Annotated in this window: 213 protein-coding genes, 1 tRNA gene, 1 other RNA gene and 6 pseudogenes (1 of these 221 cut by a window edge); 113 read left to right on the forward strand and 108 right to left on the reverse strand. The window is 67.7% G+C overall.

Features of this window, described 5'->3' with window-relative positions:
* Positions 1-12: 12 nt before the first annotated feature.
* Positions 13-438: a Zn-ribbon domain-containing OB-fold protein gene (locus tag K3G64_RS01220; RefSeq protein WP_238888390.1), complete on the reverse strand. Its 426-nt coding sequence runs from the start codon at positions 436-438 to the stop codon at positions 13-15.
* Positions 439-501: 63 nt separating this feature from the next.
* On the opposite strand from K3G64_RS01220, the gene K3G64_RS01225 reads away from it, so the two are divergent.
* On the forward strand, positions 502-1,695 hold the full coding sequence (locus K3G64_RS01225) for a thiolase family protein (RefSeq protein WP_238888391.1): 1,194 nt from the start codon (positions 502-504) through the stop codon (positions 1,693-1,695).
* On the opposite strand, the gene K3G64_RS01230 is transcribed toward K3G64_RS01225, so the two are convergent.
* The 3 genes from K3G64_RS01230 to K3G64_RS01240 all read right to left on the reverse strand — a co-directional run bounded on the left by K3G64_RS01230 (position 1,696) and on the right by K3G64_RS01240 (position 3,461).
* Positions 1,696-2,079, reverse strand: a complete 384-nt coding sequence (locus tag K3G64_RS01230; protein WP_238888392.1) for a DUF4267 domain-containing protein — start codon at positions 2,077-2,079, stop codon at positions 1,696-1,698.
* 52 nt (positions 2,080-2,131) lie between these two features.
* Complete coding sequence (locus K3G64_RS01235; protein ID WP_238951031.1) at positions 2,132-2,998, reverse strand: extracellular catalytic domain type 1 short-chain-length polyhydroxyalkanoate depolymerase; 867 nt, start codon at positions 2,996-2,998, stop codon at positions 2,132-2,134.
* A 70-nt stretch (positions 2,999-3,068) separates the two neighbouring features.
* On the reverse strand, positions 3,069-3,461 hold the full coding sequence (locus K3G64_RS01240) for a hypothetical protein (protein ID WP_238888393.1): 393 nt from the start codon (positions 3,459-3,461) through the stop codon (positions 3,069-3,071).
* 219 nt (positions 3,462-3,680) lie between these two features.
* Between K3G64_RS01240 and K3G64_RS01245 the strand changes: the two genes are divergently transcribed.
* On the forward strand, positions 3,681-5,057 hold the full coding sequence (locus K3G64_RS01245; protein ID WP_238888394.1) for a DUF4185 domain-containing protein: 1,377 nt from the start codon (positions 3,681-3,683) through the stop codon (positions 5,055-5,057).
* 53 nt (positions 5,058-5,110) lie between these two features.
* On the opposite strand, the gene K3G64_RS01250 is transcribed toward K3G64_RS01245, so the two are convergent.
* Together K3G64_RS01250 and K3G64_RS01255 are read right to left on the reverse strand one after the other, a co-directional pair.
* Positions 5,111-9,250 (reverse strand): SpoIIE family protein phosphatase, encoded by a 4,140-nt coding sequence (locus K3G64_RS01250; RefSeq protein ID WP_238888395.1) that lies wholly within the window; start codon positions 9,248-9,250, stop codon positions 5,111-5,113.
* 154 nt (positions 9,251-9,404) lie between these two features.
* A complete protein-coding gene (locus K3G64_RS01255) occupies positions 9,405-11,165 on the reverse strand; it encodes an N-acyl-D-amino-acid deacylase family protein (protein ID WP_238951033.1) in 1,761 nt (586 codons plus the stop codon).
* Positions 11,166-11,254: 89 nt separating this feature from the next.
* On the opposite strand from K3G64_RS01255, the gene K3G64_RS01260 reads away from it, so the two are divergent.
* The gene (locus K3G64_RS01260) at positions 11,255-12,577 is read left to right on the forward strand and encodes an aromatic ring-hydroxylating oxygenase subunit alpha (protein ID WP_238888396.1); all 1,323 of its coding nucleotides are present in this window, start codon (positions 11,255-11,257) and stop codon (positions 12,575-12,577) included.
* Complete coding sequence (locus K3G64_RS01265) at positions 12,574-13,191, forward strand: TetR/AcrR family transcriptional regulator (RefSeq protein ID WP_238888397.1); 618 nt, start codon at positions 12,574-12,576, stop codon at positions 13,189-13,191. Before K3G64_RS01260 ends, K3G64_RS01265 begins: the two co-directional genes overlap by 4 nt.
* 10 nt (positions 13,192-13,201) lie before the next feature.
* On the opposite strand, the pseudogene K3G64_RS01270 reads toward K3G64_RS01265, so the two are convergent.
* Positions 13,202-14,428, reverse strand: a pseudogene (locus K3G64_RS01270) (acyl-CoA dehydrogenase family protein); the annotation flags it as partial.
* Between the two features lie 169 nt (positions 14,429-14,597).
* Between K3G64_RS01270 and K3G64_RS01275 the strand changes: the two are divergent.
* The 4 genes and pseudogenes from K3G64_RS01275 to K3G64_RS25605 form a co-directional block, all read left to right on the forward strand.
* Positions 14,598-15,170, forward strand: coding sequence for a TetR/AcrR family transcriptional regulator (locus K3G64_RS01275; RefSeq protein WP_238888398.1), 573 nt, complete (start codon positions 14,598-14,600; stop codon positions 15,168-15,170).
* Positions 15,167-16,033 (forward strand): alpha/beta fold hydrolase, encoded by an 867-nt coding sequence (locus K3G64_RS01280; protein ID WP_238888399.1) that lies wholly within the window; start codon positions 15,167-15,169, stop codon positions 16,031-16,033. Before K3G64_RS01275 ends, K3G64_RS01280 begins: the two co-directional genes overlap by 4 nt.
* 91 nt (positions 16,034-16,124) lie before the next feature.
* Positions 16,125-16,580 carry a hypothetical protein gene (locus K3G64_RS01285; RefSeq protein WP_238888400.1) on the forward strand — a complete coding sequence of 152 codons (456 nt, stop codon included), beginning with the start codon at positions 16,125-16,127 and terminating at the stop codon, positions 16,578-16,580.
* Positions 16,581-18,379: 1,799 nt separating this feature from the next.
* Positions 18,380-20,800, forward strand: a pseudogene (locus K3G64_RS25605) (cation-translocating P-type ATPase); the annotation flags it as partial.
* Between the two features lie 44 nt (positions 20,801-20,844).
* Here K3G64_RS25605 and K3G64_RS25610 read toward each other — a convergent pair.
* The gene (locus tag K3G64_RS25610) at positions 20,845-20,916 is read right to left on the reverse strand and encodes an Rv1535 domain-containing protein (protein ID WP_370647263.1); all 72 of its coding nucleotides are present in this window, start codon (positions 20,914-20,916) and stop codon (positions 20,845-20,847) included.
* 120 nt (positions 20,917-21,036) lie between these two features.
* On the opposite strand from K3G64_RS25610, the gene K3G64_RS01295 reads away from it, so the two are divergent.
* Positions 21,037-21,339, forward strand: a complete 303-nt coding sequence (locus K3G64_RS01295; protein WP_238888402.1) for a hypothetical protein — start codon at positions 21,037-21,039, stop codon at positions 21,337-21,339.
* Positions 21,340-21,421: 82 nt separating this feature from the next.
* Here K3G64_RS01295 and K3G64_RS01300 read toward each other — a convergent pair whose 3' ends face one another.
* The 3 genes from K3G64_RS01300 to K3G64_RS01310 form a co-directional block, all read right to left on the reverse strand.
* Entirely contained in the window at positions 21,422-23,170 is a 1,749-nt protein-coding gene (locus tag K3G64_RS01300; protein WP_238888403.1) for a SulP family inorganic anion transporter, read from the reverse strand.
* Positions 23,149-24,777, reverse strand: a complete 1,629-nt coding sequence (locus K3G64_RS01305) for a sensor histidine kinase (RefSeq protein WP_238951035.1) — start codon at positions 24,775-24,777, stop codon at positions 23,149-23,151. The genes K3G64_RS01300 and K3G64_RS01305 overlap by 22 nt, the downstream gene beginning before the upstream one ends.
* Positions 24,778-24,940: 163 nt before the next feature.
* Complete coding sequence (locus tag K3G64_RS01310; protein WP_238888404.1) at positions 24,941-25,651, reverse strand: hypothetical protein; 711 nt, start codon at positions 25,649-25,651, stop codon at positions 24,941-24,943.
* Between the two features lie 106 nt (positions 25,652-25,757).
* Between K3G64_RS01310 and K3G64_RS01315 the strand changes: the two genes are divergently transcribed.
* Together K3G64_RS01315 and K3G64_RS01320 are read left to right on the forward strand one after the other, a co-directional pair.
* The gene (locus tag K3G64_RS01315) at positions 25,758-26,864 is read left to right on the forward strand and encodes a 3-oxoacyl-ACP synthase III family protein (RefSeq protein ID WP_238888405.1); all 1,107 of its coding nucleotides are present in this window, start codon (positions 25,758-25,760) and stop codon (positions 26,862-26,864) included.
* The gene (locus K3G64_RS01320) at positions 26,848-27,732 is read left to right on the forward strand and encodes a 3-oxoacyl-ACP synthase (protein ID WP_238888406.1); all 885 of its coding nucleotides are present in this window, start codon (positions 26,848-26,850) and stop codon (positions 27,730-27,732) included. The genes K3G64_RS01315 and K3G64_RS01320 overlap by 17 nt, the downstream gene beginning before the upstream one ends.
* Here the strand turns inward: K3G64_RS01320 and K3G64_RS01325 are convergent.
* Entirely contained in the window at positions 27,723-28,706 is a 984-nt protein-coding gene (locus K3G64_RS01325; protein WP_238888407.1) for a 1-phosphofructokinase family hexose kinase, read from the reverse strand. The two genes, K3G64_RS01320 and K3G64_RS01325, sit on opposite strands and share 10 nt — an antisense overlap.
* A gap of 263 nt (positions 28,707-28,969) precedes the next feature.
* Positions 28,970-29,404, reverse strand: a complete 435-nt coding sequence (locus tag K3G64_RS01330; RefSeq protein WP_238888408.1) for a pyridoxamine 5'-phosphate oxidase family protein — start codon at positions 29,402-29,404, stop codon at positions 28,970-28,972.
* A gap of 108 nt (positions 29,405-29,512) precedes the next feature.
* Here K3G64_RS01330 and K3G64_RS01335 point away from each other — a divergent pair, with 108 nt between their 5' ends.
* From K3G64_RS01335 to K3G64_RS01355, 5 genes are read left to right on the forward strand one after another with little or no spacing between them, the layout of a single operon-like run.
* Entirely contained in the window at positions 29,513-30,604 is a 1,092-nt protein-coding gene (locus K3G64_RS01335; protein ID WP_238888409.1) for a 4Fe-4S dicluster domain-containing protein, read from the forward strand.
* Positions 30,605-30,635: 31 nt separating this feature from the next.
* Positions 30,636-31,451 (forward strand): FAD/NAD(P)-binding protein, encoded by an 816-nt coding sequence (locus tag K3G64_RS01340; protein WP_238888410.1) that lies wholly within the window; start codon positions 30,636-30,638, stop codon positions 31,449-31,451.
* On the forward strand, positions 31,452-32,210 hold the full coding sequence (locus K3G64_RS01345; protein ID WP_238888411.1) for an oxidoreductase: 759 nt from the start codon (positions 31,452-31,454) through the stop codon (positions 32,208-32,210).
* Positions 32,207-33,499: a Ni/Fe hydrogenase subunit alpha gene (locus K3G64_RS01350; RefSeq protein ID WP_238888412.1), complete on the forward strand. Its 1,293-nt coding sequence runs from the start codon at positions 32,207-32,209 to the stop codon at positions 33,497-33,499. Before K3G64_RS01345 ends, K3G64_RS01350 begins: the two co-directional genes overlap by 4 nt.
* Positions 33,496-33,942, forward strand: a complete 447-nt coding sequence (locus tag K3G64_RS01355) for a hydrogenase maturation protease (protein WP_238888413.1) — start codon at positions 33,496-33,498, stop codon at positions 33,940-33,942. Before K3G64_RS01350 ends, K3G64_RS01355 begins: the two co-directional genes overlap by 4 nt.
* 81 nt (positions 33,943-34,023) lie before the next feature.
* On the opposite strand, the gene otsB is transcribed toward K3G64_RS01355, so the two are convergent.
* Positions 34,024-37,743 carry a trehalose-phosphatase gene (otsB, locus tag K3G64_RS01360; RefSeq protein WP_238888414.1) on the reverse strand — a complete coding sequence of 1,240 codons (3,720 nt, stop codon included), beginning with the start codon at positions 37,741-37,743 and terminating at the stop codon, positions 34,024-34,026.
* 186 nt (positions 37,744-37,929) lie between these two features.
* On the opposite strand from otsB, the gene ppsA reads away from it, so the two are divergent.
* Positions 37,930-40,215, forward strand: coding sequence for a phosphoenolpyruvate synthase (gene ppsA, locus K3G64_RS01365; RefSeq protein WP_238888415.1), 2,286 nt, complete (start codon positions 37,930-37,932; stop codon positions 40,213-40,215).
* Positions 40,216-40,242: 27 nt separating this feature from the next.
* On the opposite strand, the gene K3G64_RS01370 is transcribed toward ppsA, so the two are convergent.
* Complete coding sequence (locus K3G64_RS01370) at positions 40,243-40,647, reverse strand: nitroreductase/quinone reductase family protein (protein ID WP_238888416.1); 405 nt, start codon at positions 40,645-40,647, stop codon at positions 40,243-40,245.
* Positions 40,648-40,847: 200 nt separating this feature from the next.
* Between K3G64_RS01370 and K3G64_RS01375 the strand changes: the two genes are divergently transcribed.
* The 6 genes and pseudogenes from K3G64_RS01375 to K3G64_RS01405 all read left to right on the forward strand — a co-directional run bounded on the left by K3G64_RS01375 (position 40,848) and on the right by K3G64_RS01405 (position 46,319).
* Positions 40,848-41,114 (forward strand): hypothetical protein, encoded by a 267-nt coding sequence (locus K3G64_RS01375; protein ID WP_238888417.1) that lies wholly within the window; start codon positions 40,848-40,850, stop codon positions 41,112-41,114.
* A complete protein-coding gene (gene acsA, locus K3G64_RS01380) occupies positions 41,111-42,898 on the forward strand; it encodes an acetate--CoA ligase (protein WP_238888418.1) in 1,788 nt (595 codons plus the stop codon). Before K3G64_RS01375 ends, acsA begins: the two co-directional genes overlap by 4 nt.
* Positions 42,895-43,869 carry a pyruvate dehydrogenase (acetyl-transferring) E1 component subunit alpha gene (gene pdhA, locus K3G64_RS01385; protein ID WP_238888419.1) on the forward strand — a complete coding sequence of 325 codons (975 nt, stop codon included), beginning with the start codon at positions 42,895-42,897 and terminating at the stop codon, positions 43,867-43,869. Before acsA ends, pdhA begins: the two co-directional genes overlap by 4 nt.
* A complete protein-coding gene (locus K3G64_RS01390; protein ID WP_238888420.1) occupies positions 43,866-44,840 on the forward strand; it encodes an alpha-ketoacid dehydrogenase subunit beta in 975 nt (324 codons plus the stop codon). Before pdhA ends, K3G64_RS01390 begins: the two co-directional genes overlap by 4 nt.
* Positions 44,840-46,058: pseudogene (locus tag K3G64_RS01400) on the forward strand (dihydrolipoamide acetyltransferase family protein). The gene K3G64_RS01390 and the pseudogene K3G64_RS01400 overlap by 1 nt, the downstream one beginning before the upstream one ends.
* A 3-nt stretch (positions 46,059-46,061) precedes the next feature.
* The gene (locus K3G64_RS01405) at positions 46,062-46,319 is read left to right on the forward strand and encodes an acyl carrier protein (RefSeq protein WP_238888422.1); all 258 of its coding nucleotides are present in this window, start codon (positions 46,062-46,064) and stop codon (positions 46,317-46,319) included.
* A 78-nt stretch (positions 46,320-46,397) separates the two neighbouring features.
* On the opposite strand, the gene K3G64_RS01410 is transcribed toward K3G64_RS01405, so the two are convergent.
* From K3G64_RS01410 to K3G64_RS01425, 4 genes are read right to left on the reverse strand one after another with little or no spacing between them, the layout of a single operon-like run.
* Positions 46,398-46,793, reverse strand: coding sequence for a DUF302 domain-containing protein (locus tag K3G64_RS01410; RefSeq protein ID WP_238888423.1), 396 nt, complete (start codon positions 46,791-46,793; stop codon positions 46,398-46,400).
* A gap of 22 nt (positions 46,794-46,815) precedes the next feature.
* Positions 46,816-47,085, reverse strand: coding sequence for a metal-sensitive transcriptional regulator (locus K3G64_RS01415; RefSeq protein WP_238888424.1), 270 nt, complete (start codon positions 47,083-47,085; stop codon positions 46,816-46,818).
* A gap of 52 nt (positions 47,086-47,137) precedes the next feature.
* The gene (locus K3G64_RS01420) at positions 47,138-48,013 is read right to left on the reverse strand and encodes a sulfite exporter TauE/SafE family protein (protein ID WP_238888425.1); all 876 of its coding nucleotides are present in this window, start codon (positions 48,011-48,013) and stop codon (positions 47,138-47,140) included.
* Positions 48,010-48,618 (reverse strand): rhodanese-like domain-containing protein, encoded by a 609-nt coding sequence (locus K3G64_RS01425; RefSeq protein WP_238888426.1) that lies wholly within the window; start codon positions 48,616-48,618, stop codon positions 48,010-48,012. Before K3G64_RS01425 ends, K3G64_RS01420 begins: the two co-directional genes overlap by 4 nt.
* Before the next feature lie 167 nt (positions 48,619-48,785).
* Between K3G64_RS01425 and K3G64_RS01430 the strand changes: the two genes are divergently transcribed.
* From K3G64_RS01430 to K3G64_RS01445, 4 genes are all read left to right on the forward strand, one after another.
* Entirely contained in the window at positions 48,786-50,168 is a 1,383-nt protein-coding gene (locus K3G64_RS01430) for an MBL fold metallo-hydrolase (RefSeq protein WP_238951036.1), read from the forward strand.
* A 34-nt stretch (positions 50,169-50,202) separates the two neighbouring features.
* Entirely contained in the window at positions 50,203-50,577 is a 375-nt protein-coding gene (gene trxA, locus K3G64_RS01435; protein ID WP_238951038.1) for a thioredoxin, read from the forward strand.
* A gap of 306 nt (positions 50,578-50,883) precedes the next feature.
* Positions 50,884-51,762, forward strand: a complete 879-nt coding sequence (locus K3G64_RS01440; protein WP_238888427.1) for a universal stress protein — start codon at positions 50,884-50,886, stop codon at positions 51,760-51,762.
* Positions 51,759-52,664 carry a universal stress protein gene (locus tag K3G64_RS01445; RefSeq protein WP_238888428.1) on the forward strand — a complete coding sequence of 302 codons (906 nt, stop codon included), beginning with the start codon at positions 51,759-51,761 and terminating at the stop codon, positions 52,662-52,664. Before K3G64_RS01440 ends, K3G64_RS01445 begins: the two co-directional genes overlap by 4 nt.
* An 8-nt stretch (positions 52,665-52,672) precedes the next feature.
* On the opposite strand, the gene K3G64_RS01450 is transcribed toward K3G64_RS01445, so the two are convergent.
* The 8 genes from K3G64_RS01450 to K3G64_RS01485 all read right to left on the reverse strand — a co-directional run bounded on the left by K3G64_RS01450 (position 52,673) and on the right by K3G64_RS01485 (position 60,659).
* The gene (locus K3G64_RS01450) at positions 52,673-53,560 is read right to left on the reverse strand and encodes a universal stress protein (protein ID WP_238888429.1); all 888 of its coding nucleotides are present in this window, start codon (positions 53,558-53,560) and stop codon (positions 52,673-52,675) included.
* Between the two features lie 212 nt (positions 53,561-53,772).
* Complete coding sequence (locus K3G64_RS01455; RefSeq protein WP_238888430.1) at positions 53,773-54,576, reverse strand: ribosome hibernation promotion factor; 804 nt, start codon at positions 54,574-54,576, stop codon at positions 53,773-53,775.
* Positions 54,577-54,664: 88 nt separating this feature from the next.
* A complete protein-coding gene (locus K3G64_RS01460) occupies positions 54,665-55,642 on the reverse strand; it encodes an alpha/beta hydrolase (protein WP_238888431.1) in 978 nt (325 codons plus the stop codon).
* A gap of 26 nt (positions 55,643-55,668) precedes the next feature.
* Positions 55,669-56,544, reverse strand: a complete 876-nt coding sequence (locus K3G64_RS01465) for a universal stress protein (protein WP_238888432.1) — start codon at positions 56,542-56,544, stop codon at positions 55,669-55,671.
* A complete protein-coding gene (locus K3G64_RS01470; RefSeq protein ID WP_238888433.1) occupies positions 56,541-56,813 on the reverse strand; it encodes a DUF1918 domain-containing protein in 273 nt (90 codons plus the stop codon). The genes K3G64_RS01465 and K3G64_RS01470 overlap by 4 nt, the downstream gene beginning before the upstream one ends.
* A gap of 34 nt (positions 56,814-56,847) precedes the next feature.
* Entirely contained in the window at positions 56,848-58,236 is a 1,389-nt protein-coding gene (locus tag K3G64_RS01475) for a WS/DGAT/MGAT family O-acyltransferase (RefSeq protein ID WP_238888434.1), read from the reverse strand.
* Positions 58,233-59,126, reverse strand: a complete 894-nt coding sequence (locus K3G64_RS01480; RefSeq protein ID WP_238888435.1) for a universal stress protein — start codon at positions 59,124-59,126, stop codon at positions 58,233-58,235. Before K3G64_RS01480 ends, K3G64_RS01475 begins: the two co-directional genes overlap by 4 nt.
* Positions 59,127-59,159: 33 nt before the next feature.
* Positions 59,160-60,659: a bifunctional aminoglycoside phosphotransferase/ATP-binding protein gene (locus K3G64_RS01485; RefSeq protein WP_238888436.1), complete on the reverse strand. Its 1,500-nt coding sequence runs from the start codon at positions 60,657-60,659 to the stop codon at positions 59,160-59,162.
* Between the two features lie 107 nt (positions 60,660-60,766).
* Between K3G64_RS01485 and K3G64_RS01490 the strand changes: the two genes are divergently transcribed.
* Genes K3G64_RS01490 through dosR form a run of 3 tightly spaced genes read left to right on the forward strand, consistent with a single transcriptional unit; the run spans position 60,767 to position 63,325 of the window.
* Entirely contained in the window at positions 60,767-61,762 is a 996-nt protein-coding gene (locus K3G64_RS01490) for an Acg family FMN-binding oxidoreductase (RefSeq protein ID WP_238888437.1), read from the forward strand.
* Positions 61,763-61,780: 18 nt separating this feature from the next.
* Positions 61,781-62,641 (forward strand): universal stress protein, encoded by an 861-nt coding sequence (locus K3G64_RS01495; RefSeq protein WP_238888438.1) that lies wholly within the window; start codon positions 61,781-61,783, stop codon positions 62,639-62,641.
* Between the two features lie 36 nt (positions 62,642-62,677).
* Positions 62,678-63,325 carry a hypoxia response regulator transcription factor DosR/DevR gene (gene dosR / locus K3G64_RS01500; protein ID WP_238888439.1) on the forward strand — a complete coding sequence of 216 codons (648 nt, stop codon included), beginning with the start codon at positions 62,678-62,680 and terminating at the stop codon, positions 63,323-63,325.
* A 12-nt stretch (positions 63,326-63,337) separates the two neighbouring features.
* On the opposite strand, the gene K3G64_RS01505 is transcribed toward dosR, so the two are convergent.
* The 5 genes from K3G64_RS01505 to K3G64_RS01525 form a co-directional block, all read right to left on the reverse strand.
* The gene (locus K3G64_RS01505; protein ID WP_238888440.1) at positions 63,338-64,225 is read right to left on the reverse strand and encodes a universal stress protein; all 888 of its coding nucleotides are present in this window, start codon (positions 64,223-64,225) and stop codon (positions 63,338-63,340) included.
* 67 nt (positions 64,226-64,292) lie between these two features.
* Complete coding sequence (locus tag K3G64_RS01510) at positions 64,293-65,285, reverse strand: Acg family FMN-binding oxidoreductase (protein ID WP_238888441.1); 993 nt, start codon at positions 65,283-65,285, stop codon at positions 64,293-64,295.
* A 109-nt stretch (positions 65,286-65,394) separates the two neighbouring features.
* A complete protein-coding gene (locus tag K3G64_RS01515) occupies positions 65,395-66,294 on the reverse strand; it encodes a universal stress protein (RefSeq protein ID WP_238888442.1) in 900 nt (299 codons plus the stop codon).
* The gene (locus K3G64_RS01520) at positions 66,291-66,545 is read right to left on the reverse strand and encodes a three-helix bundle dimerization domain-containing protein (protein ID WP_238888443.1); all 255 of its coding nucleotides are present in this window, start codon (positions 66,543-66,545) and stop codon (positions 66,291-66,293) included. Before K3G64_RS01520 ends, K3G64_RS01515 begins: the two co-directional genes overlap by 4 nt.
* A gap of 88 nt (positions 66,546-66,633) precedes the next feature.
* Positions 66,634-67,662 (reverse strand): Acg family FMN-binding oxidoreductase, encoded by a 1,029-nt coding sequence (locus K3G64_RS01525; protein WP_238888444.1) that lies wholly within the window; start codon positions 67,660-67,662, stop codon positions 66,634-66,636.
* Positions 67,663-67,833: 171 nt separating this feature from the next.
* Here K3G64_RS01525 and fdxA point away from each other — a divergent pair, with 171 nt between their 5' ends.
* Both fdxA and K3G64_RS25615 read left to right on the forward strand, forming a co-directional pair.
* Positions 67,834-68,187, forward strand: coding sequence for a ferredoxin (fdxA, locus tag K3G64_RS01530; RefSeq protein WP_238888445.1), 354 nt, complete (start codon positions 67,834-67,836; stop codon positions 68,185-68,187).
* A 264-nt stretch (positions 68,188-68,451) separates the two neighbouring features.
* Positions 68,452-68,613, forward strand: a complete 162-nt coding sequence (locus K3G64_RS25615; protein ID WP_370647051.1) for a transposase — start codon at positions 68,452-68,454, stop codon at positions 68,611-68,613.
* Positions 68,614-68,646: 33 nt separating this feature from the next.
* Here K3G64_RS25615 and K3G64_RS01535 read toward each other — a convergent pair whose 3' ends face one another.
* On the reverse strand, positions 68,647-68,961 hold the full coding sequence (locus K3G64_RS01535) for a hypothetical protein (RefSeq protein ID WP_238888446.1): 315 nt from the start codon (positions 68,959-68,961) through the stop codon (positions 68,647-68,649).
* 170 nt (positions 68,962-69,131) lie between these two features.
* On the opposite strand from K3G64_RS01535, the gene K3G64_RS01540 reads away from it, so the two are divergent.
* The 3 genes from K3G64_RS01540 to K3G64_RS01550 all read left to right on the forward strand — a co-directional run bounded on the left by K3G64_RS01540 (position 69,132) and on the right by K3G64_RS01550 (position 72,269).
* Positions 69,132-70,286, forward strand: coding sequence for an acyl-CoA dehydrogenase family protein (locus tag K3G64_RS01540; RefSeq protein WP_238888447.1), 1,155 nt, complete (start codon positions 69,132-69,134; stop codon positions 70,284-70,286).
* Positions 70,283-71,311, forward strand: coding sequence for an acyl-CoA dehydrogenase family protein (locus tag K3G64_RS01545; RefSeq protein ID WP_238888448.1), 1,029 nt, complete (start codon positions 70,283-70,285; stop codon positions 71,309-71,311). The genes K3G64_RS01540 and K3G64_RS01545 overlap by 4 nt, the downstream gene beginning before the upstream one ends.
* Before the next feature lie 109 nt (positions 71,312-71,420).
* The gene (locus tag K3G64_RS01550) at positions 71,421-72,269 is read left to right on the forward strand and encodes a mycofactocin-coupled SDR family oxidoreductase (RefSeq protein WP_238888449.1); all 849 of its coding nucleotides are present in this window, start codon (positions 71,421-71,423) and stop codon (positions 72,267-72,269) included.
* Positions 72,270-72,301: 32 nt separating this feature from the next.
* On the opposite strand, the gene K3G64_RS01555 is transcribed toward K3G64_RS01550, so the two are convergent.
* The 3 genes from K3G64_RS01555 to K3G64_RS01565 all read right to left on the reverse strand — a co-directional run bounded on the left by K3G64_RS01555 (position 72,302) and on the right by K3G64_RS01565 (position 75,489).
* Positions 72,302-73,666 carry a WS/DGAT/MGAT family O-acyltransferase gene (locus tag K3G64_RS01555; protein ID WP_238888450.1) on the reverse strand — a complete coding sequence of 455 codons (1,365 nt, stop codon included), beginning with the start codon at positions 73,664-73,666 and terminating at the stop codon, positions 72,302-72,304.
* A 72-nt stretch (positions 73,667-73,738) separates the two neighbouring features.
* Positions 73,739-74,494, reverse strand: a complete 756-nt coding sequence (locus tag K3G64_RS01560; RefSeq protein ID WP_238888451.1) for a class I SAM-dependent methyltransferase — start codon at positions 74,492-74,494, stop codon at positions 73,739-73,741.
* The gene (locus K3G64_RS01565) at positions 74,491-75,489 is read right to left on the reverse strand and encodes a methylenetetrahydrofolate reductase C-terminal domain-containing protein (RefSeq protein WP_238888452.1); all 999 of its coding nucleotides are present in this window, start codon (positions 75,487-75,489) and stop codon (positions 74,491-74,493) included. The genes K3G64_RS01560 and K3G64_RS01565 overlap by 4 nt, the downstream gene beginning before the upstream one ends.
* Positions 75,490-75,571: 82 nt before the next feature.
* Here K3G64_RS01565 and K3G64_RS01570 point away from each other — a divergent pair, with 82 nt between their 5' ends.
* Positions 75,572-76,051 (forward strand): MarR family winged helix-turn-helix transcriptional regulator, encoded by a 480-nt coding sequence (locus tag K3G64_RS01570; RefSeq protein ID WP_238888453.1) that lies wholly within the window; start codon positions 75,572-75,574, stop codon positions 76,049-76,051.
* Positions 76,048-77,304: an MFS transporter gene (locus tag K3G64_RS01575; RefSeq protein WP_238888454.1), complete on the forward strand. Its 1,257-nt coding sequence runs from the start codon at positions 76,048-76,050 to the stop codon at positions 77,302-77,304. Before K3G64_RS01570 ends, K3G64_RS01575 begins: the two co-directional genes overlap by 4 nt.
* On the opposite strand, the gene K3G64_RS01580 is transcribed toward K3G64_RS01575, so the two are convergent.
* The gene (locus tag K3G64_RS01580) at positions 77,301-77,789 is read right to left on the reverse strand and encodes a nitroreductase/quinone reductase family protein (RefSeq protein ID WP_238888455.1); all 489 of its coding nucleotides are present in this window, start codon (positions 77,787-77,789) and stop codon (positions 77,301-77,303) included. The genes K3G64_RS01575 and K3G64_RS01580 overlap by 4 nt on opposite strands.
* Positions 77,790-77,914: 125 nt before the next feature.
* On the opposite strand from K3G64_RS01580, the gene K3G64_RS01585 reads away from it, so the two are divergent.
* Both K3G64_RS01585 and ponA2 read left to right on the forward strand, forming a co-directional pair.
* Positions 77,915-78,604 carry a hypothetical protein gene (locus K3G64_RS01585; protein WP_238888456.1) on the forward strand — a complete coding sequence of 230 codons (690 nt, stop codon included), beginning with the start codon at positions 77,915-77,917 and terminating at the stop codon, positions 78,602-78,604.
* 324 nt (positions 78,605-78,928) lie between these two features.
* Complete coding sequence (ponA2, locus tag K3G64_RS01590; RefSeq protein WP_238888459.1) at positions 78,929-81,496, forward strand: transglycosylase/D,D-transpeptidase PonA2; 2,568 nt, start codon at positions 78,929-78,931, stop codon at positions 81,494-81,496.
* A gap of 16 nt (positions 81,497-81,512) precedes the next feature.
* Here ponA2 and K3G64_RS01595 read toward each other — a convergent pair whose 3' ends face one another.
* A complete protein-coding gene (locus K3G64_RS01595) occupies positions 81,513-83,105 on the reverse strand; it encodes a serine hydrolase domain-containing protein (protein ID WP_370647052.1) in 1,593 nt (530 codons plus the stop codon).
* A gap of 177 nt (positions 83,106-83,282) precedes the next feature.
* Here K3G64_RS01595 and K3G64_RS01600 point away from each other — a divergent pair, with 177 nt between their 5' ends.
* Entirely contained in the window at positions 83,283-84,086 is an 804-nt protein-coding gene (locus K3G64_RS01600; RefSeq protein WP_370647053.1) for a DUF1906 domain-containing protein, read from the forward strand.
* Positions 84,086-85,426 (forward strand): amino acid permease, encoded by a 1,341-nt coding sequence (locus K3G64_RS01605; RefSeq protein WP_238888460.1) that lies wholly within the window; start codon positions 84,086-84,088, stop codon positions 85,424-85,426. Before K3G64_RS01600 ends, K3G64_RS01605 begins: the two co-directional genes overlap by 1 nt.
* 75 nt (positions 85,427-85,501) lie before the next feature.
* Here K3G64_RS01605 and K3G64_RS01610 read toward each other — a convergent pair whose 3' ends face one another.
* The gene (locus K3G64_RS01610) at positions 85,502-86,257 is read right to left on the reverse strand and encodes a TetR/AcrR family transcriptional regulator C-terminal domain-containing protein (protein ID WP_238888461.1); all 756 of its coding nucleotides are present in this window, start codon (positions 86,255-86,257) and stop codon (positions 85,502-85,504) included.
* 117 nt (positions 86,258-86,374) lie between these two features.
* Here K3G64_RS01610 and K3G64_RS01615 point away from each other — a divergent pair, with 117 nt between their 5' ends.
* The 5 genes from K3G64_RS01615 (at position 86,375) to K3G64_RS01635 (ending at position 88,429) form a co-directional block, all read left to right on the forward strand.
* The gene (locus tag K3G64_RS01615; RefSeq protein WP_238888462.1) at positions 86,375-86,845 is read left to right on the forward strand and encodes a hypothetical protein; all 471 of its coding nucleotides are present in this window, start codon (positions 86,375-86,377) and stop codon (positions 86,843-86,845) included.
* Positions 86,846-86,901: 56 nt separating this feature from the next.
* Positions 86,902-87,075, forward strand: a complete 174-nt coding sequence (locus K3G64_RS01620) for a CsbD family protein (RefSeq protein WP_238888463.1) — start codon at positions 86,902-86,904, stop codon at positions 87,073-87,075.
* An 84-nt stretch (positions 87,076-87,159) separates the two neighbouring features.
* Positions 87,160-87,612, forward strand: a complete 453-nt coding sequence (locus tag K3G64_RS01625; protein WP_238888464.1) for a hypothetical protein — start codon at positions 87,160-87,162, stop codon at positions 87,610-87,612.
* 132 nt (positions 87,613-87,744) lie between these two features.
* Positions 87,745-87,897, forward strand: coding sequence for a hypothetical protein (locus tag K3G64_RS01630; RefSeq protein ID WP_238888465.1), 153 nt, complete (start codon positions 87,745-87,747; stop codon positions 87,895-87,897).
* An 82-nt stretch (positions 87,898-87,979) separates the two neighbouring features.
* Positions 87,980-88,429 (forward strand): universal stress protein, encoded by a 450-nt coding sequence (locus K3G64_RS01635; RefSeq protein WP_238888466.1) that lies wholly within the window; start codon positions 87,980-87,982, stop codon positions 88,427-88,429.
* Between the two features lie 46 nt (positions 88,430-88,475).
* Here the strand turns inward: K3G64_RS01635 and K3G64_RS01640 are convergent, their stop codons facing one another.
* The 7 genes from K3G64_RS01640 to K3G64_RS01670 form a co-directional block, all read right to left on the reverse strand.
* On the reverse strand, positions 88,476-90,053 hold the full coding sequence (locus K3G64_RS01640; RefSeq protein ID WP_238888467.1) for a GTPase: 1,578 nt from the start codon (positions 90,051-90,053) through the stop codon (positions 88,476-88,478).
* The gene (locus K3G64_RS01645) at positions 90,050-91,717 is read right to left on the reverse strand and encodes a dynamin family protein (RefSeq protein WP_238888468.1); all 1,668 of its coding nucleotides are present in this window, start codon (positions 91,715-91,717) and stop codon (positions 90,050-90,052) included. The genes K3G64_RS01640 and K3G64_RS01645 overlap by 4 nt, the downstream gene beginning before the upstream one ends.
* Before the next feature lie 64 nt (positions 91,718-91,781).
* Complete coding sequence (locus K3G64_RS01650; RefSeq protein WP_238888473.1) at positions 91,782-92,396, reverse strand: class I SAM-dependent methyltransferase; 615 nt, start codon at positions 92,394-92,396, stop codon at positions 91,782-91,784.
* Complete coding sequence (locus tag K3G64_RS01655) at positions 92,393-93,370, reverse strand: mechanosensitive ion channel family protein (protein WP_238888475.1); 978 nt, start codon at positions 93,368-93,370, stop codon at positions 92,393-92,395. The genes K3G64_RS01650 and K3G64_RS01655 overlap by 4 nt, the downstream gene beginning before the upstream one ends.
* A 57-nt stretch (positions 93,371-93,427) precedes the next feature.
* Complete coding sequence (locus K3G64_RS01660; RefSeq protein WP_238888477.1) at positions 93,428-93,862, reverse strand: hypothetical protein; 435 nt, start codon at positions 93,860-93,862, stop codon at positions 93,428-93,430.
* Positions 93,863-93,896: 34 nt separating this feature from the next.
* A complete protein-coding gene (locus K3G64_RS01665; RefSeq protein WP_238951044.1) occupies positions 93,897-94,436 on the reverse strand; it encodes a hypothetical protein in 540 nt (179 codons plus the stop codon).
* Positions 94,436-94,831, reverse strand: a complete 396-nt coding sequence (locus K3G64_RS01670) for a hypothetical protein (protein ID WP_238888479.1) — start codon at positions 94,829-94,831, stop codon at positions 94,436-94,438. The genes K3G64_RS01665 and K3G64_RS01670 overlap by 1 nt, the downstream gene beginning before the upstream one ends.
* A gap of 21 nt (positions 94,832-94,852) precedes the next feature.
* On the opposite strand from K3G64_RS01670, the gene K3G64_RS01675 reads away from it, so the two are divergent.
* Positions 94,853-95,452: a TetR/AcrR family transcriptional regulator gene (locus K3G64_RS01675; protein ID WP_238888481.1), complete on the forward strand. Its 600-nt coding sequence runs from the start codon at positions 94,853-94,855 to the stop codon at positions 95,450-95,452.
* A 16-nt stretch (positions 95,453-95,468) separates the two neighbouring features.
* On the opposite strand, the gene K3G64_RS01680 is transcribed toward K3G64_RS01675, so the two are convergent.
* Positions 95,469-96,323 (reverse strand): phytanoyl-CoA dioxygenase family protein, encoded by an 855-nt coding sequence (locus K3G64_RS01680; protein WP_238888483.1) that lies wholly within the window; start codon positions 96,321-96,323, stop codon positions 95,469-95,471.
* Positions 96,324-96,682: 359 nt separating this feature from the next.
* Here K3G64_RS01680 and trhA point away from each other — a divergent pair, with 359 nt between their 5' ends.
* Positions 96,683-97,375, forward strand: a complete 693-nt coding sequence (gene trhA, locus K3G64_RS01685; protein WP_370647055.1) for a PAQR family membrane homeostasis protein TrhA — start codon at positions 96,683-96,685, stop codon at positions 97,373-97,375.
* A gap of 18 nt (positions 97,376-97,393) precedes the next feature.
* On the opposite strand, the gene K3G64_RS01690 is transcribed toward trhA, so the two are convergent.
* Both K3G64_RS01690 and K3G64_RS01695 read right to left on the reverse strand, forming a co-directional pair.
* Positions 97,394-98,113, reverse strand: a complete 720-nt coding sequence (locus tag K3G64_RS01690; protein ID WP_238888487.1) for a DUF4189 domain-containing protein — start codon at positions 98,111-98,113, stop codon at positions 97,394-97,396.
* A 218-nt stretch (positions 98,114-98,331) separates the two neighbouring features.
* A complete protein-coding gene (locus tag K3G64_RS01695; protein ID WP_238888489.1) occupies positions 98,332-99,345 on the reverse strand; it encodes a DUF4331 family protein in 1,014 nt (337 codons plus the stop codon).
* 175 nt (positions 99,346-99,520) lie between these two features.
* Between K3G64_RS01695 and K3G64_RS01700 the strand changes: the two genes are divergently transcribed.
* Positions 99,521-100,282, forward strand: a complete 762-nt coding sequence (locus tag K3G64_RS01700) for a bestrophin-like domain (protein ID WP_238888491.1) — start codon at positions 99,521-99,523, stop codon at positions 100,280-100,282.
* A gap of 118 nt (positions 100,283-100,400) precedes the next feature.
* Here the strand turns inward: K3G64_RS01700 and K3G64_RS01705 are convergent, their stop codons facing one another.
* The gene (locus K3G64_RS01705) at positions 100,401-100,877 is read right to left on the reverse strand and encodes a hypothetical protein (RefSeq protein WP_238888492.1); all 477 of its coding nucleotides are present in this window, start codon (positions 100,875-100,877) and stop codon (positions 100,401-100,403) included.
* 364 nt (positions 100,878-101,241) lie between these two features.
* On the opposite strand from K3G64_RS01705, the gene K3G64_RS01710 reads away from it, so the two are divergent.
* A complete protein-coding gene (locus K3G64_RS01710; RefSeq protein WP_238888493.1) occupies positions 101,242-101,808 on the forward strand; it encodes a dihydrofolate reductase family protein in 567 nt (188 codons plus the stop codon).
* A 137-nt stretch (positions 101,809-101,945) separates the two neighbouring features.
* On the opposite strand, the gene K3G64_RS01715 is transcribed toward K3G64_RS01710, so the two are convergent.
* A complete protein-coding gene (locus K3G64_RS01715; RefSeq protein ID WP_238888494.1) occupies positions 101,946-103,697 on the reverse strand; it encodes an alpha/beta fold hydrolase in 1,752 nt (583 codons plus the stop codon).
* A 104-nt stretch (positions 103,698-103,801) separates the two neighbouring features.
* On the opposite strand from K3G64_RS01715, the gene K3G64_RS01720 reads away from it, so the two are divergent.
* The gene (locus tag K3G64_RS01720; RefSeq protein ID WP_238888495.1) at positions 103,802-108,016 is read left to right on the forward strand and encodes an nSTAND1 domain-containing NTPase; all 4,215 of its coding nucleotides are present in this window, start codon (positions 103,802-103,804) and stop codon (positions 108,014-108,016) included.
* Positions 108,017-108,040: 24 nt separating this feature from the next.
* Here K3G64_RS01720 and K3G64_RS01725 read toward each other — a convergent pair whose 3' ends face one another.
* On the reverse strand, positions 108,041-109,816 hold the full coding sequence (locus tag K3G64_RS01725) for a potassium channel family protein (RefSeq protein ID WP_238888496.1): 1,776 nt from the start codon (positions 109,814-109,816) through the stop codon (positions 108,041-108,043).
* Between the two features lie 162 nt (positions 109,817-109,978).
* On the opposite strand from K3G64_RS01725, the gene K3G64_RS01730 reads away from it, so the two are divergent.
* A complete protein-coding gene (locus K3G64_RS01730) occupies positions 109,979-110,365 on the forward strand; it encodes a hypothetical protein (protein ID WP_238888497.1) in 387 nt (128 codons plus the stop codon).
* A 7-nt stretch (positions 110,366-110,372) separates the two neighbouring features.
* On the opposite strand, the pseudogene K3G64_RS01735 reads toward K3G64_RS01730, so the two are convergent.
* From K3G64_RS01735 to prfB, 13 genes and pseudogenes are all read right to left on the reverse strand, one after another.
* Positions 110,373-110,655, reverse strand: a pseudogene (locus K3G64_RS01735) (hypothetical protein).
* A gap of 59 nt (positions 110,656-110,714) precedes the next feature.
* Positions 110,715-111,449, reverse strand: a complete 735-nt coding sequence (locus K3G64_RS01740; protein WP_238888499.1) for an SDR family NAD(P)-dependent oxidoreductase — start codon at positions 111,447-111,449, stop codon at positions 110,715-110,717.
* A gap of 1,748 nt (positions 111,450-113,197) precedes the next feature.
* On the reverse strand, positions 113,198-114,208 hold the full coding sequence (locus K3G64_RS01745) for a glycosyltransferase family 4 protein (RefSeq protein WP_238888501.1): 1,011 nt from the start codon (positions 114,206-114,208) through the stop codon (positions 113,198-113,200).
* A 61-nt stretch (positions 114,209-114,269) separates the two neighbouring features.
* Positions 114,270-115,715: a hypothetical protein gene (locus K3G64_RS01750; RefSeq protein WP_238888510.1), complete on the reverse strand. Its 1,446-nt coding sequence runs from the start codon at positions 115,713-115,715 to the stop codon at positions 114,270-114,272.
* Positions 115,716-115,743: 28 nt separating this feature from the next.
* Complete coding sequence (locus K3G64_RS01755) at positions 115,744-116,913, reverse strand: serine/threonine protein kinase (RefSeq protein WP_238888512.1); 1,170 nt, start codon at positions 116,911-116,913, stop codon at positions 115,744-115,746.
* Positions 116,914-117,288: 375 nt separating this feature from the next.
* Positions 117,289-117,657: a transfer-messenger RNA gene (gene ssrA / locus K3G64_RS01760) on the reverse strand.
* Between the two features lie 78 nt (positions 117,658-117,735).
* The gene (locus tag K3G64_RS01765; protein WP_238888514.1) at positions 117,736-118,581 is read right to left on the reverse strand and encodes a maleylpyruvate isomerase family mycothiol-dependent enzyme; all 846 of its coding nucleotides are present in this window, start codon (positions 118,579-118,581) and stop codon (positions 117,736-117,738) included.
* Between the two features lie 105 nt (positions 118,582-118,686).
* On the reverse strand, positions 118,687-119,181 hold the full coding sequence (gene smpB, locus K3G64_RS01770; protein WP_238888516.1) for an SsrA-binding protein SmpB: 495 nt from the start codon (positions 119,179-119,181) through the stop codon (positions 118,687-118,689).
* A 2-nt stretch (positions 119,182-119,183) separates the two neighbouring features.
* Positions 119,184-120,080, reverse strand: coding sequence for a permease-like cell division protein FtsX (gene ftsX / locus K3G64_RS01775; protein ID WP_238888517.1), 897 nt, complete (start codon positions 120,078-120,080; stop codon positions 119,184-119,186).
* A complete protein-coding gene (ftsE, locus tag K3G64_RS01780; protein WP_238950344.1) occupies positions 120,080-120,769 on the reverse strand; it encodes a cell division ATP-binding protein FtsE in 690 nt (229 codons plus the stop codon). The genes ftsX and ftsE overlap by 1 nt, the downstream gene beginning before the upstream one ends.
* A 36-nt stretch (positions 120,770-120,805) precedes the next feature.
* On the reverse strand, positions 120,806-121,243 hold the full coding sequence (locus K3G64_RS01785) for a hypothetical protein (protein WP_238888519.1): 438 nt from the start codon (positions 121,241-121,243) through the stop codon (positions 120,806-120,808).
* The gene (locus K3G64_RS01790; RefSeq protein ID WP_238888521.1) at positions 121,240-122,223 is read right to left on the reverse strand and encodes a mechanosensitive ion channel family protein; all 984 of its coding nucleotides are present in this window, start codon (positions 122,221-122,223) and stop codon (positions 121,240-121,242) included. The genes K3G64_RS01785 and K3G64_RS01790 overlap by 4 nt, the downstream gene beginning before the upstream one ends.
* The gene (prfB, locus tag K3G64_RS01795; RefSeq protein WP_238888523.1) at positions 122,213-123,328 is read right to left on the reverse strand and encodes a peptide chain release factor 2; all 1,116 of its coding nucleotides are present in this window, start codon (positions 123,326-123,328) and stop codon (positions 122,213-122,215) included. Before prfB ends, K3G64_RS01790 begins: the two co-directional genes overlap by 11 nt.
* Positions 123,329-123,477: 149 nt before the next feature.
* Between prfB and K3G64_RS01800 the strand changes: the two genes are divergently transcribed.
* Positions 123,478-124,866 carry an FAD-dependent oxidoreductase gene (locus K3G64_RS01800; protein ID WP_238888525.1) on the forward strand — a complete coding sequence of 463 codons (1,389 nt, stop codon included), beginning with the start codon at positions 123,478-123,480 and terminating at the stop codon, positions 124,864-124,866.
* A 29-nt stretch (positions 124,867-124,895) separates the two neighbouring features.
* Here K3G64_RS01800 and K3G64_RS01805 read toward each other — a convergent pair whose 3' ends face one another.
* Positions 124,896-125,261, reverse strand: a complete 366-nt coding sequence (locus K3G64_RS01805; RefSeq protein ID WP_238888526.1) for a hypothetical protein — start codon at positions 125,259-125,261, stop codon at positions 124,896-124,898.
* A gap of 23 nt (positions 125,262-125,284) precedes the next feature.
* On the opposite strand from K3G64_RS01805, the gene hisN reads away from it, so the two are divergent.
* From hisN to K3G64_RS01820, 3 genes are all read left to right on the forward strand, one after another.
* Positions 125,285-126,064: a histidinol-phosphatase gene (gene hisN / locus K3G64_RS01810; RefSeq protein ID WP_238888528.1), complete on the forward strand. Its 780-nt coding sequence runs from the start codon at positions 125,285-125,287 to the stop codon at positions 126,062-126,064.
* A 96-nt stretch (positions 126,065-126,160) separates the two neighbouring features.
* Complete coding sequence (locus K3G64_RS01815; protein ID WP_238888530.1) at positions 126,161-127,555, forward strand: acyl-CoA dehydrogenase family protein; 1,395 nt, start codon at positions 126,161-126,163, stop codon at positions 127,553-127,555.
* 32 nt (positions 127,556-127,587) lie between these two features.
* Positions 127,588-128,799 carry an acyl-CoA dehydrogenase family protein gene (locus K3G64_RS01820; RefSeq protein ID WP_238888531.1) on the forward strand — a complete coding sequence of 404 codons (1,212 nt, stop codon included), beginning with the start codon at positions 127,588-127,590 and terminating at the stop codon, positions 128,797-128,799.
* Positions 128,800-128,883: 84 nt separating this feature from the next.
* Here K3G64_RS01820 and K3G64_RS01825 read toward each other — a convergent pair whose 3' ends face one another.
* Together K3G64_RS01825 and K3G64_RS01830 are read right to left on the reverse strand one after the other, a co-directional pair.
* Positions 128,884-129,858, reverse strand: a complete 975-nt coding sequence (locus tag K3G64_RS01825; protein WP_238888532.1) for an esterase family protein — start codon at positions 129,856-129,858, stop codon at positions 128,884-128,886.
* Positions 129,859-129,969: 111 nt separating this feature from the next.
* Positions 129,970-130,950 carry an esterase family protein gene (locus K3G64_RS01830; RefSeq protein WP_238888533.1) on the reverse strand — a complete coding sequence of 327 codons (981 nt, stop codon included), beginning with the start codon at positions 130,948-130,950 and terminating at the stop codon, positions 129,970-129,972.
* 291 nt (positions 130,951-131,241) lie between these two features.
* On the opposite strand from K3G64_RS01830, the gene K3G64_RS01835 reads away from it, so the two are divergent.
* From K3G64_RS01835 to K3G64_RS01975, 29 genes and pseudogenes are all read left to right on the forward strand, one after another.
* Positions 131,242-131,799, forward strand: a complete 558-nt coding sequence (locus K3G64_RS01835; RefSeq protein ID WP_238888540.1) for a TetR/AcrR family transcriptional regulator — start codon at positions 131,242-131,244, stop codon at positions 131,797-131,799.
* 43 nt (positions 131,800-131,842) lie between these two features.
* A complete protein-coding gene (locus K3G64_RS01840; protein WP_238888542.1) occupies positions 131,843-133,012 on the forward strand; it encodes an acyl-CoA dehydrogenase family protein in 1,170 nt (389 codons plus the stop codon).
* Between the two features lie 11 nt (positions 133,013-133,023).
* Positions 133,024-133,410, forward strand: coding sequence for a nitroreductase/quinone reductase family protein (locus K3G64_RS01845; protein ID WP_238888544.1), 387 nt, complete (start codon positions 133,024-133,026; stop codon positions 133,408-133,410).
* A gap of 84 nt (positions 133,411-133,494) precedes the next feature.
* Positions 133,495-134,598: pseudogene (locus tag K3G64_RS01850) on the forward strand (homogentisate 1,2-dioxygenase); the annotation flags it as partial.
* A gap of 89 nt (positions 134,599-134,687) precedes the next feature.
* Positions 134,688-135,869 carry an alpha/beta hydrolase gene (locus K3G64_RS01855; RefSeq protein WP_238888546.1) on the forward strand — a complete coding sequence of 394 codons (1,182 nt, stop codon included), beginning with the start codon at positions 134,688-134,690 and terminating at the stop codon, positions 135,867-135,869.
* Positions 135,866-137,071 carry a CaiB/BaiF CoA transferase family protein gene (locus K3G64_RS01860; protein ID WP_238888548.1) on the forward strand — a complete coding sequence of 402 codons (1,206 nt, stop codon included), beginning with the start codon at positions 135,866-135,868 and terminating at the stop codon, positions 137,069-137,071. Before K3G64_RS01855 ends, K3G64_RS01860 begins: the two co-directional genes overlap by 4 nt.
* Positions 137,068-137,985 (forward strand): hydroxymethylglutaryl-CoA lyase, encoded by a 918-nt coding sequence (locus K3G64_RS01865; protein WP_238888550.1) that lies wholly within the window; start codon positions 137,068-137,070, stop codon positions 137,983-137,985. Before K3G64_RS01860 ends, K3G64_RS01865 begins: the two co-directional genes overlap by 4 nt.
* A 1-nt stretch (position 137,986) precedes the next feature.
* The gene (locus tag K3G64_RS01870; protein ID WP_238888552.1) at positions 137,987-138,607 is read left to right on the forward strand and encodes a TetR/AcrR family transcriptional regulator; all 621 of its coding nucleotides are present in this window, start codon (positions 137,987-137,989) and stop codon (positions 138,605-138,607) included.
* A gap of 11 nt (positions 138,608-138,618) precedes the next feature.
* Complete coding sequence (locus K3G64_RS01875; protein ID WP_238888554.1) at positions 138,619-139,866, forward strand: acyl-CoA dehydrogenase family protein; 1,248 nt, start codon at positions 138,619-138,621, stop codon at positions 139,864-139,866.
* Positions 139,863-140,876, forward strand: coding sequence for a phosphotransferase family protein (locus K3G64_RS01880; RefSeq protein WP_238888556.1), 1,014 nt, complete (start codon positions 139,863-139,865; stop codon positions 140,874-140,876). Before K3G64_RS01875 ends, K3G64_RS01880 begins: the two co-directional genes overlap by 4 nt.
* A complete protein-coding gene (locus K3G64_RS01885; protein WP_370647057.1) occupies positions 140,834-141,232 on the forward strand; it encodes a DUF6285 domain-containing protein in 399 nt (132 codons plus the stop codon). Before K3G64_RS01880 ends, K3G64_RS01885 begins: the two co-directional genes overlap by 43 nt.
* Positions 141,233-141,292: 60 nt before the next feature.
* Positions 141,293-141,694: a nuclear transport factor 2 family protein gene (locus K3G64_RS01890; RefSeq protein ID WP_238888558.1), complete on the forward strand. Its 402-nt coding sequence runs from the start codon at positions 141,293-141,295 to the stop codon at positions 141,692-141,694.
* A gap of 1 nt (position 141,695) precedes the next feature.
* A complete protein-coding gene (locus K3G64_RS01895; protein WP_238888559.1) occupies positions 141,696-142,229 on the forward strand; it encodes a YceI family protein in 534 nt (177 codons plus the stop codon).
* A gap of 15 nt (positions 142,230-142,244) precedes the next feature.
* On the forward strand, positions 142,245-142,646 hold the full coding sequence (locus K3G64_RS01900; protein WP_238888560.1) for an Rv3143 family two-component system response regulator: 402 nt from the start codon (positions 142,245-142,247) through the stop codon (positions 142,644-142,646).
* Between the two features lie 165 nt (positions 142,647-142,811).
* Positions 142,812-143,183, forward strand: a complete 372-nt coding sequence (locus K3G64_RS01905; RefSeq protein WP_238888561.1) for an NADH-quinone oxidoreductase subunit A — start codon at positions 142,812-142,814, stop codon at positions 143,181-143,183.
* On the forward strand, positions 143,174-143,728 hold the full coding sequence (locus K3G64_RS01910) for a NuoB/complex I 20 kDa subunit family protein (protein WP_238888562.1): 555 nt from the start codon (positions 143,174-143,176) through the stop codon (positions 143,726-143,728). The genes K3G64_RS01905 and K3G64_RS01910 overlap by 10 nt, the downstream gene beginning before the upstream one ends.
* A gap of 89 nt (positions 143,729-143,817) precedes the next feature.
* The gene (locus K3G64_RS01915) at positions 143,818-144,444 is read left to right on the forward strand and encodes an NADH-quinone oxidoreductase subunit C (protein WP_238950346.1); all 627 of its coding nucleotides are present in this window, start codon (positions 143,818-143,820) and stop codon (positions 144,442-144,444) included.
* Positions 144,444-145,778 carry an NADH-quinone oxidoreductase subunit D gene (locus K3G64_RS01920; RefSeq protein ID WP_238888563.1) on the forward strand — a complete coding sequence of 445 codons (1,335 nt, stop codon included), beginning with the start codon at positions 144,444-144,446 and terminating at the stop codon, positions 145,776-145,778. Before K3G64_RS01915 ends, K3G64_RS01920 begins: the two co-directional genes overlap by 1 nt.
* Positions 145,779-145,838: 60 nt before the next feature.
* On the forward strand, positions 145,839-146,705 hold the full coding sequence (nuoE, locus tag K3G64_RS01925; RefSeq protein ID WP_238888564.1) for an NADH-quinone oxidoreductase subunit NuoE: 867 nt from the start codon (positions 145,839-145,841) through the stop codon (positions 146,703-146,705).
* On the forward strand, positions 146,702-148,018 hold the full coding sequence (gene nuoF, locus K3G64_RS01930; RefSeq protein WP_238888565.1) for an NADH-quinone oxidoreductase subunit NuoF: 1,317 nt from the start codon (positions 146,702-146,704) through the stop codon (positions 148,016-148,018). Before nuoE ends, nuoF begins: the two co-directional genes overlap by 4 nt.
* A gap of 86 nt (positions 148,019-148,104) precedes the next feature.
* Positions 148,105-150,501: an NADH-quinone oxidoreductase subunit G gene (locus K3G64_RS01935; protein ID WP_238888566.1), complete on the forward strand. Its 2,397-nt coding sequence runs from the start codon at positions 148,105-148,107 to the stop codon at positions 150,499-150,501.
* Entirely contained in the window at positions 150,498-151,736 is a 1,239-nt protein-coding gene (nuoH, locus tag K3G64_RS01940; RefSeq protein ID WP_238888567.1) for an NADH-quinone oxidoreductase subunit NuoH, read from the forward strand. The genes K3G64_RS01935 and nuoH overlap by 4 nt, the downstream gene beginning before the upstream one ends.
* A complete protein-coding gene (nuoI, locus tag K3G64_RS01945) occupies positions 151,729-152,265 on the forward strand; it encodes an NADH-quinone oxidoreductase subunit NuoI (protein WP_238888568.1) in 537 nt (178 codons plus the stop codon). The genes nuoH and nuoI overlap by 8 nt, the downstream gene beginning before the upstream one ends.
* Entirely contained in the window at positions 152,262-153,032 is a 771-nt protein-coding gene (locus K3G64_RS01950) for an NADH-quinone oxidoreductase subunit J (RefSeq protein WP_238888569.1), read from the forward strand. The genes nuoI and K3G64_RS01950 overlap by 4 nt, the downstream gene beginning before the upstream one ends.
* On the forward strand, positions 153,029-153,328 hold the full coding sequence (nuoK, locus tag K3G64_RS01955) for an NADH-quinone oxidoreductase subunit NuoK (protein ID WP_238888570.1): 300 nt from the start codon (positions 153,029-153,031) through the stop codon (positions 153,326-153,328). Before K3G64_RS01950 ends, nuoK begins: the two co-directional genes overlap by 4 nt.
* A gap of 40 nt (positions 153,329-153,368) precedes the next feature.
* Positions 153,369-155,249: an NADH-quinone oxidoreductase subunit L gene (gene nuoL, locus K3G64_RS01960; RefSeq protein ID WP_238888577.1), complete on the forward strand. Its 1,881-nt coding sequence runs from the start codon at positions 153,369-153,371 to the stop codon at positions 155,247-155,249.
* Positions 155,246-156,826: an NADH-quinone oxidoreductase subunit M gene (locus K3G64_RS01965; protein WP_238888578.1), complete on the forward strand. Its 1,581-nt coding sequence runs from the start codon at positions 155,246-155,248 to the stop codon at positions 156,824-156,826. The genes nuoL and K3G64_RS01965 overlap by 4 nt, the downstream gene beginning before the upstream one ends.
* On the forward strand, positions 156,823-158,403 hold the full coding sequence (gene nuoN, locus K3G64_RS01970) for an NADH-quinone oxidoreductase subunit NuoN (RefSeq protein ID WP_238888579.1): 1,581 nt from the start codon (positions 156,823-156,825) through the stop codon (positions 158,401-158,403). Before K3G64_RS01965 ends, nuoN begins: the two co-directional genes overlap by 4 nt.
* Before the next feature lie 9 nt (positions 158,404-158,412).
* The gene (locus tag K3G64_RS01975) at positions 158,413-159,186 is read left to right on the forward strand and encodes an enoyl-CoA hydratase (RefSeq protein WP_238888580.1); all 774 of its coding nucleotides are present in this window, start codon (positions 158,413-158,415) and stop codon (positions 159,184-159,186) included.
* A gap of 13 nt (positions 159,187-159,199) precedes the next feature.
* On the opposite strand, the gene K3G64_RS01980 is transcribed toward K3G64_RS01975, so the two are convergent.
* Both K3G64_RS01980 and K3G64_RS01985 read right to left on the reverse strand, forming a co-directional pair.
* A complete protein-coding gene (locus K3G64_RS01980; protein ID WP_238888581.1) occupies positions 159,200-160,195 on the reverse strand; it encodes a YihY/virulence factor BrkB family protein in 996 nt (331 codons plus the stop codon).
* The gene (locus K3G64_RS01985) at positions 160,164-161,561 is read right to left on the reverse strand and encodes a phosphatase PAP2 family protein (protein ID WP_238888583.1); all 1,398 of its coding nucleotides are present in this window, start codon (positions 161,559-161,561) and stop codon (positions 160,164-160,166) included. The genes K3G64_RS01980 and K3G64_RS01985 overlap by 32 nt, the downstream gene beginning before the upstream one ends.
* A 428-nt stretch (positions 161,562-161,989) precedes the next feature.
* Between K3G64_RS01985 and K3G64_RS01990 the strand changes: the two genes are divergently transcribed.
* Positions 161,990-163,018, forward strand: a complete 1,029-nt coding sequence (locus K3G64_RS01990) for a YihY/virulence factor BrkB family protein (RefSeq protein WP_238888585.1) — start codon at positions 161,990-161,992, stop codon at positions 163,016-163,018.
* Between the two features lie 80 nt (positions 163,019-163,098).
* Here the strand turns inward: K3G64_RS01990 and K3G64_RS01995 are convergent, their stop codons facing one another.
* The 3 genes and pseudogenes from K3G64_RS01995 to K3G64_RS02005 form a co-directional block, all read right to left on the reverse strand.
* Positions 163,099-163,593: a general stress protein gene (locus tag K3G64_RS01995; RefSeq protein ID WP_238888587.1), complete on the reverse strand. Its 495-nt coding sequence runs from the start codon at positions 163,591-163,593 to the stop codon at positions 163,099-163,101.
* An 82-nt stretch (positions 163,594-163,675) separates the two neighbouring features.
* Positions 163,676-164,391: pseudogene (locus K3G64_RS02000) on the reverse strand (PIG-L deacetylase family protein).
* Positions 164,392-164,395: 4 nt separating this feature from the next.
* Complete coding sequence (locus K3G64_RS02005; protein ID WP_238888589.1) at positions 164,396-165,001, reverse strand: TetR/AcrR family transcriptional regulator; 606 nt, start codon at positions 164,999-165,001, stop codon at positions 164,396-164,398.
* A gap of 44 nt (positions 165,002-165,045) precedes the next feature.
* Here K3G64_RS02005 and K3G64_RS02010 point away from each other — a divergent pair, with 44 nt between their 5' ends.
* The 3 genes from K3G64_RS02010 (at position 165,046) to K3G64_RS02020 (ending at position 167,815) form a co-directional block, all read left to right on the forward strand.
* On the forward strand, positions 165,046-166,173 hold the full coding sequence (locus tag K3G64_RS02010; protein WP_238888591.1) for a phosphotransferase family protein: 1,128 nt from the start codon (positions 165,046-165,048) through the stop codon (positions 166,171-166,173).
* A complete protein-coding gene (locus K3G64_RS02015) occupies positions 166,173-167,285 on the forward strand; it encodes a hypothetical protein (protein WP_238888593.1) in 1,113 nt (370 codons plus the stop codon). The genes K3G64_RS02010 and K3G64_RS02015 overlap by 1 nt, the downstream gene beginning before the upstream one ends.
* 122 nt (positions 167,286-167,407) lie before the next feature.
* Positions 167,408-167,815 carry a hypothetical protein gene (locus K3G64_RS02020; protein ID WP_238888595.1) on the forward strand — a complete coding sequence of 136 codons (408 nt, stop codon included), beginning with the start codon at positions 167,408-167,410 and terminating at the stop codon, positions 167,813-167,815.
* Positions 167,816-167,828: 13 nt separating this feature from the next.
* Here K3G64_RS02020 and K3G64_RS02025 read toward each other — a convergent pair whose 3' ends face one another.
* The 3 genes from K3G64_RS02025 to K3G64_RS02035 are packed head-to-tail and all read right to left on the reverse strand — an operon-like array spanning position 167,829 to position 171,836.
* Positions 167,829-169,298: a flavin-containing monooxygenase gene (locus K3G64_RS02025; RefSeq protein ID WP_238888597.1), complete on the reverse strand. Its 1,470-nt coding sequence runs from the start codon at positions 169,296-169,298 to the stop codon at positions 167,829-167,831.
* Between the two features lie 8 nt (positions 169,299-169,306).
* Entirely contained in the window at positions 169,307-170,800 is a 1,494-nt protein-coding gene (locus tag K3G64_RS02030) for a flavin-containing monooxygenase (RefSeq protein ID WP_238888599.1), read from the reverse strand.
* A 40-nt stretch (positions 170,801-170,840) separates the two neighbouring features.
* Positions 170,841-171,836, reverse strand: coding sequence for a TIGR03617 family F420-dependent LLM class oxidoreductase (locus tag K3G64_RS02035; RefSeq protein ID WP_238888601.1), 996 nt, complete (start codon positions 171,834-171,836; stop codon positions 170,841-170,843).
* A 19-nt stretch (positions 171,837-171,855) separates the two neighbouring features.
* Here K3G64_RS02035 and K3G64_RS02040 point away from each other — a divergent pair, with 19 nt between their 5' ends.
* Positions 171,856-173,226, forward strand: coding sequence for a flavin monoamine oxidase family protein (locus K3G64_RS02040; protein WP_238888603.1), 1,371 nt, complete (start codon positions 171,856-171,858; stop codon positions 173,224-173,226).
* On the opposite strand, the gene K3G64_RS02045 is transcribed toward K3G64_RS02040, so the two are convergent.
* Together K3G64_RS02045 and K3G64_RS02050 are read right to left on the reverse strand one after the other, a co-directional pair.
* The gene (locus K3G64_RS02045; RefSeq protein WP_238888605.1) at positions 173,216-174,184 is read right to left on the reverse strand and encodes an alpha/beta fold hydrolase; all 969 of its coding nucleotides are present in this window, start codon (positions 174,182-174,184) and stop codon (positions 173,216-173,218) included. The two genes, K3G64_RS02040 and K3G64_RS02045, sit on opposite strands and share 11 nt — an antisense overlap.
* A 128-nt stretch (positions 174,185-174,312) precedes the next feature.
* Positions 174,313-174,573 carry a hypothetical protein gene (locus K3G64_RS02050; RefSeq protein WP_238888607.1) on the reverse strand — a complete coding sequence of 87 codons (261 nt, stop codon included), beginning with the start codon at positions 174,571-174,573 and terminating at the stop codon, positions 174,313-174,315.
* A 22-nt stretch (positions 174,574-174,595) separates the two neighbouring features.
* Here K3G64_RS02050 and K3G64_RS02055 point away from each other — a divergent pair, with 22 nt between their 5' ends.
* The gene (locus tag K3G64_RS02055) at positions 174,596-175,567 is read left to right on the forward strand and encodes an NADPH:quinone oxidoreductase family protein (RefSeq protein WP_238888609.1); all 972 of its coding nucleotides are present in this window, start codon (positions 174,596-174,598) and stop codon (positions 175,565-175,567) included.
* A gap of 6 nt (positions 175,568-175,573) precedes the next feature.
* Here the strand turns inward: K3G64_RS02055 and K3G64_RS02060 are convergent, their stop codons facing one another.
* Entirely contained in the window at positions 175,574-176,326 is a 753-nt protein-coding gene (locus K3G64_RS02060; RefSeq protein ID WP_238888611.1) for an alpha/beta hydrolase family protein, read from the reverse strand.
* Positions 176,327-176,382: 56 nt separating this feature from the next.
* Between K3G64_RS02060 and sodC the strand changes: the two genes are divergently transcribed.
* Positions 176,383-177,237: a superoxide dismutase[Cu-Zn] gene (gene sodC, locus K3G64_RS02065; protein WP_238888613.1), complete on the forward strand. Its 855-nt coding sequence runs from the start codon at positions 176,383-176,385 to the stop codon at positions 177,235-177,237.
* Positions 177,238-177,246: 9 nt separating this feature from the next.
* On the opposite strand, the gene K3G64_RS02070 is transcribed toward sodC, so the two are convergent.
* The 5 genes from K3G64_RS02070 to K3G64_RS02090 all read right to left on the reverse strand — a co-directional run bounded on the left by K3G64_RS02070 (position 177,247) and on the right by K3G64_RS02090 (position 185,294).
* Positions 177,247-179,997, reverse strand: coding sequence for an HAD-IC family P-type ATPase (locus tag K3G64_RS02070; RefSeq protein ID WP_370647060.1), 2,751 nt, complete (start codon positions 179,995-179,997; stop codon positions 177,247-177,249).
* On the reverse strand, positions 179,997-180,659 hold the full coding sequence (locus K3G64_RS02075) for a universal stress protein (protein WP_238888616.1): 663 nt from the start codon (positions 180,657-180,659) through the stop codon (positions 179,997-179,999). The genes K3G64_RS02070 and K3G64_RS02075 overlap by 1 nt, the downstream gene beginning before the upstream one ends.
* A 145-nt stretch (positions 180,660-180,804) precedes the next feature.
* Positions 180,805-180,881, reverse strand: a tRNA-Met gene (locus tag K3G64_RS02080).
* Positions 180,882-181,177: 296 nt separating this feature from the next.
* Positions 181,178-184,186: a UPF0182 family protein gene (locus K3G64_RS02085; protein ID WP_238888618.1), complete on the reverse strand. Its 3,009-nt coding sequence runs from the start codon at positions 184,184-184,186 to the stop codon at positions 181,178-181,180.
* A gap of 85 nt (positions 184,187-184,271) precedes the next feature.
* Positions 184,272-185,294, reverse strand: a complete 1,023-nt coding sequence (locus tag K3G64_RS02090; protein WP_238888621.1) for a YlbL family protein — start codon at positions 185,292-185,294, stop codon at positions 184,272-184,274.
* 149 nt (positions 185,295-185,443) lie between these two features.
* On the opposite strand from K3G64_RS02090, the gene K3G64_RS02095 reads away from it, so the two are divergent.
* Genes K3G64_RS02095 through K3G64_RS02105 form a run of 3 tightly spaced genes read left to right on the forward strand, consistent with a single transcriptional unit; the run spans position 185,444 to position 189,115 of the window.
* Positions 185,444-186,844 carry a zinc-dependent metalloprotease gene (locus K3G64_RS02095; RefSeq protein WP_238888625.1) on the forward strand — a complete coding sequence of 467 codons (1,401 nt, stop codon included), beginning with the start codon at positions 185,444-185,446 and terminating at the stop codon, positions 186,842-186,844.
* A gap of 51 nt (positions 186,845-186,895) precedes the next feature.
* A complete protein-coding gene (locus K3G64_RS02100; RefSeq protein WP_238888626.1) occupies positions 186,896-187,732 on the forward strand; it encodes a cyclodehydratase in 837 nt (278 codons plus the stop codon).
* Positions 187,733-187,774: 42 nt separating this feature from the next.
* Positions 187,775-189,115 carry a macrolide-binding ATPase MABP-1 gene (locus K3G64_RS02105; RefSeq protein ID WP_238888628.1) on the forward strand — a complete coding sequence of 447 codons (1,341 nt, stop codon included), beginning with the start codon at positions 187,775-187,777 and terminating at the stop codon, positions 189,113-189,115.
* A gap of 99 nt (positions 189,116-189,214) precedes the next feature.
* Here K3G64_RS02105 and K3G64_RS02110 read toward each other — a convergent pair whose 3' ends face one another.
* The 3 genes from K3G64_RS02110 to K3G64_RS02120 form a co-directional block, all read right to left on the reverse strand.
* Positions 189,215-189,493, reverse strand: coding sequence for a WhiB family transcriptional regulator (locus K3G64_RS02110; RefSeq protein WP_238888629.1), 279 nt, complete (start codon positions 189,491-189,493; stop codon positions 189,215-189,217).
* A 140-nt stretch (positions 189,494-189,633) separates the two neighbouring features.
* Complete coding sequence (locus K3G64_RS02115; protein ID WP_238888630.1) at positions 189,634-189,822, reverse strand: hypothetical protein; 189 nt, start codon at positions 189,820-189,822, stop codon at positions 189,634-189,636.
* A gap of 90 nt (positions 189,823-189,912) precedes the next feature.
* On the reverse strand, positions 189,913-192,045 hold the full coding sequence (locus tag K3G64_RS02120; protein ID WP_238888631.1) for an ATP-dependent DNA helicase UvrD2: 2,133 nt from the start codon (positions 192,043-192,045) through the stop codon (positions 189,913-189,915).
* Between the two features lie 83 nt (positions 192,046-192,128).
* On the opposite strand from K3G64_RS02120, the gene K3G64_RS02125 reads away from it, so the two are divergent.
* Positions 192,129-192,380, forward strand: coding sequence for a mycoredoxin (locus tag K3G64_RS02125; RefSeq protein ID WP_238888632.1), 252 nt, complete (start codon positions 192,129-192,131; stop codon positions 192,378-192,380).
* 3 nt (positions 192,381-192,383) lie between these two features.
* Here K3G64_RS02125 and nudC read toward each other — a convergent pair whose 3' ends face one another.
* Both nudC and K3G64_RS02135 read right to left on the reverse strand, forming a co-directional pair.
* Positions 192,384-193,316: an NAD(+) diphosphatase gene (gene nudC, locus K3G64_RS02130; RefSeq protein WP_238888633.1), complete on the reverse strand. Its 933-nt coding sequence runs from the start codon at positions 193,314-193,316 to the stop codon at positions 192,384-192,386.
* Between the two features lie 52 nt (positions 193,317-193,368).
* The gene (locus K3G64_RS02135; protein WP_238888634.1) at positions 193,369-194,448 is read right to left on the reverse strand and encodes a potassium channel family protein; all 1,080 of its coding nucleotides are present in this window, start codon (positions 194,446-194,448) and stop codon (positions 193,369-193,371) included.
* Between the two features lie 46 nt (positions 194,449-194,494).
* Here K3G64_RS02135 and K3G64_RS02140 point away from each other — a divergent pair, with 46 nt between their 5' ends.
* Positions 194,495-194,890, forward strand: coding sequence for a DoxX family protein (locus K3G64_RS02140; RefSeq protein ID WP_238888635.1), 396 nt, complete (start codon positions 194,495-194,497; stop codon positions 194,888-194,890).
* Here K3G64_RS02140 and K3G64_RS02145 read toward each other — a convergent pair.
* Positions 194,887-198,153 (reverse strand): ATP-dependent helicase, encoded by a 3,267-nt coding sequence (locus tag K3G64_RS02145; protein WP_238888636.1) that lies wholly within the window; start codon positions 198,151-198,153, stop codon positions 194,887-194,889. The genes K3G64_RS02140 and K3G64_RS02145 overlap by 4 nt on opposite strands.
* Positions 198,153-201,269 (reverse strand): ATP-dependent helicase, encoded by a 3,117-nt coding sequence (locus tag K3G64_RS02150; protein WP_238888637.1) that lies wholly within the window; start codon positions 201,267-201,269, stop codon positions 198,153-198,155. Before K3G64_RS02150 ends, K3G64_RS02145 begins: the two co-directional genes overlap by 1 nt.
* 6 nt (positions 201,270-201,275) lie before the next feature.
* On the opposite strand from K3G64_RS02150, the gene K3G64_RS02155 reads away from it, so the two are divergent.
* Positions 201,276-202,109: an alpha/beta fold hydrolase gene (locus K3G64_RS02155; protein ID WP_238888638.1), complete on the forward strand. Its 834-nt coding sequence runs from the start codon at positions 201,276-201,278 to the stop codon at positions 202,107-202,109.
* 2 nt (positions 202,110-202,111) lie between these two features.
* Positions 202,112-202,408: an MGMT family protein gene (locus K3G64_RS02160; protein WP_238888639.1), complete on the forward strand. Its 297-nt coding sequence runs from the start codon at positions 202,112-202,114 to the stop codon at positions 202,406-202,408.
* Here the strand turns inward: K3G64_RS02160 and K3G64_RS02165 are convergent.
* The 3 genes from K3G64_RS02165 to K3G64_RS02175 form a co-directional block, all read right to left on the reverse strand.
* Entirely contained in the window at positions 202,405-203,259 is an 855-nt protein-coding gene (locus K3G64_RS02165) for a TIGR02569 family protein (RefSeq protein ID WP_238888640.1), read from the reverse strand. The genes K3G64_RS02160 and K3G64_RS02165 overlap by 4 nt on opposite strands.
* Positions 203,260-203,295: 36 nt before the next feature.
* Entirely contained in the window at positions 203,296-204,474 is a 1,179-nt protein-coding gene (gene moeZ, locus K3G64_RS02170) for an adenylyltransferase/sulfurtransferase MoeZ (protein WP_238888642.1), read from the reverse strand.
* Positions 204,475-204,591: 117 nt separating this feature from the next.
* Positions 204,592-205,632, reverse strand: coding sequence for a DUF3152 domain-containing protein (locus K3G64_RS02175; protein WP_238888644.1), 1,041 nt, complete (start codon positions 205,630-205,632; stop codon positions 204,592-204,594).
* 173 nt (positions 205,633-205,805) lie between these two features.
* On the opposite strand from K3G64_RS02175, the gene K3G64_RS02180 reads away from it, so the two are divergent.
* Positions 205,806-206,471, forward strand: a complete 666-nt coding sequence (locus tag K3G64_RS02180) for a TetR/AcrR family transcriptional regulator (RefSeq protein WP_238888645.1) — start codon at positions 205,806-205,808, stop codon at positions 206,469-206,471.
* Here K3G64_RS02180 and K3G64_RS02185 read toward each other — a convergent pair.
* Entirely contained in the window at positions 206,458-206,706 is a 249-nt protein-coding gene (locus K3G64_RS02185; protein WP_238888646.1) for a DUF3107 domain-containing protein, read from the reverse strand. The genes K3G64_RS02180 and K3G64_RS02185 overlap by 14 nt on opposite strands.
* Positions 206,707-206,940: 234 nt before the next feature.
* On the opposite strand from K3G64_RS02185, the gene K3G64_RS02190 reads away from it, so the two are divergent.
* Complete coding sequence (locus K3G64_RS02190; protein WP_238888648.1) at positions 206,941-207,723, forward strand: hypothetical protein; 783 nt, start codon at positions 206,941-206,943, stop codon at positions 207,721-207,723.
* A gap of 5 nt (positions 207,724-207,728) precedes the next feature.
* Here the strand turns inward: K3G64_RS02190 and K3G64_RS02195 are convergent, their stop codons facing one another.
* Positions 207,729-208,424, reverse strand: a complete 696-nt coding sequence (locus K3G64_RS02195) for a ferritin-like fold-containing protein (protein WP_238888650.1) — start codon at positions 208,422-208,424, stop codon at positions 207,729-207,731.
* A gap of 243 nt (positions 208,425-208,667) precedes the next feature.
* Between K3G64_RS02195 and K3G64_RS02200 the strand changes: the two genes are divergently transcribed.
* On the forward strand, positions 208,668-210,125 hold the full coding sequence (locus K3G64_RS02200; protein WP_238888652.1) for a DEAD/DEAH box helicase: 1,458 nt from the start codon (positions 208,668-208,670) through the stop codon (positions 210,123-210,125).
* An 18-nt stretch (positions 210,126-210,143) separates the two neighbouring features.
* A complete protein-coding gene (locus tag K3G64_RS02205) occupies positions 210,144-211,361 on the forward strand; it encodes an Rv3212 family protein (RefSeq protein ID WP_238888654.1) in 1,218 nt (405 codons plus the stop codon).
* Here K3G64_RS02205 and K3G64_RS02210 read toward each other — a convergent pair.
* Positions 211,358-212,161 (reverse strand): ParA family protein, encoded by an 804-nt coding sequence (locus tag K3G64_RS02210; protein ID WP_238888656.1) that lies wholly within the window; start codon positions 212,159-212,161, stop codon positions 211,358-211,360. The genes K3G64_RS02205 and K3G64_RS02210 overlap by 4 nt on opposite strands.
* A gap of 50 nt (positions 212,162-212,211) precedes the next feature.
* On the opposite strand from K3G64_RS02210, the gene K3G64_RS02215 reads away from it, so the two are divergent.
* The 3 genes from K3G64_RS02215 to K3G64_RS02225 are packed head-to-tail and all read left to right on the forward strand — an operon-like array spanning position 212,212 to position 214,393.
* Complete coding sequence (locus K3G64_RS02215) at positions 212,212-212,823, forward strand: acid phosphatase (protein WP_238888658.1); 612 nt, start codon at positions 212,212-212,214, stop codon at positions 212,821-212,823.
* The gene (locus tag K3G64_RS02220; protein ID WP_238888660.1) at positions 212,820-213,914 is read left to right on the forward strand and encodes an isochorismate synthase; all 1,095 of its coding nucleotides are present in this window, start codon (positions 212,820-212,822) and stop codon (positions 213,912-213,914) included. The genes K3G64_RS02215 and K3G64_RS02220 overlap by 4 nt, the downstream gene beginning before the upstream one ends.
* Complete coding sequence (locus K3G64_RS02225; protein WP_238888662.1) at positions 213,911-214,393, forward strand: GNAT family N-acetyltransferase; 483 nt, start codon at positions 213,911-213,913, stop codon at positions 214,391-214,393. The genes K3G64_RS02220 and K3G64_RS02225 overlap by 4 nt, the downstream gene beginning before the upstream one ends.
* On the opposite strand, the gene K3G64_RS02230 is transcribed toward K3G64_RS02225, so the two are convergent.
* A complete protein-coding gene (locus K3G64_RS02230; protein WP_238888664.1) occupies positions 214,345-214,770 on the reverse strand; it encodes a hypothetical protein in 426 nt (141 codons plus the stop codon). The genes K3G64_RS02225 and K3G64_RS02230 overlap by 49 nt on opposite strands.
* A gap of 40 nt (positions 214,771-214,810) precedes the next feature.
* Between K3G64_RS02230 and K3G64_RS02235 the strand changes: the two genes are divergently transcribed.
* Both K3G64_RS02235 and whiB1 read left to right on the forward strand, forming a co-directional pair.
* Positions 214,811-215,776 carry a diacylglycerol/lipid kinase family protein gene (locus K3G64_RS02235; RefSeq protein WP_238888666.1) on the forward strand — a complete coding sequence of 322 codons (966 nt, stop codon included), beginning with the start codon at positions 214,811-214,813 and terminating at the stop codon, positions 215,774-215,776.
* A 248-nt stretch (positions 215,777-216,024) separates the two neighbouring features.
* Positions 216,025-216,279 (forward strand): transcriptional regulator WhiB1, encoded by a 255-nt coding sequence (whiB1, locus tag K3G64_RS02240; RefSeq protein WP_059165613.1) that lies wholly within the window; start codon positions 216,025-216,027, stop codon positions 216,277-216,279.
* Positions 216,280-216,418: 139 nt separating this feature from the next.
* On the opposite strand, the gene K3G64_RS02245 is transcribed toward whiB1, so the two are convergent.
* Complete coding sequence (locus K3G64_RS02245) at positions 216,419-217,906, reverse strand: sensor histidine kinase (protein ID WP_238888668.1); 1,488 nt, start codon at positions 217,904-217,906, stop codon at positions 216,419-216,421.
* 41 nt (positions 217,907-217,947) lie between these two features.
* Positions 217,948-218,163, reverse strand: a complete 216-nt coding sequence (locus K3G64_RS02250) for a biotin/lipoyl-binding carrier protein (RefSeq protein ID WP_014208824.1) — start codon at positions 218,161-218,163, stop codon at positions 217,948-217,950.
* A 147-nt stretch (positions 218,164-218,310) separates the two neighbouring features.
* Here K3G64_RS02250 and K3G64_RS25620 point away from each other — a divergent pair, with 147 nt between their 5' ends.
* A complete protein-coding gene (locus K3G64_RS25620; RefSeq protein ID WP_011728008.1) occupies positions 218,311-218,385 on the forward strand; it encodes a 50S ribosomal protein bL37 in 75 nt (24 codons plus the stop codon).
* An 8-nt stretch (positions 218,386-218,393) separates the two neighbouring features.
* On the opposite strand, the gene rsrA is transcribed toward K3G64_RS25620, so the two are convergent.
* Both rsrA and K3G64_RS02260 read right to left on the reverse strand, forming a co-directional pair.
* Entirely contained in the window at positions 218,394-218,720 is a 327-nt protein-coding gene (gene rsrA, locus K3G64_RS02255; protein WP_238888670.1) for a mycothiol system anti-sigma-R factor, read from the reverse strand.
* Positions 218,717-219,442, reverse strand: a complete 726-nt coding sequence (locus K3G64_RS02260) for a sigma-70 family RNA polymerase sigma factor (RefSeq protein ID WP_370647154.1) — start codon at positions 219,440-219,442, stop codon at positions 218,717-218,719. Before K3G64_RS02260 ends, rsrA begins: the two co-directional genes overlap by 4 nt.
* Positions 219,443-219,623: 181 nt before the next feature.
* Here K3G64_RS02260 and ybaK point away from each other — a divergent pair, with 181 nt between their 5' ends.
* Both ybaK and K3G64_RS02270 read left to right on the forward strand, forming a co-directional pair.
* A complete protein-coding gene (gene ybaK, locus K3G64_RS02265; protein ID WP_238888674.1) occupies positions 219,624-220,157 on the forward strand; it encodes a Cys-tRNA(Pro) deacylase in 534 nt (177 codons plus the stop codon).
* A gap of 58 nt (positions 220,158-220,215) precedes the next feature.
* Positions 220,216-221,064: an SDR family oxidoreductase gene (locus K3G64_RS02270; RefSeq protein ID WP_238888676.1), complete on the forward strand. Its 849-nt coding sequence runs from the start codon at positions 220,216-220,218 to the stop codon at positions 221,062-221,064.
* 7 nt (positions 221,065-221,071) lie between these two features.
* On the opposite strand, the gene K3G64_RS02275 is transcribed toward K3G64_RS02270, so the two are convergent.
* The 5 genes from K3G64_RS02275 to K3G64_RS02295 form a co-directional block, all read right to left on the reverse strand.
* A complete protein-coding gene (locus tag K3G64_RS02275) occupies positions 221,072-221,320 on the reverse strand; it encodes a hypothetical protein (RefSeq protein WP_238888678.1) in 249 nt (82 codons plus the stop codon).
* Positions 221,317-222,180 (reverse strand): oxygenase MpaB family protein, encoded by an 864-nt coding sequence (locus K3G64_RS02280; protein ID WP_238888684.1) that lies wholly within the window; start codon positions 222,178-222,180, stop codon positions 221,317-221,319. Before K3G64_RS02280 ends, K3G64_RS02275 begins: the two co-directional genes overlap by 4 nt.
* Complete coding sequence (locus tag K3G64_RS02285) at positions 222,177-222,398, reverse strand: hypothetical protein (protein ID WP_238888686.1); 222 nt, start codon at positions 222,396-222,398, stop codon at positions 222,177-222,179. The genes K3G64_RS02280 and K3G64_RS02285 overlap by 4 nt, the downstream gene beginning before the upstream one ends.
* A 122-nt stretch (positions 222,399-222,520) precedes the next feature.
* A complete protein-coding gene (locus K3G64_RS02290; RefSeq protein ID WP_238950348.1) occupies positions 222,521-224,008 on the reverse strand; it encodes a DUF7782 domain-containing protein in 1,488 nt (495 codons plus the stop codon).
* A 62-nt stretch (positions 224,009-224,070) separates the two neighbouring features.
* Positions 224,071-224,874 (reverse strand): SOS response-associated peptidase, encoded by an 804-nt coding sequence (locus K3G64_RS02295; protein ID WP_238888687.1) that lies wholly within the window; start codon positions 224,872-224,874, stop codon positions 224,071-224,073.
* A 44-nt stretch (positions 224,875-224,918) separates the two neighbouring features.
* Here K3G64_RS02295 and aroA point away from each other — a divergent pair, with 44 nt between their 5' ends.
* On the forward strand, positions 224,919-226,217 hold the full coding sequence (gene aroA, locus K3G64_RS02300; RefSeq protein WP_238888688.1) for a 3-phosphoshikimate 1-carboxyvinyltransferase: 1,299 nt from the start codon (positions 224,919-224,921) through the stop codon (positions 226,215-226,217).
* Positions 226,214-227,203 (forward strand): ribosome small subunit-dependent GTPase A, encoded by a 990-nt coding sequence (gene rsgA, locus K3G64_RS02305; RefSeq protein WP_238888690.1) that lies wholly within the window; start codon positions 226,214-226,216, stop codon positions 227,201-227,203. Before aroA ends, rsgA begins: the two co-directional genes overlap by 4 nt.
* A gap of 19 nt (positions 227,204-227,222) precedes the next feature.
* On the opposite strand, the gene K3G64_RS02310 is transcribed toward rsgA, so the two are convergent.
* A protein-coding gene (locus tag K3G64_RS02310) for a fatty acid desaturase family protein (RefSeq protein WP_238888696.1) crosses the window boundary here: on the reverse strand, positions 227,223-227,919 show its 3' portion. Its footprint extends 542 nt past the window's final position; only the last 697 of its 1,239 coding nucleotides appear in the window; its start codon lies beyond the right edge, outside the window; its stop codon occupies positions 227,223-227,225.

Below are 227,919 nucleotides of genomic sequence, written 5' to 3' on the forward strand. Positions count from 1 at the left end.
TTGACGTCGACGTCAGTCGCGTCGCGGGGCGAACACCGGCACGTATGCGGGTTCCCCTCCGGCGGAATGGCATTCGAACCGCACTTCGACGGGCATACCGATGCGAACCGAGTCGGGTTCGCAGTCGACGATGTTGGTCGCCAGCCGCAGCCCGGGCTGCTCGTCCAGTTCGACGATCGCGATGACGTAGGGCACCGGTACGGCCGGGTTGAACGGTTGATGGTTGACCGTGTAGGTGAACACCGTGCCGGAGCCCGAAACGGCGTGCGCTTCCAATGCGGCGTCGCAGGCTGGGCAGTCCGCGGCGGGCGGCGACACCCACAATGCGCAGCGGGGACACCGATCGATCAGCAGTTGCCCGCCGCTTCCCCCGGTCCAGAAGGCCCGGTTGATGTCGTCGAGTGGCGGCAGCATCCGAGTCGGGGCGTCGTCGGCCATGGGGAAAAAGTACAGTCCGGGGAGTTGTCTTCACAATGATGGCCTCAGGCAGGTGGTTACCGGGTGAGCATTTTCGAGAAGGACGCGATCGTCAGCGGGCTCGGCATCTCACGGGTGGGTAGGCGCACCGGCATCCCGGGGCTGGAGTTGACAGTGGAAGCCGCGCGAGCCGCCATCGAAGACGCCGGGTTGACCACCGAGGATATCGACGGCATCGTGACCTTCGGGGACACTCCCTCACCGGAAGTCGTTGCGGCACTGGTAAACCGATCTTCCGACGTCGGATTCGGCTTTCCGACCGCAGGAGTGCTCACCCCTGTCGTGTCGGCGATACTCGCGGTGTCGCAACGACGGGCGCGACACGTGCTGGTCTATCGGACTGTCCAGATGCTCGGTGGTTCCCTCACCCAGGCGCCCGCATCCGCGGAGCCCAACCCCCTTGCCGACCCGCCGGTCGAACCACGCGCACCCGGTACGCCACGCAAACTCAGGCCGTTCGAAGACATCGGCGAATTGCTTGCCGCCCACTCTTATTCGGCCGCGAACTGGCTCGCCATGCACTGCAGGCGCCACATGGAGCTGTACGGAACCACCAAGGAGCAATTGGGCTGGCTGGCGATCAACAGCAGGCGCAACGCCGCACTGAACCCGCTGGCGGCCTATCGCCGGCCGATGACCATGGAGGACTACCTAAGCTCGCGGCCGGTGTCCACTCCGTTCAGCCTGTTCGACTGCGACGTGCCGGTCGACGGGTCGATCGCCCTCGTCATCTCCCACGCCGACTATGCGAAGGACTGCCAGAACCGCGCGGTGTCGGTGGAAGCAGTCGGCGGAGCTTATGGTTCGGGCGGCTGGTTCCATCGGCAGGACTTTCCCAAGATGGCGTCGAGCGAAGCCGCACAACAGATGTGGTCGCGCACCGACCTGACACCGTCCGACGTGGACGTGGCCGAGCTCTACGACGGCTTCACCTTCCTCACGTTCGCGTGGCTGGAAGCGCTGGGCTTCTGTGGTGACGGTGAAGCGGGGCCGTTCGTCGAGGGTGCGACGAGGATCACGCTCGACGGTGCGCTGCCGCTGAACACCTACGGCGGGCAGCTGTCGGCCGGCCGCATGCACGGCTACTGGCTGTTGCACGAAGCGTGCTTACAGCTGCGCGGGCAGGCCGGTGAGCGGCAGGTGGCGCACAGACCCGAGGTGGCCGTGGCCGCGGCGGGCGGTGGTCCGATCGCCGGCTGCCTGCTGCTGACCTGCTGATCAGTCGGCGGTGCGCCGGCGGGGTCGCAGGGCACCCCAGAGTCCGACGGCGATCCCGATGACCGCCCCGCCGAGGCCGATGACTTGTTGTGAGCGCTTCAAGTCGCGGTGCACGCCCATCCCGCCGAGAAGATCGGCCGCGTCGGCGCCGCCCGATGCCAGGAACCACCCGCGGGTGTCGCGTCCCCGCACCGCTGCCGTCATGAGCAGCCCACCGATCAGCGCGTCGCGGTAGCCCATGGACCGCAGCAGGAGTAGAGCCGTGGGGCTCGGCGCCTCGTCGTCACCCCAGAGGCGGTTGGCCCGCACGGGGTCGATCAGGAACGAGACGCCCGAGGCGAGTCGGATGGTGCCCGTGGCGAGCGCGGGGCGGTCGAGTGGCATGTCGGGAGCCTAGAGTGCCATCGCCGGTACTCGGCGCGAACCGGCGCGCCGGTCATCTGCCGTGCGCGGCGAAGAACTGCCCGGTGGCGCCTGAGGCGTCGAACGGGGCGAAGGGACCACCCGGCCAGACGTGGCCGCCGCCGTCGATCTGAACGAACTCGACGGTGGTGCCGCCCGCGCATCCGGCCGAAGTGAACCGGTGCACCGGGCCGGCCACCTGGTCGACGGGCGGCGGACAGCCGTTGACGTCTCGCCACCGCTGCGCCATCGCCGGGGCAGCGACGATCTCGCTGGGTCCGCCGCGACCGACCATCGGACCTCCGCCGAACGGCACCACCGAATCGGTGGTGCCGTTGACCTTGAGGACCGACAGCGGTTGCGAGGGGGCGCAAGGCATCGCGGCGCCCAGCGATCCGGCGACGGGGGCGACGGCGGCGAACACGTCGGCGCGTTCGCACCCCAACCGTGAGGCCATGAAGCCGCCTGCGGACATCCCGGTGGCATAGACCCGGCTCGGCGCCACGCCGTAGTCCTGGCGCAACCGCTCGACAAGGGCGACGAGGAACCCGACGTCGTCGACTCCCTGCCGGTCAGGAACCGATGCGCCCCGACCGTCTGCCCAGCTCATGTCGATGCCGTCGGGATAGGCCACCACGAACCCGTGTCGGTCGGCGATCGCGTTGTAGTTGGTCGACGCGGCCCACGCACCGCCCGTCATCCCCGAGCCGTGCAGGTTGAGGACGATGCCGGTGTACTGGTCCCGCCCGGCCGGAGCGTGCACGACGTAGGTGCGGTTGAGCCCACCGACCGTCAATGCCCCCGCCGCGTCGCCGCCGGGGAATGCCCAAGCTCGTAGACCACCGCCGGCGATGAGAAGCAGCAGGGCGACCGAGAGTGCCGTCGTCCGGGCGAACATCATCACCACCGGCACTCTAGAGCCATCGCGTCGACCGGTCGCCGTCGACGTCCCTTCCCGGTGCCGATGGAGGCTAGGCCCCCTGGCGCAGCACTCGGGCGAGGCCGTCACAATCGGCCACGGTGACCGTCAGGCTGGGATGGCGCAACCGGCCGGTCGGCTCGATGCCGCCGACGGGTGTCCGGAACTCGATGCAGACACCCCGCTCGCCGTTGGTCGCGAAGGTCAGTCCTCGATCGCTCACCGACAAATGCGCCGGGCCTGCGGTCTTGAGGTAGGCATACGGCCCGGTGATCGAGACGTCGGCGACGTTGTCGAGCGTCGTCCGCAGCCGCCACAAGCCGAACCTGACCGACAGCCGGCCGTCCGCGCACAGCACCTCACATGTCGAGGGCGCGATGCCGAAGGGCAGCGCCGCGATCCGGTAGGCCGTCGCGAACCGGAAGTCGAACAGTTTGCCGGTCATCGGCGGTGGCTACCCGGCGGCGCCCCGGCGAAAACTCCATGCGGCGAGTCACCGAATCAGCCACCTGATGCCTCCCCCCGTTTCCGGCGCAGCGGTTGCGACACGGTCACGAGTCGATACCCGTTGGTGCACGAAGATCACTTCGGTCACATGTGCCACTAACGTCACAGCAGCCACCGTGACGTCGCCGCGACGTCCGCCTCTTGCGAAGGGTGTGACATGTCGCCGCGTCCCCGGATCGCCCCGGCGTCCATGGCGTCGGCCGCCGTCATCGGGATCATCGTCGCGATGGGCGTGGCGCCGGGCGCGCTCGCCGAACCCTGCACCGGCGCCGCCGCCGCCGCTCAACCGCCTGCGGCGCCGAACACCGAAGCCACGCCACCGTTGCCGGGCGGTCCGCCGGTCGGACACCGGCCCCGGGGCACCGACGATTCCGCCACGGCGCCGCAGCTCGGACTGCTGCAACAGCAGGCGCAGGTGCGCCCGCCGACACCGCCTGCGGCCGAACAGCAGCAGGCGCCCGTCGCGGCGCCGCAGCCGCCGCCTGCGCCTGCGCCGCCGGGAACCTCGATTGTCGGCTGGGTGACGGGTCCACAGAGCCCGAACGACACGATCGGGCGCTTCGCGGTCACCGGCACGGATCTCGGAATCATGTGGGACAACGGCGATCCCGCCAATCGTCAGGTGCTGATGGCGTTCGGCGACACCTACGGGTACTGCGGCGTGCGGGGACAACAATGGCGCTACAACACCCTGTTCCGCACCCAGGACGGCGCTTTGTCCAGGACGGTCGCGGTGCCCGACGGCATGCTGGCCAACCGCTATTCGGGCTCGCCGCTGTGGGCGCCGGGGCTGTCGAAGCAGATCATCAACAGCACCAAGTGGGCGCCGAACGAGAAGGGCATCATCCCCACCGCGGGCATCGCGGTCGGCACAACGCAGTACGTCAACTTCATGTCGATCCGTAGCTGGGACAGCGACGGACGGTGGACGACGAACTTCTCCGCGATCGCCGTATCGCCCGACAACGGCGAGAACTGGGGCGTCTACCCGGGCAGCGTGCGCTCGACGGCCGCCGGCGACGTCGCGGGGGCGCCCGTCGTGCCGGGAAACCAGAACTTCCAGCAGGGTGCGTTCCTGCGTCCGGGTCCGGGCGACCCCTACCTGTACTCGTTCGGAACCCCGTCGGGCCGCGGCGGTTCCGCCTACATCGCCCGGGTCGCCCCCGACGCCGTGCCCGACCCGCGAAGATACGAATACTGGAACGCCGACCGAAATGATTGGGTGACAAGCGATCCCGCAGCTGCGACACCCGTCATCCCGGGGCCCGTCGGCGAGATGTCCGCCCAGTTCAACACCCACCTCGGGCAGTATCTGGTGTTGTACTGCAACGGCGCCAACGACGTCGTCGCCAGGACTTCACCGGCCCCACAGGGGCCGTGGGGCCCCGAACGCGTGCTGGCGCGCTCGGCGGAGATTCCCGGCGGGATCTACGCGCCGTTCCTGCATCCGTGGTCGACCGGCAAGGAGCTGTACTTCAACCTGTCACAGTGGTCGACGTACAACGTGATGTTGATGCGCAGCGTGTTGCCGTGACCGGACGGCTCACCCGTCGGCGAGGCCGGTGCGCAAGGTCAGCGGCGTGGGCATCACGCAATCCTCGCTTGCATGCTGATCGTCGTCCCCGAGGCACTCGACTCGATCGAGACATCCTGCATCAGCGCTCTCATCAGGGCAATACCCCTGCCGCGATGAGCCGCGGGGTCGGGGCGAGGTGGCTTCCACTCGCCGTTGTCGATCACGGTCAGGTGCAACCGGTCGGCGAGCGCGAGCGCCCGCAGTGACACGGATCCCCCCGAGCTTCGCCGGTGCCCGTGTTCGATCGCGTTGGCCAGCGCCTCCCCTGCGGCGATCAACACGTCGAGTATCTGTGCGGAGTCGACGCCTGCCTGAGTGAGCCAGTCGCGCAGGCTGTTCCGCGTGGGCGCGAGTTCGTTCGCATCGGCCGCGATCTCGATCTCCAGCGGTGCGGGTTGGCGGTACAGCATGAGCGCCACGTCGTCCTGGTATCCGTATTCGGGTGCCAGGCGCGTCATGATCTCGTCGGCCAGGTCGTCGAGTGCGGCGCCCGGACTGCCCTGCAAGATTTCGGCCGCCCGCCCGATACCCCGGTCCAACGACTCTCGGCGGCGTTCTACCAGGCCGTCGGTGTAGAGCAACAGCGTCGAGCGCGGCGGCATCTGCACACGCGCCTCGGGCCGCGCATGATCGAAGGGCACGCCCAGCGGGGTGGCCGAGGCTTCGTCGAGCAGACGCATGTCGCGCTGGGCGGAAACGAGAATGGGTGGCGGATGGCCGGCGCTCGAGTACACCAGGTCACCCGATGTCGGGCTGAGCACCGCGCAGAATGCCGTGGTGCACCGGGCGCCGGGCAGCCTGGCCGCGAACCGGTCCAGTGCCGACAGCGCTGCGGCTGGGCTGGCATGTTCCAGAAGCATTGCCCGGCAAGCGCTTCGGAGCTGGCCCATCACCGTTGCCGAAGCGAGGCCGTGACCGACGCAGTCACCGACGATCAGTGCGACACGCTCGTCGTCGAGGTCCAGCACGTCGTACCAGTCACCGCCCACCTGCAACGGGTGCGTCGCCGGTTGATAGCGCACCGAAAAGCCGCTGGAGACTGTCGGACCGAGGATCGCATGCTGCAGCGCCAGCGCCGTTTCGCGCTGCTGGTCGAGTTGGTGCACCCGCTGCAGCCCCTGTGCCAACCGGCTCGCCAGCACCGTGAGCAGGGTGTGATCCTCGGCGGTGAACGGGCGGCGCTCCTGCAATGCGATGTGCAGCAGCAACACTCCCCGCGGATGCTGTAGAGCGATGCACGCCGTTCCGTGCTCGGAGACCTCGGGTACCAACAGGTCACTTCCGCGCAGGCCGGCAAGCGTCTCCCGCAGGCTCGGCACCACCCCGTCCCACGGCACCCGCTCACCGACACAGACGAATTCGGACGGCTCGGTGTCACCGTCGGACCGGTCAGTTGGGAAGGTGACCGCCAAGACGCGCTGGGCCCGCCACAGCCCGAGCAGTTCTTCGGCCGCCGCCTGCACCGCATCATGCAAGGTGTCCGCCTGTGCCAGTTGCTGGTTGAGCGCAGCCAGCGCGGTCTCGCGTTGAACGGTGTAGTGCTCGGCGGTGACGTCGCGCAGCGTGCCGACGATGACGCGCTTGCCCGTCTCGATGTCTTCGATCCGGTTGAATGTCAGGGTGACCCAGAGCCGATGCCCGTCGCGATGGGTCACCGGTACCGTGTACCGGCCGCGTGGTTCGCCGAGCACCTCGGCGAACAGGTCGGTCACCTGGCGGTGCGCGGCGGAGTCCGATTCGTGCGACGGCCACCAGGGCTGTGGAGGCTGGTACGGCAGCCCCTCCGGTCCGTACCCGAGAATGTCGCTGAACGCCGAGTTCATCTCGATCACCGCACCGTTCTCGTCGCCGACGAAGAACGCCTCCTGCAGCGAGTCGACCAACGCGGCGCGCCACCGGGCGTGGTGATTGCGCAACCGGGCCAGCTTGACGTTCGCCCGCACCCGGGCCAGCAGTTCGGCCGCGGCGAAGGGCTTGACCAGGTAGTCGTCGGCACCGGCCTGCAGACCGTCGATCGCGGACTCCTGTCCTGCGCGCGCGGACAGCAACAGCACCGGAACGGCGGCCGTGCGGGAATCGGAGCGCAGCGCCGCCACCAGTTCCAGACCATCGAGCCGCGGCATCATCACATCGCTGACCACCATGTCGGGGACATCGGCGCGGACGGCCTCGAGCGCCAGCTGACCGTCGTTGACGGCCGTCACCTCGTAGCCGTCCGCGCGTAGCAGTCGCGCGACGTAGTCACGCATGTCGGCGTTGTCGTCGGCGATCAGCACCCGGGCCGTCTCACCGGTCTGCGCCGCCGTCTGGGCTGCCCCGGTTCCGTCGCCTGCTGCCGGGCCCGACGTCCGGTCGGACGGCAGCCACCGCATCGCCTCCTGCAGGAAGGGCTCGGCGCCTCCTGCCGCAACGGGGCCTTCCGGTGCCGATTCGACGGCGTCCGCGGGCAGATGCGCGGCGCCCAGCGGCAGCCGGATCGTGAAGGTGGTGCCGTGGCCCTCGGCACTTTCGGCGACGATGCTGCCGCCGTGCAGTTCCACGAGTTCGCGCACCAGGGCCAGGCCGATGCCGCTGCCCTCGTTGGACCGTGCGCGCACGTTCTCGATGCGATGGAACCGTTCGAACAAGCGTGGAATCTCCGGTGCGGCGATGCCGATGCCGGTGTCGGTGACGGTGACCACGGCGTTACCGTCGACGTGCCGAACGGCCACCGAGATCGCCCCGTCGAAGGTGAACTTGAGCGCGTTCGACAGCAGGTTGAAGATGACCTTCTCCCACATGTCGCGGTCGACGTAGACGGCTTCCGGCAGCGGCGGGCAGTCGACGGTGAACGTCAGCCCGGCCCGCTCGACGGCCGACCGGAACACGCTCGCCAGTTCCGCGGTCACCGCACCCAGGTCGACCGGCAGGTAGCGGGCCTGCATGCGACCGGCCTCGATCCGGGAGAAGTCGAGCAGCGTGTTGACCAGCTTGGCCAGCCGTAATCCATTGCGCCAGACGATGTCCAGTTCGTCGCGGGCCCGCTCGTCCAAATCCGTGTCGCGGCTGCGGAGTTCGGCGACGGGGTCGAGGATCAATGTCAGCGGCGTGCGGAACTCGTGGCTGATGTTGGAGAAGAACGTGGTCTTGGCGCGGTCGAGTTCGGCCAATTCCTCGGCGCGCCGCTGCTGTGCCTGGTAGCTGCGGGCGCTGCCGATGCCCGCCGCGATGTGCCCGGCGACCAGCGTGACGAAGTCCCGGTAGGCATCGTCGAGTGGGCGGTACCGGTTGAGTGCCGCGACCAGCAGGCCGCTGGGCGATCCGCCCTGCTGAAGCAGCGGCACCACGAGGGCATGCGTCGGGCCGGCCCGCCAGTCGCCCGTCGGCAGATCCGGGTATCCGGCTGGGTCGAGCGCCACGAGGGCGGTCTCCCCGAGAGCGGGGCCGCTCAGCGGCCACACGTCGTCGTCGGTGAGCACCGCGGGTGCGCACGGGTGCTGCGCCGGCATCCCACTCGACCCGGCCAGATGGGCGGCCCCGCTGTCGTCGAACAGGTAGGTCAACGTGAACGGCAGGTCACGGGGGTTGTGCGCGAGCTGGCGCCCCGCGAACGCGATGATCTCCTCCTCGGTCCGCACGACGCTGGGATCCGAACCGAGATCGCGCAGTGTGGCCATCCGTCGTTCGCTGATGACCCGTTGGGTGTCCTCGGTGACCACGCAGAGCATGCCCACGATGCGGCGATGCTCGTCGCGCAGCGGGCTGTAGGAGAAGGTGTGGTAGCTCTCCTCCGGATACCCGGAGCGTTCCAGGAAGAGCAGCAACGCGGAATCCCAGGTGGCCTGCCCCGTCGACAACACCCGATCGATCCGCGGGCCGATGTCGTCCCAGATCTCCGCCCAGACCTCGCGCGCCGGGCGGCCGAGCGCCCACGGGTACTTGCGGCCCAGGGTGTCCCGTCGGTACGCGGCGTTGCAGAAGAAGGTCAGGTCCGGCCCCCACGCCATCCACATCGAGAACCGCGACGCCAGCAGGATGCTGACCGCGGTCTGCAGGCTCTGGGGCCAGCCCGCGGGTGCGCCCAGCGGCGTCGCCTCCCAGCGCACCCGGGCCAGATCGCCGCCGATCTCCTCGTCGGAGCTGAATACCGCGGGCAACGGATCGGCGCTCATCGCAGCGGTCCCGGTCGGGCCCGTGGCCCATGCGGCACCGACGTCTCCGCGCGTGCACCTTGAGCGGTCATGCCGGGGGGAGTACCCCGCCGTAGCTGTTTTCAGTTGTGACGTGCATTCGACGCCGTGCCCTGGGGGACTTCCCGGCGTACCGCTAACGCGCCCCGCGGACCAACCGGCCCGGTCGCGCTCCGGTGTCGACCCCGCCGCGTCGTGTCACCACCCCGCTGACGATCGTGGCGTCATACCCGGAGGCGCCCTGCACCAGGCGGTTACCGCCGGCAGGCAGGTCGTATGCCATCCGCGGCGCGTGCAGCGTCAACGCCGCCATGTCGATCACGTTCATATCGGCCTTCTTGCCCACCTCGATCACCCCGCGGTCGGTGAGCCCGAACAGTTGCGCGGTGTCGTGAGACTGCTTGCGCACCACGTATTCCAGCGGCAGCTTCTGGCCACGGTGCCGATCGCGCGCCCAATGTGTCAGCAGGAAGGTCGGATAGGACGCGTCGCAGATCATGCTGCAGTGCGCACCCCCGTCGGACAGCCCCAACACTGCAGCCGGGTGAGTCATCATCTCCCGGATCGCGTCATGGTTGCCTTCGGCGTAGTTGAACATCGGCAACATCAGCATCGCTCCCGCGTCGCCCTCGAGCATCAGGTCGTACATAGTGGCCAAGACATCTTCCCCGCGGTCTTCGGCGATGGCCGCGACGGTACGCTCGCGGGTCGGCTCGTAATCGGGCGGTTCACCGATCGCATAGAGCCGGTCGGCGGAATACTGCGCGAACGCGAACATGCCGTCGAACAGAATGTTCGGGTCCACGGGCAGATCCTCTTCGGAGAGGATCGCCTGCCGGACAACGGGTTCGGCCAGTCGCACGGCGAGCTCCTCGCGACTGCACTCGGCCTTGAGCCGACGATAGGTGGGCCGGTGCGTGAAGGCGTGGTGGCCGGGAAATCCGAGCAGCATGCCGAACGGGCGGGCCGCCACCTGGGGGTGCAGCCGGCTGCCCGCATCGTGAGCGGCCGCCGAGATGTCGAGCTGCTCGCGCCACAGGTTCGGGTCGGCGTCGACCTGGATCAGCGCGAAGCTCACCGCGCAGTCGATCTCGGCGCCGAGGCGGCGCATCCATTCGAGTTCCTTCTTCGGCGCGACGATGTCCTCACCGGCCGCACCCTGCGGCGCCAGTTCGAACACGGCGCCCCCACCCGCTGCCATCGCCCGGCCCAGGGCGAACAATTCGTCTTCGGCGGCGAACGTCCCCGGCACCGGTTCACCGTCCATGGCGCGATGGGCCAGCGTGCGCGACGACGAGAAGCCGAGTGCACCGGCCTCGGCCGCCTCCTGCACCAGCCGGCTCATCACGGCGATATCCTCAGGTGTCGCCGCTTCGTTGCGAGCTCCGCGCTCCCCCATCGCGTAGGCCCGCACCGTGCCGTGGGCGATCTGACTTCCGATGTCGACGGCGAGTGCGCGCTGACCGATCACGTCGAGGTACTCGGCGTAACTCTCCCACCCCCACGTGATGCCCTCCGAGAGCGCGGTTCCGGGGATGTCCTCGACACCCTCCATCAATTCGATCAGCCACTGTTCGGTGCCGGGACGCACCGGGGCGAAGCCGACGCCGCAGTTGCCCGCCACGACGGTGGTGACGCCGTGGCTGCTCGACGGCTCCAGAACGCTGTCCCAGCCCACCTGCCCGTCGTAGTGGGTGTGAATGTCGACGAACCCCGGGGCGACGACCTTGCCGGATGCGTCGATCGTCTCGGCCGCCTCCCCCTGCAGCGGGGCGTCCCCGGGTTCGCGGCGACGGACCTCGACGATCCTGCCGTCCTTGACGGCGATGTCGGCGGCGAAGCGGTCCGCGCCCGTGCCGTCCACGACGGTCCCACCGGTGATCTTGAGGTCGAACACCATTGCACCTCCGAATGCGCATGCGAGCCGATAGGGTCGCACTGTAACACCGTTACAGACGGTCGGCGCCGAGTTCGAAAGGACGGATCGTGACGCACACCGCGCAGCATGTCCGGCGCGACGATGCCATCGGCACGCCGCCTGCACGCCCCACCCTGGTACCTGCCGAGCGGTACCGCTCGGCGGCGTTCGCCCGGCTCGAAGCGGAACGGATGTGGCCGCGGGTATGGCAGGTCGCGTGCACCGTCGACCACGTCGCCGAGCCCGGCGACTTCTTCGAATACCGTTGCGGCCCAACGTCGGTGCTCGTCGTTCGCGGTGGCGACGGCATGCTGCGGGCCTTCCAGAACGCGTGCAGGCACCGCGGCAACGCGCTGTGCGTCGGCTCGGGATCCGACCTGCGGGAGTTGCGGTGCGGATACCACGGGTGGACGTGGGATCTGTGCGGAACGCTCAGAAGGGTGCCAAACCGCAAGGGGTTCGGCGCTCTGCGCATGGCCGACTACCCACTCGTCCCCGTCGGCGTCGACACCTGGGAGCGGCTGGTCTTCGTCAATCTCCACACCGACGCGATACCCCTGCTGGACTACCTCGAGGCGGTGCCCGCCGACATCGCTTGGTGCGGGCTGGGCGACTTCCGCTGCTATGCCACCATGACCATCGACGTCGAGGCGAACTGGAAGGCGATCGCCGACGGTTACAGCGAGACCTACCACATTCAGACACTGCACCCCGAACTCCACCGGTGCATGGACGACGTCTATGCGCCCCAGCAGATCTGGGGCCACACCGGAAAGTCCGAGCAGCTCTACGGCGTGCCCAGTCCCCAGTTGAAGCAGCAGCTGACCGACGGCGAGGTGTGGGACGCCTACGTCACCACCCAGGGGGCGCTGATGGGTGTCGAGGAGGGAACGCCGATGCCAGCGGATCGCGAGCCCGGTGCCTCGGTCGCCGATCTGATCGCCGCCCGCACACGGGCGTTCGCCGCCTCCCGTGGAGTCGATCTGGAGTGGGCGGACACCGAACGCGTGATGATGCTGCATCAGTACAACGTTTTCCCGAACATGACACTGCTGACCAACGCCGACCACCTGACGGTGATGACGTCACACCCGGGAACCGATCCCGGCCGCGGCGAGCTGGTGATGATGCTGTGGATGCGCATGCCACCGGGGGCGCCCCGCTCGAAGCCGGTCGACGTGCGGGTGAGCGCCGCGGAGGCACATCCGGGTCTGGTGCTGACGCAGGATATTTCGATACTGGCCGGATTGCAGCGCGGACTCAGTCAGCCCGGTTTCACTCATCTCACGCTGTCCAACGAGGAACGCCGCATCGTCAACATGCACCGCAACCTCGAGCGTTACCTCGAGCTCCCGCCGAGCGAGCGGATGACGGGAGGCGAGCCGCCATGACCGGCAGGGAACCGATCAGCGCGGACGTCGTGCTGGACGCGGCGGCCCGAATTCTGGAAACCGAAGGCGTGCAGCGGTTCTCCATGCGTGCACTGGCCGACGCACTCGGGGTGGCGGTGACATCGATCTACTGGCATGTCGGCGGCCGGGACAAGTTGTTCGACAGCTTGGTCGACCGGCTACTCGACGAGATGGCGCATCTACCGACCGCAGGCGCCACGGCGGTCGACCGCATCGCGTCTCTGGCCCATGCTCAACGCCGCCTGCTGATCGACCGGCAGCACCTGCTGGCGATCGCCCACGAACGCGACAAGACCCCGCGGTTGTTCCTGCCGATTCAGCAGGCGCTGGCCGCACAGCTGGCCGCACTCGATGTCACCGGCGCCGACGCGGCGCTGGTGTTGCGCGCCATCGAGGTGCATGTCATCTCCTCTGCCGTGATGCAATTCTCGGCTGTGCGCGGCGAGAAGCACGACGAGGAGGACCCGTCGCTGTGGGCCGACGCCTGGCCCGACCGGGCGCTCGTGGCGGCACTGCAGGCGCCGACCGACTACGACGCGGTCTTCGACCACGTGCTGGAAGCGCTGCTGGCGCCGCTGCGCCTGAGGCGATGAGAGATGTCGTCTACTTCCGCGGGAGACCGAGAATCATCTGGGCGATGATGTTCAGCTGAATCTCTTTGGTACCGCCGCCGATCAGTTCGGCGGGAACCCGCAGATACGGCTGCACGACGGATGGATCGGCCGTCATCGCCACCCGGCCGACGGCGCCCAGTGTCGCGGCGAAGGTGCGGCGCAGTAGGACGTTCATCGCGACCTTGGCGACGCTCGGCGCGGCGCCCGACGACTGACCGTCGAGCAGGCGGATCGTCTCGCGCACGCCCAATGCCTTGATGGCATTGGCGTAGGCGTCGAGTTCGCCGAGTTCGCGCAGCGCATCGGCGCTGTCGTCGTCATCACCCGCCGCAATGCGACGCAGGATCACAGCCCGGTCGAATTGGACGTATCCGCTTATGGCGGTGCGTTCTTCGGCCATCGTCGCGATCGCCAGTCCCCAGCCGCCGTTCGGCTCGCCGAGCAGCATCGCGTCGGGTACGAAGACGTCGGTGAGGAAGACCTCGTTGAACTCCGATTCGCCGCTGGCTTGCTTGATCGGTTGGACGTCGATGCCGTCGGAGCGCATGTCGATGATGAAGTAGCCGATGCCGCGGTGCTTGGGCGCCGACGGGTCCGTCCTGGCGAGCAGCGCGCCGTAGTCCGCGCGCTGCGCCGATGACGTCCAGATCTTGTGGCCGTTGATCCGCCACCCGCCGTCGACCTTGGTGGCTCGTGTGGTCAGCGCGGCCAGGTCCGAGCCCGCGCCCGGCTCGCTGAACAGCTGACACCATGCGAGCTCACCGCGCTGGGTCGGTGGAATCAGTTGCGCCTGAAGCTCTTCCGATCCAGCCCGGATGACCGACGGCAGGATCCACTCGGCGATGCCGAGTGACGGTCGCACCAGCTGGGGGCGCTTACCGAATTCCTCGTCGATGATGAGCTGCTGCAGGGGGGTGGCCTCCACGCCCCACGGGCGGGGCCAGTGCGGGGCGATCAGGCCCGCGTCGGCGATGACCCTCCGCTGCGGACCGGTGGCGAAGTGCTCGTAGTCGCCCTGCCGGCCCCGCCCGTCGTTGCGCAGCGCGGCGGCGGTGTCCAGCGTCTCGGCGACCCGGGCCCGGAAGTCGCCCTCGGCATCGACGTCGATCGCGCCGAGATCGACCGCGAAATCGCGTTCCCCGGTGACGGTCACCTCCCCCAGGCGACGGGCCCATCGACCCCTGGCACCGGTCGAAGCGGCCAGGCTGGTGGCGCGGAAGAACCGGGCCACCCCGTCGATGCTGCGCGTCCAACGGGTACCGATGACGAGTTTCTTCGGCGTCATGGCTCCTCGACTCGACCTCCGAACGAGACGCAACGTCTCGTCTTGCCAAGGCTAGGCGTTGCTGGCACCATCTGTAAAGCCGACAGATGCGGAGTAGACAGTGACGACGCACGTGAACGCTCCCCGCCGTCGCAGCGAGAAGTCGCGGGTGGCGATCGTGACCGCCACCAAGGAACTGTTGCTCGAACGCGGCTTCGACGGGCTGAATATCGAAGCCGTCGCGGCTCGCGCCGGAGTCGGCAAGCAGACGATCTACCGCTGGTGGCCGAGCAGGCCCGCGCTCGTCGCCGACGTATTGCTCGAGGACGCCGACACGATCTTGCGGCCGGTCGAGCACACCGGCGATCTCACCACCGACCTGTCCCGGTGGGCCACGAGGCTGGCGAGCACCCTGACCACCGAACGGGGCAACGCGATGCTGCGCATCCTCACGGTGGCCGGACTGCAGCACAAGGACATCAGGGCCCGCTTGTACGACGCGTTCAGCGTGCCCCTCCACGACACTGTGCAGCGACGTCTTTCGGCGGACGGTCTCGACGAGTCGACCGCCCGCGCCGCGGCCGACGCCATCGTCGGAGGCATCGTCTACGCGATCCTCAACGAGGGCAGGGCCTTTCGGCGCAACCGCGCCGAGATGATCACCCGCGCGGTCATCGCCGGGGTCGCCTCGTGAGCGCCTCGTCGACGACGTTCACCACATCGGGCGTCGACGGCGTCAACATCACCGCCGACCGGCTCGGCGATCCGAAGGCACCCGCAGTGGTGTTCCTGCACGGCGGCGGCCAGACCCGCCGCTCGTGGGGCCGCGCCGCGGCGGCCGTCGCCGCCCGCGGCTGGCAGGCCGTCACAGTGGACTTCCGCGGCCACGGGGAATCCGACTGGTCGACCGAAGGCGATTACCGCGTCACCACGTTCGCCGGCGACGTCCTCGAGGTGCTCGGTCGCCTTCCGGCACGACCGGTGATCGTCGGCGCCTCGTTGGGGGGGTTCACCGCGATGCTGCTGGCCGGTGAACTAGCACCCGGCTCGGTGCGCGCCGTCGTCCTCGTCGACATCGTGCCCGACATGAACGAATCCGGCGCGTCACGCATCCACGACTTCATGGCCGATCGGATGACGTCCGGATTCGCCTCGCTCGACGAGGTCGCCGACATGATCCAGCGTTACAACCCCCACCGGCCGCGACCGGCCGACCTCGACGGGTTGCGAACGAACCTGCGCCACCGTGACGGCCGGTGGTATTGGCACTGGGATCCTAAGTTCATCGACGGCACGGCGGCCCTCCCGCCGATCGAGGTGACCGAGGTGGACCGGATGCATAAAGCTGTCGATTCGATTCTGCGTCAGGGGGTTCCGATGCTTTTGGTGCGCGGCCAGATGAGCGACCTCGTCACACAGGAGCGCGCCGACGAATTCCTGGCCCGGTTCCCGCAGATCGGCTTCGTCGACGTCGGCGGCGCCGGACACATGGTCGCTGGTGATCGCAACGACCTGTTCGCCGATGCGGTGGTCGACTTCCTCGCCCGTCACACCTAGCCCCCGACGCGGATCTTCTGTTCATCTAATCCGTGTATAACACCTACTTATCGGGAATTGACCAGTAGATGAACGGGCGGGAGGAGCTCCGATGAGCATCGTTTCGGCCGCCACCCGAGCAGTGACCAGAACCGCCGACATGACCACAGCGGCCGCCGGGGCGATCGGTGGCGCGGCGGTCAGCGGCGTGATCGGTGGACTGCAGGGCGCGGCATCAGGAATCAGAGCCGGGCTCGGCGACGGAAGCCGGTCGTCTGCCGCCGCCGCGTTGACGATCGGCGCCATCGGCGCCGCCGGTCTGGTCGAGTGGCCGTTGCTCGTGACGGTCGGCGGGGCGGCGCTGGTGGTCCACAAACTCGGTCAGCGCTCCGGCGGTTCCGCCGGCGATGGAACGCCGGCGCTCCGATCGGTTGCCACCGCTAAAAATCAAGCCTCAGAACGCAATTCCGCGAAGCCGACGCCGCGCAAGACGGCCACGTCGACCACCCGCAATCCGTCGCGCGCTGCCAAGAAGTCGACGTCCGCGCGGCGCACGACCACCAAGTGAGCGTTCTCGCGAGGTTGATCGGTGGCGCAGCGACAGCCGTCACGGCACCGGCACGGGTAGTCGTTGGCGCGCTGCCGACTTCCGAAGCGCTCACCGCGGTCGCCACCGCCGTGAAGGAACTCGCAGGCGCAAAGCCGAGTCGACGATGCTGGCGCAACGAGAACCGCTGCTGGATCGAAGTGCGCGGCCTAACGGGCCAGAACGGCAAGGCGCTCGGCAAGGCCGCGCTCGAGGCCGTCCGGTCCGAACCCGGCGTACGCACTGTCGGGCTGAACCACTCGCTGTCCCGAGTGGTGGTGACCGTCGACGACGACGGACCGCCGATGGAGCGGCTGTGTCGACTGGTCGCCGAGGTGGAACGCGACACCGGCGCTGACACCGACGGCCGACCCTCCGACCTCCCGGGTGACGGCATCGTGCTGGCCGGCAAGGTCGTTGCAACCGCGGCGAACGGGGTCGGACTCTGCGTGGCGACGACCGGCCGGGCGCTCATGTGGCCCGCACTGCCCGCCGGGCTCACGGCCGCCGTGACCCTGGTGGACTATCAGCCGCGGCTGCGGGAGATGGTGGAACGCCGACTCGGCCGCGGTGCCGCCGACACCGCCATCGCGATCGCCGCCGCGACGGTGTACACCGTGACGGAAGCTCCGACGTCGCTGGCCGTTGAAACGGTCCGACACCTGTTTCAGGTCGCAGAGACGCGCGCCGGCTCCCGTGCCTGGCAACGCAAGGAACCCGCCATCGCGCACTACGCGGCGGAACTCGAGGGTGGTCCGCGTCCGCAGCGCCCTCGGCCGATGGCGCCCGGTCCGATAGAGCGCCATGCCGATCGCAGCGGTATGGCCCAGGGTCTTACCGCGGCTTCGGTGGGCCTGTTCACCCGCAACCTCAACACCGCCGCGACCGCGGCCGTGGTGACCACGCCGAAGGCGGCCCGCAACGCCCGCGAGGGCTTCGCCGCCGCGCTCGGTCGCGGGCTGGCCGACCAGCACGACATCGTCGCCTTCGATCCCCAGGCGATACGTCGGCTGGACCGGGTGGACACCGTCGTCGTCGATCCCCGAGCGCTGCTGGTCGACGAACTGCGCATCGGCCGCCTGCGCGGCATCTCCGATCGCGACCGCGCCGCGGCGTGGCAATGGGCACGCGAGAGCCTTCAGCGCGGCGAACTCGAGGTCGGCTGGCAACGCGCGCCGCTTCGCACCAACGGCACCCGAAACGGCGCGGCCAGGGCCGAGGTGCTGGTCCGGCATGTGCATCACCCGCTGGCGGCAAGCGTGCTCGGCGAGATCCGCCGGGCGGGCGCCGAACTCATGTCGGTCGACAGCGACGAACTCGACGACCTGAGGCCCTCCTTCGACGAGTTGTACCCGCTCGACGGCTCCCTCGACGCCGCACTGCTGACCGCGGTCACCGCCCACCAGGGCGCCGGCGGCACCGTGGCGGTGATCTCACCGCAAGCCGCACAGGTGCTGTGGGCCGCGGATGTCTCGATCGGGCTGATTCCGGTGGACGGTCCGCCACCGTGGCGCGCCGATCTGCTGGTCCCGGATCTGGACGCGGTGTGGCGGCTGATGCATGCGCTGCCCGCCGCTCGCCGGGCGAGTAAGCGGGGCGTCGAACTGGCCACCAGCGCGTCGCTGTTGGGCGCGCTGCTGATGATCCCCGGCGTACGGGGGCGCGGACCGGGACCGGTGACCGCGGGCGCCGCCGCGGGGCTGACCACCGGCCTGCTGCTGGCGCGGGGAACACTGAGCGACAAGGCACCGACGCCCGCGCCGGTGTACGAGTGGCATGCGATGTCGCCCAATGATGTGCGCCGGACGCTCCCTGCGCCGAAACGCGAACCGGTGCAACGTCGTTCGACACTGGCGGCGGCGGCCAGTGCATCGGTCGACGTGGTCCCCAAGCTGACCGGACCTCCGTTGCGGCTGGCCAGAGATCTGGCGGTTTCGCTGCGTGAGGAGTTGTCGGACCCGTTGACGCCGATACTCGCCGTCGGATCGGCGGCCAGCGCCCTGCTCGGTTCGCCGATCGATGCGATCCTCGTGGGCTCGGTGTTGACCGGCAACTCGCTTCTGGCCGCCTCGCAACAGGTTCGAGCGGAGCGGCTGCTGAGCCGGCTGCTGGCCGTCCAGGTGCCGCCGGCCCGGCTCGTGACCGACGACGGCTACCGGACCGTCGACGCCGCCGAACTCCAGCCGGGTGATCTCATCGAGGTTCGGCCCGGGGAGGTCGTACCCGCCGATGCGCGGATCGTCGAGGCGACCGACACCGAACTCGACGAGTCGTCGCTGACCGGTGAATCGCTACCGGTGCCGAAACGGCCCGCCGCCACACCGGGCGCCGCGCTGGCCGAGCGAAGCTGCATGCTGCACGCCACCACCACCGTGGTCGCCGGGACCGCGGTCGCCATCGTCACCGCGGTCGGTGATCGCACCGAGGCGAGCCGGGCCCAGCGCGTGGCGTCGGCCGAGAAGTCGGCGGTCGGGCTGCAGACCCAACTGCGCGACCTCACCGACCGTGCCCTGCCGTTGAGCCTGGCCGGTGGGGCGCTGGTCAGCGGGCTCGGCCTGCTGCGCATGGTGCCGTTGCGCCGCGCGGTCGCCAGCGGCGTCGCGGTGGCGGTGGCCGCGGTGCCCGAGGGCATGCCACTGGTCGCGACGCTGGCGCAGCAGGCGGCCGCCCGGCGGCTCACCCGGGTGGGGGTGCTCGTGCGCAGCCCACGTTCGGTCGAGGCGCTCGGCCGCATCGACGTCGTCTGCTTCGACAAGACCGGCACACTGAGTGAGAACCGGCTGCGGGTCACCACGGTGCACACCGCCGACGGCCTCACCGGCGAGCAGGTGCTCGATTGCGCGGCGCTGGCCACGCCTCCGAAGAACGGCCACCGCCACGAGCATGCCACCGACGCGGCCGTCGTCGAAGCGGCCGGGGATTCATCATCGGTCGACACCGCGGCCAAGCACCTGCCGTTCCGATCGGGTCGGCCGTTCTCGGCATCCCTCGTCGATCGGACACTGTCGATCAAGGGCGCCCCGGAGGTCGTCCTCCACGCCTGCGCCGGACTGGACAGGCAGACCAAACGAGCGGTGCACGAGATGGCGGAATCGGGCCTGCGCGTCATCGCCGTGGCCCGGCGCACGGTGACCGCGCGCCAGGCGCAGGCCGCGCGGCGCAGCGACGAAACGCTGATCGACCTGTGCGACAACGGGCTGCAGTTCGTCGGGCTGTTGGGCCTGTCGGACACTCCGCGCCCCGAGTCGGCGCCGTTGCTGGCCGCACTGGCCAAGCAGAAGGTCGGCGTGCGGCTCATCACGGGTGATCATCCGGTCACCGCGAGGGCCATCGCCGCCGAACTGGGGATGCCGGTCACGGCCGACCAACTCATCAGCGGCGCCGACTGGGAAGGGCTCTCGCGCAGGGGCCAGGAGCGCGCGGTGCGCGACGGACGGGTCTTCGCGCGGATGACACCCGAGCACAAGGTGCAGGTGGTCGAAACGCTGGAGCGCATCGGCCAGGTCTGCGCGATGGTCGGCGACGGCGCCAACGACGCGGCGGCGATCCGCGCGGCCACCGTGGGTATCGGGGTGGCCTCGCGCGGCAGCGACCCCGCGCGGACGGCGGCCGACGTGATGCTGCTCGACGGTCGGATCGGATCGCTGCTCGATGCGCTCGACGAAGGGCGTCAGCTGTGGCGGCGTGTGCAGGCGGCGGTTTCGGTGTTACTGGGCGGCAACGCCGGGGAGGTGGCGTTCTCGATCGTCGGGTCGGCGTTGACCGGCCGGTCCCCGCTGAACGCCCGCCAGTTGTTGCTGGTGAACATGCTGACCGATGCGCTTCCGGCGGCGGCCCTTGCCGTCAGCCCGGCCAGGGACATCGGCGACGACTCGGGCCACGGGCACGGACCCAACCACGCGGCGATCTGGCGCACCGTGGCCATCCGGGGCACCACCACGGCCGCGGCGGCGACGTCGGCGTGGCTCATGTCGGGGTTCACGCTGGCGCCCCGGCGTGCGTCGACCGTGGCGTTGGTGGCCTTGGTGGGCACGCAGTTGGGCCAGACGCTCATCGATTCGCGTAGCCCGTTGGTGGTGGGGACGGCGGTTGGATCGCTCGCGACCCTCGGCACGTTGATCAGCACCCCAGGGGTCAGCCAGTTGCTCGGCTGCACACCCCTGGGACCCGTGGGGTGGGCACAGGCACTCGGGACGGCCGGTGTCGCCACCGCGGCGGCCGGCTATGCGCCCCGATTGCTCGGACGTCAGTCGTCGATCTTGACGACTCCCATCCGCCACAGCACGGCATACAGTTCCCGCAACGGTATTGCCATCATGCCGGAGACGACGGTCAATGGATCTGACGACGGTGTTGCACCGGTTGGGGTTGGCACGCCTTCCACGGTCCGCAACACGGTGGTCCAGACGCCGAATACGCCATGACGGGAAGGCAACGAATGGCCAAATCCTCGCAAAACTCATCAGCCCGGAAGAAGTCCGCGCCGACCACGGGCACGCACCGCGATGCCGTTCAGCGCGTCCGCAGGGCTCAGACGTTCGCGGTGGACCTGCCGATCGTGGGGCGTGTCCGGATTCCGCGGCCGGAGCAACTCGCGTTCTACGGGGCGCTCGGGGCGCTCGCCGCAGTCGAGATCATCGAGTGGCCGGTAGCGGTGGCTCTGGCAGCGGGTCACGTGCTGTTGCAGAACGAACACAGCCGAATGGCCCAGGAGATCGGCGAAGCGCTCGAAGACGCCTGAAACACCCCGGTGACGGGTGGCCGGCTTGGGCGTCACTCGCACCCGATCCGATTCGGCGGCCTCCGACGTCTCGCGGCGTTCGCTACCCCCCGTCAACCGATCGTTCGCCGGACTGCCGCTTGTGAAACGCCTCGACCGCCGTCGGCAGCGTCATGAACATCCGGTCGGCACCGATGCGCTCCAGCAATCCAGCGCCGGCCAGCGAGTCACTCAGGTCCCGCTTGACGCGTGCCATCGCGAACACGACACCCCGGCGGGACAGGTCGATACGGAGTTGGTCGAGGGCGTCGAGCGCGGTCAGGTCCACTTCGACGTTGGCTTCGGCGTTGAGCACGAACCACTCGACGGGGTCCGCGCTCTGGTCGACGGCAGCCAGGGCGCGCCGCCGGAAATCCTGGGCGTTCGCAAAACACAGCGGGGCGTCGTAGCGATAGACGAGCAGTCCGGGCACCACCATCGCCTGCGGATAGTCCTCGATGTCGTGCATGCCGGCAAGACCCGGTACGAAGCCCTGGACGCTGTCATGGGCGTGGGCGACGCGTCGCATCAGATCGAGAATCGACAGCGCCACAGCGGCCAGCACGCCATAGAGCACGCCCAGACCCAGCACGGCGACGGTGGTCGCCACTGCCAGGATCAACTCGCTGCGCCGGAATCGTGCGAGCCGGTGAAACGCTGCCACGTCGATCAAGCGGATCGCCGCATAGATCACCAACGCGCCAAGAGCGGCGGTCGGAAAGTGCGCCAGCGCGCCGCGGCCCCACAGAACCACCGCCAGCACCGCTGCTATCACGATCACCGAATACAGTTGCGTGCGGCTACCGACCGCGTCACCCACCGCGGTGCGCGATCCGCTGCAGCTGATCGGAAACCCGTGCCCGAGACCGACTCCCACATTGGCGACCCCCAGTGCCCGCAATTCGGCATTGGGGTCGATGTCGGCTCCCGAGCGCGCCGCGAAGGCACGCGCGGTCAGCACGTTGTCGGAGAAGGCGACGATCGCGATTCCCACGGCCGGCAGCAAGAGCATCCCGAGATCACTCGCTTGCACCTGCGGCACTCCCGTGCCGGGCCACCCCGCCGGGATCGGTCCGACCACCTCGATGCCGTTGCGGCTCAACGTGAATACCACGACGACGATGGTGGCCACCAGTACGGCGATCAGCGGTCCGGGGGCGCGTGGGAGCCAGTGACCCAACACGAGGAGCAGGATCAGCACGCCCGAGGCCAACACCAGCGTCGGCCAGTGCAGCCGGTCGGCGTTGTCCAAGAAGGACCGCACCATGTCGGCGATGCCCTCGCCGGACACCGGCGCGCCGGTGACCTTCCCCAGTTGGCTGGCGATCATCAACACGGCGATTCCGGTCATGTATCCCACGAGCACCGGACCCGAGAGCATGTTGGCCAGGAACCCGAGCCGAGCCAGCGCGGCGACCAGGCACACGACACCGACGAGCACCGCCAATGCCGCCGCGAGCATGAGGTAGCGCCCGCCGTCCCCGACGGCGATGGGCGCGATCACCGCGGCCGTCATCAGCGCCGTGCTCGATTCCGGCCCGGCGGACAACTGCCGGGACGAGCCGATGAACACATACGCGGCGAGCGCGATGACAGCGGCCCACAATCCGGTGATGGCAGGCACCCCCGCCAGCGAGGCGTAGGCCATGACCTGTGGCACCAGGTATGCCGTCACCGTCAGCCCCGCGACGACGTCACCGCGCAACCACTCCCGTCGGTAGTTCTGGAATTGCCTGATCCCCGGCGCCAGGTGCGCCCACCTCCTGGCGGCCAGGGCCAGGCCAGTGGGCGTCAGGGCAGCGGGGCGGACCATCGCAATCTGGTGCCGCCCGCCGGACCGGGTGCCAGCGACAGCAATCCGCCGACGTCGTCGGCGCGCCGACGCAGGTTCGTCAGCCCGCTGCCGGTGACATCTTCGGCGATGCCCTTTCCGTCGTCGGTGACCTCGATGGTCAACTCGTCGCCGACCTCCACGCTGACCGCGAGGGTGCTCGCCGCGGCGTGCCGAACCGCGTTGCTGACCGCCTCGCGCACAACGGCTTCGGCGTGATCAGCGAGCACTCCGTCCACCACCGACAACGGGCCGGAGAAGTGGACCGAGGTGCGCAACGGCGAATCGGCGAACCGGGCGACCACCTCATCGATGCGCTGTCTCAGCCGGGTGATGCCCGATTGGCCACCGTGCAGATCGAAGATGGCGGTGCGGATCTCCTGAATCACCTCTTGCAGATCGTCGACGCATCCCATCAGCCGCTGCTGCACCTCCGGAGCGCGGGCACGGGAAATGGTCCCCTGCAAGGACAAGCCGACGGCGAACAGCCGCTGGATGACATGGTCGTGCAGGTCGCGGGCGATGCGGTCACGATCGCTCAACACGTCGAGTTCCCGCATCCGTCGTTGCGTGCTGGCCAGCTGCCACGCCAGCGCCGCCTGGTCGGCGAAGGCGGACATCATGTCGAGCTCCTCGGCACTGAACTGGCGCGCTGCGCAAGGACGCAGCGCAACCAAAACCCCTGCGACAGTGCCGGTCGCGCGCAGCGGCAGGACCAGAGCCGGACCACTCGGTTCCACATCGCCCGCCAGTTCGAGGCTTTCGAACCGTTTGGGGGTGCGCTGGGTGAAGACCTCACCGATCAGCGTGTCGAGAGTGTCGATGGTCTCGACGGAGCTCCCCGGACCGTCGCCGGCGCTCGCGACGACGGTCAGTTCATCGGACTCACCGATCGGCGCGTCGAGATCGGCAGGCACGGCGACCAATGTCAACGCGGCGCCGCTGAGCTTCCGCGATTCTTCGGCCACCAACCGGAAGACGGTCGCCGGCTCGGTGCCTGCAAGCAGTTCGGTGCCGATGTCGCGGGTCGCCTCGATCCAGGACTGGCGCGCCTTGGATTGCTCGTAGAGTCGCGCATTGTCGATGGCGATACCGGCGGCGGCGGCGAGCGCCTGCACGAGCACTTCGTCGTCTTCGCTGAATGGTTGACCGCCCGCCTTCTCGGTCAGATACAGGTTGCCGAACACCTCGTCGCGAATCCGCACGGGCACTCCGAGGAACGTTCGCATCGGCGGATGATTCGGCGGAAAGCCCACTGAGGCGGCGTGATGTGAAATGTTGTCCAGCCGAATCGGTTTCGGGTCGTTGATCAGCACCCCGAGCACTCCCAAGCCCTCGGGGAGGTGGCCGATCTTCGCGCGCATCTGCTCGTTGATGCCTTCATAGATGAACTCGACCAGTTCGTGGTCGTGGCCGCGCACGCCCAGCGCCCCGTACCCGGCATCGACCAGTTCGATCGCGGTGTGCACGATGGTGCGCAGCGTCTGGTCGAGTTCCAGCCCGGACGTCACGACCAGCATCGCATCGAGCAGGCCGTCCAGTCGGTCGCGGCCCTCGACGATCTGCTCGACGCGGTCCTGCACCTCCATGAGCAGTTCGCGCAGACGCAGCTGTGACAACGTGTCCCCCAGTGGACGCGGCGCCGAGCCTCTCTTGGGCTTGGGTATGTCGGTCACGACCCCATGGTGTCACCACAAGAGCCGGGTTGCGACGATGTTGCTCCGGCCGGACGGGTCGACGGGCCGCGCCGATCTATGGAAGCGCCGTCTCCAGCTCCGCCCCGTTTTGCCGGTTCGCGAGACTGGCCACTTCGACGACGTTGACATGGCGATTCACGGTTTGCTGAGCACGGTCGCGAAGGCCTCGCATCATCTTCTGTTCCATGACGAAGTGGGGGATGTCGAACAGCGCATGGCCCACCGCGCCGCCGCTTCCGCGCACCAGCAGGCGCGTCGAGCTGCCCGTTCGGCGAAGATGGAAGGACCACGAACCCGTCGCTTGACCGCCCTGCTGCACGCGGGCGTAGTCCTCCGTCGACATCAACACCAGGTAGGCGTTGGGCTTGACCGCGGCCACGACCTGTCGGCCGACCTGACCGTACCGTCGAGCCAGCCATACGGTGTCGCCGACCTGGAGGTCCTGCCACTCCGGGTGAACGCGCTTCGCGTTGTGGATGGTCGTGCCGACCGCACGTTCGAGCCAGTCATAGCTGTAGAAGCCGGCGCGGTCCTCGCCGATCTGCATCAACCACGGCCAGACTGCATCGACCGGCGCATCGATCGTCAGCCCGCGGGTGGTGCGCGGGCCGTTCGGCAGCACCAGTTCATCCCCCGGTAGGGCGGCGGTGATTTCGAAATCGGTGGCGCCCCAGGCATACATCCACGGCCGCAGATGCGCTCGGTACAGGCCGGCCACACCGGCACCGGCCAGCAGCACCGCCAACAGACCATGTTGCTTGCCCATGCGCCGAATGTAGGAACTTTTCGACGCGGGCCGAAGGGCCGAAGGTCCCCTGCGCGACGTCCGAATCGCTCTAGTTCGGCGAGGCTGTCACCGCCATGCTGAGTCGATGGCAGGCACTCACTGGCTGGTCATGGATCCGTCGGCCGCGAGTCCGAACGCGCCCTTCAAGACCAGGGTGGCCGGGGCGGGACGGCACCTGCCGCCGACTCACCTGGCGACCGACGAGCTGATGTCGACGACCCGTCATCGCACCCACATCGATCTGCAGCGGCTGACCGGCATCAGGGAGCGCCGGGTCTCGACAGGCGATGAGGATTCGTACAGTCTGGCGACCACGGCTGCGCTGAACTGTCTTGACCGATCCGGGCACGATCCCGCCTCGATCGATGTCGTGATCAGCTGCTCCATCACGAAGTTCCGCGACGGCCTGACCCAATGGCTGGAACCGACGATGAGTGCGGCGGTCGCACAGGCCATCGGCGCCGACAGTGCGATGGCGTTCGACATCTCCAACGCATGCGCCGGAATGCTCACCGGGGTCACCGTGGCCAACAACTGGATCCGGCAAGGTGCGGTGCAGCGCGTGATGGTGGTCAGCGGCGAATACATCTCGGCGCTCGGACACAATGCCGCCCGACACATCCGGGGCATCTTCAGCAAGGAGCTCGCCTCCCTGACCCTTGGCGACGCCGGGGCCGCTCTGCTGCTCGAGCGGGCACCGGCGGGCTCGCCCGGCATCGATCTCGCCGGCTTCACCACGGTCGCCGAGTTCAGCCGGCTGTGCCTGGCCTATCCCACTCGACACGAACCCGGCGGACGCATGTTCACCGATGCTCGCGGCATTCACCGCGCGGCCCTGTCGACCACCCCGGTGCTGCTGCACGAAGTGCTCGACGCGGTCGGTGTTTCGCTGCACGACATCGATCACGTCATCACCCATCAGACATCGGCGCGCGCGATCCGCAAGGGAATGGCGACCGTCACCGCATCGTTCGGCGAGGCCCCCCGTCACGACGCAGTGATCACGGTGGACCGCTACGGCAACACCGCCTCGACCACGCATACGGTCGCACTGGTCGAGGAACTGGAAGCGGGACACATCCGCCCCGGAGAGACGGTGGCGCTCATCGCGTTGGCGTCCGGACTCGAAATCGGTGTCCTACTACTCACTCTCGACGACGAAATGGTGGAGTCCTATGGGCACGGTGATTGAACGGGTCGCCGTCCGCTCCGGCGGCTGGCGCCACCGACACAGCGCTCTGAACCTCACCGTGGCGAGCGCAAGGGAGTGCCTCGACCGCGCGGGCCGCGAGCCGTCGGACGTCGACCTGCTCATCAATGCGGGCATCTATCGTGACCGCAACATCGGCGAACCGGCTCTGGCCGCGCTGATACAGAAAGACATCGGCGCCAACCCCGAGCGCCCGCACGCCGGCGCACACGGCACGTTCTCATTCGACGTGGCCAATGGGTCCTGCGGACCGCTGAACGCGCTGCAGATCGTCGACGGCTTCCTGAAGTCCCGCGCCGTCAACTGTGCGCTGGTGGTGGCCGGCGACGCCGACCCGGGGCATGGAATGAGTGAGGGCTTCCCGTTCGCACCGACGGGCGCAGCGATGTTGTGCACGTGGTACGCCGGGGACTTCGGCCTCTCCGAAGTAGCGTGGGTAGCCGACCACAAGGATCGCGAAATGATGTGCGCCACTGTGGGTCTCGTTGACGGTCGGAACCTGCTCCAGATCGCGCGCTCGGATGACGTCGACCGGCGCATGGGGACGGTCGCCGCCGAAGCGATTGCCATCTGCCTCGATAAGGCGGGGCTGCGGCCTGCTGACATCCTGGCAACCGTCGCGGCCCCGGCAGGCGCCGACTTTCGTGCCGAACTGTCCGACCGGGTCGGTCTGTCCGGCGAGGACGTTCTAGTCGCCGAAGACGAGCGGATGCACACCGCCGCACTGGCCGCCGCGATCGCTCGCATGCCGGTCGATCTGCCGGTGGGCAGCCCAACGCTCCTGGTCGCAGCGGGTGCCGGGATCTGCGCCGGAGCCGCCGTCTACCGGGTGCCGCCACCTCAGGTGTGAACGACGTCGACGTCCACTGCCTCGGGCACCAGCGTGAAGAATCGCTCGATGGTGTCCCGGCTCGGAGTTGCGGTGCCGGGCGTGAGCAACATCGCGGTTCCAGCGGCGATGCCGTACCGTACCGCTGCGCTCAGTGGCCATGCGCGGCTCAGTCCGACCACGGTCCCCGCCACCAGCGCATCGCCTGCCCCGACCCCGCTCACCACGCGCACCGGAACGGCCGAGAACCGTTGACTATGGCCGGGAGTCGCCAGCAATGCCCCGCCCGCGCCCAACGACACCACCACCGACTGGGCGACGCCCCGTTCGATCAATTCATGTGCGGCGGCCAACTGCTCCGTCTCGGTGACGAGATCGCGCCGCACACACTCCCGCAGTTCCCGCAGGCCGGGCTTGACGAGGTACACACCGGAGGTCACGTGCGTCAGACCGCCGCCGGAGGTGTCGAGCACCAGCAGCGCACCCGATTCACGGCAGATGTCGGCGACCCGCTGATACCAGTCCGGCGCAACCGAGGGCGGCAGGCTTCCGCTGGCAACGACGAACCGCGCCGTGCGGGCCGCGGATCGCAGTTCGTCCAGGCATCGGGCCTGCTCGGCGAAACTCACACTCGGTCCCGGCAGCACGAAACGGTATTGCTTACCCGTTGTGCGTTCGTTGACGGTGAAGCTCTCGCGTGTCCAGTCGGCGACGGGAACGGTCCGCACCGGTACGTCGTCACGCGACACCAAGTCGGTGACGCGCTCACCGGTCGGGCCGCCCACCGGGAAGACCGCCGTTGCCCTCGCTCCCAGCACCCGGGCGATGCGAGCCACATTGATGCCGCCGCCGCCGGGGTCATAGCGCGCCGCCGAGCAGCGGATCTTGTCGGTGGGACGCACGACGTCGGCGGCAGCGGTGATGTCAAGCGCCGGGTTCAGAGTGAGCGTGACGATCCGCGCTGTGGGCTCGATCTCGATACCGTTGTGCCGCATTTACAATCCCGTCGGACAGGTTCCGGGCATCTCGCCGGCGAGCCACACGCTGCCTGCCTGGAGCGGTTTCGGGTGCGGATCCCGGCGCGTGCGCCCGCACCGGGACCCACACCGAATTCGATCACCGATGCGACGGCGGCTGATAGGGACCGAAGTCACCCCTCGCGAGGTCGTTCGTCGGCGGGAAATGACCGGTGGCGAGAAGTATTCGCCGAGGACAGCGGCCTGCACGGAGCTGTGACCGCACCAGCCCGGGTGGTCGGCTAAGCGATCGTGAAGTCGCGATCTGGCTCGGAGCCGAACCGAAACCGCCGCCCGGTGACGCGCAGGGGCCGGATGCGCACGTAATGCGGTTTCACCGTGGCCGTCCATGGCAGCAGCTGCGCGCGATCGGCCTCATCGATGTCGGCGTCCGTGTGCAGCGTGCGGGCAAGCCCCCTGACGACAACGCTCCACCCGCCGACGGCGTTGTGGTCGTCGACCTCGAACAGCACGTTGTTGTTGATCACCGCACTGCTCAGCTTGGTGCCCTCGGCCGTGCGGAACAGCACCGTGCGGTGCTGCACGACGAAGTTGACCGGGAAGATCTCCGGCTGACCATCGACGGTGGTGACGAGCCGGCCCAGCGAGGCGCTCGACATCAGGTCCCAGCATTCGCTTTCGGGAAGGATGGAGATCGGTTGCGTCGGTATGGACATATCCCCCACGTTACCCAGCACGGAGAATCGCATGACGCGGCCGAAAGTCCCCTGCACTCGTGACCTATGGGCCCTGTATGGCGGACGGTTCCACGCGACCATCAGTCGATGAGCAGTGCCGTGATCGACGCCGCGGCCATGCACCAACTCGTCGGCGCCCTCCAGGAGCGCGGGTATCGCGTGGTCGGGCCCACCGTGTCCGAGGACGCGATCGTGCTGCGCGAGCTCGAGTCGGCCGACGATCTCCCACGGGGATGGGGCGTGGACGTCGGCCCCGGGCAGTACCGGCTTCGCCCGCGCGACGACGACGCCCTGTTCGGCCATTCGGCCGGCCCGCAATCCTGGAAGCAGTTCCTCCATCCCGCGCGGCAGCAGGTGTGGTCGTCCGACGGTTCAGCGCCCGAGCCCGAACCGCATTACGCCTTCATCGGGGTGCGCGCCTGCGATCTGTCCGCGATCGCCGTGCTCAACGGCGTGCTGGGCGCGGGAAGCCACCCCGACCAGGGCTTCGTCGGCCGGCTGGCGCGGATCTTCGTCGTCGCCGTCAACTGCACCGAGCCCGGCGGCCTGTGCTTCTGCGCATCGATGGGTGCCGGACCGGAGGTGGGACCCGGCTATGACCTGGCGCTCACCGAGCGCCTCGACACCACCGGTCGCAGCTACCTGGTCGACGTCGGCAGCGATGCCGGCGCCGCTGTGCTTGCAGAACTGCCCCACCGGGACGCGCCGCCCGCCGAGATCCGCACAGCGCGTGAAGCTGTCGCTGCTGCAGCGGACAAGATGGGCCGGCAGATGCCTGCCGGCGACCTACGCAGGCTGCTGGCCGACTCGCGGGAGTCACCGCAGTGGGAGGAGGTGGCCGGTCGATGCCTCACCTGCGGCAACTGCACGATGGTGTGTCCGACGTGCTTCTGCACCAGCGTCGAGGACACCACCGACCTCACCGGCGAGCACGCCGAGCGGTGGATGCAGTGGGCGTCATGCTTCGAGTTCGACTTCACCTTCGTCCATGAGGGCAGCGTCCGGCAATCCGGTGCCTCGCGGTACCGCCACTGGATCACCCACAAGCTCGGCACCTGGCACGACCAATTCGGCAGTTCGGGCTGCGTCGGGTGCGGGCGCTGCATCGCCTGGTGCCCCACCGGCATCGACATCACCGAGGAGATGAACACCTTGGCCGCCCAAGCCGATGATGACTGACCCCCGGGTCTCTGCGACGGCCCAAGGGGCGATGACCCCGGTGCCGTACCGGGTGTGCAGTCGCGTCGCGGAGAACCGGGACTCGGCGACACTGGCTTTGGAGCCGGTGCACCAACCGCTGCCCGCACCGGCGCCTGGTGAATTCATGATGCTGTACGCGTTGGGGATCGGCGAGATCGCGATCTCGGTGAGCGGCGTGCCACTCGGGCACGACGAAGTCATTCACCACACCATCCGCTCGGTCGGGGCGGTGAGCCGCGCGTTGTACGGCGCGGCACCCGGGACCGTGATCGGGGTGCGGGGACCGTTCGGGGCCGGCTGGAATCTGCAGGATGCGGCCGGCCGCGACCTGGTCATCGTCGCCGGTGGGGTAGGCCTGGCACCGTTGCGCCCGGTCGTGCTGCACGCCCTGACCGAACGTCGATCGTACGGACGGGTGACGTTGATCGCGGGCGCCCGTGCGCGGGAGGACTTCCTGTTCGCCGAGGAGCTCGCCGACTGGGCGGGAGCGGGCGTCATCGACGTCCATCTGACCGTCGACCACCCCGTGCAGGGCTGGCCCGGCGAGGTCGGATTCGTCACCGACCCGCTGCGCCGGATGCCCACACGGCCGGACTGCACCACTGCGATGCTCTGCGGCCCAGAGCCGATGATGCGTAACGGCGCTGCGGTACTGATGCGCAAAGGAGTGGACCCCAGCGATATTCAGGTGTCCCTGGAGCGCAACATGCAGTGCGGGGTCGGCTGGTGCGGACACTGCCAGCTCGGCCCGCTGCTGTTGTGCCGCGACGGACCGGTCGTGGGATATGACGTCGCCGAGCCGCTGCTCGTGGTGAAGGAGCTGTAGATGACCATTCCGAAGCTGGCCGCGTGGAAGTTCGCATCCTGCGACGGCTGCCAACTGACGCTGCTGGACTGCGAAGACGAACTGCTTGCGATCGCCGGACGGGTCGAGATCGCGACCTTCCTCGAAGCCTCGAGCGCAACCGTCGCCGGGCCCTACGACGTATCACTGGTGGAGGGTTCGATCACCACCACGGCCGACGAACGACGCATCAGGGAGATCCGCGAGCAGTCCGGCGTGCTGGTCACGATCGGCGCATGCGCCACCTCCGGCGGTGTGCAGGCGCTGCGCAACTTCGCCGACGTCAGGGAATTCGCCTCCGTCGTCTACGCGAGGCCCGAATACATCGACACGTTGGCGACATCGACCCCGGCGTCGGCCCACGTCGACGTCGACTACCAGCTACCGGGCTGTCCGATCGACCGTGGCCAGCTTCTCGACACGTTGACCGCTCTGCTCATCGGGCGCAAACCACGGCTACCCGCCAAGACGGTGTGCACGGAGTGCAAGAACCGCGGCGTCACCTGCGTCATGGTCGCCGACGGCATCCCGTGCCTGGGCCCGGTCACCCACGCCGGCTGTGGGGCCTTGTGCCCCAGTTACCACCGCGGCTGCTACGGGTGCTTCGGTCCGGCCGCCACTCCCAACACCGCCGCGCTGATTCCCCTCCTGCGCCGCGACGGATTGTCTGATGGGGACGTGGAGCGGGTCTTCTCGACCTTCAACGTGGCCGCTTTCGACGCGGAACGGAATGACAGGTGAGCGACGAAATCCGGACGTTGAGTGTCGGGGCCCTCACGCGCGTCGAAGGTGAAGGTGCACTGCATGTCACGCTGCGTGATGGCGCCGTGGACACCGTCGAACTCAACATCTACGAGCCGCCGCGGTTCTTCGAGGCGTTCCTGCGCGGCCGGGCCTACACCGAGCCGCCCGACATCACGGCCCGGGTGTGCGGCATCTGTCCGGTCGCCTACCAGGTGAGCGCGTGTAACGCGATCGAGGACGCCTGCGGGGTGACGGTCGACCCGGAGCTGGTCGCGCTGCGACGACTTCTCTACTGCGGGGAGTGGATTCACAGCCATGCGCTGCACATCGTGCTGCTGCACGCCCCCGACTTCCTCGGCTATCCCGACGGCATCAGCCTCGCGCGCGACCACCCGCAGTTCATCCAGCGCGGTCTCGCCCTCAAAAAAGCCGGCAACCGGCTCATGGAGCAGGTCGGCGGGCGGGCGATCCACCCCGTCAACGTGCGGCTGGGCGGCTTCTATTCGGTTCCGCATCCGCGCGATCTCGCTCCGGTCGCCGAGCAGTTGCGCCGCGCATCCGACGATGCACTGTGGCTGTTGGATCAGGTGTGCGGCTTCGACTTTCCCGACGCCGAATTCGACCATGAGTACCTGGCGCTGACCACGGCGGACCGCTACCCGATCGAGAACGGCGCCATCGCCAGAAGCGACGGTGCACCGTTCGCGGTCGGCGAGTTCGGCGACCACGTCGTCGAGTCACAGGTCGAGCGCTCCACCGCTCTGCACGCCACGCTCGACGGCGCCCGCTACCTGACGGGGCCATTGGCTCGGTATTCCCTGAATTCCGAGGCCTTATCACCCGTCGCCAGGGAGGCGGCGGCCCGTGCCGGGCTGGGACCCACATGCCGCAATCCGTTTCGCAGCATCTTGGTGCGCGCGGTGGAGGTCGTGTACGCGATCGACGAAGCGCTCCGCCTCATCGGTGACTATCAGCGGCCCGGCCGGTCCTTCGTCGACGTACCGGCGCGCGCAGGGGTCGGCCACGGGGTCAGCGAGGCGCCGCGCGGGCTGTTGTATCACCGATACGAGATCGGACACGACGGGCTGGTCCGAGCGGCGACGATCGTCCCGCCCACCGCCCAGAACCAGGCGGCTATCGAGCACGAGATGGCCGGGATCGTCTCGGCCAATCTCGCGGTGGGCGACGAAGCGCTGACGACCCTGTGTGAGCGGGCGATCCGCAACCACGATCCGTGCATATCCTGCTCGGCCCACTTCCTGACGCTCACGGTCGACCGCTCGTGACCGCGGGGGTGGTGATCGGGGTCGGCAACAGCTTTCGCCGAGACGACGGGGTGGGCCTCGCCGTCGCCGCGGAAGTGGCCCGGCGCCGTATCCCCGACGTACTCGTCATCGAGGCCACGGGTGAGCCGGGCGCCCTGCTGGACGCGTGGAGCGGCGTCGGCCTGGCCGTCGTCGTCGATGCCGCCATGGGAAACGGGGTGAGCCCCGGCCGAATTCGGCGGTGGACTCCCGATGAGAACACCTCCACGGGTCAGGTCAGCTCCCATGCGATCGGGATACCGCAAGCATTCGAACTGGGAGAGGCGTTGGGACAGTTGCCGAATCGCCTCGTCGTGGTCAGCATCGGCATCGCCGATGCGTCCCAGGGCCCCGGGTTGTCGCCGGCCGTCGCGGCCGCTGTTCCCACGGCGGTCGATGCAGTGCTCGCCGAACTCGGGTCGTGATGAGGGCGGCGTTTCTGCGCGGGCGCCGAGTCCCGCGATCGACTACTCGACGATAGTCCGACGTCCCACCGGGTGTGGGGATCAGGGCACGGCGTTCTCCATCGCTCCGGTCGCCGGATTCCCGACCGCCGCCTGGGCCTCGGGGTCGTTGTTGGGGAACCGGATGACGGTGCCTGGTTCAAGTCGTTGCACGCGCCCATGGCACTCGATGATGATCGGTGGTACTTCCTGCGGTCCCACACTGACTTCGGCGCCGCGCCCACTGACCCGTACGTGCAGGTGGTGACCGCGGTAGTGGATCGGGAAGCCCAGTGCACCCATCGCCTCGGGCCAGTGCGGCGACAACACGATGCGGTTTCCCCGCAGCTCCAGCCCGGTGAAGCACCGCTGGACCAGGTCGACGCTGCCCGCCATCGCGGCGAGGTGCACACCTTCGGAGGTGGTGCCGCCCTGGATGTCGTCGATATCGGATTTGAGGACGTCGCCGAAGAACTCCATCGCCCGGTCGCGGTTGGCGCGGGCGAGCACCCAGGAATGCACGACCGTACTGAGCGTCGAGCCGTGTGAGTTGCGGGCCATGTAGTAGTCGACCATCTCCGGGATCTTCTGCGGGGCAAAGTTATAGGCGAGCCGGGCGAGCAGTTCGCGGAGTTCGTCCGCAGAGAGCAGGTACAGCAGCATCAGCGCATCGGCCTGCTTGGACGCCCGGTACCGGTTCACGTCGTCGCCCTCGGCCTCCAGGATCCGGTCGAGGCGCTGAATATTGCCGTAACGTGCCCGATACGACTCCCAATCCAGTTCTGCCAGCTGGTCGTAGCCCTCGAACTGGCTGATGAGCCCGTCGTGGAACGGCACGAACATGCGTCGGCTGACGTGATCCCAGCGCTGCAATTCGTCCTCGGTCACGCCCAACTTCTCGCGCAGATCGAGGCGGTTGGGCAGCGGCATCTCTTGCAGCGCGTCGACGGCACGCAGAATTACCCAGACCGCCATCACATTGGTATAGGCGTTGTTGTCGACACCGGTGAACGGCCGGTCGGGATATCCGGAGTGGAATTCGTCGGGTCCGATGACGCCGAGGATACGATAGCGATCGTTTAGCTCGTCGTATGTCGTTCTGCTGACCCAGAATCGCGCGATTTCAACGAGCAACTCGGCGCCGTAGTCGATGAGATACGCCAGGTCGCCGGTGACCTGATAGTAGTGCCACACGTTGTAGGCGACCGCGATGCCGATGTGGTGCGCGAGGTGGCTCGCGTCGGGGTTCCACCGGCCCGAGCGCGGATTCAGGTGTACCGACGGGCTTTCCTCGCGGCCGTCGCTGCCCGACTGCCACGGGAACATCGCTCCGTCGTAGCCGGCCAGCGTGGCCGCGCGACGCGCCTCGATCAGTCGCCGGTAGCGGTAGCGCAGCAGTGCTCGCGTGATCGTCGGGAACCGCAGATTGAGAACCGGGAAGATGAACAGCTCGTCCCAGAACACATGGCCGCGATAGGCCTCACCGTGCAGGCCCCGAGCCGGGACGCCGATGTCGAGGTCTTCGCTGTGTGAGGAGACGGTCTGCATCAAATGCAGCAGATGCAGCCGCAGTATCCGCAGTTCTTCGGGATGACCGTCGATCTCGATGGACAGTCGTTCCCAGATGTGCGTCCAGGCGAGGGTGTGCGCGTCGCGTATCTCGGCGAACCGGCCCTGGCGCGTCAACCGGCGTCCCGCCCCCGCGCCCGGCTCGGATGTGGCGACATCGCGCCCGGTGACGAGCGTGACGACCTTCTCGACGGTCACCGGCCGGTCCTGCGTGACGTCGACGAATATTTCGTGGCCGATCTCGAATTCCGTCTCGACAAGCCGGTATTTCGCCGTCGCCGCGTTCTGGCCCTGCCAGACGGTGGTACGCGCGGCCAACGCAACCGGGATCTGTGACTGTCGGGTGCGCACCGTCATCACGACGGAGTTCTCCGTCAGCTCGGACATCTGCAGGGACTCGAGATGGTTGCTGGCCAGTCCGCTGTAGCGCTCGACTCCGCCATTGCACACTTCGCCGTCCAGCGTCGAACGGAACTCCATCCGTCCCGACCAGTTCTCGGCGACCACGCTGGTTTCCAGCGCGGCGATATGCGGCTGGTTCATCGACACCAACCGGTTCTGGGTAACCGAGGTGATGCGGCCGGCCTCGTCGCTGAAACGTAGCGCACGAGTAAGCACCCCTCCGTGAAGATCCAGGGTCTGGCGGTAGGAGAGCAACGTGACCGCGTCGACGTCGAACCAGGTGCCACCGTCGACACGGAAGGTCAGCGGCAGCCAGTTGGGCAGGTTCACCAGGCTCTCGTGTTCGACCCGCCGTCCGGAGATCACGTCATCGAGGCGGTTGTACACCCCGGCGGCGTAGGTTCCCGGATAGTGGACCTGGCCAGGCTTCGATTCCGGTCCGGCGCCACGGGTGGCGAAGTAGCCGTTGCCGACCGTGCAGAGCGCCTCCCGGAGCTTCTCGCTTTGAGGGTCATAGCCCTCGAAGGTGTAGGTCCACGCAACCTGTGACGCGGCGTGCTGGCGCGCCAGCCATCCAGCGCCGCGGTGCAGGAACTCCCGAACCTGCCCGGGGTCGGCGAGCGTGAAACGCGCGGCGGTCGGTCGATCGAGATCCTCGTCGTGGCGCACCGCGATTCCGACACCGCCGGCGCGCAACGCGTCGAACGCGTCTTCGTCGGTCAGGTCGTCCCCGATGTAGATCGCGATCGAGCGGCCCTCTCGGGGCAGCCGATTCTGAATCCACTTCAGCGCGGATCCCTTGTCCCAGTCGATGTCAGGCCGCAACTCGACGACTTTGCGACCAGCCGTCATTCGTAGATTGAGTCGATCTGCGTATTCTCTTGTCCCCGCGATGATCTCGGTGGTCCGGTCGGGGTCTGCATTCCGATAGTGCACCGCGACTGCGTAGCGTTTGTGCTCGACCCGGACGCCGGCGATGGCGTCGAAAACGTCGCGCAACGCGTCTGCGGCACACTGCAGAGCGGGCACGGCCACCGCGGCGTCGTCGTTGTGGTACTCGGTTCCGTCCGGACCGATGACCTCGAAGCCGTGACTGCCCGCGTACCAGATGCCCGGTATCGCGATTCGGGTGCGGATGTCGGCGAGGTCGCGGCCGCTGAGAATGGCCACCGGACACTGCTCGGCGAGTTCGGCCAACGCCTCGGCCGCACCGTTGACGAGCGTAGCTCGGTCGGGATCATCAACGATCTCGGAGAGGGTGCCGTCGTAGTCCAGGCAGATGAACGGCCGCCTGCCGTCGATGGCCCCGATCATCTGCCCGTAGGAGTCGAGGGCATTGGGTAAATGGGACATGCGCCGGTCCCCCGTCCGCACGGTGATCTCGATGAGGTCCGAGACCACGGCGTCGGCACCGCCGTTGAGCAGATCCTCTGCGTCGGTGGCCCGATCGACGCCGATGACGAGGGCGAAGCCGCCGAGACGACCGGCCTGCACGCCCGCCGCGGCTTCGTCGATGACGACCGTGCGCGCGGGCGCCGCACCAAGTCTGGCGCCGGGTTCGAGCAGGACCGCCGGATCGGGCGGCGGGGGTAAGCCCAGAGCTTCGGCGACCACCCCGTCGACGCTTACGGTGAACAGATCCCCCAGGCCGGCCTTGGCCAGCTTCTGTTCGCAGTCGCGCCCCGTCGAGTAGACCGCGGTGGCCACGCCCGCGTCGGCGAGCTTGCGTGCCAGCGCGACCGTCGAGGCGGTATCGGTCAAGGCGCCGCCGAGGCTGAACAGGACAGCGTCGTGCAGTCGTGGATCAATCATCACTGATGTCTTCACGACGTCGATCCGACTACGCCCCGCATGGCACCGATAGAGCAGGAAGTCATTTCGGGGATCCGCAGTGACGCCGCAGAGACTTTGTGCCCTATCCGCCGATGACCTTCAGCACGCCGGATGTGGCCCTCGGACGCTAACGCCGGCGGAGGGCGCTGCGCGAGGGTGGGCGTCATGAACCTTGACGGCTACGTCCGCGACATCTCGACCCTGCGAATCACCGACGCCGAGGAGGCCGGCGGCAAGGGCGCGAACATGGGTGAACTGGTGGCCGCGCAGTTGCCGGTCCCACCCGGCTTCGTGCTGCTGCGCGACTGCTACCGCGACTCGATGCGCGCCGCCGGTGTCGATGCCGAACTCGCGTCGCTGCACCGTGATGCGGTGACCAACGCCGCCGACACCACAGGGCTGTCCGAGGCCTGCGAGCGGATGCAGGGTCTAGTACAGAAGGCGGGGGTCTCCGACACGGTCCGCGAGCGAATCCTCGACTTCTACCACCGGCTGGGGCGCGACGCCGTGGTGGCTGTCCGGTCCTCGGCGACCGGTGAGGACGGTCGGGACGCCTCCTTCGCCGGAATGAACGCGACGTTCACGAACATCAGCGGCGACGAGTCGCTCGTCGACGCGGTGCTGCGATGCTGGATGTCGTTGTTCAGCCCGCGCGTCGTCAGCTATCGGGCAAGCCGGGACTTCACCGCCGATCCCGCGATGGCGGTCGTCGTCCAACGGATGATCAACTCCGATAAGGCGGGCGTGGCATTCACCGCGGACCCGAGCAACGGCGCCGAGGACCGCGTGGTCGTCGAGGGCGCGTTCGGTCTGGGCGAGGTGGTGGTGTCGGGCGAGGTCGAGCCCGACACCTACATCATCGCCAAGGACAGCCTCGCGGTGCTCGATGTGCGCATCGGCCACAAGGCTTTCAAGATCGTGCGCGGCCCCGACGGTGACGACACGGTGGTCGACCTCGACGACGCACAGGCCGATGCGCGGGTGCTCGACGAGCGCGAGCTACGCAGCATCGCCGAGCTGGCCGTCGCCACCGAGCGACACAACGGCTGCCCGCAGGACACCGAATGGGCGATCGAGGACGGTCGCGCGTATCTGGTGCAGGCGCGGCCCATCACCACGTTGAAGCACACCGCGGCGCCGTCGTCGGAAAAGCACGCCGTGCTGGCGCGCGGTCTGGCCGCGGCGCCCGGCACCGCGGTCGGCAAGGTGCGGGTGCTCGACAGTCCCGACGAAGGAAACCGACTGCTCGAGGGCGAGATCCTCGTCGCGCAGATGACCAACCCTGACTGGTTGCCCGCCATCCGACGGGCGGGCGCACTGGTGACCGACACCGGCGGCATGACGTGTCACGCCGCCATCGTCGCCAGGGAACTGGGCGTACCGTGCATCGTTGGAGCCCGCAGCGCCACAACGGATCTGCATGACGGAATCACGGTCACCGTCGACGGGACGCATGGGCGGGTGCTCGCCGGGCGCGTCGCGGACACCCCCGCGGTGACAGTTGCCGACCAGCGCCAACCGGTGGCCGCAGCGGCCGAGGTGACCGGCACGAAGATCTACGTCAACATGGCGATGCCCGACAACGCCGAAGCCGTCGCGGCCCAGGCCGTCGACGGTGTCGGGCTGCTGCGTGCCGAGTTCATGCTCACCGAGGCGCTCAGCGGACGCCATCCGCGCGACCTCATCGCCCGCGGGGAACAGGACACCCTGGTGGAGAAGATGGTTGACTCGGTGGGCCGGATCGCCACCGCATTCGCGCCTCGCCCGGTCGTCTACCGCGCAACGGACTTCCGCAGCAACGAGTTTCGTGGCCTGATCGGAGGAGAGACCTACGAGCCGGTCGAACACAACCCGATGATCGGCTACCGCGGCTGCTACCGCTACGTCAAGGAACCCGATCTGTTCGCCCTCGAACTGCAGGCGCTGGCGCGGGTGCGCGAACAGTCACCGAACCTGCACCTGATGATCCCCTTCGTGCGCACTCGCTGGGAACTCGAGGAGTGTCTGTCACTGGTCGACGCGAGCCCGCTGGGCCGGCAGCGGGGGCTGCACCGCTGGGTGATGGCCGAGGTGCCGTCGGTGGTGCACTGGCTTCCGGAGTACATCGGGATGGGCATCGACGGTGTGTCCATCGGCAGCAACGACCTCACCCAGTTGATGCTCGGCGTAGACCGGGACTCCGACATCTGCGCCGAACTGTTCGACGAGTCCGACCCTGCCGTGCTCGACGCCATCGGGCGAATCGTGGGCACCGCACGGCGATTGGGGATCACCTCGTCGCTGTGTGGGCAGGCGCCTTCGACCAAGCCGGCGTTCGCCGAGCACCTGGTCCGGATGGGCATCACCTCGGTGTCGGTCAACCCCGATGCCGCTCCCGCGGCCCGCCGCACGGTGGCCGCCGCCGAACGGCGACTGATGCTCGAGTCGACACTCGCGGCGCACAACGGCTAGCCCGATCGAGCGGTCGCACCCTAACACTCAGGCAGCGGAACTGAGCTTGAGGAACTGCTCGACCCCCAACCGCTCGAAGACCTGCGCGCGCCGGCGCGGCAATTGCGCGGTGACGGCCTGTCGGTCGAGCAGCTGTGGGTCGGCGACGTCGTAGTCGCGGCCCTGGTATGTCACGACCGCCTCGCCGGAAGCCTGCACGTTGCGCAGCCAGTCGACGTGCGTGCCGTACGGCAGGGGGATGATGAATCCATCATCGACTCGGTCGGCCACGACCGGGGTGGCGTAGTGGTACCCGGATCGGCGGCCGACGTGCCGGATCACCGAGGCGTACCAGTGCCTGCGACCGGCCAAGTGCATCATCACCGGATTCAGTAGGTACTTGTTGAACGTACGCACGGTGTTTTTCACCGAGGTCACTGCGCTCGAAGGCATGCCCTGATCGTCCCGTCCGGTGTCCTGCCGGTACAGGGCCCTCCGGAGGCGGCTCGAGGGACCAAAGACATAACCGATGGTCAGCCGTCGTCTCCGTGGCCCGCGGCCGGTAACTGATCTTGGGTGACTTTCGTCTCTACCGCCGTCGAAGCGACAAGCCGACGATGGGTTGCGACGACCGTGATTGAGAGGGAACGCCGATGGCGCCGAGTGACTGGCTCAACCTGACGACCGCGGAACTCGACACCGTCGCGTGGCGGTTTCTGCGCTCCGAGTTCGCCACACCGAGCTACGCCGACTGGTCGCTGGACCGCCGGCTGGATGCCTTCCTCTCGCATCACGGGCCGGCGGACATCCTCGTCGACGGGTCGGCTTACAGCGCACTGCTGGACCGGGTCATGGTGAACATCGGCCCGGCCCGGCGCAACGGCGTCCTGTCATTACCGAACCTCGTGAGGCAGCCATGACGACCATCACCAAGACGGGCGCGGACTGGAAGGTTCCGCCCAACTTCACCGACTACGACCGGACCCGGGCGGACTTCCGCTGGTCGGCGGCGCCCGATCCGTGTGAGGGAATGCCGAACGGCGGGTGCAACATCGCCTATGCGGCGGTCGACCGCCATGCCGACGGGCCTTTGGCGTCGCGAACGGCGTTGCGGTTCGTCTCCGACACCGGCCCCGGCGGTGACCTGGTCAGCCATGATCTCAGTTACGCCGAACTCGGCCGTCGCACCCGCCGGTTCACCAACGTGCTGCGCAGCCTGGGTGTCGGCAAGGGCGACCGCGTCTTCCTGATCATGGGTCGCATTCCGGAGTTGTACGTCGCGATGCTCGGCGCGCTGCGCAACGGCAGCGTGGTATCCCCGCTGTTCTCGGCGTTCGGGCCCGAACCCATCGCCACCCGCGTCACCATCGGTGAGGCCACCGTGCTGGTGACGACGAAGGCCCTCTACAAGCGCAAGATCGCCAAGGTCCGCGACCAGTTGCCGTCGGTGCGTCACATCCTGCTGGTCGACGGATCCGAGACCGAACCCGTGCCCGGCACCCTGAGCCTCGCGCAGCTGATGGCCGAGGCCTCCGAGGACGCCCCGATCGAGCCCACCACCGCTGAGGACCCTTCGCTACTGCATTTCACCAGCGGCACCACCGGCACCCCAAAGGGCGCTCGCCACGTCCACGGCGCGGTGACGATGCACTACCTCACCGGCCTGTACGCCCTGGACCTTCATCGCGATGACATCTATTGGTGCACAGCCGATCCAGGCTGGGTCACCGGCACCTCCTACGGTGTCATCGCACCGCTGCTGCACGGGATTACCTCGATCATCGACGAAGCCGAGTTCGACGCCGAGCGCTGGTACCGCATCCTTGCCGACGAGGGCGTCACGGTGTGGTACACCGCTCCGACGGCCATTCGCATGCTGATCAAGGCCGGCCCGGAAGTCGCAGCGCGGTATCGATTCCCGCAGCTGCGGTTCGTCGCCAGCGTCGGTGAGCCGCTCAACGCCGAGGCGGTCTGGTGGGGGAAGCGGGTGCTCGGGTTGCCGATTCACGACAACTGGTGGCAGACCGAAACGGGCGGCATCATGATCGCCAACACCCCTGCGTTCGACATCAAGCCGGGTTCGATGGGTCGGCCATTGCCTGGGGTCGACGCATCCGTCATCACTCGCGGTGACGACGGCACCGTCTCGGTGATCGAGGAACCCGACGTCGAGGGCGAGCTGGCGCTTAAGCCGGGATGGCCGTCCATGTTCCGCTTGTATCTGAATCAGGACGAGCGCTACCGCAAGTGCTTTGCCAACGGGCTGTATCTGACCGGCGATCTGGCCAAGCGCGACGCCGACGGCTACTTCTGGTTCGTCGGGCGCGCCGACGACGTCATCAAGTCCGCCGGACACCTGATCGGGCCCTTCGAGGTGGAGAATGCGATGACCGACCACCCGGCCGTGGCCGAGGCCGCGGTCATCGGCATGCCGGACCCGACGGTCGGCGAAATGGTCAAGGCGTTCGTCACGCTGAAGGACGGCTTCACCGCCGATGAGGACCTGCGGCTGGAACTCCTGGGCCACGCCCGCAAGCACCTTGGGGCGGCGGTCGCGCCCAAAGAGATCGAATTCGTCGACTCGCTGCCGCACACCCGCAGCGGGAAGATCATGCGGCGCTTGCTCAAGGCCCGCGAACTCGGCCTGCCCGAAGGCGACACGTCCACCGTCGAGGCGCCCCAGCCGCAGCAGGTGCCCTCATGACGAACGCGGAGCTGGCGTGCGCGCTTCTGACCGACATGGTGCGCGTGCGGTTGATGGAGGAGAAGTGCGCTGAGCTGTACAGCGCGGCCAAGATCCGCGGCTTCCTGCACCTCTACGTCGGCGAGGAAGCGGTGGCCGCCGGCTCACTTGAGGTTCTGGAACCCGAGGATGCGGTGGTGGCCACCTACCGCGACCATGCGCACGCCCTGCTGCGCGGGGTGCCGATGACCAAGATCATGGCCGAGATGTTCGGCAAGCAGGAGGGTTGCTCACGAGGGCGCGGCGGTTCGATGCACCTGTTCGACGCGGACGTCCGGTTCTACGGCGGCAACGCGATCGTCGCCGGCGGGCTGCCGCTGGCGGTGGGTCTGGCGCTGGCCGATAAGCAGTTGGGCCGCAATCGGGTCACCGCCTGCTATTTCGGCGAGGGCGCTGTCGCCGAGGGAGCGTTCCATGAATCGCTCAATCTCGCCGAACTGTGGCAGTTACCGGTGCTGTTCTGTTGCGAGAACAACTTCTACGCGATGGGGACGGCGATCGCGGTGGAGCAGTCGCAGACCGACATGACCGCGAAGGCGGCGTCATATCGGATACCGGCGCTGGCGGTGGACGGGATGGACGTGCTCGCCTGCCACGCCGCCGCTGCGGAGGGGGCCTATCACGTGCGAAGCGGCGCCGGGCCGTTCTTTCTGGAGTTCCGTACGTATCGATTCCGGCCGCACTCGATGTTCGACCCCGAGTTGTACCGCGGCAAGGACGAGGTCGAGCACTGGAAGGAGCGGGATCCGGTCCGCACCTTCACCGAAAGATGCTTGAACGAAGGCACGTTGAGCTCCGATGAGGTCGCGGCCATCCGCGCGTCAGCCGACGAAGAGCTGATCGACGCGGTCGCCTACGCGGAAGCCGGAACGTGGGAGGACGTGGCCGACCTGACCCGCGACGTGATGACACCTGCGGGGGCTCGGCCATGAAGACGGCATACCGCACGGCGGTTCACGATGCGATCCGCGATGCGATGCTCGCCGATTCGCGGGTGTTGCTCATGGGCGAGGACGTCGGCGCTTACGGCGGCACCTATGCCGCGTCGAAAGGCCTGCTCGAAGAGTTCGGGCCCGACCGTATCCGCGACACACCGCTCTCCGAGCTGGGCTTCGTCGGGGTGGGAATCGGCGCCGCGCTGAACGGATTGCGACCGATCGTCGAGGTGATGACCGTCAACTTCAGCCTGCTGTCCCTGGATCAGATCGTCAACACCGCTGCGGCGTTGCGCCACATGTCCGGAGGACAGTTCTCGGTGCCGCTGGTGGTGCGGATGGCCACCGGGGCCGGACGCCAACTAGCGGCCCAGCATTCGCACAGCCTCGAGGGTTGGTACGCCCACATTCCCGGCATCAAGGTCGTGGCGCCGGCCACCGTCGCCGACGCCTATGGCATGTTGCCCACCGCGCTGGCCGACCCGGACCCCGTGGTCATCTTCGAGCACGTACAGCTGTACAACACCTCCACGGACATCGACACGCTGGTGCCGACCGACATCGAAAGAGCCGCGGTGCGCCGTGAGGGCAAGGACGTCACGGTGATCGCGTACGGCGGCAACGTGCCCAAGGCGCTCGACGCCGCGAATCAGCTGGCGTTGGGCGGAATCGACTGTGAGGTGATCGATCTGCGGGTGCTTCGCCCGCTCGACGACGACACCATCATGGCCTCGGTGCGTAAGAACCACCGCGTGGTCGTGGTCGACGAAGCCTGGCACACCGGCAGCTTCGCCGGCGAGATCAGCGCGCGGATCGTGGAGAACGCGTTCTACGACTTGGACGCGCCGATAGCGCGAGTGTGCTCCGAGGAGGTGCCCATTCCCTATGCCAAGCACCTCGAGGAGGCGGCCCTACCGCAGCCCGAGAAGATCGTGACCGCCGTGCAAGGCCTGTTCGGGGAGGGCTGATGATCGAGTTCAAGATGCCGGCGCTGGGCGCCGACATGGACGAGGGCAAGCTCGACGAGTGGCTGGTCAAACCCGGAGACGCGGTGACTCGGGGGCAGATCGTGGCCGTGGTGGAGACCACAAAGGCCGCCGTCGAGGTGGAGTGCTGGCAGGAGGGCACGATCACCGAACTCCTGGTGCCGGTCGGCATGACCGTTCAGGTGGGAACTCCGTTGGCGCGCCTGGCGGAACCGGGCGAGGCCGCCGTCCCCGCACCCACGACACCGGAGCCCGAAACGGTCTCAGCGGTCGCGGAAGTCCCACCCGTCGCGGCCGCCGCACCCCCCCGCCGCACCCGTGCATCACCGGCGTTGGGTCTCCCCCGCCGCCCGCCGCCTCGCTCAATCCGTGGGCGTCGACGTCGAGGCGGTGACCGGCACGGGGCCGCAGGGCGCGGTCACCCTCACCGACGTCGAGCATGCCGCGGCGCACGCCAAGACCCTCGAACCACCGAAACCCGCTGCCGCACCGGCACAACAGTTGTCGCCCAAGGAACTGGCAGCCAAGCGCGGAGCGGAGATGCGGCGGTCGATCGCCGCGGCGATGAGCCGGTCGAAACGCGAGATCCCGCACTACTATCTGGCTCACGAGGTGGTGCTCGACAACGCGCTGAACTGGTTGGCCGAACGCAACGCCCAGCGCTCCATCACCGAGCGTGTCCTTCCTGCGGTCCTGCAGATCAAGGCCGTCGCGCTGGCCGCCCAGCGGTTCGGCGAGTTCAACGGGTTCTGGCGCAACGACACCTTCGAACCGGTCGAGAGGGTGCACGTCGGCGTCGCCATCTCCCTGCGGGGCGGTGGCCTGGTGGCTCCGGCCCTTCACGACGTCGCCGACAAGAAACTCGACGAGTTGATGGGTGATCTCACCGATCTGGTCGCCCGTGCCCGGGCGTTCTCGCTGCGCAGTTCGGAGATGTCGGATCCGACCATCACGGTCACGAACCTGGGCGACCAGGGTGTCGGCTCGGTGTTCGGTGTGATCTATCCGCAGCAGGTAGCGCTGGTGGGGTTCGGCACACCGGCGCAACGTGTCTGCGCCGTCGACGGCGGTATCCGGATCGCCACCACCGTGCAGGCGACGCTGGCCGCCGATCACCGCGCCAGTGACGGACACCGCGGCGCGCTGTTTCTGGCCGCGATCGACGAAGTGCTTTCCCAACCCGATCTATTGGAGAAGTGATTCATGCCCACCACAGAAGATGTCCGCACCACGGTGCTGTCCGAATTGACCAGCATCGCACCGGAAGTCGAAGCCGACGAGATCGAGGACACCGCCCTGCTGCGCGATCAGGTCGACCTCGACTCGATGGATTGGCTGAACTTCCTGCAGCGCATCCACAAACGGTTCAACGTCGACATCCCCGAGAAGGACTACCAGTCGCTACGCACGCTCGATGACGTGGTGCGCTATGTCGAATCCCGGGCGATGCAGAGCAGTTGACGCTTCGCCCTCACCGGTGAACGCGGTGTGAGGTCGGCCGTCCCGCCCGCATCTCGCGTCATACGGCGTCGCGGCCGGTCAACGAAGCGAGTCGATCGCTCTCTGTAGTTTGGCGCCGACTTCTTCGGCCACGGAACGCAGTTCGTCTTCGCCGCTGACGTCGACCAGAATCTGCGGGTCCATGGCCTCCACCAGCACGGTACCGCGCTCTTCGGGGTGGCTGCGCACCACGACGTTGCACGGCAACAGCAAGCCGATCTGTCGGTCCACGCTGATCGCCCGATGCGCCAGGGGCGGATTGCAAGCCCCCAGGATCAGGTAACTTTCCATGTCCTCGCCCAGCTTGGCCTTCAACGTCGACTTGACATCGATCTCGGTGAGCACACCGAAGCCCTGTTCTGCGAGCGCGTCACGCGTGCGCTTCACCGCGTCGTCGAACTCGGTGTGCAGCACTGTCGACAGTGCCATGCCCATGTCGGCCCTCCTCCTGGCGTCCTCACGCGAGCGCGAGGAACAGCTTCTCCAATTCCGATTCGGTCATCGGCTTCTGGCCGTCGGCGGCGTCACCGGTCACGCACTCCCGCAGCCCGGTTGCGACGATCTTGAAGCCGGCACGGTCCAGAGCCCGGGAAACGGCAGCGAGTTGGGTCACGACGTCCTTGCAGTCGCGGCCCTGCTCGATCATCGAAATCACGCCCGCCAGTTGTCCCTGCGCCCGCCGCAGCCGATTCAGCACCGCAGCGATGGCATCCTCGTCACCGACCATGGTGAACTCCTTCCCTCGTGCCCGACAGCTTACCCGCGGGGGTATGTGCCCGTCAGGTCCGCGCAGCCGTGACGCCGATGCGCATGGTGAGACGCCGCAACGGGCAGTGCGCGTATCGGCTGCAGACGAATGTCGCCGAACCGGCGAGCACCGTCATAGACGCCGCCGCGATGCCCAGCGCGGGGTGGGCCTCTTGAGCCAGGATCACCGACGACATGGCCAACACGAACCAGCCGAAGCCCTTCCGCAGCGCGTCCGGGTTCACCCGGGTGGTCAGCCGCGCACCCACCAGTCCGCCGACGAGCGCAGCCGCCGTCACCGCCCCGGCCAGGGCCCAGTTGATCTGCACGCTCGACAAATACCCGGCCAGACCCGCGAACGACTTCATCGCGATGACGACCAGTGAGGTGCCGACGGCCAAGGGCATCGGCAGGCCGCCCAACAGCGCGAGTGCGGGGACCACCAGGAAGCCGCCACCGGCGCCGACCAGTCCGGTCACCAGGCCCACGACCAGCCCTTCGATCACGATCTTGACCACCGGCAGCGGTTTGTCCATCCCGCCAGACTCGACGTTCTTGCGCCCCCGCAGCATCGCCACCGCCGTCGCGATCATGATCACCGCGAAACCGATCAGCAACACCGAGCCCGGGATGAACCGGGCGACCACGCCGCCGCCGTAAGCGCCGGCCATGCCGGCCACGCCGAACACCAGGCCGGTGCGCCACTGGACGTGCCCGGCCCTGGCGTGGGAGACGGCACCGATCGCGCTTGTCACACCCACCACCAATAGGGAGGTGGCGATCGCCTGCTTGGCATCCAACCCGGCGACGTAGGCCAGCAGCGGCACGGTGAGGATCGAACCGCCGCCGCCGAGGAGGCCCAGAGAAACCCCGACCAGTACCGCCAGGGCGACCGTGAGGGCGATCATCGCACCGACTCCGCGCTGGGGCCGGCGGCGGGCGCCTCGACCAGCCGGCCGACGACGGTGCCGATGTCACAGGCCGCGCCGCGGTTGAACGGCAGCCGCGCGAGCAGCATGCCCATCGCGCAGGTGTTCGTCGCGGCTGCGAACACCAGCCCCGCGCCGACGGCGAACGCCACCCACTGCACCCCGGGAACGATGGCGCCGATCAGGACGCTGAGCGCGACGATGCTGCCGGCGACTAGACGCACCTGACGTTCCAGGTCCCAACGGCGGCGGCCCCGGTTCATCGCGAATCCCTTGCCCTCCCAGGCGGTGACTCCGCCCTCGAGGATGTGCACGTTGGTAAGACCGGCGGTGCGCAACGTCTCATCGGCTTGAGTGGCACGCTGACCCGAGCGACAGACGAGCACGACGTCCTGGTCGAGGTGGGCCAGGATCTCCTGACGGTGCTCGCGCAGCAGGTCGAGCGGAACGTTGCAGGCACCGGGGATGTGAGCGGTCTCGAATTCGCCGGGCGTCCGAACGTCCAGCACGCGCGGCGGCGTTTCCGACGCCATCAGCTTCTGCAGCTCAGCGGAGTCGATCATGGCGGGCACTGATGCGGTCATCTCCAGTTCCTTTCCGACTTAATACCCTAGGGGGTATCTACCCACGGGTTACGATACATACCCACAGGGGTATCGGCAAGGTCGGAATAATATACCCCCAGGGGTACTTGACATACCCAGGCGGGTATCTAGCAGAATGAGTGCCCATAACCGAGAAGGAGAAGCCGATGATCCTCGAGCAGTACTACATCGAGTGCCTGTCGCACGCGTCGTATCTGATCGGTGACGAGACAACCGGGCGCGCGATTGTTGTCGATCCACGCCGCGACATCACCGAATACCTCGACGATGCAGCGAGATTCGGGCTGGCCATCGAAGGCGTGATCAACACTCACTTCCACGCCGACTTCGTCTCGGGGCACCTGGAGTTGGTCGAGGCCACCGGAGCGTGGATCGGGTTCGGCAAAGCGGCCGAAACCGACTACCCCATCCGCCGGCTGGCCGACGGTGAGCACATCTCACTCGGCGAGGTCGACCTCGAAATCCTGTCCACCCCCGGCCACACCTGGGAGTCGATCAGCGTGGTGGTGCGGGCGCATCCGGGCGCCGAACCGACGGCGGTGCTGACCGGTGACTCGCTGTTCATCGGCGACGTGGGCCGGCCCGATCTGGTCAACATCGGCGACAGTTCCACCGCCGACCTGGCCCGCGCGATGTATCACTCCGTGCACGACAAGCTGCTCAAGTTGCCCGACGAGGTGACCGTCATGCCGGCTCACGGAGCCGGATCATCCTGCGGCAAGAACCTGTCGAGCGAACTGACCTCCACCATCGGTGAGCAACGACGCACCAACCCGTCGGTGCAGCCGATGAGCGAGGACGCGTTCGTCGAGTTGATCACGCAGGGTCAGCCCGCCGCACCGGCGTATTTCTCGGTCGACGCCGCGATGAACAAGAGCGTTCACCCCTTGCTGGACCAGCGGCGAGAAGTCCCCGCACTGACCGCGGCCCAGGTCCGTCGGCTGCTCGCCGACGGTGTGCGGGTGCTCGACGCCCGCAGCGTCGAGGACTTCGCCGCCGGTCACTTGCGCGGGTCGGTCAACGTGGGCTTCGACGGCAGGTTCGCCGAGACGTCGGGCATGGTCGCCGGTATCGGTGACAAGATCGCGCTGATCGCCTATCCCGGTGAAGAGCAGGAGGCGGCACTGCGGCTCGCCCGCGTCGGGTCGGACAACGCGCTGGGTTATCTCAGTGTGGAGCGCGGCGGGCAGTTCCCCACCGAGCTGGCCGACCTGGTGCGTACGGCGCCGCGGGTTAGCGTGCGGGAACTGGACGGCCTGTTGGCCGAGGATGCCGTCATCCTCGTCGACATCCGCAACCCAGGCGAGGTGGAGCAAGGCAGGATTCCCGGGTCGATCCACATTCCGTTGGCCCAGTTGCGCTCCCGGCTGGATCTGTTGCCGACCGACAGGGCGATCGTCGTGCACTGCGCCGGCGGCTGGCGGTCCAGCGTCGCCGCCTCGCTGTTACGGGCGGAGGGATTCGACGACGTGTCCGACCTGGACGGTGGCTACAACGCCTGGCTCTCGGCCCACGCCGCCGCCAACTGATCGAACAACACTCGAGAGGAGAACCACCGTGACCATGACAATGCACTTGACCAAGAGCAATCTGGCGTCGACTATCGCCGACAACTCGATTGTGCTCGTTGACTTCTGGGCGTCCTGGTGTGGTCCGTGCCGTGCCTTCGCTCCGGTATTCGACCGATCCGCGAAGGCCAACCCGGACATCGTGCACGCCAAGGTCGACACCGAGGCCGAACAGGAACTCGCCGCGGGATTCGGCATCCGCTCGATTCCCACCATCATGGCGTTCCGGGACGGTGTGCTGGTCTTCAACCAGCCGGGCGCCTTGCCACCGGAGGCGCTGGCCGACCTCATCGGGCAAGTCCGGGCACTGGACATGGACAAGGTGCGCGCCGAACTCGACGCGCCCGACACCGGCGTAGCGCGGGCGTGAGGCGGACGCCATGTGTTACCAAGTGAAGTGCCCCGCCTGTGGGAAAACGGGTTGGGCCGGGTGCGGTCAGCATGTCGACGAGGTGATGAAAGACGTTCCGGCAGCGAAGCGGTGCACCTGCCAGGACGGGCGTGAGACCGCCCAGCCTCGCTCGGCCCGTCTCCTCTGACGCCCGGCACGACCGCCGGGTGCACGGGGGCGCCGGGGACCACCGCCGTCGCACCGAGGACCAACGGCCCTGTGTGGCCGGGCGGCATCGACTTACCGTCGTGTCAGCACGCCTGCGAACCTGCCAAGGAGAAGCGAATGAGCGCCACCCCCGTCGGGATAGTCGTCGGTGTCGATGGTTCACCGGAATCGGAGGCAGCGTTAGGGTGGGCGACCACTGAGGCGCTGCTGCACGACCAACCGATCACCCTGCTGTACGCCATCGCTCCGGTCGTTGTGACCTGGCCGGTCGCGTACCTGGAGGCCGACTATGCCGAATCTCAGGAGGAAGCTGCGCGCCAGGTGCTCGAGCGAGCGCAGCAGGCGGTGGCGGCGAGCTCTGGCGCGACCCAGCCGCCCGCGGTGAAGACGGAGGTGGTGCATCAACCCGCGGCCTCGGCGCTGGTCGCCGGATCCCGCGACGCGTACATGACCGTCGTCGGCAGCCGCGGCTTGGGCGCGATCGGACGTGCGTTACTCGGGTCGGTCAGCAGCGGCCTCGTTCACCATGGACACGGTCCGGTCGCGATCGTCCACAATGACGAGGCGCAAGCACCTGACCGCACTTCCCCGGTCCTGCTGGGCGTGGACGGCTCGCCGGCCTCCGAAGAGGCGACCGCGTTCGCCTTCGACGAGGCGTCGCGGCGAGGCGTCGAACTCGTTGCGTTGCACGCCTGGAGCGACGTCGGCGTGTTCCCGGTCCTCGGCATGGACTGGCACGAGTACGAGGACCAGGGGCAGGAGGTGCTGGCGGAACGTCTCGCCGGGTGGCAGGAGCGGTACCCCGACGTGCATGTACAGCGCCGGATCGTCTGCGACCAGCCGGCGCGTTGGCTCGTCGATGCTTCCCAGCAGGCTCAGCTCGTCGTGATCGGCAGTCGCGGCCGCGGCGGCTTCACCGGCATGGTCCTGGGCAGCGTGGCGGCGAAGGTGTCCCGAGGCGCCCATGCGCCGGTGATCGTCGTGCGGCCCCGATGAGTTCACGAACTCAGGACAGCCGATCATCCGCCGTCGTCGTCGGTGTCGACGGCAGTGAGGAAGCGGCCGCCGCCGTCAGATGGGCCGCAGCCCTCGCCGCGCGTTACGGCGCACCGCTGGAGTTGGTCAGCGGGCTGCCGAGGAGGCGCGCCGCACTCACCGACGCGGCGGCGGCGCTGCGGTCCGCAGCGGTGGCGCAACACCGCGAGTCTGCGGCAACGATTCTCAAGTCTGCGGAGGAAGACGTGCGGTCGGCGTTCGGTGACCTCGACGTCGTGACACTGGCCTCCGACGTGCCGGTCGACCAGTTGCTGACCGAACACAGCCGCACTGCGCGGATGGTGGTCCTCGCCTCCGAGGAGGTGTCGGCGGCGGCGGCAATCGTGGTCGGCTCGACGACCCTTGCCGTATCGGCACATTCCGCGTGCCCCGTCGTCGTATGGCGCGGCGTCGACACAGCTCCCAGCCAGCAGCCGGTGGTGCTCGGTGTGGAGGACGCCGCCACCGGTCCGGCGGCATTCGATGCCGCCTTCGAGTTCGCCGCTCGGGTCGGGGTCGGCGTGCGCGCCGTCCACACGTGGTTCCGGTTCCGTCCGCCACCCGGGCTCATCAGCGCCTTCGTGACCGATTGGGACGGCCTGCAAGCCCTGCAGTGGCAAGGTCTGATGAGCGTTCTCGAACCGTGGACCAAGCGTTATCCCGACGTGGAGGTGACCTACTTCGTTGAGCCGGAAGGCTCCACCAGCGCCCTACTGCGTCACGCCGCCGAGGCACAACTGGTAGTTCTCGGCAGTCGGCGCCACAATGCCCTGGCCGGGGCCGTGCTGGGGTCCACGAGCTTGAATCTCTTGCACCACTGCCCCGTCCCGGTGATGCTGTGCCGTCGCCAAGCGGAGTCCTGAAACTCCGATCAGGTCTGGCGGGCGACGATGACCGGGACGCGAGCCGCCTGGACGACGGCCGAGCCGACGGATCCCAGCAGCATCCCGGCGAAGCCGCCGCGGCCGTGACTGCCGACCACGACCAGCTGGGCCTGCTTGGACAGCTTCACCAAGTGGTGGGCGGGCTGCTGAAACTCCACCACCTTGCGCACCGCCACGTCGGGATAGCGCTCGTGCCAGCCGGCCAGTCGTTCGGCGAGCGTCTTGCTCGCCGCCGCGTGCACCGTTTCCCAGTCCATACTGAACTCCGACAGGTCCGCGTCGCTCCACACATGCAGGGCGATCAACTCGACACCGCGCCAGGATGCTTCGTCGAATGCGATCGCGGTCGCCGCTTCCGACGCCCGTGAGCCGTCGATGCCGACCAGGACCGGCAGGTTGTCCGACGGTGGCGCTTCGTCGTGAATCACCGCGACCGGGCAGTGCGAGTGATGAATCACACCCGAACTGACCGAACCGAGTAACGCCCTGTTGAACGCGGACCGGCCGCGGCTGCCGACGACGACAAGCTGCGCGTCCTTGGAGAGGTCGATCAGCGTCGGCACCGGACCGCCGAGGAAGGTCTCGGTGTCCACCTCGAGTCGGCGGGGTGCGGTGTATTCGCGGGCGACTCCGACCGCGTCGGAGATGATCTTGCGGGCCTCGTCCTCCTGCAGTGCGAGTACTTCTTGAGGTATGCGTCCCGCCGGCCACATCAGCACCGACGCGCTGATCTCCGAAACGCGGTTGGCGTGCATGATCGTCAGCGGCAGGTCGCGCATCGTCGCCTCGCGAGCGGCCCACCTGACAGCGGCCTGTGACGGCACGGAGCCGTCGGCGCCGACCACGATTCCGCGGTGTCTCTTACGTTCAGGCATCACAACTCCTTCGGTGGACCGACGTCCACTGCTGACGATAGGGGTGCCCGGGCCCGTCTCATAGGAGGCGAAAGTCCCAGGGGGCACAAGCCGAACGGCCCTGCTGCGGCATCGAGTACCACTGCACGACTGGACCTGCGCCGGTCCCGGACAGCGGCGACGGCCCCGCAGCGGCTAGGGATTCGCTGCGGGGCCGTCTGGACTTGCGTCACTCAATCGGCCGGACTGATCAGGCCGTAGTGCCCGTCGTAGCGGTGGTAGAGGATCGCGGCCCGACCCTCGGCCGCGTCGATGAAGAACAGGAACGGAAGCCCGAGCAGCCCCATGCGCTCCACCGCCTCGTCGATGGTGACGCATGGCGGTGAGGCAGCGCTCAGCGTCACGGGCGACTCGAAATGGGCGAGCCGCTCCTCGGACGGCGCAACGACCTGCGCGAGCCGATGAACACCCGACTCCCCGCGGTAGAGCACGCTGGCGAAGCCGGTGCCGGACTCGGTGAAGAAATAGAAGTCATAGTCGAGGAGCTCCATGTCGTGGACGGCTTCGTCGACGGTGCACGTATGCGGCGCAATGGATTTCCGGCGCACGACGCGGCGTTCGTCGACCGGACGGAGAAAGTGGCCGGGGCGGTGGGCTGGCACCGAATCGTGACGCCACTCGTGTGGCGTGTTCACCGGTCGGGCGCCGCGCCGCGCCTCCCAGTGTCGTGCAGTGCGCTCGAGCCGTTGCCGCAGCCGGGCGGTGAGCCGGTCGATGGCCTCGCGCGCGTTGACGCCATCGACCTGCGCGCGCACCACACGACCGCTGACATCGAGATTGGCCTGTGCGATGACCGGCCGGCTCACGGCGGGGTCGGCGTGTTCGGTGAGGCGGACGCGGGCGTACAGCACCGGGCGGTCGGCCAGGTGGAACAACCCGCCGATCTTGTCGCGGGCGTATTCGGCAGCGCCCGGGAACCGGCCGCGGGTCGCGACGTCGATGGTGACCGGCGTCGCGGATTCGGTTGTCTCACCCATACCCTCGTTCCTACGGCGGCTTGCACACCACCGCGAGAGTCCTAGGTCACCACTCTCGCCGATAAGGTGCCCGGCGCAGCAACCGGTGTCAGCTCCGGCGTGTTCCTTCGTCGAGTGCGAGCAATCGCTCCGCCGATGCCCCACAGCCAAGGTTTCGACGCAGGAACGCCAGCTGATCGGCGGCGACCTGGTCGCGAACCGCGCCGTGGTACATGTCGAAGTGCCGCACGGGGTACTCGCGGATCTCGTGTCGTGACGCTCTGGCCGCTGTCCTCTTCACGAACGGCGTTGAGATGACGTCGTCGTCCCTCGCGACTGTGACGAGGACCGGAGGCACCACGCGCTCCATGGTGCCTTTCCGGTAGCGCGGAGCGGTGAACAGGAACCGGGGGGTGACGCGGTTGCACCAGGTGGGAGCGTGGCGCTCAACGTCCGAGAAGAGCCCGGCCAGCGCTGGATCGCTGAACACGGCGCGGCCCGGCTTTCCGTAGACGGCGATGTAGAAGGGCCGCAGGCCAAGCACACCGCGTACGGCGTCGAGGACCGCCGCTGATAGTAGATGAACCGTCGCAGTCGCGGTTTGGACTGCGCCCGTACGTCGGTGCTCGGGAACGTATCGGTCACCCACCCGAAAGACATCCAGCGCGGGCACATTCGCGACTACGGCGGCGATAGCCGGGTCTGTTGCGGCCACGTTCAGCACATGGCTTCCGCCGAGGGAGGTGCCCCACAGCGCGATTCGGTCCGTGTCGATGTCCGGGCGAGACCGCAGGAACCTTATGGCGTTGCGCAGGTCTGCCACCTGGCGATGGGTGTCGATCAGCTGTCGCGGCTCTCCCCCGCTGCAGCCGAGATCACGGTAGTCGAATATGAGCACCGCCAGACCACCCTCGGCGAAACTCGCCGCGAAGTCGGGAACGATCCAGTCCATCGTTCCGCTGAAGCCGTGCGCGAGGATGACCGCAGGCAGCGGCTCCGGACTCGACGTCGGCCGGTACAGCACACCGGCGATGACCGAGCCCGCCGATCCGAACGAGATCTGTTGCTTCACATAAGCTGTCGCCACGGCGGCGCCCCCCGCCGATCGCTGATTCACGATCGTGCCACGATGACCGGTGCCTGCACGGCCTGCACCACCGCGGTGCTCACCGAGCCCAGCAAGGTGCTGGCGACCGCCCCGTAGCCGCGGCTGCCGACAACCACCAGTTGTGCCTCCTCGGATCGAACGGCGATTTCGTGTGCCGGAGCGTCGCGGACCACTACCCGCTGTACTTCCACGCCCGGATAGCGGTCCTGCCATAGGGCGAATCTCGCTGCGAAGGACTGTTCGACCTCGCGCTCGACGGATCCCCATTCCGGTCCGGCGAACTCGAAAGTGCCGGGGCTCCACCACGCATGCAGTGCCACCAGCGTCACCTCACGCCGGGACGCCTCCTCGAAGGCCAACTCGGTGGCTTGCTCGGAATCCGGCGAGAAGTCGACCCCGACCAGCACCGGTGCGGTCGCGCTGGCCGGGAAATCGTCGCTCGTTGCGGAGGGTCGGATCACGGCCACCGGGCATCGCGAGTGGTGGACAAGTCCCATGCTCACCGACCCGAGCAACCTGCGTGCGACCTTGCCCCGCCCGCGGCTGCCCACCACCGTCAACTGCGCGTGCTCGGACAGTTCGATCAGGGCGGCTGCAGTCGGGCAGGACATTTCGCGGGTCCTGACCCGCAGCTGCGCACCGGCAGCCTCTCGTGCCAGATTCACCGAGTGCTCGAGGATGTCGCGTCCGAGGCGGTGCTGCCATTCGAGCACGTCCGCCGGGGCCGGTATGGCCAGCCACGTTCCCATCACGGGTGAAGCGGCGTGCACGATCACCAGTTCGGCGTCGCGCAGCACGGCGTCGCACGCGGCCCAGCGGACGGCGGCCTCGCCGAACACCGAACCGTCGGCCCCGACGATGATCGGCCGGTCACCGGTCACTCGGCACCTTTCCCCCGGGCCTCGATGTCCGACCTCAAGTTGGCCATCCGTCGCTCAGCGCGTTCGTCCGCGGCACGTTGCTCGGCGGCCGTGACGACGATCGCATCCGGCCCTGGGAAGACGGTGGCGATGTGATCGTTGTCCAGCCAATGCACCACGTAGGGCGGCGACCCGTCCTTCGAGTGGACCTCGGTGATCAGCCCCCGTTGACCCGGGCGGTCCACCGTCAACCCCTTGATCACCAACCAATCTCCGACCTGCGCCTTCATCGTCGTACCCCTTCCTGTGCGCGTGGGACGCAATTCACGTCTCACCGTTCGCCTGCTGGATGCGGGAACGCGCCAGCAGTCGGGCCACACCCGCCTCGATACCCCGTGCGAGCTCATTGACGTCGGGGGTTGCGTCGTAGTCGGCGGTGACGCCGAAGGCGAGCTCGTCGGCGTAGCTGACGATCGCCACCCCCGTCCGGATGCCCAGTGCGATCGGCGGAACGGGCAACACGTGCGACACTTCACGATCCATGACGCGCTGCCTGCGGCGCGGGCCTGGCACATTCGTCGCCAACGTGACGACACCGCGCTGGGGCCGCCTCGTCAGCGCCCTGACCGCCCACGCGGTCAGCGGGAACGGCAGAACGTTGGTGGCAGCGACGAAGATGCTGCCTGCCTCCCGCTGTCCGCTGGCCTTCGCTCGCTCCAGTCGCCGATGGACGGCGCGCAGCTGATCGACCGGATCCGCCTCGTCGACGGGCAGGAACGGCAACATCGCCGAGACCCGGTTGTCGGTGATGCCGGCTTCCTCGTTCGCGCGCACGGACACCGGAACCAGTGTCCGTAGTGAGTTCCGCTGGGGGCGTTGACCCCTGCGGATCAGAGCGGCCCTGAAGCTGTCGGTCAGGGCGGCCAGAGCGACGTCGTTGAGGGTCACGGCGAACGCGTTGCTGATCTCGTTCACGTCCTGCAGGCTCACCCGGGCCGCACTGTAGCGCCGCATGGCCGTCACGGGACCGGTCAGCGAGGACTTCGGCGCGGGGTTGACGACACCACCGAGGATCTCGGCTGCGCCTTCGACCGCCAGCGCCGCCGTGCCCGTCGCGTTCGCCGCAAGATGCCACGCCGCGCCGGCCCAGGACAGCGGGTTCAGCGTGAGCTTGGGCGAAGTAGCAGGTTGGTGAGCGGCGTTGGCGGCGCGGATTCTGGACGCGAACGTCTCCCCTTCGCCTCCGTCACTGAGCGCCGAGATCATGTGCATGGTCGCGATTCCGTCGGCGATACAGTGGTGGATCTTCATCAGGAGCGCCCACTTGTCGTCTGCCAATCCTTCGATGATCCAGCACTCCCACAACGGGCGGTCACGGTCCAGACGGCGCTCCATGACGTCGGCGATGAACCGATACAACGCCTGCTCATCGCCGGGATGCGGCAGCGCGGCACGGTGGATGTGGTGTGCGACGTCGAGATCGTCGACCTCCACCCACTCCGGCGGCTGCAGATCGAACAGATGGGTGCGCAGCACCTGTCGGAATCGCGGCAAGGCCACGATCCTTTCCGCGAAGCCGGCTGCGAAGTCGTCGAGGTTGGGCAGCGGTCCCTCCATGACCGACACCCCACCGATCGCCAAACTGACGTGCCGGTCGGAGTCCTCCGCCTCCAGGAAGCTGGCATCCAGCGTCGTCAGGTGCTCCGCCCTCATCGGACGGCACCTTGTGATCGGCAGATCATGGTGGGGATCGGCGAATGGTGCAGCAGGTTGAGTCCGGTCGAACCGAGCAGCGTGCCGCTGATCAACCCACGCCCCCTGCTGCCGACCACCACCAGCTGAGCGTCGCCGCTGTGCCGCAGGAGTACATCACTCGGCTTCTCGCGTTTCACAACAGCATTCACATCGACACCCGGATAGCGGCGCCGCCAGGGCGCGAGGGCTTCCATGAGATTCTTCCTTTCGTCCGCAGCCACCGCGTCCCAGTCGATGAACAGCGGGATTGCCACCTCCGACGGCGGCCGGCGGGTCGACCAGGCGTGAACGGCGACCACGCCGACATTGAGTCGCTCGGCCAGTTCGAAGGCCGCTCCTATCGCCACTTTGCTGTCGTCGTCACCGCCCACTCCGACCGCGATCGGGCGGTCGGTGGGCGTGACGACGTCGCCTCGCCAGGCCACTACCGGGCACATCGCGTGTGACGCGACGGCGACGGTGGTCGACCCGACCAGGAGAGCGGCTCCGACGGAGACGTCACCGCAACCGAGCACGATCATCCGCGCCTGCCGGCTCAGGTCGACCAGCGCCTCATCGACCGGGTCGGGCCGCTGCGTGGAAGTGATCGGCAGGTCGGAATTGTGGGCGCCGGCCGCCCGCTCGGCTGCTTCGAGGATCGCCGGACCGGCTTCCTGCAGCGCTGACATCTCGGCTGCCCGAATGGCAGCGATCGTATCGGAGAAGTTGTGTCCGGACGGGGGTTCGGCGTGCACGATGTGCAGTGGAGCGTTCAGCTTCGATGCGATGGCCGCCGCCCAACGCGTCGCCGACACGGCCTGGTCGCTTCCGTCCACGCCGACAACGACCGGACCGCCCTCATCCGCCATCAGGCTTCTCCTTGCCGGTTCCACGCGAACGGATCATATTGCCAGACAACATATCTGGTGCGCCTCGGCGACGGACTGGGCCAGCGGGCGCGTGGTGTCGATCACGTGGCCACCATGCGAGGCAATGAACTCATCTGACATCGCCGCCGCGATCTCCGGCGTCGCGTCGGACGTCGTCGCGAACCTGGTCTCGACCCGGGTGGCGGCTTCCTCGAGCGGCGCCGAGCACACCAGCTCCACCACAGGGCAACTGTCGCCCTGGGCGAGGACGCGCGCCCGGTCGCGTCGACCGGGATCCCGCCACGTCCCGTCGAGGATCACCGACCTGCCGCCACGGAGCGCCGCATCGGCCCGTCGGAGAACTTCGTCGTAGACCGCCGCGACGTTCTCCGGGGCGTAGAGACCGGCGTTGAAGGCACCCGCCGTTCCGCTGATCTCGCCGGCGCGCAGCATCTGCCGTCGCACGTCGTCGGTGGAGATCACCTCAGCTTCCAGTGGTTCGGCCAGCGCTCGGGCCAGGGTCGTCTTACCGGCGCCTGGCCCGCCGCCGATGACGACGAGTTGCACCGTGCCCGAGCGGAGATGTTCTCGCGCGATGTCGAAGTGCCGTCGCGCATCGGCAGCCGCCTCGGGGTGCCCCTGCATCACGCGGACGCAGTCGACCTTGGCGCGTACCGCCGCGCGATAGGCGATGTAGAACTCACGCAGCGACTTGGGCGCCGGATCGGCGGCGTGCCGTCGGTAGGCATCGATGAAGTGGTCACCGAGGTCCCTTCGACCGAGGAACTCGAGATCCATGGCGAGGAAAGCGGCGTCATCGACGGCATCGAGGTATCGAAGCTCGTCGTCGAACTCCAAGCAGTCCAGGATCGCCAGATGATCTGACAGGCAGAAGATATCGTCGGCCAGCAGGTCGGCGTGCCCATCGACGACGCGGCGTTGTGCGATGCGCCGCGCGAACAGCGACTCGCGACCCGCGATGAAACGGTCGGCGAGCCGGCGCATCTCGTGGATCTGGTCGGCCGTGATGACCGTTCCGGCGATGCAGCTCAGCGCGTCGAGATTGTCGTGCCATCGCTTGGTGATCGCCCCGACTTCGCCACCGGCGTTGACCGCGGCGCTTCTGGCGGAATCGCGATGGAAATCCGCCAGCCTCTCGGCGATCGCGTCCAGATGGTCGTGCACGGACCGACCGCCACGGACCAACGATGCCAGCCGCGCCGAATCGGGATAACGCCGCATCACGATCACCGGTTCGGCCGCGCCCGTTCCCGGGTCGGTGAAGTGGCTGACGCCGAAGTAGCTCTCCGGTGACAGCCTGCTGTTGAGGGCGACCTCGCGCGCACAGGCGCGCTCGCGGCTCTCCAGTGTGGTGAAGTCCAGGAAGTCGGTCGCGACGGGCTTCTTGACCTTGTAGGCCCGGTTGCCGACCAGGGCCACGAGGCCGGTGTGTGTCTCGCGCACCTGAGCGTCGAGGTTGCCGGCCGTCGTGGATCCGTCGACGCGATCCGACACCGGTGCCGCACTGCTCATAGTGGGAATCGTGCATCCCACCGTGCCCCGGCGAACAGGGTCAGAAGGCCCGTCAGAGGGGACCATTGGCCCTGGCTCGGGTCCCGGCTGCGGCCGAACATCGAAGTATGCGCGACACGCTCGTCGAGACCGACGTCATCCGAAGTGCTGTGGAACTGGCCTGCCGGGCGCCGTCTCTGTACAACAGCCAGCCGTGGCACTGGGTTGTCGACGACAGCGGGGTTCACCTCCACCTGGACAAGGACCGCGTGCTGTATTCGGCGGATCATTCGGGCCGGGAAGCACTGCTCGGCTGTGGTGCGGTACTCGATCATTTCCGGGTGGCGATGGCGGCGGCCGGGTGGCGGGCCAACATCGACCGGTACCCCAATCCCAACAGACCGTTACACCTCGCTTCGGTCGAGTTTTCTCCGATGGACTTCGTCACCGAAGGTCACCGCCGCCGCGCCGACGCGATCCTGCTGCGTAGGACCGACCGCCTGCCGTTCGCCGAGCCGCCCGAATGGCCTGCGGTCGAGTCGACACTGCGGCGCGCGGTGGTCGCCGAAAGCGTGCGATTCGACGTCATCGCCGACGAGCTGCGACCCGAGCTCGCCGAAGCGTCCAAACTCACCGAGGAACTCCGGCTTTACGATTCGTCCTACCATTCCGAAATGGATTGGTGGACTGCACCGTTCGCGACCGACGAGGGTATTCCACCGGACACGCTGGTGTCTGAGGCCGAGCGCGACCGCGTTGATGTGGGCCGCGCCTTTCCCGTGGCACACCACGACCGGGAACGCCGCGCCGCCCTGGGGCGGGACCGTTCGAAGATCCTCGTGCTGTCGACCTATGACAGCGAACGTGTCGGTGTCCTGCAGTGCGGCGAGATGCTCTCCGCGGTCCTTCTCGAGGCCACCATGGCGGGTCTCGCGACGTGCCCGTTGAGTCATATCACCGAGGTGCAGGCCAGCCGCGACGTCGTCGCCTCGCTGACCGACCAATCGACCACACCCCAGATACTTATCCGCATCGGACTCGCGCCGGAGATCGAGAACGTTCCGCCGCCGACCCCCCGCCGGCCGGTCGACGAGGTGCTCGAAATCGGGCCTCGGACATCATGATCGCATCGGGAGCCGGAGATGGCACGTAGGCACGCCTCGGCGCCGTCCGTCGTGGTCGGCGTCGACGGTTCGCGGTCCGGCCTGAATGCCGCGTTGTGGGCAGTCGATGAAGCCGTGAGCCGCGACATCCCACTGCGGCTCGTGTACGCGGTCGACGCCGTCGACGCGGTCGACCGAAGTCCGGGCCAAGCAGCCCGCGATCTGGCCAGCGCCGAAATCGCGGTCCGGTACGCGTTCATGGCCATCGAGTCAACTGAGAAGCCGGTCAAAGTAGAGGTGGAAATCCTGCAGGACCGTCCGATTCCCGCCCTGGTCGAGGCGTCGAGGTGGGCGGCGATGCTCTGCGTCGGCGACATGGGTAGCCGCCACGGCAGCGGATCCCGGTTCGGGTCGACCGCGGCCGCGGTCGCGGTCGCGGCGCATTGCCCGGTGACGGTCGTGCGTCGATTCGACCCGCACCGCACCCGGCAGGACTGGATAGTCGCCGAGGTCGACGACTCACCGAGTTCGGACGTGGTGGTGCTGCAGGCACTCCAGGAAGCGCTGTTGCGCTCGGCGCCGCTGCGTGTGGTCATGAGCCGGTCGACAGGCGGGACCGCCACATCGGGCACCGGTGACGACGGCCGGATCCTCGCAGCACGGCTCGACCGTCACCTGTCGCAGTGGCGAAGGCGGTATCCCGACATGGATATCCAAACGCTGACCGTGCGTGGTTCCACGCTGGACTTCGTGGCCGAGCAGTCGGATCCCATTCAGTTGCTGGTGATCAGCCACGAACGACCGCACGGCATCAAGGACCTCTTCGCGTCGCCGGGCTATGCGTCACTGCACGAAGCGGAATGTTCGGTGTTGATCTGCCAGCCGCAGATCGTATTGTGAGCGATGTTGCCGCACCACCCAACAGAAGGACTGCACATGGTCAAGGTCTTCCTGGTTGACGACCATGAGGTCGTCCGGCGCGGTCTGGTCGACCTGCTCGGTGCCGATCCAGAACTCGAGGTGGTCGGGGAAGCCGGCTCCGTGGCACAGGCCCTCGCGCGGATCCCGGCGCTGCAACCGGACGTCGCGGTCCTCGACGTGCGTTTGCCGGACGGCAACGGCATCGAACTGTGCCGCGATCTTCTCTCCCGGCTGCCCGATCTCCGCTGCCTGATGTTGACCTCGTTCACCTCTGACGAGGCGATGCTGGACGCGATCTTGGCCGGAGCGAGTGGCTACGTGGTCAAAGACATCAAAGGTATGGAGCTCGCGCAGGCGATCAAGGATGTCGGCGCCGGCCGGTCCCTGTTGGACAACCGGGCGGCCGCGGCGTTGATGGCGAAATTGCGCGGGTCCGCCGAGCGGTCGGATCCCTTGGCCGGACTCAGCGAGCAGGAACGAGTCCTGCTCGACCTGCTCGGTGAAGGCCTGACGAACAAGCAGATCGCCGCGAGGATGTTCCTCGCCGAGAAGACGGTGAAGAACTACGTGTCCCGACTTCTTGCGAAGCTGGGCATGGAACGCCGCACACAGGCGGCGGTGTTCATCTCGAAGCTCGACCAGTCCCACCGCGTCAACGAATGACCGGTTCGCCGCTCAGGACTGGCGAACCACCAGCACCGGCATCCGCGCCGCCTCGGCGACGGTCGCGCTGACCGAACCGAGGAGCATCCCGGCGAATCCGCCCCTGCCGTGGCTGCCGACAACCGTCAATTGCGCTTCCTCCGAAAGCTCGAGCAGCATCTGCGCGGGCCGGTTCATCACCACGACACGCCGCACGAGGACATCCGGATACTGCTCCTCGTAGCCGGCCAGCCGCTCTGCCAACGTGCGCTCAGCCTGACCCTGCACGGCCGGCAACTCCGACCCCGGCACCTCGTAGACGGTGAAATCACTCCAGGCGTGGACCGCGACCAATTCGACTCCACGCAAGGAGGCTTCCCGGAAGGCGACCGCGGTGGCCGACTCCGAGGCCGGGGAGCCATCGACGCCGACGAGGACCGGCGCCACGGCGGGCTGCGGCATCAGCGGGTCCTCGTCGTGGATGACGGCGACCGGGCACTTCGCGTGTTGGACCAGGCCCGTGCTCACCGAGCCGAGCAGCCGCCGCTCGATCGCCCCCAGCCCGCGACACCCGACCACGATCATGTCCGAATCCTTCGACAGGTCGATCAGCGTCGGCACCACACCGGCGGTGAACGTCTCGGTGGTGATCCGGATCGGTTCTGCGACCGTCGCCTTTCTCGCGGTGTCGACCGCGGCATCGAGGACGGCGCGGCCCCGCTCGGCTGCGCGCTCCACCAGTTCCGGGGTCATCGGTAGGTCGGGCCACATCCGCATGCCCGGCGATTGGATGACGTGCACTATGGACAGCGGGAACCGATGCAGCGCGGCTTCGCGTGCCGCCCAATCGACGGCCACCCGGGAAGCCGGGGAACCGTCGACTGCGACAACGATGCCGGGGTGTGTGGTCGGGGTCGCCATGTCGATCTCCTTTGTCGGGTGGCGCGAGACCTCGTGCGTCGACTGTCCTGCGGATCCGGCGGGATGGTCAACCGAGGGGTGTCCCGTCCAATCTCGCCAACACCTCGTTCAATTTCCGGCGTGGGGTGGCGGGCAGCGGGTCTGCGTTCACCGGCGCCCAACCGATCCGCAGAAGCATCTGCGGACAGGAATCGCCGTCGAAGACATGCTCGCGCACCCCGGCACGGGTCTCGGTGAATTCGAGCGGCTCGGTGATCGGGCAGCTTGCCAACCCGAGTGCCGTAGCAGTCAGCAGCACCGTGCTCGTCGCTTCACCGGCACGCAGCCGGGACAGCTCACCATCGTCGGTCGTGCCCAGGGCGATGACGACCGCGCCATCGTCGTGCGCATCCGAACCCTGCGGTTGGGTGAGCACCGGCCCCGCGAACCACCGCGCCGGAATAGGCGCCCTCGCATCGGGTTTCGGTGTGTTTCGGGCAGGTACTCCCGCTGCGGCACCGTATCGTCCACTCCACGTCGCCAACTCGGCCGAATAGTCGCGGTCACCGGCGTGGCGCCAGGCCGCCTCGGCGACGATGCCCTGCAATCCCGGAAGGTCGTCCACCCGGCGCATCGTCACACCCATCCGAGCGGCGCGAGATCCCATCAGCGCGATGTCACCGTGTGCCACGAGCCACGGACTGTACCTGCGCCGGTCGGTGCGACGTCGCGGGATGGCGGCGGCCAGGGCGATGTCGAGGTCGCCTGCCGGATGACGGTGCAGTTCCAGCGAGGCCAGGTGGTCGGGGTCGTCGGGGTTGGGGAATCGGTGGATCTTGGCTTGCCAACCGAGCGCCGCGAAGGCGATCTGGCCGTGATTCAGCGTGGCCCCGCAGCTGACCATCATGTCGCGGGCGTCGGGGTCGGTGTGCTGCAAGTGCAGTCGCCGATTGGCGTACAAGTGCAGGCTGCGCTCCCCCAGGCGCCACTGCCAGGGTTGTGAGTTGTGCACCGACGGTGCCCGCGCCGCGAGCATGAGGGCCGAGCGCGTCGTCTCGAGATCGGGGAATTGAGCACTCATTGGCCGTTGCACCTCGATGAATTGAGTTTTACCGGAACAAGGTTGCCGGTCCGCGCCCCCGAATCGCGAAGTCCGAAGACCCGCACGACTGAGACTTTCCGACCGGCGGTCAAGATTGCCTGGCCACGATCACCGGGATGCGCGCGGCCTGGGCCACGGCTGAGCTCACCGAGCCCAGCAGTAGGCCGGCGAAGCCTCCGCGTCCGTGGCTGCCGACGATGAGGAGTTGGGCCTGCTCGCTCTCGGCGAGCAACCGGTTCGCAGGCTCGTCCTGGCCGACGACGCGACGCACTGCGACATCCGGGTAGCGCTCGCACCAACCGGCGAGCCGCTGCGCAAGCTCCTCGTCCGCCTGAGCCGCGAGAGCCGGCAATGCCACATCGACGCCGAAATCAGCGCTGCTGAACCAGGTGTGCACCGCAACGAGGTCCACACCGCGCCGCGACGCTTCGTCGAAGGCGATGGCCGTGGCCGACTCGGATGCCGGCGAACCGTCGATGCCGACCACGACGGGCGCTTCGGTCCGCCCACTTGCCTGCGCCTCGTCATGGAAGACCGCCACCGGGCAGTGTGCGTGGTGCACCAGACCCGAACTCACCGAGCCCAGCAGCAGTCTTTGCACTCCCCCGAGCCCGCGGCATCCCACCACCAGCATGTCGGCGTCCTTGGACAGGTCCACCAACGTCGGCACCGGGGCGCCGGAGACCACGCGCTCCTCGATCCCGATCTGGGCTGGCTGCTCGAGCGCTGTCCCGGCCACATAGCGCGCGTTGGCGACCATTTTCTCGCCACGCCGGTCGCGTTCCTCCCAAAACTCAGGCGGGATGGGCAGATCCACCCACGGACCGACCTCGAGATATGGCAGGACATGGACGAGGGTCAGCGGAACATGCCGCAGGCCGGCCTCGACGGCAGCCCATCGCGTCGCCTCCAGGGACGTAGCTGAGCCGTCGACGGCCACGACGATGCCGTGGGCCCTCGGTTCTGTCGACTCGGTGTGGGAGCTCACGTGCGACCCCGCAGAGCCAATCGAGGACCCCCGCTCTCGTCCGGCACCGAGAGAGCAAGCAGTCGTCGACTTCGGTTCAACGTCAACGGGATCACGTGCGATGTCACCGTGGCTTGCGCGACAATCTCGGCATAGACGGCCGCGACGACTCTTTCGACCTCAACGCGCGAACGCTCGGGATACTTCGCGCAGAGGTTGCACACCAGACTCTCGAGCTCGTCGTGCACCAGAGGTTCGGCGAATGCGGCCATTCCGCAAGTCTTCGCTGCGGAGATGATCACTGCTACGGACCAAAGTCACCGGTGACGGTCCCGAGAGTCACTCCGCGAGCCGGCCCGCTCATTGCAGCGGTGTGCCGTCCAGGTCGGTGACCACCTCGTCGATCGGCCGCCTCGGCGTCGAAGGCAGCGGATCTGCCCCCACCGGGGCCCAGCCGATCCGGAACATCATCTGGGGATACTCGCGGTTGTCGAAGACCTCCGCCATGATCGCGTCACGGGTTTCGCCGATCTCCAACGGTTCAGACACCGGGCACGTCGCCAGACCGAACGAGGTCGCCGTCAGCAGTGCCATGCTGGTCGCCTCCCCTGCGCGTAGTCGCGCGAGATCATCGTCGGCCGCGGAGCCCAGGGCCAGCAGTGCGGCGTGGTCCTCGCCGGCGGCGGCATCGCCGGGTGAGTTCATTACACCCGCGGCGAATCGGCGACCGAGCAGGGACGCCGTGGCGGGTGCGGGGATGTTTCGCGCGGGCACACCCGTGGTGGCGGCACGCCGGCCGCTCCATGCACTCAACTCCGCGCGGTAGCCACTGTCGTGATCGTGACGCGAGACGGCCTCGGCGACAATCCCGCTGATGTCGCGCGACATCTCGACGCAGCGCAGCTGAATTCCCATACGAGCGGTCCTGGCGCCGATCGTGGCAACGTCGCCGCGAGGCACCGGCCACGGGCTGAAGTGCCGACGGTCGGTGCGCCGGCGCGGGATCGCCGCAGCCAGTGCCACGTCGTGGTGGTCGGCCGGCGACGATGAGAGCAGAACCGACGCCAGGTGCGAAGGTTCTGCGGGATTGGGGAACCGACTCACCCGTGCCCGCCAGCCCAGCGCCGAAAGCGCGATCACCGCGTGGTTCAGAACCAAGCCGCAACTGACCATGAGCTCGCGCCGATCCGGGTCGGCATGGATCAGGTGGTGGGTGGGGTCGGCGTAGAGATGGAGGCTGCGCTCACCCACCATCCAGCGCCACGGCTGGCTGTTGTGTATCGACGGCGCGCGCGTCGCCAACGTCAATGCCGTCCGGATGGTCTGCGCATCGGGGAACTCCGCCGACTTGGAAACGTCGGCAAGCCCACTCTGATCGAGGATCGTCACGGTGCAATGGTCACGCCACCGACAACCCGTGACACAGGGCAACAAGTCACATATCCGGGTTACTCCTGTCCCGTCACGGCGGGGGCGACCTAGTCTGGGGGACCAAAGTCACTGCGACCGGGGGCCATCGGCTCCTTCACCCGCATCTTGGCGGTGCCCTAGCCTCGCGGCATGACCTATGTGATCGGTTCTGCGTGTGTCGATGTGATGGATAAGGCGTGCGTGCAGGAATGTCCGGCGGATTGCATCTACGAGGGGGCGCGTTCGCTCTACATCAATCCCGACGAATGCGTTGATTGCGGCGCGTGCAAGCTGATCTGCCGGGTCGGAGCGATCGAGTACGAGGTCGACCTGCCCGAGGAGGACCGCGTGCACCTGGCCGACAACGCCGCGTTCTTCACCACCGTGCTGCCGGGTCGAGAAGAGCCGTTGGGGTCACCGGGCGGCGCCTACGCGGTGGGGCGGGTCGGCGTGGACACTCCGCTGGTGGCGGCCATGCCCCCCAACACGGCCGCGGCCCACTGACCACAGAACCAGGGAGGGGGAGAGCCCCCGCCGACGTTGACGTCGACGGGGGCCTTCCTGGTTGCTACGCACGATCCGGCGATCATCGACGCACATCCGATGCGTCTCGGCGTATAGCGGCATGCGGCAGGACCGGTTGTCCGCGCGCTGCCGCGCCAGGCGTAGCGTGGAACCGATGGCCACCACACCCGGGAACTTGCGAACGACCGACCGCGTGGCTGCCCGGCGGTCCGTGACTCGTCGCTGCGAGAACAGCGCGCGGTAATGGCGAGTCCGGATTCGAGTCGCGCCACCTGCCCTCGTTGCGGCAGTTCGGAGATTTATGTGGTCAACGACTCGCGCAGCCTGCGGACCCAACTGTGGGAATGCGGCGACTGCGAGAAGAAGTTCCACATGGCGCGTGCCCGCCCCGCCGTACCGGAATAGGCGTCGACCGCTAACGGTTGCTGCTCGCTTCGGTCACGAACACCAGACGACGACCTCGATCACGTTGATCTGGTGTTTGAATCGGGTTCGTGACCGATGACCGAAGAGACGCCGGATGGGGTGGATGACACTCACGTCGGCGGTCCTGCTGGTCATGGTGGTCGCCGTCGTCTCTGCGGTGTTCGGATATCTGGCCTCCGCGCGGAGCAGGAGAAGAGCGCGGCTGCCTTTCGTGACCGGGTTTTTCTGCGGGATGCTCGCATTCGGCATAGCGCGCAGGCGGCGCAGTGGTCTATCCCGCGCGGCGCGGGCATGCGTGTCGATGTCACCACACCTGCTGCGGCGCATTTCGCCGTCGTATCGGCCCGACCCGCCGTGGGTCCACCTCCTCAGACGCCGAGGCGCCGCGGGAAGCAGCCACTGACGGGGATCGGGCCCGCCGTGAACGGCCGGCCGCATCGGTTCGAAACCTGCTGACAGAATCGTGGGATGCGACCGAAGCGCCGCCGGAACGGCTCATGACACCGCACGTCTCCGTTCCCCGCTTGGTTCCACCCGCGACGACCGGGCCCGCGACCACGGAGAGACTCCGTGGGCAGGTTCGCGAGTTCCTCGCCGACCAACTCGCCGCCGGAGCGTTCACGCCGTCTGTCGACGCTTGGTTGACGGGCTGGGACGAGGACTTCACCGCCGCCCTGGCGGCCCGCGGTTGGCTGGGCATGACGGTGCCGGTCGAGTACGGCGGACACGGGCGCTCGTTCCTCGAACGTTTCGCGGTCACCGAGGAACTGCTGGCGGCCGGCGCGCCGGTGGCCGCCCACTGGATCGCTGACCGGCAGATCGTCCCGTCCTTGCTCAAGTACGGAACCGAACTCCAGAGGTCGGAGTTCCTGCCGGAAATCACCCGCGGACAGTGCTTCTTCGGCATCGGCATGAGTGAGCCCGACTCGGGATCGGACCTCGCGAGCGTGCGCACGAAGGCCACGCGGGTCGACGGCGGCTGGTCGCTCGCCGGTACCAAGGCTTGGACCTCGGGCGCCCACCGCGCACACGCGTTCATCGCTCTGGCGCGGACCGCGCCGGTGGATCCGGAGAATCGGCACGCCGGCATGAGCCAGTTCATCGTCGACCTGCGAGGTCCGGGTGTACAGATCCGCCCGATCGTCTCGATGAACGGCGCGCACCACTTCAACGAGGTGATCCTCGACGATGCCTTCGTGCCGGACACCATGGTGTTCGGAGAGATCGGCGCCGGCTGGCGGCAGGTGACGTCGGAGTTGGCGTTCGAGCGAAGCGGCCCGGAGCGGTTCTTGTCCACTTTCGTGCTGCTGGCCGCGTGTGTTGACGAAATGGCTTCGCCCCGTTGTGCTCCCGATGCCGACCTGGGCAGGCTGGTGGCCCGCGTCGCCGGGCTGCACCAGATGTCGACGGCGGTGGCGGGCGCATTGGAGCGCGATACCCCCGCCGAAGTGCCTGCGGCAGTGGTCAAGGTGCTCGGCACCACCACCGAAGGCGACATCGCCGAATTCGCCGGTGTGCTCGACGGTCTCACGGAACCCGAGTTCTCGCGCCTGGTGTCGGCGGCTGCCGATCAGCGTCCGGGATTCACCCTGCGCGGCGGAACGAACGAGGTGCTGCGTGGTGTGATCGCCCGAGGGCTGGGCCTGCGATGAGACCGGTTGTCGATCCGGACCTCGCTGCCATGATGGAGGCGGTGTTCACCGAGTATCGAGATGCGCATCCCAATGCGCCCGTGGCGCACCGCGACGCCGGGTTGTGGCAGCGCCTCGACGAACTCGGTCTGGTGCGGTTGACGGGCGCCGAGGACGTCGGCGGAAGCGGAGCGGGCTGGTTCGAAGCCGCCGAGCTTCTTTCGGCCGCCGCCCGCCACGCGGTCCGAATTCCGCTGGCCGAACACGACCTACTGGCCTGCTGGCTGCTCGACGCGGCCGGTGTGACCGGTGAGGGCAGCGACCGCGCCGTTCGCACCGTCTGCCGACTCGACGCCGAGGGCGCGGCGCGAAACGTCCCCTGGGCGACGGGCGCCGACCGAATCGCGTTGGTGTGGCCGGTCGGTTCCGGCTACCACGGCGCCGACGTCGACATTGCAACGGTGGAGATCACCCCCGGGCGCAACGCGATCGGTGAGCCGCGGGACTCGGTGGCCGCGGACCTGTCCCTGCTCGACGGAGTTCCCGTCGCCGCGGCGCTGGTGACGCAGCTCGACATGAAAGCAGCTCTGATTCGGTCGATTCAGATCTGCTCAGCGCTCGATCGCATAGTCGAGCTCTCGATCGAGCACGCCGTTTCTCGCAAGCAGTTCGGTCGCCCGCTGTCACGCTTCCAAGCGGTGCAGAGCTTGATCGCCGACCTCGCCGCCGAGGCTGCGCTGGCCAGGGCCGCCACCGAATCCACGCTGGCCCAGGCGGTCGGCACGGAGTGGTCGGCTGAGGACCTCGAATTCCGCGTCGCGGTGGCGCGTTCATGCACGGGCCACGCGGCGTCGGCGGTCGTCCGCAACGCCCACCAGGTGCATGGCGCGATGGGCACCACGCGCGAACATCGACTGCACGAGTTCACCCGCGCGGCGCTGGCGTGGCGTTCGGAGTTCGGGTCCGTGCGGTACTGGGACGAGAAGGTCACCGAGGTCGCGCTCGGCGCCGGCGCCGCCGGCTTGTGGAGCACGATCGCTCGTTGAGCCCCTTCCGCCGCTCTTACGGAGTTGCGTCGTCGACCACGGGCAGCGCTCCCACCTCGACAGTCGATTGTCTCGTTATGGTGTGGGCACCGAAGGCACCGGAGGGACGATGACGAACAACGCGGTCGGCAGGGTGGCCGGCAAGGTCGCATTCATCACGGGCGCCGCGCGCGGTCAGGGTCGCGAACATGCGATCCGGCTCGCGGAGGAGGGTGCAGACATCATCGCCGTCGACCTGTGCGCCGACGTGGAAGCCGCAGGCTACCCCGGCGCCACCGAGGCAGACCTCGACGAGACGGCGAAGCTGGTGGAGAAGTCGGGGCGGCGCATCGTCACCGCCAAAGCCGATGTGCGGGACCTCGACGGCCTGCGAGCGGCGCTCCAGCGGGGAGTGGACGAGTTGGGCCGGCCGGACGTGGTGGTCGCCAACGCCGGTATCAGCGGCACCCCGGCGCCGGCCGCGTCGATCGAGGAGGACGCCTGGCAGACGATGCTCGACATCAACCTGACCGGGGTGTGGCACACCGCCAAGGTGGCGCTGCCGCATATGACCGACGGCCGCGGTGGATCGATCATCCTGGTGAGCTCGATGTTGGGGTTGCGCGGCGGCGGCTACATGGCCCATTACGCGTCGGCCAAGCACGCGGTCGTCGGCCTGATGAACTCGCTGGCCAACGAGCTTGCCCCGCAGTGGATCCGGGTGAATTCGATCCATCCGGGCAACATCCGCACACCCATGCTCGACAACGACCAATTCGTCCGGATGATGCGGCCCGACCTATCGGAGCCGACCCTCGATGACGCCGCCGAGGTGGTCGGACAGTTCCACCTGCTGCCCGAACCGCTCATCGAGGCGCGCGCGGTCAGCAATGCCGTGGTGTTCCTCGCCTCGGATGAATCCATGTACATCACCGGCGCGGCGTTGCCGGTGGACGCGGGAGCCGTCGCGAAGTTCTGACCGATCCGCAGAAATGTGGCCTGGAGCGCCGACTATGCGCAGACGGCCCGTTCCAGCTCGCTCAGGGCGTCCTCGAGGTGGGTGAGCAACCGCTGAAGGTGCGGGATGCTGCGCCGGCAGCCGACAAGACCGAAGTCGAGGTTGTCGGCGTTGTTGGTCAGCGTGATGTTGAGCGCCTGACCGTCGAGTGCGATCGAGAACGGATAGTTGCCGTCGAGCCGGGCACCTTTCCAGTAAAGCGGTTCCCGGGCACCGGGCACGTTCGAGATGACGATGTTGAACGGCGGCGGCGCCGACGAGACGAACCCGGGCACCAACCCGAGCGCCAGGCCCGACATGAGGAACGCCGACAGCGCAAGCGCTTGCGTCTTCGGCAGTTCGGCGAACACCCGCTTGTTGTCGCGCATCGAGGTGTTTATCGCGTCGAGTCGCTTGGCGGGGTCGACGATGTCGGTGGCCAAGTTGCACAGAATCGTGCCGACCATGTTGCCGCCTGCGTCCATCTCGTCCTTGGTGCGCAGACTGACCGGGACCATGGCCACCAACGGCGTTTCGGGCAGCGCCTCCTGCTCGATGAGGTAGGCCCGCAATGCACCCGCGCACATCGCCAACACCACGTCGTTGACGGTGACCCCGGCCGCGGACTTGATGGCTCGGAGCCGTGCCAGCGGATAGGACTGCGCGGCCGTCCGCCTCGCCCCGCCGATCGGGGTGTTGAACATCGTCTTGGGCGCCCGGAACGGCAGCGTCAGCTGTTGCTCGAGTAGCGCCGCGCGGGCGAGGCCGAGTGACGAAGGAGCCAGCGCCGCAACCGAACCCACCGTTCCGGTGACCGATCGCAGCAGCGACCGCGACTCACCACCGCCCTTATCTCTGCGCTTCGGAGCCAGTGCCCACGGCACCCGGATCTCACGGTCGCCGGGGTCGGGCGACATGGACCGCACCATGAGGCGCTGGGCCGAGATCCCGTCGAGCAGTGAATGGTGGATCTTGGTGTAGATCGCGAAGCGGCCGTCGTCGAGGCCCTCGACCAGGTGCGCTTCCCACAGGGGGCGGTGGCGGTCGAGAAGCGTGCCGTGCAGGCGCGAGGTCAGCTCGAGCAGTTCTCGAACGCGGCCTGGCTGCGGCAAGGCCGACCGGCGCAGGTGGTAGTCGATGTCGACCTCGTCGTCGATCGCCCACGCCAGGTTGGAGATGCCGCCGAGCAGCCGGCCCGGGTGCTTGCGGAACGTGGGCTGGAAGTCGTCGTTCTCGACGATCGCAGTATGCAGTTCCCTGATGAACTCAGGGCCGCTGCCCTCCGGTGGTTCGAAGAGTTGCAGGCCCGCGACATGCATCGGGTGCTCGCGCGATTCGCCGACGAGGAACAGCGAGTCGGTCGGCGACATGATCTTCATCGTGGTGACGGTACCCACACCGTCGCCGATTCACGCTTGTTCGCCCCGAACTGCGGCGATTCGCCAGAAGTTTCACGCGCGCCGCAGCACCAGCAACTCCCCGGTGACCGTGCCCGCCTCCAGCAGCCGCCCGATGCTCGCGCTCTGCCGGTCGGCCAGCCGCCACGCCCGCGTGTGGCCGTACCGCTCGGTGAGCGCTTCGGTCACGGCCTGCTCGCGCTCGATCCACGCCGTCGGAATGGCTGGCAGTTCGGCGGTGCCCAGCCACTGCTCGACGGACAGCGCGGCGGCGGCGATCAACCCGCCGAGCCGGTCCGCGGTCGGGAAGTGGTTGTCGGGCAGCTCATCGGCCGGCAGTTCGCCGTGCTTGACGAAGACCAGCAGGCCGATTCGTCCGCCGGGGCGAACGGTACGGCGCAGTTCGTCGAGCAATTGCTGTTGGTCGGTGGTGGTGCAGAGCACCCCGAGCGACCACGCGGCGTCGAAACTGTGGTCGCGCGTCGGCAGCGTCGAACCGACCGCCCGGATAACGGGATGGTCGAAGAGCGCCGCGGCGGCCCGGCATGCGCCCCGCTCGGGTTCGACGAGCATCGGCCGCACTGCACGCGACGTCGCGGCATAGGCGGCCGGACCACCGACCCCGGCGCCGCTGTCCAGCAGCGACTCGCCGGGCGCCAACCGCATCTGCTCGATGAGCCAGTCGAGGGCGGCCGGGCTGCCGCTGCCCCGGCAGGCGGCCGGCATGTAGTGGTCTCGGCCGAGGTCCCTGGCGACGGTGGCGGTCCATTCGGCGATGGTGTCGAACTCGGCCTCCATCGCCTCGCTCACTGTGCGCCCTCCTTGATCAGCCGGCCCACCTCGGCCTTGATCTCGGCGCCCGCCCGCGCGCCCGACGCCGACGCCAGTCCCGAGACGTTCACACCCTCGACGCCCTCGACCGAGAGCAGCGCCCGCGCCTCGGTGATGGCCGCGGCGATTCCGGCTGCCACCGGGTCCGCGGCGCCGAGCACCTGTTCGACCACCTCCTGGTCGAGGTCCAGTCCCGGCAGTCCCTGCAACACGGCCGCCGACACCTCGTCGGTGAAGACGGCGACCGCGGCGATCACCGGAATGGCCAGGCCGGCCGAGCGGGCCGTCGCCATGAAGTCGGCGACGAGATGCGGATACGGCACGTGGTTGAGCACTGCCAGGCTGGCGCCCGCGCGTTGTTTCTCGACGAGTCGGCCGGGTCGGGCCGGGACCGGCGGCGCGGTCGGCGTTTCGGGCACCGCTGCGGTCATCCCGAGCGATGCGGCCAGTGCGACCAGGCGCGGCCCGTCGAGGTCGAAGGTCTGCGTGACGTCGGAGCGGACGTCGTAACCACGCCCGTCGCCGGTCACACAGAACACCGTCGTGGCGCCCAAGCTGCGCAGACCGCGCAGTTCCTGCTCGAGCACCACCCGGTTGCGGTCGCGGCAGGACAGGGTGATCCACGGTGTGACTCCCGCGTCGAGCAGCAGCCTGGCCATCATCGTCGGCGGGAAGTCGGGCTTGTTCTGGTGTTCGCCGACCAGAACGGCGTCGCACGACGGCGCGAGGACGCCGGCCGTGGCCGCGACGTCGGCTTCGTCGAAGGGCATACAGCTGAAGTCGGTCAGCACCGTGGGCGCGGGCACCGGCGTGGGCCGCGGCTCGAGCCCCGTCCACGCCACCACGGAGGGGAAGGCGCACGGACCGTCGCGCATCTCGCACTGCCCGTCGGGTCGCACCCCACCGCAGGGCCCGAACAGCATCTTCTTCGGACAGGCCAGGGTTCCCGACGTCTCCGCTTGGCCCACCGGCATTCGCAGCATGTACCCGGCGAGCGCACGATCGAAGCGACGGGCCCCGCAGAGGCCCGGGGTTGGGCGAGCCCGCGATATATGTATGTGCTATGCATATAAAGTGCCGCATCCCCGCTACGACCACCTCGACGAGCTGCTGACCCAGATCCACGTCGTTCGGCAGCGCCCGGATTGGCGCCGTCGGCTGCTCGGCCCCACGCCGGTGGCGACGGTGTCGACGCTGCGGGTGCTGCGCGCCGTCGAGCAGGCGCAGACCGCAGGCGAGGGCGCCTCCATCGGCGACGTCGCCGAGTACATGGCCGTCGAGCATTCGACGGCCAGCCGGACCGTCGCGCCCGTGGTGGCCGCGGGCCTGCTCACGAAAACCCTTGCCGCCGATGATCAGCGCCGCTGCGTCCTGGTGTTGACCGACGCCGGCCGGGATGCACTGGCCGCCGTGACCAGCCGCCGCCGTGAGCTCGTCTCCGACGTGGTCGCCGAGTGGGCCGATGACGATGTCAATGCGTTGGTGTCGTTGCTGGACCGACTGGTCGCCGACTTCGAGCGGGGGGTGCGCGCATGACGGCGCAGACGACCACGGCGCCGGCGCCGGCGCGCGGTGCGCTCGGGTTGATGTTCGACCCGGTCTTCGGCGTGCTGTTCTGGGGCAAGATGTTCTCGGTCGTCGCGGTGTGGACGCACGGCATCGTCGCCGCGATCGTCATGTACGACGCAACGGGCTCGGCGCTGATGGTCGGCCTGGTCGGGGTGGTGCAGTTCGCGCCGCAGCTGATCTTCAGCCCGACCACCGGGAAGTGGGCCGACACCGGCAACCCGGCGCGGCAGATCCTGATGGGCCGGGTGCTCTGCGTCCTCGGCTCCGGGGCGGTGGCGCTGTGGCTGGCGCTCTCGGAGCAGCATGCCGCAGCGGCCGTTCTGGCCGGCACGCTGCTGGTGGGCATCGGCTTCGTGGTCGGCGGGCCGGCGATGCAGTCGATCGTGCCGAACCTGATCCGCGACGGCGAACTGTCGACGGCCATGGCACTCAACAGCATTCCGATGACCATCGGCCGCATGATCGGTCCGGTCATCGGCGCCTACCTCGCCGCGCACCTCGGCGCCGCGGAGGGCTTCGCGGTCAGCGCGGGACTGCACGTCGTCTTCGCGGTCTTCCTGATCGCGGTGCGCTTCCCCGCGCCCCGACCTCGACGCGACGGCGCGGACTATCGCGTCCGCGCGGCCCTGAAGTACGTGTGGCGGGACAAGCCGCTGCTGTTCGCACTGCTGGCGGTCACGACCGTCGGCTTCGCCGCGGACCCGTCGATCACGCTTACACCGTCGATGGCCGACCGGTTGGGCGGCGGAACCCAACTGGTCGGAGCGCTGTCCACGGTGTTCGGTATCGGCGCAGCCCTGGGCATGGGGGCTTTGGCGCTGATGCGCGGCCGGATGATGTCGGGGCGGGTGTCGTCGATCGGGTTGTGGGTGCTGGCTGCGGGGTGCGGCGTACTGGCGGTGGCCACCGTGACACCGGTGGCGTTGGCCGGGTTCGCCCTGGCGGGCCTTGGCTTCGGTTGGGCGATGACCGGATTGAGCACCGTGGTGCAGGAGCGCGCGCCGGAAGAGTTGCGCGGCCGAATCATGGCCCTGTGGCTCGTCGGCTTCCTGGGCTCTCGGCCGATCGCGGCGACGGTGCTCGGCGGCACCGCCGACGTGCTGAACGTCTACGTGGCGTTCGCCGTGGCGGCGGCTGCGGTGGTCGCGGTCGCGTTGTTGTGCCGACCGTCGACGCTCACGGGCACGCTGCCCGCCCGCGCCGTCGACATGCCGGGCTAAGCGGTGAACACCGGGATCGGGCGCACCGTCGTCAGCAGCACCACCGGGATGTGTCGACTCGTCGACTGCTGATAGGAGACGTACGGCGGATACAGGCGGCACATGTACTCCCACACCTCGTGGCGCTCGGTTCCCTCTGCCTCTCGCCAGGTGGCCTCGAAGGCCTGAGTCGCGATCTGCACGTCGACTGCCGCGCCGGCCACGATGTTGAGGTACCACTCCGGATGCCTGTCGGCTCCGCCCTTGGATGCGACGATCACGATCTCGCCACCGACGTTGCCGTAGATCAGCGGCTTGACGTAGCGCTTGCCGGACTTGCGGCCCACGTACCTGATCAGGCAGTTGGTGGTCATGGTGCGCCCACCGACCGAGCTCAGGTCGAGGATGTGCCCCTGGGCGCCGCCCGAATCCAGATACACGGCACGATGCTCGCGCATCCAGTCGCCGCGTTCGGCACGTATCGCGGCGGCGTCAGCGTCGGCCACGAGATTCCTCCCTGGACGGTGTATCACCTGAGCCGACCATACGTGGCCCCGGCCGGCCGATCGGATCGCCCTGCAGACCGACGGATTCAGCACCGGGTCGACGGTGGTCAACTATGTTCGCAGGTGTGGAACCGCCCCACAGTTATGTACGGGACGCCTCCGCGGCGGTGGTGCACCACAGTGATTACCTCAACAGCCGCGACGACCACGCGCTCTGCGGTTGCGCCGTCGGAAATCCCGTGCCGCTGGAGCATTTGACCACGGTTTGCCCGGACTGCGAGGCGAGGCTGGTGGAATACCACCTCATCTGGTGGCGCGACAGAGCCCGGACACTCACCGCGGAACTCGACGAGCTGAAAAGCAAATACCGGGAACTCACGGAGAACGCCGACGGGCCGCAGCGCGAAGCCGACTCGACTGGGCAGGTCATCGCTGCTGTTGCGGCTGCCGAACGCGGCAGTGTCGACAACACGGAGCCGACTTCCCTCCTCGGGCATGCGCGCCGCGAACTGTCGGTGGTCTGTCGACAGTTCGAGCAAGCCGTCCCCTACCGACGTCTGAAGACCGCCATGCAGGCGTTCAGCGACCGGCTGAGCCCCGAGGAGCGGGTTTCGCTGGCTCAGGAGATCGGCGCAGACGGATCGCTGATCCGATGGGCCGCAACCGAAGCCGAAAATCTCGGATGGAAGGTGACGGGCAATCCCATGCAGGGCGAACCCGAGGAGATGTGGGACGCCTGGACCCGCGACGCATACCAGACGCCGAAGCCGAACCGATGGCGGCTGGGCCGGTCGAGGTCCCACGACGCCAGCTGAGTCGCGCCGTCCGGCGTCGTCGGTGGCGCCCGATGACTTCCGCTACGCCTCTCGTCGGCGGGGCGGCGAGGTTCTGCGGTCACGAAGTCGATATCCTTCTTGTCGGGCGGGGAATCTGACATCAAGATCGGGGGCACCATGGTGCGTTCGCAGGGCAAAGTCGCGATGGGCCAAGCTCGCTGGTCAAGGCCGCCGGCACCGGCCGGCAGTCACTTCCTCGGGACCATCGGCCGGTCGGAGCGTCAGCGCGCGCGAACTGACAACTCGGTAAATTTATCGGCGAGGCAGCCCCACGCATCGAACTCGACTCACTAATCTGCGGAGATGCCGGAGCGTGAACCGGCCTGGTTGACGGCCGTCAAGCTGGGACTGTGCTGCCTGATGGCCGGCGCCGTGATGGCCGCCCTGATCTTTCCCTTCGCCGGCGGGTTGGGCCTGTTGTCCAACCGGGCCTCCGACATGGTCGCCAACGGGTCGGCCCAATTGGTCGAGGGCGACGTCCCGCAGGTGTCGACGATGGTCGACGCGGAGGGCAATCCGATCGCGTGGCTGTACAGTCAGCGCCGCTTCGAGGTGGACAGCGATCAGATCGCCAACACCATCAAGCTGGCCGTCGTCGCGATCGAAGACAAGCGGTTCGCCGAGCACAACGGTGTGGACTGGCAGGGCACGCTCACGGGCCTGTCCGGCTACCTGTCGGGCAATCTCGACACGCGCGGCGGATCGACCATCGAGCAGCAGTACGTCAAGAACTACCGGCTGCTGGTGACCGCTCAGACGGACGCCGAGCGACGGGCGGCAGTTGAGATCACGCCTGCGCGCAAACTGCGGGAGATGCGCATGGCGCTGACCCTCAACGAGAGGTTGACGAAGGCCGAGATCCTCACTCGCTATCTCAACCTGGTGGGGTTCGGCAACGGCGCGTTCGGAGTCCAAGACGCCGCGCAGACGTACTTCGGCATCGATGCGTCGCAGCTGAACTGGCAGCAGGCGGCGCTACTGGCCGGCATGGTCCAATCGCCCACGTCGCTGGACCCCTACATCAATCCGCAGGGCGCGCTCGAGCGGCGAAACCTGGTGCTCAACACCATGATGCAGAACCTCCCGCAACACGCAGAGGAGCTTCGCGCGGCAAAGGACACGCCGATCGGGGTGCTGCCGCGGCCCAAACAGCTGCCGGGCGGATGCATCGCCGCCGAAGACAACGGGTTCTTCTGCGAGTACGCGCTCGCGTATCTGGCGCGTGCAGGAATCGGCAAAGAGGAGGTGGCCCGGGGCGGCTACCTGATCCACACCACGCTGGACCCGAAGATCCAGAGGTCGGTCAAGCAGGCGATCGACAAGGTCGCAAGTCCGACCCTAGACGGGATCGCCAACGTGATGAGCGTGATCAAACCGGGCAAGACGTCGCATCCGGTGTTGGCTATGGCGAGCAACCGGCACTACGGTCTCAACCGTGAAGCGGGGGAAACCGTTCAGCCCCAACCCTTTTCGCTTGTCGGCGACGGCGCGGGCTCCATCTTCAAGATTTTCACCACTGCAGCGGCGCTGGAGATGGGGATGGGGATAAACACCCAACTGCCCGTCCCGGGCACCTTCCAGGGCAGGGGCCTGGGCAGCAGTGACACCCCGGGCTGCCCCGAAGAGACCTGGTGCGTCAGGAACGCCGGCAACTATCGCGGCTCGATGAACGTCACCGATGCGCTGGCCACCTCGCCCAACACCGCGTTCGCCAAGTTGATCCAGCAGGTCGGGGTGCCGCGTGCCGTCGACATGGCCGTCCGGCTGGGTCTGCGCTCCTACGCGGTCCCCGGATCGGCGCGCGCCTACGACCCGACCAGCAACGAGAGTCTGGCCGACTACATCAAGAGGATCAACGCCGGCTCGTTCACACTCGGCCCGTTCCAGCTGAATGCGCTCGAACTATCCAATGTGGCAGCCACTCTGGCCTCCGGCGGGATGTGGTGCCCGCCGAGTCCGATCGACAAGATCATCGACCGCAACGGTCAAGAGGTGAGCTTCAGCACCGAGAGCTGCGATCAAGCGGTACCCGAGGGGCTGGCCAACACGCTTGCCAACGCGATGAGCAAGGACGACCGTGGCGCCGGCACGGCGGCCGGTGCCGCGGCATCGGTGGGCTGGGATCTCCCGATGTCGGGGAAGACCGGCACCACCGAATCGCACCGGTCCTCGGGATTCCTCGGCTTCACCAACCAACTCGCCGCGGCGACCTACATCTTCGACGACTCGAGCGCGCCGTCTGAAATCTGTTCGTTCCCCCTGCGCAAGTGCTCCAGCGGTGATCTGTTCGGCGGAAACGAACCGGCGCGCACCTGGTTCGCGGCGATGAAGCCGATCGCGACCGACTATGGCGAGGTGCGTCTGCCGCCGACCGATCCGCGCTATGTCGACGGCGGGCCGGGCGGCGAGGTGCCCAGCGTCTCCGGAATGAAGGTCGACGCGGCCCGCCAGCGGCTCAGGGATGCCGGTTTCCAGGTCGCCGACAAGACGACGCCGGTGAACAGCGCGGCGTCCTACGGCACCGTCGTGGGAACGACACCCAATGGTCGGACGTTTCCCGGCTCCGTCGTCACGATCTTGATCAGTAACGGCGTCGCGCCAAGACCCGCACCGCCCGTCGAGCAGCGGCCGGTCGAGGAACCCGCGGTTGGGGAGCCGCCGCCGCCTCCGCCGCCTCCTCCCCCGCCGGCGGACCCGATGCTGGTGCAGATTCCCGGACTACCGCCGATCACTCTGCCGCCGCTCGGGCCTCCGCCGCCCCCGCCCGGTTTGCCGCCACCGCCGCCACCTCCGCCCCCGCCCGGTTTGCCGCCTCCTCCGCCACCTCCGCCCCCGCCCGGGGCCCCGCCGCTCGGTCCGCCGCCGCCTTAGACACCGGCCGCGGGGCTCACTTCGGGCGAGGCGGTGACGCAGGCTCCTGGGCCCGGCTCGATGGGGCGGTGCCGTAGAGGCCTAAGGCGCGGGCGGCCGTTGTCGCGATCGCTCCTCGCAGATCGTTGAGCGGCCGACTGCCCCGCACGTGAATCGAATTGGTCAGTACCACGACGTAGGTGCCGGATCCTGGGTCCAACCAGACCGAGGTCCCGGTGAAGCCGGAATGGCCCACGCTGCCGATGGGAAAGACGACGCCTCTCGGCTGGGAGAGCGCCGTATCGATGTCCCAGCCGAAACCACGCAGGTGCTGTCCCGGGATCGCCGGATAGGCCGGGGCGAGGAGGGCGTCGTCCATGTTGGGGGTGTGCTCGAGGGCTTGCCTGGCAGCGGCGTTGGCCGCGTCGAGCTGAGCAGCCGAATGGCCGGGCTGCTGCGGGCTTGTCATCGTCTTCAACGTCGCTTGCGCCAGCGGAAAGTTGCTCGGCCGGCCTGCGAGTCGATCCAGCAGAGCCTGCGCGTAACTGCCGACGTCCTGGGCCGTCGCGAACACTCCTGCATGCCCGGCGACCCCGCCCATGCGCCGCGACGTGGTGTCGTGCACCGTGCCCCGAAGCAGTCGATCGAGGTTGGGGTTGCGGCCCGGCTCGGCTCTGCCCTCTTCGTCGAGCGCCGTCGGTGCAATGCGCGACAACAGATCGGTGCTCCAGGAGTCCGCGGGACACTCGACGGTATCGCGCCCTTCGGTCGCGGGTGACCACGCGATCGCAGCACCCCGCGCGGTATGGGGACCGCAGGCCTTGGCGACCGGTAGGTAGCGGGTGTCCGGCATGCCGAGGGGCGCGAACACGTGCCGTTGGACGTAGACGTCCTCCGATACGCCGGTGAGCGTCTCGACCAATGCGCCCAGAAGGATGTAGTTGATGTCGGAGTAGCGAAAGCGTTGGCCGGGCGGCGATTCGAGCGGTGTTGTGAGCGCGCGACGAATACCCTCGGCCTTGTCGGGCCGATCCAGTCCCCAGGGATCACCGAGGTCGACGTCTCCGGTTTCGCCCGAGGTGTGTGTGAGCAACATCCGGACAGTCACCTTCGCGCGCTGCGGGTCCTCCGCCGTGTTGAACTCCGGCAGGTACTGCTGCACCGGGTCGTCAAACCGCACCCTGCCCTGCTCGTGCAGCTGCATGACGGCAGTCGCCGTCGCGAGCACCTTCGTCAGCGACGCGACATCGAAGATCGTGTCCTCGGTCATCGGTTCCGCGGCAGCAGGTGATCCGTCGAGGCCCTGTTCTCCGGCGGCTTTGCGCACACCGTAGGCCTGCTGAAACACGACCTTGCCGCCGTGCCCGATGGTGACCACGGCGCCGGGCATTCGCCGTGCGGCGACGGCATCGTTGACCAGCTGCGAGACTGCGGAGAAGTCCGCGACCGGGGCCGACGGCGCCTCGGTGGTCGAGGGCGCCGGTGTGGTCGAGGGTGCCGGTGTTGTCGAGGCGGTGTCGGCCGGCTCGGATGCGCGTCCGCACGAGGTGCCCGCTGCGAGCACCACCAGCCCGATCGCAATAGCCTTGCGAGGGTGCAGCTTCCCGAACCCGGACCCGATCAGGCTCACCTCGCTGAGTCGATGCTGCGCATGTGTGCCGCCGAAGCCGGCAACGTGTGCCCGCCAGCATAGGGTGCGGCGAGTGCGCCGGTGTCGGGTCTGCACGCCTCCGGCCCCCACGCGCGGAGGCGTGAGTGAGTTCGCCGAGCGCCTCCCCAACGGGCTCGAGATTGTTACCATCGCGCCGTGGCCGACTCGTCTGCGCCACCGCGGGGTGGTAGACCGCGGCGAGAGGTGCTCAAATATGCCGTCGCGGGCCCCGTTTCGCTGTTCGTGGGAACAGCCGCTGCGACCCTCGGCGCGCGGACCGCATCGGCCGCCCCGTTGCGGCTGGTCGATTTCACCCACCGGCAGGTGCCTGCGGAGCAGATCAAGTCGGCGGGCTATGACGGCGCGCTGGTCTATGTGTCCGAACTCCGCCCCGGTGCCGATTTCGACTTCAAGCCCGTGACCCGCGAGTATGCGAATTCGCTACGGGCCTCGGGTCTGCACGTGGTCAGTTGCTATCAATACGGCAAACCGGGCTGGCCGACACCCTCGGACTACACCCGCGGATACGACGGCGGGGTGGCAGACGCTATGACGGGTAGGCGGCTGCACACCGCGGCCGGGGGAACCGATTCGGCACCGATATTCTTCAGCATCGACGAGGACATCGACCGAGACACCTGGGAAAGCCTTGCCAGTCAATGGCTCCGGGGAGTCAATTCGGTGCTCGGCGTGCACCGCACCGGCGTCTATGGGCATTCCCGGGTGTGCGATTGGGCGATCGACGACGGGGTGATAGGACGCTCGACATCGGACGGACACTGGTGGGCGTGGCAGACCAGGGCGTGGTCCGCCGGCGAGCGCGAAGCACGGGCCGTGTTGTACCAAGCCGTGGTCGTCAGCGGGTCTGAGCCGGGCATCGCCATGGGCGGCACCCACGTCGACGAGAATCAGGTGCTCGCGGCCGACTTCGGGCAGTGGGACCTGGACCGATCGGGGTGATGAAGCGCCTCGCGCTGCCCTTCGCCTTTGCGTTCACCGTCATGGCCGACCCGGTCTCTTCGGTCGCGTACGCGATCGAGGCCGCATTGCGGGCGTTGCACGGAGATCTCCGCAACCTGATGAGCACCATGGCGGCCGTCATCGCGATCGTCGCCGTCATCTCGGCGACCTATCACCAGCTGATCAGGCGTTTTCCGAATGGGGGCGGCGGTCCTGAAGCTATCGCCCGTGCCTTCGGCGAGGGCTGGGCGTTCATCCCCTTGGGGGCACTGCTGGTCGACTTCACTCTGACAGTGGCGGTCAGCTGTGCCGCCGGAGCGTCGGCGTTGATCGCCTACCTGCCCGAGCTGGAAGAGCTGCGCACTCCGATCGGGCTGGCACTCGTGGTGCTCGTCGCAGGCGGTGTCCTGCTCGGCCAAGCGGGCCGGGTCGTCTTCGCGTCCGCCACGGTCGCGTTCGTCGCGTTGTCAGTGTGGGTGATCGCCTCGGGCATCATCGGCTCGCCGGCAGCCGGCCCGGCAACGGACGGTGCCGCCGCCGGTCAGACGCCGGTGTTGGCCGGTGCCGGACTGGGCCCGACCCTGCTCGCGATCCCTCTTGGGATGGCGTTGGCGACAGGCGTGGAGTCTCCTTCGAACGCGATCGCTCAGCTACCGCAGCTTGACGATCAACGAAGGCGACGGCTCGGGCGCCTGACGCTCTGGTTGATGGTCGGAATCGTTGGCACGTTGACGATCGGATTCTCCTTGTCGGCCGTTCGACTCGGCACAGATCTGCCCCCTGAAGAATCCACCCTGATCGCCGAGGTGGCACGGGAGAGCACCGGAGGGGGAGCGTTGTTCGTCGCCTTCCAGGCGAGCAGCGCCCTGCTGTTGCTGGCCGCCGCCGCATCCTCCTACCTCGCCGGGTCGGGAGTCCTCAAGGCGTTGGCGACAATCGGCAGAGACGGCGAAGGTCTGGTGCCGAGCCGCTTCCGGCGGGTGAACCGCTACCTGATACCGGAGTGGGGCGTCGCGCTGGTGTTGGTGGCCGCGGCTCTACTGGTCGCGGCCAGCGGGCGCGAGCAGCTCCTCGTCGGGTTCTATGCGGTGGCCGTCTTCGCCAGCTTCCTGGCAGCCACGGTCGCGTGTGCCCGTCTCTCCTACCGTGACGGCCGGCGAATCGCTTTGACACTCAACGTGGTCGGATCGGTCCTCGTGGCGATCATCCTCGCCATCAACGCGACTCGCCTCGACGGTGTGATCGCGTTGGTCGCCTCGACCGCTGTGGCGGTGTATCTCTGGCGAATCTGGGTGCTGCGTGGCCGACCCCGCGGGGTGGCGGGCGCAGGCGCCCAATGATCCGGCTTGGTGTCACTCGTACACTCGAAGTCCTCGTCCAGCGCCGGAATGTGGCGCCGCCAGGGCGGTCCGAGATCAGGGCTCATCTCGGGCATCATCAGTGCCGGGGGGATCCGTCCGGGTGGTGAGGCCAGCGGTGAGGCCGGCGAACAGCAGGTCGAGGCCGCGGTCGAGTTCAGCGGCCCCGTCATACGAGGTCAGTACGGAGGCCAGAGAGCGCAGTCGGGGGAAGTCGGTGATCGAAAGTCGATGCAGTCCGAGTTGTAGAACGTGATCGGTTTCCTCTGGCCGTTCGACTCTCTCCTGCAGTTCGTCGAGCATGTGACCGTGTAGGTAGGCGAACACCACGCGGTAGATGTGGAGAGCGTCCTCGCCGGTGAACCCTGCGGCGGTGAGCAAGGTGAGGACGTCTTCAAGTGGTCGGAGTGTGCCTGGTGGTCGCTGCCCCAGGGGGGAGGCCAATGGACGGGTGACTATGAGCGGCACCGCATTCGGGTGTTCGAGAGCTAGCGCACGGAAGCGGTGGGCGACGGCCCGCAACTGGCCCGCCCAGTCGCGGTCTGTGGTGTCCACTGAGAGCTGGCTCAACACGAGCTCAGTGACACCGTCGAGCACTGCCGACTTGCTCGGAACGTGCCGGTAAAGAACTGTCGTGTCACGTCGTACGGCTTCGCTGAGTCGGCGCATCGATAGAGCTTCGACACCGTCGCGGTCGATGATCTTCAGCGCGGTTCGCAGTATGACCGATCGGGTGATTTGACCACGATCGCCGCCGGCCGCGGTGACCGACTCGTCATCGCCGTCAAGCGCGGGGGTTGTCCGTTCAGTCATCACGTCAGTTCCTCCTCTTACAACACTGTATGCCCATGGTGTACGTCAACAGCGTTGACAAGCGGTTCGGTCAAGCGTTTACTTGGAGATCTAGCACCGGGAATCAGAGGCGTAGCCATGATCGTCATCGTCGGATCGATCGTTTTGCTCGCCGCCGTGGTCGTCGGGATGGCCGGCGTCCTCGGCAATGCCGGTCCCGCCCATTCGTTGACAGACGGCTTCGCTGTGTTCGGCTATGACGTCGCCGGCTCAACGGGCACGCTCTTTCTCTTCGGCATCGTCGTCGGAGCGGTCGCCATGCTGGGCATGAGCGCGATGCTGGTCGGCGCTCGCCGCACCGCTAGTCGCGGGCAAGACGCGCGTCGCGAACTCGTACGGGTCCGACGCGAAACGGCGTTCCTGAACCGGGACCTCGCCATCCTGCACGAACATCGCAGCACCGATGCGGAGACCGCTTCAGCGACGAACGCCGAGCGCCTCGTCTCCCCCGCCTCGGTCCGGCCTGGCCAGGCTCGGGGTCATTCACTCAGTCCCTGGTCGCGACTTCGGAGCCCGGTCAAGGGTGTTCGACGTGACGAGGCCAGGTAGCACTCCACACCGAAGACGTGTTCCGCTCGATTCGCAGTAACAGCAAGGAGACTCGCATGAGTATGGGCAAGAAGCTCGCCAACAAGACCGAAGCGGTCAAGGGCGCAACCAAGAAGTACTTCGGACGGGCCACCGGCAACTCCCGGCTACGCACCGAGGGCCGCTTCGGTCAGGCCATGGGCAACACCAAACAGGTCGGAGCCAAAGCCAAAGACGTCTTCAAGCGCTGACCGCTGGCACTCCCGCCAATTTGTCCCCAACTCTCGCAAAGCTTTCGAACCAACTACTCGCTCGACCAACCAATAGGATCGAATATGACTACCAGCACCATCATTCTCATCGCGGCCATCGTTGTGGTCGCACTTCTGCTCGTCGCCGGAATCGCGTGGATTACGCGGAACAAGCGCACGCAGCACCATCGCGCCGAGGCCGGCGGCATCCGTGAGAAAGCCACCGAACAGTCCCACATGGTGGGGCAGCGGGAGGCGCTCGCCGCGGAGACCGCAGCCGAAGCCCGCGCCGCCCAGGCCGAAGCCGACGCCAAAGCAGCTCACGCGACCGGCCTGCAGCACCAAGCGCAGATGCGTCACAGTGATGCGGCCACTGCGCGCGACGAAGTGAACCAGGAATTCGACCGCGCCAACAAGATTGACCCGGACACCCACTACGAGGACACCTCGAACGGGGACACCGCAACTGGTGAACCTGCTCGAGACAGGTCCACCACGGACAGGCAGAACCCGCCGGCGATGCCTCGAGCCAAGTAGTTCACCCGTCGCGGTGGCCAACCGGGATTGACGGGCCCTGAAAGCTGCAGGGACACAACCCCTACGGAGCGGCGATGTTGACGTCGGCGGTCATGGACCTATTCCACCATGTTGAAAGTAGGAAAGAACCAAATGAACAGTCGTCTCGACAGCTTGTGGTACGCCATCCAGCATCCGCTGGGGCCGTCGCGGGAACCGGGTACGTACGAGAATCATCAAGAAAGTGTGGAGAAGCTGGTCCGCGAGATGGAGACTCGAGCCGATCCCGATGAGACGTCAGGATGAGATCGTTGCCTGAGTGTCGCCGTGTTGGGTGTACACTCGTACACTGAATATGTCGCCGTGCACTGCCTGATCTGGGGGCTCGATGAGCAAGTACAAGGTCGTAGTAGTCGGTACCGATGGCTCGGAATCGTCGTTCCAGGCGGTCGACAAGGCCGCCGCCGTTGCCGCCGAGGCGGGCGCGAAACTCATCGTGGCCACGGCGTTCCTGCCGAAGAACGAGCGCCATTCCGGCGAGCCGGATCAGCTGCGGGGAGAGAATTACCGGACGCAGGGAAGCGCGCCGGTTTACGGGATGCTGCGCGAGGCGAGCGACCGGGCGCGGGCGGCCGGTGTGAGCGACGTCGAGGAGCGGGCCATCGAGGGTGCCCCGGTCGATGTGCTCGTCGATCTGGTCAACGAAGTCAACGCCGACCTGCTGGTGGTCGGCAATGTGGGCCATGACTCGATCGCGGGCCGGTTGATCGGGTCGGTCCCGAGGGCCGTGAGCAAGCGCGCGAAGACCGAAGTGTTGGTAGCCGAAACCAAAGACTGACCGGGACTGACCGGGACCGCGAGCGCGACGCATCCGCCGCACCGCTTCACCGGCCGAGTCGTTTCGTCGCGGTGGACAGCTGCTCGTAGACCCGCAACTCATTTCGCAAGGGCACCACGACCAGGTCCTCGGTCACTGCCTCGACCCGCTGAAGCAACTCCTTGGTCACCCGCCGCTTGCGCCGGGCAGCCCCGATCGCCACCATCGGCCTGATCACAATTCGCAGCAGGAGCCCGGCAGCGAGCCCCGCCACGAGCAAAACGGTCGGCCAGGCGAACGGCCCGAGCTCGGGCGCCTGGAGGTCGACCTGAAGGTATGCCAGCACGGCTATCAACCCAAGCCACAATGCGCCTGCCACCGCTGCGCCCAGAACCACCCACTGGACCACCCCACCCACAAGCCACCACCGCGGCGGCCGACCCATTCCGAGGTTCGCCCCTGCCACCACCCGGTCCAGCGCATCGGGTATGTCCGCGGCTCGTAGCTTGGCCGCTTCGAGTAGCTTGCGGGGCCACGGCGCGGGAAGCCCTGCTGACGCGGTGTCGGCGAGGGCACGCACCGCACTGTCAGCTGCCGCCCGCGAGACAGCAGAAGTCGACGGCAGCGACGTTCGGCGAAGTTCTCCGGCCTGACTCTCAGTGCTAATTCCCAAGCGACGCAACGGATCTGGTCGAAAGCGTCCCACCCAGCGCAGCGGTGGCCAGCCCATGGCGGCCAAAGCCCGTCGCTCATATGCCCGGCCGGTGGCGGCGACCACCGCGGGAACACCGGCGGCCGCGGCGAACGCATTGCGCAGTTCGCGCTCGCCGTCCCGCAGCGCGGGCTCCGATCGGCGGGTGGGCACCAGGGGCGCCACCCGCGCGGCCATCCGGTCCAGATCCGCGGCGACCCGCGCGGTCCGGGCCCGGTGCGCCGCCACCGTCTTGACCAGGAACTCGTGCAGCTCCGCGATTCCGCCCGGCGTCACCGCCGAGGTGGTCAGGACCGGCACGCCGGCCAGGCCGTCCTCGCTGAGTAAGCGGCGCAGGTCCCGTATGCAGGCGGCCTGGTCGGGAAGGGACAACCGGTCGGACTGGTTGAGCACCACGGTGATGACGTCGCGGTGCGCGTGCAGCGGCCGCAGGTATATGTCGTGCAGCACCGCGTCGGCGTACTTCTGCGGATCCAGCACCCAGGCGAACGCATCGACGAGGCGGATCAACCGGTCCACCTCGGCCCGGTGAGACGACTCGACCGAGTCGTGGTCGGGCAGGTCGAGCAGTACCAACCCGGCCAGATCGGCGGCGGACGAAGCGTCGGCGTACGTGCGATCGCCGATCTCCAGCCAGTCCAGCAGCTCGGCCGCCCCTTCGTGGCCGAACACCACTGCCTGGGTGGCCGAAGTCGTCGGCCGCCGTACCCCGACGGTTGCCAGCGACTGCCCGGCCACCGCATTGAACAGCGACGACTTCCCGCTGCCGGTCGCACCGGCCAGCGCCACCACGGTGTATTCCCCTGACATTCGCAGCCGTGTGCCGGCCCGCTCGTCCAGATCCGCCAGCTCGTCGACCAAGTCCTCGGGCAGCCGGCCCCTGCCGAGACTGACCACGGACGACAGCGCGGCCAACCGATCGGTGAGCGTCACCGCAGCACCGCAGCAACTCGACCGGCCGCCGCTCGCAGCTCATCGCCGGACACCGTCTCGGATGCCGATCCCAGAACCTGTTGGTACCGGTCGGCGTCGCGGTCCAGCAAGTGGCCGACGCGGGCCAGCAACTCGTCACGGGCCTGGCGGGCCAACCCTCGGACCGCCTGCTCACCGAAGATGGCCTCCAGCACCTTCTGACCGGCCACACTGGTGCCTCCCGCGACCGCGATCTCGGCACCGGTCAGGCCGGCGGTCTGGCTGAACACGGCCAACATGACGACCAGCCCCGCCCCGTTGACACCGTAGGACGCCAGCCGGGCTCCAGTCCGCTTCGATGCCCCTTCCGTGCGGACGAGATCGAGTACGAACTCCTGCCAGTCGCGGACCAGCCGTTCGACAGCCTCGCCCGACTCCGGGCCAGGACGGGCGAGCTCGTCGGTCAACAGCGGAGCCCCGGCCGGGTGGCGCGCCCAGCACCCGTACGCACCTTCCGCGGCGTCCTCTGCTGCCGCCTGCACCACCGCCGCGATGCCGGTCTCCAATGCCGTCTCCAGCTCCTCCACCGGCGAGGGCCGGCCGGTAACCGCCGCCACCACACGGTCCCGCACCCGACCGACCCGCGATTCCAGCTTGCGGAGAAACTCCCCCGTCCCGACGACGTCCTGCCAGCGCGTCAGCACCTCGCCGCGCAGCATCGCGCCGTCGCGGACGGCCTCGTCCACCCGGGTGAGCGCGCCGTCGTAGGCCGCGGACACGCAGGAGCTCAGCTGGCTGCGCACAGCGGCCTGCTCGTCGGCCGCGCCGGCCAGCGCGTAGGTCCGCGGCGGCAGGCTGTGCAGTGCTCCGTCCAGCGTGTAGCGGACGACCGTAGCTCGCTGCTCTGCATCGGAGGTGAGGCCGGCCAGCCACTCACGGATGGGCCCGATCGCCTTGTCGCGCAGGCGGCCGTTGCGAAGGGACTGCTCGGTGATCACGAACAGGGGTGCATCACCGAGCCCGCCCGCCGCGAGCATGTCCGACAGGTGCCCGCCCACATCTTTCACCGCATCGGCCGGGCAGCGGTCGAGCACGATCGCGATCGCCGTGCCCCTCTGTTGTGCGGTGTGGAGCAGCTGCCACGGGACGGCGTCTGCGTAGCGGGCCGCGGTGGTCAGGAAGATCCACAGGTCGGCGGCGGCGAGCAGCGTGGCCGCCAGCTCACGGTTGGAGCTGACCACGCTGTCGATGTCGGGGGCGTCGAGCAGCGCGAGACCGGGTCCGATGCCCGGATGCGGCGCGAGGCGCAGACCATCGGGTCCGGACGTGCGGGGCAGTTGCGGCAGGATGCGGTCGTCGGTGAACCATCGCAAGTCGTCGGGATGACAGACGATCACCGGACCTCGGGTCGTCGGTCGCAGCACCCCCGCCTGGCTCACGTCTGCGCCCACGAGGGAGTTGATCAGCGTCGACTTCCCGGCGCCCGTCGAGCCGCCGACGACGGCCAGCAGTGGGGCGTCAACGCTGCGCAACCGCGGGATCAGGTAGTCGTTCAACTGGCCGGTCAACTCCCGGCGATCGCGTTCTGCCTGCCACGCCGACGGCGCGGGCAGCGGGAACGTCGTCCGCTGCAATACCAGGCTGAGACCGCTCACCACCTCGACCAGGTCGCCGGCTGCCGTCATCTCTCCAGCCTGCCCTAGAAGCAGCGCCGAGGCGGACGGGTTGGGCCAAGTGCGGCCGCCCCGGTCACGGCTTGATCCATCGCCACTGGGTCGACCACCACCGGTGTGCGTCCGGCAGCGCTTCACCTACGGCGCGGATGACACCGGGCCACTGCCACTCGTCGTAATCGTCGCCGGACAACCAGCCGCCGCGCTGCACCTTCGGCATCCAGGCTGCGATGTCGGCGCTGACACTCGGATAGTCGTGGCGGGCGTCGAGATGGACCCACGCGAATGAGTCGTCGGCGAACAGTTGAGCCGCCGCGACGGAGTCGCTGACCAGGAACTGCACGGATTCGGCAAAGCCACAGGCGATCACATTGCGGTGCAGTAGGCCCGCAAGTGTTCCGCCACCGTGTTCCACGGCAGGCGCGTGCGCGTTGGTGCCACGGGCACCCTCGGGACCGCTGCCGCGCGCGGTGTCCACCCCGAGGATCGTGACGTCCCGTCCTGCCTGCCGCACCACCTCGGCCAACGAACAGATGCTCTTGCCCAGATAGCAGCCGACCTCGACGAACCGGCTGCCGTCGGCGAAGTGGGCGACGGCTTCCTCCTGCGCCGAGCGCCATTGGAACCAGCCGGGGATGTCCTGCCAACGTCGGACCGTCTTGTCGAACCCGGACATCGCGTTTGGGCTCATCGAGCTCCTCCGTCGGCGTTCGAGTCGCCGGAGCTGACGCGCACCGGCGGCAGCCCGACGATCTCGTAACTGGCCGTGGCGATCCCGATACCCGCGTCCTCCAACCGATGCAGCACCTCGCGGGCGATCTGGTCTTTGACATCGCGGATTCCGTGCAGCTCGGTCAGAAAGCGGACGGTGAGCTCGAGCGCGTTGTCGGTGAGCCGCCAGTAGACCTTCGGTTCCAGTTCGACGCCTTGCAGGAAGTATTTGCGCCGCATGGCCTCCAGCGCTTGTGTCGGCATGTCGTCGACTTTGACCGCGTACCGGACTGCCGCCTCGAGCAGGATCTCCTCGGCGGCGTGGCGGTCGGACCGGTACATGATGGGAAGCGTCATCTCCTCCCAGAGGTACGGGAAGTCGCGCGTGAAGTTGTAGACCGGCTCGTCGAACACTCTGCCGTTGGACACGGTGACGACCCGTCCGGTGTACTGCCGGCTCTTCACCCACTGCGCCGGGGCGGCGTCCTGCACGGCGGGCGGCTGACCCATCTCCATGATCGTGGTCTTGATGAAACCCAACGCGATGACGTCGCCGCGCACCCCGCCCATCGTGATCCGGTCACCGACGTTGAACGTGTCGCCGCGCAGGATGACGAAGTAGCCGGCCACCGCGGTGATCACCCGCTGTAGGGCGAACGCCAGACCCGCGGTGACCAGACCGATGCCCGTCGCCAGCCGTGTCGGGTCGTCGAACCACACGGAGAGTAGCCCCACCAGCAGCAGTGCGGCGACGCCGAGGTTGACGGCCTGGCGGGACCAGAACCGGGCCCGCTCGTTGTCGATGCCGCGCAGCACCATGCGGACGACGGCACGCAGCAGCCAGCGCACGACCAGCAGCGACGCCACCAGGCCGGCCGTCAGGATCAGCTTGACACCGGTTTCCTCCGAGACGAACAGGAGCCGGACCTCAAGACCGAAGATGTCGATGGTCATTCCGCCATCCTGCCAAGGCGCGAAGGTCAGACAGCGTCGAAGGTGGTGGCCGGTTCGCTAGCTTTCCTGCGCTCGCTCGAGCAGGTGTGGCGCGATCCTGCGGTGTAGTGGCCCGACGACGGCCCAGAGGGCGCGAGCAGGTGCGCGTCTCACATACACCACGAAGGTCGTGAAGACCACGGAAGCGGGTAGGGCCCGTCGCCCCACGATGACCCCGCGCAGAACGGGCCCGTCGGCTTCCAGACAGATGACGTCTGCGTCTGACTTCACGATTCGCCAGCCGAAGAGGTAGCCGGAGGCTGACTGGGGACCGAGGCGGAGCCGAAGAACATGTCGATGAACGACCGGAACACACCGTTGCACCCAGGTCGCATTGTCGAGCGCTGCGCGGAACATCTGCTCGGGAGAGCGAATGTCTTGGTTGGACAGCGAGATCGCGTAGGCATCGGCATAGTCGTATGCCCCGGCGCGGGTGAACAGCTCTTGCTTCACTGCTATTCGCCGAGCAGTTGGTGGCTGTCCTCCATCAGGTTTCGACATCGTCACGCCGTCCATGCGGTACTGCTCGAAAGCCTTGGCGCATCAGTGCCTCCTCTTCGGCCAACCATTTCAAAGTGAGGAACTGCTTGCGCATCATGACCAGGTCACCCAGGGCGGCAACGTGTCCGATCGGCCACGGCACTTCGAACATGACCCGTGCGTGCAGTCTCGTGCCGACATCTTGCGGCCGGACGGTATAAGTCACCGCTACACGCGTCGTACGGAGAGTGATCTCCATGCCAGGGATGAAGGACTTGAGCGTGAAGATCGCCATGAAGCGTTGCCCGAGCGCCAAGTGCTCCAACTCGGGGGTCCGCTGCCGTGGACTGAGGCGGCCGAGATTGTCGAGAAGGTCGTAGCTGTATGGCGCGACGCGGAGTTGACACAGCCACGAGAACACCAGCGAGGGCGGCGCGGCGACGCTGATCGCGCGATCGGCCTGGGTGCGGACTTCGTCGACCAGCGCATCGCACGGCAATCGTGCCGCTAGCTCCGCGGGGGTAGCGCCCCAGTTCAGCCCGAGCATCACGCCACAGCCGTCGGGGGTCGAACCGCTTGCGCCGCGATCCTTTTCAACAGCAGGCGCACCGCTACACGGTGCGCGCCGGTGCCGATGACGGCCATCTGATAGGCCTGGCCGGAGATCCCGGGGAAGCGCGCCCAACTGCGTGCGGACATGCGGGTGCGCCCGGGCCCCTCGTCGTCGAGGTCGAACACCAGCTTGTAGACGGAGAAGGGATGCTCACCGCACAGCGCAAGACGCTCGCGATCGACGGCTTCGTCCAGCCAGAAGAAGGGCGAGCGGACCGTCGACGGGTCAGTGGGGTCACGTACCCATAGGCGCAGCAACGCGGACCATGTCGCTGCGCGGTCGGCGTCGACGGTTATGACATGCTCGTCGATATAGGGCAATCGTTCCATATAGAAGGATCATACTAAATCGTGGCCCCTCCCCGTAAGCACCTGACGGGCGCGATTCTGGACGCGACCCGCGCGCTGGTACTCGAAGCAGGGCCGCGCGCCGCCAGCGTCATGGCGATCGCAGATGCCAGCGGCGCCCCGGCCGGGACGCTGTATCACCGATTCGGCAACCGCAACGGAATCCTGGCTGCGGCGTGGTTGCGGGCGCTCGAGCGGTTTCAACGCCGCGCGATGACCGTCGCGGAAGGGACGCCGCTCGACACGGCCAGCGCGATGGCAGAGGCGTTCGTCGGCTTCGCGCGCGAACTGCCCCAAGATGCCCAACTACTCCTGACGCTGCGACCGAGCGACCTGCTCGACGGCGACCTCGACGCCCGGTTTCGCGACGCACGCGCCGAGATGAATGCACCACTTCTCGAACGCGTGAAGGAACTGTCAAGACAGTTGTACGGAAGGACCGACGACCGGGCCGTCGAGGCGGTGACACGAGCCGTCGTCGACCTCCCCTACGGCGTCGTCCGCCGGCATGCCTTCGACAGCCCGATGCCCCCGTGGCTGGAGGCCGACGTGGCGGCTGCTGCACGCGCGATCCTGCTGCAGTACCAGGCAGATTCGCAGTGACCGCCAGCCGCTGCGGCTAGGGCTGCTCCAGCAGCCGCTGGGGGTGCAGGCCGTCGACGGCGCCGACGAACGGCGGATGGATGCTGTAGCCGATCATGCGGCGGATGTCCTCGGAAACGGTTCGCGCGATGTCGCGCGGAACCGAGAGGGTGTAGGCCTCCATCGGACGTAGCCACGGTTGGCAGTACTGGGCGGTCACGGCGAGCCGTCCACGGGCGGTGGTGTTGGCGCCTCCGCCGTGCCACATGGTGCCCACGAAGAAGACGCATGAGCCGGCCGGCATGACGACGGGAAGCGCGCGGTCGTCGGGCCCCGGCGGACGCTTGCCCCAGCGGTGACTGCCGGGGTAGACCACCGTGGCGCCATTGTCCGCGGTGAATTCGTCGATCGCCCAGATCGTCGCGGCAGCCAACGGCGCTCGCGGCCGCGGGATCGGGTAGAAACCGTCGTCGTGGTGGGCCAGCTGAGCCGACTCCCCCGGTTGAATGTTGATGACCTGCAGAGCCGACAGCAGGTAGTTGGGCATCAGTAGCCGATCGAGCAGCGCCAGCACCCGCGGATGATCCACCAGCCGGTCGCAGACGCGGGTCCTGCTCAGCACGCTGTAAATGCGCTGGGTCCGGCGCCCTTCAAAGGAGTTGCGCCCGGAGTGTGAGAGCCAGGGTTCGACGGCCTCGCGGATCTGCCGACACTCCTCGGTGTCGAGCAGATTCTTCAAGATCACATAGCCGTCGCGCTCAAGGGCCGCCATGTCCGCGTCGACGATCGCAGGGTCGACCGCCGCCCCGCTGCTGGGTGTCCACTTGTGTCTGCGCGCCAGGTCGCCCTTCAGGTCGTCCAGGGTTGTGACGGGCTCGTCGTCGACACTCATCGGCTCTTGTCCTTCCGTGGAAAAATGCCGGCCCGGTCCCACGTGGTCGGGCGCGCACAAGACCTATGCATCCAGCATGACCGCTGGTCGATCCGAACGGGCTGCGTTCACCCAAGGTCCGCGGCAGTGAACATCGTCTCTCCCGAGAAGGCGCTGCACATCGCGATGGCGCGTCAGTGACGGCCCCGGTCGGGCCACCGCGTATCGTTAGCCACCGACATGACGGCGATAGGCCTGTACGCCCCCCATCTGACAGTGAATCGGAGACGACTTGTGCGATCGCCCGGCGACCCCAGGCGCAGTTGATCAGCGGCGATACCGCGGCGACGGCGCCGCGTCCCGTGCGCGATCGGGCGCCTGTGCCAGTTGACGACGGTTTACCCCTGGCCTTAGCCGACGCCGTCCCCGATCTACTCGACGCACCGCGTGCGCGCGGTTGGATCCATCTGTACTCCGCGGCCGTGTTCGCCGTCATCGCTGCGGCGCTGGTTCCGATCGCGTGGATCACCCACTCATCGACCGCAGGCTGGGCGACGTTGATCTATGGCACCACCAGCGTCGCCTTGTTCGGTGTCAGCGCGACCTATCACCGGGTGCGGTGGCGGTCTGCCTCCGTGAAACTGTGGTGGAAGCGCGCCGATCACTCGCTCATCTTCGTCTTCATCGCCGGTAGCTACACTCCGTTCGCGCTGCTGGCGATGCCTTTATCCGTCGGCGAACAATTGCTCACCGTCGTATACGCCGGCGCCGCAGCGGGCGTCGCCCTCAAGATGGTGTGGCCCTCGGCCCCGAGGGCGGTCGGGGTGCCGCTGTATCTCCTGCTCGGTTGGGCGGCCGTCTTCTTCGCTCCGACCCTTCTGGAAGGCGCAGGCCTGGCAGCCGTCGTGCTGCTGCTCGTCGGGGCGGCGCTGTACAACGTCGGCGCGATTCTCTACGGCCTGCGCTGGCCCAACCCCTGGCCGCAGACGTTCGGCTACCACGAGTTCTTCCACGCGTTGACCACCGCGGCCGGCGCATGTCACTTCGCCGCCGTTTGCATCGTCGCTGTATGACGTTCGTCGAGCGCGAGCTCAGAAGTAGGTTGTAGCCGTCGTGCTCGTCCCGTTGTCACACGTGATCGTGACCGTCCAATCCCTGAACTGCGGAACGGCCGGGACGATCCTCAGGTCGTAGGTCGAGTTGGCCGTCAGCGCGAAGCTGCGGTTGACGTTGTCGGTCGCATAGGTGCACTGGGAGGACACGCCGCTGCGGTCGGTGATGTGGGCGACAAGTCCGCCCAAGACCTTCTCGAACGACACCGTCGGGCCCTGCTTCGGCGCGGGCGGTGGCGGCGGCTGATCGGGCGGCGGTGGCGAGGTGGCGCCGCTCGAGCAGCCGGACACGATGACCTTCGCGCCCTGCTGGTTCTGCAGCTTGGCCTTGGCCTTCGCCTCGGCGGCCGGGCGCGACGGGTCGGACGCCCCCGCCATCTCCCCGTAGTCGTTGGACGCGGCCGCGGCGCACTCGTTCTTGGCGATGACCTGCGTCACGCATTGACTGCCGCCGTTGTTCTGACAGTTAATCAGGGAGCCCGTGGCGGCCTGCTGCTGGTCGGCGCTGATCGCCGATCCGCCGGCCATGGTGACGGGGGGATTCTCGTTGATAAATCCGATAGCCAGGGCGATATATCCGTCGGCGGCGTGCGCCGGCGCGGGGACGCTGAGCATGCCCAGGACCGTCGCGACCGCAGCCAGCAGGGTGGCGGCGACGAGCCGACCTCGCCTGGAACGCCTGTCATATGAGGTTGTCATGTCTACTCCTGATGGGTATTGGCTGCCTCGGGGGCTGCACTCAGGAGTTCGATACTGCGTACCGCCCGGACGAGGCATTATTCCGTGAATTGATCGGTTGGCCCTTCCTCGCGGATGTTTGCAGTGATACGCGCGACTATTCACCCTTTTCCCGGCGCCCATACCCGGTTCGGCAATAGTCGGGCTGGCCGTGTGATCGCCGGACGGCAGGCAGAAGATCAACCCTTGCGGTGCGGCGGTCCCAGGTAGGGGAATTCGTCGAGAATGTCGGTGTGTGGAGCCAGGCCGGTCGGCGGGCATTCACCTTTGGTCAGGAATGCCAGCCGGTAGTCGATGACGTCGTCGGTGAAGACACGGCCGTTGGGATACCCGGCGGGCCTCGAGGTATCGAAGTGCAGCATGTCGGGCAGCGTGCCTTCTTCGTCGATCGCGGCGACGGCTTCTTCTTCGCTGTAGCCGCCGGTGTGGCCCATCAGGTGAACGAACATCGCGGTCCAGCGATCCCGATCGTTGACCGGCTCGCTGGCGTTGTACTCGAGTTTGGTGTCGTCGGTATTGAAGAAGCTGCTGACCGACGGATGGCCGGCGCGATCCACGTGCTGCAGCTCACCGTCCTTGCGCACACTGCAGCGCGCCCAGATCCGGATGTCGGGGTTGGCGCCGAGTCGAGCCGTCGGCAGTTCGATCACTGTGGAGAAGACGTTGGCTTCGGTGTTGGAATCCACACCGGTCCACGGTGATTCGTCGCCGAGATGCGGTTCGGTGAAGTTCCGTTTACCCGAGGTGTCGAACAGATTCTTGATTCCGTCGAAGTCGAAGAAGAACGCGTCACTGCGGGTACCGGCGAAGAAGGTGATGTCTTCGTTGGTCGCGATGTGCGGCTCGTCGCCGACGAACGACACCGGCACACCGGAGAAGATCTTGTCCCCGACGGCCTCGACCTCGCGGGCAAGCTCACCTGTGGCCATGTACACATCGACGGTCTGCTTGCCGTCGCTCGGTGTTGAGAAAACGTAGCTGAACGCGACGTCGTTGAGCAGATCGCCGTCATTGTCGACCGCCAGCCGGTAGATCGCGTCGGGATGCAACGCGTCGGCGTTCGGGTTGGCGTTGAGGATCAACACGGTCCGACCGGCGTTGGCCGGTGACTGGAACGCATAGAGGTCACAAAGATCCAGCCGCTGGTCTCCCAGCGGCGGGCCGAGGCTCAGTCCCGTGAAGTGGTTGGACACCGTCGCAACGTACCCCGGGCGTGAACTCGTCGCGCAGCGAATAGGGCGAGATCATCCACGGGCTAGCCTCGCACGTTCATTCAGATAATGGGGAGGCGGGGCCCGATGTAGCATTCGCCCCGGGACGAGACCAGGTCTGGCCGGTCAAGAGCGCCATCAGCAAGCGGAGAAGCAGATGAAGGATATCTTGATCGGCATCGCTGTCTTCGCGATCATCTTCGGCGGCGCATTGTTCGGGATGTTACTCGGGAAGCTCCTTCCTGACCAGCATCTGAGCACCGAATCGCGCGACACTATCAGGACCGTAATGGCCATGTTGGCAACACTTTCGGCTGTGGTGCTCGGCTTGCTCACCGGCTCTTCGATTGCGTCGCTCGGCGAGAAGGAAGCCGAATTACGCAGTGCTGGAGCGCAATTCATCATGCTCGATCAGACCTTGGCCGAATACGGGCCGGAGACCGATGAAACCCGGACTCTGCTCAAGCAGCTCCTCAGCGAAAGAATCAGCCAAATTTGGCCTGAGGAAGACGGCGCGGTGTCGCTCACGGCGCTCAGCGGGGGGCCCGGAATCATTTTGGTTCAGCGGGATCTCTTCGCCCTGTCGCCGCAGACGGAACAACAGCGATGGCTACGGTCCAATGCGCTGGAGGTCACCAACACGATAGCGGAGTCGCGATGGACGACCATCGAACAAATCGGCAGCAGGTTCCCTTGGGGTTTCTTCGTTGTCGTCGTGACGTGGCTAACGGTTATCTTCGCCAGTTTCGGGCTCTACGCACCCCGCAATGCCAGCGTCGTAGCAGCGTTGCTCATTGCCGCGCTTGCACTTGCCGGCCCGATCTTCATGATGCTCGAAATGGATCAGCCTTATGGTGGGGTGGTCAAGATACCCAGCACGTCGCTGCGCGTCGCCTTAGATCAACTGGGTCAATCGTAATCGGTGCCTCAAGTAATTGAAGGTGTCCCGACGACATGCAGTCACGGATAAGCTGGCCGCCACCGCATCAGAGAGACGCGCGGCGACGCGTTCGTCGTCCGGCTTCACTGAGCACCGCTCAGTCGTCGATGAGGGTGAATTCGTGTCTATAGGTGGAGTCTTCGTTGCGCGTGGTCGCCACTTGGCCGCGGGCGCCCATGAAGTTGCCTGTGCCGCCGACGACCGCGCGAAGTTGCGGTGCGCTCGCCGACATTTCCACGGCCTCGCCTCGGTAGATCGACTCACCGACTACCGCGATCATGTTGCCGTTTCCGAGGTCGAACGACAACTGGCCGAGGCGGTCGGAGTGGAGGTCACCGGTCTCGGGGTCGGGAATGTCCGCGGTGATGAGAAAGCCGGTCAGCAATCCTGACTCGCCGTGCTCACCGGTGATGGTCGACTCGTACAGCACCGCGTCGGCCACGCTCAACCCCGGAGCATGCTGGTCGACCGGACGCAGTACAGGCGGTTGCTGGGTCAGCACGAAGGTATGGGTCTGCCTGTCGGCCTGCGCGAGCGGCGCATTCCCCACAAACATCAGAGATGTCCCGATCATCACGGCTACGGTTGCGGCGCGCGGCCCCGTGTGAGAGTTCATTGTCCTACCTCCGTGTCGACCGCCGGTGACGTGAGGAGCGGCCAACCGAATGTAGCCCCTGCTGACTGTGGGGAGGTGAGATCTGTTGTATCTGAACGGCCGAGCATCTCATACGCCCGGGCTGGACAGGGCGCATTCGCTGAGACACCCGGCGGGATACTCCACCCCCGCAAGTGTCAGGAAAGCCCCGCCGAGCACTCGACTTCGACACCGCGGGCGACAACCTCGGTGCCCTGAAGCCGCCTCATCGCGAGCGCCATTCCCTGCACTGGGCTTGACCTTAAGGACGATGAGTCCTGCCCTGCGGGGCAGTCTGATTTGTATGGGCAGACTCATCTATGGCTTCAACGTGTCGGTGGACGGATACATCGCCGACGGACAAGGCAACATCGACTGGTCCGATCCGAGCGACGAACTGCACGAGTACTGGAACGACTTCGAGAGGGAGACTGCCCTGTCGTTATACGGGCGGCGGCTCTACGAGCTGATGTCCGCGTACTGGCCGACCGCCCACAAGGCCCCGGACGCCACCCCTCTGATCGTCGACTTCGCCCGCATCTGGCGCGACATGCCCAAGGTCGTGTTCTCGCGCACCCTGGCGTCCGTCGACTGGAACTCCCGCCTGGAACGCGGCGACCCGGTCGAGGTGGTGACGAAGCTCAAGGCCGAAACCGACGGCAGGCTGGAGGTGGCCGGTGCGACGCTGGCCGCACCGATCGTGCAGGCCGGACTGGTGGACGAGTACCGAATCGTGGTCGCGCCCGTCGTCGTAGGCGGCGGCACCCCGTTCTTCCCAACACTGCCGTCATGGATCTCGCTGCGACTGTTGGAGAACCGCACCTTCCCGGGCGGCACGGTCCTGCTGCGCTACGAGGCGAGAAACGACTGATCGGACTTATAGGCCAACCGTGAGCGCTGTCAGCCGTCGACCAAAGCAGAACTCGTTGGCCCACAGCGCGGGGCGCGAACATTGACGACGGGCGGCTGGCACGCCGGGATTTGCGGATCAGGTAGCCGCTTGTGCCGTCACTTGTTGCCGTCGATCTTCACGGCCGGTGCCTGATCGAATGGTGAATGGTCTCGGCTACAGCCGTTACCTCGGGGCGGCAGCAGCCCGGAGAACAGGTACTCGCGTTTGACCCGTTCTGCACAGGTGCTCGCGACATACATGCTGGTATGTCCTGCGCCCTCTGTCACCACTACGCGGGCCTCATACAACTGGGCTGCGCCGGCATATGCGCCCGCCAGCGGAGTAGCGGGGTCGTTTCTCGTGTTCAGCACCAGAATCGGCGCGGAAGTGCGCCGGTTCCAGGGACCCGTATACCGGTCGGCGTCGTGGCCGCGCCAGAACGCGCACGGCATCACGTCGAAGACCGAGATGCGGCCGAAGTCCGGTGACGCCGCGTCCGCAGTCAGCGCCGCTCGGGTGTACGCGGCGAGGTCAGTCGGCACAGTGCTGTCGGTGCACTGGATCGCGTCGTACGCCTCTTCACGATTGCTCAAGTACAACCTGTCGACATCAGCCGGGGGCGGATCACTGCCCGTTATCGCGTCGATGAGTTCGGGTGCTGCGGTACCAGCGTCGGAAAATTGTTGCAGCAGCTCGGCGAGTTGAGGGTAAGTGGACGGCTTCGCCAACGTCGCGGCCACCATCTCCGGGTAGGTCCACGCGTGGCCGTAGACGAAAACAGGCGACAAGCGCGAACGTTCGACCAGCGCCGCCCACTTGGCTCTCGGCTCACCTTCGGAGAACGCACAGCGTCGGTCGGCCGCCGAACAGTCCCGCAAGAACTCCTCGAACGCCGCGGACGTGCCGGTCGCGACATCTTGTCGGGCGTTGAGCGGCACAGTATTCCCCTCGGGGCCGTGACCGTTGACGTTGCCTTCGAAGTCGATCGAGCCGTCCAATGCCATCGCACGCACGCGACCAGGAAACAGGTTGGCGTAGATCGCGCCCAGCTGGGTGCCGTAGGAGATGCCGTGATAGGTCAACGACGAATCGCCGACCGCGCGACGGAGCAACTCCAGATCGCGCGCCGCGTTCGCTGACGAGACGTGGTTGAGGATCGGGCCGGCCTGCTGCTCACAACGCTCGGCCAAGTTCTCTGACCAATCGAAGAGTTCCTGCTCTCCACGAGCATCCATGGGTAAGCCCGGACTGGGTACGAGAACCTGCCACTGTTCGGCTGAGTCGGAAAAACAGCGCACCGCGGCGCTGCGCGCCACCCCCCGCTGATCCCACGACACGAGGTCGAATCGCGATCGGAGTTCCTCTGAGAACAACCAGGGCCACCTCGCACGCCCGCGCAGCCGGTCAACGCCGGACTGACCGGGACCCCCGAAATTGACGAACAGCGTTCCGATTCGGCTGCGTGCATCGGTCGCGGGCAGTTTGATCACCGATAGCTCAATCTGCTCGTCGTGTGGCCGGTTGTAGTCCAACGGAACTCCTACTGCCGCGCAGACAAATCCGTCACCACAGTCGGCCCAGTCCAAAGTGGGCGTACCGGCACCTTCGGCCAGCCGATCGATGTGGGGGTCGGCTGCCCCGGTGCCGGCGAACGCCGGCGAAGAAGTACCCACCGATACAGCACTGAGCACGATCACCAAGGCCACGAAAGCGAGATGACGCCACGCACGGCTGCGACCAGTATCAGCCTGCAACGATGCGAAATCATCACCGAGTGCCCGATGGAGCATACGAAGAGTGATGGCCGACCCGGGGTGCTGCTTCGCCGTTGTTGGCTTGTGGGCCCCGTCCAATCGGTCCGCTGTCATTACGTAAGGGTATTCGGCCGCCGACGCATGGGCTGATTTACGGCGAAGCAAGTTCCTCACTCGACAACGGGGGATAACCTGCGACTAACCAGCCCAAGGATGACATGTCGCGAATCTTTCTCAGCCATTCGAATCTCGACGCGCGGGAGGCGTTGGCTCTGAAGCGCTGGCTGGTGGATCAGGAGCCGCCGCTGGCGACCGACATATTCCTCGACATCGATCCGGAGGTGGGGCTGCGACCGGGCGAGCGATGGAAGGACAGACTGCAGCAGGCGAGTGCGAAATGCGAAGCCGTGGTCTGTCTGCTGTCAAGCAACTGGGAAGCGTCCCATGAGTGCAGGACCGAATACCGCGTCGCAGAGAACCTGAACAAGCAGATTCTGTGTGCCCGCCTCGAGCCGTCGGCCGGCGATGACTTGACGTCGGAGTGGCAGAGGTGCGACCTGTTCGGCGAGAGCGATATGACCTCGATCGATGTCAGCGGTGGACCGCCGGTCACATTCGCCACCCCGGGCCTGTACAGGTTGCGAGACGCCATCCGCGGAACCGGCATAAGCGCGCATTCGTTCGTATGGCCGCCGCCGGACGACGTCGATCGGGCTCCATATCGCGGTTGGGAACCGTTCGAACAGGTCGATGCCGCGGTGTTCTTCGGCCGGGATGCGCCGATCGTGCACGGACTGGACGACCTCCGCGGCATGAGAATGGCCGAGACGAAGTCGATGTTCGTCGTGTTGGGCCCGTCCGGCACAGGCAAGTCGTCGTTCCTACGCGCTGGTTTACTGCCGAGGTTGGCCCGCGAAGATCGTCGATTCGCGCTGTTGGGCGTTGTGCGGCCCGGTCGCAACGCGCTGACGGGCGATACCGGTCTGGCAGCTGCCATTTGGCATGCCCGAGACAGGATCGGCTTATCGGCACCAAGCCTCGGCCAGATCAAGTCCGCGTGCACGGACGACATCGAGCGACTGCGGGCGTTGCTGATCGACGTGCAACAGGCAGCGGCGGATCGCTTACCGGATCCGGTTCGGGGCGACGATACACCGACCCCTCCGACGCTGATACTGCCGTTGGACCAAGCAGAGGAGTTGTTCTCCGCTGACGCCGGAGTCCAAGGGGCGCAGCTGATGTCGCTGATTCGACGGCTGACCGTACGAACCGATCTGCAACCGCTGAACCTGATCGTGGTCGCCACCATCCGGACCGACCGATATGAGGTCATGCAGACCCATCCCGAACTGGCCGGGGTGGAGTCGAGGGTTTTCGACGACCTCAAGCCGATGCCGCCGACCCAGTTCAAGGAGGTGATCACCGGCCCTGCGGCCCGAGCTAGCGAAGGGGGCCGCCGCCTCGCCGTTTCACCTGACCTGGTGGAGCGACTCCTCGTTGACGCCGCCGAGGGCGCTGACACACTGCCGATGTTGTCGTTGACGCTGGCGCGCCTGTATGCCGACTACGGCTCGACGGGTGAGTTGACAGTCGAGCAGTACGAGGCGATGGGTGGGATGCGCCGTGTCGTAGAGACGGAGATCAATGAGGTCCTCGCGGCCGATCCCGATCAACGCCGATATCAACTCAATTGTCTGCGAAAAGCTTTCATTCCATGGCTTGCCACAGTCAACCCTCACAATGATCAGCCGATGCGTCGGATGGCCCGCTACGAAGACTTGCCCGAGGACAGCAGACCACTGATAGACGCACTGGTCGCCAAACGACTGTTACTGAAGGACCAGCGCGACGGCCACGTCGTGGTCGAGGTCGCCCTGGAAAGCTTGCTGCGCCAATGGGATGACTTGGCAGACTGGCTTCGCGAGCAACGCCAGGAACTCCAGGTCGCCGATGACGTGGAGCGAGCCGACACGGCGTGGAGAAGCAACGGGAAGGACTCGGCGTGGTTGCTCGCCGGATCCCGTCTTGCTGATGCCGAGAAGGTGGTTAGCTCATCGACTTTCACGCACAGATTGAATCCTGTTCGCGAATACCTCGATGCTTCTCGACAAAGCGAGAACGAGCGGGTGGCCGCTGAGGAAGAACGCGTGCACTCCGAATTACGCAATGCGCAGGAACGGCAAGCTGAGGCTGAAGCGCACGCGAGGGACTTGCGCAAGCGGTCGCGGATCTTGCGCGCCGTCGTTGCAATGACGGCGGTGGTCGCGGTGGTCGCCGTAAGTGGATTCGTGTTCGCGATGAGTGCCCGCGGCCAGGCGCAAGAACGGTTCCGCCAGGCGACTAGCGTGCGGCTCGTCTCAGAGGCGAACGCGATAATGGACAGCAGCAGGCCGGGCACCGAAGCCAGGGCCCTGCAGGAACTACTTGCCGCCGATGCACTTTCTCCGAAATCTCTTGAGCAAGACTTGTATTCAGTGGCGGTCAGGACCTTCAACACTCTCAAGATCATCGACACCTCGCGGGGGGTCTTCGGGGCAATCTTCAGCCCTGCAGCGATCTTCAGCCCTCAAGGTCGCCGGTTTGTCACCGGCGGCGACGATGGAAGATTGCATCTGTGGGACACCGAGACCGGCCAACAGGTGGGGCAGGACTTAGTCGGCCATGACGCTTGGGTGAATGACGCGGCGTTCAGTGCCGACGGGCACGTGATCGCGTCCGCAAGTGACGATCGTACCGTGCGGCTGTGGAACGCGGACACCGGACAACCGAGCGGAAACCCCATGGCAGGCCACAACGACGAGGTATGGGCAGTGGCGTTCAGCCCGGACGGACTCATGGTGGCGTCCGGCAGCGTCGACACCACTGTGCGGTTGTGGAACGCAAGCACCGGTGAGCCCATTGGCCTACCGATGGATCATCCCGCCCGAGTCCACACCGTGGAATTCAGCCCCGATGGACGGCGCCTCGTCACCGGCAGCTCCGACGGGACAGTGCGGTTGTGGGACGTCAAGACCGGCCAACAAATCGGTTCTCCGCACAAGGTTGACGAGGACCCCGGAGAAGACGTGATCGACGTGGCATTCAACCCCGATGGCCGCTCATTCGCCTCGTCGACCAGCGATGGGGATGTGCAGTTTTGGGATGCCGGAACCGGCGCACCGATCGGCGCGCCCCTGTCCGGGCATGGGACCCAGGTGCTCAGCCTGGCGTTCAGCCCCGACGGCCGCCGGCTTGCTGATGGCGGTGCCGACGGTGCGGTGCGGCTGTGGGATGTCGACACCAGGCAGCTGCTCGGCCAACCCATGCTGGGCCACAAGAGCGGAGTGTGGGCCCTGTCGTTCAGTCCGGACGGAACCCGCCTGCTGTCGGGATCGCAGGCCGGGGTGATCCGCTTGTGGGATGTCGGCATACGTCGTCCGCTCATCGGCCATATCGGAGGAGTGTCGAGTGTGGTGGTACGCCCGGACGGGCGTCGCATCGCTTCGGCTGGTGAGGGCGGCGCGGTGCGATTCTGGAACGCCGACAACGGCCAACCGATCGGCAAGCCACTCGTGGGCAGCGGGAAGCCGCTTTCCAGCATCGCCTTCAGCGCGGATGGACGACGTCTCGCCACCGCTGGCACTGATGGCGCCGTCTGGCTGTGGGACGCAGACGCCGGCACGCCCATCGGTGCACCGATCAATCCCGGGCAGGGACCACTGGCGAGCATCGCGTTCAGCCCCGATGGACGCCGCCTAGTCATCGGCGGCGGGAACACCGTCGGGTTGTGGGATTTCGAGACGCATCGTCCCATCGGTGCACCGCGGATCCACGGCGATCTGGTACACAGCGTCGCATTCAGTCCCGATGGTAATCACTTCGTCTCAGGCGGGATGGAGGCCGCCAACAACGGCACAGTTAGATTGTGGGACGCCAATACAGGTCAGTTGGTGAAGGCAACCACGATCGGCGACGCAGAGCCCGTCGTATGGGCTGTGACCTTCAGCCCCGACGGGCAGCGCATCGCGGCGGCAGGTGCCGACGGTGTCATCCAGTTGATGGACGCGCACTCGCTCGAGAAGAGCGGCCAGGCCTTCAGAGGCCATGAGGACACGGTCGCCGGGCTGGCCTTCAGCCCCGACGGGCGCAAGCTGGCTTCCGCGAGTCGTGACGAAACCATCCGGTTGTGGAACGTCGAGTCCGGACAGCAGACCGGCGACGCGTTAACCGCCCACACCGACGATGTCGACAGCATTGCCTACAGTCCCGATGGCCAGCGCATAGTTTCGGGTAGCGCGGACCGCACGGTCCGAGTCTGGCCCGCTGTCGCAGGTCCAAAGGAGTTGTGCGACAAGTTAACTGAAAACATGAGCCACAAGCAGTGGAACGAGTGGGTGTCGGCCGACATCGAGTACATCAAGATCTGCCCAGATCTGCCGATCACCCCCGAATAGCCGCGGCAGGACGTAACAATTCGCCTAGCGATCATCGCCGATGAGCGTCGGTTGTCCGGCGCGCCTCCCGCTGGCGCCGGACCTGATGGCTTTCAGATCGACCAGGGCGAGCGCGTCAGGAATCTGACGCACGGCGTCGCGATCCAGCTCGGCGATGTCGTCCGGCAGCTCATCGAATGGAACCAGGTACGGCGAAGTCTTGCGCTCAGGGTCCTTCGACCCGAGTCGCCAGCCGGACTCCAGACGTTCAGTCACCCATCGTTTGTGCTCGGCGATCGCCAGCGCTTCGAATTCCTCGTCGGTGAACTCGAACGCTGGTGCGCGTATGTCATGCAGCGGAGCGATCGTGCACCCGATGCTGCGAAGCTTGAATGGCATGTCACGGGCTTGAGCTCGACTGGATTCCCTGCGCGACTCGTCCAGGTCAGCCCACGGTGGCGCGTCATTACCTACGGCGAGTTGCCCTGCCCGCCAACGGTCGTGGATGGCCACCGCAATCCTCTCGAACGACCCGCCGGCAGCCAACTCGGCCGTACACGTGCGCTCCAGCGCCGGGAACACGCTGACGTTCGTCAGTTCGCCGCTGGTAATCACGTCGGTGAAGAGCCTGGCCACCCCATCCGTGCGCGACAATGCGACGACGAACGGCACCGTCGGATCGAGCTCGTGGCGCAATCTGAGCAAGGCCTCGATCGCGTCTTCGTCGCGGTATGCGCTCACGTAGGCGCGCGTCACGGGGGGCGCTCCCGTGTCGGCTTGCATCGTGTCGAGTCGTGCCAGATCGCGCACGGACATCGACGATTCGTTGAATCGGCACACCGATTCGAGGGCCGGATATTGATCGAGGAGTCCCTGAACGCGGTCGCGAGCCTGGTCGTCCACAACTGTGACCCACAGTGGCGTTTCGTCAGTTCGGTCTGTAAACCAACCCCACGCCGCATGTTTGACCAACCAGGTCCCCATGGCATCAAGGCGACTGACGAGGACGTGTGGCGAACCGTTGGTCCCCGCCGTAATGGGGAAATCGTCGAGGCATAGTCGCGCGCTGATCTCGTCGATGTTGAAGAAGTCCAGCGACGATTGGGCACCGTCGTTGGAATTGACCTCCTGGACCCGTAGCAACCGGCACAGCTCCGAGTTGTCGATTCGGGCCAAGCATCGCAGTTGACCGCGTCGGCGGCCGGTCACAATTCGCCGCGCAACGGCGACGATCTCGGCGTTCACTGCATCGTCTGGGCAGAGTGCGAGCAGTTGGGCCGCACGGTGCAGCCCAGCCTCACGCAGCGTGGCCTCAAGCCGTGCGTCGCCCAGGAAAATCGGGCAGCGCCAACTGCGACATGCCGTTAGGAACGGGTTCGCTGGGTCCAATTCGACGACGACGACCTGATAGCCGGCCCTGCGAAGGCGATCCCCGAACAGGCTGCCGACATAGCCCAGTCCGCAGATGACGACATGGCCTCGCATCAGTGGGACGCGAAGCTGTTGAAACCGATCGTGAAACAGAAGTACCAGCCCGCTCAGCGCGGCGTATCCGGAGACGAGTGGGGCGAGTATCCGAGCGATCTCGAGAGTTATGGGTAACCCCGTCGTGCCGGGTGACCCCATCAAGAACAGCTTGAGTGTGTTGTACGCGATGTCGGTCGCCTGAGGGGGATGCTTGACTGCTCCCTCGGCGTACAACTCATAGAGGTACTCCGTATATCCCACCCAGCCAAGCCCGAATGCGGCCAGGGCAGCGACGCCGAGCAGGGCCCATCGGAATTCAATGATGGTGAGTCGAAGAGATCGCGGAGAAATCATCGGGATCCTTGTGCTGAGGTCGGATCTGCACTGCGAGAGACACCGAGGAGCGACGTCATGGGGCGAGCGTAACCGGTCATAGGGTGCTGCAAAGGAGAAGCGACATCTGGCGATCCGGCTCGTCGAAGCCGGGTGGTCCGTATTGTTCAAGTCTCACGCATCGTGCTGGAGAGTCCTGGTGCGCTTCATCCGTATCGTTGCCAGTGCAGCGGGCGCCTGCTGCCGGGGGTACTCCTGGCCACCGCGCTCATCCTGCCCACCAGCCCTGTGGCCGCAGCAGGTCCCGGGACGCTCGCGCTGGGTGGGCTTTCGCTCGACGCAATCACGATCCCCGAGCCGCGGGAGCGCATGCAGGCCGGCGGGCTGACCGCCGTCGGCCTGACGCAGGCCTACTCGGACCGCATCGCCGAGGTGGACGATTACTCATCGCCGCCCTCATTCGCCGTCGTGCGGTTGACGTTCCGTGTCTGGGTAACGACGAAGAGCCGCCGCACATCTGGGCCACCCCCATGGACAGCGGCCTTGACCTCATCCGACCCACCCACATGAGCGCCCGTCAAGTCTGCCAGGACGCCATCAGGCACGGAATCGGGTGTTCTCGCTGATGACGTACGACGCACAGACCCGGTGATAGCCGTCGGCAACTTCGAGTTGTATTCCACGCAGCGCGTCTCCCCGAACCAACAGGATGGGCGCCAGTTTCCCACCGTCGACGATGTCTCGCAGCTTCGCTGTGACACTGGCTTGGTGACCACGTCGGCTTCTGCCAACATGCTCAGATAAACGGCGGCGCTGTCGAAGTCGTCGTCTCGGGGTTCGTCAAGCCATTGAACTGCCATGCCGACGGTTACCCATTGACGATGATCCCAACCCCCGGTCAAGGTCACCGCTGCGGACGCTACTGCGCGAGGTATCCCCCGTCCACAGGCAGCACCACGCCGGTGATGAAGGAGGCCTCGTCAGAGGCGAGGAAGAGAATGGCGCTGGCGACTTCGGCCGGTTCGCCGATGCGGCCGATCGGGTGCATCCGCTCGATCGCCGCCAGATATTCCGAGCCACCCGGCTCCTCCGGGAGCCGCTTGACCCGCTCGGTTCGAATCGTCCCGGGAGCAACGGCGTTGACTCTGATCCCTTGGTCGGCCCACTCGACCGCAAGATGCTTGGTCAAGCCGGTAGCGATGAACTTGGCGGGCCCGTAGGCGGCCTGCCGCTTCTGCCCCGCCAGGCCCGAGATCGAGGAGAGACAGACAATGGCGCCACCACCGGTCGCCAGCATCGCCTCGATCGCGAACTTGCACGAGAGGAACATGCCGCGCCCGTCGATGGCCATCACCTCGTCCCAGCCGGCGGCGCTCACCTCGGTCGCATCGCCGAGCGGGATGATCCCGGCGTTGGCGACCAGCACGTCGAGCCGTCCGTAGCGCTCGGCGGCCGCCCTGATCATCCGCCCCGCATCGTCTTCTACCGAAACGTCACCGATGATGGTCTCGACTTCCGCCCCGGCGCGGCGCAGTTCATCGGCCAGGGCAAGTAGCGGCTCGCTTTGAATGTCGGTCACCACCAACCGCGCGCCCTCGCGCGCGAACAGCACGGCCGTCGCCCGGCCGATGCCGAACGCCGCCCCGGTGATCACAGCCGACTTTCCGACCAGCCGCCCCAGTCCCTGAGTCACGCCTTGGTCATCCCCTTGATCCGCCAACCGTCCTCAACCTCCCTGTTGTGCGCCGACCTTATCGACGCGATCCGTGCCAAGCTGGACTTCCCTACGTACCGCTGCGGCACGCGGCCCCGTGTGAGAGTTCATAGTCGTACCTCGGTGTCCACCGCCGGTGACGTGAGGAGCGGCCCACCGAATGTAGCCCCTCCTGACTGTGGGGAGGCGACATCCGTTGTATGTCTGCGGTCGGCCATCTCTCGGGCCCGAGCTGGACAGGCGGCGCGTACATCCCGGCCACACCCGCTGACGTCACCGTCCTTGCGGGTGCCGCTGCGGAGGGAATGCTGAGTTCCATTGCGCGACCACGACGCAACGCCACCTGCGTGTACGCGACGAGTGTTGACGGCGTCAACACGCAGTCGCGCCTCCCAATTCGATGCCGGAAAGGCGAACTGCGCAGTGCGGGAGTGCAAGTCATCATGGTCGACCGGTCGTTGGCAGAATATGGACCGGAGACAGGTCAAACAGGGGCCTGCTCCGGCAACTGCTTGCCGAGTCGCGCTGGACGACCATCGAACAGATCGGCAGCAGGTTTCCCTGGGCATTCTTCATCGCCGCCCTAACCCTCGCCTGCCCCGATCTTCATGATTCTTGAAATGGATCAGCCGGATGGTGGGCTGGTCAAGATCCCGAGCACTTCGCCTTGGATCAACTGGGCCGATCGTAACCAAAGTCTCAACAAGTCCCAGACTGTGCAGTTGACGGTTCACGGACACGTTCGCCGGCAGTGTCGATCGACGAGTAGCCAAGTACGTCAACGCGGTACGTGACCGCGCCACTACGCGGCGCCGAGGCCTGCGCTACCGCTCGGCGCTTGTACTTAGCCACGATCACGGAATGGCTCATACCGCCGCGAAATGAATGCCATACTCCCTATGGCAGCTGAGCGGTGACCTCTCGGGGCCATTGGAGGAAATATGAATATCGCTCGGACGCTTGGCGTATTGGCCGTCTTCGCTCCACTGGCCATCGGGATAGCGAGTCCCGGCTGGGCAGGCGGTCCGCCTAACTCGACTTCACCCCCTGGTCCCACCCCAGCCGCTCCCATCGGGGAGTTGAGCGGCACCTACACCTTCACTGTCGACTCTGGAAACACAACTACGTGGACGGTCACACCGTGTGGCCCAGGTTGCGCCGATATCGCAGCTACGAATTCGTCGGCCGGTAACGCTCCCTACAACGGGCAAGCGCAGTTGGCGGGTGATCGCTGGAACATGACGGCTGCGCGACCCGATGCGCTTGTGTGCGACGACAACAGTCACGCTGCGGGGACGACCATTTATTCGTGGGACGCGGCCACGCTTGCCGGCACAGCGTTCACCCAAGGGAGCCCCGGCACGTGTGGCAGCACCGAACCCAGCGGGCCCCGCGGACCTGCTACCGGGTTCACATTGACGAAAGTCGGCTGAGCGGACCACTGCGCCACCCCGGCTCCATCGGCTCGCGAGGAAAACCGCGGCATCAGTGACGCCCGTCGATGAGCGGCGGGGCCCAGATGGCAGGAGATCACCGAAGGATGAAACGCTCATTTCGGCTGGGTTGAGCGCACGTGTGCGATTCGACGCGGGCTGAAATCTCCACACACACACGACAATTCGATCTCAGAGGTCACTTCTGCGCAGGGGGTGTAGGCGCAGCCTGGAAAAAGGTCGCGCACCAATTGCTCAGGCATTGTCGCCGCTCGACACCATAACGGACGCATACACTTCCTCGTAATCGTCGACCATGCGCTCGAGGCTGAAGTGGTTCTCGACATGAGCCCGGCAAGCGTGCGGATCGATGTCGCCGATGGCTTCCAGGGCTGCTGCGAGCTCTGATGGTTCGTCGCAAACGTATCCGGTTTCACCGTCAGCGATGACCTCACCGACTGAGCCGGCGCGCAGGGCCACGACGGGTGTGCCCGTCACCATCGCCTCGATCATCACCAAGCCGAATGGCTCTTCCCAACGAATCGGGAAGAGGAGGCATCGCGCGGCAGCGAGCAATTCACGCTTCGCTGTGCCGCCGATGGGCCCGATCACCCTGTCGCGCTCTCCGAGCAGCGGTCGGACCTGCTGGTCGAAGTAGGGACGGTCGGTCGGCTCGACGAACGCCCCGGCGAGAACCGCGGGGACGCCTGCCGCGCGCGCGGCAGTCAAGGCCAGGTGCGGAGCCTTTTCCGCACAGAAACGGCCGAGGAACAGAGCGAAGTCGTCCTTCGTCGACCGAAAGGGCCAGTCAGCCACCCCGAGGCCGTGGTGGACGGTACGTATCCAATTGAGATCCGGCGCCAGCACGCGTTGACGATTGCTGATCGCTATGAGGCCGAGGTCGCCGTCGAGTGCCGAGTAGTAGCGGTGCATGTCGGCATCAACGACCGCATGCACGGTGGATACCGTTCTGACGCCGAGGCCTTCGTAGGTCGGCGCGTTGAGGGCTCCGGACATCGTGTGGTCATGGACGATATCAAGCCCGTCGAGGCGAGCGAGCCGCTCGATCACCCGACGCACTTGTATGGCGTGCACGATCTCTGGGCGCACCTGGCCGAGCCGCTCGGGAATCGCCTCCGGTGCAACCGCGATGAACCTCGCATTCGTCGTCGATCGGCCCGCCCCCAGGACGACGACGTTGTGGCCTCGCGCTACAAGGCAGTTGGCCAGATCCGCAATCAAGATCTCGGTTCCGCCGTAATCCATCGGTGGAACCTCGTAATACGGTGGAGCGACAAGAGCGACTCGCAGTCGTTCGGCGCTCAATTCAGTTCAGCTTCGTTGCGTGACGACCGGAATCGGCAACCGCGGTGTTCATCGAGGTGAGCAGCTCCCGCCACGGCCCGGCCGGAAAGATCGACTCGACAACTTCTCGGTTTTGTCGCAGGTCGGCGATCGACGCATCGTCGCGCCGTGCGAAGCCGGCCAGCCAGTCGACGAATCGTCCCGCCGCTTCGGTCATTCCTGTTCCGTCCGGCTCGAATACCGGGCATGTGAAGCCTGCGGCGCCGTAGACCTCGGTGAAGGCCTTGTATCGCGTAGACACGACGGGGATTCCCGCGGCGGCTGCCAAGCCGGGCGCAAGACCAACCGTCTCGAAATCACTGACCGAGGGTGTGAAGACGACACCCCCGTTCGTCGCCCGGGCCAACCGCAACAGATCGACTTCGTCTAACCGCCAGTCTCCGTTGGCTTCTCGCACTGTTTCCAGGGGGACACCGCCGAGGAATCGAACGCGCGGTCCAATAGCGAGCTCATCACGAAGTGACGTGAGTTCGGCCGCATACTCCGGATCCTCGTCGAGACTGCCGAAAACAAGCAGAGAGGGAGCGGGCAGCGAACGGGACGAACATTCGTTCAGCACTTCTCGGTGGAATCGCAGTGACTGGCTCACGCCCTTCACGCGGTAAATCCGAACCGGGCTCAGAAGTATCGGTAGTTTGAGGTCCAGATTGAGCTGCCGGGCAAACTCATGATGGCGTTGTTCAATTCCCGGCGGGACTGTGGGCAGCACATTCGCGAGTACCTGCGGGCGCGCTGTCGTGTTATACGTTTCAGCCTCGCGTTCCAGCGCTTGGGATACGACGATCCACTTGATATGGCGGGCGTCGGTCGGAACCGGGGTCACATCGCTGGGGACAGCCGGATAGAAACGACGATCAATTGCAGTGTCCCACCGCCCGTTTGATCCGCACAGATCGTGATCCCAGACGACCAAACCGCCACGTCGTGCACCGTAATGCTGGTTCGCAGCCGCGAAGAGCGCCGATGTAGCACTCACCGCATGCGGAAGAGTGAGATTGATAGCGAAAACCCAATCTGGGTCATGGCGCTTAAACCACGCCGAGAAATGACCGAAATACAACGTCCGAAGACAGGCGATTCTGTCGACTAACGACTTCCGCTGCAATTCATCGAGCTCGTCGAACCCGGCGACACATCGCCGGATGTCTTCGACCTCCGTCGCCACCGTGGCCCAATCCGAGCTGCCGATCGAACGGTTGATGGTTGGTTTCAGCCACCGGGGATAGCGCTGAGGGTTGGGGCCATGGGGGAAGAATCGCGCTTTATCAGGTCGCCATGAATACCCGAGGTCGGCGGCGACCACGTCGTCGAAGAGCCCCATCGATCGGCCGAGATGAAATACGTTGCGGAATACCGTCAACAGTCCGGAGACAGGTAGGCCGTCCCCGGAGATGAGGCCAATCTTCACTCGGACCCGCTTCCAACGCGCGTTGCGTCTACGTGAGTGCCTGCGGAGCTTCCTGCGCCGCAAGCGGACGGTAGTCGCCGCGAGTGAAGTACTCCTCACACTTGCCGGTGCGACGGACATCCCATGTAGCGCAATGCAGCGAGCCACCGAACTCGAAGACGTTGCGAAATGGAATGGTGCAAACGTCAAACCCGAGTCCGGACAGCAAGTCCTGCAGAGGCTTCTCCTGGTCTTCGCAGACAACCGTCGTCGGTGAGATGCTCAGGATATTCATCGACAGCCATTTCGACGACTGGCAGTGGTCAGGCATCTCACTGTTGCTTGATGTCGGTTCGGGAGCCGAAACGAATTCCCAGCCGTTGGACAAGAAGAACTCTTCCTCCCCGTGGCGCAGCGGGCGGTCTGGATTAGTGAGTATCAGCCCCGGTCGGAGCGGAACGAACGTGCAGTCGATATGCGAGGGAAAGATATCAAGAGGGAAATGCACAGGATGGACACGAAACCCCTTTGGCTCAAGATGACGCTTCAGCCAGGTCATTCCTGCCCGGTTGGTTGTCATCGATTCCTGAACGATCAGGTCCCGCCCGAATCGGCTGATGTCAGCCGCATCGAAAATGACCTCATCCTGTGTGACGCAGAACTCGAAGGAGTGCATCTCAGAATGGCGCTTCTCAAGGGGCCATTCCCAGAAGCCTTCGCGATACATGCCGTCGCTCATTGACGGCTTGGGCGCGGTCGTCCAGACAACATTCGCATCCGACCGCCAATATTCGTAGACAAGTTCGCGATAGACTTCGTACTCGAAGTACCGCGCTCGGCGCGACATCGGCGCTTCGATTATCTCGTTGCCGATCGCGATCATCACGTCCCGTGGGCATACCGCGCAATATTGGTTTTCGACGGAGAAGTCCGGCGTTACCACACGCCTGTTGAAGTCGTGCGGTTTCGGCCTGCGGACCTTTACTCCATGCGATTCCAATAGAGCAACGAGACCGGCCAGTTCCTCATTGGCCCGCTCAATGGTCTCGCGCGATTTCGGTCCCGTTGGAAACACCGTGTCCGGCATTGCGTTGCGAATCTGCGGATGATTGCCCGGCTCCATCGGCTCGAAGCATGCGCCGTCCGCGGTACCCACGACGATCTCCTCAAGCGGATCCCACTCATTCCAGGAATTGACCACTGCCGACGGAGTAGTCATGGCATACAGCCCCCTTCGAGAAGAGTTGGCGATGAGTCACCTACCGCGACGCTCACGGTAGTAGGCCCAAAGCCCCCACAAGGCGAAGAGTGGAAAATGACTGGCGGATATCTGACGCCGGCTCAATCTGGCAAGACAACTAAGCGGGATTCGACTTGATGACCTGAACGACTTGGCGCAGTGGCTCCGGAGATGTCCCGACACGTCGAAGTCTGTCTGCCGTCGAGCCGGTGGAACACCCCTGAACTTAGCCGGTGCCGTCTCTACGCGACATCTCCCGCAGCGAAGCTACGGAAGCAGAACAGCGCTCGATATTGATGATATGTAGATGGGAGAAAAGACTGGTCAAAGCCCATGGGCTCTGACCAGTCTTCGTTGTGGAGCTGCCGGGAATCGAACCCGGGTCCTACGGCATTCCCTCAAGGCTTCTCCGTGCGCAGTCCGCTGTGCCTCTACTCGGATCTCCTGATCACGCGGACGAGTCAGGATGACGATCCCAGTCGCTGTTTGGTGTCCCGATGAGTCCCGCGACCGGACTCACCGGTTTATCCCTCTAGCTGATGCCAGACACCGGGTCGAGGGCGTTCCCGGGCTGACAGACTAGCTGTCGCTTAGGCAGCGAGAGCGTAGTCGCGCTGATTGGAATCGGCGCTTAATTGGTTGCAACGACGCTTACGGTGGTCTCTTGCCTGCACCGGCACGCTTCCCTTGATTCGATGCGCGAAGTCGAAACCGTTCAGCCCCTCGCATCCCCGCCGACTTTCGGCAGGACTGTTCATTCTACCGACGACTGCAACACATGCCAGCGAGTGCCCATTCCGGCTAGATCACGTAGTTGAGGTGCTCGACGATGCGCTCGCCGACCTGCTGGTCACCGCCGTAGCTGATGGCCTCCGCGTGCTGCTCAAGGGGCGTGCGCCCGCCGGCAAGCCGGGTGAACAGCACGCCGTCCAGCGTGATCGTCGCCGTCGGCTGATGGTCGCCGAAGTCGTCGACGAGTTTGGCCCGCCCGTCGACCAGGACGTTGATCGTCCGCTTCAGCGGTCCGGTAAGTTCGATCGACACCCGGGAGCCGTCGGGCGCCTTGCCCAGCTTGCCGACCACGAAGCCCATGCTCGCCGCGACCTCGTCAAGCGCCTGGCTCGCAGGCGCTCCCGCCGGGTCGGCCGCGGGCTTGCCGACCGCGTCGCGAATGTCGTGCTCGTGCATCCAGCAGTCGAAGACTCGCACCCGCATGAACCGGCCGTAGGTGTCGGGCCCGGCGGGCGTCATGGTGACCTCGTTCCAGGCGTCCTCGGGCATCGCGGCCAACGCCTCGCGGCGCTCGGCGGTGATCGAGCGGTACTGGTCGAGCAATTCGTCGGCGGGCAACGTGCGCAGTCTGCGGACCCAGCGCTCGTTCATCGCGCCGATGTCGTTACGGACGTGCTCGAGGGTCGAGATGTCGACATCGGCGTCGGGCGTGCCGATGCCGTGCAGCATCGATTCCGTCCCGACGACGTGCGCCACGACGTCGCGCACCGACCAGCCGGGCAGCGATGTCTGCGCCTGCCACTGGTCTTCCTCGAATCCGCTGACGAGGTCGTCGATGTCCTGCCACACCGCCGACAGGGCCGCCACCACGGCGGTTTTGTCGAGGACGGTCACGGGTCGCGAGGGGCTGTTCACCCGGGTGACGGTAACGCTCGTCGCCCGCGAGCGTGCGCAAAATGCTGCTGCGAAGCGGCGTGTCGTGTGCAGACCCGCACGCTCGCCGAAAAAGAGAGGCAACAGCTAAGCCATGCCCTTGGCGCGGCGGCCCAACTCGCGGGTGATCTCGCGCTGGGCGTCTCGACGGGCGAGGTCCTGCCGCTTGTCGCGCGCCTCCTTGCCGCGGGCCAGCGCCAACTCGACCTTGACCTTGCCCTCGGTGAAGTACAGCGACAGGGGGACCAGGGTGAGGTTGCCGTCGCGAATCCGGCCGATCAGCTGGTCGATCTCGCTGCGGTGCAACAGCAGCTTGCGGTTGCGCCGCGGCGCGTGATTGGTCCAGCTGCCGTGGTGATATTCGGGGATGTGGACGTTGCGCAGCCAAATCTCGCCGTCGTCGATGGTGGCGAAGGCGTCGGCCAGCGAGGCCTGCCCGTCGCGCAGGCTCTTGACCTCGGTGCCCACCAGCTGGACCCCGGCCTCGTAGGTCTGCAGGATCGAATAGTTGTGCCGCGCCTTGCGGTTGGTCGCGACGACCTTGTTGTTGGGCGACCGCGAGGGGTCCGCTTTCTTCGCCACCGCTACCGTCGGATGTAGAGCCGGAGCGTGACGTAGGCGGTGATCCCCGACATCGCCAGCCCGAGGAAGAGCATGAACGGAGCGCTGAAGTACAGGACGTCGGCCCAGTCGACCTTCGCGATGAGGTTGGCTTGATAGAACTGGTCGAGCGCGTTCTCCAGGAACAGCGCCCGCACCAGGATCAGGCCGACGATCGCGATCACCACGCCGATGAACGCGGCCAACATGGCCTCCACCAGGAACGGCAGCTGCGTGTACCACCGGCTGGCGCCGACCAGCCGCATGATCCCGATCTCGGTTCGTCGGGTGTACGCCGCGACCTGAACCATGTTGGCGATCAGCAACACCGCGCCGATGGCCTGCACCAGCGCCACGGCGAACGCGGCGTTGCTGATGCCGTCGAGCACGGCGAACAACCGGTCGATCAAATCCTTCTGGTTGAGCACGTTCAGCACGCCGGGCTGACCGAGCATCGCCTGGTCGAAGTCGCTGTGCTGCTCGGGATCGGTCAGCTTGACGATGAACGACGCCGGGAAGGCCTCGCGTCCGGCGACGTCCTTGTACTGCGGGAACTTCTTGATCGCGTCGTCGTAGGCCTCGTCGCGGTTGAGGAACCGCACCGAGCGCACGTCGTCGCGCTCCTCGATCTGCTGGCGCAGCGACTTGCACGGGTCGGTGTCGCAGTTGGGGTCGTTGGCCGAGACGTCGTCGGTCAGGAAAACCTGGCTCTCGACGCGGTCGAGGTAGATGTCGCGCGACTGGTCGGCCAGCCGTACCACCAACATCCCGCCGCCGAACAGCCCGATCGAGATCGCGGTGGTCAGGATCATCGCCACCGTCATGGTGATGTTGCGACGAAATCCGGTGAGGACCTCGTTGATGAGGAAGCCGAAGCGCACTAGCGGTCCATCCCGTAGACGCCGCGCTGCTCGTCGCGGACCAGCCTGCCGAGTTCGAGTTCGACGACCCGCTGGCGCATCGAGTCGACGATGTGATGGTCATGGGTGGCCATCAGCACCGTCGTCCCGGTGCGGTTGATGCGTTCGAGCAGGTCCATGATGTCCTTGCTGGTTTCGGGGTCCAGGTTGCCGGTCGGCTCGTCGGCCAGCAGCACCAGCGGCCGGTTGACGAAGGCGCGCGCGATGGCGACGCGCTGCTGCTCACCGCCGGACAGTTCGGCGGGCAGGCGGTTGGCCTTGCCGGAGAGGCCGACCATCTCCAGCACGTCGGGCACCACCCGGTTGATGGTCTCGGGGCGCCTGCCGATGACCTCGAGGGCGAAGGCGACGTTCTCGAACACCGTCTTCTGCTGCAGCAGGCGGAAGTCCTGGAACACGCAGCCGATCACTTGACGCAAGCCTGGGACGTGGCGGCCGGACAGCTTGTTGACGTGGAACTTCGATACCCGGATGTCACCGGAGGTCGGCGAATCCTCGGCCAACAGGAGCCGCATGAACGTCGACTTGCCCGAACCCGAGGGTCCGATGAGGAAGACGAACTCACCCTTCTCGATCTTGACCGAGACGTTGTCGAGCGCGGGCCGCGCGGACGACTTGTACTGCTTAGTCACGTTGTCGAGGGTGATCATCACGGGTCGCCAGTGTAGCGGTGAAAGCCTGCGGCCCTAGTTGGCCGGATCGACGGTCGTCGTCGGTGTCGGCGGCGGCGATCCCGGCGACGGCGACACCGTCGGGGTGATGGTCTGGGTCGTCGGCGGCTCGGGGCCGGGCCCGTCGGGGTCCACCACAGTGGTCGTCGGCGATGTCGGCGTGATCGTCGTGGTGGTCGTCGGCCCGTTCGTCGTCGTGGTCGTCGGCGTCGGCGGCGTCGTCGTGCTGGTAGGTGTTTCGGTGGGCTCGGTGGTGCGCTGCACGTTCGTTCGCGGGACCCAGGTGTAATTGGGATCGGGCACGAAGCCGGGCGGCACCACCGCGGGCGTCGGGGCCGGCGCGCGCTCCGGCTCGAACGTCTGGTAGACCCAGAACAGCGTGGCGAACACGACGATGAGCACCACCGTCGACAACCGCATCCGCCCGAGTCGGGCCTTGAACCAGTCGGTCACTTCTTCTGCTCCGGCGGGCCCTGGGTCTCCTGCTCCGCGCCGCCGGCCGTAGCCGGGTGGACGATGGCGCCCACCGTGGCCGTCGCCGTCGTCTCGCCGTGCGCGACGATGCCGGCGCGGGTCAGCGCCGCGATCACCCGGATGCGCAGGCGGCGGCCCACCTCGAACTGCTTGCCCGGCAGCGTACGGGCGACGATCCGGACGTTGACGGTGTCCACCTCGATGCTCTCCACGCCCATCAGGGCCGGTTCATCGAGCAACAGTTGGCTCAGGTCGACGTCTTCCATCGCATTGGCGCAGACCTCGTGCAGCAGCGCGTTCACCTCGTTGAGGTCGGCCGTGATGGGTACCGGGACGTCGATCACCGCGCGCGCCCAGTCCTTGGACATGTTCAGCGACCGCACGATGTTGCCGTTGGGAACGGTCCACACCTCGCCTTCGCTCGTGCGCAGCTTCGTCACGCGCAGCGTGACCTCCTCCACGGTGCCCTCGGCCGAGTCGGGCGCGCCCAGCATGTTGACCTGGACAAGGTCGCCGAAACCGTACTGGCGCTCGGTGATGATGAAGAATCCGGCGAGCAGGTCCTGCACCAGCTTCTGAGCACCGAAGCCGAGCGCGGCGCCGAGCACCGCGGCGGGTGCCACCAGCGACCCGATCGGAATGGCCAGGGTGTCATACACCTCGACCAGCACGACCACGAACAACAACGCGACCGACACCCACGAGATGACCGAGGCCACGGCCTGCCGGTGCTTCGCGCTCTCCGTGCGGACCAGCTGATCGCTTTCCTGGTACTCGGCGTCGATGCGGCGAACGATGCGCCGCGCCGCCCAGTTGATGAACCGGGCGGCGAGCAGTCCACCGATGAGCAGCAGCGCTATCGGGACGCCGCGCTCCAGGATCCACAGGCCGATGTCGCCGCGCCAGAAGTCCTGCCAGCCGTCGGCGTAGTCGATCGCAAGCACGGTGCTATTCGTCATCTTTCCTATTGCGCCAACGGATTCCGGCCTCCAGGAACCCGTCGATGTCGCCGTCGAGGACCGCCGCGGGGTTGCCGACCTCGTGTTCGGTCCGCAGGTCCTTCACCATCTGGTAGGGATGCAGCACGTAGGACCGCATCTGGTTGCCCCACGAACTGCCGCCGTCGCCCTTCAGGGCGTCCATCTCGGCGCGTTCTTCTAAACGTTTGCGTTCCAACAGCTTTGCCTGAAGTACCCGCATCGCTGCGACCTTATTCTGCAGCTGAGACTTCTCGTTCTGACAGGTGACCACGATACCGGTTGGGATGTGGGTGAGTCGAACCGCCGAGTCGGTCGTGTTGACGGACTGCCCGCCCGGCCCGCTGGACCGGTAGACGTCAACGCGCACATCGGTTTCGGGAACGTCGATGTGGTCGGCGGTGTCCACCACGGGCAGCACCTCGACGTCGGCGAACGAGGTCTGCCGCCGGCTCTGGTTGTCGAACGGGCTGATGCGCACCAGTCGGTGCGTGCCCTGCTCGACCGACAAAGTGCCGTAGGCGAACGGTGCGTGCACCGCGAAGGTGGCGCTCTTGATGCCCGCCTCCTCGGCGTAGGAGGTGTCGAACACCTCGACGGGATAGTTGTGCTGTTCGGCCCACCGGATGTACATCCGCATCAGCATCTCGGCCCAGTCGGCGGCGTCCACCCCGCCTGCGCCCGACCGGATCGTGACGACGGCTTCACGCTCGTCGTACTCACCCGAAAGCAGCGTGCGGACCTCCATCGCCTCGATGTCCTCGCGCAACTGCCGCAGTTCGGCGTCGGCCTCCGCGTGGGCTTCTTCGGCCCCCGCTCCGGCTTCTTCTTCGGCCAGCTCGTAGAGCACGGGCAGGTCGTCGAGGCGCTGGCGCAGTTCCTCCACCCGGCGCAACTCACCCTGGGTATGCGACAACTCGCTGGTGACCTTCTGGGCCCGGGCCTGGTCGTCCCAGAGGTTGGGGTCGGACGCCTCGTGCTCGAGTTTCTCGATCCGGCCGCGCAGTCCGTCGACATCGAGGACCCGCTCCACCGTGGTCAGCGTGGAGTCGAGGGCGGCGAGGTCGGCTTGACGGTCGGCATCCACGGGAAATCAGGGTACCCGTGGCGACTTCAGCGCCGGATTGGCGTGACTGGCGGCGACGGCCGAGGTCCTCGTTCTAGCATCGGGTGCGTAATCAACCCGGCCCCGACGCGACAGCCCCGAGGGACCGGACAGCGACCAGAAGGCAGTGAATGCGCCCATATCACGTGGCAATCGTCGGCTCGGGACCTTCGGGTTACTTCGCCGCGGCGTCCCTGTTGAAGTTCGCCGACGCCGCGCATAAAGACGAGGCGGACGCCGGCCAGAAGAAGGACGTGCGCGTCGACATGTTGGAGATGCTGCCCACACCGTGGGGCCTGGTGCGCTCCGGCGTGGCGCCCGACCACCCGAAGATCAAGTCGATCAGCGCCCAGTTCGACAAGACCGCGCTCGACCCGCGATTCCGGTTCTTCGGCAACATCGCCGTCGGCGACCATGTGCAGGCCGCCGAGCTGGCCGAACGCTACGACGCGGTGATCTATGCAGTGGGCGCACAGAGCGACCGGTCGCTGGGCATCCCCGGTGAGGACCTCGACGGCAGCGTGGCGGCCGTCGACTTCGTCGGCTGGTACAACGCGCACCCGCACTTCGAGGAGATGGCACCCGACATCTCCAGCGGTCGCGCCGTCGTCGTGGGCAACGGCAACGTCGCGATCGACGTGGCCCGCATCCTCGTCACCGATCCCGACGTGCTGGCCACCACCGACATCGCCGACCACGCGTTGAAGTCGCTGCACGACCGCGGCGTGGAGGAAGTGCTCATCATCGGCAGGCGCGGTCCGCTGCAGGCGCCGTTCACCACGCTCGAGCTGCGCGAGCTCGGCGACCTCGAGGGGCTGGGCGAGGTGGACGTCATCGTCGATCGGGCCGACTTGGCCGACATCACCGACGAGGACCTCGAGGCCGCGGGCAAGACCGTCCGCAACAACATCAAGGTCCTGCGGGGCTACGCCGAGCGCGAGGTCAAAGGCGCCAAGCGGCGCATCGTGTTCCGCTTCCGCACCTCGCCCATCGAGATCAAGGGCGACGGCCAGGTCGAGTCGATCGTGCTGGGCCGCAATGAGCTGGTCGACGAGAACGGCCGCATCGTCGCCAAGGACACCGGCGAGCGAGAAGAGGTGCCGGCCCAGCTCGTCGTGCGTGCCGTCGGATACCGCGGGGTGCAGACGCCGGGGTTGCCGTTCGACGAGCGCAGCGGCACGATCCCGCACACCGACGGGCGAATCGAGGGCAGCCGCAACGAGTACGTCGTCGGCTGGATCAAGCGTGGGCCGACCGGTGTCATCGGCAGCAACAAGAAGGACTCCCAGGACACGGTGGACACGCTGGTCGCCGATCTGCAGGGGGCGGCGCTCGCGGATTTCGGCGACGACCACGCTGAGCGGCTGGCCGAATGGCTGGTCGAGCGACAGCCCAAGGTCGTCACCGACGACCACTGGAGGCTCATCGACGAGCACGAGCGCACGACCGGTGAGCCGCACGGCAGGCCGCGGGTGAAGCTGACGAGCGTCGCGGAGCTGTTGCGCATCGGGCACGGCTGACACGGCTGAAGCAGCCGGCACAGGATCCTTCAGTACACCTGCGGCGGCGGCGGCGCCGGAGGGGGCGGAGGCAGCTCCTGCGAAGCGAATCGCCAATTGTCCGGGTTCTTCGGTGAATACACCACGGGGAACAGCTGGCCCATCGTCGGCCAGTCGTTGACGTCGACCTCGAGGCGTTGGTAGATCACGTGCTCGCTGACCGTGGGCCCGTTGATCACGCCGGTGATGGTGACGAACTGCGGACCGGTCTGATCGGCCGGCGGCGGGCTGACGCCGGTGACCAGCAGTTGACCCGACGGCCAATCCGCGCCCGCCCCGCGACGCCGCATCAGCCACGGCCCCGCGATGAGCACGAGCACGCCGACCAGCAGCAGAATCATCGCGAATTCGAACACACCGACATGGTAGGACGACAGGCATGCGGACCGAGGTCGACGATCTGATGCTGGCGCTCATGCTGGCCGACGAGGCGGATGCGATGACGACGATGCGCTTCGGGGCGGTCGACCTGGTCGTCGAAACCAAGCCCGACATGACACCGGCCACCGACGCCGACATCGACGTCGAATCCATGATCCGGCGCCGGTTGAGCGAGTCGCGGCCCGAGGACTCGGTGTTCGGCGAGGAGTTCGGCGGCACGAAGGAATTCGCGGGCCGCCAGTGGGTGATCGACCCGATCGACGGCACCAAGAACTTCGTGCGCGGCGTGCCGGTGTGGGCCACGCTGATCGCCCTGCTGCGCGACGGCGTTCCGACGGTCGGGGTGATCAGCGCGCCCGCGCTGCACCGACGCTGGTGGGCGCAGGAAGGTCGGGGCGCGTTCGCGACGGTGGGCGACGGGCCGCCGCGGCGGCTGCAGGTGTCCAAGGTCGACGACCTGACCGCGGCGAGCCTGGCGTTCTCCAGCCTGTCCGGTTGGGCCGCCCGCGGTATCCGTGAGCGCTTCATCGCGCTCACCGACGAGGTGTGGCGGGTGCGGGGCTACGGCGACTTCTTCAACTACTGCCTGGTCGCCGAGGGAGCCGTCGACATCGCCGCCGAACCGGAGGTCTCGACGTGGGATCTGGCGCCCCTGGACATCCTGATCCGCGAGGCGGGCGGCACGTTCACCAACCTGGCCGGGCGACCGGGTCCGCACGGCGGCAGCGCGGTGGCCACCAACGGCCTGCTGCACCGCGCGGTGCTGAGCAAGCTGTGAGTTCACTAACAACTTACTCAGGAGTCAGTTCAGATACCTTACTCTGGAGTCAGTTCGGCGAGCTCGAACCTCATCCCCCGAAGCGAGGCATTCGACATGACCAAGACCGTGCCGCCGAAGAGCGGACCGAAGCGAACAGGTGACAAAGGCAAAGAGAGCGCCGTCGGCCTGAAGAAGCACAAGCGCTCCGCGACAGATCTGGGTCTCGCGCTGGTGACGCCCCTGGTCGGCCAGGAGTTCCTGGATCGCCACAACCTGCGCGATCCGCTCAACCGCGGCCTCAAGTACGGCGTCAAGCAGGTGTTCTCCGTCGCCGGTGCGGCCACCCGTCAGTTCAAGCGGGTGTCGGGAAGCCAGAGTGGGCCGGCCCGGCTGAAGAAGAGCGGGTCAGACTACTTCGACCTGACCCCCGACGACGAACAGAAGATGATCGTCGAGACGGTCGCCGAGTTCGCCGATGAGGTGATCCGCCCGGCCGCACGCGAGTCCGACGAAGCGGCGGGTTACCCGGCAGACCTCGTGGCCAGGGCCAGCGACCTCGGCATCACCGCCATCAACGTCCCCGAGGATTTCGAGGGCATCGCCGCCCACCGCGCCGCCGTGACCAACGTGTTGGTCGCCGAGGCCCTGGCGTACGGCGACATGGGCCTGGCGCTGCCGATCCTCGCGCCCGCCGGTGTCGCGGCGGCCCTGACCCACTGGGGCAGCGCTGATCAGCAGGCCACCTACCTGACGGAGTTCGCGGGCGAGAACGTGCCGCAGGCCTGTGTGGCGATCGCCGAACCGCACGCGCTGTTCGATCCGACCGCGCTGAAGACGACCGCCGTCCGCACCCCGAGCGGTTATCGCCTCGACGGGGTCAAGTCACTGGTGCCCGCCGCCGTCGACACCGAATTGTTCATCGTCGCAGCGCAACTCAACGGCAAGCCGGCCCTCTTCCTCGTCGAGTCGTCGTCGAAGGGGCTGACCGTCACGCCCGACCCGGGCATGGGCATCCGGGCGGCTGCGCTGGGCCGGGTCACCCTCGACGGCGTCACCGTCCCGCTGTCGGCGCGCCTCGGCGAGGATGCGGCGACCGACGAGGACTACTCGGAAGCGGTCGCGTTGTCGCGCCTGGGGTGGGCGGCGCTGGCCGTGGGGACCTCCCACGCGGTATTGGACTACGTGGTGCCATACGTCAAGGAACGCCGGGCATTCGGCGAGCCGATCGCGCATCGGCAGGCGGTGGCGTTCATGTGCGCCAACATGGCGATCGAATTCGACGGGCTGCGGCTGATCACCTGGCGCGGGGCCTCCCGCGCCGATCAGGGCCTGACGTTCGCCCGCGAAGCCGCGCTGGCCAAACGGCTGGGCACCGACAAGGGCATGCAGATCGGTCTGGACGGCGTGCAGTTGCTCGGCGGCCATGGCTACACCAAGGAGCACCCGGTCGAACGGTGGTATCGCGATCTGCGCGCGATCGGCGTCGCCGAGGGTGTCGTCGTTATCTGACCGGGCGTCATTCCTCCCACGAAAGAGCAATCATGGCAATCAATTTGGAACTGCCCCGCAAGCTCGAAGCGGTCATCGAGAAGGCTCATCAGGGTGCCGCCGAGATGCTGCGGCCGATCTCGCGCAAGTGGGATCTGCGCGAGCACGAGTATCCGGTGGAACTGGACACTCTGGCCACGCTGTTCGAGGGCATCCAGGACGCCAAGGCATTCGCCTTCGCCGGCGCCGAGGCGTTCGCGGCCGGCCAGGCCAAGGACGTCAACCACAACGGCGGGAACATGTCGGCCGTGCTCAACGTCATGGAGATCAGTTGGGGCGACGTGGCTCTGATGCTCTCGGTCCCCCGGCAGGGCCTCGGCAATGCGGCGATCTCGAGCGTCGCCACGCCCGAGCAACTGGAGCACCTGGGCAAGGGCGTGTGGGCCGCGATGGCGATCACCGAGCCCGACTTCGGGTCCGACTCGGCGGCGGTTTCGACGACGGCCCGGCTCGACGGCGACGAGTACGTGATCAACGGCGAGAAGATCTACGTCACCGCCGGATCGCGGGCCACCCACATCGTCGTGTGGGCGACGCTGGACAAGTCGCTGGGCCGGGCGGCGATCAAGTCGTTCATCGTGCCCCGTGAGCACCCCGGCGTGACGGTCGAGCGACTCGAGGACAAGCTCGGCATCAAGGCTTCCGACACCGCCGCGATTCGCTTCGACAACGTGCGGATCCCCGAGGAGAACCTGCTCGGCAGCCCGGATGTCCAAGTGGATAAGGGTTTTGCCGGGGTCATGGAGACCTTCGACAACACACGTCCCGTCGTCGCGGCGATGGCCGTCGGCATCGCCCGAGCCGCGCTCGAAGAATTGCGCAAGATCCTGACCGACGCCGGGATCGAGATCTCCTATGACAAGCCGTCGTATGCCCAGAGTGCGCCGGCCGCCGAATTCCTGCGGATGGAATCCGACTGGGAGGCCGCCTATCTGCTGATGGTGCGCTCGGCGTGGCAGGCCGACAACAACATTCCGAATTCCAAGGAAGCCTCCATGGGCAAGGCGAAGGCCGGCCGGGTGGCCAGCGACATCACCCTCAAGGCGGTGGAGCTGGCGGGCACCGTCGGCTACTCGGAGGCCACCCTGCTGGAGAAGTGGGCCCGCGACAGCAAGATCCTCGACATCTTCGAGGGCACGCAACAGATCCAGCTGCTGGTGGTCGCGCGCCGACTGCTGGGGCTGTCGTCGTCCGAATTGAAGTAGCCCACTCACCGACGGCGGTCCTCGCCTACCAACGCGAAGATCCCCGGACACTCGAGTGTCCGGGGATCTTCGCGTTGTCGTCGGTCAGCCCAGGTAGGAGATCAGGTCGGGCTTCATCTGCTGAAGCTGCTGACCCCAGTACTCCCAGCTGTGCGTGCCGTAGGGCGGGAAGTTGAACACTGCGTTGTTCCCGCCTGCGGCGATGTAGTTGTCGCGGAACGTCAGGTTTGTCCGGATCACCAGCCCCTCGAGGAACTCGGCAGGCAGGTTCGCCCCGCCCAGCTCGTTGGGCGTGCCGTTGCCGGAGTAGACCCACAGGCGAGTGTTGTTGGCCACCAGCTGCGGGATCTGCAGCATGGGATCGTTGCGCTTCCAGGCGCTGTTCGGGTCTTCGGTCGGACCCCACATGTCGTTGGCTTCGTATCCGCCAGCGTCGCCCATGGCCATGTTGATCAGGAACGGCCACGACCCTTCGGACGGGTTGAGGAACGACGACAGCGCGCCCGCGTAGACGTACATCTGCGGGTGGTACGTGGCCAGGATCATCGCGGAGTTACCCGACATCGAGAGGCCGACTGCGGCGTTGCCGGTACTGGACACGCCGCGGTTCGCCTCGAGCCACTGCGGCAGTTCCGCGGTAAGGAAGGTCTCCCACTTGTAGGTCTGGCAGCCGTTGTTGCCGCACGCGGGCTGGTACCAGTCGGTGTAGAAGCTGGACTGACCACCGACCGGCAACACGAGCGAGAGCGGGGTCTCGTAGAACCATTCGAACGCCTGGGTCTCCAGATCCCAGCCGTTGTAGTCCTCGCGGGCGCGCAGACCGTCGAGCAGGTACACCGCGTGTGAGCCGGTGCCCTTCTGGAACTGCACCTTGATGTCTCGGCCCATTGACGGCGACGGCACCATCAGGTACTCGACCGGCAGGCCGGGGCGGGAGAAGGCGCCCGCGATGGCCGACTGTCCGGTGATTCCCACCAGCGCGGGCAGGAGCGCCGCGGCGACGGCCGCGACCGTGAAGCGCCGCGCCCACCGGCCGCGAATCTTGTCAACAAGGCTCATACTGCAACTCCGTCCAATCTTGGTAGTTCGAAACGAGGTTGTTCCACGGCGATGGCGAACGCCATCGCACCGCAGCCCGCCGGCCATGTCGGCCGGCGTGCGATGTCACCGTCATTGACCCAGCAGCACCCTTTGCAGGTCGGGCTTCATCTGCTGAAGCTGCTGGCCCCAGTACACCCAGGTGTGCGTCCCGGTGGGCGGGAAGTTGAACACCCCGTTGTTGCCGCCAGCTGCGAGGTAGGCCTCCTGGAACCGAAGGTTCGAGGCCAGGGTGAAGTTCTCCAGGAATTCCTGAGGCAGGCCCGAACCACCCAGCTCACCGGGTCGGCCGCTGCCGCAGTACACCCAGATGCGGGTGCCGTTGTCGGCGATGAGCTGAACATTGACCGTCGGGTCGTTGCGCCGCCAGGCGGGGTCGCTGGAGGGGCCCCACATGGCCTCCGCGCTGAACCCACCCGAGTCGCGCATCGCAAGGCCCACCAGCGTGGGCCAGTAGCCGTCCGACAGGTTCAAGAAGCCGGACAGCGACCCGGCGTAGATGAACTGCTCGGGGTGGTAGGCGGACAGGATCAGCGACGCCGAGCCGGCCATGGACAGCCCGACCGCCGCGCTACCGGTGGGCTTGACGTCCCGGTTGGCGGCCAGCCACTGCGGCAGCTCCTGTGTCAGAAAGGTCTCCCACTTGTAGGTGTACGTGCGGCCGCCGTTGCCGACTGCGGGTTGATACCAATCGGTGTAGAAGCTGGAAGTGCCGCCGACCGGCATGACGACGGACAGACCGGACTCGTAGAACCACTCGAAGGCCTGGGTCTCGATGTCCCAGCCGTTGAAGTCCTCCCGGGCACGCAGACCGTCCAGCAGGTACAGGGCGGGCGAACCGGGTCCGCCGCTCTGGAACTGCACCTTGATATCGGTTCCCATTGCCGGCGACGGGACCATCAGGTACTCGACCGGCAGGCCGGGCCGCGAGAACGCCTGCGCCGTTCCCGTCTGTCCGGTGACACCCACCAGCGCAGGCAACAGGGCCGCCGCCAGGGCTGCCACGCCGAAGCGCCGCGCCCACGGGCCTCTCATCTTCTCAATCAAGCGCATACTGCGGGTCCACATCTTCCGGTCGTCTCCAGGAGGTCATTCCCACCGCGATCGAGCGATCGCCATCGACGGCGCAGCAATCCGCCACTGCGTCGTCGTGCCCGCTCGACTGAGCCCGGTGCCCTCGAACGGACCGAGAAGTTTCAGTTGTCGCGTGTGCAGTAAAACATGGGACCTGGACCCGACCAAGCCTGATCCGCGTTTGCTGCCTTTTTCCGACGCGGGAATGGATTTGACGTCGGCGTCACGTTCGCACCGACACGGTTCGCCGCCCGCCGTAGGCTGCCGAACATGGCGAACGCCCGCGCTGCCCGGTTGTCGGTCGACGACTGGATCCAGGCCGGCTTCGGCATCCTGGCCGAGGAGGGCCTCACTGCGCTCAAACTGGACCGGTTGTGCGCGCGCGTGGGCGCGACGAAAGGCAGTTTCTACTGGCATTTCACCGATATGGCCAGTTACCGCGCCGTGCTGGTCGCCGCCTGGGGAGAGTTGCGCGACGACGACCGCCGCCACTTCACGACGATGGCCGACGCGCCGCCCCGCCAGCGCCTGTCGCAAATGATGACCGCGCTCGTCGACACCCGCCATTGGACGCTGGAACGGGCGATGCGGGAATGGGCGCGGACCGACGACGCGGTCGCGGCCAGTGTGCGGGCATCCGATGCGCGTGTCGTGAGCGCGGTGCGGCAGGCCTTCGTCGACGACGGCTTCGACGACGACGAAGCCGAGGTGCGGGCGAACGCCACCTTCGCGGCGGGGATCGGCTTTCTGCACCTGTCGGGATCGCGGCCCAGCCCGCGTGGCGCCGCGGGCTGGGAGCGATTCCTGGAGATCATGCTCGGACGCTGATCCAGCCGATTTCCGTACGAAAAAGTATGGTAAGGTTCGCGGCATGGCGGTGCCCGCGACCACCGCGATCGACGCGGCCTTCGTCGCGAGGCTGGCGGATCGGGCGCAGGAGGCAGAAAAACTGCGGCGGCTGCCCGCGGCCACCGTCGCCGAGCTCACCGGATCGGGGATCACGGACCTGCTGGTGCCGGCCTGCTTCGGGGGACAGCAGGCGCCGTTCAGCGCGATCCTCGATCCGGTGCGGCGGATGGCTCATGGATGCGCCTCGAGCGCGTGGACCATCGGCTTCTACATGCTGCACAACTGGATGCTCGCGTTGTTCGGGAAACGGGCCCAGGAGGAGGGCTTCGCGACCCGCCCGTTCCTGGCGCCCGCTCCCCTGGCTCCGACGGGTCGTGGCCTGCCCGCCGACGGCGGCGTCGGGCTGACCGGTCGCTGGTCATGGGCGACCGGCGCGTTGGACGGCAACTGGATCATGGTCGGCGCGCTGTGTGGAGCCGAGAACGATCCCGCAGGCCTCTACCCGGCGCTCGCGCTGCTGCCGATCGACGAGGCCGAGATAGTCGACGTGTGGCACACCGACGGGATGCGGGCGACCGGTTCGCAGGACGTCGTCATCACCGATGCGTTCGTCCCTGAGCACCGACTGGTTCGGGTCGCCGACATCTACACCGGCGCCGCCCCCGGCGCCGGACTACACGACGCCGACACGTACCGCTGGCCGATGGTGCCCGCCCTGGCGCTGCTGGCGGCGATGCCGGCGCTGGGCAGCGCCGAGCGGGTGGTCGAGATCTACGCCGAGCGGCTGTCGGCCCGCGTCCTGGCCTACGAGGGTGTCGTCCAGAAGGACAAACCGATCGCCCAGGCCCGTCTCGGCGAGGCCGAGGTGCGGCTACGGGCGCTGAGGGGCCTGCTGGTCGACACCGTCGAAGAGATCGAATCCCTGGTCGCCACGGGCGATCCCGTGCCGCGGCCCAGGCGCGCGGCCGCGCGGATGACGGCGGCGCACATCGTGCACGAGTCCAGGGCCGTCATCGCCGGGTTGCTCGAGGCCTCGGGTGCCAGCGCACACTTCTTCCACAATCCACTACAACGCATCAAGCGCGATGTGGACGTCCTTGCCGGCCACGTGGTCTTCGACTACGACACGAGTCGCGAACTCGCGGGCGCCTTGAGCTTGGGTATGAAAGTGTCGCGGACAGCGATGGTCTGAGAGGAGCCCCCATGGCCGACGTGCGGGACCGATTCACCGGTTTCTTCCAGAAGCGGGTGGCCAACCCGCTGACGCGGCGGCTGCCGTTCCAGACGCTGCTGGAGACGACGGGCCGCAAGTCGGGCCAACCTCGCCGGACGCCGTTGGGCGGCAGCAGGATCGGTGACCAGTTCTGGTTCGTCTCGGAGTTCGGCGACAGATCGCAGTACATCCGCAACATCCAGGCCAACCCCCGCGTCCGTGTCCGGATCAACGGTCGCTGGCACAGCGGCGTCGCTCACCTGATGCCCGACGACGATCCGCACGAACGACTCGAATCGCTGCCGCGGTTCAACAGCATGGGCGTGCGCACATTCGGCAGCAACTTGCTGACGGTTCGCGTCGATCTCACCGACTGAGGCGTTGACCGTCGGCTGAAGTAAAAGTAAAGTCACTTTTAGTTCTGCCTCGGCCGACCACCGCCGCCATCGATGGAGCTAACCATGGAATCATTCGTCCACCTGCGCAAAGGCCGCACCCCGAGGCGGCTACACGCCGACCTCGACGGCCTCAAGGACGATGAACTCGGCCGCGGCGGATTCGTCGGCCGCACCGCCAACATCTACCGCCGCCACGACCCCACGGCGTACCGGGCATCCGGCCCCCTGCGTCCGCTGGATGTGATGAGCAGCGAGCTGAAACCCAGCGACGCCACCGACGCCGCCGGCGCCCCGCTGCTGCTGTTCGGCAACGACGACTGCCGGATTTCGCTGTCCCGACGCAGCGAGGAGATGCCGTTTTACGTCCGTCATGTCGATGGCGATCTGCTCTCGTTCGTGCATCAGGGCAGCGGAGTGCTCGAGACGGAGTTCGGCCCACTTCGCTACCGCGAAGGCGACTGGGTGTACATCCCGAAGGCCACGACGTGGCGACAGGTACCCGACGGCGAGACCACACTGCTGATGATCGAGGCGACCGACGAGTTCCGGGTGCCACCGCCCGGCCCGCTCGGCAGGCACTTCCCGTTCGACCCGTCGCAGGCCGTCATTCCCGAGCCCGCGCCGGTCGACACCGGCGACGGCCCGCAGACCAACGGCGAGTACGAGGTTCGGCTGATGCACCCGACGGTTCCGGGTGGCCCGACTTCGCTGTACTACCAACACAATCCGCTCGACGTCGAGGGCTGGCGCGGTGACAACTTCGCCTTCAGCTTCAACATCGCCGACTACAACGTGATCGCCAGCGAGAGCGTGCACCTGCCGCCGACGGTGCACCTGTTCATGCAGGCCACCGGCGTGGCCGTGATGAACTTCCTGCCCCGTCCCGCCGAAACCGTGCCCGGCACCGAACGCCCACCGTGGTACCACCGCAACGTCGACTACGACGAGGTCTCGTTTTTCCACGGGGGCGACCTGTTCGGCATCCCGATGCCGCCCGGACTGATCAGCCATGCCCCGCAGGGTGTGCATCACGGCGCTCCGGAGAAGGCGCGTGAGCGGGCGCGACGCAAGTTCGACGAACAGGACCGCGTCGGATGGCAGGTCATCTCCATCGATACCAGTAGGCGGCTGACGCCGTCGGCCGAGGTGCTGGCGCACGACCTCGGAGCGGCGGCCGCGACATCAGACCTCGGAGCGGCGGCCGCGACATCAGACCTCGGAGCGGCGGCCGCGACATCGAACGAGAGCAAGCACGCATGACCACTGCGGTGAGACACGAGTACGACCGCATCCCCTATCTCGTTGCCTACCACAACAATTCGGCTGTACGCGATGTGTACGGCGGCGTGGCCGAGTTGGTGGTGCTGGAAAGCCACCTGCTGCGGCCGAAGGACAAGCCCGCAGATACCGTGCTGGTCTTCATGCACCCGATCGGCGGTGGTGCGTACCTGCCGATGATGAACGCCCTCGCCCGGGCGGGCCACCACGTCATCTACTGCAACAGCCGGTTCCGCGGCACCGACTCGGCGCTGCTCATGGAGAAGGTGGTCGAGGACCTCGGCGAGTGTGTCAAGGACGCCAAGAAGCGGCTCGGCTACGCCAAGGTGGTGTTGGCCGGGTGGAGCGGCGGGGGGTCGCTGTCGGTGTTCTACCAGCAGCAGGCCCAGCACCCGACGGTGACGGCCAGCCCGTCGGGCGACGGCCCGGACCTGACCTCACTGGGGCTGATCCCCGCCGACGGGCTGATGCTGCTGGCGGCCCACATCAGTCGCCACGGCACCATGACCGAGTGGCTCGACGCGTCCATCCTCGACGAGTCGGACCCTTCGAAGCGCGATCCCGAACTGGACCTCTACAACCCCGACAACCCCAATCAGCCGCCGTACACCAGCGAGTTCCTCGACCGCTACCGCCAGGCGCAGATCGACCGCAACCGGCGAATCACCAAGTGGGTCAAAGAGAAATTGGCGAAGCTGGCCGCTGAGGGTCGGCCCGATGACGAGTTCGCGTTCGTCGTCCACGGCACCATGGCCGACCCGCGTTGGCTGGATCCGGCCGTCGACCCCAACGAGCGCACCCCGGGCACCTGCTACCTGGGCGACCCGCAGGTCGTCAACAACAGCCCCGTGGGCCTGGCCCGGTTCTGCACCCTGCGCAGCTGGCTGTCGCAGTGGAGCTACGACGACGCCAACGGCGACGCGGTGCGGTGCGGGCCGGACATCGCGGTGCCGACGCTGGTGATCGGCAACCTCGCCGACGACGCCTGCACACCGAGCCATACCCGCCGGCTGTTCGAGGCCATCGGGCATCATGACAAGGAGATGCACGAGATTTCCGGCGCCAACCACTATTACGCGGGCGCCGACCAGCGCGACAAGCTGCGCGAAGCGGTCGGCGTCGTCACCGACTGGCTGCACCGGCACGGTTTCTCGTCATGACTGTCTCCGGTCCGCTCGACGGCATCCGCGTCATCGAGGTCGGCACGCTGATCTCCGGACCGTTCGCCGGCCGCCTGCTGGGCGACATGGGCGCCGAGGTGATCAAGGTGGAGCCGCCGGGCGCTCCGGATCCGCTGCGCACCTGGGGTCAGGCCGAACTGGACGGACTTCACTTCTTCTGGACAGTTCATGCGCGCAACAAGAAGGCGGTGACGCTGAACCTGCGCACCGAGGCGGGCCGGGCCCTTTTCCTGGATCTCGTCGAGCGCTCGGACATCGTCGTGGAGAACTTCCGGCCGGGCACCTTGGAGAAATGGAACCTCCGCTACGACGTGCTGCGTGAGCGCAACCGCGGCATCATCCTGGTACGGGTCTCGGGCTACGGGCAGACAGGGCCCGAAGCACACAAGGCGGGCTATGCGTCGGTCGCCGAGGCAGCCAGCGGGCTGCGGCACATGAACGGATTTCCCGGTGGTCCGCCGCCGCGGCTGGCACTCTCGCTGGGCGACAGCCTGGCCGGGATGTTCGCCGCCCAGGGTGCGCTGGCCGCGCTGTACCGCCGTTCGGTCACCGGCGAGGGGCAGGTCGTCGACGCCGCGCTGACCGAAGCATGCCTGGCGGTGCAGGAGTCGACGATCCCCGACTACGACGTCGGCGGGGTGGTGCGCGGCCCGTCGGGCACCCGCCTGGAGGGCATCGCGCCGTCGAACATCTACCGCAGCGCCGACGGCAGCTGGGTGGTGATCGCAGCCAACCAGGACACGGTGTTCCGCCGGCTGTGCGCAGCGATGGGCCAGCCCGAACTGGCCACCGACGACCGGTTCGCCACCCACGTGGCCCGCGGCCGCAATCAGGACGAGCTGGACAAGCTCATCGGCGACTGGGCCGCCCAGCGCGAGCCGGGCGACATCATCGAAACCCTCAGTGCCGCAGGGGTGATTGCGGGGCCGATCAACACCGTCGCCGAGGTCGTCACGGATCCGCAGTTCTCCGCGCGTGGCATGATCGCCGATCACTACGACGAGCGGATCGGCCGCAACGTCAAGGGCCCCGGAGTGGTGCCGGTGCTCTCGGAGACACCCGGCACCATTCGGTTCGCCGGTTCGTCGCGGCCGGGGCAGCACAACGACGAGGTCTACCGCGGCCTGCTGGGCAGGAGCGAGGCCGACCTGGACGCGCTGCGGGCGAAGGGAGTGTTATGACCGACCTACCCGAGCATGTCGCCATCCGCGACGTCTCGCTGCGCGACGGGCTGCAGATCGAGAAGCCGATCCCGTTGTCGGCCAAGCTCGAACTGCTGGCCGCGGTGGCCGCGACCGGGGTGCGCGAGATGGAGGCGACGGCGTTCGTCTCACCGTCGAAGGTGCCCGCACTGGCCGACGCCGCCGACCTCGCGACGCATCTGCAGGAGTTCCGTGACTCCCACGGCATCGAGTTCTCCGCGCTGGTCGCCAGCCCGAACGGCGCCAAGCGGGCGCTTGCGGCCGGGTTGGCGTCGATCGAGTACGTGGTGTCCGCGTCCGACGGACACAGCGCCGCCAACGTCGGGCGCACCTCTGCCGATGCGACCGCGCAGATCGGCGAGATCACCGCGATCGCGCACGACAGCGGCGCTACGGTCGAGGTGATAGTCGCGACCGCGTGGGACTGCCCGTTCGACGGCCCGACACCGCATCAGCGGGTGGTCGACGTCATCACCACCGCTCTGTCGAGTGGCGTGGACCGGTTGGCCATCGCCGACACCATCGGCACCACCACCCCTCGGCGGGTCGTCGAGACCGTCGAGGCGCTACGCCCGATGATCGGCGATGTGCCGTTGGGCGCACACTTCCACAACACCCGCGGCGCCGGACTGGCCAGCGCGTACGCCGCGGTCAACGCCGGCGTCACCCGCCTGGACGCGTCGGTGGGCGGGCTCGGCGGATGCCCGTTCGCGCCGGGGGCGAGCGGAAACATCGCCACCGAGGACCTGGTGTACCTGCTGCGTGACAGCGGCATCGGTGTCGACGTCGACCTGTGCGCCGCGATCGAGGCGGCCGCCGTGGCGCAACGTCTCGTCGGACATGATCTGCCGGGCTCGCTGCTGCGCGCCGGCGACCGGATCCTCGGCGACTGACGTGCCCGCCGGACCGACGGGGACGCTGAGCGCCAAGGGCCTGCAGACCCGGCAGGCCATTGAGCTGGCCGCCCGGAAGTTGTTCGCCGAACGCGGCTTTCACGGAACGACCCTGGGCGACATCACGTCGGCGGCCGGGAAGTCACCGGCGGCGTTCTACCGGTACTTCACCGACAAGGAGGACCTGCTGGCGGCGTTGGCCGAGTCGTTCCTGCACGACATGGTGGCGCCGTCGGGGTCGAGCCTCGAGCTGTCCCACTCCCCCGACGACGATGCGTTCTTCCGTTCGGTGGTGACCGGCTACTGGAACATGTTCAAGCAGAACATCGGCATCATGATCGCCGTCGCGCAACTGGCCGCGACACAACCGCGCTTCGCCGCCGTGCAGAACCAGTTCCGCCGCTTCGGCATGGATGTGGTCGCCGCCTCGGTGCGCCGCGCCCAGGAGCAGGGCTACGGCGCCGACCTGAATGCGGAGCACACGGCGGCCGCGATCGCGCTGCTGTTCGAGAACTTCACCACCGTTTTCGTGGGCACATCGGGTCTCGGCGTCGAGATCAGCGACGAGGACGCCATTGCGACGCTGTCGACGATCTGGAAGAAGACGCTGTACGGGACCTGAAGGAGATCACTGTGGATTTCACCCTGCCCGACCACCTGCCCGGCCTGCTCGCCGAGATGGACGCGTTCATCGAGGCGGAGATCAAGCCGCTGGAACGCGACCACATCCAGTATTTCGACAAGCGCCGCGAGCACGCGCGCACCGACTGGGACAACGGCGGCATTCCGCGGCGCGAGTGGGAGGACCTGCTCGGCGAGATGCGCAAACGCGCCGATGAGGCCGGCTGGCTGCGCTACGGGCTGCCCTCCCAGTTCGGCGGCCGCGACGGCAGCAACATCGACATGGCGGTCATCCGGGAGCACCTGGCGCACAAAGGGCTCGGCCTGCACAACGACCTGCAGGACGAGTCGTCGATCGTCGGCAACTTCCCCCAGGTCATCATGATGGACCGGTTCGGCACCGACGAGCAGAAGCGGCAGTGGACCGAGGCGCTGATCACCGGTGAGCGGTCGATGGCGTTCGGACTGACCGAGCCCGATCACGGCTCGGACGCCACCTGGCTGGAGACCGTCGCGGTGCGCGACGGCTCAGCAGACGGGGAGTGGGTCATCAACGGCACCAAGCGGTGGAACACCGGAGTGCACCGGGCCACGCACGACCTGATCTTCGCCCGCACATCCGGAGAACCGGGTCAGGCGCGGGGCATCACCGCGTTCCTGGTGCCGACGGACTCGCCCGGCTTCGCGGTGCCGTTCTACTGGTGGACCTTCAACATGCCCACCGACCACGGCGAGGTGGAGCTGAAGGACGTGCGCGTGCCCGCCGACGCAGTGCTCGGCGAGGTGGACCGCGGCCTCGAGGTGGGCCAGACCTTCCTGCACGAGAACCGGATCCGCCAGGCCGCCAGCAGCCTTGGCGCGGCGCAGTACTGCATCGACCGGGCGGTGGCCTACGCGGGAGAGCGCACCGTGTTCGGCAAGCCGCTGTCGGTGAACCAGGCCGTGCAGTGGCCGCTGGTGGAACTGCAGACCGAGGCGCAGATGGTGCGGCTGCTGGTGTACTACGCGGCCACCGAACTGGACCGCAACCATCACATAGAGGTCTCCGACAAGGTGTCGATGGCCAACTACCGCGCCAACAGGCTGGTCTGCGAGGCCGCCGACCGGGCGATGCAGGTGTTCGGCGGGGTCGGCTACAGCAGGCACGAGCCCTTCGAGCACATCTACCGCCACCACCGCCGGTACCGGATCACCGAGGGCGCCGAGGAGATCCAGATCCGGCGGGTCGCACAACGGCTCTTCGGGTTCGGGCGCAAGTGAAGTCGGAACTCGAGGCGGTGCTGCGGCCGGTACTGGGGGACGGCGTCACCGTGGCGAACCTGCGGGCACTGACCGGTGGGGCGAGCAGGACGACGTGGGCGTTCGACGCCGTCACCGCGCACGCGAGGAGCGAAAAAGACACCGCGCACGCGAGGAGCGAACAAGACGCCGATCAGCGTCAGGCGTTGATCCTGCGCACCGGACCACCCGACGACGTGCACGCGCCCATGGAACTCGAGGCCGTCGTGCAGCAGCGCGCGGCGGCCGCCGGCGCGCCGGTGCCGCACATCCTGTGCGCGGACAACTCCCCTGCCGCACTGGGCAATCCGTACCTGATCTGTGAGGCCATCGACGGGGAGACCATCGTCCGCAGGATCCACCGCGCGCTCGACGACAACGGCCGCGACCGTCTGCTGCACCAGTGCGCGCGGGCGCTGGCCGACATCCACCGCGCCGACCACGCCGGTGTCGAACTCGCGGCGTCGGACCAGCTCACCGAATGGCAGGACCGGCTCGACGAAATGGGCGACACAACCGCCACTTTCGAGTGGGCGTTTCGCTGGCTGACCGCGCACCGGCCGCAGCCTTTGCGGCAGGTGCTGGTGCACGGCGACTTCCGGATGGGCAACCTGATCGTCGACGAGTCCGGTTTGGCGGCGGTGCTGGACTGGGAACTGGTCCACCTCGGCGAGGTGTACGAGGATCTGGCCTGGTTCTGCATCCGGGCGTGGCGCTTCGGCGCTTCCGAAGAACTCGGAGCCGGCGGACTGGGCAGCGTGGAGACCTTCCTGTCCGCCTACGAGTCCGCCGCGGAACAGGCGCTGGACCGGGATGCGTTCCGATGGTGGCTCACCGTGGCGACCCTGCGCTGGGGGGTGATCTGCCGGTTCCAGGCCGAGCGGCATCTGTCCGGACAGGCGCAGTCGGTCGAGTTGGCCGCGATCGGACGGCGGGTCAGCGAAACCGAATGGGACATACTCGATCTGCTCGAGGGAGGCGGTCCGCGGTGAGCGGAGTCTACGGGAGGCCGACGGCAGCCGAGCTCGTCGCGGCGGTGGCCGGCTTCCTGGAGACCGACGTGCGAGAAGCGACTCGGCCCGAGCGTCGGCCCGCCGACGCCGGTGCTGTCAACTTCCACGCGCGGGTGGCCGCGAACGTGCTGCGCATCGTCGAACGCGAACTGCTCGACACCACGGTCGCCGAGGTCACCGACGCGGTGGGGTCGCTGGGCTTCGCCGATGAGCTGGAGCTGGCCGACGCGATCCGCGGCGGCCTGCTCGACGGACGGGGCGCCGAACTGCTGCCCGTGCTGCGGACCGTCGTACGGCACCGACTCGACATCGCTCACCTCGGCTATGCCGAGTGACTTCGGCGGCGAACGTTGAGTACCGTTCGAACAGCGAGAAGGTCGAAGGAGGGCAGCCAAGTGACTGTTGTCGACGCCGATACCGTCACCGACGTGGCCGATCGCCTCTTCCACGCAATCGAGACCGGCGACCGTGAGGGAGTCCAGCACCTGTGGAGCGACGACGTGGTGGTCTGGAAGGTCGCCGACCGCGACCGTGATAAGGACCGCGCCCTGCGGGTGATCAACTGGTTCATCGACGCGACCACTCAGCGCCGCTACGAGGTGCTGGACCGTCGCCTGTTCGACGGTGGGTTCGTCCAGCAGCACATCTTGCACGCCAGCGGCCGCAACGGTGGGTCGATCGCGATGCGGGTGTGTCTGGTCGTGCAGGTAGGCGCCAACGGTCTGATCGGCCGGATCGACGAATACTTCGACCCGGCGGAGATGGCGCCGCTGCTGGGTTCCTCAGAAGGAGACTGACATGGCAAGCCTCAGCGAGTTTTTCAGCGACCCGGACACCGCCGGAACCTGGACCGTCGACGCCGACCGGTCGACGATCACCGTCAAGAGCAAGTCGATGTGGGGCCTTGTTCCGGTCAAGGGCAAGTTCACCGAGTTCAGCGGCGATGGCCAACTAGCCGCTCCGCAAACGGTTTCCGGCCGCCTCGAGATCAAGGCCGCCTCGCTGCGCACAGGCATCCGCAAGCGCGACGAACATCTTCACTCCGCCGATTTCTTTGCGGCCGATAAATTTCCCGACATCGTCGTGGTGGTCTCGTCGGCCGACGTGGTCGACGGTGACTCCCTCGACCTGCATGCGCAGCTGACCGTGAAGGGCACGACCAAACCGCTGTCATTGCGGACCAAGGTCACCGCGGTCGGCGACGGCGGCATGCGGCTCGAGACGCGGGCCACCGTCAACCGGCAGGACTTCGGCGTCGACGGGAACATGATCGGCATGATCGGTGACACCGCCACGATCTCCGGTGACTTGGTGTTCCGGCGCGTCCGCTAGCCGTACGATCACCGCATGGTCGAGTCATCGCCACCGTTGCGGGTCCTCGTCTACAGCGACAACCCCAGGACCCGCGAGCAGGTACAACTGGCGCTCGGCAAACGGGTGCACCCTGACCTGCCGGAATTGACCTATTTCGAGGTGGCGACCGGTCCGATGGTCATCCGGGAGATGGATCGGGGCGGGTTCGATCTGGTGATCCTCGACGGTGAGGCCACCCCGACCGGCGGCATGGGAATCGCCAAGCAACTCAAGGACGAGATCACGGACTGCCCGCCGGTCCTGGTGCTCACCGGCCGGCCGGACGACGCGTGGCTGGCGAGTTGGTCACGCGCGGAGGCCGCCGTTCCGCACCCGATCGACCCGATCCGGCTCGGCGACGCCGTCAGCTCTCTGCTGCGAGCGCCAGTGCAGTAGCCGGAGAACACGGATTCGCCTGTGCCACATGCCTTCTGCGGGCATGACGACATAGCCACGTGTTGCCAATAGCGATACTAATCAAAAGGTGTGGCACCCATCGCTAACCCCGCTAGGGTGTGGGTAAGCTCACATCGACAGCCCACGAGGGAGCGTTTGCGCGGAATGGATTTGTACACACCGATCCTGGTGCTTGGCGCTATTGCGGCCGTGTTCGCGGTCGGCTCGGTCGGCATAGCTCTGTTTGTCGGTCCGCGGCGCTACAACCAGTCCAAACTCGAGGCCTACGAGTGCGGCATCGAGCCGGTCCCGGAACTGGCCAGTGCCCATTCGGCGGGCCAGCGCTTCCCGATCAAGTACTACCTGACCGCGATGTTGTTCATCATCTTCGACATCGAGATCGTGTTCCTCTATCCCTGGGCTGTCGCCTTCGACAATTTAGGGGTGTTTGCCCTGGTGGAGATGTTGCTGTTCATGGTCGTGGTGTTCGTGGCGTACGCGTATGTCTGGCGGCGGGGAGGTCTGGCATGGGACTAGAGGAGAAGCTGCCCGCCGGCATCCTGCTCTCGACGGTCGAGAAGGTGGCGGGCTACATCCGCAAAGGCTCGCTGTGGCCCGCGACGTTCGGGCTGGCCTGCTGCGCGATCGAGATGATGGCGACGGCGGGGCCGAGGTTCGACATCTCACGGTTCGGCATGGAACGGTTCTCGGCCACCCCCCGCCAGGCCGATCTGATGATCGTCGCCGGGCGGGTGAGCCAGAAGATGGCGCCCGTACTGCGGCAGATCTACGACCAGATGGCCGAGCCCAAGTGGGTGCTGGCGATGGGCGTGTGCGCGTCGTCGGGTGGGATGTTCAACAACTACGCCATCGTCCAGGGCGTCGATCACGTCGTGCCCGTCGACATCTACCTGCCCGGATGCCCGCCCCGTCCGGAGATGTTGCTGCATGCAATCCTCAAGCTGCACGACAAGATTCAGGAGATGCCGCTCGGCGTGCACCGCGAGGAGGCGATTCGCGAAGCCGAGAAGGCCGCCCTGGCCGTGACCCCGACGATCGAGCTCAAAGGCCTGCTGCGGTGACCGACAACGACAACGGCCCGGCCACGGGTGCCGAGCCGGGTCCCCAGGCCGACCTGCAACCCCCCGAAGTGATCGGCGTCCGGCGCGGCATGTTCGGTGCCACGGGCTCCGGCGACACGTCGGGCTACGGCCGCCTGGTGCGCCCGGTGGCGCTGCCGGGCGGCTCGCCGCGTCCGTACGGCGGCTACTTCGACGAGGTCGTCGACAGCCTGGCCGCCAGGATCGGCGAGGAGGACTACGCGGCCGCCGTCGAGAGCGTGGTGGTCTACCGCGACGAGCTCACGCTGGAGGTCCGGCGCGAACACTTGCCGGCGACCGCCCAGGTACTGCGCGACGACCCGGCGCTGCGCTTCGAGTTGTGCCTCGGGGTGAGCGGGGTGCACTACCCCGACGACAAGGGTCGCGAATTGCACGCGGTGTACCCGTTGATGTCGATCACCCACAACCGACGCATCCGGGTGGAGGTCGCCGCACCCGACGACGACCCGCACATCCCGTCGCTGTTCGGGGTGTACCCGACCGTCGACTGGCACGAGCGGGAGACCTACGACTTCTTCGGCATCATCTTCGACGGCCATCCCGCGCTGACCCGCATCGAGATGCCCGACGACTGGGTGGGTCACCCGCAGCGCAAGGACTACCCGTTGGGCGGGATTCCGGTGGAGTACCACGGCGCCGAGATTCCGCCGCCGGATCAGCGGAGGGCCTACAACTGATGAGCACAACCCCCAACCCGCCCGAACCGGGCGGTCCCGAAACGGTGGTCGTGGTAGGCGGACAGGACTGGGACGAAGTCGTCGCGGCGGCCCGCCGGAACGCCGACGCCAATGTCGGCGAACGCATCGTCGTCAACATGGGCCCGCAGCATCCGTCCACGCACGGCGTGCTGCGGCTGATCCTGGAGATCGAGGGCGAGACCATCGTCGAGGCGCGGGCGGGCATCGGCTACCTGCACACCGGGATCGAGAAGAACCTCGAGTTCCGCAACTGGACGCAGGGCGTCACGTTCGTCACCCGAATGGATTACCTGTCACCGCTTTTCAACGAGACGGTGTACTGCCTGGGCGTCGAGAAGCTGCTCGGCGTCACCGACGACATTCCGGAGCGGGCCAGCGTCATCCGCGTGATGATGATGGAGCTCAACCGCATCTCCTCACATTTGGTCGCGCTGGCGACCGGCGGTATGGAACTCGGCTCGATGGGCGCGATGTTCTACGGCTTTCGCGAGCGTGAGCAGATCCTGTCGATCTTCGAAACCATCACCGGGCTGCGGATGAACAACGCCTACATCCGGCCCGGCGGCGTGGCGATGGATCTGCCCGACGAAGCGATCCCGCAGATCCGCGACATGCTCAAGCTGATGCCCAAACGGCTGAAGGATCTCGAGGACCTGCTCAGCGAGAACTACATCTGGAAGGCCCGCACCCAAGGCATCGGTTACCTGGACCTGACCGGGTGCATCGCCCTGGGCATCACCGGGCCGTGCCTGCGGTCCACCGGCCTGCCCCACGACCTGCGCAGGGCACAGCCCTACTGCGGATACGAGAACTACGAGTTCGACGTCATCACCGACGACGCCTGCGACTCCTACGGGCGCTACGTGATCCGAGTCAAGGAGATGCACGAGTCGCTGAAGATCATCGAGCAGTGCCTGGAGAGGTTGCAGCCGGGCCCGGTGATGATCCAGGACAAGAAGATCGCCTGGCCGGCCGATCTCAAGCTCGGGCCCGACGGGCTCGGCAACTCGGCCGAACACATCTCCAAGATCATGGGCCATTCGATGGAGGGCCTGATTCACCACTTCAAGCTGGTCACCGAGGGTATCCGGGTGCCGCCCGGGCAGGTCTACGTCGCGGTCGAGTCACCGCGCGGCGAGCTCGGCGTGCACATGGTCTCCGACGGCGGCACCCGGCCCTACCGGGTGCACTACCGCGATCCGTCGTTCAACAACCTGCAGGCCGTGGCGGCGATGTGCGAGGGCGGCCTGGTCGCCGATGCGATCACCGCGGTGGCGTCGATCGACCCGGTCATGGGAGGCGTGGACCGATGAGCGCTTGCGCGAAGAGACGAATACACCGATGAGCGCTTGCGCGAAGAGGCGAGGGTATCGATGAGCGTGTTTCTCGAACTGGGTCAGCGACCCGACGAACCCGGCCCGCCGATCCACGGGCCGGTGTCGTATCCAGATGACGTCACGACCAGGCTGGCCGCCGACGCCGAGAAGATCATCGCCCGGTACCCGCAGGGACGTTCGGCATTGTTGCCGTTGCTGCACCTCGTCCAGTCCGAGGACGGTTATCTGACGCCTGCCGGAATCGCTTTCTGTGCCGGTCAATTGGGCCTGACCGACGCCGAGGTCACCGCGGTGGCGACCTTCTACTCGATGTACCGCCGCACGCCGACAGGCGAGTACCTCGTCGGTGTGTGCACCAACACCTTGTGCGCGATCATGGGCGGTGACGCGATCCTCGAAGCGCTGCAGGATCATCTGGGCGTGCACGCAGGCGAGACCACCACCGACGGGCGGGTCACACTCGAACACGTCGAATGCAACGCGGCGTGTGACTATGCACCGGTCGTGATGGTCAACTGGGAGTTCTACGACAACCAAACGCCCTCATCGGCCCGCGATCTCGTCGACGGCCTGCGCGCCGGGACGCCACCGGATCCGACGCGTGGGTCCGCCCCGCTGTGCACTTTCCGCGAGACCGCCCGCACGCTGGCCGGTCTGCCCGATCACCGGTCCGGCGGCGGGCCGCCCGGCGAAGCGACGCTGGCCGGGCTCCGGGTGGCCCACGAGAAGGGCATGGCCGCGCCGAGGGCCGATGTGCCCGCGCAGCCCCACGACACGCCCGACGACGCGGAGGCAGGCGCCGAAGCCACCAGCGACGCGCCCGCCCCCGGGCCGTCTGCCACGGTGCCGCCGAAGCCCGACACCACCGAAACAAGCACAGAAGCAACGGATTCGAAGGCATGACCGCACTGACCCCCGTCCTGAGCCGGTTCTGGGACGAGCCGGAGCCGTGGTCGCTGCAGACCTACCGCCGCCACGACGGATACCGCGCGCTGGAGAAGGCGCTGACGATGGCGCCCGACGACGTGATCGCGTTCGTCAAGGACTCCGGGCTGCGGGGCCGCGGCGGTGCGGGCTTCCCGACCGGCACCAAGTGGTCGTTCATTCCCCAGGGCGACACCGGTGCGGCCGCCAAGCCGCACTACCTGGTCGTCAATGCCGACGAGTCGGAACCCGGCACCTGCAAAGACATTCCGTTGATGCTGACCACGCCGCACTTCCTGATCGAGGGCGTGATCATCGCGGCGTACGCGATCCGCGCGCACCACGCGTTCATCTACGTACGCGGTGAGGTGGTTCCGGTGCTGCGACGGCTGCAGGCCGCTGTCGCCGAGGCGTATGAAGCCGGCTATCTCGGCACCGACATCAACGGCTCGGGATTCGACCTCGAGTTGATCGTGCACGCCGGGGCGGGCGCCTACATCTGCGGCGAGGAGACCGCGCTGCTCGACTCCCTTGAGGGTCGCCGCGGGCAGCCCAGGCTGCGCCCCCCGTTCCCCGCGGTGGCCGGCCTCTATGCCTGCCCGACGGTCGTCAACAACGTTGAGTCGATCGCCAGCGTGCCACCGGTACTGCTCAACGGCGTCGACTGGTTCCGCTCGATGGGTTCGGAGAAATCGCCGGGATTCACGCTGTACTCACTGTCGGGCCACGTCACCACGCCCGGCCAGTACGAGGCACCGCTGGGCATCACGCTGCGCGAACTGCTCGACCTCGCCGGTGGTGTGCGCGCCGGGCACACGCTGAAGTTCTGGACGCCGGGCGGTTCGTCGACGCCGTTGTTGACCGACGAACATCTCGACGTGCCGCTGGACTACGAGGGGATGGCCGGCGCGGGCACCATGCTGGGCACCAAGGCGCTGCAGATCTTCGACGAGACCACGTGTGTGGTGCGGGCCGTGCGGCGCTGGACCGAGTTCTACGCCCACGAATCCTGCGGAAAGTGCACACCGTGCCGGGAGGGCACCTACTGGCTGGCACAGATCTACGAACGCCTCGAGACGGGCGCGGGGACCGAAGCCGACATCCAGAAGCTCCTCGACATCTCCGACAACATCTTCGGAAAGTCGTTCTGCGCCTTGGGCGACGGCGCCGCCTCCCCCATCCTGTCGTCGATCCAGTTCTTCCGCGACGAGTACCTGGCGCACCTGTCGGGGGGCTGCCCGTTCGACCCGCACGCCTCGACGCTGATGGCCACCGAGGGGGCGGGCGTATGAGGACGGCATCGATCGTGCGCCGTCATACGGCGGTCGCCGCGCGTCGCGTACGAACCGGCACCGTCCCGGCCGGAAAGGATTTCTAGATGACGCAGACAGCTGACACGGGCACCGAAGTCACTCCGGTGGAGATGGTGAACCTCACCATCGACGGCGTAGGTGTCAATGTTCCCAAGGGCACGCTGGTGATCCGGGCGGCCGAGCTGATCGGCGTTCAGATCCCGCGGTTCTGTGACCATCCACTGCTCGACCCCGTAGGCGCCTGCAGGCAGTGCCTCGTCGAGGTGGAGGGCCAGCGCAAGCCGATGGCTTCCTGCACCACCGCGTGCACCTCGGACATGGTGGTGCGCACCCAGCTCACCTCCGAGGCCGCCGACAAGGCGCAGCAGGGCGTGATGGAGCTGCTGCTGATCAACCATCCGCTGGACTGCCCGGTGTGCGACAAGGGCGGTGAATGCCCGCTGCAGAACCAGGCGATGTCCAACGGCCGTGCGGAGACCCGCTTCGAGGACGTCAAGCGCACCTTCCCCAAGCCGATCAACATCTCCTCGGAGGTGCTGCTGGACCGTGAGCGTTGCGTGCTGTGCGCCCGCTGCACCCGGTTCTCCGAACAGATCGCCGGTGACCCGTTCATCGAGCTGCTCGAACGGGGCGCGTTGCAACAGGTCGGCATCGCCCCGGGCGAGCCGTTCCAGTCGTACTACTCCGGCAACACCGTGCAGATCTGCCCGGTCGGAGCGCTCACCGGCGCCGCCTACCGGTTCCGCGCCCGGCCCTTCGACCTGGTGTCCAGCCCCAGCGTGTGCGAACACTGTTCGTCGGGTTGCGCGCAGCGCACCGACCACCGTCGCGGAAAAGTGTTGCGGCGCTTGGCTGGTGACGACCCCGAGGTCAACGAGGAGTGGAACTGCGACAAGGGCCGCTGGGCCTTCACCTACACCACCCAGGGTGACCGGATCGCCACCCCGCTGGTGCGCGACGAGGAGGACGGAGCGTTGCGGCCGGCCTCCTGGTCCGAGGCGATCAGCGTCGCCAGCGCCGGCCTGGCTGCCGCCCGGGGAAACGCGGGCGTGCTGGTGGGTGGACGGATGACGGTCGAAGACGCCTACGCCTACTCGAAGTTCGCCCGGATGGTGTTGCAGACCAACGACATCGACTTCCGTGCGCGGCCCCACAGCGCCGAGGAGGCCGACTTCCTCGCCGCCCACATCGCGGGTCAACCGATGCAGGTCACCTACGCCGATCTGGAGCAGGCCCCCGCCGTGCTGCTGGCCGGGTTCGAACCGGAAGAGGAGTCGCCGATCGTCTTCCTGCGGTTGCGCAAGGCCGTCCGCAAGAAGGGACTGCAAGTCAAGTCCGTCGCCCCGTTCGCCAGCCGCGCGCTGGCCAAACTGCGCGGTCAATTGATCGCCGCGGCACCGGGTGGCGAAGCGGCGGCGCTCGACGGGCTGGTGGATGACGCGCAGTTGACGATGCCGGGCGCGGTGATCCTGGTCGGCGAGCGGCTGGCCACCTCACCCGGGGCGCTGTCGGCCGCAGGCAGGTTGGCGGCCGCGACCGGCGCCCGGCTGGCGTGGATACCGCGACGTGCCGGCGAACGCGGCGCCCTGGAGGCCGGTGCGCTGCCCGGTCTGCTGCCCGGTGGTCGTCCGCTCTCGGATCCGGCGGCGCGCGAGCAGACGTCCGCCGGGTGGAGCTTCGGCGAGCTGCCGAGCACGCCCGGCCGCGACACCGCCGCGATCCTCGACGCCGCCCGCCGCGGCGAGTTGGGCGCGCTGGTGGTCGGCGGGGTGGAGCCGGCCGATCTGCCCGACCCCGACGCGGCGTTGGCCGCGATCCAGGCGGTGCCGTTCGTCGTGAGCCTCGAAATCAGGGACAGCGCCGTGACCGCGCTCGCCGACGTGGTGTTCCCCGTCGCACCCGTCACCGAGAAGGACGGCGCGTTCATGAACTGGGAGGGGCGCATTCGTCCCTTCGGCCCGTCGCTACAGAGCAACGCCGCCGCTGACCGCCGGGTGCTCGGATTCCTGGCCGACGAGTTCGGCATCGACCTGAACATGTCGAGTGCTACGGCCGCGGGTGAGGAGCTGGCGCGGCTCGGGCTCTGGGGCGGTCGACGCCAGGACGGGCCCGCGGTCACCGCGCCGGAGCCGACGCCACCGGCCCCTGGGCAGGCCGTGCTGGCCGGCTGGCGGCTATTGCTGGACGCCGGCCGACTGCAGGACGGCGAACCCCATCTGGCGGGTACCGCCCATGTCGCCGTGGCCCGGATGTCGGCGGCCACCGCCACAGGCATCGGCGCCGCCGACGGCGATCTGGTGACGGTGGGCACCGGCCGCGGGCAACTGACGCTGCCGCTGGAGATCACCGCGATGCCCGACGGCACCGTGTGGGTGCCGCTGAACTCCATCGGTTCGCAGGTGCACCTGACGCTCGGGGTGACTGCCGGAGCCGTCGTGTCGATCGGGCGGGCCTCATCATGACGTATCCCGATCCGACGCTCTTCGGTCACGATCCATGGTGGCTGATCGTCGTCAAGGCGGTCGCGATCTTCGCGTTCCTCATGCTGTCGGTGTTGGTCGCGATCCTGATCGAGCGAAAGTTGCTCGGCTGGATGCAGATGCGCCCCGGCCCCAACCGCGTCGGGCCGTGGGGACTGCTGCAGTCGCTGGTGGACGGGGTCAAGCTGGCGCTCAAGGAGGGGCTGATCCCGGCAGGGGTGGACAGGTTCGTCTATCTCGCCGCACCGGTGATCGCGGCGGTTCCCGCGTTCATCGCGTTCGCCGTGATCCCCATGGGCGGCGAGGTGTCCGTCTTCGGGCAGCGCACCGCGTTGCAGTTGACCGACATGCCGGTCGCGGTCCTGTACGTGCTGGCGGCGACGTCGATCGGCGTGTACGGAATCGTGTTGGCGGGCTGGGCTTCCGGATCCACCTATCCCCTGCTGGGCGGGCTGCGGTCCAGTGCGCAGGTGATCTCCTACGAGATCGCGATGGCGCTGTCGTTCGTGGCGGTGTTCCTCTACGCGGGCACCATGTCGACATCCGGGATCGTCGCAAGCCAGCAGGGTCTCTGGTTCATCTTCCCGCTGCTGCCGTCGTTCATCATCTACCTCATCTCCATGGTCGGTGAAACCAACCGCGCGCCTTTCGATCTGCCCGAGGCCGAGGGCGAACTGGTCGGCGGGTTCCACACCGAGTACTCGTCGATCAAATTCGCGATGTTCATGCTCGCCGAGTACGTGAACATGATCACGGTCTCCGCGCTGGCGACCACGTTGTTCCTCGGCGGTTGGCACGCGCCGTGGCCGATCAACATGTGGGACGGCGCCAACTCCGGCTGGTGGCCCCTCCTGTGGTTCATCGCCAAGGTCTGGGGCTTCATGTTCGTCTTCTTCTGGTTGCGCGGCACCCTGCCCCGCATGCGCTACGACCAGTTCATGGCGTTGGGCTGGAAGATCCTGATGCCCGTGTCGCTGGTGTGGATCGTGATCGTCTCGAGCGTCCGCAGCTTGCGCAACCAGGGCTACGACGACCTCACCGCGGCCCTGATCACGGTGGCCGTCGTGGTCGCGCTGCTGGTGCTGGTCGGACTCTGGCGAACTGTTCGGAGCAGACGTATGCCGGCCACCACCGTGCAGGATCTGGAATCGGGCGCGTATCCGGTGCCACCGCTGCCCTCGACGGGCACCGCCCCGAAGGAGAAGTCCAATGCCTAGGTTCTTCGATGCGATCGCGGGGTTCGGGGTCACCTTCCGGACGATGTTCAAGAAGCGCCTCACCGAACAGTATCCGGAGAAGCCCGGCCCCGTAGCCAAGCGCTATCACGGCCGCCACCAACTGAACCGGTATGCCGACGGGCTGGAGAAGTGCATCGGCTGCGAGTTGTGCGCATGGGCCTGCCCCGCGGACGCCATCTTCGTCGAGGGCGCCGACAACACCGAGGAGGAACGGTTCTCCCCCGGTGAACGGTACGGCCGGGTTTACCAGATCAACTATCTGCGCTGTATCGGGTGCGGGCTGTGTATCGAGGCCTGTCCCACCCGCGCGCTGACTATGACCAACGACTACGAGATGGCCGACGACAACCGCGCCGACCTGATCTGGGGCAAGGACAAACTGCTCGCTCCGCTGGAGTCGGGCATGCTGCCGGCACCGCACCCGATGGCGCCGGGAAGCACCGACGAGGACTACTACCGGGGCAAGGTGAAACCTCTGAAAACCGAGGCAACCGAGGACGCCCGGTGAGCCTCGATTTCCTCACCACGGCGGTCGCCGACGGCGGGGTCCCCACCTCGACCACCGAAGCGGTGCTGTTCTGGGTACTCGGCGCGGTCGCGGTAATCGGCGCGATCGGCGTCGTCGCCGCACCCAAGACGGTCTACTCGGCGATGTTCCTGGCCACCACGATGATCGTGCTCGCTGTCTTCTACATCACCCAGGACGCGCTGTTCCTCGGCGTCGTGCAAGTGGTGGTCTACACCGGCGCGGTGATGATGCTGTTCCTGTTCGTGCTGATGCTCATCGGCGTCGATTCGTCGGACTCGCTGGTCGAAACCATTCGCGGCCAACGAGTCGCGGCGATCGTCGTCGGCGTCGGCTTCGGCATCCTGCTCATCGCCGGTATCGGCAATGTCTCGGTGGGCGGTTTCACCGGGCTGGCGCAGGCCAACGCGAACGGCAATGTGCAGGGCCTGGCTGCGTTGCTGTTCACCCGCTACCTGTGGGCGTTCGAGTTGACCGGCGCGTTGATCATCACCGCCGCACTGGGCGCCATGGTGCTGGCACACCGAGAGCGGTTCGAGCGCCGCAAGACCCAGCGCGAGTTGGCGCAGGACCGGTTCCGGCCCGGCGGCCATCCGACGACGCTGCCCACCGCGGGTGTGTATGCACGCAGCAACGCCGTCGACGTGGCGGCCCGGCTCCCGGACGGATCGGCATCCGAGCTCTCGGTCAGCGCGCTGCTGCAGCGACGGACCGTCGGCCCGGACAACGGCGACGAGGGTGACGAATGAGCCCCGAGTACTACCTTTATCTGTCCGCACTGTTGTTCACCATCGGCGCGGCCGGGGTGTTGTTGCGCCGCAACGCGATCGTCATGTTCATGTGCGTGGAACTGATGCTCAACGCGTGCAACCTCGCCTTCGTCACGTTCTCGCGGCTGCACGGCCAACTCGACGGGCAGGTGGTGGCGTTCTTCACCATGGTCGTCGCCGCCTGCGAGGTGGTGATCGGTCTGGCGATCATCATGACCATCTTCCGCGCCCGCCGGTCGGCATCCGTCGACGACGCCAACCTGCTCAAACACTGATGAGCGCTAGCGCGAAGAAGAGACAACCTGGGTGGGTGTGATGACAACTCCTGTGTGGCTGACGATCGCCCTGCCGCTGGCGGGTGCGCTGATACTGCTTCTGGGCGGGCGACGCACCAACGGCTGGGGCCACCTGCTGGGCTGCGCGGCCGCCCTCGGGTCGTTCGCGGTCGGCGCGCTGTTGTTCGCCGAGATGCTCGGTCGCGACGACGGGCAGCGCACCATCCACGAGTCGCTGTTCAGCTGGGTGCCGGTGGCCGGACTGCAGGTCGACTTCGGCCTGCTGCTCGATCCGCTGTCCATGTGCTTCGTATTGCTGATCACCGGTGTCGGCTCCCTCATCCACATCTACTCGGTCGGCTACATGGCCGAAGATCCCGAGCGGCGACGGTTTTTCGCGTACCTCAACCTGTTCCTGTCGGCGATGCTGCTGCTGGTCCTTGCCGACAACTTCCTGGGCCTGTATGTCGGCTGGGAGGGCGTCGGCCTGGCGTCATACCTGCTGATCGGCTTTTGGTCGTACAAGCCGTCGGCGGCCACCGCGGCCAAGAAGGCGTTCGTCGTCAACCGTGTCGGCGACATCGGCCTGGCCGTGGCACTGATGGTGATGTTCGCCTACATCGGGTCGGTGTCGTTCGAGAACGTGTTCGCCGCCGCGCCGGAGGTCGGCGAGGGCGTGCTGACGGCCATCGGCCTGCTGCTCCTGCTGGCGGCGTGCGGCAAGTCGGCGCAGGTACCGCTGCAGTCCTGGCTGGGCGATGCGATGGAGGGCCCGACGCCGGTCTCGGCGCTGATCCACGCCGCCACCATGGTCACCGCCGGCGTCTACCTGATCGTGCGGTCGGGACCGGTCTTCGACCTCGCGCCCGCCGCACAACTGGGCGTCGTGATCGTCGGTGCGGTGACCCTGTTGTTCGGCGCCGTCATCGGTTGCGCGAAGGACGACATCAAGAAAGCGCTTGCGGCGTCGACGATGTCGCAGATCGGCTACATGGTGCTCGCCGCGGGCCTGGGACCGGCCGGCTACGCCTTCGCAATCATGCACCTGCTCACCCACGGCTTCTTCAAGGCCGGGTTGTTCCTCGGCGCCGGTTCGGTCATGCACGCCATGAACGACGAGGTCGACATGCGGCGCTACGGCGGGCTGCGCAAGGCGCTGCCGATCACCTTCGCCACCTTCGGCCTCGGTTACCTCGCGATCATCGGCGTGCCACCGCTGGCCGGGTTCTTCTCCAAGGACGGGATCATCGAGGCGGCACTCGGCGCCGGTGGGGTGAAGGGGTGGATCCTCGGTGGCGTCACGATTCTCGGTGCAGGCATCACCGCGTTCTACATGACGCGGGTGATGCTGATGACGTTCTTCGGCGAGAAGCGCTGGGCCGCACACGCGCATCCCCACGAGGCGCCCAAGGTGATGACCTGGCCGATGATCCTGCTGGCGATCGGCTCGGTCGGGTCCGGCGCCGCGTTCGCCATCGGTGGAACACTCGAGCACTGGCTCGAACCGGTCGTGGGCACACACGAGATCCACCACGTCGCTCCGGTGTGGGTGGTGACCACCGTGATCCTGGCGGTGGTGGCCGTCGGCATCGTGATCGCCTATCGCATGTACGGCACCCGGGCGGTGCCCGAGGACGTGCCTGCGGGGTCGGCGCTCACCGTCGCGGCGCGCAACGATCTGTACGGTGACGCGTTCAACGAAGAGGTCTTCATGCGGCCGGGACAGCAGCTCACCAGGGGGCTGGTCGAAATCGACGATGAAGCGGTGGAGGGCGCGGGCACCGGCCTGGCCACGCTGGTGTCCCGGACATCGGCCGGACTTCGGCAGACCCAGACCGGCTTCGCCCGGTCCTATGCGCTGTCGATGTTGGCAGGCGCGATCCTGTTGGTCGGCGCGATCCTGGCGGTGCAGCTGTGGTGACGACATTCCCCTGGTTGACGGTGTTATGGGCGGTGCCGATCGTCGGCGCCGCGGTGGTGATCCTGCTGCCCGCTTCGCTGCGCGCGGTGGCGAAATGGCTTGCGCTCGTGGTGTCTCTGGTCGTCCTGGTCGTCACGGTGCTGTTGGCGGTGCAGTTCGACCCCGGCGGCGAGCAGTACCAGTTCGTCGAGTCGTACCAATGGATCCCGTCGTTCGGCACGGGTTACATCCTCGGGCTCGACGGCATCGCCCTGGCGATCGTCGCGCTCACCGCGGTGCTGGTGCCGCTGCTGCTGATCGCCGGCTGGAACGACGTCAGCGACCAGGCCGCATGGGGCGGGCGCTCGACGCACGCCTATTTCGCTTTGACGCTGGCCGTCGAGGGCATGGTGCTCATGTCGCTGGCCTCCCTCGACGTGCTGCTGTTCTACGTCTTCTTCGAGGCGATGCTGATCCCGATGTACTTCCTGATCGGCGGGTTCGGGGGATCTGGAGGAAGGCGCACCGAGTCTTCCAGGGCCGCCGTGAAGTTCCTGCTGTACAACCTGTTCGGCGGCCTCATCATGCTCGCCGCGGTGATCGGCCTCTACGTCGTGACCGCGCAGAGCGACGCTTTCGCCGCAGGCACATTCGACTTCCGGGCGATCGTCGCGGCGGTCTCGAGCGGCGAGCTTGCCGTCAATCCCGCCGTCATGCACATGCTGTTCGGTGGCTTCATGTTCGCGTTCGCGATCAAGGCACCGCTGTGGCCGTTCCACCGATGGTTGCCCGACGCCGCGGTCGAAGCCACCCCGGCCAGTGCGGTGCTGATGATGGCGGTCATGGACAAGGTCGGAACCTTCGGCATGCTGCGGTACTGCCTGCAGCTGTTCCCCGACTCCTCAGCTTATTTCCGGCCGCTGATCATCACGCTAGCGGTGATCGGCATCGTCTACGGCGCCGTCGTGGCGATCGGTCAGACCGACGTGATGCGCCTGATCGCCTACACCTCCATCTCCCACTTCGGCTTCATCATCCTGGGAATCTTCGTGATGACGAGCCAGGGCCAGGCGGGCTCGACGCTGTACATGGTCAACCATGGCCTGTCGACCGCCGCGCTGTTCCTGATCGCCGGATTCCTGGTCACGCGCAGGGGTTCTCGCCTCATCGCGTCCTACGGTGGAGTGCAGAAGGTGGCCCCCGTGCTGGCGGGCACCTTCCTCGTCGCGGGCCTTGCCACTTTGTCGCTACCCGGACTGGCGCCTTTCATCAGCGAGTTCCTGGTCCTCATCGGCACATTCACCCGCTACCCGGTGCTGGCCGTGTTCGCCGCGACCGCGCTGGTGCTGTCGGCGATCTACATCCTGTGGATGTATCAGCGGATGATGACCGGTCCGGTCACCGACGGCAACGACCGGCTGCGTGACCTGGTTCCGCGCGAACTCGTGGTCGTCGCCCCGCTGATCGCGATGTTGATCGTGCTGGGTGTGTACCCGAAGCCCGCGCTCGACGTGATCAATCCCGCGGTCACACACACGCTGACCACGATCGACCAGCAAGACCCGGTGCCCCCGATGGCGGAAGGGCCGATTCGATGAACGTCCAAGCACCCGTTGTCGAGTACGGCCTGCTGTCTCCGATGCTGATCGTGTTCGGGGCGGCGATCGCCGGTGTGCTCGTCGAGGCGTTCCTGCCTCGGGCGAGCCGCTACCGAGCGCAACTGACGCTCAGCCTGGGCGCCCTGGCCGCCGCGGCGGTGGCGGTCGTTCTGGTATTCCGCGATCTCGACGGCGCGGTGGGCCGGTCCGCGGTGATGGGCGCCGTCGTCATCGATGCGCCGGCGTTGTTCCTGCAGGCCACGATCCTGGTGATGGGCGTGCTGGGTGTCATGCTCATCGCCGAACGGCAGGCCGGCGCGCAAGCCGACGGCAGAACGGCAGGACGCGGCCTGGATGCGTTCACCCCACAGGCGTCGGCCGTGCCCGGCGCCGTCGCCGAGCAGTTGGCGACCAAGGCCGGCGTCATCCAGACCGAGGTGTTTCCGCTCACGATGTTCGCGATCGGCGGCATGTTGCTGTTCCCGGCCGCCGACGATCTGCTGACGATGTTCATCGCGCTCGAGGCGCTCTCTCTGCCGCTGTATCTGCTGTGTGGGCTCGCGCGTCGCCATCGCCTCTTGTCGCAGGAAGCGGCGCTGAAATACTTTCTGCTGGGCGCCTTCTCGTCGGCATTCTTTCTTTTCGGCGCGGCGCTGGTGTACGGCTTCGCCGGGACACTCGATTTCCGCGGCATCGCCGAGGTGGTGGAGAGCGGGACCGCTGACACGTCGCTGGCGCTTATCGGCACGGGCCTGCTGCTGGTGGGCATCCTGTTCAAAATCGGCGCGGTGCCGTTCCATTCGTGGATTCCGGACGTCTATCAGGGCGCGCCGACGCCTATCACCGCATTCATGGCCGCAGCCACCAAGATCGCGGCGTTCGGCGCGATGCTGCGCGTCTTCTATGTCGCCCTGCCGGGCCTGAGCGGCGACTGGCGCCCCGTGCTGTGGGCGGTGGCGATTCTGACGATGGTGTTCGGCACGGTCACCGCCATCACGCAGACCGATGTGAAGCGGATGCTGGCCTACTCGGCCGTCGCGCACACCGGCTTCATCCTCACCGGTGTGATCGCCGGGAACGAAGCGGGCCTCTCGTCGACCCTGTTCTACCTGTTCGCCTACGGCTTCAGCACGGTCGGCGCGTTCGCGATCGTGAGCCTGGTGCGCAACACCGCCGACGGTGACGAGGACACCGCGATGGCGCGGTGGGCCGGGCTGGGCAGACGTTATCCCGTGGTGGCCGTGATGTTCTCGCTGTTCCTGCTGGCCTTCGCCGGTATCCCGTTGACCAGCGGCTTCGTCAGTAAGTTCGCAGTGTTCAAGGCGGCAGGCGAGGGCGGCGCGATCCCTTTGGTGGTCGTCGGTGTCATCGCCAGCGCGATGGCGGCCTATTTCTACGTGCGGGTCATCGTGCTGATGTTCTTCACCGACCCGCCGGCCGATGCACCGACGGTCGTGGCGCCGAGCTGGCTGAGCACCGCCGTCGTGACCGTCACCGCGGCCGTCACCTTCGCGCTCGGCGCGTTGCCTCAACCCTTGCTGGACCTGGCCAATAGCGCCGACCAGTTCCTGCGCTAGTTTCCCCCCATGGCTGATCCGCTCGTCCTGCACTCCGACCACGGCGCGGTCCGAGTGCTCACACTGAACCGGCCCGGGGCCAGAAACGCATTGAGCCGGGACCTGATTCGTGCGACCTATGCGGCGTTGACAGCGGCCGACGCCGACGAGGACGTCCGCGCCGTCGTGCTGACCGGAGCCGATCCGGCGTTCTGCGCCGGCGTGGACCTCAAGGAGGCCCAGCGTGACGGACTGGATTATTTCGAGGAGTTCCGGTCCGAGAGTTGCATCGCCGCCGTCGCCCAGATGCGGACGCCCACGGTCGGCGCGATCAACGGCGCAACGTTCACCGGCGGCCTGGAGATGGCGTTGGGCTGCGACTTTCTGGTGGCCTCGGAGCGGGCCGTCTTCGCCGACACCCATGCTCGGGTGGGCATCCTGCCGGGCGGGGGGATGACGGCGCGACTGCCGCAACTGGTCGGGGCCGCGATGGCGCGCCGGCTGTCGATGACCGGAGAGGTGGTCGACGCCGCACGCGCCGAACGTATCGGGCTGGTGACCGAGGTGGTGGCGCACGAACGTCTCATCGAGCGCGCCGTTGAGTTGGCCACGCAGATCACCGAGGTACCCGGTTCGGTGATGTCGGGATTGAAGCAGATCTACACGACGGGTGCAGCCGCGGTGATCGACCCGGCGTTGGCCGCCGAGGAGAGCATTGCGTTCGCCCAGCATCGCGATCTGGACGGGCTCGGCGACCGGTTCCAGGCGGTGTCGGACCGGAACAAGCGGCAGATCGGGAGCTGAAGGGCCCGCCAGCTCAGGCGCGCTCGCGGATCCGGACCGCCTCCATTACCTGGTTGCGGTAGCCGGAGTCGTCGGCCTCGTCGCGCAACGCCAGCTGCAGGTGGTGCTCGGCGGGGAGGCCCGCCTGAAGTTGACGCGCCCGTTCCAGTTCGGCGTCCAGTTCCGCGCCGAGCAGCAGAGCCAGATTGGTGACCCACATCCACAGCAGAAACACGATCACACCGGCCAGCGCCCCGTAGGTCTCGTTGAACCTGCCGAAGTTCGCGACGTAGAGGGCGAACGCCAGCGATGCGCCCACCCATGTCAGAACCGCGACGAAGGCGCCGACGCTGACCCAGCGAACCCGCACCGACCTGATGTTGGGCGTCGCCGTGTACAGGATCGCGATCATCACCATCGCGAACAGCAGCACCACCGGCCACTTGGCGTAGCTCCAGACGGTCAGGGCCGCATCACCCAATCCGACGGTGCGACCGATCGCCTGCGCGATCGGGCCGCTCAGCACCAGCATCAACGCCTCGGCCGTCACCAACAGCAGGGTGATGATCGTGATGAGGAGCCGGACCGGCAGCCGTCGCCAGATCGACCGGCCCTCTTCGACGCCGTAGATGCGGTTCATCGCGCGCCCGAACGCCCCGATGTAGCGGGAAGCCGACCACAGCGCCACGGCCAGGCCGATCAGCAGGGCGAGGCCCGCGGACGAGGATGCCGCCAATTGCTCGATGGGCGTCCGCAGCGTGTTCACCACCGACTGCGGCACGATGCGATCCAGAATGCCGAGCACGGTGTCGGTGGTGCGCTCAGTCTGCCCGACAAGGCCGAGCAGCGACACCATCACCAGCAGCGCCGGAAACACCGACAGCACGCCGTAATACGTCAGGGCCGCCGCCAGATCGAAACATTCGTCTCGCTGAAACTCGCGGGCTGTCCTGCGCAACGCGTAACCGACTACCTGGCGCTTCAGGCCGGTCGGCCCCTCAACCTTTCGTCGACTTCTCGAGTTCGTCATGTCGATCTCTCTGCGCATCGGGCCCGGGACGCAGCGTCCACCAGCAGGCGGCCAGCCAAGTGGTCACGAACAGGATGCTGGCGACGCCGTCGGTGACGTAGTGGACGCCGATGTACATCCGTGCCACCGCCACCGCCACGGCGAGCAGCAGCGCGGCGCCCAGCGCAAGGTAGCGCCACGATGATCGCGACCACAAAACGATCAGCACAGCGACGGCGCCGTAGAGACTCATCGTCGCGGCGACGTGGCCGGAGGGGAACGACGATGTCGGCGGAAGACCCGGCGACAGGTGTTCGACGTCCGGCCGCGTCCGCCCCACCACCCGCGCGATCGCAAGGAACAGCAGCACTTCACCGCCGACGGCGACGCCCAGGAACAGCGACGGCCGCCGGCGGTCGGTAAGCGCGAACAGGATCGCCGCGGTCACCAACAGCACAGCGACCACCGATGAGGTGTCACCGATCCGGCTGATCGTGAAGAAGACATCGGTGAGCGCTTCGGAGCGGATGTCGGCGAACCACCGCGCCACCGACGCGTCCATCGACCGCAGCACGGCCACCGACGTGACGAGGAAGCCCAGAGCGACCGTCGCACCCCAGATCAAGACCGCAGCCACCAGGAGATTGACGACGCTGTACCAGCCGGCGGGTAGCGGCGGATCGTGCTCGGGCGCGGGTTGCAGGTGCTCGCGCTCCTCGGGTTCCAATCCCTCGGTCAGCGGCGGACTGCCCAGCCCGACCGCACTGTGCCAGCGGCGGAAGGCGATGGCGGTCAGTGTGATCCACCAGATGCCGAGCAGCCACCCGCCGAGCACATCGGACGGATAATGAACGCCCAACGCCATCCGGCTGACACCGATCGCGAGGACCATCGCCACCGCGACGGTGATCACCGAGCGCCGCCACCGCGGCGCCACGATGGGCAGGAACACCAGCACCAGCACCCCGTAGGTGACAGCCGAGCCCAGGGAGTGACCGCTGGGAAAGCTCAGCCCGGGCGCCGCCGCAACGGGTGCCTCGACGGTGGGCCGGGGGCGGTCCACCAGGGCTTTGATCCCGCTTGTCAATGCGGTGGCGCCCAGCCCGGTCAGCGTGACGTAGACCGCCAGGGCTCCTTCACGTCGGATGAGCAACCACACGACCGCTGCCGCCAGTGCAATCCAGGCGACGATGGACCCGCCGAAGCTGGTGACGACCGTCAAGGCCCCCTGCACCAGCGGTGAACCGGACACCGCGGTGTTCAGCGCATCGAGAATCGCCTGGTCCGCCGACTTCAACGGACGCCAGCCGGTGGCAACCAGCACCAGCAGCAGCAGAAACAGCGCTCCCGAGCCGATCAGCAGGTAGGCGCTGGTGCGGTGCCGCACGCCGGAGCCGGCGGGCCGGTGTCTATCTGCGCGATTCGCTCGGCGCCCCCCGGCATCTGGGCGGTCGGCGCGTGTGGTCCGCTCGTTCGTCAGCTCTCGTTCGGGAATGGTGTCGCCTCGCCGTTCGTCAGTGCGGTTCCTGTGGGACGTCCTTTGACGTTGTCGGCGATCAGGAATTTCTCGCCGCCATACGGGTGGCACGAACCGGCGTCGCCCCAGCCGTACTCCTCGAGGCAGTGCCCCACAGCGGCCGGATCACACCCGTTGTTATCGTTTCGTTAGCGTCTGTGCCCTCTCACCGTTTACGAGCCGGACGCTCGGGTACGTGGTCGGAATGGCGCTTTCCGGTGCATGTGTGCGCTTCTGCCGAAACGCACTGCAAAGCAACGCTTCTCGAGCTCGAATATGAATTCGATCACGGTGGCGACATGAGTTCGGTCCCTCGCGTGCCCGAAACGGCGACCATGGCGGGTCGTGAACTCGGCGGTCGAACGGCATGGCGGGTGCTCGGCAGCGGTCGGCGCAGACTGCTGATCGAGTCCTTCCGCCGATTCCGCTACGGCGACGGTTTCTCGCATTCGCGTGCGCTGGGCTTTCAGCTCTCGCTGGCCATGGTGCCGTTGATGATCGCCGCTGTCGGGCTGAGCAACACCTACTACTCCGAACGCAGCGGGACGGTGTTGAGGCTGACGCTGCTGCAGCTCACCCCGGGGGCCTCGGACGCGGTGGTCGGCAACGCCTTGGCACACTCCTGGGGCGACGACAGTTCCGTCGTGGCGCTGTGGCTCGGCGTGTTCGTGGCCGTCTTCGCCATGACGACGGGGATGGGTCAGGTCGAACGCGGCGCCAACCGGATCTACGGCATACAGCGCGACCGGCCGGCCCTGCAGAAGTACACCCGCGCGTTCGGCATGGCGTTCCTGGCAGGGTTCCCGACACTGGCGGGCTACATCCTGTTGGTCGCAGCGACCACCTTCGGGGAGGCGGTCGAGCGCGTATACGGGTTCGACGACGACGAAATCACCGCCGCCGCCATGGCGTTGGGTGTCGCGCTGCTGCTGGCCTCGGTCACCGCGATGCTGCGTTTCGCGCCGCGTCGGCGTCAGCCCGCCTGGTCCTTCCTCGCCCTGGGCACGGGCATCGTGTTGATGCTGTGGCTGGTCTTCACCGGCATCGTCGTGGTGTACCTGGCGTTCTCCGACAACCTCGGCAGCGTGTACGGGCCGCTCACGGCGGTGGTGGTGCTGCTGCTGTGGGGATTCCTCACCTCGATTGCCCTATTCTTCGCCCTGGCCATTTCGGCGCAGGTCGAAGCCACGTGCGCCGGTGAGCATGAGGGCGCCTTCGAAGACACCGAGATTCAGCCAGCCCGTGTCGTGCCCTTCACGCGTGGCGCCGCGTATTGTCAGCGCGGCGGCGCGCAGCCCAGCGGCACGGCCGAGGCGGTCGGCTCGTAACGCAGGCCGTCGGCCCGCAACTGCTCCTCGATCCGCGCGAACGCGCGTTGTTCATCCTCGGAAAGATTCATCCCGACTCCTCATCGCTGAGACACGAATCGTGTTGCCGCCTCGACGTGTTCGGTGCTGACGAAAACGTCATACCGGGACGCCATCAGGGTCTGCACACTGGAGAAGTCGCGCTTGCCGCGCGTCGACCAGTGCGCAACGAACCCGAACACGGCCCCGAACAGGGCGCCGATGAGAATCGGGATGAGCAGCACCCAGATCCAGTACCAGAACGGGCCCACCGTGAACAACAGGAACAGCAGCCCTACGAACGCACCGAGCCATGCGCCGGTGCCTGCGCCCGCCAGCGCGGCCTTGGCTTTGGTCACCCGGCCGGTGACATGTTCCACGGTGCGCACACCGTCGCCCACGATGCTGACGTGCTCGACCGGAAAGCCGCCGTCGGACATGCGGTCCACCAGTGCCTGCGCATCTGCGTAGTCCGAGAAGGACGCAAGCAGCCGTCGCTTGTCGAGGGTCCGCGCATCTGCGTCTTGATGCTCAGTGGCATTCGTGGGTTCAGACATCGGTATCTCCCTTCCGCTCAGGTACCGCAGGTGCCCCGGCGATAGAGTGCGACACCCGGCAAAGCCCATCGTTACGACTTCGTTACCTTCCGCGGGTGTCCGCCCCGACGCCGCGTGCGCGCCGCAGAATGAAGTCCACCGCGGGCCGATCGCCGAACTCCGGCCGCGGACGGGTCGTCATCTCGACCTGTCGCCGCGCCTGCACCTCGACCGGGGTGTCGGGGTCGAGCACGCTCAAATACACACGGTGGGCGGCCAGCGACTCGACGGCGGTCTCGGTGTAGCCGTCCACCACTTCGCCGTGGGTGGCGTCCGGCCGTTCTCGAACAACCAGGTAGGCGGCGCGGCCAACGAATCATAAGCGGCGGCAACGGCATTGGCGAATTCGATATGGTCCCGCTGGTTCGGTGCGTCCGGCGCCCACTGCGGGCCGCTGTAGATGGTGATCACCACGTCGGGGTCCATTGCGATGATCGTCGAGGCGATCTTCGCGCGCAGTTCGGGGCTATCGCGGATCCGGCCGTCCGGGAAGCCCCAGAACTGAACGTCGCGCACCCCGACGACGGCGGCCGAGCGCACCTGTTCGGCCTCGCGGATTGGACCGGCCTGCTGCGGGGGCATGCCGGCGATGCCGGCCTCGCCCCGCGACGCCAACGCGTAATGCACGGTCTTGCCGTCGGCCGTCCACTTGGCCACCGCCGCGCCGATGCCGTACTCCGGATCGTCGGGATGCGGCACCAGGACCAGCGCCGTGCGCCAGTCGGCGGGAAACGGCGAAACCTCGGCCGCCGCGGTCATGTCATCACGCGCTCGACACACCGTGTACGACGATGGCGGTGGTCTGCTCGACCCAGTCGTCGCCCAGCGGTCGGCCGGGCGCCAACAGCATCCGCAGCAGCGTGGCTCCCCCGATCACCTCGACGAGCCGATCCGGGTCGACGCCCGCGTTGACCTCGCCGCGCCGAACAGCGTCGACGATGCGGGTGCGCACCGCCGAGAACACCCCGGTGAAGCGATTCATGACGCGGGCGTTGAGGTCGGCGTCGGCGGCCATGTCGGCGATCAGCCCGGGCAGCGCCGCCCGCACGACGGGGCTGGTGAACACGTCGCGGGTGGCGGCCACCATGGCGCGGATATCGGCGGCGATGTCGCCCGGCGGAGTCTCGATGGCGGTCGGCGCCGCCGGAAACGCCGCCTCGTGCACCAGTTCGGCCTTGCTCGACCACCGGCGGTACAGGGCCGTCTTGGTGGTGCAGGCCCGCTCGGCGACCGCGGCCATGGTCAGATTCGAATAGCCGATTTGCACAAGCAGATCCGCGGTGGCCCGCAGTATGGCAGCGTCGATACGCGGGTCCCGCGGCCGACCGGCCGCAGGGGTCTTGTCATCCGAGAACGCGTCTGCTTTCATATCGCTACCCACCGTATCGTAATACTCGGTCGAAGGAAGAAGTTGTGGCTACTGAACCGGCTGTCGAAGATGTCGGCCGCCTCGAGCATTCGAGTCGCGATCTGTCCACGCTGCCCGATGTGATGTCGCGGTGGCTGGCGACGGTACTGCCGGGCGGGGCGACCCCGGAGATCACCGTCGAAAGCGGTGTGGACGCCAACGGGATGTCGTCGGAGACGATCATCCTGACGGGCCGCTGGGACGACAACGGTCAGGTCGAGCAGAAGTGGGTGGCGCGCGTCGCGCCGACCACCGACGACGTGCCGGTGTTCGACTCGTACCGGATGGACCATCAGTTCGAGGTCATTCGACTGGTCGGCGCGCAGACCGACATCCCGGTGCCGCAGGTGCGGTGGCTGGAGAACACCGGCCAGGTGCTGGGCACTCCGTTCTTCCTGATGGACTATGTCGACGGACGGGTGCCGCCAGACGTCATGCCCTACACCTTCGGCGGCAACTGGTTCGCCGACTCCCCGGCCGAGAAGCGACGAGAGCTTCAGGACAGCACCGTCGGCGTGCTGGCCAAGCTTCATTCGATTCCCCGTCCGCAGGAGACGTTCAGCTTCCTCGACGACGGCTCGGACGCCAACGCCCTGCGGCGCAACCTGAACTGGCTGCAGAACTGGTATGAGTTCGCGGTGCCGGACATCGGGCGGTCACCGCTGGTGGAGCGGGCGCTGGACTGGCTCGAGGTGAACTGGCCCGCCGACGTCGCCGCCGGCGAACCGGTGCTGGTGTGGGGCGACTCGCGCGTCGGCAACGTGCTGTACCAGGAGTACCGGCCCGTCGCGGTGCTGGACTGGGAGATGGCCACCCTCGGACCGCGTGAAATGGACGCGGCATGGATGATCTTCGCCCACAATGTTTTTCAGGAACTGGCAGGCCTCGCCGGCCTGCCCGGACTGCCCGACTTCATGACCGAGGCCGACGTCACGGCCACCTATGCCGAGCTCACCGGCGTGCAGCTGGGCGACCTGAACTGGTTATACGTGTACTCCGGTGTCATCTGGGCGTGTGTGTTCATGCGGACCAGCGCGCGTCGGGTGCGCTTCGGCGAGATCGAGCAGCCCGACGACGTGGAGTCGCTGTTCTATCACGCTTCCTTGTTGAGACGACTCATCGGAGACGCCTGATGCTCGGTCCCACCGACGAATTCCCCATCCATCAGATCCCGCAGCCGATCGCCTGGCCGGGGTCGTCGGATCGCAACTTCTACGACCGCTCGTACTTCAACGCCCACGACCGCACCGGTGACATCTTCCTGATCACCGGCCTCGGTTACTACCCGAATCTGGGTGTGAAGGACGCGTTCGTGCTCGTCCGGCGCGGTGACACCCAGACCGCGGTGCACCTGTCCGACGGCATCGACGCCGACCGGCTCAACCAGCACGTGCTGGGTTACCGCGTCGAGGTCACCGAACCGCTGCACAAGCTGCGCATCGTCATGGAGGAGACCGAGGGCATCGCCGTCGACCTCACCTGGAACGGGCTGTTCGACCCCATTCGGGAGCAGCGGCACATCCTGCGCACCGGTACGCGAATCACGCTGGACGCGCAGCGTTTCGCGCAGGTCGGCTCGTGGAGCGGGACCATCGCGATCGACGGCGAGCACATCACCGTCGACCCGTCGGTGTGGATCGGCAGCCGGGACCGATCCTGGGGCATCCGGCCGATCGGCGAGCCGGAACCTGCAGGCAGGCCCGCAGTTCCGCCGTTCGAGGGCATGTGGTGGCTCTACGTGCCGATGGCCTTCGACGAGTTCGGTATCTGCCTGATCATCCAGGAGGAGCCCGACGGCTTCCGCAGCCTCAACGACGTCACCCGCGTCTGGCCGGATGGCCGCGTCGAGCAGCTCGGCTGGCCGCGCGTCAAGATCCACTACACCTCGGGCACCCGCATCCCGACCGGGGCGACCATCGAGGCGACCGCCTCCGACGGTGCGGTGCTGAGTCTTGAGGTCGAGTCGAAGTTGCCGGTGCCCATCCACGTCGGCGGCGGCTACGGCGGTGACTCCGATTGGCTGCACGGCGTGTGGAAGGGCGACAAGTTCACCGAGCGCCTGACCTATGACATGACCGATCCGGCGATCGTCGGGCGCGCCGGGTTCGGCGTCATCGACCACGTCGGCCGCGCGGTGTGCACGGAAGGCGGCAAGTCCGCCGAGGGCTGGGGCTTGTTCGAGCACGGGGCGCTGGGCCGCCACGACCCCTCGGGCTTCGCCGACTGGCTGAGCGTGGCGCCGTAGCTACGGGCTCGCGGCGGGCCCGGAACGCGGAACTTTACCGAATCGCGGATGTAAACAGACGCGGAAGCGCACACTTCCCTCATCGGCTCACGGCGAGCCGAGTGCGCCAGGGGGTGACACTCATGATGACCAGCAACGCTCTGCAGCCCTCTAGCCGGTGGCTTGCGCGCCCCGCCCAGTTCGCGGCGATAGTCGCATTCTGTGCTGCGGTGTGTCCGGCGATCGCGACGGCCGAACCCGTATGGGACATCGAGGAATACGACTACTGCATGAAGCAGACGACCGACGGCGTGCCCAGCAGCGATCCCGTCGCCCAGTTCGAGGAATCCGTCCGCTACTGCTGCAACCGGTCCGGCGGTGTGCACAACGGCCTCACCTGTACCGCTCCGCCCGCCAAGGCCGAGCAGACGGTGCTGCCGCCACCGAGAGCCGGTCTGCCGACCCTGCAGGTACGGCCGCCGCTCGTGGCACCACCGCCCAAGCCGATGCCGCCACCGATGGTGCCGGTGCTGCCGCCCTCGGCGGGCTGACCCCGCCGGCCGGTCAGGCGACGGGCGTCGTCGCGACCGGCGTTCGGCCGAAGACCATCGCCTCGTCGGCCGACTCGAACCGGTGGCCCAACGCGTCACGCAAGAAGTTGTGGCTCAACATCCACGGCCGCCTGGTGCCCGACTTCGGCAACACATGGAGCCCGCGTTTGACGTAGCCGGACTCCAGGTTGAACGCGGGCTGCTCCGGCATCGGGGCCCCGCCGAGGTGCGGATAGCCGTGGGTGTAACCGTGGGACCGCATGTGGGCCACCAGCCTGGCGAAGGACTGCGCGGTCATGTCGGCGCCCAGCGTCCACGAGGCGTTCGTGTAGCCGACACACCACGCCGCGTTGGGCACGTCCTCGAGCATGTGCCGTCGGTACAGGAACCGCTCGTGGGGGTCGATCTTCTCCCCTGCGATGCTCAGCGTCACCCCGCCGAGTAATTGCAGTTGCAGGCCGGTCGCGGTGATGATCACGTCCGCGTCGATCCGGCGGCCCGACTCGAGCACCGCGCCGTTCGTGTCGATGAAGTCGATGCGGCCGGTGACCATCTCGAGGCGGCCTTCGGCGATCTCCTTGTACAGATCGGCGCTCACGATGAAACACAGCCGCTGATCCCACGGGTTGTACGGCGGCTTGAAGTGTTCGTCGACGGGATAGCCGGGGGGCAGGTTCTTCTCCGCGATTCGCCGCAGCACGCGCTTGCTGAATTCCGGCGCTACGCGCGTGATGCCCCACAGCGCCGCACCGAGCAGTGCATTTCGCCACCGCACTATCCAATGAGCGAGTTTGAGCGGCAGCACTTTACGCATCACCACTGCGGTCGGCTCGATCTTCGTGGTCGACATCATGTACGACGGGGTGCGCTGCAGCATCGTCACGTGCGCGGCATCGGCGGTCAGGGACGGAATCAGGCTCACCGCCGTCGCACCGCTTCCGACGACCACGACCCGCTTCGCGGTCCAGTCGAACGACTCCGGCCAGTGCTGGGGATGTACCACCTCACCGGCGAAGTCGTCGATTCCCTTGAACTCCGGTCGGTACGGCTCGTCGTAGTCGAAGTATCCGGTCCCGAAGAACAACCACCGGCAGCGGTAATCCCTTTCGACACCGTTCTCTTCGCACCGCACCGTCCAGGTGTCGGTGTCCCAGTCCCAATCCGCGCTGCGGACATGCGTGTTGAACCGGATGTGTCGGTCGATGCCGTGCCGGCGGGTCGTGGCCTCAAGGTACTGCCAGATGTGTTCGCCGTCAGCGATCATCTCCGGCCGAGTCCATGGCTCCCACGGGAAGCACAACGTGTAGATGTCGCTGTCGGACCGAATTCCCGGGTATCGGAACAGGTCCCACGTACCTCCGACACGCTCGCGGCGCTCCAGGATGGTGTAGCTGAGGTCGGGGTTGCGCTCGCCGATGCGGTGAGCCGCGCCGATACCCGAGATACCGGCACCGATGATGAGCACGTCGCTGTAGTCGGCCATGAACATGCTCAGGCGGTGATCGCCTGCGCCGGCACTGGGCTCCGGCCGAACACCATCGACTCCTCGATTCGGTCCACGCGGTGGTCGATGGCGTCGAGCACGTAGTTGTGCCGCACGTTCCAGGGCCGGTGGGTGCCCGACTTCGGTAGCACGTGCGCCGAGCGCTGCACGTAACCGGCGTTGATGTTCCAGGCCGGCTTCTCCGGCATCGGCTTGTCCCCCAGATGCGGGTAGGCGTGCGTGTAGCCGTGAGCGTCCATGTAAGCCACCAGCTTCGCGAACGCCCGGGCGGTCAGATCGGCGCGCAACGTCCACGACGCGTTGATGTAGCCGACGCACCAGGCCAGGTTCGGGATGTCCTCGAGCATGTGTTCCTTGTAGACGAACCGATCCTGCGGCTTGACCTCCTCGCCATCCACGCTCAACGCGACGCCGCCGAGCGCCTGCAACTGGATGCCGGTCGCGGTGATGATCACGTCGGCGTCGATGCGCTGCCCCGAGCGCAGCGCGATGCCGGAGGCGTCGATGTGGTCGATCTGATCGGTCACCACGTCCATGCGGCCGGTGTTGATCGCCTCGTAGAAGTCGTCGTCGAGCATCGCGCACAGCCGTTGATCCCACGGGTCGTAACGTGGCTTGAAGTGCACGTCGACGGGATAGCCTTCCGGCAGAACGCGTTTCGCGTGGCTGCGGATGTAGCGCTTGCTGAGCCCCGGCGCCGCCCGCGCGAAGGCATAGACGAAGACCGTGAAGATCACGTTGTAGACGCGGGCCGCCCAGTACCCGGCCCGGCCGGGCAGCTTGCGGATCGCCTGCACGACCGGGTTGATGCGTGGTGTGGACAGCATGTAGGAGGGCGACCGCTGCAGCATCGTCACGTGGCCGGCCTTCTGGCTCAGCGACGGAATCATGCTGACCGCCGTTGCGCCGCTGCCGATCACGACCACCCGCTTACCCGCGTAGTCGAGGGACTCCGGCCAGTGCTGCGGATGCACCACCTCACCGCGGAACTCCTGCAGACCAGGGAACTCCGGCCGGTACGGCTCGTCGTAGTTGTAGTAGCCGGTGCCGAAGAACAGGAACCGCCCTTGGTACGTCCTGGCGGTTCCGTCCTGCTCGGCGTGCACGGTCCAGGTGTCGGTGGTCGAGTCCCACTCCGCTGAAAGCACGCGCGTGTCGAACCGGATGTGCCGGTCGATGCCGTGCTTGCGGGCCGTCTCAGTCAAATAGTCCCGGATGTCGGGCCCGTCGGCGACGTTCTCCGGACGCGTCCACGACTCCCACGGGAAGCTGAGCGTGAAGATGTCGCTGTCGGAGCGGATGCCCGGGTACCGGTGCAGGTCCCAGGTGCCGCCGATACGCGAGCGGCGCTCCAACACGGTGTAGGACAGGTCGGGGTTCTTCTCGTGCATGCGGTAGGCCGCGCCGATCCCGGAGATCCCTGCGCCGATGATCAACACGTCGGAGTATTCGGCCCGCTCGCCCGGCTCGTTGGCCACCATGCCCGACCTCCTCTGGTTCGGCTGAGTACCACGATATGGGTCAGGACCGCAGTGCGTCGATGATCTCGGCCAACGAATCCACCGCGATCGGCCCCGGCTGGTACAGGCAGATCCGGTCGGAGACCCCGTCGACACGGTCACGGATGTGGGCGGCCACCTCCGCCGGGCTGCCGCACGCCGCAACGGTGTGCAGCATCTCGTCGTCGATCAGCGCGGCCATGTCCTGCCAGCGTCCCTGCTTGGACATCGCGTTGAGCTCCGGCTGCAGATCACCCCACCCGTGCACCTCGAGCACCGGCCGGTAGGCCGGCGTTGAACCGTAGAAGGCCAGCAGGCGTCGCACGGCGGCGTGCGCGTCGGACGCTGAGTCCTCGCCCACCGACACGATGATCTCGGGCACGACGGCCAGCTCGTCGGGGCTGCGACCGGCCGCCGCCAAGCCCGCCCGCACCGCAGGCATCGTCGCCTCGTGCAGGAAGCGCTTGGAGCCGAACGGCATCACCAACAAGCCGTCGGCGACCTCGGCGGTCGCCCGGGTGAGCCGCGGCCCCAGTGCACCGAGGTAGATCGGCGGCGGACCGTACGGGTTGGGGCCCGGGTTGAACGTCGGGGTCATCAGCGTGTGCCGGTAGAACTCGCCGCGAAAGTCCAGCCGCTCGCCGGTGTTCCACGCCGCGAACACGGCCCGCAGCGCGCCGACCATCTCCTTCATCCGCGCCACCGGACGGTCGAACGCGACTCCGTACCGCTTCTCGATCTGGGCGCGCACCTGCGTGCCGAGACCGAGGACGAACCGGCCTTTCGACAGCAGCTGCAGATCGTTGGCCTGGTGCGCGAGCTGCTCGGGATTGCGGGGAAAGGCGATCGCCACGTTGCTCATCAGGTCGAGGCCGTCGACCGTGGCGGCCAGGGTGAGCGGAACGAACACGTCGTGCGGACCCTCGAAGGTGAACACCCCGCTGGCGCCGGCCTCGCGCAGCAGCTGGGCTCGCTCGATTGCATCCGTCGGTCCGAACAACGCCGTCATGACCTTCACGGCGTGAGAGCCTATCGGCGTGAGCATCCCGCACAGTGCCGACGTCGCCGTGGTGGGCGCAGGATTCGCCGGACTCGCCGCGGCGCGGGAATTGACCCGCCTCGGGCACGACGTGGTGGTGCTCGAGGGCCGCGACCGCGTCGGCGGGCGCTCGTCGACCGCGACGATCGCAGGTATACCGGTAGACCTGGGCGGCACCTTCGTCGGGCCCACGCAGGACGCGGTTGTCGATCTGGCGCGCGAGCTGGGCTGCGGCACCGTCGCCACGCACAACCGCGGCAAGAATCTGATCCGCTGGCGCGGCAAGGTCCGTTCCTACCGCAGCACCATCCCGCGGCTGTCGATCATCGAGTTGCTCGACGTGTCCCGTATCCAGTGGCGGTTCGAGCGTGTCTGCCGGCGGGTGCCCGTGCACAAACCGTGGGAGGCGTCGGTCGCCGATGCGCTGGATTCGCAGTCACTCGACGGCTGGCTGAAGTCGGTGCACGCCAGCGCCGGCACCCGCGACCTCATGGCGATCATGAGCAGGGTCACCTGGGGCTGTGAACCAGAGGCCGTGTCGATGCTGCACGCGGTGCACTACGTCAAGGCCGCAGGCGGCCTGGACCGCATGCTCGACGTCGAGGGCGGCGCGCAGCAGAACCGCTTCCCCGCAGGCACCCAGCAGATCGCCGAGCGAATGGCCGCAGAAATCGAAGCACTGGGCAATCCTGTCGTGCGGGGCGCGGTGGTGCGCCGCATCGAACGCCACAGCGACGGCGACGTGAGCGTGACATCCGATGCGGGCACGGTCACCGCCAAGGCCGTCGTCGTCGCGATTCCGCCCGAGCACCGCGCGGCCATCGCGTTCCTGCCCGACCTGCCACCCGATTACGGCAAGCTCGCCCAGCACTGGCCCCAGGGCAACCTCAGCAAGGCCTACGCCGCCTACGAAACCCCGTTCTGGCGGGCGAAAGGACTGTCCGGAGAAGCGCTTTCCGACGAGGGGCCGGTGTTCATCACCTTCGACGTGAGCCCTAGCGACGAGGGACCCGGCATCCTGCTGGGCTTCACCGACGCGCGGACCTTCGACCCGCTACCGCCCGCCCAGCGTCGCGAGCAGGCGCTGTCGGGGTTCGCGACGTTGTTCGGCGAGGCCGCCCTGGCGCCGATCGACTACCTCGATCACTGTTGGGGCGCAGAACCATTCGCCCCGGGCGGTCCGACGGCGGCGGTGCCGCCGGGATCGTGGACGACATACGGGCCTTGGCTGCGCAAACCGGTCGACGGCATCTACTGGGCCGGCACCGAGACCGCCGAGAAGTGGACGGGCTTCCTCGACGGCGCCGTGCGGTCGGGGCTGCGGGCCGCCGACGAGGTGCACCGCGCGCTGGCGGGCGCTAAGAGCTGACGCGACGCTCAACGGTCGCGGCTTCGACCAGCTGCCGCAGGTGGCTGTTGACCTCCTGCGGGCGTTCCAGGATCGCGCAGTGCCCGCCGGAGAGTTCGACGAACTGCGCGAGATGGGGCACCTCACGGGCGATGCGCCGCGACGAGACCATCGGCAGCAGCCGGTCCTTCTCGCTGCCGATCACCAGGGTTGGCACCGCCAGGTTCTTCAGCCCGATGTGCTGCGGGCCGAGATGTTCGACCAGGGTTCGGGCCCAGCCGCCACGACCGGCCGCCGAGGTGGACGCGAACAACTCGTAGACGAATTCGGCGATCGCGGGGTCGGCATCGCGGCCCACGGCCATCATCGAGATGAACCGCCGGTTCGGACGGTGGATCGGGCCCATCAGCGGAGCCGCGCCGAACGTCTTGAGCAGCGTTCCCGCCGCGAACACGCGGACGTCGGCCAGTTGCGGCGGAACCGGGAGCAATCGGACGTGGCGCAGCAGATCGCCGGTGGTGGTGTTGATGAGCGCGACGCCTGCGGCCCGCTCGGTCACCCGGTCGGCATAGCGCTCGGCCCACGAGGTGATAGCGATCCCGCCCATGGAGTGACCGGCGATGACAGCGCGTTCGTGTCGTGCCAGCGTCGCATCCAGCACCGAGTCGAGATCGCCCGCCAGGTGGTCCAGGCTGTAGCCGTGGCGCCGCGTCGGCACCGCGCTGCGACCGTGGCCGCGGTGGTCGAAGGCGATGACGCGGTAGTCGCGCGACAGGTCGGTGATCTGGTGCGCCCACACCCGAAGCGCACAGGTGATGCCGTGCGCCAGCACGATCGGGTAGCCGTCTTCGGGGCCGAAGACCTCGGCGTGCAGGCGGATGCCGTCCTTGGAGCGCACGGCGACGGCGCGGCCTGGCGGCAGCTGTCTGGCGGGGGCGAAGAAGGGGGCGTGCGTTGCGCCCCGGGGGCGACGACTCATGTGCGCTCCGTTCTCGGCACCGTTGCCGGATATCTGAGACTAGCCCTCAGTACCCAATACGGGCTTGATGACCCGCCCGGTCTTGGCGGCGTTCCAGACGGCGTCGAAGTCGGCGAAGTCGAACACCGTCACCAACTTCTCCAACGGCAGATCACCGCATCGGTACAGGTCAGCCAGGTACGGGAGGAAGGTGGGTCGCGCAGAGCGGCCGCGGTGTCGGACGCGCCCGGGTCGACAGTGGCCGTGGCACCCAGGTCGGCGGCCACCAGGCTGGGCTGTCCGAAGAAGCCGCCGATGAGGTCCGCGCCGACGGGCTCGCGGATCTGCACGTCGGTGAGGCGGGGGTCGGCGCCGGCGTCGAGGAGCACCGCGGCGCGGATTACGGGCATCCGAGGATGTTAAATAAGCGCCATGCGCGCGATTCAGATAGCCAGCCTCGACGGACCGCAATCCGCGAAGCTCGTCGAGCTCGACGAACCCGACGGCGAAGGCCAGATCGTCATCGAGGTGCACGCGGCCGGGGTGGCGTTTCCGGACGTGCTGCAGTCGCGCGGGCTCTATCAGTACAAGCCGGAGATGCCCTACACCCCGGGCGGCGAGGTGGCCGGTGTCGTGCGCAGCGCACCGGCGGACGCGCACGTCTCGGCGGGCGACCGCGTCGCGGCGCTGACCATGTTGTGCGGTGCGATGGCGGAAGTCGTTGCGCTGCCGGCCGAGCGGGTGTTCAAGTTGCCCGACAACGTTTCGTTTCAGGCCGGCGCCGGCCTGCTGTTCAACGACCTGACGATGCATCACGCGCTGCGCACCCGGGGCCGGTTGGCCGACGGTGAGACGGTGCTGGTGCACGGCGCGGCAGGCGGCATCGGCACGTCGACGCTGCGGCTGGCGCCGGCCTGGGGGGCGTCGCGGGTGATCGCGGTGGTGAGCACCGAGGACAAGGCCGAGGTGGCCCGGGCAGCCGGGGCCACAGACGTCGTGCTGGCGGACGGTTTCAAGGCCAGGGTCAAGGAGCTGACCGAGGGGCGCGGCGTGGACATCGTCGTCGACCCGGTCGGCGGCGACCGGTTCACCGACTCGCTTCGGTCGCTGGCGCCGGGGGGCCGACTGCTGGTCATCGGCTTCACCGGCGGTGAGATCCCGACCGTCAAGGTGAACCGGTTGTTGCTCAACAACATCGATGTCGTGGGGGTGGGCTGGGGCGCGTGGACGCTGACGCATCCGGGTTACCTGGCCGAGCAGTGGGCCGAACTGGAGCAGGTGCTGGCCTCGGGCGCGGTGGCGGCGCCGGAGCCGCAGGTGTTCCCGCTCGAGCGGGCCGCGGACGCGATTGCGGCGCTGGAGGACCGGTCGGCAAGGGGCAAGGTCGTCGTCGCGGTGCGGTGACGGTCGCTAGAGGTAGGGGTCGGCCCACGCGCTGATGATGCGCGCGGCACGGGCCGCCTGGTTCTTCTCGGTGAGCATATGGTCGGCGCCCTCGAGCGAGACGAAGCTGCGAGGGTGCCGGGCGGCGCGGAAGATCTCGCTGGCGTTGTCGATGCCGACGGTGTTGTCGGTGGGCGAGTGCATGACGAGCAGCGCGCGGCGCAGGGTGTTGATCCGCTCGCGCAGGTCGGCCTTGCGGACGTCTTCGATGAAGTGTCGCTTGAGGGTGAGCGCCTTGCCGCCGATGTGGAACTTGGCCTCGCCGTCGGCCTCGATGCGTTCGCACAGGGCGTCGTAGCTGTGCTCGACGTGGGCCGGTTCGTAGGGCGCACCGATGCTGGCGACGGCCGCGACGGTCGGACAGTCGTGGGCCGCGGCGATGACGGCGGAACCGCCGAACGAGTGGCCCACGAGCAGGTGGACCTCGCGGCCGGCGTCGTTCATGAACTCCACTCCCCGAACGGTGTCGGCGACCTTGTGCGAGAACGATCCGTCGCCCCAGTCGCCCTCGGAATCGCCAAGGCCGAGGTTGTCGAAGCGCAGCATGCCGATGCCCTCGCTGGCGAGTTGCTTGCAGATCCGGCTGGCGGCGGGGCTGTCCTTGCCGAGGGTGAAGCCGTGAGCGAAGACGCCCCAGCCGCGGACGTCACCGTCGGGCAGGTCGACTACGCCCGCCAGCACGGGCCCACTGGTACTCGCAAAACTGACGCTCTCGCTCACGCGCGCCATCCTGTCACCATGTATCGGATCTCACATCTGTGGGTACGCCCTCGGTCATGGCACATCGAATCGTCACCGCTGCTGCCCTGTTGATCCTGCCCGCTGCGGCCCTGGCGGGCTGTGGGACCGACGACCAGGCAGCCGAGCCGACCACGACCACCGAAGCGCCGCCCGCAGGCACGGATCGCCTGGCGGCCCAGTTCGAGACCGCCGACGGCACCCCGGTGGCCGATGCGACCCTGGACTTCGCGAACGGCTTCGCCCGGATCACAGTCGAAACGACCGAGGGCGGCGTCCTCAGCCCGGGCTTCCACGGACTGCACATCCACGAGGTCGGCACGTGCGAGCCCAACTCGACGCCACCCGACGGCGGCCAAACCGGCGACTTCCTGTCCGCAGGCGGTCACTTCCAGGCGCCGGGGAGCAGCGGGCACCCCGCCAGCGGCGATCTCACCTCGCTTCAGGTGCGATCGGACGGGTCCGCGGAGTTGGTGACCACGACGGACGCGTTCACCGCCGAGGAGCTGCTGGCCGGTGACGGCACCGCGCTGATGATCCACGAGGGCGAGGACAACTTCGCCAACATCCCGAACCGCTACAGCCAGCCCGACGGTCAGCAGGGACCCGACCAGGAGACGCTCGCCACGGGTGACGCGGGCGGCCGGGTGGCCTGCGCGGTGATCGAGCGCGTGGGTGCGGAGACGACCACGACGACGACCACCACGACGACCACCACCACGCCGACGACCGTCACCGAGACCACGGTGATCAGCCCGACGACGACCGTCGTACCCCCACCGCCGGTGACCGAGACGACGACCACGACCGCCACCACGGTCACCGAGACGACGACCACCACCACCGCACCGCCCACGACCACGACGACCACGACCGTCGCCCCGCCGCCGTGAGGCTGACGGTCACCGGAGGCGACGCTGCGTCAGTGCCGTGCCCGCGTCGCGCGATCCGTGCGCCCGCACCCATTTCTCCAGTGCCACGGCCAGACTCGTGAGCGCGGCCACCGCGAAGATGCGCAGCCACGTGCCGATGTCCAGCGGCGCGGTCTCGAACACCGTGTTCATGGCGGGCACGTAGGTGATGGCGAGCTGCGCGATCGCCTGTACGGCCACCCCCACGATCAGCCAACGGTTGGTGAAAAGACCGATCCGCCAGGCTGAATGGACCAGCGAGCGGCAGCTGAACAGGTAGAACGCTTCGACGACCACGAACACGTTCACCGCGGCGGTGCGGGCTTCCGACAACGACGCGCCGCCGGCCAGCTCCCATTCGAACAGCCACCAGGAACCGGCCACCAGCAAGCTCGACACCAACAGGATGCGACCCACCAGTGCCCGGGTGAGCAGCGGCTGGTCGGGGTCGCGCGGAGGCCTGGCCATGATGCCGGTCTCCTTGGGCTCGAACGCCAGCATGAGGCCGAGCGCGACGGCGGTGGTCATGTTGATCCACAGGATCTGGGTCGGCAGGATGGGCAGCGCCGCGCCCAACGCGATCGCGACCAGAATCACCAGGCCCTCACCGATGTTGGTGGGCAGGGTCCAGGTGATGAACTTCGTCAGGTTGTCGAAGACGCCGCGGCCTTCCTCCACGGCGGCTTCGATGGTTGCGAAGTCGTCGTCGGTGAGCACCATGTCCGCGGCGTCCTTGGCGACCTCGGTGCCGCCTCGCCCCATGGCCACCCCGATGCTCGCCTGCCGCAGCGCCGGCGCGTCGTTGACCCCGTCGCCGGTCATGGCGACGATGTGCCCTCTGCCCTGCAACGCCTCCACCAGCCGCAGCTTCTGCTCCGGGGACACCCGGGCGAAGACGCTCGCCTGCTCGACCGCCTCGGGAAGCTCCTCGGGCGCGGTGTCGGCCAACTCGGCGCCGGTCAGCACCCTGCGATGGGTTTCGTCCTCGGGGTCCAGCAGTCCGACCGCGGCGGCGATGGCACCGGCGGTGCCTGCGTGATCGCCGGTGATCATCTTCACCGCTATGCCGGCCGAGTGACAGGCGGCGACGGCGGATGCGGCGGCCGCTCGGGGCGGGTCGAGCATGGCGTGCAGGCCCGTCAGCGTCACGCTGCCGGGCAACGCGTCTTCGGTGAAGTCGCTCCCCTCTGCCGGGCGACGCACACCGGTGGCCAGCACCCGCAGGCCCGTCGCGGCCAGCCTGTCAGCTGCCTGCACTACCGCCGGACGGTCGATGGGACGCAGCGACCCGTCGGCGCCCATCTGCGTAGGGCACATCTCGAGCATCCGCTCGACCGCTCCCTTCACCAGCACCACCTGCTCGCCAGCGGCATCGTGCAGGGTTGCCATGTACTGACGCTCGGAACTGAACGGGATCGTCGCGACCCGCGGAAGTGTCCGTCCGAGTTCGCCGGCTGCGATGCCCGCCTTGGCGGCGACGACGACCATGGCCGCTTCGGTGGGGTCACCGGCGATGTCCCAGCGCTCGGCGTCGTGTGTCAGCACAGCGTCGTTGCAGGCCGTCCCGGCCAACAGCGACCAGCGCAGCGCCGCGTTCGCATCCACCGAGGCCGGCACGCCGTCCCTGGTCAGCAGTGCGCCGTCGGGTGCGTAGCCGGATCCGGTTGCTTCCCACGACTCGTCGGGTGTCCAGATTTCCCGCACCGTCATCTGGTTCTCGGTCAGCGTGCCGGTCTTGTCGGCACAGATCACGGTTGTGCTGCCCAGCGTCTCCACGGCGGGCAACCGGCGAATGACCGCTCGGCGCTTGGCCATTCGGGCGACGCCGATGGCCAGCGTGATCGTCACCGCCGCCGGCAGGCCCTCCGGGATGGCGCCGACGGCGAGCGCGATGGCCGCGGTGAACGTCTGCACCGCATCCTGGTGTCGAAGCAGACCGATGGCGAAGGTCGCCGCCGCCAACGCCAGGATGCCGACCGTCAGGATCTTGCTGAACCAGGCGAGCTTGGCGGTCAACGGTGTCGCCAGCATCTCGGCGGCGCCGACGAGCCGGTGGATCTCGCCGATCTCGGTCTCGGCCCCGGTGGCCACGACGATCCCGGCTCCCGCGCCGGCCGTCACCAACGTCCCCGAGTAGGCCATGTTGCGTCGGTCCGCCACCGGCGTCGCCGCCGGCAGAACCACTTCGTCCTTGTCCGCCGACACCGACTCGCCAGTCAACGCCGACTCATCGATCCGTAACTCGGTCTGGCGCAGCAACCGGATGTCGGCCGGGATCTTGTCGCCGGCCTCGACGCGCACCAGATCGCCCGGCACGAGCTGGTCGGAGGCGACGAGGTGCTCGCGTCCGTCGCGCACGACTTTGGCCTCGGTGTTAACCATTGCGCGCAGGCTCTGTAGCGCCGCTTCGGCCTTCGATTCCTGGATGAAGCCGATGACGGCGTTGACGACCACCACGGCGAAGATCACCGCGGAGTCGACGTATTCGTGTAGGGCCGCGGTGATCGCGCCCGCGACGAGCAGCACATAGATCAGCGGATGGTGGAACTGACGCCCGACCCTGAGCAGCAGACCCGAACTGCGGGGAGCGGGCAGGGCGTTGGGGCCGAACCGGTCAATACGCTCGCGGGCCTCCGCGCTGGACAGGCCGCGGTGCGAATCGGTCTGCAGCAGCAGCACCACTTCATGGCCGGCAAGTCCGTGGTGGGAGTCGGTTGCCACCGTCGCCGGTACCGCCGCCATCACCGCATCCGTAGCGCTTCGGTGTTGGTTCTGGCCGCCGCTTTCTGCGCCGGTTCGATGACGAGTACGGGGACGGCGGAGTGTTCTACGAGATCGGCGGAGACGCTGCCGAGTACGCGTGCCGACAACCCTCGGCCGCGTCGACCCACCACCAGCAGATCGATGTCGTTCTGCTCCGCGTACTGCCGCAGCGCCACGCTCGGGGCGCCGGCTAACACCTCGGTATGCACCGCGCCGACACAGTCGGCCTGTGCGGCCATCGTGGCCAACCGCTGCTTGGCCGCGTCGACATCGGCGCCGGTGACGTCGTCGGCGGCCTCGTAGTGCAGGACCTCGGCGATGACCAGCAGACCGCAGTGCGGCCCGAACATTCGCAGGACCGTTGCCAGCACCCGCTTCGACTCCTGCGAACCATCGAGGCCCACCAGGACCCGTGGCCTGCTGTCGGCGCTTGACCGGTGCGGTGGTATCGCTTCGCCCGGTCCGGCGGCACCGGGGCGGCGCTGCACGCGCTCGATGGCGATCGGCAGGAACAGCGGGCCCAGCGGCAGCGCGATGAGAATCCACAACGGGTCGTATCCACGTCGAGCCATCCACAGGCCGGACAGCAACCCGATCACACCCCAAGCGACGGCCAGCGCGATGACCAACGTTGTGTCCACACCTCGACCGTGGCAGACCCTCGGGGCGCGTGCCAGATTCCTCCGACAGGATCGGCGAGGACTTTCGGCCCCCGGGCGGCGTGGCTCGAGCGCAGCGACTGGAAGTGAATCGGCCCCCGGAAAGTCATCCGGGGGCCGATTCGACTGGTAGCGGGGACAGGATTCGAACCTGCGACCTCTGGGTTATGAGCCCAGCGAGCTACCGAGCTGCTCCACCCCGCGTCGGGTAAACGCAAGGTTACCGAAGGCGCTGGTGCACTTCCAAATCGCACGGCCCGTTATCGGCGTGACTCCGCTCACGGCGCACGCCGAACCACCCGGCGTGCTGCCCTGTGGCGCCCCGCACCAACGCTGCAGCGCGTGTACTCCGGTTCGCCGGGATACGCCACGGGTGCGGCGACGTGGCCACGCAGGCCCATACGAGTGAGCCCTTTCGGTGCGGCGCGAGCGTGCACGAATGTAGTGGCGCGAGCGGCGTGTCCGATACAGACACGCACGCTCGCGCCAATAGGGGAAACTCAGCTAGCGGACTGGTATTTCGCCATCGCGTCGTCGAGGCGCTGAAGCGCATCTCCGAACTCGCCGAAATTGCCGCTCTGCTGGGCTTGCCGCAACGCGTCCAGAGCGGTGTTGACCTCCCGCAGCGCATCGGCTTGCGGGCCGGACAACTGCACCGGGCCACCCGGTTGCGCCGCCGCCGGCGGCTGCCCGGTCGGCGCGCGGCCGTCCTGGCCGGCAGGTGGCTGGGCCGCGGCCACCTCGCCGTTGGTTGCAGGCGTCGCCGCGGGCTGCTGACCCGGCTCGCCCGTCGGCGCGGGCCCGGTGGCCGTTGCGTCCGCTCCCGGACCGAACAGGTCTATCAGGGCGTCGCGAACCGTCGGACCGTAACCGATCTTGTCGTTGTACATCATCGCCACGCGAATGAGTCGCGGATACGACGATGCCGCGTCACTGGAGCCCGGCGATGCGTAAACCGGTGCGACATAAAGCAGCCCGCCCGGGCCAACCGGCAGCGTCAGTAGGTTGCCCCATCGGATGCGGTTCTGGTTGTCGCGGCCGATGACACCGAGGTCCTGGCTGACGGCGGTGTCGGTGCTGATCGCGTTGAAGGCGAGCTTGGGTCCGTTGACCTGGCCCGGAATGGTCAGCACCGTCAGCCTGCCGTAGGTCTCGGGGTCCGAGCTGGCGCTGATGTATGCGGCGAGGAAGTCGCGGCGGAACCGGTTCATCGCGCTGGTCAGCTGGAACGACGCCGAACTGTCCTCCGACGCAAGGTCTTTGGCGACGATGTAGTACGGAGGCTGGAAGCTGCTCGCCGTCGGGTTCGGGTCCAGCGGCACGTCCCAGAAGTCCGACGTGGAGAAGAATGTCACCGGATCGTCCACGTGATAACGCGCCAGCAGTTCGCGCTGCACCTTGAACAGGTCCTCGGGGTAGCGCAGGTGGTCCCGAAGCTCGGGCGAGATCTCGCTCTTGGGCTTCACCGTGTCGGGGAAGACGCTCATCCACGCCTGCAGCACCGGATCGGACTCGTCCTGCGCGTACAGCGTCACGGTGCCGTCATAGGCGTCCACCGTCGCCTTGACCGAGTTGCGGATGTAGGACACCTGCTTGTCGGGCTGCAACCGGTTGATCGCCACCTCGGCGGAGTCGGCCGTCGCCGAGGACAGCGACATCGACTGCGAATACGGGTAGTCGTCGAGCGTGGTGTAACCGTCGACGATCCACACCATCCGGTCATTGACGATCGCCGGGTATATCGCGGTGTCGGTGGTCAGCCACGGCGCCGCCGCCTTGACCCGGTCGGACGGATCACGATTGAACAGGATTTTGCTGTCCGCACCGATCACGTCGGAGAACAGGAAGTTGCGCTCGGCGAACTTGGCCGCGAACAACGAGCGCGCCAGCCAGTTGCCGACCGGCACCCCGCCGCTCCCGGTGTACGTGTAGTTGCGCGTCTCGGTGTTGGTCTCGAAGTCGTACTCCCGAGGCACGCCGTTCTCCCCCACGATGGCGTAATCCGCCGCGGTGTTGGCGATCACCGGTCCGTAGTAGATGCGCGGTTGGTCCAGTGGAGCGGGCCCCTGGTTGATGATGCCGTCGGGACCCACCGCGTTGACCAGGAACTCGGGGTAGCCGCCGTTCTGGTTCGGATCGTTGGCGACGCCGCGTACGGTGTTGGCGGGGGAGGCGATGAACCCGTTGCCGTGCGTGTAGACGGTGTGCCGGTTGATCCAGTCGCGCTGGTTGTCGATCAGCCGGTCGGGGTTCAGTTCCCGCGCAGCGACGACATAGTCGCGCAGTTGGCCGTCCTCGTCGCGGTACCGGTCCATGTTGAGGTGGTCGGGGAAGTAGTAGAAGTTCTTGCCCTGCTGGAACTGGGTGAACGCGGGGCTCACGATCGTCGGGTCGAGCACCCGGATGTTCGACGTGGTGGCGCGGTCAGCGGCCACCTGCTGCGCGGTGGCAGGCGTGTTGCCGGGATAACTGCGGTAGGTCACCGTCTCGTCGGTGAGCCCGTAGGCCTGTCTGGTCGCCGTGATGCTGCGACTGATGTATTCGCTTTCCTTCTGCGCCGCGTTCGGCTTGACGCTGAACTGTTCGACCACCAGCGGCCAGCCGGCGCCGACCACCATCGACGACAGCAGCAGCAGCACCACACCGATCGCTGGAATTCGCAAGTCCCGCAGGAAGATCGCCGAGAAGACGGCCGCGGCGCAGATCAGCGCGATGGCCAGCAGGATCAGCTTCGCCGGCAGCACCGCGTTGATGTCGGTGTAGCCGGCGCCGGTGAACGGCTTGCCGCCGCGGCTGTGGCTCAACAGTTCGTAGCGGTCCAGCCAGTAGGCGGCGGCCTTGAGCAGCACGAAAGTGCCCGCCAGCGCGATCAACTGGATGCGCGCCGAACGGCTCAGCGCGCCGGTGCGTCCGGACAGCCTGATCCCGCCGAACAGGTAGTGGCCCACCAGGTTCGCCAGGAAGGCGAGGAACACCGCGACGAACAAGTAGTTCAGGACCATCCGATAGAACGGCAGGTCGAACGCGTAGAAGCCGAGGTCCTTACCGAACTGCGGATCCGCGACCCCGAAGCTGCTGCCGTTCAGGAACAGCTGCACCGTCTCCCACTGGCCGACGGCGAACAACCCGACGAACAGGCCGATCACCACGGGCACGCCGATGCCGACCAGGCGCAGCCGCGCCATCACCGCGGTGCGGTAGCGCGCGACCGGGTCGTTGGGTCCGCTGGTCGGCACGAACACCGGGCGGGTGCGATAGGCCAGTGCCAGCCCGGCGAACAGGATCAGGCCGACCACCAGGGACACCACGAAGAACAGGATGATCTGGGTGAAGATCACGGTCGTGAAGACCGACCGGTAGCCGAGTTCCCCGAACCACAGCCAGTCGACGTAGGTGTCGATCAACCGTGGCCCGATCAACAACAGCAGCACGGCGACAACGCCTGCCCCGATGAGAACTCGGCTACGTCGTGTCAGCTTCGGCATTCGTGCCGCGGGCCGCATACCCACTCGTCGACTCCAGTCTTACTTACGTTTTCAACCACGCCGGAACCCGACGTGCCCCAACTCTACGCAACCGCCGATCGGCGTTGAGCTAGCAACGGGGACGTTCGCCACCGGCGGAAAGCGTCTTGAGCGCGTCCACCGCCGTCGTCAGCGTGTCCACCTTCACCAGTTCAAGGCCGTCCTGCGGCGCGGTCTTGGCTTCTTCACAGTTGTCGGCGGGCACCAGGAACACGGTAGCCCCGGCCTCCCGCGCCGCCAGCATCTTGTGCGTGATGCCGCCGATCGAACCGACTTCGCCGTCACCGGTGATGGTGCCCGAGCCCGCGACGAAGCGACCGTCGTTGAGGTCACCGGTGGTCAGTTTGTCGACCACGGCCAGGGAGAACATCAGACCCGCCGACGGGCCACCGATGTTGGCGAGGTTGAAGTCGATGGAGAACGGCGCCCAAGGAGCATCGAGCACCCCGATCCCGAGGTAGCCCTGATCGCGGTCGGGATGCTTGCCCAGCGTGATGGTCGCGACGCCGGGCGGACCGTCCTTGCGGCGGTAGTCGAGCACCACTTCGTCACCGGGTTGGGTGTCCTTGAGCAGTGCCTGGAACTGCTCGAGGGTGGCCACCGGCTTACCGTTCACGGCGTCGATGGCATCACCGGCCTGCAACTTGCCCGCCGAGGGCCCGTCGTCGTTGACGTTCTCCACCGTCACGGACATCGGGTAGTCGAGGTACATCAGCGCGGCGTACTCGGCGCTGCGCTCGGAGTCGCGGAAGTCGGTGGTGTTGGCCTCGTCGATCTCCTCGCGCGTCTTGTCCGGCGGGTACACCAGATCGCGCGGCACCAACTGCTCGCGGCCCGACAGCCACAACGCCATCGCCTGACCCAGTGTCAGATCGCTGTGCTGCGACACCGTGGTCATGTTCAGATGACCCGAGGTCGGATACACGTCGGCGCCCTCGATGTCGACGACTTCTTTGCCCTCGACCTCGCCCAGCGTGTTGAACGTCGGCCCCGGCCCCAGCGAGACGTAGGGCACCGTCACGACCGACACCAGCACCCCGAACACCAGGATGGGGACCAGCGCGACGACCAACGTCAGTATCCGCCTGTTCACGCCGCCCAATGTAGAGGTTGGGGCGCACGTGCCCCCGCGCGCGAGACCTGCATCACGGCGGTGCGACGGCTCGATCGGCGCGCGAGGCCGCCGGTCCTTCCCCAGGTTCGCTGTCGGCGTGACCTGCCCGACCACACCCTCTGGCGCCGATGAGTACGGTTGAAGGCATGCCTGACGTGCCTTTCGGTTTCTCCCCAGGAGACGACCCCGAGCGCGACAAGCGCAAGAAGGACCCCGAGTCGGGCTCGGGCGCGGACCCGTTCAGCTCCGGCTTCGGGCCCGGCGGATCCGAGTTCGACATCTCCCAGCTCGGGCAGATCTTCACCCGGCTCGGCGAGATGTTCAGCGGCGCAGGCAACGTGATGGCCGGCGGCACGCAGTCCGGCCCCGTCAACTACGACCTGGCCCGGCAGCTCGCGTCGAGCCAGATCGGGTTCGTCGCGCCGGTGACCGAGGGCACGAGCGCGGCGATCGCCGACGCCGTGCACCTGGCCGAAACCTGGCTCGACGGGGTGACGGCCTTGCCTGCGGGCACCAGCAAGGCGGTGGCGTGGACGCCGACCGACTGGATCGACAACACGCTCGACCGATGGAAGCGGCTGTGCGATCCGGTGGCCGAGCAGATCTCCACGGTATGGGCCTCCGCGCTTCCCGAAGAAGCCAGGAGCATGGCCGGGCCGCTGCTGTCGATGATGACGCAGATGGGAGGCATGGCCTTCGGGTCGCAGCTGGGCCAGGCGCTGGGCAAGCTGTCACGCGAAGTGCTGACCTCCACCGACGTCGGACTGCCGCTGGGCCCAAAGGGCGTGGCGGCGCTGCTGCCGGAGGCCGTTGAGGCCATGTCGGAAGGGCTCGAGCAGCCGCGCAGCGAGATCATGACCTTCCTCGCCGCGCGCGAGGCCGCCCACCATCGCCTGTTCAGCCACGTGCCGTGGCTGGCGAGCCAGCTGCTCAGTGCCGTCGAGGCGTTCGCCCGCGGCATGAAGATCGACATGACCGGCATCGAGGAGCTCGCCCAGGGCTTCAACCCGGCCGCGCTGACCGACCCGTCACAGATGGAGCAGTTGCTCAACCAGGGCATCTTCGAGCCGAAGGCCACGCCCGAGCAGACGGCCGCGCTGGAGCGCCTCGAGACGCTGCTGGCGCTCATCGAGGGCTGGGTACAGACCGTCGTCACCGCTGCGCTCGGCGACCGGATTCCCGGCACGTCGGCGCTGTCGGAGACGATGCGGCGACGGCGCGCCACCGGGGGGCCCGCCGAGCAGACCTTCGGCACCCTGGTCGGTCTGGAGCTGCGGCCCCGCAAGATGCGCGAGGCCGCGGTGCTGTGGGAGCGGCTGACCGAGGCCGTCGGCGCCGACGCCCGCGACGGGGTGTGGCAGCATCCCGATCTACTGCCCACGACCGAGGACCTCGACGAGCCGGCCGGCTTCATCGACCGGATGATCGGCGGCGACACCAGCGGGTTCGACAGCGCCATCGCCGACGCCCTTAACCAGGAGCCCGGTCCCGAGAAGCCCGGCGACGAGGACGACGGCCCCCGCCGCTGAGCCTGTGGATAACCGGGCGGCGCAACGGCCCGGCCGTGGCACGCTCAAGCGATGACGCACTACGCGTTGAGCCCGGCGACTCCCGTCCTGCTGCGCCCCGACGGCGCCGTCCAAGTGGGCTGGGACCCGCGGCGCGCCGTGGTGATCCGTCCGCCCGGCGCGCTGTCGCCCCCCACCCTGGCCGCACTGCTGCGCCGCATGCAGTCCGGCGCCACCCTTACCGACCTGCAATCCGGCCTGCCCGCCGCCGACGCGGCGACCGTCGAGGAGCTGGTCACGTCGTTGGTCGCGGCCGGGCTGGTGACCATTCAAGCGCGGCCGCGGCTGAGGACGGCCGCCGTCCGCATCCACGGCCGCGGGCCGCTCTCGGACCTGCTGGCCGGTGCGCTGCGCTGCTCGGGCACCAGGATCACTCAGAGCAGCCGCACCCACGCCGGCGCGCCGCCGGAGCCGACGGACCTGGTGGTGCTGGCCGACTACCTGGTGGCCGATCCGCGGGTGGTTCGCGACTTGAGGGCGTGCGGCGTGGCGCACCTGCCGGTGCGGGTGCGCGACGGCGTCGGGCTGGTGGGGCCGTTGGTGATCCCAGGCGTCACTTCGTGCCTGGAGTGCGCCGATCTGCACCGCAGTGACCGCGATGCGGCCTGGCCGGCCGTCGCGGCGCAGCTGCGCCACGCCGTCGGCAGCGCCGACCGGGCCACGGTGCTGGCGACCGCGGCGCTCGCGCTCAACCAGATCGACCGCGTCGTGCGCGCGGTGCGTGGGGGCGAGGACCCGCGCCGGCCCGCCGAGCCGCCGCCCACCCTGGACACCACGCTGGAGTTCGACGTCAACGTCGGCTCGGTGCTGGCGCGGCGCTGGTCGCGCCATCCGCGGTGCTCGTGTTGACATCGGCTGTTGGCAAGTCGTTGCGATGTGTTCAGCCGCGTCGTGGATGATGGTCTGGTGAGCGAGATCAAGCGGGGCCGGGCCGCGCGCAATGCCAAGCTGGCAAGCCTGCCCGTCGGCATGGCCGGCCGGGCCGCGTTGGGCTTCGGCAAACGGTTGACCGGGAAGTCGAGGGACGAGGTCAACGCCGAACTCATGGACCGGGCCGCCCAGCAGCTGTTCACCGTGCTGGGTGAGCTCAAGGGCGGCGCCATGAAGGTCGGCCAGGCGCTGTCGGTGATGGAGGCCGCCATCCCCGAGCAGTACGGCAAGCCGTACCGCGAGGCGCTGACCAAGTTGCAGCGCGAGGCGCCGCCGCTGCCCGCCGCCAGGGTGCACCGGGTGCTCGATCAGCAACTCGGCACGAAGTGGCGTGAACGGTTCACCTCGTTCGAGGACAAGCCGATCGCCTCGGCCAGCATCGGCCAGGTGCACAAGGCGGTGTGGGCCGACGGTCGCGAGGTCGCGGTCAAGATTCAGTACCCCGGCGCCGACGAGGCGTTGCGCGCCGATTTGAAGACGATGCAGCGCATGGTCGGCGTGCTCAAGCAGCTCTCCCCCGGTGCTGACGTGGACAGCGTGGTCGACGAGTTGATCGAGCGCACCGAAATGGAACTCGACTACCGCCTGGAGGCCGACAATCAGCGCGCGTTCGCCAAGGCCTACCAGGGGCATCCCCACTTCACCGTGCCGCACATCGTGGCCAGCGCGCCGAAGGTGGTGATCCAGGAGTGGATCGAGGGCGTGCCGATGTCGGTGATCATCCGGGAGGGCACCCAGGAGCAGCGGGACCTGATGGCCACCAGGCTGTTCGAGCTCACCTACGACGCGCCGCGGCGGCTGGAGATGATGCACGGTGACGCGCATCCGGGCAATTTCATGCTGCTGCCCGACAACAAGATGGGCGTCATCGACTTCGGCGCCGTCGCTCCCCTGCCCGGCGGCATCCCGATCGAGATCGGTCTGTCGACACGCTATGCGCTGTACGACGATTACGAGAACCTGCTGACCACCATGCAGAAGATCGGGTTCGTCCAGCGCGGCGAGCAAGTCTCCAAACGCGAGATGGACGACATCATGCGGCAATACGTCGAGCCGCTGGAGGTCGAGACGTTCCACTACACGCGCACATGGCTTCAGAAGCTGACCGCGGCGAACATGAAGCCGGACCGGGCGGCGGGCCAGATCAAGGCCGCACGCCAGATGGACCTGCCCGCCAAGCTGGCGATCCCGCTTCGGGTCATCGCGTCCTGTGTTGCGATCGCGTGCCAGCTCGACGCGCATGTGCCGGCCAAACAGCTTGCCACCGAACTGATTCCGGGATTCGCCGACCAGGCTGCGTAGGTCGTCTCGCCACTCCTCCGCCGCTGCACGCGAGTCGGAAACATGTTGCGGCAGCGGTTTTCGTCATAGTTCGACGCTCGACGGGAAACCCGGCAGCGGCTACGCGGCTGCCGGGCTTCCGGTGTTCTTGCGGGGCCGTCCCCGTGGACGCTTGCGGGCGATGACCACACCCCGTTCGATGATCTCGCCGCCCCAGACGCCCCAGGGTTCCTGGCGTTCCAGCGCGGCGGCCAGGCACTCGCGGCGGATCGGGCAATCCGCGCACAGGGCCTTGGCGCGCTCGAGTTCGACGGGGTTCTCGGCGAACCACAGATCCGGATCGGCTCTGTGACACGGCACCGCCAACTTCGTTCTCTCGCGGCATGTCCCGGATGACATGTCGGGTCCTTTCTCGCTTGCTTGTCGTTTCTGTTGACTTCTGCGGGATCCGGGACTAATCGTCGAGGGCTTCGGAAAAGACGAAGGCCACGGATCCGATGACTGCGGTCCGTGGCCTTGGGGGCGAGATCTGGGCTTACCTAGGTGGTGCCCCGATCGACGGACGATGCAGTCGCGGCGGTGCGGCGCTTGCGCGGCGTAATGACGGCGGCAGCATTCGCGGCGGCGTGCGCGACGAACGCGGGATGCGCGGTGGCAGCGAAGACGACGTTGCCTACGCCGGTGAACGCGTAATGGCTCTCCATGATCTCGGCACCCTCCTTCCGCACGCGTGAACCCATCAGGTGTGTGATCTTGAGGCTAAGCCTAACAGCCCGTGGCCACAACCGATTTTCTGACCTGCGGTTTTGGCGCGATCTTTACGACTTCTGGCGGCCTTTGACCATGGCGAGGACGTCGCCGCCGTACTGCTCGAGCTTGCGCGCGCCGATTCCCGGTATCGCGACCAGCGCGGCGTCGTCGACTGGCAACGTCTCGGCGATCGCGATCAGCGTGTTGTCGGTGAACACCACGTAGGCCGGCACGCTCATCTCCTTGGCGGTGCGCAACCGCCAGTCCTTGAGTTCGGTGAGAAGGGCCTCGTCGATGTCCGAGGGGCAGCCCTCGCAGCGGCGCAACATGATCGCCGGCGGTGTGGTGAGCACGCTGTTGCAGACCCGGCAACGAGGGGTGGCGCCGCGGGGGCGCCGCGGTTTCGACGGCGCGCCGGGGTCGGCCGATGTGTTCGGGGCGATGCCGTTGAGGAAGCGTGACGGCTTGCGGGTCTGCCGTCCGCCGGGGGTTCTCGAGAGCGCCCAGCTGAGCGTGAGATGCACTCGCGCCCTGGTGATTCCGACGTAGAGTAATCGCCGTTCCTCTTCGACGGCTTCGCTGTCGGGGCCGTGGGCGAGCGCGTGGGAGATCGGCAATGTGCCGTCGGCGAGCCCGACCAGGAACACCGCGTCCCATTCCAGTCCCTTCGCGGCGTGCAACGACGCCAGCGTGACGCCCTGCACCACGGGTGGATGACGCGCGTCGGCGCGCTGCCGCAGTTCGTTGATCAACGCCCGCAGGTCCAGCGACGGGCGCAGCGCCACCTCCTCGTCGACGAGGTCGGCGAGCGCCGTCAACGCCTCCCACCGCTCGCGGGCCTTGGTGCCCGCGGGCGCTTCATCGGTGAGACCCAGCGGGTGCAGCACCGCCCGCACGACGTCGGGCAGTTTGTCGGAATCGCGTGCCGCATCCTTCTCGGAGGCGCGCTGCAGCGCGACCAGCGACTGACGGATCTCCTGGCGGCTGAAGAAACCCTCGCCGCCGCGGACCTGGAACGGGATCCCGGCCTCGGTGAGCGCTTCCTCGTAGACCTCCGACTGCGCGTTGATGCGGTAGAGCACCGCGACCTCGGCCGGTTCGGTGCCCGATTCGAGGAGTCGCTTGATGCTCTTGGCGACCGCGGCGGCCTCCGCGACCTCGTCGGGGTATTCGGCGAACGACGGCGCCGGGCCGGGGTCGCGCTGGCCGACCAGGTGCAGCTTGCTGCCCGCCATCCGGCCCCGCGCGGCGGCGATGACCCGGTTGGCCAGCGACACCACCTGCGGGGTGGACCGGTAGTCGCGTTCCAGCCGGACCACCGCGGCGTCGGGGAACCGCCGGGAGAAGTCGAGCAGATAGCGCGGGGTGGCACCGGTGAACGAATAGATGGTCTGGTTGGCGTCGCCGACGACGGTCAGGTCATCGCGGCCGCCGAGCCAGGCGTCGAGCACCCGCTGCTGCAGCGGCGTGACGTCCTGGTATTCGTCGACGACGAAGCAGCGGTAGCGGTCCCGGAACTCCTGGGCCACGGCGGCGTCGTTCTCGATCGCCGCGGCGGTGTGCAGCAGCAGATCGTCGAAATCAAGGAGTGTGGTGTCGTCGCGGCGGGTCTTGAGCGCCTCGTAGCCGGCGTAGACGGCCGCGACCTTGGCGGCGTCCAGGGGGATGTCGCGACCGGCCTGACCGACCGCAGCGGCGTAACCCTCGGGGCTGATCAACGACGACTTGGCCCACTCGATCTCGCCCGCGAGGTCCCGCACGTCATCGGTGCTGGTGCTCAGCCCGGCCCGGTTGGCGGCCTGGGCCACCACGGAGAACTTGGTGTCGAGCAGCTGCCATGAGGTGTTGCCGACGACCCTCGGCCAGAAGTACGCCAGTTGGCGGCGGGCGGCGGCGTGAAACGTCATCGCCTGCACCGAGCCGGTGCCCACACCGCCGAGAGCACCGTCGAGCGCGCGCAGCCGTCCCCGCATCTCCCCCGCCGCACGCGAGGTGAACGTCACCGCCAACACCTGCCCGGGCGCGACGTGGCCGGCGGCGACCAGATGCGCGATGCGGCGGGTGATGGTGCGGGTCTTGCCCGTGCCCGCGCCGGCCAGCACACATACCGGCCCGCGGGCGGCCAGCACGGCCTCGCGCTGTTGGTCGTCGAGGTCGTCGAAGGGGTTCGCGCCGGCGCGCGAGACGACCTCTACCGACATGCGGTCCATCTTGACAGGGCGCGGTGACAATGCGCCGGACGCCGTCGGGCATGTTCGCCCGATCAGCTACGTTGAATGGCGTTATGAGCGCAGCGCAGACTTCCGTGACCATGTACACCACCACCTGGTGTGGCTACTGCTTCCGCCTGAAAAAGGTGATGCAGAAGGAGGGCATCGCGTTCACCGAGGTCGATATCGAGAAGGATCCCGCCGCCGCGGAGTTCGTCGCATCGGTCAACGGCGGCAACCAGACGGTGCCGACCCTCAAGTTCGCCGACGGCTCGACGCTCACGAACCCGAGCGGCGCCGAGGTCAAGGCCAAGCTGACCGGTTGAGCGTCAGTCGAGTGCGGCCCAGGACTCGATGATCTCCCTGGCGATGGAGATGGAGCCGGGCAGCAGCAGCCGCGACTGCGACTGGCTGCTCCAGTCCCCGTGCTCGAGCGCATCGCGGATCTCGGCGCGGGAGAACCAGTGCGCTTCGGCGATCTCGCCGTCGTTGAAGGAGAACTCCTGCTCGGGATCGGCGATCGCGTGGAAGCCGACCATCAGCGACCGGGGGAAGGGCCACGGCTGACTGCCGAGATAGCGCACGTCGGTCACCGTCAGCCCGATCTCCTCGGCGATCTCGCGCACCACACACGACTCGAAGGACTCCCCCGCCTCGACGAAGCCGGCCAGGATCGAGAACAGCCGCTCGGGCCACACCGTCTGGCGGGCCAGGACAGCGCGGTCGTGGCCGTCGTGCACCAGGCAGATCACCGCGGGGTCGATCCGGGGGAACTCCTCGTGACCGTTGACCGGGTTGACCCGCGACCATCCGCCCTTGCTGGGCTTGGTGGGTGAACCGTCGAGGGTGCTGAACCGCGCACTGTCGTGCCAGTTGAGCAGTGCGGTCGCCGTCGCGACGAGTTGCGCGCTGACGTCGTCGAAGACCTGGCCGGCGCGGCGCAGGTCGAGTACCTCGCTCTCGGTGTGCGGATCCTCGGGTCCCTCCAGCGCCGACCGGATGCCCCAGACGTGTCTGCCGTCGACGAGCCGGCCCAGGAACACCGCGTTCTCCGGCGGTTTCGCGCCGAGGTTGGCGGCGCTGCCGAGAACCACCTGACCACCGGAGATCAGCACCTGGTTGCGCCGGTCGACTCGCAGCACCAGCGCGTCCGGCCAACCTGCCAACGCCGCGTCGACGTCTGTGCGCAGCACATCGGCCCGGTCCGCGCCGACGCGCGAGAGCAGCGGAACGTTGCGGAGCGAGAATCCGCCGGCGGTCATCGCAGTCTGTTCTTCGCGCAAGCGTCCCCCGCAAGCGGGAGGTGCCCCCACATCACCGCTCGGCGTCTTGGCTGCGGATGTAGAGCAGCCGGTCGCCGATCTCGAGGGAGTCGACCTGCGGATCGTCCACGCGCAGCAGCTTTGCGCTGCGCACCACGCCCAGCACGATGTCCGACAGATGCCGCGGCGAGCCGCCCGCCTCTTTCGGGGTGATCTCGCGCTCGGCGATGGCGAAGCCGGCGTCCGGGGTGAGCAGATCCTCCATCATCTCCACGACGCTGGGCGTCTGCACGGCGATGCCCAGCAGTCTGCCTGCGGTCTCCGATGTCACGACCGTGGAGTCGGCGCCGGACTGTTCGAGCAGATGCTGGTTCTCCGCCTCGCGGACCGCGGCGATGATCTTGGCCTTCGGGGCGAGTTCGCGGGCGGTCAGCGTGACGAGGACGGCGGTGTCGTCGCGGTTGGTGGCGACGATGATCGCCTTCGCGTGCTGGGCACTGGCCAGCCGCAGCACCTCCGAGTCCGTCGCGCTGCCGCGAACCGTCACCAGGCCGGCACTCTTGGCGCGTTCCAGCGCGGCGGGGTTCTCGTCGACGACGACGATGTCGGCCGGGGCGACCTCGTCACCGACCATGGCGGCCACCGCGGTTCGGCCCTTCGTGCCGTATCCGATGACCACGGTGTGGTTGCGCACTTTGTTCCTCCACTGCTGAATCTTGAACGCCTGCCTTGACTCGGTCGTCAAGGTCTCGACCGTCGTACCGATGAGGACGATCAGGAATGCGACCCGTAGCGGGGTGATCACCACGATGTTGACGAACCGGGCGGCCTCGGTGATCGGCGCGATGTCGCCGTAGCCGGTGGTCGACAGGGACACGGTCGCGTAGTAGAAGCAGTCGAGCAGCGACAGGCCGTTCTTCTGAGTGTCCGAATAGCCGTCGCGATCGATGTAGACGATCAACACGACGGCGCACAGCACGGCGAAGGCGATGACGATGCGCTTGGTGATGCGCGACCACGGGCTGGGGATGTCCCGGGGGATGGTGACCCGATCGACCAGGGAATGGACGGGCTGCTCGGCCAGCGATTGGTTGATCCGGCCGAGTTGGCGCCTCAACCGTCCGTTAGCCACGAGGGTCCGTCACCGCATGGGACTGCCGCACCAGCACAATGTACTCATGACCTCGCTTCCCGCCGCACTGCGGCGCGTCACCGGCATCACGCCGGCCGCCCGGATGGCCGCGATGCTGTTCGGCATCGGAACACTGCACTTCCTTGCTCCCAAACCGTTCGACGGCATCATCCCCACCGAATTGCCGGGGACGCCGAGGTTCTACACCTACGCGTCCGGGGCGGCCGAGATCGGGGTCGCGGCCGCCCTGGCCGCTCCGCGGACCCGGAAGGCCGGAGCGGCGGCGGCCGCGGCGCTGTTTCTGGCGGTGTGGCCGGGCAACTTCAACATGTGCCGACTGTGGTGGCACAAGCCGTGGCCGATGCGGGCGATCGCCATCGCTCGGCTGCCGCTGCAGATCCCGATGATCACCACGGCGCTGAAGATCTACCGCGAGTCCTAAGCGACGTCGAGCAATCGGGCCAGCGCGTCGGCGTCGGGCAGGGTGTCCGGGGTGACGGTGGTCCCGGTGCGCACGTAGTGGAACGCCGCGCGCACCTTCTCGACCGGGATGGCGTGCAGCGCGGACCACGCCAGCCGGTACACCGCAAGCTGAACGGAAGCCTGCTGTTTGACCTCCGGTGTGGCCGAGGGATCGCCGGTCTTCCAGTCGACCACGGTGACGCCGCCGTCCTCGTCGGCGAACACCGCGTCGATGCGCCCCCGCACCACCCGCCCGGCGAGGACCATGTCGAAAGGCACCTCGACGTCGACCGGTGTGCGGGCCGCCCACCCCGACACCGCGAATGCCGCCTGCAGTTCTTCGAGTTCGTCGGCCACCGCGGTGGCGTGGTCGACCGCCCCGGGCAGGTCGTCGAGGTCGAACAACCGGTCCGCGTGGTAGAAGCGTTGCACCCAGTCATGAAATGCGGTGCCCAGCAACGCGTGCGGATCGGGTCGGGTAGGTACCCGCCGGCGCAGCCGCTGGGCGACCGCGTCTGGGTCTCGGCCCAGCTCGACCAGTGTGCTGACCGACAGCTGAGCGGGCAGCGGCGGGACGGGCCGTTCGGTCACCGACTCCCGTTCGGCCAGCAGCGCGTCGACGTCGGCGGCCCAGCCCTCGAGGGAGTCGACAGGTACTTCGGCGAGGTCGTCGCACATCGCGGCCGCCACCAGGTCCGCGCCACGATCGACGTCGGACCGGCGGGTACCGGCGGGGTCGACCGGCCATACCGCTTCGACCACGTTGTCGCGCAGCGGGTTTGCTTGACCGTCGGGCGGTGGGGGGGCCCAGTGCTCGATCACGCCGCACGCGTCGCCTGCGTCGGCCGACCGCTCGATGATGTCACGGAGCTCGCAGAGGAACTCCGACGGGCCGCGCGGCTTGCTTTCGGACGGCCCCCAATGGTGACCACTGAGCAGCAGCGTGTCCTCCGCGCGGGTGAGCGCAACATACAGCAACCGGCGTTCTTCATCGACGCGGCGCTGCTCGAGACTCTGCTTGTGCTCGTGGATGCTGTCAGCCAACCGCTTGCGGTCGTTGACATCGGAGGTGTCGAGCACCGGAACGCCGTGCTCGGACATCGTGGCCCGATCACCGCGCAGCAGTGGCGGCAGGTCGCCGGCGTCGGTGAGCCAGGTGCGGGCCGACCCGCCGGAGGGGAACACCCGCCCGCTCAGGTGCGGCACCGCGACCACCTGCCACTCCAGTCCCTTCGCCGCGTGGATGGTCATGATCTGCACCCGGTCGCCGGCGGTTGACGTTCCCCCTTCGCTTCGCGGGAGAGGTGCCCCCACGGCGGGAGCCAAACCGTTCTCGACCTGTTCGGCGGCTTCGAGGTAGGCCAGCAGTCCGGGTAGGTCGGCACCCGCGCGAGCGGCGAAGTCGTCTACCACATCGGCGAACGCGTCGAGGTGCTCGGCGCCCGACCACCCGGCCGACACCGGGCGGCTCGCGCGCACCTCGGTGTCGATGCCGAGTATGCGGCGCACCTCGGCGACCAATTCGGGCAGCGGGTGCGACAGGTGGGCGCGCAGCGCGGTCAACTCCCGGGCCAGCGCCACGATGCGGTGGTACCCCGTCGACGAATACGCTACTGCGGCACCGGGATCGGTGATCGCCTCCGCCAGGCAGGAGGTGTCGGCGTCGGGTGACGCCTGTGCGACGATGCGGTCGGTGGCGCTGAGACCCTCGGTTGCGCCGCTGTCGAGCGAGACCGCGCGCCGCCACAGCGCAGCGATGTCGCGGCCCCCCAGTCGCCACCGTGGACCGGTCAACACGTGCATGGCCGCGCTGCCCGCGGTCGGGTCGGCGACCAACCGAAGCATCGCCACCACGTCGGCGACTTCGGCGACCCCCAGCAGCCCCGCCAGGCCGACGACCTCGACCGGCACGCCGCGTGCGGTCAGTGCGTCCGCCATCGGGGCGGCGTCGGCGTTGCGCCGCACCAGAACCGCGGCGGTCGGCGCCGTCGCACCCTGCCCACGCGCGCCGTGATAGATGTCGGCGATGTGGCCGGCCACCCATTCACGTTCGGCGGCAACGTCGTTCATCAGCGCGCACCGGATGGTGCCGGGCTGGGCGTCCGGTCGGGGCCGCAGCGAACGCACAGCGACCGAACGCCGTCGCGCCTGTTGGGACACCGCGTTGGCCAGGTGCAGCGCCCGCGGCGGGTTGCGCCAACTGGTACGCAGCTCGAGCGTCGGTGCCGGGCTGCCGTCCGAGCGCGGGAAGTCCGTGGTGAACCGCGGCAGATTGGTGGCCGAGGCGCCGCGCCACCCGTATATCGACTGGATGGGGTCGCCGACCGCGGTCAACGCCAGGCCGTCGTCGACCCCGCCGCCGAACAGCGACGACAGCGCGACGCGTTGTGCGTGGCCGGTGTCCTGGTACTCGTCGAGCAACACCACCCGGTACCGGCTGCGCAGGTGTTCGCCGACATGCGGGAAGTTCTCGGCCAGTCGCGCGGCCGAGGCCATCTGCATGCCGAAGTCCATCACGTTCTGCGCGCGCATCCGCTCGTGCAGGGCGTCGACGAGCGGCACCAGCTCCGTGCGCTCGGTCTGAGTGGCGAGCATCCGCAGCAGCCACTGGCTGGGCCCGCGGTCGCGTTGATACGGCCCCGCAGGCAGGGCGTGCACCAGACGCTCCAGCTCGACGTGGGTGTCGCGAAGCTCCTCGGTATCGACCAGGTGCTCGGCGAGCTGACCGGCCAGCCGTAACACCATCGAGCTGACGGCCGCTGGGGTCTTGTCGGTTTCGAGCGCGGGGTGGTCGCACACCACCCGAAACGCCAACTGCCACAGCTCTGTCTCGCTCAACAGCCGCGTGTGGGGCTCCACCGGCAGAAGCAGGCCGTGCTCACGCAGCAGGTTGCCGGCGAAGGCGTGATAAGTGCTGACGGTCGGCGGTTCGTCTCCCGATTCTGCCGGGGCCGTGACAAGGCCGGCACCGGAGAGCCGGGCGAGGCGGGTGCGGACGCGCCGCAGCAATTGCCCGGCGGCCTTGCGGGTGAAGGTCAGGCCCAGCACCTCGCCCGGGCGGGCGTAGCCGTTGGCGACCAACCACACCACCCGCGCGGCCATCGTCTCCGTCTTGCCTGCGCCTGCGCCCGCGATGACGACCAGCGGTCCCGGCGGCGCGGCGATCACGGCGGCCTGCTCGTCGGTCGGTGCGAACAGGCCGAGCGCGACCGCGAGTTCCGATGGGCTGTAGCGCGGCGTCATCATCGGCCACCACGGGCCGCCTGGGCGGGGCACATCGCCCGCACCGGACAGTGGGTGCAGCCGTCGTTGATCCGCGCGACGAAGTCGGGCCCCTGGGTGGCGGCCGCCGCTTTGTGCACGGTCTCGCGCCATTCGGTGCGACCGTCGGCCGTAAGTGGGTCCTGCTGGCGTTCGGCCACTCCGGATGCGCCGACCTTGCCGAGATAGACCAGGCGTCCGCCGCCCGCGGTGTCGCCCTGGGCCACCAGACCTTCGGCGATCGCCAGCTGGTACATGGCGAGCTGGGCGTGGCGCTGGGCGTCGTCCTTGCTGACCGGGCTCTTGCCGGTCTTGACGTCGACCACGACGAGCCTGCCCTCAACGTCGCGTTCCAGCCGGTCGACCCGGCCCCGCACCCGGACCTGCGGCCGGCCGTCCCCACCCTCGATGACGCCGTCGACGGCGACTTCGGTGCCGACCTCGGTCAGTTCCCCGCGGGTCTGGGCGCGCCACTGTGCGAACGCCGAAACCATGGCGCGGTGCCTGCCCAGTTCGTTGTCGGCGTACCAGTTCGAATCGAACGGCAGCTTGCCCCAGACCTTCTCGAGATCGCGCAGCATCGTGCTCTCCGTCGTGGCGGGGTCGGCGATCAGCGCATGCACCAGCGATCCCACCGCCGACCGCACGTCGCGGCCGTCGCTGCCGCCATGGCGCTCCAGCAGCCAGCGCAGCGGGCAGTCACTGAGCATCTGCAGCGTCGACGGCGACAGCGTCACCGTGTGCTCGTCGCCGCCCCACAACGGTTCGGCGGTGGACACGGGCGTCCTCGCGTACCACTGAGCCGGATCGGCGCCGGCCACCCCGGCCGTCGCAAGCCGGGCCAATTGGATTGCCGCACAGAAGCGTTGCGCGTCGTCGATCGCTCCGTCGCAGGCACACACAACCGCCCGAAGCCGACCGACCAGTGCGGCGGGCGTCAGTACCCGCGGAGCGGTGACCGGCGGTGTGGTGTCGAGGTCGCCACCGGCGACGGCGGCAAGTTCGGTGCAGAACGCCGATGGCAGCATGGACTCGTCGCCGCTGTCGCTGTCGACGGCCGTCACCAACAGCCGGCTTCGGGCGCGGCCCATCGCGGCGATGAGGAGTCGGCGCTCTTCGGCCAGCAACGGCGCCCGGGTCGACACCACGCGGCCACCCTCGCCGGTGACGCCGTCGAGCACGTCGACCAGGTGCTGGGTCGCCAGCACGCCGCCGCGGGGAACGGTGTTGGGCCACAAACCCTCCTGCACCCCGGCCACGACGAGGAACTCCCATTCGCGTCCCAGGGCCGCGTGTGCGCTGAGCACCGCGACCGCGTCGGAATCGGCGCGCTCATCGCGGGCCGGCGGGCCGAGCGCCGCGACGTGGTCGATGAGCCCGCGCAGCGACGCGCCAGTGGTGCGGTTCACGTACTGCTCGGCGACGTCGAACAACGCGGTCACGGCGTCGAGGTCGCGATCGGCCTGTGCGCCGGAAGGACCACCGCGTTCACTCGCGGCCAGCCAGCGTCGCTGCAGACCCGACCGGTGCCAGGCCTGCCACAGCGTGTAGCGGGGATCGGCGCCGTCGGCGGCACTGCGCCCGGCGGCCTCCAGCACCGCCTGCACCCGGCGAAGGGCACGGTGCAGGTTCTCGGGCAGACCGTCGACGCCCGTCTCCAGCGCCTCGATCAGCAGTTGATCGACACTGCGCGGGGGTTGTGCGGAGTCCGCCCGGCGCAGCGCGCGGCGCAATTGGCGCAGCGACACCGGGTCGACACGGCCGATGGGCCCTGTCACCAACAAGTGGGCAAGCTCGGCGTCGAGTCCCCGCGCCGTGGCCGCGAGCACGGACAGCAACGACCGAACCGCAGGTTGATCGGCCAGCGGCGTCGTCGGGGCCGGCGCGGCCACGGGAATCCCGGCGGCCGCCAGTGTCCTGGTGAGAACGGCCCCCACCCGCGGCACCGAACGCACGATGACGGCCATCTCCGACCAGGGCGTCCCGTCGACCAGATGTGCCCGGCGCAGCGCGTCGGCGATCAACGCCGACTCGGCGTGGGGCGAGGTGGCGATGCGCACCGCCACCGACCCGGGGTCCCCCGGCGCACCGGTCAGCACGCGGCCGTCGTCGGCGCCCGGTAGCCGGCGGGCGATCCCGGTGATGGTGTCGGCGATCGCCGGTGCGCAGCGATGCGAGCCCGTCAGCGTGATCGAGGGTCCATCGCCGCGCAGCAGCACGGGATCGGCGCCGCGATAGCCGAACACGGCCTGGTTGGGATCACCCGCGAGCACCGTCAGCGCGGCACCCTGGGACAGGACCCGAACCAGACGGGCAGCCTGCGGATCGAGGTGCTGGGCATCGTCGACGAGCAGCAGCCTGATCCGGGCGCGCTCTCCGGCCACCAGCTCGGGATCGGTGGCGAAGGCCTCCAGCGCCGCTCCGACCAGTTCCGCGGCCCCCAGAGCGGGGATGGTGGCCTGCGGGGCTGCCATGCCGACCGCCGAGCGCAGCAGCATGATCTGCTCATATGCCTGGGCGAACCGGCCCGCGGCCAGCCACTCGGGCCGGCCTGCACGCCGACCGATACGTTGTAGCGCAACCGGATCCACCCCGCGCTCGGTGCAGCGGGCCAGCAGGTCGCGCAGTTCGGTCGCGAAGCCGACCGTGCTCAACGCCGGCCGCAGATGGGCAGGCCACGCAACGGCCGACCGGTCGCCGTCCTCGAGGTCACCGGCGAGCAGTTCGCGGATGATCCCGTCCTGCTCGGCGCTGGTGATCAGCCGCGGCGGCGCGTCACCATTGCGCTGCGCGGCCAGCCGCACCACGGCGAACGCGTAGGAGTGCACCGTGCGTACCAGCGGTTCGCGCACCACCGTTCGGCCGCCGGCCTGCAGCAGCGCCGACGTGATCGCGGCGCGGACCTGTGCGCCGAGCCGTGCCGAACCCGTCAGCAGCAGAATGGATTCCGGTTCCATACCGGCGGCGATATGCGACACGGCGGACCGCACGAGCAGGGTGCTCTTGCCGGTGCCTGCGCCCCCGATGACCCGAACCACGCCGTGCGAACCCGGTCCGGTGAGCGTGGCCGGGGTCAGGTCGGTGTGCGGTGCGGACATGAACGCATGACACCACGGGGGTCCGACAAGCGGCCGTCCGGCGAGGCTGGCAGCATCACGGTCGTGACCGAGCTCCTGCACGTGTACCGGTACGGCCCCGAGGACTCCGCGCAGGTGGTGGCGATCCACGGCCTGACCGGACACGGCAGGCGGTGGCAGACGCTGGCGACCGGACACCTGGCCGACCTCTCCATCGCCGCACCGGATCTCATCGGCCACGGCCGCTCCTCGTGGGCGGCGCCGTGGACATTGGAGGCGAACGCATCGGCGCTGGCCGCGCTGATCGATGCCGGGCGTCCCGCCGTGGTGGTCGGCCACTCGTTCGGCGGCGCGGTGGCGTTGAGCCTGGCTGCCGCCCGGCCTGAGCTGGTGTCGAGCCTGGTGCTGCTCGACCCCGCGGTGGCCTTGGACGGCGAGTGGATGCGCGACGTCGCCGAGAGCATGTACGACTCCCCCGACTACACCGACCGCGCCGAAGCGCGCGCCGAGAAGGCCAACGGATCATGGGGGGAGGTGGACCCGGCCGAACTGGACCGCGAACTCGACGAGCATCTGATCGACCTGCCCGGTGGCCGGGTCGGCTGGCGGATCAGCATACCGGCGATGCTTTCCTACTGGAGCGAACTGGCTCGCCCGGTCACATTGCCGCCCAAGGGGATACCGACGACGGTGGTCCGGGCCACCGGCACCCGGCCGCCGTACGCCACCGACGACCTGATCGCCGCGCTGGCCGATCGGGTGGGCGCGAAATTCACTCTCGCGGAATGGGATTGCGACCACATGGTCGCACATGCGCGGCCCGTCGAGACGGCGGCGCTGATCCGTGAGCAACTGGCCTAGCCATGCCGGCGATCACCGACGAACAGATCGAGGCGGTGCGTGCGCTGGTGGCCGCCATCCCGCGCGGACGGGTGTCGACTTACGGCGACATCGCCGATGCCGCTGGGCTTTCCAGTCCCCGCATCGTCGCCTGGATCATGCGCACGGATTCGGCGGATCTGCCGTGGCACCGGGTCATCAGGGCCTCGGGGCGTCCGGCGCCGCATCTGACGACGCGGCAACTGGAGATGCTGCGCACCGAAGGGGTGCTCGCACGAGACGGACGGGTCCCGCTGCGCGAGGTGCGCCACGAGTTCTAAAGCACCAGGCGGACCAGCGCCGCGGTGCGCGCAAGGCCGGGGAACGCCGCCGCCGTCGACCTCGGATGCAACGCATGCACGGCGATGCGGAACATCAACGCCCGCAACAACATCTGCGACCATTCAGGTAACGGGCTCCACCGCTCGATGAGCCCGTCGTCGGCCTCGCCCCAGGAAAGCGCGTCGACCACGGCGACCCCGGCCGCCCAGGGCGCCGGCCGCCAGTACGGGATGATGTCGGTGATGCCCGGGGCGGCGGTCCCCGCGAAAAGCACTGTGCCGTAAAGATCGCCGTGCACCAGCTGGCTCGGACTCTTGGTCGGCTTACGCAGGGCGGCCAGTTGGTTGAGCAGCTCGACCGAGCGCTGCCCGTCGGCCGAACCCGGCGCCACCCGGGCACCCGGCGGCAGCGAGTGCAGCGGCCGCTCCTCCCAGGCCGCGCGGTCGGCGGCGATGAACACGTCGACGTCGGCCCACGGCGCCACGGGCGGTTGGGTCAAGAAGCGCGGGCGCTCGAGTTTGGCCGTCGCCTCGTGCAGGCGCACCGCGGCCGAGACCACCTCGTCGTGGCGCGGTTCGGGGGTGCCCGCAACGAACGTGTCGGCCCGCCAGCCGGCCACCACGTAGCGGCCGTCGGTGGAACGCACCGGCCGGGCCAGGCGCACACCGTCGATGAACAGCGTCTCGCGGACCTTGGCCGACCAGGCGGCGCGGGCGTGGTCGGCGACCATCGACAACACGACTTCGCCGCAGCGCCAGCCGCCTTCCCAGCTCGACCCCAACGGCACCGGCTGAACGCCGGTCAGCCCGAAGGCCGCCAGCACATGATCGGGCGGCCGCTCGACAGTCACCACCTCAGCCTAAGCCGAGGACCGGCAAACCAGCCGTTAGTACATCACCATGTCGGGTTCGAGTTGCTTTCCCCAGGCGACGATTCCGCCCTGCACGTGCATGGCGTCGGAGAAGCCGGCCTTCTTCGCGATGGCCAGCACCTCTGCCGAGCGCACACCCGTCTTGCAGTAGAACACCGGAGTCCGGTCGACCTGCAGCCGCGACAGCGCCTCACCCGACTCGAAGGCGCCCTTCGGGATCAGTTGCGCGCCCTCGATGCGGTTGATGTCCCACTCGACGGGTTCGCGCACGTCGATCAGCGCCAGCGGCTTGCCGGAATCCATCAGTTCCTTGAGCTCGCGCGGGGTGATCGTCGCGTCCGAAGCAGCCTGGGTGGCCTCGTCGGACAGCACGCCGCAGAACGCCTCGTAGTCGATGAGCTCGGTGATCTTCGGTGTGGCCGGGTCCTTGCGGATCTTGATCGTCCGGTAGGTCATGTCGAGCGCGTCGTAGACCATCAGCCGGCCGAGCAGCGGCTCCCCGATGCCGGTGATCAGCTTGATGGCCTCGGTGCCCATCACCGACGCGATCGAGGCGCACAGGATGCCCAGCACGCCGCCTTCGGCGCACGACGGCACCATTCCCGGCGGCGGGGGCTCGGGATAGAGATCGCGGTAGTTCAGGCCCAGACCGTCGGGGGCGTCCTCCCAGAACACCGACACCTGGCCCTCGAAGCGGTAGATCGAGCCCCACACGTACGGCTTGCCCGCCAACACCGCGGCGTCGTTGACCAAGTAACGGGTGGCGAAGTTGTCCGTGCCGTCGAGGATCAGGTCGTACTGGCCGAACAGTTCGACGGCGTTGTCGGGCTCCAGACGGAACTCGTGCAGGTTCACCTGGACCAGCGGATTGACCTCGAGGACGGAGTCGCGGGCGCTCTCGGCCTTCGATCGTCCGATGTCGGACTGGCCGTGGATGATCTGGCGCTGCAGGTTCGACTCGTCGACGACGTCGAACTCGACGATGCCGATGGTGCCGACACCGGCGGCCGCCAGGTACAGAAGGGTCGGCGAACCCAGCCCGCCGGCGCCGATGACGAGCACCCGGGCGTTCTTGAGCCGCTTCTGACCGTCCAGTCCGAGGTCGGGGATGATGAGGTGGCGGCTGTAGCGCGCGACTTCCTCACGTGTCAGTTCGGCCGCCGGTTCCACCAGCGGCGGCAACGGTGTGGACACCGTGTTGTCCTCGATTCACGTTGGTTGTTGGACTCCTGACCATCACATCAGGTACCGGGTGCAACAGCAACGAGACCCCGGCGCTTCCCGCAGCCCTCGCGGGAGTGGGGGACGCGCTCAGGCGATGGGGTACGGCCAGGGGTTGGGTTTGCAGGTCTCGTTGTCGGGCTGCACGGACTGCGGGTCGAATTTCGCCGCGTCGTTGTTGTTGGTCGAGAAGGTCTGCTGCATCATCACCGGCGCCAACTGGTCCTGGCCGCCGCAGGGCTCGTGCCGCTGGTAGCCGATCGCGTGACCCACCTCGTGGTTGATCAGATACTGCCGATAGGAGCCGACGTCGCCCTGGAACGGAACGGCGCCACGGACCCAGCGCGCCACGTTGATGAACACCCGCGGCTGGCCGCCGGCGTAGGCGGGGTTGTAGCAGCTGGCCTCCAGCTGGATGTCGTAGCCGCACCCCTCGCGGACCGTCATCGGTGTGCTCAGCGACACCCGGAAGTCCGGCTGCACCCCCGAAGCCGCGTCGACGCGGGTGAACGCGAACTGCGGGTTGTGGGTCCAGCTCTTGGGGTTGGCCAGCGTCTCGCTGACCATCCGGGCGAAACCGTCGTCGCCGCCGAACGTCGCGGTGTCGATCCCGTCCTCGACCTCGACGGTGTAGGTGAACGTCTTCGCGGTGCCCTGGCCGACCTGCGGCGCGGTGCCCGGCACGACGTGCCAGGTCTTGGCGCCCACCTCGGTGAACGGACCACCCTCCGGCAGGATCCCGGTGGGCAGGTTCGCGTCGAACTCCGCGAGGCCCCTGGGCGGGGCGCCGATGATCGCGGTGGAGGCGACGCCGATGGTCGGCGGTCCCTGTACCGGCCCCTCGGACTCCTTCGACGCGGGCGCGCTGGTCCCGGTGATCGTCTGGTACACCACCACGGCGGTGACCGCGATCAGGATCGGCAAGGCATAGGCGCGCCAGCCGTATGTCGAGATGAATCGCCCGAGCCAGGTCTGCTTGCGGACGCGACGGTGCTCTTCGCGGTTTGAGCGGACGCGGCCCGAGTCCTCGGCGAGCGGGTCGCGCTGGGCGCGCAACGGCTCGCGCCACTCACTGCGCAGGGCGGGTACACCCCCTCGAACTCCTGAGCCCCCGCGACGCCCTGACTCCATCATCCTCTTCGCGTGCGGAGGTCGTACGTCACGCAGAACAGGATGACACAGGCCGGGGCCGGCAAGCTCCCGGCGCGCCACCCGGGCAGGGTGCCCGGCCTACCGTGCAGGGCGCGGCGACGGTAGTAGTGTCGTTGCGAAACCAGGCCAGCTGACGCCAGACGAAGGAAGTGATGAGCGATCTCGCCAACACCGCCGCGCGGAGGGGCGCGCAGCCGGGCAGCGGCGACGTGGTGAACCGACGTGGCAACCGGCTGCCGCGGGACGAACGCCGCGGCCAGCTACTCGCTGCCGCCAGCGAGATCTTCGTCGACCGCGGCTACCACGCCGCGGGCATGGACGAGATCGCCGATCGCGCCGGAGTGAGCAAACCGGTGCTGTACCAACACTTCTCGTCGAAGCTTGAGCTCTACCTCGCGGTGCTGGCCAAGCACGTCGAGAACCTGGTGTCCGGCGTGCGGCAGGCGCTGCGCACCACCACCGACAACCGACAGCGACTGCGCGCTGCGGTGCATGCGTTCTTCGATTTCATCGAACACGACAGCCAGGGCTACCGGCTGATCTTCGAGAACGACTACGTCACCGAACCGCAGGTCGCCGCCCAGGTGAAAGTCGCCACCGAGGCGTGCACGGATGCCGTGTTCGACCTGATCAGCCGCGATTCGGGACTCGAGGCGCACCGGGCCAGAATGATCGCCGTCGGCCTGGTCGCGATCAGCGTCGACTCGGCGCGCTACTGGCTCAACAACGAACGGCCGATCACCAAGGACGACGCGGTCGAGGGCACCGTGCAGTTCGCCTGGGGCGGCCTGTCACACGTGCCGCTCACCCGGTCGTAGCCGACTGCGCCCCCACGCCGAAGCCAACCCGGCGCACATCTGCCGCGCCGATCTCGACATAGGCGATCTTGGCCGCCTGCACCAGGAAGCGCCGGCCCTTCTCATCGGTCAGAGCGAGCACCCGCGTGTCGTTGGCCAGCGCGTCGGTGATCAACTGCTCCACCTCGGTGGGTGTCTGCGCGCTGTTGAAGCTCAACTCGCGCGGGCTGTCCGTGACACCGATCTTGACCTCCACGCCCCGGTCCCTTTCCGTTGGTCGACTTGCTCTGCCTCAGAAGGCTAGTGGACGCGCCGCCGACCCCGCGCCTGCGGTGAGTTCGCGCCCGGATGAGGCCTCCCGCACGGCGACCGAACCGAGTCCGGACCGTTACCGACACACAACCGGCTGAACCTCATCTGTCACTTCCACCTCGATAGCATCGGGCGCGGCAAGTGTCATTGCGCCATCGACGACCCCGGGAAAACCCTCATGAACAGGCCTTATACCGCTTCTTCTCCGTACTCGCTGACGCCGACGGAACGGATCCGCATCTATCCCGACGAGACGCCGGCCTACGACGCCGGTCCGGGTTACGGCTCGGGTCATGGCCCGGACGACTACTCGGACGGCTACGACAGCCTGCACGAATTCGACGACTACAGCGACTTCGATCAGCAGCGCTATGACGAAGAACGCCTCGACCGGCATTGGATGTGGATCGCCGGTATCGCCGGGGTCATCCTGTTCGTCGCGGTCGGCACGACGGGGGTGATCCTCGGCGGTGGCGACAGCGGATCGGTGGCGGCCACCGTCACGTCGGCGGCGCCGACGACCTCCGCGGGGCCCGCCACGACGTCGGCTGCGCCGTCTGCGGCCACACCGGCGCCCGCGGTGCCCGCGCTGCCGCCGGAGACGGTCACCACCGTCAGCCCGACGGCCGAAACGACCGTCCATCCGACCCCCGCGCCCACCCCCGCAGCGGCACCGCCGCCCGCCCCGTCACCACGCACGATCACCTACCGGGTCACCGGTAACCGGCAGCTGATCGACCTGGTGACGGTGATCTACACCGACCAGCGGGGCGCACTGCAGACCGACGTGAACGTCGCGCTGCCGTGGGCGAAGACCGTCGTGCTGGATCCCGGAGTGGAATTGAAGTCGGTGACGGCGACGAGCGTCGCGGGTCAGCTGAACTGCAGCATCACCGACGCCGCCGGCACACTCATCACCGCGCAGAACAACAACTCGATGATCACCACCTGCACCCGGTAGGCCGATCAGGCCAGACCCAACTCCTCCATGCGCGAGGCGTGGGTGCGCTGCAACCGGTCGAAGAACTCCGTCATCTGGGTGAGGCCCTCGCCGCTGGCCATCACCAGGTCGACGAGTTCGTCGTGATCGGCCAGCACGAACTGGGCCTGCGTGATCGCCTCGCCGAGCAGGCGCCGCGACCACAGGGCCAGCCGGTGCCGCTGCTTGTCGCTGGCGGTCACCGCGGCCTGCACCTCGGCGACGACGAACTGCGAGTGGCCGGTCTCCGACAGCACCGCGCGCACCACGTCGGCGACCTCATCGGGTAGCGCGCCCGCGATCTCCAGGTAGAAGTCCGCGGCCAGCGCGTCACCGACATAGGTCTTGACCAGGGCCTCCAGCCACGTGCTCGGCGTGGTCAGCCGGTGGTAGTTCTCCAGCGCCGACGCGTACTTGGTCATCGCGGGCACAACGTCGACGCCGCGCCGCTCCAACGCGTCGCGCAACACCTCGTAGTGGTTCATCTCGGCGGCCGCCATGCAGGCCATGTTGATGCGTCCGCGCAGGTTGGGCGCCATCCGCGCCTCGTCGGTGAGCCGGTAGAACGCCGCCACCTCGCCGTAGGCGAGGAGCGCGAACAGTTCGGTGACACCGGGGTGATCGGCCGACACATCCGGGTTCACCGAGTCGCTCTGCTCCGCTGCGCGCGGCGTCGAGTTCATGGCCCAACTCTAAACGCCGTCCGGCGCGTCGACCGCCCGGCGAGGCGGGCCAGGTACCATGGTCGAAGGCAGCGACACCGAGACGGCGTGAAAGCCGACTCCAGCTGCCGTGGAAATGTGCGTGCACGCAGTCGGCCCGCCTACCTCAGCGCAGGGCTTCGGGCTTAACTGGCAATAGCTTCGTCGAACTCGTGCGCGCGTGACGCAACGAGGATCGACAACTGAAAGGCTATTCCCAAGCGTATGACGCACCTCAATCCCACCTTCGCCGAACTCGGAGTCCGCGAGGAGATCGTCCGGGCACTCGCCGAAGACGGCAAGGAACATCCATTCGCCATCCAAGAGCTGACCATGCCGCTGGCACTGGCCGGCGACGACCTGATCGGCCAGGCCCGCACCGGTATGGGCAAGACGCTGGCGTTCGGGGTGCCGCTGCTGCAGCGCATCACCACCGATGCCGAGCGCCCGCTGACGGGCATCCCGCGGGCCCTGGTCGTCGTGCCGACACGCGAGCTGTGCCTGCAGGTCTTCGGCGACCTGGCCACCGCGGCCAAGCACCTGCGGGTCGGTGACCGCAAGCTCTCGGTGACCTCCATCTACGGCGGCCGCCCATACGAGGCGCAGATCGAGGCGCTGCAGAAGGGCGTCGACGTCGTCGTCGGGACCCCGGGCCGGCTGCTGGACCTGGCCCAGCAGGGCCACCTGCAGCTCGGCGGCCTGTCGATGTTGGTCCTCGACGAGGCCGACGAGATGCTCGACCTGGGCTTCCTGCCCGACATCGAGCGCATCCTGCGCCAGATCCCCGACGAACGGCAGGCGATGCTGTTCTCGGCCACGATGCCGGACCCGATCATCACGCTGGCCCGCACGTTCATGAACCAGCCGACGCACATCCGGGCCGAAGCGCCCCACTCGGCGGCCACCCACGACACCACCGAGCAGTTCGCCTACCGCGCCCACGCGCTGGACAAGGTGGAGATGGTCAGCCGCATCCTGCAGGCCGAGGGCCGCGGTGCCACGATGATCTTCACCCGTACCAAGCGCACCGCGCAGAAGGTCGCCGACGAGCTCGGCGAGCGCGGGTTCAAGGTCGGGGCCGTGCACGGCGACCTGGGCCAGGGCGCCAGGGAGAAGGCGCTCAAGTCGTTCCGCACCGGTGACATCGACGTGCTGGTCGCCACCGACGTGGCCGCCCGCGGCATCGATATCGACGACATCACCCACGTCATCAACTACCAGATCCCCGAGGACGAGCAGGCCTACGTGCATCGCATCGGCCGTACCGGGCGCGCCGGCAAGACCGGCATCGCGGTGACGCTGGTCGACTGGGACGAACTGGTCAAGTGGGAGATGATCGACAAGGCGCTGGGGCTGGGCTGTCCCGACCCCGCCGAGACGTATTCCAGCTCCCCCCACCTCTACGAGGAGCTCAACATCCCGGCCGACGCCGCCAGCACCGTCGGCAGGCCGGTCCGGTCGGCGGCCAAGCGCGCCCCCGCCGAGAAGTCGGCCGAGCGCCCGGCCCGCAACAACACGCGCAGCCGGCGCCGCACCCGAGGCGGCAAGCCCGTCACCGGCCATCCCGGGGCCACCGGGGCCGAGCAGCCGACCACCGACGCCGGTGAGGCCGCCGACGGCGAACAGCCGGCCCGGCGCCGGCGTCGCCGTCGCCCACGCAATACCGCGCCCAGCGCCGGCTGACAGGAGCCCGCTACCCCGATGGTCAGGCCCGAACGCCGCACCCGCAACGACGTGGTGGCGGCTGTGGCGATCGCCGCGGTCGTAGCCGTGGCGGCCGCGCTGATCTGGTGGACCAGCGACGCGCGCGCGACGATCAGCGAGCCCGCCGCCGAGCCGGTGCCCAGCCTGAGCCCGGCGACGTCGGTTCCGGAGTCGCTGCGCCGGCTGTGGACCGCGCCCAGCGCGAAGACATCGCTGCCGCTGGTGGTCGGTGGCGCGGTGGTGACCGGCGACGGCCGCGCCGTCGAGGGCCGGGACCACGCGACCGGTGACACGCTGTGGACCTATGCGCGTGATCTCGAACTGTGCGGGGTGAGCTGGGTGTACCAGTACGCCGTCGCGGTGTATCCCGATGTGCGCGGATGCGGCCAGGTCAGCACGATCGACGCGAAGACCGGGATGCGGGGTCCGGCCCGGACTTCCTACGCCGACGACGAGGTGACGCTGTCCTCGGACGGCACCACTGTGCTCGCGGCCGGCGAGAACCGCTTGGAGCTGTGGCGCTCGGACATGGTCCGCATGCTCAGCTACGGCGCGCTCGACGCGCCCATCAAGCCAGGCACGCCGATCACACCGCTGTGCCGGCTGGTGTCGTCGGCGGCTAGTTCGGAGGCGGTGTCGGTGCTGGAGGCCTGTCCGCACGAGCCCGACCTGCGGCTGACACTGCTGCGCCCCTCCGACGAGGAGGACACGCCGGACCTGCGGTACGTGCCGCAGCCGGGCGTGGCAGACGACTCCGGAGCCGTGGTGGTTGCGGTCGCCGGCACCACCACCGCTGTCTACGTGCCCACGCCCAAGCCGACGGTCGACATCGTCGACGAGACCGGCGCGACCGTCGCCAGCACGCCCCTGGCCAAGCCGCCGTCGCCGCAGGCGACCATGTCACGGGCAGGCGAGCTGATCACCTGGTGGACCGGTGACAGCGTTCTGGTGTTCTCCGCCAACGGATTGCGGTACCTGTACACGGTCACGGCGGCCGGCCGCAATGTGCCGCTCGGTCCCGCGACGATCATGGCGGGGCGCCTGCTGGTGCCCGTCACCGACGGCTACGACGTGTTCGACCCGCAGACCGGGCGGGGCGAACGTCACATCCCGCTGGCACGACCCAAGACATCCGGGCCGGTGGTGCCCGCCGTGGCAGGTCCGACCTTGCTCGAACACCGCGGCGAAGAGGTCGTCGCGCTCGGCCGGGCCTAGATCTCCGGGGCGAACGTCGGCAGATCCTTGCCGCTCTTCCAGTGCTTGAGCAGCGCGGCCGCCAGGTCGCGATAGGCCAAGGCGCCCTTGTTCTTGCGACTGGACAACACCGACGCACCCGACGCACTGGCCTCGGCGAACCGCACCGTACGGGGGATAGGCGGCGCCAGCACCGGCAGGTCATAGCGATCGGCGACGTCGAGCAACACGTCGCGGCTGTGCGTGGTGCGCGAGTCATAGAGCGTCGGCAGGGCGCCGAGCAGTTTCAACTCGGCGTTGGTGATCTGCTGCACGTCGGCGATCGTGCGCAGGAACTGCCCGACGCCGCGGTGCGCCAGCGTCTCGCACTGCAGCGGCACGATCACGTCGTCGGCGGCGGTCAACCCGTTGAGCGTCAGCACGCCCAGCGACGGCGGGCAGTCGACGATCACCACGTCGTACTCCCCGCCGATCTTGGACAGTGCCCGTTTCAGCGCGTACTCGCGCCCCGCCCGCATCAGCAGCATGGCCTCCGCGCCGGCCAGGTCGATGTTGGCAGGCAGCAGCGTCATGCCCTCGGGTGTCTCGAGCAACGCGACGTCGGGTTCGACCTCGCCCAGCAGCACCTCGTGGATCGACACCGGCAGCTTGTCGGGGTCATGACCCAGCGAGAAAGTCAGCGACCCCTGTGGGTCCAGGTCCACGACCAAGACCCGCTTGCCCTTCTCCTGAATCGCCGCACCCAGCGAAGCCACCGTCGTCGTCTTGGCGACCCCACCCTTTTGATTGGCGACCACAAGTACCCGCGTCACGGTGTTCATCGTTGCACGGCCCGAACGCCACGACGGGACGTGCGGCAGAATCAGTCACCGTGAGCGTCCTGCGGCACCGCCTCGTCCTGCTTCGGCACGGCGAGACGGAGTGGTCCAAGAGCGGTCAACACACGAGCCACACCGACCTCGACCTGACCGAAACCGGCGAGCAGCGCGCCAGATTGGCCGCCGAGGCGCTCGCCGGGCTCGAGCTGGACAACCCGCTGGTGATGAGCAGCCCGCTGCGTCGCGCCCGGCGCACCGCCCAACTGGCCGGGCTGACCGTCGACGAGGTGTCCCCGCTGCTGCAGGAGTGGGACTACGGCGACTACGAAGGGCTGACCACGCCGCAGATCCGCCAGACGGTTCCCGACTGGCTGGTCTGGACGCACGGCGCCCAGGGCGGCGAGAGCGTCGCCGCGGTGACCGAACGCGCCGACGGTGCCGTCGAGTTGGCGCTGCAACACATGAAGTCGCGCGACGTCGTGTTCGTCGGCCATGCGCATTTCTCGCGCTCGGTGATCGCGCGCTGGGTGGAACTGCCGGTGTCCAGCGGCATCCGCTTCGCGATGGCGCCGGCCTCCATCGCGGTCCTCGGCTTCGAGCACGCCGTCCGCCAGATCATCGCCCAGGGCCTGACCGGCCACCAGGATCCGTGTAAGCCCCGGTGACCCGCGAGCCGTCCTTTGTCCTGGCCGCCCGCGGCGCCGTCGTCGCCGACGGCGTGCACACCGCGTTCGCCAGCGTGGCCGACGCGCGCGCGGCACTGGCCTCCCACAGCACGCCCCTGGTGGTGGGCGCGCTGCCGTTCGACACGGCCCAGCCCGCCGCCCTGATCCGCCCCCAGGCGGTGCAGTTCCTCGACGCGCTGCCGGCATGGCCGCTGCGGATGATGCCGACGGTGCAGGTCACCGAGACGCGGCCCGAGCCGGACGAACACCGCGCGCGGATCTCCGCCGCACTGACCCGGCTGCGCGATCCGGCCGGCGGGCTGCACAAAGTGGTGCTGGCCCGGGCATTGCGGTTGACCGCCGACGGACCGCTCGACGCGCGGACGGTGCTGCACCGCCTGGTCGGCGCCGACCCCGGCGCCAACGGCTACCTCGTCGACCTGACCGCGGCGGGCGGGGGCTACTCGGGAACCGTGCTGGTGGGCGCGAGCCCCGAACTTCTGGTGGCCCGCCGCGGCGAGCAGGTCATGTGCTCACCGTTCGCCGGCTCGGCGGCGCGGCTGGCCGATCCGGACGCCGATGCGGCCAGCGGTGCGGCGCTGGCCACATCGGCCAAGAACCGGCACGAACACCAGTTGGTGGTCGACGCCATCCGCGAGGTGCTTGCACCCCTGTGCACCGAGCTTGACGTCGCGCCCGAACCGCAGCTGCGCCAGACCGATGCCGTCTGGCACCTGTCCACACCGGTGACCGGCCGGCTGCGGGACAAGTCGACCACTGCTCTGGATCTGGCCCTGGCACTGCACCCGACCCCCGCGGTGGGCGGCGTACCGGCAACCGAGGCCGCGGAGTTGATCGGCCGCCTGGAGGGTGACCGTGGGTTCTATGCCGGTGCCGTCGGCTGGTGCGACCAGCGCGGCGACGGCCGCTGGGTGGTGGCCATCCGGTGCGCACAGTTGTCGGCCGACCGTCGCACCGCCGAGGCGTATTCGGGCGGCGGCATCGTGGCCGAATCCGACCCGGACGACGAAGTCGCGGAGACCACAACGAAATTCACCACCATCCTCAACGCGCTCGGCGTGGCACCGTGAGCGAGGTGATCCGCCGGGTGCGACCCGGTGACGAGACCGAGCTGACCGCGATGATCCACGAGCTCGCCGAGTTCGAGCGCGCGGCCCACGAGTGCAGCGTCACCGCGGAACAGCTGCGCCGGGCGCTGTTCGACGACCCGGTCACCGTGGCGGGCCATCTCGTCGAGGTCGACGGCCGCGCCGCCGCCGCAGCGCTGTGGTTCCGCAACTTCTCCACCTGGGACGGCGTGGCCGGCATCTATCTGGAGGATCTGTTCGTGCGTCCGCAGTACCGCAGGCGTGGACTGGCCCGCAAGATCTTGTCCACGCTGGCCCGCGAGTGCGTCGACAACGGCTACAGCCGGCTGAGCTGGGCGGTGCTGGACTGGAACGCCGACGCCATCGCCCTCTACGACGCCGTCGGCGGTGAGCCGCAGACCGACTGGATCACCTACCGGGTGTCGGGTCCGGCACTGTCGGCGCTGGCCGACGGATCCTGAGCACCCACCCATTCGATCGCTGAGCGGCTGAACAACATGGCCAGCGTGGCGATCGCGATCACCGCGATCGGTATGCCGTAGACCCACTGCTGCGATCCGACGGCGACGTAATAGGAGACCGGTAGCAGCAGCAGCTGCGCGAACACCGCGATGCCGCGGCCCCAGCGCCGGCCCGTCCACAGTGCCCAGGCCGCCGCCAGCACGCCACCGCCGATGATGACGAACCAACCCGCGGTGCCGAACTTGTTGAGTCCGGGCTCCTCTGGGCCGGCCAGACCGCTGACAACGTAGACCACAGCGGCCACCACTGCGGCGGCGCCCTCGAGCGCTACCAGGACAGCGGCTTGCCGCACGGTCGTCGGCGACGGAACGCTCACAACCCCGAGCGTAAAGGTTCACGGGCTAGGCTCGACGCTCGTGCGTGCCGTGCTCATCGTGAACCCCAATGCCACCTCGACCACCCGGGCCACCCGCGATCTGCTTGCCCACGCGCTGGAAAGCCGCGTCAAGTTGACCGTCGTCCACACCGATCATCGCGGACACGCCATCGAGATCGCACGCGACGCTGCCCGCGGTGACGTGGACGTGCTGATCGTGCACGGTGGCGACGGCACGGTCAACGAAGTGGTCAACGGCGTTCTGGAGGTCGGCGGGCCCGGCGCTGAGGCGCCCGCCGTGGGGGTCGTGCCCGGCGGTTCGGCCAACGTGTTCGCCCGCGCACTGGGCATCAGCCCGGACCCCATCGACGCCACCAACCAGCTGATCGACCTGCTCTCGGAGTACCGCGGGGGCCACAGGTGGCGCCGCATCGGGCTGATGAACTGCGGCGAGCGGTGGGGCGTGTTCACCGCCGGGATGGGGGTGGACGGCGACGTGGTGGCGGCCGTCGAGGCTCAGCGGGCCAGGGGCCGCACGGTGACCGCGTCCCGCTACATCCGGGTCGCCATCCGGGAGGTGCTGGCCAGCGCCCGCCGGGAGCCGTCATTGACGCTGCACCTGCCCGACCGCGACCCCGTCGAGGGCGTCCACTTCGCGTTCGTGTCGAACGCGAGCCCGTGGACCTACGCCAACGCCCGCCCGGTGTGGACCAATCCGGCGACGACCTTCGAGACGGGCCTGGGTGTCTTCGCCACGACCAGCATGAACGTCTGGGCCAATCTGGGGCTGGTGCGACGGATGCTGTCGCAGAAGGCGCGGATCACCGGCAAGCACCTGATACGCGACGACGACCTGCCGTGGCTGCAGCTGACGAGTTCCATGCCGGTGGCCTGCCAGATCGACGGCGACTACGCGGGCGAGCGGGACTCCATGGTGTTCACGTCGGTCCCCGACGCCATGGGCGTGGTTGCACCTGCTGCAAAAACAGTGTCTGACCTGCGATGAAAGCGATTCGACCCGCCGGTGTGGGCACAGCCGGATCCAGTGTAGTACACCGGATTTAGCGACTTGCTAACACGCCCGGCTAGTGACATTGCGCACTTGTTAACTCACGAGTATTGACATCTGTCCAGCCTGTGCAAGCATCGAAGCAACAGTGCAGAAAACATTTCACGTGCACGCGTTAACAGCCGAAGAAAAGCTCGTGCGCCCTGCTGCGCACACGAGACGTATCTGACGAGGAGTTTGATCTTATGGATTGGCGCCACAAGGCGGTCTGTCGCGACGAGGATCCGGAGCTGTTCTTCCCGGTGGGGAACAGTGGGCCGGCGCTCGCCCAGATTGCGGACGCGAAGCTCGTCTGCAACCGCTGCCCGGTGACCACGGAGTGCCTCACCTGGGCATTGGAGTCCGGCCAGGACGCGGGTGTGTGGGGCGGTATGAGCGAAGACGAGCGTCGCGCCCTCAAGCGCCGCAACGCCAGGACTAAGGCCCGCACCGGGGTATAGCCCGCGACCACAGTCGAATTCGTTCACGGCCCCGGCGAAAGTCGGGGCCGTGACTTTTTCTCTGTTTTCAGGTTTCGGGGTTTTCGGGGCTTTCGAGCCAATTTGCGACATCAATGGTCGTTTTGCGCAATACGGGCCGTTACTGGGCGGGCCGACGCGCACGCCCGAGCGGCACCCGCAGCACCACGTCGGTACCGCCGGCGGGCACCTCGTGCATGCCCAGCGACCCGTCCAGTTCGGCCGACACGAGCGTCCGGACGATCTGCAGGCCCAGCCGATCGGATTTCTCCAGGCTGAATCCCTCGGGCAGGCCGCGGCCGTCGTCGTGGACGACGACGTCGAGCCAGCGGGCCGAGCGTTCGGCTCGAATCGTCACGCAGCCCTGACGTGTCGACGTGTCGAAGGCGTGCTCGATCGCGTTCTGCACCAGTTCGGTGATCACCATGATCAACGCGGTGGCGCGGTCGGCGTCGAGCACGCCGAGGTCACCGACGCGGTCGATGCGAATCGGACTGTCCACCGTGGCAACGTCGTTCATGATGGGCAGGATCCGGTCCACCACCTCGTCGAGGTTGACCTCCTCGTCGACCGACATCGACAGCGCGTCGTGCACCAAGGCGATCGACGACACCCGTCGCACCGACTCCAGCAACGCTTCGCGCCCTTCGGCGTTTGTCGTGCGTCGCGCCTGCAGCCGTAGCAGCGCCGCCACGGTCTGGAGGTTGTTTTTCACCCGGTGGTGAATCTCGCGGATGGTCGCGTCCTTGGACAGCAGCGCGCGGTCGCGGCGCTTGACCTCGGTGACGTCGCGGATGAGCATCGCGGCGCCGACCGGCCTGCCGTGCACCACCAGCGGCAGAGTGCGCAGCAGGACCGCGGCGCCGCCGGCTTCGACCTCCATGCGCATGCTAGAACCGCCGCCCAGCGAGTCGCGCACGTGGTTGGCCAGTTCCTGCGCCTCGAACGGGTCCCCGATCAGCGGCCGGGTCACGCTGACCAGGTTGTGGCCCTCCAATTCGGCGGCCAAGCCCATGCGGTGATACGCCGAGATCGCGTTCGGGCTGGCGAAGGCCACCACCCCCGCTTCGTCGAGGCGGATGAAGCCGTCGCCGACGCGTGGACTCGACCGCGACATCGCGAGGTCGCCCACGTTGGGGAACGTGCCCTCGGAGAGCATGTGCAGCAGGTCGCTCGCGCAGTCGAGGTACGCGGCCTCCAGCGGGCTGACCTTTCGCGAGGCGAGCGCGGTCTGGTGCGTCAGCACTGCGACGACCTCGTCCTTGTACCGCACCGGTACCGCCTCGACGTTCAGTCCGGACGAAACCTGTTGCTGGACAGCCGATCCCACTCCGATCGAGCCCGTCTCGAACGCCGCGGTCACGACCGGCATGGCATCGGCGGCGGCCACGGTGCTGACGGCGTCGGCGAGCAGCACCGTCGGGGCGGTGTTGGGCCGCACCTGTGCCACGCAGACGAAGGCGCCGTCGTCGCGGCGCACCCACATCAGGTAGTCGGCGAAGGAGAGGTCGGCGAGCAGTTGCCACTCCCCCACCACCGCGTGCAGATGGTCGACTGCGTGGCCGGGCAGGATGGTGTGCTCGGCGAGCAGGTCACCGAGGGTGGACATCCATCGTCACTTCCGGCGGAGCATCGACTATCCGCTCGCGGTCAACTGATCACCGCGATGAGGTCTCCGGCCTGGATGACGTCACCGACCGAGACGCTGACCTTGCTGACGGTTCCGGCCACCTCGGCCAGCACCGGGATCTCCATCTTCATGGATTCCAGCAGCACCAGGGTGTCGCCCTCGCCGATCTGATCGCCCTCGTTGACGACGACCTCGAGCACACTGGCCACGATCTCGGCGCGAACGTCTTCGGCCATCTTCACCCCTTTTACCTGCTGGACGCCTACCGCCCCATCGAACCACACCGCGGGGTGGGCAGTCGTGTCGCCGGGCCATGCGAGAATGGGTCAACCGCGCCCGCGGGATGCGGGCCGAGAAAAGCCACAACAAACGGAGGTACAACCATGGCCAAGCGTGGCCGCAAGAAGCGCGACCGTAAGCACTCCAAGGCCAACCACGGCAAGCGGCCGAACGCCTGAGCGCGAGGTCAGCCGCGGATTATGGTGGTGCGGCTGATCTGGATCCGCAACCGCTCGCGCAGACCGTCAGGAGCCTTATCGCCGCCGCACTTGCGCGCGATGAGGCTCTTCACCCGTTCCTCCACGCCGTAATAGCGCAGGCAGGCGGGGCATTCCTCGAGGTGGTGGCGCAGCTTGTCGCGGGTCTCGGCCGTGCACTCGCCGTCGAGCAGCGTCCACACCTCGGCGATCACCGCAGCGCATTCGGGGTGTTCGGGGTCGACGGGACCGAGCGGCGGACGCCAGCGTTCGTGGGCCGACTCCGACGACGGCGAGTCAGTGTGCTCGTCGCTCATGACGACACCTCCTCGATCTGTTGTCCCCGGATGAACCCGCGGTCGCGGGCGACATCGGCCAGCAACTCGCGAAGCTGCCGCCTGCCCCGGTGCAACCGGGACATCACCGTGCCGATCGGTGTGTCCATGATCTCGGCGATCTCCTTGTAGGGGAAGCCTTCCACGTCGGCGTAGTACACCGCCATCCGGAAGTCCTCCGGCAGGGCCTGCAGCGCTTCCTTGATCTCGCTGTCGGGAAGCGACTCCAGCGCCTCCACCTCGGCCGAACGCAGCCCCGTCGAGGAGTGCTCGGCGTTGGCCGCCAACTGCCAGTCGGTGATCTCCTCGGTCGGGTACTCCGCCGGCTGTCGCTGCTTCTTGCGGTAGCTGTTGATGTACGTGTTGGTCAGGATGCGGTACAGCCAGGCCTTGAGGTTGGTGCCCTCGCGGAAGGAGCGGAAGCCGGCGTAGGCCTTGACCATCGTCTCCTGCAGCAGGTCCTCGGCATCGGCGGGGTTGCGCGTCATGCGCAGCGCGCCGCCGTACAACTGGTCGAGCAGCGGAATCGCGTCGCGCTCGAACCGCGCTGTCAGCTCGGCGTCGGTCTCCTGCCGCTCGGCAGGCTCGGCCGCCGACCCGTCGGAGTCGGTCTCGGAGTTGATCACTGTGGGGAACACCGTCCCTTCTGTCGCGACGCCACCAGACAGGTCCGGCAGTATCGCCTGACGCACTGGAACGTCCATGGCCAGCGTTGGCACCTGACCCCCTTCACGCAATCGTAGAGGTTGAGACCGACAGCGGTTCGGCGAAGCGCACCGTGGCTGACCGGAACCACCGTCAACAACAGCGCCGCGGGGCGGTGTTGTTCCCGCCGGTCCCGTTGCACCTAGTCGGTCCCCGCCAGCTCCGCACTAGCCTGACCGGGTGGTGCGCGCAGCAACGCCGGCGATCGCGGCGCTGGTGGCCGCCGGGATCGACCACGAGGTGCTGCGGTATCGCCACGACCCGCGTCGCGAATCGTTCGGTGAGGAGGCGGTGGAGGAACTGGCGCGGGAGCGGGGGGTCGAGCCCGCCCAGGTGTTCAAGACGCTGGTGATCGCGCTTTCCGACGGGCGGGTGGGTGTCGCGGTGTTACCCGTGCCGGCCAAGTTGTCGCTGAAGGCCGCCGCAGCCGCCCTCGGTGTGGGCAAGGCCACCATGGCCGACCGCGCGGCCGCCGAACGGTCCACCGGCTACGTGCTCGGCGGTATCTCACCGTTGGGGCAGCGCAAGTCGTCGCCCACCGTGGTCGACGCCTCGGCACTGCAGTGGGACCGCGTGCTGTGCAGTGCGGGCAAGCGGGGCTGGGACGTCGCGCTGCACCCGCGCGACCTGGTCCGGCTCACCCACGCGGTGACCGCCGACATCCGCGCCTATCCGCCGCGATATCAGGTTCCGGTACGGGATCGGCCCGTCTGATGTGCGATAAGTCCGATCTCGCGCCGGGTCCCCGTCGACGACGAATAGGGTGACGGCTATGTCGCTTTCCGGGAAGACCATGTTCATCTCCGGCGCGAGCCGCGGTATCGGCCTGGCGATCGCCAAGCGGGCCGCCGCAGACGGCGCCAACATCGCGTTGATCGCCAAGACCGCCGAGCCGCACCCGAAGCTGCCCGGCACGGTCTACACCGCGGCCGAGGAACTCGAGGAGGCCGGCGGGCAGGCGCTTCCGATCGTCGGCGACATCCGCGACGGCGATTCGGTCGCCGCCGCCGTCGCCAAGACCGTCGAGCAGTTCGGCGGCATCGACATCTGCGTCAACAACGCCTCGGCGATCAACCTCGGCTCCATCACCGATGTGCCGCTCAAGCGCTTCGACCTGATGAACGGTATCCAGGTGCGCGGCACGTATGCGGTGTCGCAGGCGTGTATCCCGCACATGTTGGGCCGCGAGAACCCGCACATCCTGACGCTGTCCCCGCCGGTGCGCCTGGAGCCGAAGTGGCTCACACCCACCGCGTACATGATGGCCAAGTACGGAATGTCGTTGTGTGCGTTGGCGATCGCCGAGGAGATGCGCGACCGGGGCGTGGCCTCCAACACGTTGTGGCCGCGCACCATGGTGGCGACCGCCGCGGTGCAGAACCTGCTCGGCGGCGACGAGGCCATGGGCCGCGCCCGCAAGCCCGACGTCTACGCCGATGCGGCCTACGTGATCATGAACAAGCCGGCTCGCGACTACACCGGTCAGTCGTTGCTCTGCGAGGACGTGCTGCTCGAGTCGGGTGTCACCGATCTGTCGGTCTACGACTGCGTGCCCGGCGCCGAACTCGGAGTCGACCTGTGGGTGGACACGCCGAACCCGCCGGGATACACGGGTCCCTGACCACGGCTCACGCCGCGCACAGATCGATGCCGAACAGCCTGGCCGGCCAGTTCAGCGCCGTCACCACGAGCGCGCCGACATCTGAGCCGGCTGGCAACCGGTTGCGCCACGCGGTGTCGATGGCCGCTACCTGCTCGGCGTCGAAGAACGCCCACGTCAGCCCGATGATCAGATACGGAACCGCCAGCCACATCAGGGTTTCGAGCACGGCTTCGACGCTGACACGACGACTCAGCAGACGGCGCAGCATCGTCATACCAGCGCACGTTGTCCGCGCACGCGGCGACGCACGTCGGCCAACAGCAGGTAGGTGCCGCCCTGCCGGACCAACACGGGCAGGAACCTGTTGACGAACGCGACTGTGCGGAAGAGCGATTCGAACAGGTACTGGCGGGTTGCACTCCAGCGCAGACCCATCGCCTCGCGGAACACCGGCGCCAGGAACCCGGCGGTGAGGAACTTCAGCAGCGGCCGGAACGGCAACCCCAGCAGCGGGTTGATCATCCGCAGGTCGATGAGGTCGAGCAGATAACCACGCACCCGGTCATCGATCGAGACTTGCAGGCACGCGGCCTGCCAGTAGTCGTCGAACTCTGCTCTCGTCGGCGGCCACTGGTCCTCGGTGACCTGCAGCGTGGTGCCCAACGGCCATGCCGAGCGGTAGAACTGCTCGGCCTGTTCGGACGTCATCTCACCGCGCAGGAGCTGATAGGTGTCCTCGAGTCCTACGAAAAGGCAAGCAGCGACCCACATCTGCAAATCCCGGTCGAAGGCACTGTACCGAATGGGACTGCCCGGACCGGACTTGACGTGACGGTGGGAGGTGTCGACCGCCGCGCGGAACGCGGCGCGGTCATCCGCTGTGCCGAGAACCGCGACCGCCAGGTACTGGAAGGTCGTCCTGGCCCGCTTCCACGGATGTTTGAGCAGGTTGCCGCTGTCGACCTTGCTTTCGGCGACACCGTGACCGACTTCCGGCCGGGACAACTGCATGATCACGTTGGCCGCGCCGGCGGCGAAGGCCCAGAAGTCCATGGCGTCTGCGGCGGTGACCGGCCCAGTGTCCCAGCGCGCCGTACGCCGACGCGCGGTGATCCGGTACCGGTCCGACGTCATGCGGCGCACACCGACGAGAAGACCAGGGCCGGCCAGCACGCGATCGAGCCCAGGATCGAGACGACGCGGGCGACACCCCCGGGTTCCAGTTGCCCGGTGTGCAGGGCGGTCCAGGCCAAGCCGATGACAAGGTAGGGCAGCGCCAGCATGAGCGCGGTGCCGATCCACTCGGCGATGGTCATCTCGAAGCTCATGACGTTCCTGAACGTGGTGCGCATGGCCGAACCCTCCGTCGCGTTGACCGGAGGTATATGTTAACGGCCACTACCACCATTGCGGACTAATTCCTCTGAATATAGCGCGAATTACAGATGGAAGTGAACAACAAATCAACGATGCGTCACTGCGCCTGATGGAGGATGCCGCGCGCGATGGCCTCGCGCACCATCGGCAGCGCCGCGGTCGCCAGCGCGTCGGTGTCCACCCCGTGGACGACGGCAAGCAGTTCGATCAGCGTGCCCAGCGGCACCTCACCCCGGCAGCCCGCGAACAACGCACGTCCGACCTCGTCGACGCCGACGACGGCGCCGGGACCACCCGGTCGGCGCACCGTCGCGCCGACCGACTGCCAGCCGTCCCCGCCGGGCAGGTAATGCTCCTCGAGGAACACCGGGGCCGTCGACAAGCGCGCCGCCAGCAGTTCGGAGTCGTCGGTAGCGTGCAGGAACTCCCGGCGGGCGAAGAACGCCTCGACCTCTGGTCCGGTGAGCGCCTCGTCGGCGCCGACGATGTCTTCCAGCACGTGCTCGGCTGGGCGGTGTTCGCCCGAACGCGGGGCACGCAGCGTGATCACGCCCATGCCGACGGCGGCGATGCCCTCCTCGGCGAACCAGTCCAGCCACTGACCGCCACGGTGCGCCGCCTTCTCGGGAGGCTCACCGGCATCGGATGTCCACAGCGACACGTAGCTGACCGGATCGGCGAGTTCGCGCTGCACCACCCAGGCGTGGAGGCCGGTGTCCGCCAACCATCCGCGCACGCGGTGGCCCCAGTCCTGGCCGTCGCGCACGATCCAGTTCGCCATGACCTGTGCGGTGCCGCCCGCACGCAGGTGGTCGGCGGTCTGCCGAATCAAACTCTCACACAACGTGTCTCCGATGACACCGGAGTCCCGGTAGAGGTATTCGCGAGCGCCGGCACCCACCACGAACGGTGGGTTCGAGACGATCAGGTCGAATCGTTCGCCGGCGACGGGCTCGAACAGGCTGCCGCAGCGCAGATCCCACGACATGCCGTTGAGCCGCGCCGTCGCTTCGGCCAGTGCGAGCGCCCGCGCGCTGGTGTCGGTGGCGACGATGTCGGCGCAGTGGCCGTTGAGGTGCAGGGACTGGATGCCGCAGCCGGTGCCGAGATCCAGTGCACGCTCGGCCGGTGTCCGAATCATTGCGCGCGCCAGCGACACCGATGCACCGCCGATGCCCAGCACATGGTCGCGTCGCACCGGGCCGGCGCGCATCGCGGCGTCGAGATCCGACACCACCAGGAAGTTTTGCTCGCCTGCGGAGCTCACCGCGCTGTGCGGGCGGAAGTCGAGGGCGGCGCGCAGCCGGCCCGACGGCGTCGCTTCGACGACACCGTTGGCGACCAGGGCGTCCACGCCCGCGGTGGGCAGCGCCGCCTGCACCCGCTCGGCGGGTTCGTCGGTGCCGAGCAGGAACAGTCGCACGATCACGGCCAGTCGCGGCCGGTCGAGGCTGTCGACGGCACGCTCGGTCGCGCGCTGCGCCGGCCACCACACCCCGCGGGCGAACGCCGCGGCGACGTCCGCGCCGAGCAGTTCGGCCACCGCATCGGTGGTGTAGCGCGCCGAGCGCAGGTCGTCGGCCATGGCGTCGACGACGGCGGCGGAGTGCAGCGGCCGATCGTGCCCGGAGCTTCCCGGGAGCACCGTCAAAGCAGCGTGCCCTGTCGGGGTTCGGGCTTCACCGGCTCGATCAGCTCCGGCCCGTTGTTGCGCACGTTGTTCACCAGGCGTGACACCTCCCGGATCTCGACGCGGTCGAGGTCACCGTGGCCGCGTAGCAGACCCTCGTCGATCGGCGCGTCGGGGTCCAGCCAGCGGTCCCAGTCATCGGCGCTGATGGTCAGCGGCATCCGGTCATGGATCTCGGCGAGCTGACCTGCGGCGTCGGTGGTGATGATCGTGCAACTCAGCAGGGGCGGTTCTGACGACGCTGCGGCCGAGCCTTCACGGGGCCGCCACGTCGACCACAGTCCCGCCATGAACAGCGGCTCACCGTCACCGGCGTACATGTAGTACGGGGTCTTCGGCCCCTTCGCGTCACCCTTCTTCTGCCACTCGTACCAGCCGTCCATCGGCACCAGGCAGCGCTTGTTCCTTGCGGAGGTGCGGAACACCGGCGAGGTGGTCAGCTTTTCCGAGCGCGCGTTGATGAGCAACGGCCCCTTGGTTTCCGGCCCGCCCTCGTCGGTGGTCTTGGCCCACGGCGGCACCAGACCCCACCGCATCGACCGCACCCGCCGGGTTGATTCGTCGTCGGGCTCGGTGTGGCGCTTGACGACGGCGCTGATGGTTGTGGTCGGCGCTACGTTGTAGTTCGGTCCGGCGGTGTAGTTCGGTCCGGCGCCCGGCCCAGCGTCGTCCCCCTTGGTCGCCGCCATGGTCTCGTCGATCGCCTTGATCTTCTCGGCCAGCAGCGCCGGGTCCGTGGTTACCGCGAATCGTCCACACATGAATCCCATGGTGGCACGCGAACCCGACAGGGCAGGATGGGACCGTGAGCAACTGGCCAGCACCGTCGACGACGATTCCGGTGCACGCGACGGTCACCGTCCCGGGCTCGAAATCGCAGACCAACCGGGCGCTCGTGCTGGCGGCCCTGGCCACCCCACAGGGGCGTTCGACGATCGACGGCGCGCTGCGCAGCCGAGACACCGACCTGATGATCGGCGCGCTGCAGGCGCTCGGAGTGACGGTCGACGGCAGAGCCGACGAGCTGAGCGTGACCGGGACGCTCGCACCGCGCGACGGCGCGCGCATCGACTGCGGCCTGGCCGGCACCGTGCTGCGGTTCCTCCCGCCCGTCGCGGCGTTGGGCACGGCCGCGGTGACGTTCGACGGCGACGAGCAGGCCCGCGCACGGCCGATCGCACCGCTGCTCGACGCCCTGCGCGGCCTCGGGGTGGACATCGACGGCGACGGGTTGCCCTTCGTCGTGCGGGGCGCGGGGTCGGTCGCGGGCGGGACGGTGGAGATCGACGCGTCGGCCTCATCACAGTTCGTCTCGGGTCTGCTGCTCTCGGGTGCCGGGTTCGCCGAGGGGCTCACCATCGTGCACACCGGGGAGTCGGTGCCCTCGGCGCCGCACGTCGCCATGACGGTGGCCATGCTGCGCGACGCCGGGGTCGAGGTCGACGACACGCGCCCGAACAGGTGGCGGGTGTCGCCGGGGCCCGTCGCCGCCCGGCACTGGGACATCGAACCGGACCTGTCCAACGCGGTGCCGTTCCTGGCGGCCGCAGTGGTCAGCGGCGGGGCGGTGCGGCTGACCGGCTGGCCGCGGGTCAGCACGCAACCGGCCGAGGCGATCATCGCCATCTTGAAGAAGGTGGGATCGCATGTCCGCCACGGCGACACGTACCTCGAGGTGCAGGGCGCCCTGGCGTACGACGGTCTCGACGCCGACCTGCACAAGGTCGGCGAGTTGGCGCCGGCGGTGGCGGCCCTCGCTGCGCTGGCTACGCCCGGTTCGGTCTCGCGGCTGTCGGGCATCGCGCACTTGCGCGGTCATGAAACCGACCGGCTCGCAGCGCTTTCCGCGGAGATCAACGGCCTGGGCGGTCAGTGTGAGGAAACCGCCGACGGCCTGGTGATCACTGCGCGGCCACTGCACGGGGGAGTGTGGCGGTCCTACGCCGACCATCGGATGGCCACCGCGGGTGCCATCGTGGGACTGCGGGTGCCCGATGTCGAGGTGGCCGACATCGACACCACCGCCAAGACGCTGCCCGACTTCCCGCAGCTGTGGACGGCCATGCTGGCCGGCCAGTCATCCGATCTCGAGGCGAATACTTGAGCCCTCGCGAGTACGACGAGTCCGATGTCCGGGTCCGCCCCGGCCGTGGCTCGCGACCGCGAACCAAGACCAGGCCTGAGCATGCCGACGCGCAGGAAGCCATGGTGGTCTCCGTCGACCGGGGCCGGTGGGGCTGTGCGCTGGGCGGCGACCCCGGCCGCCCGGTCACGGCGATGCGGGCACGCGAACTGGGCCGCACCCCGATCGTCGTCGGCGACGACGTCGACATCGTCGGTGACCTGTCGGGCAGACCCGACACCCTGGCCCGCATCGTGCGGCGCGGTGACCGGCGAACGGTGTTGCGCCGCACCGCCGATGACACCGACCCCAGCGAGCGCGTCGTCGTCGCCAACGCCGACCAACTGCTGATCGTGGTGGCTCTGGCCGACCCGCCACCACGCACCGGGCTGGTCGAGCGCGCGCTGATCGCCGCTTACGCCGGTGGCCTGAAGCCGATCCTGTGCCTGACGAAGAACGATCTGGCGCCGGCCGAGACCTTCGCCGCGCAATTCGCCGACCTCGACCTGACCGTCACCACCGCCGGGCGCGACGATCCGCTCGACGTGGTGGCTCCCCTGCTGGCCGACCAGGTGACGGTGCTGCTCGGCCATTCCGGCGTCGGAAAGTCGACCCTCGTCAACCGCCTTGTGCCGCAGGCACATCGAACCACCGGCGAAGTCACCGACGTCGGCAAGGGCAGACACACCTCGACGCAGTCGGTGGCGCTGCCGCTGGGCGTCGGCGGCTGGGTCGTCGACACCCCCGGCATCCGGTCGTTCGGGCTGGCCCACATCGAACCCGACGACGTGATGCTGGCCTTCTCGGATCTGGCCGACACCATCGAGGAGTGTCCCCGCGGCTGCGGGCATCTCGGCCCGCCCGCCGATCCGGAGTGCGCGCTCGACACGCTGACCGGCGCGGCCGCCACCCGCGCCGCCGCGGCCAGGCGCCTGCTGTCCACGCTGCGCGAGGCGGCCGCCTACTAGTGCCGCCCCCGAAGGCGGGTCAGGCGGCGAGCTGTCGCTGGACGCGCTTCTCGCGACGGCGGGCCCGCACGGCGGCCACCGCCGACTTCAGCCCACGACGCTGAGCCGGTTCGAGTTCGGCGAACATCCGCTCGCTCCGGGTCTCCGGTGCGTTGTCGGCGGTGTCGGCCAGGTACTTGTCGGGCAGCGACAGCTTGGCGATGGTCCGCCACGCCTTGCCGTACTGCAGCAGGAACGACCCGGTGGTGTAGGGCAGGTCGTACTTGTCGCACACCTGACGCACCCGCACCGAGATCTCATGCAAGCGATTGCTCGGGAGGTCCGGGTAGAGGTGGTGCTCGATCTGGTGGCACAGGTTGCCGCTCATGAAGCGCAGCGCCGGACCACCCTCGAAGTTCGCGCTGCCCAGCATCTGGCGCAGATACCAGTGCCCCTTGGACTCGCCCACCATGTCGGTCTTGGTGAACTTCTCTGCGCCGTCGGGGAAGTGGCCGCAGAAGATCACCGCGTTGGACCACACGTTGCGGATGACGTTGGCGACGGCATTGGCCTTGAGCGTCGAGGAGTATGTGGCACCCGGCGACAGCGAGGTCAGCGCGGGGTAGGCGACGTAATCCTTGAGCACCTGTCCGCCCGCCTTGACGGCGAACTCACGTGCCCGGATCTTGCTCTCGTCCCGGTTGTCCCTGCCCTTGAAGACCTTGCCGAGCTCGACG

It is taken from the genome of Mycobacterium sp. IDR2000157661 (genome assembly GCF_022317005.1).
In the GTDB taxonomy this organism is placed as follows: domain Bacteria; phylum Actinomycetota; class Actinomycetes; order Mycobacteriales; family Mycobacteriaceae; genus Mycobacterium.

What these genes read in the sequence shown, in the direction of transcription:
- K3G64_RS02250 (WP_014208824.1), bottom strand. Translation starts at nt 218,163, where the DNA reads ATGGCCGAAGACGTTCGCGCCGAGATCGTGGCCAGTGTGCTCGAGGTC.
- K3G64_RS02150 (WP_238888637.1), bottom strand. Translation starts at nt 201,269, where the DNA reads ATGTCCGCACCGCACACCGACCTGACCCCGGCCACGCTCACCGGACCG.
- sodC (WP_238888613.1), top strand. Translation starts at nt 176,383, where the DNA reads ATGGCACATCGAATCGTCACCGCTGCTGCCCTGTTGATCCTGCCCGCT.
- K3G64_RS01550 (WP_238888449.1), top strand. Translation starts at nt 71,421, where the DNA reads ATGACGAACAACGCGGTCGGCAGGGTGGCCGGCAAGGTCGCATTCATC.
- K3G64_RS02055 (WP_238888609.1), top strand. Translation starts at nt 174,596, where the DNA reads ATGCGCGCGATTCAGATAGCCAGCCTCGACGGACCGCAATCCGCGAAG.
- K3G64_RS01935 (WP_238888566.1), top strand. Translation starts at nt 148,105, where the DNA reads ATGACGCAGACAGCTGACACGGGCACCGAAGTCACTCCGGTGGAGATG.
- K3G64_RS02045 (WP_238888605.1), bottom strand. Translation starts at nt 174,184, where the DNA reads ATGAGTCGTCGCCCCCGGGGCGCAACGCACGCCCCCTTCTTCGCCCCC.
- K3G64_RS01615 (WP_238888462.1), top strand. Translation starts at nt 86,375, where the DNA reads ATGATCGTCATCGTCGGATCGATCGTTTTGCTCGCCGCCGTGGTCGTC.
- K3G64_RS01565 (WP_238888452.1), bottom strand. Translation starts at nt 75,489, where the DNA reads ATGCCGGTGGGCCAAGCGGAGACGTCGGGAACCCTGGCCTGTCCGAAG.
- K3G64_RS02270 (WP_238888676.1), top strand. Translation starts at nt 220,216, where the DNA reads ATGTCGCTTTCCGGGAAGACCATGTTCATCTCCGGCGCGAGCCGCGGT.
- K3G64_RS02030 (WP_238888599.1), bottom strand. Translation starts at nt 170,800, where the DNA reads ATGGTGGCCAACGAGCCGGGCGAGCGGGCCGAATACTCCGACGTGTTG.
- K3G64_RS01575 (WP_238888454.1), top strand. Translation starts at nt 76,048, where the DNA reads ATGACGGCGCAGACGACCACGGCGCCGGCGCCGGCGCGCGGTGCGCTC.
- K3G64_RS02125 (WP_238888632.1), top strand. Translation starts at nt 192,129, where the DNA reads ATGAGCGCAGCGCAGACTTCCGTGACCATGTACACCACCACCTGGTGT.
- K3G64_RS01545 (WP_238888448.1), top strand. Translation starts at nt 70,283, where the DNA reads ATGAGACCGGTTGTCGATCCGGACCTCGCTGCCATGATGGAGGCGGTG.
- K3G64_RS01635 (WP_238888466.1), top strand. Translation starts at nt 87,980, where the DNA reads ATGAGCAAGTACAAGGTCGTAGTAGTCGGTACCGATGGCTCGGAATCG.
- K3G64_RS01725 (WP_238888496.1), bottom strand. Translation starts at nt 109,816, where the DNA reads ATGATTTCTCCGCGATCTCTTCGACTCACCATCATTGAATTCCGATGG.
- K3G64_RS01655 (WP_238888475.1), bottom strand. Translation starts at nt 93,370, where the DNA reads ATGACCATCGACATCTTCGGTCTTGAGGTCCGGCTCCTGTTCGTCTCG.
- K3G64_RS01905 (WP_238888561.1), top strand. Translation starts at nt 142,812, where the DNA reads ATGGATTTGTACACACCGATCCTGGTGCTTGGCGCTATTGCGGCCGTG.
- K3G64_RS01705 (WP_238888492.1), bottom strand. Translation starts at nt 100,877, where the DNA reads ATGATCGGGACATCTCTGATGTTTGTGGGGAATGCGCCGCTCGCGCAG.
- K3G64_RS02285 (WP_238888686.1), bottom strand. Translation starts at nt 222,398, where the DNA reads ATGCGCACCACGTTCAGGAACGTCATGAGCTTCGAGATGACCATCGCC.
- K3G64_RS01535 (WP_238888446.1), bottom strand. Translation starts at nt 68,961, where the DNA reads ATGCGCCGCAGCAGGTGTGGTGACATCGACACGCATGCCCGCGCCGCG.
- K3G64_RS01245 (WP_238888394.1), top strand. Translation starts at nt 3,681, where the DNA reads ATGTCGCCGCGTCCCCGGATCGCCCCGGCGTCCATGGCGTCGGCCGCC.
- K3G64_RS02200 (WP_238888652.1), top strand. Translation starts at nt 208,668, where the DNA reads ATGACGCACCTCAATCCCACCTTCGCCGAACTCGGAGTCCGCGAGGAG.
- K3G64_RS02140 (WP_238888635.1), top strand. Translation starts at nt 194,495, where the DNA reads ATGACCTCGCTTCCCGCCGCACTGCGGCGCGTCACCGGCATCACGCCG.
- K3G64_RS01250 (WP_238888395.1), bottom strand. Translation starts at nt 9,250, where the DNA reads ATGAGCGCCGATCCGTTGCCCGCGGTATTCAGCTCCGACGAGGAGATC.
- K3G64_RS01830 (WP_238888533.1), bottom strand. Translation starts at nt 130,950, where the DNA reads ATGCGCTTGATTGAGAAGATGAGAGGCCCGTGGGCGCGGCGCTTCGGC.
- K3G64_RS01610 (WP_238888461.1), bottom strand. Translation starts at nt 86,257, where the DNA reads ATGACTGAACGGACAACCCCCGCGCTTGACGGCGATGACGAGTCGGTC.
- K3G64_RS01665 (WP_238951044.1), bottom strand. Translation starts at nt 94,436, where the DNA reads ATGCTCGGGCTGAACTGGGGCGCTACCCCCGCGGAGCTAGCGGCACGA.
- K3G64_RS01315 (WP_238888405.1), top strand. Translation starts at nt 25,758, where the DNA reads ATGGCAGGCACTCACTGGCTGGTCATGGATCCGTCGGCCGCGAGTCCG.
- acsA (WP_238888418.1), top strand. Translation starts at nt 41,111, where the DNA reads ATGACGACCATCACCAAGACGGGCGCGGACTGGAAGGTTCCGCCCAAC.
- K3G64_RS01335 (WP_238888409.1), top strand. Translation starts at nt 29,513, where the DNA reads ATGAGCAGTGCCGTGATCGACGCCGCGGCCATGCACCAACTCGTCGGC.
- K3G64_RS01485 (WP_238888436.1), bottom strand. Translation starts at nt 60,659, where the DNA reads ATGAGCAGTGCGGCACCGGTGTCGGATCGCGTCGACGGATCCACGACG.
- K3G64_RS01300 (WP_238888403.1), bottom strand. Translation starts at nt 23,170, where the DNA reads ATGGTCCGCCCCGCTGCCCTGACGCCCACTGGCCTGGCCCTGGCCGCC.
- pdhA (WP_238888419.1), top strand. Translation starts at nt 42,895, where the DNA reads ATGACGAACGCGGAGCTGGCGTGCGCGCTTCTGACCGACATGGTGCGC.
- K3G64_RS01480 (WP_238888435.1), bottom strand. Translation starts at nt 59,126, where the DNA reads ATGGCGGATGAGGGCGGTCCGGTCGTTGTCGGCGTGGACGGAAGCGAC.
- K3G64_RS02120 (WP_238888631.1), bottom strand. Translation starts at nt 192,045, where the DNA reads ATGTCGGTAGAGGTCGTCTCGCGCGCCGGCGCGAACCCCTTCGACGAC.
- nuoL (WP_238888577.1), top strand. Translation starts at nt 153,369, where the DNA reads ATGACAACTCCTGTGTGGCTGACGATCGCCCTGCCGCTGGCGGGTGCG.
- hisN (WP_238888528.1), top strand. Translation starts at nt 125,285, where the DNA reads ATGCGGACCGAGGTCGACGATCTGATGCTGGCGCTCATGCTGGCCGAC.
- K3G64_RS02100 (WP_238888626.1), top strand. Translation starts at nt 186,896, where the DNA reads ATGACGCACTACGCGTTGAGCCCGGCGACTCCCGTCCTGCTGCGCCCC.
- K3G64_RS01620 (WP_238888463.1), top strand. Translation starts at nt 86,902, where the DNA reads ATGAGTATGGGCAAGAAGCTCGCCAACAAGACCGAAGCGGTCAAGGGC.
- K3G64_RS01915 (WP_238950346.1), top strand. Translation starts at nt 143,818, where the DNA reads ATGTTCGGTGCCACGGGCTCCGGCGACACGTCGGGCTACGGCCGCCTG.
- K3G64_RS02110 (WP_238888629.1), bottom strand. Translation starts at nt 189,493, where the DNA reads ATGTCATCCGGGACATGCCGCGAGAGAACGAAGTTGGCGGTGCCGTGT.
- nuoK (WP_238888570.1), top strand. Translation starts at nt 153,029, where the DNA reads ATGAGCCCCGAGTACTACCTTTATCTGTCCGCACTGTTGTTCACCATC.
- K3G64_RS01450 (WP_238888429.1), bottom strand. Translation starts at nt 53,560, where the DNA reads ATGCCTGAACGTAAGAGACACCGCGGAATCGTGGTCGGCGCCGACGGC.
- K3G64_RS02175 (WP_238888644.1), bottom strand. Translation starts at nt 205,632, where the DNA reads ATGGAGTCAGGGCGTCGCGGGGGCTCAGGAGTTCGAGGGGGTGTACCC.
- K3G64_RS01980 (WP_238888581.1), bottom strand. Translation starts at nt 160,195, where the DNA reads ATGACGAACTCGAGAAGTCGACGAAAGGTTGAGGGGCCGACCGGCCTG.
- K3G64_RS25615 (WP_370647051.1), top strand. Translation starts at nt 68,452, where the DNA reads ATGGCGAGTCCGGATTCGAGTCGCGCCACCTGCCCTCGTTGCGGCAGT.
- K3G64_RS02005 (WP_238888589.1), bottom strand. Translation starts at nt 165,001, where the DNA reads ATGAAAGCAGACGCGTTCTCGGATGACAAGACCCCTGCGGCCGGTCGG.
- K3G64_RS01345 (WP_238888411.1), top strand. Translation starts at nt 31,452, where the DNA reads ATGACCATTCCGAAGCTGGCCGCGTGGAAGTTCGCATCCTGCGACGGC.
- K3G64_RS01475 (WP_238888434.1), bottom strand. Translation starts at nt 58,236, where the DNA reads ATGAGGGCGGAGCACCTGACGACGCTGGATGCCAGCTTCCTGGAGGCG.
- K3G64_RS01625 (WP_238888464.1), top strand. Translation starts at nt 87,160, where the DNA reads ATGACTACCAGCACCATCATTCTCATCGCGGCCATCGTTGTGGTCGCA.
- K3G64_RS01430 (WP_238951036.1), top strand. Translation starts at nt 48,786, where the DNA reads ATGATCCTCGAGCAGTACTACATCGAGTGCCTGTCGCACGCGTCGTAT.
- K3G64_RS01235 (WP_238951031.1), bottom strand. Translation starts at nt 2,998, where the DNA reads ATGATGTTCGCCCGGACGACGGCACTCTCGGTCGCCCTGCTGCTTCTC.
- K3G64_RS02280 (WP_238888684.1), bottom strand. Translation starts at nt 222,180, where the DNA reads ATGACGTCGGACCGGTACCGGATCACCGCGCGTCGGCGTACGGCGCGC.
- K3G64_RS01825 (WP_238888532.1), bottom strand. Translation starts at nt 129,858, where the DNA reads ATGAGCCTTGTTGACAAGATTCGCGGCCGGTGGGCGCGGCGCTTCACG.
- K3G64_RS02050 (WP_238888607.1), bottom strand. Translation starts at nt 174,573, where the DNA reads ATGCCCGTAATCCGCGCCGCGGTGCTCCTCGACGCCGGCGCCGACCCC.
- K3G64_RS01390 (WP_238888420.1), top strand. Translation starts at nt 43,866, where the DNA reads ATGAAGACGGCATACCGCACGGCGGTTCACGATGCGATCCGCGATGCG.
- K3G64_RS01745 (WP_238888501.1), bottom strand. Translation starts at nt 114,208, where the DNA reads ATGGATTACGGCGGAACCGAGATCTTGATTGCGGATCTGGCCAACTGC.
- K3G64_RS01330 (WP_238888408.1), bottom strand. Translation starts at nt 29,404, where the DNA reads ATGTCCATACCGACGCAACCGATCTCCATCCTTCCCGAAAGCGAATGC.
- K3G64_RS01305 (WP_238951035.1), bottom strand. Translation starts at nt 24,777, where the DNA reads ATGGAGGTGCAGGACCGCGTCGAGCAGATCGTCGAGGGCCGCGACCGA.
- K3G64_RS01570 (WP_238888453.1), top strand. Translation starts at nt 75,572, where the DNA reads ATGTGCTATGCATATAAAGTGCCGCATCCCCGCTACGACCACCTCGAC.
- K3G64_RS01820 (WP_238888531.1), top strand. Translation starts at nt 127,588, where the DNA reads ATGGCAATCAATTTGGAACTGCCCCGCAAGCTCGAAGCGGTCATCGAG.
- K3G64_RS01220 (WP_238888390.1), bottom strand. Translation starts at nt 438, where the DNA reads ATGGCCGACGACGCCCCGACTCGGATGCTGCCGCCACTCGACGACATC.
- K3G64_RS02245 (WP_238888668.1), bottom strand. Translation starts at nt 217,906, where the DNA reads ATGTCCACCCTCGGTGACCTGCTCGCCGAGCACACCATCCTGCCCGGC.
- K3G64_RS01920 (WP_238888563.1), top strand. Translation starts at nt 144,444, where the DNA reads ATGAGCACAACCCCCAACCCGCCCGAACCGGGCGGTCCCGAAACGGTG.
- K3G64_RS01415 (WP_238888424.1), bottom strand. Translation starts at nt 47,085, where the DNA reads ATGGTCGGTGACGAGGATGCCATCGCTGCGGTGCTGAATCGGCTGCGG.
- K3G64_RS01755 (WP_238888512.1), bottom strand. Translation starts at nt 116,913, where the DNA reads ATGACTACTCCGTCGGCAGTGGTCAATTCCTGGAATGAGTGGGATCCG.
- K3G64_RS01720 (WP_238888495.1), top strand. Translation starts at nt 103,802, where the DNA reads ATGTCGCGAATCTTTCTCAGCCATTCGAATCTCGACGCGCGGGAGGCG.
- K3G64_RS01470 (WP_238888433.1), bottom strand. Translation starts at nt 56,813, where the DNA reads ATGAAGGCGCAGGTCGGAGATTGGTTGGTGATCAAGGGGTTGACGGTG.
- K3G64_RS01375 (WP_238888417.1), top strand. Translation starts at nt 40,848, where the DNA reads ATGGCGCCGAGTGACTGGCTCAACCTGACGACCGCGGAACTCGACACC.
- nudC (WP_238888633.1), bottom strand. Translation starts at nt 193,316, where the DNA reads ATGACCGCCGGCGGATTCTCGCTCCGCAACGTTCCGCTGCTCTCGCGC.
- K3G64_RS01690 (WP_238888487.1), bottom strand. Translation starts at nt 98,113, where the DNA reads ATGACAACCTCATATGACAGGCGTTCCAGGCGAGGTCGGCTCGTCGCC.
- whiB1 (WP_059165613.1), top strand. Translation starts at nt 216,025, where the DNA reads ATGGATTGGCGCCACAAGGCGGTCTGTCGCGACGAGGATCCGGAGCTG.
- K3G64_RS01700 (WP_238888491.1), top strand. Translation starts at nt 99,521, where the DNA reads ATGAAGGATATCTTGATCGGCATCGCTGTCTTCGCGATCATCTTCGGC.
- K3G64_RS02205 (WP_238888654.1), top strand. Translation starts at nt 210,144, where the DNA reads ATGGTCAGGCCCGAACGCCGCACCCGCAACGACGTGGTGGCGGCTGTG.
- K3G64_RS02160 (WP_238888639.1), top strand. Translation starts at nt 202,112, where the DNA reads ATGCCGGCGATCACCGACGAACAGATCGAGGCGGTGCGTGCGCTGGTG.
- K3G64_RS01630 (WP_238888465.1), top strand. Translation starts at nt 87,745, where the DNA reads ATGAACAGTCGTCTCGACAGCTTGTGGTACGCCATCCAGCATCCGCTG.
- K3G64_RS01900 (WP_238888560.1), top strand. Translation starts at nt 142,245, where the DNA reads ATGGTCGAGTCATCGCCACCGTTGCGGGTCCTCGTCTACAGCGACAAC.
- K3G64_RS02025 (WP_238888597.1), bottom strand. Translation starts at nt 169,298, where the DNA reads ATGGCCGACTACAGCGACGTGCTCATCATCGGTGCCGGTATCTCGGGT.
- K3G64_RS01340 (WP_238888410.1), top strand. Translation starts at nt 30,636, where the DNA reads ATGACCCCGGTGCCGTACCGGGTGTGCAGTCGCGTCGCGGAGAACCGG.
- ponA2 (WP_238888459.1), top strand. Translation starts at nt 78,929, where the DNA reads ATGCCGGAGCGTGAACCGGCCTGGTTGACGGCCGTCAAGCTGGGACTG.
- K3G64_RS01650 (WP_238888473.1), bottom strand. Translation starts at nt 92,396, where the DNA reads ATGAGCCCAAACGCGATGTCCGGGTTCGACAAGACGGTCCGACGTTGG.
- K3G64_RS02290 (WP_238950348.1), bottom strand. Translation starts at nt 224,008, where the DNA reads ATGGCCGACGACCTGCGCTCGGCGCGCTACACCACCGATGCGGTGGCC.
- K3G64_RS02155 (WP_238888638.1), top strand. Translation starts at nt 201,276, where the DNA reads ATGACACCACGGGGGTCCGACAAGCGGCCGTCCGGCGAGGCTGGCAGC.
- K3G64_RS01975 (WP_238888580.1), top strand. Translation starts at nt 158,413, where the DNA reads ATGGCTGATCCGCTCGTCCTGCACTCCGACCACGGCGCGGTCCGAGTG.
- K3G64_RS01370 (WP_238888416.1), bottom strand. Translation starts at nt 40,647, where the DNA reads ATGCCTTCGAGCGCAGTGACCTCGGTGAAAAACACCGTGCGTACGTTC.
- K3G64_RS01555 (WP_238888450.1), bottom strand. Translation starts at nt 73,666, where the DNA reads ATGAAGATCATGTCGCCGACCGACTCGCTGTTCCTCGTCGGCGAATCG.
- K3G64_RS01230 (WP_238888392.1), bottom strand. Translation starts at nt 2,079, where the DNA reads ATGCCACTCGACCGCCCCGCGCTCGCCACGGGCACCATCCGACTCGCC.
- K3G64_RS02145 (WP_238888636.1), bottom strand. Translation starts at nt 198,153, where the DNA reads ATGACGCCGCGCTACAGCCCATCGGAACTCGCGGTCGCGCTCGGCCTG.
- K3G64_RS01265 (WP_238888397.1), top strand. Translation starts at nt 12,574, where the DNA reads ATGACCGGCAGGGAACCGATCAGCGCGGACGTCGTGCTGGACGCGGCG.
- ftsE (WP_238950344.1), bottom strand. Translation starts at nt 120,769, where the DNA reads ATGATCACCCTCGACAACGTGACTAAGCAGTACAAGTCGTCCGCGCGG.
- K3G64_RS01835 (WP_238888540.1), top strand. Translation starts at nt 131,242, where the DNA reads ATGGCGAACGCCCGCGCTGCCCGGTTGTCGGTCGACGACTGGATCCAG.
- K3G64_RS01995 (WP_238888587.1), bottom strand. Translation starts at nt 163,593, where the DNA reads ATGTCTGAACCCACGAATGCCACTGAGCATCAAGACGCAGATGCGCGG.
- K3G64_RS01510 (WP_238888441.1), bottom strand. Translation starts at nt 65,285, where the DNA reads ATGAGTGCTCAATTCCCCGATCTCGAGACGACGCGCTCGGCCCTCATG.
- nuoF (WP_238888565.1), top strand. Translation starts at nt 146,702, where the DNA reads ATGACCGCACTGACCCCCGTCCTGAGCCGGTTCTGGGACGAGCCGGAG.
- K3G64_RS01860 (WP_238888548.1), top strand. Translation starts at nt 135,866, where the DNA reads ATGACTGTCTCCGGTCCGCTCGACGGCATCCGCGTCATCGAGGTCGGC.
- K3G64_RS02015 (WP_238888593.1), top strand. Translation starts at nt 166,173, where the DNA reads ATGCTCGGTCCCACCGACGAATTCCCCATCCATCAGATCCCGCAGCCG.
- K3G64_RS01840 (WP_238888542.1), top strand. Translation starts at nt 131,843, where the DNA reads ATGGCGGTGCCCGCGACCACCGCGATCGACGCGGCCTTCGTCGCGAGG.
- K3G64_RS02095 (WP_238888625.1), top strand. Translation starts at nt 185,444, where the DNA reads ATGAGTACGGTTGAAGGCATGCCTGACGTGCCTTTCGGTTTCTCCCCA.
- dosR (WP_238888439.1), top strand. Translation starts at nt 62,678, where the DNA reads ATGGTCAAGGTCTTCCTGGTTGACGACCATGAGGTCGTCCGGCGCGGT.
- K3G64_RS02295 (WP_238888687.1), bottom strand. Translation starts at nt 224,874, where the DNA reads ATGTGTGGACGATTCGCGGTAACCACGGACCCGGCGCTGCTGGCCGAG.
- K3G64_RS01680 (WP_238888483.1), bottom strand. Translation starts at nt 96,323, where the DNA reads ATGAGTGTCGACGACGAGCCCGTCACAACCCTGGACGACCTGAAGGGC.
- K3G64_RS01715 (WP_238888494.1), bottom strand. Translation starts at nt 103,697, where the DNA reads ATGACAGCGGACCGATTGGACGGGGCCCACAAGCCAACAACGGCGAAG.
- K3G64_RS01855 (WP_238888546.1), top strand. Translation starts at nt 134,688, where the DNA reads ATGACCACTGCGGTGAGACACGAGTACGACCGCATCCCCTATCTCGTT.
- fdxA (WP_238888445.1), top strand. Translation starts at nt 67,834, where the DNA reads ATGACCTATGTGATCGGTTCTGCGTGTGTCGATGTGATGGATAAGGCG.
- K3G64_RS01490 (WP_238888437.1), top strand. Translation starts at nt 60,767, where the DNA reads ATGCGCGACACGCTCGTCGAGACCGACGTCATCCGAAGTGCTGTGGAA.
- K3G64_RS02190 (WP_238888648.1), top strand. Translation starts at nt 206,941, where the DNA reads ATGAACAGGCCTTATACCGCTTCTTCTCCGTACTCGCTGACGCCGACG.
- K3G64_RS01815 (WP_238888530.1), top strand. Translation starts at nt 126,161, where the DNA reads ATGACCAAGACCGTGCCGCCGAAGAGCGGACCGAAGCGAACAGGTGAC.
- K3G64_RS01540 (WP_238888447.1), top strand. Translation starts at nt 69,132, where the DNA reads ATGACACCGCACGTCTCCGTTCCCCGCTTGGTTCCACCCGCGACGACC.
- K3G64_RS02195 (WP_238888650.1), bottom strand. Translation starts at nt 208,424, where the DNA reads ATGAACTCGACGCCGCGCGCAGCGGAGCAGAGCGACTCGGTGAACCCG.
- K3G64_RS01790 (WP_238888521.1), bottom strand. Translation starts at nt 122,223, where the DNA reads ATGACGAATAGCACCGTGCTTGCGATCGACTACGCCGACGGCTGGCAG.
- K3G64_RS01285 (WP_238888400.1), top strand. Translation starts at nt 16,125, where the DNA reads ATGAGCATCGTTTCGGCCGCCACCCGAGCAGTGACCAGAACCGCCGAC.
- K3G64_RS01885 (WP_370647057.1), top strand. Translation starts at nt 140,834, where the DNA reads ATGGGACATACTCGATCTGCTCGAGGGAGGCGGTCCGCGGTGAGCGGA.
- K3G64_RS01455 (WP_238888430.1), bottom strand. Translation starts at nt 54,576, where the DNA reads ATGGGTGAGACAACCGAATCCGCGACGCCGGTCACCATCGACGTCGCG.
- nuoI (WP_238888568.1), top strand. Translation starts at nt 151,729, where the DNA reads ATGCCTAGGTTCTTCGATGCGATCGCGGGGTTCGGGGTCACCTTCCGG.
- K3G64_RS01310 (WP_238888404.1), bottom strand. Translation starts at nt 25,651, where the DNA reads ATGGGCAAGCAACATGGTCTGTTGGCGGTGCTGCTGGCCGGTGCCGGT.
- K3G64_RS01605 (WP_238888460.1), top strand. Translation starts at nt 84,086, where the DNA reads ATGAAGCGCCTCGCGCTGCCCTTCGCCTTTGCGTTCACCGTCATGGCC.
- trxA (WP_238951038.1), top strand. Translation starts at nt 50,203, where the DNA reads ATGACAATGCACTTGACCAAGAGCAATCTGGCGTCGACTATCGCCGAC.
- K3G64_RS01295 (WP_238888402.1), top strand. Translation starts at nt 21,037, where the DNA reads ATGGCCAAATCCTCGCAAAACTCATCAGCCCGGAAGAAGTCCGCGCCG.
- K3G64_RS01425 (WP_238888426.1), bottom strand. Translation starts at nt 48,618, where the DNA reads ATGACCGCATCAGTGCCCGCCATGATCGACTCCGCTGAGCTGCAGAAG.
- K3G64_RS01990 (WP_238888585.1), top strand. Translation starts at nt 161,990, where the DNA reads ATGAGTTCGGTCCCTCGCGTGCCCGAAACGGCGACCATGGCGGGTCGT.
- K3G64_RS01645 (WP_238888468.1), bottom strand. Translation starts at nt 91,717, where the DNA reads ATGACGGCAGCCGGCGACCTGGTCGAGGTGGTGAGCGGTCTCAGCCTG.
- K3G64_RS01445 (WP_238888428.1), top strand. Translation starts at nt 51,759, where the DNA reads ATGAGTTCACGAACTCAGGACAGCCGATCATCCGCCGTCGTCGTCGGT.
- K3G64_RS01710 (WP_238888493.1), top strand. Translation starts at nt 101,242, where the DNA reads ATGGGCAGACTCATCTATGGCTTCAACGTGTCGGTGGACGGATACATC.
- K3G64_RS02180 (WP_238888645.1), top strand. Translation starts at nt 205,806, where the DNA reads ATGAGCGATCTCGCCAACACCGCCGCGCGGAGGGGCGCGCAGCCGGGC.
- otsB (WP_238888414.1), bottom strand. Translation starts at nt 37,743, where the DNA reads ATGATTGATCCACGACTGCACGACGCTGTCCTGTTCAGCCTCGGCGGC.
- K3G64_RS01895 (WP_238888559.1), top strand. Translation starts at nt 141,696, where the DNA reads ATGGCAAGCCTCAGCGAGTTTTTCAGCGACCCGGACACCGCCGGAACC.
- K3G64_RS01845 (WP_238888544.1), top strand. Translation starts at nt 133,024, where the DNA reads ATGGCCGACGTGCGGGACCGATTCACCGGTTTCTTCCAGAAGCGGGTG.
- K3G64_RS01410 (WP_238888423.1), bottom strand. Translation starts at nt 46,793, where the DNA reads ATGGGCATGGCACTGTCGACAGTGCTGCACACCGAGTTCGACGACGCG.
- K3G64_RS01240 (WP_238888393.1), bottom strand. Translation starts at nt 3,461, where the DNA reads ATGACCGGCAAACTGTTCGACTTCCGGTTCGCGACGGCCTACCGGATC.
- K3G64_RS01910 (WP_238888562.1), top strand. Translation starts at nt 143,174, where the DNA reads ATGGGACTAGAGGAGAAGCTGCCCGCCGGCATCCTGCTCTCGACGGTC.
- K3G64_RS02275 (WP_238888678.1), bottom strand. Translation starts at nt 221,320, where the DNA reads ATGACGATGCTGCGCCGTCTGCTGAGTCGTCGTGTCAGCGTCGAAGCC.
- rsrA (WP_238888670.1), bottom strand. Translation starts at nt 218,720, where the DNA reads ATGAGCGACGAGCACACTGACTCGCCGTCGTCGGAGTCGGCCCACGAA.
- K3G64_RS02020 (WP_238888595.1), top strand. Translation starts at nt 167,408, where the DNA reads ATGATGACCAGCAACGCTCTGCAGCCCTCTAGCCGGTGGCTTGCGCGC.
- K3G64_RS01325 (WP_238888407.1), bottom strand. Translation starts at nt 28,706, where the DNA reads ATGCGGCACAACGGTATCGAGATCGAGCCCACAGCGCGGATCGTCACG.
- K3G64_RS02260 (WP_370647154.1), bottom strand. Translation starts at nt 219,442, where the DNA reads ATGGACGTTCCAGTGCGTCAGGCGATACTGCCGGACCTGTCTGGTGGC.
- K3G64_RS01670 (WP_238888479.1), bottom strand. Translation starts at nt 94,831, where the DNA reads ATGGAACGATTGCCCTATATCGACGAGCATGTCATAACCGTCGACGCC.
- K3G64_RS02210 (WP_238888656.1), bottom strand. Translation starts at nt 212,161, where the DNA reads ATGAACACCGTGACGCGGGTACTTGTGGTCGCCAATCAAAAGGGTGGG.
- ppsA (WP_238888415.1), top strand. Translation starts at nt 37,930, where the DNA reads ATGAACCTTGACGGCTACGTCCGCGACATCTCGACCCTGCGAATCACC.
- nuoE (WP_238888564.1), top strand. Translation starts at nt 145,839, where the DNA reads ATGAGCGTGTTTCTCGAACTGGGTCAGCGACCCGACGAACCCGGCCCG.
- K3G64_RS01800 (WP_238888525.1), top strand. Translation starts at nt 123,478, where the DNA reads ATGCGCCCATATCACGTGGCAATCGTCGGCTCGGGACCTTCGGGTTAC.
- K3G64_RS02070 (WP_370647060.1), bottom strand. Translation starts at nt 179,997, where the DNA reads ATGGCGGCGGTACCGGCGACGGTGGCAACCGACTCCCACCACGGACTT.
- K3G64_RS01505 (WP_238888440.1), bottom strand. Translation starts at nt 64,225, where the DNA reads ATGGCGACCCCGACCACACACCCCGGCATCGTTGTCGCAGTCGACGGT.
- K3G64_RS01405 (WP_238888422.1), top strand. Translation starts at nt 46,062, where the DNA reads ATGCCCACCACAGAAGATGTCCGCACCACGGTGCTGTCCGAATTGACC.
- K3G64_RS01420 (WP_238888425.1), bottom strand. Translation starts at nt 48,013, where the DNA reads ATGATCGCCCTCACGGTCGCCCTGGCGGTACTGGTCGGGGTTTCTCTG.
- nuoH (WP_238888567.1), top strand. Translation starts at nt 150,498, where the DNA reads ATGACGTATCCCGATCCGACGCTCTTCGGTCACGATCCATGGTGGCTG.
- K3G64_RS01495 (WP_238888438.1), top strand. Translation starts at nt 61,781, where the DNA reads ATGGCACGTAGGCACGCCTCGGCGCCGTCCGTCGTGGTCGGCGTCGAC.
- K3G64_RS01865 (WP_238888550.1), top strand. Translation starts at nt 137,068, where the DNA reads ATGACCGACCTACCCGAGCATGTCGCCATCCGCGACGTCTCGCTGCGC.
- nuoN (WP_238888579.1), top strand. Translation starts at nt 156,823, where the DNA reads ATGAACGTCCAAGCACCCGTTGTCGAGTACGGCCTGCTGTCTCCGATG.
- K3G64_RS01440 (WP_238888427.1), top strand. Translation starts at nt 50,884, where the DNA reads ATGAGCGCCACCCCCGTCGGGATAGTCGTCGGTGTCGATGGTTCACCG.
- K3G64_RS01320 (WP_238888406.1), top strand. Translation starts at nt 26,848, where the DNA reads ATGGGCACGGTGATTGAACGGGTCGCCGTCCGCTCCGGCGGCTGGCGC.
- K3G64_RS01520 (WP_238888443.1), bottom strand. Translation starts at nt 66,545, where the DNA reads ATGGCCGCATTCGCCGAACCTCTGGTGCACGACGAGCTCGAGAGTCTG.